Source organism: Sphingorhabdus sp. M41 (genome assembly GCF_001586275.1).
In the GTDB taxonomy this organism is placed as follows: Bacteria; Pseudomonadota; Alphaproteobacteria; order Sphingomonadales; family Sphingomonadaceae; genus Parasphingorhabdus.
On the sequence record NZ_CP014545.1, the window covers coordinates 2092389 to 2323074 of the forward strand.

Genomic DNA, 230686 nt, shown 5'->3' on the forward strand with positions numbered 1-230686 from the left:
AAATAATCCGTCTCGCCCTGATGCTCCCCTTGTTGGCGCTCGCACAAACCGCGTCGGCGCAGATGGAAAATTTCAAACCTGGACCGGTCTTCGAATCTTTTGGCCCGACGGCACCAGTTGAGCAAAGCGAACCGGTGGCGAAAGATGCTATGTTCAACATTGCCTTCGACGTCGCCACGCCCGCTGAATCGGGCAAGATCAATCGCACCATCGAAAGCGCTGCCCGCTTCATCAACATGCACGTTGCCGCTGGCGTTCCGGAAGAGAATATCCGTCTTGCCATCGTCGTCCATGGCGGTGCCTCGCTCGATCTCACCAGTCAGGAATTTTTCGCGGCGCACAAGGATGGCGCACAAAATGCCAGCGCAGCAGCCATCGCGCAATTGCAGGAACATGGCGTGATATTCTATCTCTGTGGCCAAAGCGCGGCGGCCCATGGCATCGACAATGCCGACCTGCTGCCGGGCATTAATATGTCTCTCTCCGCAATGACCGCCCATGCCTTGCTGCAACAGCAGGGCTTTACCATCAACCCCTTCTGAACCAGCGGCAAACGCGTTATGTTGAAGGTCGCAAGCTATAATATTCACAAGGGCATCGGTACGGATCGACGGCGCAATCCGGGCCGGATCATCGATGTGCTGAACGAAATCGACGCCGATATCATCGCGCTGCAGGAGGCGGATCGCCGCTTTGGTGCGCGAGCCGCCGCCATCCCTGAAAAACTGCTGGAAATGCACAGCGACTATCGCGCGATTCCGCTGGATGTACAGATCGATTCAATGGGCTGGCATGGCAATGCGATATTGGCCCGCAAATCTGCGACGGTGATCGCGCATGATATCATGCATATCCCCTGCCTCGAACCGCGCGGCGCGATCATGGCCCATTTCGAACTGGCAGGACAACAGCTGGCAGTTTTCGGTATGCATCTCGATCTGTCCGGCCTGTGGCGCAGACGGCAGGCCGCAGCCATCATCAAGCTTGCACAGGAAAAGCAAAAAGACGCGCCGGTGCTGCTGATGGGCGATCTCAACGAGTGGAGCGCGGCCGGCGGCTGTCTGAAGGATTTCGGCAAGGCTTTCGAGATGATCCATTGCGGTCGGAGCTTTCATTCCCGCGGCCCGATTGCGACGCTCGACCGGATCATGCACTCGGACGGCATCCGCTCATTCGAGGCGGGCGTCCACGATAGCCCGTCGGCGCGCAAGGCATCCGACCATTTGCCGGTATGGGCCAAAATCGCGGTCGACTGAACGCCTGCCCGCCAGTTTATTGCCCAACTACGTAACTCTACTGATATAGCCCCAACCGGCAGACTGCTAGCGGCTTTCCTATAGAACGGGGAAGGACGTTATGGACAATTTACTGGTGAAGGCCGGCGGGTGGTTGCTGCTCGTGTTTTTGGCATTCGTTGCGATGGTATTGGCTGCGGATGGAGGATTTGCCGTGCATATGGCAATCATCATGATCGCCTGCCTGATCGCGCTCTGGGTGACGGTCAGCAAGGCTGATTATGCCGCCATCGGGCGCGGCATATTGAGAGCGCCCGCAGATCCCGGCAAATATGACGACGATCCGATCCGCTGGGGCGTGATCGCGACCCTGTTCTGGGGCATGGCGGGCTTCGCTGTTGGCTTGTTCATCGCTCTGCAGCTCGCCTTTCCGGTGCTCAATCTGGGGCTGGAATATACCACTTTCGGGCGACTCCGCCCGCTGCACACTTCTGCCGTCATTTTCGCTTTCGGAGGCAATGCGCTGATTGCGACGAGTTTCTATATCGTCCAGCGCACTTGCAGGGCGAGGCTGGCCTTCCCCCGCCTCGCCCGTTTTGTCTTCTGGGGCTATCAGCTGTTCATCGTGCTGGCCGCTACCGGCTATCTTTTGGGCGTCACCCAGTCGAAGGAATATGCCGAGCCCGAATGGTATGTCGATATCTGGCTCACCATTGTCTGGGTCAGCTATGCAGCCGTGTTCATCGGCACGATCGTCAAGCGCTCGGAACCGCATATCTATGTCGCCAACTGGTTCTTCCTGGCATTCATCCTGACCGTGGCGATGCTGCATCTGGTCAATGGCCTGGCGATGCCGGTCAGCCTGCTCGGCGCAAAAAGCTACAGCGCCTTTGCCGGGGTTCAGGATGCGCTGACCCAATGGTGGTACGGCCATAATGCGGTCGGCTTTTTCCTGACCGCCGGCTTCCTTGGCATGATGTATTATTTCGTGCCGAAACAGGCCGAGCGACCGGTCTACAGCTATCGCCTGTCGATCATCCACTTCTGGTCGCTGATCTTCCTCTATATCTGGGCCGGTCCGCACCATCTTCACTATACCGCGCTGCCCGACTGGGCGCAGACGCTGGGCATGGTCTTCTCGATCGTCCTGTGGATGCCAAGCTGGGGCGGCATGATCAACGGCCTGATGACGCTGAACGGCGCCTGGGACAAGATCCGCACCGATCCGATCATCCGGATGATGGTGCTCGCACTCGCCTTTTACGGCATGAGCACGTTCGAAGGCCCAATGATGTCGATCAAATCGGTCAACAGCCTGTCGCATTATACCGACTGGACCATCGGCCATGTGCACAGCGGTGCGCTCGGCTGGAACGGCATGATCACCTTCGCCGCGCTATACTTCATGGTGCCGCGTCTCTGGGGTCATCCGAGATTGTACAGCCTGCGGATGGTGAACTGGCACTTCTGGCTCGCGACCATCGGTATCGTTCTCTACGTCGCCTCGATGTGGGTCGCCGGTATCATGCAGGGCCTGATGTGGCGCGAATATGGTGACGACGGCTATCTCGTCTACGCCTTCAGCGAAGTCGTCTCGGCGATGTTCCCGATGTATCTGATCCGCGCAGCCGGTGGCCTGCTCTATCTCGCTGGCGCAGCCGTGATGATCTACAATGTCTGGATGACCATTGCCGGCAAGGTCCGGGATGAGAAATCGATGACCGAAACACCCTATGACCAATCCGCCGACAAGCCGCTGGTCGCGGCCCCGGCAGAGTGAGGGAGACAGGAACATGACCACACTCACGCAAAAGCACAAGAAGATCGAGCGCAGCATCACGCTGCTGGCGGTACTCTCTCTGGTCACGGTGGCAATCGGCGGGATCGTCGAGATCGCACCGCTTTTCTGGATCGACAATACAGTGGAGGAAGTCGACGGAGTGCGGCCCTATACCCCGCTCGAACTGGCTGGCCGCAATATCTATGTCCGTGAGGGCTGCTATTCCTGCCACAGCCAGATGATCCGGCCGTTCCGCGACGAGGTGGAGCGCTATGGCCATTATTCGCTGGCGGCGGAATCGATGTATGACCATCCGTTTCAATGGGGTTCCAAGCGCACCGGGCCGGATCTGGCTAGAGTCGGAGGCCGCTATTCGGATGAATGGCATGTTCAGCATCTGACCGACCCGCGCGCCGTCGTGCCGGAATCGATCATGCCGCCTTATGCCTTTCTTGCCGAAAAGAAATTGAACGCGGGCGACATGAGCGGCCATCTGCGCGCCCTGAAGCGGGTTGGCGTTCCCTATAGCGAGGAAGCGATCGAAAAGGCCAATGAGGATCTGCTGACCCAGGTCGATCCGATGGCCAGCACGACCGAGCTCGAGAAACGCTATCCCAAGGTGCAGGTCCGCGACTTTGACGGCAATCCGGACAGTCTCACCGAAATGGACGCCCTGGTCGCCTATTTACAGATGATCGGCACATTGGTCGATTTCGAGGCAGGTGAAGCACAGGAGCTGCCCCGATGAACTATGAAGCGCTGCGCCACTTTGCCGACAGCTGGGGCCTATTGTTCATGGCTCTGGTCTTTCTGACCCTGATCGGCTGGACCTTTCGCCCCGGTGCCGGACGCCGGCACGAACAGGCCGCCCATATGATTTTTGACGAGGACAAGAATGATGTCTGAGAAGAAACGCGTTGATCAACCGACCGGTACCGAAACCGTCGGCCATGAATGGGACGGTATCGAGGAACTCGACACGCCGATGCCGCGCTGGTGGCTGCTGACGCTATATGCGACAATCGTCTGGGCAATTGGCTATGTCATTCTCTATCCCGCCATACCGATGCTGAACTCCGCGAGCGAAGGCCTGCTCGGCTGGAGCAGCCGGGGCGACTACGCACAATCGGTGTCTGCGCGCGAAACTGAGCTGGAGCCAATCCGGCAGGCGCTGGTATCGACCGATATTCGCAAGCTGCACGGCAGTCCCGAACTGATGCAGCAGGCGGTCGAAGGCGGCCGGTCTGCCTTCAAGGTTCACTGTGTTCAGTGCCACGGCTCCGGTGCTGCTGGATCGAAGGGCTATCCCAATCTCAACGATGATGACTGGCTTTGGGGCGGCGATCTCGAAACGATCGAATATACGCTGATCCACGGCATCCGTAATCCGGACCACGACCAGACCCGCTTCTCGCAAATGCCGGCCTTCGGCAAGGACGGCATATTGCAGTCGAATGAAATCCAGGATCTGGTTTCTCATGTCCGCGTCCTCGCGGGCCGGGAGAAGCAGAGCGCTGCAGCCACACGCGGAGCGGCCTTGTTTGAAACCAATTGTGCAGTCTGTCACGGCGCCGATGGCACCGGCGACCGCACTCAGGGCGCGCCCAATCTCACCGATGCGATCAGCCTCTATGGGCTCGACCGCGCTTCGCTGACCGACACGATCACCAACAGCCGTTACGGCGTGATGCCGCGCTGGGGACAGCGGCTCGACAGCGCGACCATCCGGATGCTGACGGCCTATGTCCATTCGCTTGGCGGCGGCGAAAAACTGCCAGCGCTGGATGAAACGGCTGGCACGCCGGGCGAAAGCGGGAACGATGAGCAATCCTAAGGAAATTCTCGATCCCGAGCTGAAACTTTATGAATCGCGCAAGAATGTTTTTCCGAAGGCGGTTGACGGCACGTTCCGGCGGCTGAAATGGGTGATCATGGCGATCACCCTCGCCATCTATTATGTCACGCCATGGATCCGCTGGGATCGCGGGCCCTATGCCCCCAATCAGGCGGTGCTCGTCGATCTCGCCAACCGGCGTTTCTACATGTTCGGCATCGAAATCTGGCCGCATGAATTTTATTATGTCGCGGGCATGCTGGTCATGGCCGGTATCGGGCTTTTTCTCGTCACCTCTGCTGTGGGCCGGGCATGGTGCGGCTATTCCTGCCCGCAGACTGTCTGGACCGACCTGTTCCAACATGTCGAACGCGCCATCGACGGTGACCGCAATGCCCAGTTCCGCCTGCAGGACGCGCCCTGGGGACCGAAGAAGATCGGCAAACGGTTGTTGAAATGGTCGGTGTGGCTGTTCATCGCCTTCTGGACCGGTGGTGCGTGGATCATGTATTTCGCCGATGCGCCCACGCTTGTGGTGGATTTCTGGAGCGGTCAGGCCCCGTTTGTCGCTTATGCCACGGTGGGCGTGCTGACGCTGACCACCTTCATCTTCGGCGGCTTCATGCGCGAACAGGTGTGCATCTACATGTGTCCCTGGCCGCGCATCCAGACCGCGATGATGGACGAAAAATCGCTGACCGTCACCTACAAGGACTGGCGCGGCGAGCCGCGCGGCAGCGTGAAAAAGGCGGAGGCCCAGCCGGGTGCCTTCGGCGACTGCATCGACTGCAACCAGTGTGTAGCGGTGTGTCCAACCGGCATCGATATCCGCGAAGGACCGCAAATCGGCTGCATCACCTGCGCCCTGTGCATCGACGCCTGCGACAAGGTTATGGATCAGGTCGGGCGTCCGCGCGGACTGATCGACTATGCCACGCTGGAAGACGCCGAACTGGAAAAGGCCGGCAAACCTCATAATCCGGTGCTGAAAACATTGTTCCGTCCCCGCACGATCCTTTATTTCTCGATCTGGGGCGCAATCGGACTGGCGATGCTGTTCGCGGTCGGCAACCGGACGCGCATCGATATCAGCGCAAATCATGACCGCAACCCGGTTTATGTCCAGCTCGCCGACGGCCATGTCCGCAACAGCTACACGATCAATCTGCGCAATATGGAGAACCGACCGCGCGACATGATCATCGGCATGACTGAACTCAAGGGCGCCGTGATGTGGTCCAACGCCGGATCACGGGAAGCTGCGGGCCAGACGCTGGTCACCACGGTTCCGGCCGACAGCGTAGCGAGACTGCGGCTTTATGTCGCCGCTCCGGGTGACGGACGGGTCCGGGAGGACTTCGCCCTGACAGTGATCGCTGCGGATGACGCGGAAGCGAGCGATATTGACGAGGTATTTTTCGAAAGACCGGAGACAGGCGAATGAGCGAGAAAACTCCTGCAGTGAAGAAATTCACCGGCTATCATGCCGCGGCGATGATCGTTGCCTTTTTCGGGGTGGTCGTGGTTGTCAATCTGGTGATGGCGCAATTTGCTCTGTCGACATTCAGCGGCACGGTCGTCGACAACAGCTATGTGGCGAGCCAGAAATATAATGAATGGCTGGAACAGGCCCGCAATCAGAAGGAATATCGCTGGACCGTGTCGCCTGCCTTCCGGAAAGCGGGCAAGGCCGCCATAACCATCACCGCCGAAGACGGCACCGCCCTGCAAAAAGCGACGATGACTGCTGTTGCAGAACATCCGATTGGTCAGTCCGATCCGTTCGAGGTCAGCTTCGCCCAGACCGGTACAGGCGAATATCACAGCGTGCAGTCCCTGCCCGAGGGCCGCTGGAAACTGAAGATCATCATCACCCAGGATGACAAGAATATGCGCGTGGTTCGGGATATCTGGTGAACGCGATCGCGCCTATCAGCAACGGTCAGTCGCAATCGATCGTCTCCCGCTTTGCCGTGCCGGCAATCCGTTGCGCCGGTTGCATCTCGAAAATCGAGAACGGCCTGAGCGGCGTGCCCGGCATAATTTCCTCGCGGGTCAATTTCTCGACCAAGCAGGTGGCGATAACCCATCTGCCGGAACTGGATGACGACCAGCTCAGGCGCAAGATCGAGACGCTCGGCTTCGAAGCGCAGATTCTCGCCGACAATCCTTTGGCCGAAGAAAAAGGCAGCACCGACAAGCTGATCCGCGCGCTGGCCGTCGCCGGCTTCGGGATGATGAATATCATGCTGCTGTCGGTCAGCGTCTGGTCCGGTGCAGCCGGAGTCACCCGGGATTTGTTCCACTGGCTCTCCGCTTTGATCGCCATTCCGGTAATCGCTTATTCGGGTCGCCCGTTTTTTGCATCTGCCGCCATGGCCCTGCGCTACGGTCGGACCAATATGGATGTGCCTATCTCGATCGGCATCTTGCTGGCAACCGGCCTCAGCATCTATGAAACCGCTACAGGCGGTGCCCATGCCTATTTTGACGGCGCGGTAATGCTGCTGTTCTTCCTGCTCGCCGGCCGGGTGCTGGACGGTATGATGCGGGATCGCGCGCGGGAAGGCATTGGTGCGCTACTGAAACAGACCGCGCCGGGTGCGATGATAGTGGAAAATGACGGCAACACCCGCTGGGTCGCCGCCAAAGAACTGCAACCGGACATGCGGATGATGGTTGCGGCCGGTGGCAATCTCGCGGCCGACGGAATGATTGAAACGGGTTCGAGCAGCTTCGACTGCTCGCTGATGACCGGCGAAAGCGAACCGCAGCCAAAGGGCAAAGGCGATATGGTTCTGGCCGGAACGCTGAACCTGTCATCACCGGTCATTGTGCGAGTCACGGCCATTGGCGAAGACACCAGCGTTTCGGACATCGCCCGGTTGATGGACGAAGCCGGACAGCGACGCTCCTTCTACGTGCGCGTCGCCGATCGCGCGGCCCGCTATTATGCACCGGCGGTCCATAGCCTCGCCCTGCTCGCCTTTGCCTACTGGATGTTTGCCGGTGCCGGCTGGCACCAGTCGCTGCTGATCGCGGTCGCAGTGCTTATCATTACCTGTCCCTGTGCGCTCGGGCTCGCGGTACCGGCCGCGCAGGTCGTGGCCTCGGGCGCATTGCTGCGCAAGGGTGTGATGGTCAAGGACGGCAGCGCACTGGAGCGACTGGCGGAGGTCGATTACGCGCTGTTCGACAAGACCGGGACGCTCACCCTTGGTCGGCCGACACCGGTCAATCTCGATGACCTCAGCCTTACCCAGAAACAGGTCACACTGGCGCTCGCACAGGCCAGCCGCCATCCGATCAGCAAGGGTATCCGCTCCGGCTTGCTGGCGCTTGATATTGAACCCGCCGCGTTGGACGATATTCAGGAAGTGCCCGGCAAAGGCATGACTGCACACTGGAATGGTGTAAAAGTGATGCTCGGCAAGCCCGAAAAGTCCGAGGACCATCTGTCCAGCCAGTTGACCGTCGGGAGCGAGAATGTCGTGCTGCAACTGCAGGACGAAATCCGGCCGGACGCGCCAGAGGCCATTGCAAGATTGCAGGCCTTCGGACTTCCTGCCTCGATCATATCCGGTGACAATATTCGCTCCGTGTCGCTTGTATCAGGCGCTCTGGATATTCCTGCCCAGGCTGGTGCCTCGCCGCAGGACAAGGTCGAAGCCATCACCCGGCTGACCGACAGCGGTCACAAGGTGCTGATGGTGGGCGATGGTCTGAACGACGGCCCTGCCCTTGCCGCGGCCCATGTCTCGATTGCGCCGGGATCGGCCAGCGATGTCGGCCAGCAGGCTGCCGATGCCGTCTTTACCAGCGAATCCCTGCTGCCGGTTGCGCTTTCCGTGAAAGTTGCACGCCGCACCATGCAGATCGTCCACCAGAATTTCGCCCTCGCCATCGGCTATAATATTTTCGCCGTGCCGCTCGCTCTTACCGGCATGGTAACGCCGCTGATCGCCGCAATCGCCATGTCACTCTCATCGCTGATCGTTGTCGGCAATGCCCTGCGCCTCAACGGAGCAGCCAATTGAGCGGCCTGGCAATCCTGATACCCGTCGCCCTGCTGATGGGGCTTTGCGGCCTGGTGTTCTTTTTCTGGGCCATGCGAAACGACCAGTTCGAGGATCTCGATGGCGCGGCCCAGCGGGTGTTGATCGACGAGCAGGACGAGCCATCATGATATGCCGGATCAGGAAGTCCCCGTTCAGCCGGTTTGCGATCGCCGGAATTGCGCTGCCGCTTGCCGCGATGCCGCTTTCAGCGAAATCGGAAATGATGACAATCAGTCTGTGCTCTGCCGATGGCGAGGTGCGAAATATCTCCATTCCTGTTGATCAGGACAATGGCAGGAATGATTGCGCCAAACCGTGCCACGCCTGCCTGTCCCGCAAGAAAGGCACGAAAAGCTGAATTTCCGGATTCTGCTATTTTTCCTGCCCGTCATGGTCATTGGCACCTTCCGCAGCAAAACCGATGCGCAAAGCCTCGGCCAGACTGCGCACCCGCAATTTTTCCATCATATTGGCGCGATATATCTCCACCGTGCGCGGTGAAATACCGAGATCATAAGCGATGGTCTTGTTGGGAAATCCGGCCAGCAACCCGTCGAGTACGTCCTGCTCTCTTCCGGTCAGACAGGCCAGTCTGACCTTCGCTTCGGAAGCAGCCATTTCCTTCAAGCTGCTATCCGCCAGTCGCACGAATGCCTCTTCCATGGCCGCGATCAGGGCTTCCTTCTCATATGGTTTTTCGAGGAAGTTGACCGCCCCGGCCCGCATCGCCTGAACCGCGATTTCTATATCGCCGTGCCCGGTCAGGATCACGACTGGCATATCAATACCATCCTTGATCATTTGCTGCTGCACCTGCAGGCCGTCCATTTCCGGCATCCGGACGTCCAGCAAAACGCATCCCCGGTCGGCGCCTTTTGCCAGCTTCAAAAATGCAACGCCGGACTCTACCGGCTGAACTGAAAATCCTGCGTGTCGCAGCATGAATGCGGCCGACCGCCGCACGCTATCATCATCGTCAACCACATAGACCAGCCGCTCATTCGTCAACATCTTGCTCCTGTTCCGCCTTTTCCAAAGTTAGCCGAAATATGGTTCCCCCGCCCGGATTGGGTTCCACGCGGATAGTCCCGCCATGTGCTTCTATGATTGTCCGGCATATCGAAAGGCCCAATCCCATGCCATCCCCTTTGGTACTGGCAAATGGATCGAAAAGCCTGTCGCCCAGTTCCTGATCGATGCCGGAACCGGTATCCGAGACCGAGATCTCCACCCGCTCGTCATCTATCGACCTCACACCGATATGCAGCTTTTTCTCAGCGCTATCGGCCATCGCCTCGATCGCATTGCGCATCAGATTGACCATCACCTGCTGGATTTGCACGCGATCGACAAAGACGTGATTGGTATCAGGCGCGATATCGATCGAGAATTCCACGCCTTTTTCCTGGGCACCGATCGTACCGAGGACAGTCGCGTCTTCCACCACCTGAGCGATAGACAAAACCCTGCGGTTGATCTCGCCGCGCGATACAAATTCCCGCAGACGCCGGACAATGATACCCGCCCGCAGGCTCTCGGAGACGCTTTCCGCCAAAGCTTCCCGAAAAAACTCCCGGTTCTCCGCCAGATCACCATCCATCATGTCCCGCGCCGCTGAAAGATAGTTGGCGATCGCGGTCAGCGGCTGGTTGATTTCATGGGCAAGCGAAGAGGCTAATGTACCGACCGCGCTCAGCCGAGAGGCATGGGCCAGATCCGCTTGCAGGGACTGCAGTTCCGCTTCCGTCTGCGTTTTTTCGGTGAGATCTATGATGAAACCGGTAAAATAGCGCTCATTGCCGATTTTTGCTTCGCCGACTTCCAGTTGCAGCGGAAACGTCGTTCCGTCTTTTCTGCTGCCGACAACGGTTCGACCGATGCCGATGATCCGCTTTTCATTGGTCCGTATATAGCGTTCGATATATCCATCATGGGCCGCCCGATAGGGCTCCGGCATGAGGATTTTCACATTTTCTCCAATGATTTCTTCTTGCTCATAGCCGAACATTTTTTCGGCCGTGGTGCTGAAAGAACTGATCAGTCCGGCTTCATCAATCACGATCATCGCGTCGGGAATCGTCGTCAGAATCGATTTCAATATTGAATCTGCCTGATCGAGTTTTTTCTCGGTATTTTTATGCGCTGTTATATCTTGAAAGGAAATCAGAACGGCATCAACATGACCTTCGGAATTGGCCAGAGGTGCCAGATTGCAAAGCGTAAGCATCGAACGGCCGTCCGGAAATTCCAGCTGCAATTCGAACGGCTCGATATTCCTGTTGATGCTGACATCAAATGCGAGCGCCATTGATTTCTGGAAAATTGGCTGGTGGGATGGCGCGACGCAGGTTCCCGGCGCACCGTGGGGCAGTTCCGCGATGCTGGCTACACCCATGATATTCAGCCCTGCAATACTGCAGTTGATCGCCTGCAGATCGCGATCGACTATCATGACACAATTAGGCAGGTTGGACAGAACGGATTCCAGACCGAATGTCCGATTCGTGTCAAAAGCGCTGGTTTTACGCACTTATTAATTATACCCTTCGGCTGCCCCATCGCAAAGAGCGATTGTACGTACCCTACACAAAATACGGGTATTGCCAAAAGGAAATCGAGACCGTCTTTGGCGCGAGGCTTCATCGTTCAATGTGAAACGACAAGTGGAATATGGCAGTTTTTGAACAGGTTGCGCGTTACGCCGCCGAACAGAAACTCTCTTGCCCGGCTATGCCCGTAAGCACCCATGACGATATATTCCGCCTTCACATTTTTCGCTTCCGCCAGAAGCGTGGCTTCCACCGGACCCTCGCCAGCCGGGGGACTATGAATTTCGGACTTGATGCCGTGATAGGCGAGATATTCCGAAGCAGAGAGCTGCGGCAAGTCGTGATCCTTGTCCTCCTCGACCGTCAATATATGGACATCGCTAGACATTTTCAGCAACGGCACGGCAGCTCGTAGCGCATTGCCCGCCTCCAGGCTGCCGTTCCAGGCGACCAGTGCCGGTCCGCAAGCATCAAATTTCTTCACATTGTCAGGCTGAACCACGACCGGAGCCGTCGCATTGAACAGCACATCTCCCAATATTCCGAGCGGCAGCGCCGCATCCTTCTCACCGCTGGCAGAGCTCAAGACGATGATGTCGACCAAGGCCGAATTTTTGGACAGACCGCGCGAGGGATCTACATTTTCTTCTCGATAATCCCAGGAGACACCTTCACCAGCCAGCCGTTTTTCGATCTCCGCACGCAGCTTTTCGTCCTGTTCCCGTGCCAATTTGCTGATATCATACATCACCGACATGCCGGTGACGCCATCAAAAGCCATTTGGGGATTATAGGGATTGGCGCGCAGACAATGAAGATGTCCACCCACCGAACGGGTCAGGTCAAGCGCCGCTTGGAGCCGAGCCTCAAGGCCCGCATCGTCGGCAATATATAGCAGCACTGATTTCATGAATTTTCTCCTGTAATCCTCTCCCCGTTCGGGGAAAGGCGATGGCTTAGGAATAGCTGGAGAAATAACCGCTCAATATACGGGTTTATACGGATATCCAGAAGGTCTCGATCAGTCCCCGGCGGCGCCATGGGCGGCTATTTTATCCAGCCAGCGCAGGCGATGTTTTTCGCTGCTATCCACATTGCCGATCAATGACGTGGACACCGGATCGATACCGGCAAGCTCCAAGATATTTCTGCGAAAACTGCGAACACTGTGGGACGCGAAATAGGCGCGGTAGAAAAACGCTGGCATGCCCATGCTGACAATGAGGCGCGCCGAGCGACCGCGCAGCAATTTCTTTGGCATTTGCTTGCTGTCCTCATCACCATAGTCGAGAGCAAAATTGGGACAAAAAGCATGTTCGATAAATGCCTTGAGCAAAGCGGGCATGTCTCCCATCCAGAGCGGGTAATAGAAGACGATATGTTGCGCCCATCCAATTGCATCCTGCCCCGGCCTAACGGCGTCGGGCACATCTTCTTCAAGCCATTGCTTGCGGCTTTGCAGGATCGGAATATCATGATCGGACAAGCGGATTACCCGCACGTCATGCCCTGCAGCGCGGGCTGCGTCAGCATATGCCGAGACGATGGCATGACCAAAGCGACTGGGACTTGGGTCTGGATGGCCATCTATTACCGCAATACGTTTCACGGTGCCGCTGCTTCCGTCTTTTCACTAGCGGGCGTTTGCCACTGGAAGGCGGTGATCAATTCCATGATCGCTTCTTGAGCAGCGGTATCGACTTCCAGGGGATAGGAAGCCGTCAAACGCGCATCCCAATAGCCATAATCCATCGCGGTAACGCTGAAGTGCCAGGGCACCCCGCCCTTGTCGCCGTCAAAAATCCCTTGATAGGCCGCAATATCGGGTCGTCCGGAGACGAAATAATCCCCTTCCGAAACGACTGCAGCGCTTGAATATTGCGACAACAGATCGGGTTTTACGATCTTGTAATGATCTTCGGCATTCAGTTCTTCGAGATGGATGATCACGATTTTTATTGCGATCTCATGATCTTCAAAATCGCGCAGATATCCAATTTCGAAATTATTGCCGGAGAAATCGGTCGTCATTTCACACTCGCGGCGAAATCCCGCAACGGTTGCCGGGAATATGAACCCGCTGTCTTTGTGAATGATCGACCCTGGCTCTTTATAGGGCGCGAACGGATCAAATAGTGGTGCCGATCCGATCACACATTCCGCTGCGGCAGGACTGGTTGTAAAGGTCAGCGCCATTGCTGCGAGGGATGCGAATCCGGCTAGTTTCCATTTCGTCAGCATATTACTTCCCCCTAGGGTCGGATTTTCGATCTACTCGTGACAGCTGATGACGCGAAACGGCAGTTCGCTGCCATCGGTTTCCGTGATCGTCAGATATTCGCCAACTTTAAGCGGGTGATCCTTGAGCCGGAAAATGGCTTCATCATCTTCGTCGCCTACTTTGTAGGAGAAGACCCATCCCTTCGGCGAAGCAATAACCACCCCGCTCTGATCGGCCTCCCCGGGCCAGAACCGCCTTACCACCGGCCGTTTTTCAGCTTTTTTCAGCGTCTCCGGTTCAATGAAGCCGTCATCGTTCAAGGGAACGCGAAAGACATAAGCATGGGCTGACGAGCCATTGGGATGGTCAGCGGTTCGGGCCAGTTCAAGGCGGATTGTTTTCCAGGTCATGCATCATGTCTGGACGAGTGAAATGGTCGGCGCGATACGCAATATTGCGTAGTTGGCTGAATGATTTACCCGGGAAGCGTGTGAATATGGGCGTCGTGAGCGGAGTGCCCCGAAAGCAGCTCAACCGCTTTTGCCTCATCCTTTTTGTCCCAGGTCCGCACCCAGAGCAACAAACCGCCCTTTTCCAGCTGTTCCGCGATATAATCGGCATGATGTTGATTGATGAAGCGAGCCAGAGCGATTCCGATCGCAGTACCCGAACCACCCAGGGCGAGCGCCGCCAGTGCAGCAGCCAGAGCTCCGCCTGAAGCCACGAGCACAATCCCGGCAAAGGCTCCCACATATAACAGACTGCCAATCACCGCCCCTTCCGCATCGCCGATGCTTTCTATCGGGACATAGGCCTTTGTCATCGCCTCCGGATCATCCTCGATTTCGGCAACCGACTCGAAGCGGTGCCCAAGCTTTTCCTCGACCGCAGTCACTGGCGCGAGCACGCTAATTTCTGCGCGGTCAAATCCGTGACTCAACAGGTCATCAATCGCAGCCTGCAACTGTTCCTCGCTGTCGAATATGCCCACCGCTTCCCGGACTTCGGCTTGATTGGATTCTGCCATTTGCATTCTCCTCAAGCAACGTCGGTCAAGCGGAGATAGGGCCGCAATTCGTCCCATCCCTGAGGGAAGAGTGTACTGGCCTCGTCATTGGCGATCGACGGCGGGATGATGACTTTACCACCGGGGCGCCAGTCTGCCGGTGTGGCAATGCGTTTTGCATCCGAGAGTTGCAGCGCGTCGATCACGCGCAATATCTCGTCGAAATTGCGACCGACGCTCATCGGGTAAGTCATCGTCAACCGGATCTTCTTCTCGGGATCGATGATGAATACCGAACGCACCGCAGCCGTGTCGCTCTCTTCCGGATGGATCATGTCATAGAGTCTGGCGATCTTGTGATCTGCATCTGCGACGATCGGGAATTCCAGGTTGGTATGCTGTGTCTCGTTGACGTCGGATATCCATTTCAGATGTTCCTCGGCCGTGTCTGTTGACAGACCCAGTGGCTTGGTATTGCGCTCTGCGAACTTGTCGGCAAGTTGCGCGGTCCGGCCCATTTCCGTCGTGCATACCGGCGTGAAATCGGCAGGATGACTGAAGAAAAATACCCAATTGTCACCAGCCCATTTGTGAAATTCAATCTCTCCAATAGTGCTGTCCGTGGTAAAATCTGGAGCGGTGTCGCCAATATGCAATGACATCTGATTGGTCCTTTGTAATTTTTCTGACATTTGCTCTCAGGTAAGCTCCATCAGCAACGGAATGAATCCGTAAACCTACGTAAATCCGGCAATTACACGGTCGCCTGAATAATCCGCCGCAGTAGCGGAGCGAACAGATCCTTCTTTCCTACATGAAACCAAATAGGTTATATTTAACCCCTTCCCTAACGAAAGGCGGTTCCCTCATGACCAATTCCCTCGATATCGATACACTGATCGACAAAGCCATCACTCTGGAAGGTGGCTTTTCCAACCATCCTGCAGATCGGGGCGGCCCGACACGCTGGGGTGTCACGGAAGCCGTGGCACGGACACATGGCTATGCGGGTAAAATGCAGCATTTCCCACGCGAACAAGCGGCTGCCATCTATAAACGCATATATTGGCATCAGCCAGGCTTTGACCGGATTGCACAACGGGCCCGGCATCTAGCCGCCGAACTATTTGATACCGGAATCAATATGGGCGTTCGCACGGCTGCGGGCTTCCTACAGCGCGCCCTGAATGCGCTCAACCGTAACGGGCGCGATTACAAGGATATTGCGGCTGATCGCGTGATCGGCAGCGAGACACTGGCTGCCCTGGACGCGTTTCTGCGCAAGCGGGGCGCTCAAGGCGAACAAGTCCTGTTGAAAGCGGTCGAGGCACTCCAGGGCGCCCGCTATATCAGGCTCGCAGAAACACGCCCGGCCAATGAGGCCTTTCTATATGGCTGGCTAGCCCATCGGATCGGCTGAAATCCGCCAGAATCCAGTTTTCTTATAACAGTGTAAAGTTTGTCAAGATTGGCAGCCCTCTTAAGTCTCTTTCTGAATTGATCCCTCCCCCAAAGCCCGTTCTTGGCACCAACTTACACATGGTCTGAAATCTCAAATACCGACAGGAGACCTCGAAATGTCCATTCTCTCGACGCTTATTGGCCCCGTTTCAAATATCATCGACAAGATCCTTCCAGACAAGGAAGCGCGTGACCGGGCCAAGCTCGAACTTCTGAAACTGGAAGGCAGTCAGGAACTGGAAGAAGTTCGCGTGCAGATGTCGGCCATATTGGCCGAGGCGCAATCGGCCGACCCGTGGACAAGCCGGGCGCGCCCCAGTTTTCTCTATGTCATGTATCTGTTACTGCTCTGGTCGATCCCGATGGGGCTGATCGCAGCATTTCGTCCGGAAGCCGCCCGCGACATTGCTTCCGGGATGAACGCCTATCTGGCCGGCATCCCCGAGCCGCTTTATGCACTCTTTGGCACCGGCTATCTTGGCTACACGGTGGCGAGGCAATGGGGAAAGATTCGCGGGGTTGAACGATAGCGCCTAGCGACATCATGGCGAGCCTCACAAAAGACATGGCCGAACGTCCCGTAAAGGGATCTTCACCCCGCGATCTGCCAGATTAATGCAATATTTACGAAATAGGCTTGCCATGCCCGTATCTTTCCAGATAAAGGGGAAAGTCTAGTTCATCCAAAGGGGATATTTTAAATGACTACCGAAACAAACTTCCGCAAAATGCTTGCTGTAGCTGGCGGCCTGGCTCTCGCTGTTCCTGCTCTTTCTGCATGTGCAGAACAGGCTGACGACGCAGTTGTTGTAGCTGAAGAAGCTGCTGAAGAAGCAACATGTGCAGCTGAAGAAGCAACCTGTGCAGCTGAAGAAGCTACCGATGCGGTTGCTGATGCGACTGAAGAAGCTGCTGGCGATGCCGAAGCTGCTGCTGAAGAAGTTACCGAGTAAGCTTAGCTTATTCAGCATTGGAAAATGCTTTAGAAAGGCTGTTTGAGCTTACCGGCCAGATAGCTAAAGAGGGCGTCTCGCTAGTACCCAGAGTGGTACCGGCAGACGCCCCTTTCGTTCAATATCAGCATTATCCCAAAGGGGACTGCATCGCGCCCGGCAACAAGTCGCGCTGGTTCTACCATGCGCACAAGCCGGAAGAACGCGAAGACGGCGAGCATGGCCATTTTCACATGTTCCTGCCGCTCGACCTGTTTGACGGCGTCGAACCTTATTATCAGCCACCCGCAAAGCTGCCCAATGGCAAGAAGACGCAAGGCGTGGTCCATTTCGGGGCTCTGAGCTTTGGCCTGGATGGCATGCCGATCAGTTGGTTCACCACCAACTACTGGGTCACCTATGAATATATGATGCCGGCCGAGGCTATCGCTTCGCGACTGCGTAATTTCGATATGACCGGTGCCCCTGGCGATCCGCTGGTCAACGAATGGCTAACCGCCGCGGTCCTCCAGTTTCACGATCCGATCATCGAGATGGTTCGCAAGCGCGACATCTTCCTGAAGGAAAAGAAACAGGAACTCGGCTCCGCCGTCTTCACCGACAAGAAGGTCGAGATACTCTCCCGCACCCCCTTTGATCTATAAAGCCCGGGCCTAGTGATCATGCCCGGGATTGGTGCGCTTCAGCTTTCGCATCAGGCCCGGCCAGATCAGATTGTCGCCCAATCCCCTCTGGAACGCAGCGGAAGCCTGCTGGTGCACGCGATGCCCCATCTCTGCGCTGTCCTCATGAAGATGCTCTTCCCCGCCAACAGATTGCGCCAATATCTGCGTCTTGCAGGCATTTTCGAGAATATACATGCGCAGAAAGGCAATCGCACAATTCTCGCCGACGGTTAAGGTACCATGGTTGCGCAGGATCAGCAGGTTCTTTTCGCCGAGATCATTGATCAGACGGTCCCGCTCGTCGAGGTCGAGCGCAATGCCTTCATAATCATGATAGGCAAGGTCATCATGTACTTGCATAGCAAATTGCGTGTAACGCCGGAGGCCCGCCTTCTGAACCGATACGGCAATACCATAAGGTGTGTGAACATGGATCACGCATCCCGCATCCTCGCGGGCGCTGTGGACCGCACTGTGAATGGTGAAGCCGGCGGGATTGATGAAATAGGGTGTATCCTGCTTGATATTGCCTTCGAGATCGATCTTGACCAATGCGGACGCAGTCATTTCGTCAAACAATACGCCATAAGGATTGATCAGAAACCGCTCCTCACCGTCTTCATCGGGAAGCCGCGCGGAAATATGGGTGAACACCAGATCGGTCCAGGCGTGCATCGCACAAAGCCGGTAGGTAGCCGCCAGATCGCAACGCAACTGCCATTCAACTTCGGAGACCATATCCTTCAGACTTGGTATATCGTGCGGATCGGGAATCGAAAATCCAGGGCCAACGCCCATTGCGGATTCATTGGTCTGGATTGCGGTAGCCATGCTCAATTCCTTTGATAGCGAATGCTTTTTCAAAGCAAATTGCCATGCATTGCCCGAATTGGCAACAAAACTATCTTGGGAGGGTTGAGGGCAGATGGCTGGTCGAGCGCCGGATCGTGTATGAGCTTTGAGGATCGGACGGCGCCATTTTGCCGTGTCCGCCTCACCGCATATCAGCCGGTTCCGCTGGCCATATTATATTGCGTGCCGGATTCGTCGCAGATCCCGTCGCGAGTCGTTTTTTTCGCGGCAAGAAGATTGAGGTTTGCTTGCTCAAGCCAGTCTTCACAAACACCCATATCAGGCGATATTTCACAGAAGCTCACATCAAAAAAGATATCTGTGTTTGCCTGCTCCAATTCTCTTCGCAGATTTTCCGTCGCTTGCCGCGCTTTCTCTTCCGCGGTGCATGTGAGGAGCACGGCAAATTGCGTTCCGCCCAGACGCCCGATATAATTCGACCGCCGAAGGCGCCGGACCAGAGGCTGGATGATAGACCTCAATAACGCGTTGCCGGAGGGACTGCCAAAACGCTTGCTGACCATTTTATACAGGTCCACATCAAAAATCACGAGTGTACTTTTTATCCCTTGCCGTTCGTGCAGGGAAATTGCCTTTTGCACTTCTACCGCAAATCCGCTCCGGGTGAGAGCACCAGTCAGCCGATCCTTTTTTGCTTGTTGTCGCAACTCAAGTTCATGAATGACCAGTTCCGCCATTCGTTCCAGCCATTTGACATTCTCGTCGCAATACTGCCTCGGGACAAGATCCGTGGCACATAGCGCCCCAATATTATGTCCATCAGGCGTTACCAGCGGCACGCCAATATAGCTCCGGTAAAATGGGCTGCTGTGGACAACGGGATTGTCCTTGAAGCGCGCGTCTTGCCGGGCATCTTCGATAATCGTCGGTCGATTTTGAATAATGGTGTAATTGCTAAAGGAGCAATCTCGCGGTATTTCTGACGCTGCAAGGCCGATTTTCGATTTCAACCACATCCGATCTCCATCCAAGAACGCAATGCCAACGCTAGGGACATCGAGAGCCAATTTTACCGCTTGCGTAATATGGTCGAAGCAATCTTCTGCTGCACTGTCCAGCACATCATACCGTTCCAAGGCGAATTGCCGCGCCGCTTCAGCTTCAAACTGCAAGCGTTCTGCGTTCCCCATCTTATCACCCGGTTTCACCCTCATGAAATCAGTGACGGAGAAACTCGCAAAAACCTAAGGGGCCTCCTTGTAAAATGACTGGAACGACGAGCGATTGCGCTTAAATAAATCGGTCTCGCACACTCCCGTCGGGGATCGGCCAACTTGGTCCTTTTAAAATTCTGTAAGATCGTCAACATATTTTGACTGATAATGGCCAAGCGCTGCAGCCGCGATGAATGTAAAATGCTTGATCTGCCAGCCCCCTGCACATTGACAATTGCTCTGCAGAGTGGATAAGGTTTAGCAAAACTTTACCTCCCCAGATTAAGAAGTTAAACCGCAAGAAATCCAAAATATCATGGTAGGTGATGAAAAATTCGACCACGCGTTTTTTTGCTTCAAGTAGTCAAGACTGGGGGACTCTAAAATTGCAGTGTAACGGCAATGGATAGTATTGAAGCTGATCTAGCGGAGCTTCGCTTAACTATAAAGCAGGCAAACGAGAAATTTGAAATTCTGGACAAGAAGATTTCAGATTCTTGCGGCCAGCTCAGCAATGATCGGTGCTCCGACAGCAAAGATTTGGACCCGGCAGGCCTAATTGATCGCGCCGAGAAATTCCTCCATTGGGGGCGATTAAAATCTGGGGCTCTGGATACAGGAAACGGGTTATTTGCAGATTCCTGCTGGAACATGTGTCTTGATATATACATCTGTGGTCTCAAAGACGAACAAGTGACAGTTTCGGCCATCGCACATAGTTCGGGCATCCCGATGACCACTGCGATGCGATATATAAATGTCATGGTCGAACAAGGATTGCTGGAAAAGTCCTCAAATCCAGCCGATAATCGCATGGTTTTTGTTGCGGTTTCGGGTGAATGTCGAAAAAGGATAGAGAGCCTATTGTCCAGCGCTCCTTTCTGAAGTCCGGACCGCCCTATCGTAGGGTATTGGGATGGCGGGGAATTGGCTATACATTTTCAGAACTTTTAGACGAACAGGGCCGCTGCCTGAATCCTGTGGGGAATAGCGAAAAACCGAGCAGGCCGCGCTTGCGTTTACTAACTGTCCTTCACGCAACTGCGGCGTTACCCTGCAGGGGCTTCGGGACCATAGGCCTGGATGGAGGCTTTAAGCCTGCCTAGCCCAAATCAAGAATCCCCCCCGTTAACCCATATTTAACAATATGCGGCCATTTGCATCTTTACCAGGTGACGGTTCGACGATTGCGGGATCTTCGAACCACCCTTCCCCGGCAAATCGGGGATGTGTGTGTATTTGTTATCTGGGTAGTATAATGACCGATGTAAATTTAGAGACATTGATTGCTGAAAAGCTGATTGGCAATAGTCCAATAATGCAACAGCTGCGTACAATCGTAAACTTTGCCGGCCGCTGCAATAGCTCAATCTTGATCACCGGCCCTTCCGGCAGCGGCAAGGAAGTTGTTGCCGAAGCCATCCATGCCATTTCAGATCGCAGGAATGCCACCAATATCGCAGTCAATTGCGGTGCGCTTCCGGATCAATTGATCGAGTCCGAATTGTTCGGGCACGAGAAAGGTAGCTTTACCGGTGCCGTAAACCGGCATGTCGGGCTGTTTGAACAAGCCGATGGCGGGACCATATTCCTCGACGAAATCGGTGATATGCCCATTAACATGCAGGTCAAGCTACTGCGTGTGTTGGAAACTCGTATTGTCAACCGTGTCGGAGGCAATCGCAACATCGGCGTCGACATCAGAGTGATTGCTGCAACGCATCAAAATCTTAGAGAATGCATCAACAACAAATCGTTCCGCGAAGATCTCTACTATCGGCTTTGCGTAGTGCCCATCGAAGTACCTGCACTCAGCGAACGCACTGAAGATATACCTGAGCTAGTCGCTCATTTCCTGAGCAATCTGGGCGGAAGCTCTCCCCTCCCCATTTTTACCAAAGAAGCCTTTGCGGCGCTGCAGCATTATGATTGGCCGGGCAATGTGCGCGAGTTGCGTAATGCCATTGAACGGGCCTGTGTTTTCTTTTCTGGCAAACAAGTTTTCGCCGAAGACGTCGCCAAGCTTATACATTCCGATATAGCTCCGGCTCATCCAACAGGGGGAGCGACGGCATCGACTGCGACAGATCGGTCACTGAAGGACCAATATGCTCCGCATATCGCCGATCAAGCTCTCCCGGTTTTTGAGCCACGGGGAGATGATGTTCGGGACCTGAATCTTCATCTCCAGCATGAAGAACGCCGAATCATAATGAGAGCGCTGGACGGATCGCACGGCGTGGTCTCTCGGGCAGCGCGATCGATCAATATAAAGCGGACCACTTTGATCGACAAAATGCGCAAGCATAATATCGACGGGCGTGTTGCAGAGCCGATGGATTGCCAGGTCACGGCTTGAACCAAACCGGTTTTTGTTATTTAAATATCACGATATCGTTCCAGGTTTTTTCAATCTGTTGAAACATCTCTCGGGCAGATTCGATGCGCTCGACACATGTTTCTCTTCCCTCGACCTGAATGCGCTTTGCGGCTTCAGTGTAAATTATGCGCAACGTCTGTGCCAATTCTCCAGCTGCATCAAAATTTAATTCTTTGTCCAAACCACTGAGAATAGCGCGCGCATTCGCGCGATATTGGAAAAGACGAGCGCCTTCCCCGCGCCGAGCACTTACGATTATCAGGTCCAGTGTCTCCCCGAGTTCCTTAAAAAGCACAGCGACGAGGCTATAAGGCGGCGTTGCCAGAGCTCTACCTTCCTTGCGATCGGTTTGGCAATTCGAGTTTCGATTCTTGCGGGCTTGAAACGTCATATTCGATGGCTTTCCCAGATCAGTTTCTACAATCGTTAAAAGAATGGAATTGCTGGTCGATAGTGATTTGCGCAAAGCACAAAGCTGAGAGTTTCAATTCAAGTTCTGTTAAGTTGGTGAATTATTGTCGGCACGGAAGGACTGAATAAAACGCCTGGCCTCTGAGGACAGCGAAGCGGCCTGCAAAAGCCCTCCGGAATGACAATTCCGAAACCTGGCCGAACATCCGTGGTAACATTCGCAAGCATGATACATGTCCTTTGCATATTCTACGGCCAATCCGTACGCAAATTAAGGATTTTAAACATTTGTAATCCACGCCATGGGACACTTCATCGGTTGCCATGAATGAAATTAAAAATTGTCGTCAAGCCGGACAGCACTCCTTCTCCAAGCTCCTCGTGCTGCTTAAGTTTCGGAGTTCATATCGACGCCAATGCAGCGTATATTTGACCTTTGCATTGATAGTCGACTGGTCTCCGTCACATCATCAGACCGCTAAAAACGCGACAAGATCAACATTTCCTGCGTTCTGGCGAGAATAGTGGAGGCTTCAGTTCTGCACCGCATTGCTGAATTCGATACGCGATAAATAGATAAGGGAAGCTTGGGACTGAAGGAACGCCCCGTCACAGTATACCATGACGGGGTCGCTAGCTTTCGTATCCTTACCCTTGGTTGCCGTACGAGTATTGCGGGGTAACTGCGCGGCAGAAGGTAAGTATTGATTGCACGAGTGATACATCTTCTCACTCGCTAGCAACGCGCCAAGTTTTAGAAAATTAGTGACCAGACTAACTTCCAATTTCTCGTACAGCATCGCTATTCCTCACTTTGCAGACCGAGCGCCGGATCTTTTGACCTGCGCTCATGGAGTACTTTGCAATGCATGTGCCAATTTTATAAACGCCAAAAATTAGCCGTGGGTCGCGATGGCACTGTCGGAATTTCATCAGGTGTGTCGGAAAGTTGACATGCCCGATCCTGCACGTCGAAAACTCGACGCCAATATTGGTTAGAAATTGGCTATTTCGAACTAGTGGCGGAAGCGATTTATCAATCTTAGGCTCCGACCATTGCTACCTGCAGCTTCTCCAATGCACGCTTTTTGATCTGACAAATGCGCACTGCAGACACGTCAAGGATCGCACCGATCTCATCAAGCTGCAATTCTTCCACAAAATAGCAATTCAGCACCAGTTGTTCGCGCTCATTGAGCTGCTTTAATTTCGCAGACAGCAAATCAGCCATTTGTGACTTTTCCAATTTATCATGCTGATCATCTTCATCATCAGTAAACAAGCTGCTGGAATCGCTGTAGATTTCGTCGAGTGATCCCACGTGAATATCGATCGCTCGGTCTGTATTCCTGCGGAAATCGCCTGGAGCCATGTCCATCGACAGAGCCAGTTCTGAATCAGTCGGCTCGCGGCCCAGTTCCTGTAAAAGCTTGCCCCGATACCCCCGGACCTTCTTGTGCCAGTCAACAGATGTTCTGCGCAGATTGCATGTCGTTCTCAGGTCATCAATCATGGCGCCCCGCACTCGCACGTACAGATAGGTACTAAAGCTATGCCCTTGATCCACATATCGTTTTGCGGCCTCTACCATGGCGACAAGTCCCACCTGAATGAGGTCCTCGATTTCCATTTGGTCGGGTGCGAATGATTTTACCTGCCAGGCAATTTTAGTGACCAAAGACTGGTTCTCCTGGATCAGTCGATTTTCATCTATGTTCGTTGCGCCATAAGCCTGCGATGCGCGGCTTTTTGTTTTCAACATGTGGTGTCCCCGACTGGTCATTAAATTTGATTTCCATTTGTGACAGCCACCCGGTGGCTGGATCGTGGAGCGCCTATCTTGGCGTGCACCTCGATCGGTTTATCTTCAGGCAGTTCCAGATACGAAAGTACGGACAAGTCAGGGAACCGCGGTTTCAGCAAAGCACTAAGCGAACGGCGCACCACCGGAGACGTGATCAAGGCCACGTTGCGGGCCTCAGGCGGCAAGGCCTGGATGCCGGCATTCACCGCTTCAATTATGTTTTGCACCAGCAGCGGGTCGATTGGATAGCTGGCACCCTCGCCCGCTTTCAGTGACCTGACGACCAGGCCTTCAATTGACGCATCCACAGTCATAATTGGCAGGGGAAGGCTGTCCGGCACCATGGTCTGGACAATCAAATCGGCAATTTGCTGCCTTACGACTTCGACCTTTGATGCGGTTTCACTATGCAAGCTGGATGCTACCGACATCGCGATGGAAATTCTGCGAAAATCTTTTAACGGTATTTTTTCAGCCAGAAGATCACGGCATACTGCGGTAATGGCATCTAGCGACAAGGCCTCTGGGAGGAGGCTTTCGACAAGCTGCGGCGCCGATTTCTTCAGGTTATCCAGCAGTTTCGTCGCGTCATCGATACCAAATAACTTCGCTGCATTGCGCTCTACGACGTCCTTTAGATGGGCTGCAATCACGGTGACTGAGTCGACCACCAGATATCCTGCACCGATGGCGTGATCTTGACTATCGGCATGAATCCACACCGCGTGCATCCCGAATGTCGGGTCTTTGCAAGGCCGTCCGTCGACCATTGAATCCGCGTCGCCGTGATTGATGGCCAGAACTTCTCCGGGCCACACCATATTCTCGGCGAGAACCATTCTACCCATCACTATTCGATAACTGTTCGGTTCGAGGGACAAATCCACTTTGATAGGAATGTACGGCACATCGAAGCCAAGCTTCCTGGATAGCTGATCCCCGATTCCAGCGACCCGGTTTATCAAAGGAGCGCCCTTTTGGTCTTCAACCAGCGAGAAAAGTCCGTATCCAATTTTGATGACCAGATGTGTCTGGATCGGAACATCTTCCCATTCGATCCGTCCCGAATGTCTCTCATCATTCAGGCTAGCGATCGGGTCCGGGGACTTGGGATTGTAGAGCAGACAAAGGGAAAAACCGCCTGCAAAAGCTGCCGCTGTTAAAACCGCAAGAACCGCCACGGCGGGCGAGATGATCGCGACAATCAGGCCAAGCGCCGACACCGCCAGCAATCCGGTTTTCATGGGCGCTGAAATCATTTTCACCCTGCAAATTCTGCGTGTCATTTTCATCTACAATTCACGATAGACGGTCAGAGAACGGGCAAAACGAGCTGCGCTATCCGAAGGCCTGGTTTTTCCCGACTGCCCTCGGCCACTGAGACCTGCTATTGTGATCCGGAGACAATCTGCTGACAGCAGCCGCAAGCCCATGAGTGATTGCCGCCCGTTCATTGCGAGCCCGGCCCATCCTGACATGCCACCGCGCTGCGCTCGCGCTGTCTGACGGCTGCACACCGCGTCGCCCTGCACAGCGGTTGGCATGGACAACATCGGTGACTTGCGGCACCCACGGTTTATTATGATCGATTGACTTGACATATATTGCTCAAATTCTCCTGTCAGGGAGACATGCAATGATCATGCCAATACTATGCAAAAGTCGAGCGTCGGCGTATTAATGTCCGATCTCGTCATCTTTCCGACCGGCTCGGTTTTCGCAAACATGCCGTACAATCTGTGTGGCATCCGAACAGAAGATGCACTCTGAACGAGCGATGCCGTCCCGATGAACCGGATCAGCAACTCTAGTTCTGGAAATTTTCAGCGCATCCGCCCCCGATCGGCAAAGAGTATATTCGCCGCCTCACTGTATAGGCCTCCCAAGCCTATCACGCAGAAACCGGGGCCCTTGGCCACCAAGAGAGGCGATGGGCCCGTTCCGATCCTTTATTAGTGAGAGCCAGCCAGCTCTGGGAATTTCAAAATGTCGGACGGATTGACCTCAATATGTCGAATGCACTTCAAGAACCGCTGCATTAAGAATCTTAACCGCTAGCGCGTCGGTATCGACATGGTAGTCACCGGACAGAAATTGCAGTCTTATATCCGCCACCTTCTTCGCATCAAACGCAGGTCTTCCGGTCGTCAGAATTTTCGGAACTGCCGGGTTCCCGTCTGGCGCCGTCGATTTCTCGACACTCGCGGCGGCAACACCGCTTTTGGCAGCAGCCTCCTTCAAACCCAAGCTTGTCCGCCGCTTACTCATAACCAAATAACTTTCATTTGGGTTCATATCACATCATCGTTACCGCGCCCCAATAGCAAGTCTCGGCCTGCTGCGTCGTGTCTGACGGCGTGCGTAACTTCCTTCATGGACATCTACGGGTCGTTAGGACAAAATTAAGATCTTGCTGAAGAATATTTTGGCGACCGAATGGCACCGCTCTTATTTCATTTGGAAGGAACGTTAGCTAGAGGATCCTTCTTTCATTTCGGCTCCGAATATCAACACCGACACAGAAGGCCTCCCTTGATTGGACTACACGCCGTCAGTGAAACAAATCCCCTCTCAAACCGAATGAAATAGACAGCTATCGACAAAGCCACGCGCATGACGCCCCACAACTGCCCCCAAATTGGGTGTAAAATGCTGGTTTCAAGCCAAATTGAGAGGGATATCAATTGATCTCTGATGTCCGGAATGGGATATACAATAATTGGAAAGGTTGAATACTTTCCACTGAGGTTGACAAGCCCCCGCAGGCCTTAACCTTGGTGAACGTAGTGCACCTGGTATGCGCTCTTCAGTTTTGGGCAGGACGTTTAATCTCGTCCTGCCCAATTGAACTTATTGGCCATATCAGTTGGCTGTCATCTCTTCACAAATCGTCGTAATTGACTGACTGCGGGAATAATTCGGATTGTACGCAAGACTTCCGAAATTCCGGCGTGCAAACATTAGTATAATTCCTTGCTCGTTTACGATGATTTACTTGCTCTGCATTGAAATAATATGACAATTATTTTTGAGCTACGTCATAATCAGATAGTTTATATTGATTATATAACAACTTACTCGTACTGCCTCCGCGTGGGTTGGCCAATCAGCTAGGTTCTAGGTTGAAAACCAAGAATGGGAATTTGATGTCGCACAACAGCTTTTTAAGCAATCAATGTCGCGAGGCGTAACAAATGGGAATATCGATGTGCGCAGGTTGATCGAAAAACTTCACGATGTGTTGAATTTTCTTGATGAGAAGAATTTGGCGATCCCTGCAATAAAGGTCGAAGAAGCAATCAACGCTTTAAAAATCGTAGAGATGGAAAACTCAGAGCCATCGACACCGGAACCATAAACCGGCATATCCCTAGCGTTTGCGCCCGTAACAGCGCGGCGCGGGGTGATGAACATCAACCTTATTGAATTTCATAAATCAGAAAAACACATGTCGCCTCTTCCAGGTGCGGGGCAGGATCACATTCCTGTTCGTTCACCTGTATCAAATCAGGTCGGTCGGAGATATCCGAGCTGATGGATCCATTTCCTGTAAGTTCAATTCTGCGATGGAGCATGACTGTAACGTCGGCCACTGTTGAAGCCGCGCCATTCACATTGGCTGCTGCTCCCCGCTCATATGTGCAGACGATCATCGCAAGTCCAATCGCTAATGGCAGACGGAAGGCTCGTGCCACGGCAAGTGATGCAGAATATTTTGCGATGGCTAACAACTCCTTCGGTCTTGAAACACTATCAAGAACTCGGGGGTAATAACGGTCAAAGCGGCAGGATTTTAACTTCTCGTCGAGAACCTTTGGCCGCTGGCTATTCTATATTTCGCTCTCCCTGTTATTCAAATCCAGACATTGCTCACACCAAGCGGCCGCTTCATTCGTCAACTGTACATAACCAAATTCGTGATTCTTGTGTAAATGGCATCGTACGACATAGCCTTCGGCCTCCAAAATCGCTGCCAATCTCGTTATAACTGGAATGGGTCTACGCAAGTCATCGACCAGCTTCGACAGAGCAACGCACCGGTTTTCAGCGCTCGCGATATAGGCTTCGAGAACAAGTTCCCAAGCCGGATCGCCGAAGATTTGTGAATTCGAAAAATATAGATTTCGCTGCCTCCGGGCGCGAAGCTCGTTTTTAGCACGGGCGATATATTTTGAGTCAACCTCAAGGGTCATATTATTTTTAACTTTCTAAAACTGGCCCAGCGATCGCGCGTTATGATAATGTGATCATGCAAGCATATTTCCAATTCCAGGCAGAGTGCATGAATAGACCTTGTGAATTCTATGTCGGATTTGCTGGGTGTCACGCTCCCGCCCGGATGATTGTGAGCCAAAATAATCCCGCTTGCATCAAGTTCCAGCGCCCGTTTCAAGATGCTACGGGGCCGAACATATATTCGCTGCGGAGAGCCATCTCCGAACTCCTGATCACTCAGCAAATGATGTGAACTGTCCAAAAACAATATACGCATTATCTCGTTGGTACGAGAGCCCATGCGCGCCTGCAGATATTTGACAAGCCGTTGATCGGTGGCCGAAATGAGCTTGCGAGGCAGTTCATTCCTCAAATTCGCGAGCATGAATTTCTCCGTTGCCTTGAGCAACTTTAGCACCGGTTCGTTATTACCTAAAACCCGGTTTAGTGCTGCTTCGGACTCGGCGAGCATACGGCCAATTGAACCAAATTCTTCCAGCAGTTCGCGAGAGATCCTGCCGGCTTGATCAGGCTCTACAATCTCTATGAGTTGCGCCAGGACCTGTCGGTCCCGATGGTTTTCAGTCGTTTCTGATGGTAAAATGTGCCCATCATCAGCAGAGCCAATAATGGATAAGAAGAGGCTATTTGCATGATCATATAAGCTTTTGGGTGAATCGTCATGTCTAGCAATCTCGTGACGTGGGCCACTAGAGCGATTGTCTGGAGTGAAACTACGCATAACGGCCAAAATCGATTTGCGCATAGTGCAATCGCGAGCAGGCCGATCCAAGCGGCCACGTCGATGACCAAATGCCCGGGATCCAGTTTGGCATATTCAAGCGGCGTAAACATGTGAACAGCCGGATCCAATACCAGCATGCCAATAACAACACATGCAACCCATCGTTCCGGCCCACCTCCCCGATACAACGCATAAACGCAGATCGCACCGAGGAAGAGAAGAAAAACGAGAGTTCGCATTCTTTAGATGGACCATCCCCAAGCATGCCAGTCAACCTCTGATCGTTTATGCGGCGACTGAATGCAAATTGCCGGGGCCGACTGCAGCCTGAGCAGGCGGACATGTATCGTGAACATCCAAGCCAGCAAATTCTTGCCCGACTTTCTTCAGTTCACCATGCACCCGCAGAACATCGCTGCTGGCCTCAACAAGCGCCATTTGTGCCTTTGCCAACCTTCGAACGGCAATCTGTCCGGTAGCTGCTGGCACACCGGTATCGACGCGCGCTTGCACCAAAGTGGCCAGCAAGTTCGAAACGGAGATGAGAGCCTGATCTATGGAAGTCTCTGTTTGAGGCACATCTTGCTTGATTCGATCGGATGCTATTCTGATTTGATAAGACATAGTTTTCCCTCTCCGCAAAATGCGGATTCTTGCTGTTTCGAAAAATGAGAGCCTAGTCGGTGGCTAGGCTGTCAACAGACTGGAAAGAGACTGGGAAACTGACAAGCCAATCAATACAATTGCCAAAATTCCGATAGTCAGAATGACGATGATCGCAATTCTTTGCGCGGTTCCCCAATTACCTTCTGTCTCCTTCAAGATTTGCGGCCACACGTTCAAATCATGCTCGGCATCCAAGTCATAAAGGACGGATACTTCTTCAAGCATGGATGAACCCGACCGCTCGTCCTGAGGTCCTTCTGGACCGAAAGTGTCATCATAGGGAACACCTACCGGATCATATAATATCCGATCATAGGTGCCGGATGCCCTCGCATATATTAATGCGGCTTCATCTCGGGTGGCCGCCCCCAGTACACGTCGGGCGCTCACCAAGCGTTGGTCCACTGCTGGCTTGGAAATCTCAAGAATCCGGGCAATTTCCTTGGAGGATTTTCTGAGCACCACGAGATGCAAGCATTCTCGCTGCTTTGCAGTTAACTTTGCCACGCGCGATGACTCTAGCTCGATATCGTCCAAGGTTAAGTCCCATAAATTGCGCTTCTCCTTACCGAGTCGGCCTATGGAACGCAACCGAGTCAGCGAGCGGGAAAGATAGCCGGGCCATCATTTTGAACGAACAAATCGTGCCAGTAAAAGTCCTGCCAGCACGTGTTCCAGCCGACTTAATCAATCCTAATTCATTGAAGCTGCTCGAGGAACTACAGTGAGTTGAATCTGGAATGAGCCAATTTTCCGGCCGCAGCCAATTGATAGGTCGCCGATTGTCCTGTCGCAGAAAACTGCCCAGTCGATGATTGATCGGCCAAAGTGGCAAATCATTTTTGGCAACAACCGATAACTAGACTACGGAGCGGTCGCCCGAAGGCATCCATTCATCCAGAATTGCCAGGAGCTGAACCAAGTTGAGCGGCTTCGACAGATGGGCCTGCATACCGGCAGATAGCGCATCTTCTATATCCTGGTCATATGCATTGGCGGTCATGGCAATGATCGGCAGGGACTCGGCCGAAAATCCGCGTGCACGAATTTGTCTTGTCGCCTCAATACCGTCGAGCTTAGGCATCTGAATATCCATCAGCACAAGTTCGAACGGCTGTTCTGAGTTATGCGCCTCCTCGACGACCGCGAGCGCTTCGATTCCATTTCGGGCCATTACACATTCATGCCCGTATTTGTCCAACACGGCTTCTATAAGTCCCTGATTTATCTGATTGTCTTCTGCCACCAGGATTTTTCTACCGGCCGACAAAACGCTTTGCTCAATTTCTGCATCCAACTGATTTACAATTGTCTCCTGACTTTCCGCCTCCATCGACCGAACCGGAAGCGTGACGAAAAAAGTCGTGCCTTTGCCGAATTCGCTTTGCAAGCTAATCGCGCCGCCCATCAAATCCGCAAGTTGGCGACTAATCGCAAGGCCCAAACCAGTACCTCCAAATTTGCGGGCAGTTGATTCGTCGGCTTGACTGAATTCGTCAAAAATTACGGATTGCCGTTCGGGCGCGATGCCGATGCCAGTGTCAGAAATCGCCAATTCTATCAGTTCATGATTACCAAGGCCGATTTTTCTGGCTTGAACCGACACGCCTCCCTGCTGGGTAAATTTTACGGCATTGCCGATGAGGTTTGAGAGAATCTGACGTATGCGCAACTGATCGCCCAGAAATTTTTGCGGCAATGAATCATCATATTCCGATTCCAGTTTCAGACCTTTTTGAGCTGCGGCGGCTTTCATCAGCCGGACCGAACCTTCAATCGCATGCCGAATATCGATCGGCTCTTCGGCCAACGTCATCTGCCCCGCATCGATTTTCGATATATCCAATATATCATTGATCAAAGCGACCATCGAGTGGCCCGACTCAGAGATTAATTCAGCATATTGGCGTTGTTCGTCATCCAACTCGCTATCCAATAGCAACTGGGTAAACCCCATTACGCCATTCATCGGTGTTCGTATTTCGTGGCTCATATTGGCCAGAAAACTCGACTTGGCCTTGATCGCGGCTTTCGATGAAGCCAGTCGCATACTGGTATCCAGCTGCAAGCGCTCTGCCTGATTATCAACCCTTGCATCTCGGATCGACACGATTGCCAGAAGCAACATTGTTACAACTGCGAGCACGCTTAGTTGAAAATTTGCATCGAAAAGTTCGAGTTTGAGGCCCCAATTCACCAACAGGCTTAGTAAAAATGGTACGCCAAGCAGAAATGGCATCATTCGCCTAGCGCTAGCGCTTCCACGGCCGTCCGCCACCAATATCGCTATCCATCCTCGATCGGGACGAGCGAGTAGAACCATTGCAAATAATATCGCAAATGCAATCGTGGTGTGGATTGCCATCGTCGTAAACAACGCCACGGCATAAAGAGAGGAAGCGCCAAAAGCATAAGCAATCAACGCCAACATTGCGATCCCGGATCCCAGCGTTGTTGAAAAATTGTAAAGATGGTCCTTGGTACTCTGGATCGGCATCCGGAGCAGCGCGGTTCCCAAAAGGAAAAAGCACAGCGAAGTCGCGATAGACATATGCTCGATTACAAAAGACGAATTTTCAGGCCAGATAGCGGCATCAATGCCGGACGACGGTGATTTCACGATAAAGGCGACATTGATTGCGGAACCGGTCATTGCCAAAAATGCGCTCAGTTGGACGACGATCGTTGAAAACCGTTGCCTAGGGTAGATCGACCAAAGGAGAATGGATGCAGAACACAACGCGAAAAGAAATGCGGTGCTTGGCACCATGGCAGCAAATGAAGGGTGGAGGCTCGTAAGCTCCTTTATGCCCCTGCCCCAACCGAAGACAAGAACCGAAAGTGTCGTTAACAGCACCAGGAGCGGAGGCGCAACTTTCCAGATCCAATTGGTTAGAATTGTGCCGTGGAAAAGAGTGGTTTGACCGTTCTCAATTTTATTTTGTAGAGGAAGTGCTTCATTTTCCGCTATTTCACTGAAAACCTGAGGCACCTTTTTATCCTTTTATAATCTGGACCAAAAAGGACAGACACCTAAGTTGACCTAGCATATTTAAGTTACGGCTCAAATTGGTAAACTTAAATATTAGGGGCCATTGCTAATTTACCATTTCGCAGATCTATTGAAGCAATCCTGACCTGCGATGTCTTTTCTTTCATTCCAAAACTAAAAGCGGTTATTCAGTCAATGAACACCTCCGCAAAGGTTGTATGGATTACAAACCCAATCGCTTGTTCAGGGCATTGCGATATTGGTCGTCTACACAGATGATACCGATTTTCGGATTGCCAGTTCTAGCCTGCTATCGTTTCATATGCTGAATATCAGAATGTTATTTAGCTTCATTCGGGACGGTCTGGACTTGAACAGCATCTTCGTTCACCCAATCAAGCACTGCTTCCCGCAAACCTTCAATGGAAATGGGTTTCGCAAGATGCGCTTGCATTCCGGCCTCAATGCAACGTTCTACATCTTGTTCGAACGCATTAGCAGTAAGCGCTATGATAGGAAGCATTTGTCCATCGATGCCTTGTTCTCGCACCATTTGTGCAGCTTTGATACCATCTACATAGGGCATCTGCAAATCCATCAATACCAGATCATATTGATTTTCCGCTAGGGCAGCTTTTCTGATCATCGCAACCGCCTCGGCACCATCGACTGCAAGTTCAAATTCATAACCCAGCCGGTTCAGCATTTCTCCAATCAACACCTGATTTACATCATGATCTTCCGCTACCAAGATACGTATAGCACCCCCTGCATTTTCGCTATGTGGCTGCGGCTGGGTCGGAAATTTGATCAGATTTTCAGATGCCCCCTTTTCGAGTCTGGCTACAGGTATTTCCAAGGTGAATTTCGAACCGCGCCCGACTTGACTTTCCAATTGAATCGAGCCCCCCATAAGCTCAACCAATTGCCTGCTGATCGTCAGGCCCAATCCGCTGCCGCCATGTTTTCTTGCTGTTGAATCGTCCTCTTGGATAAACGGTTCAAAAATTGCCTCCTGCCGATCCGAAGCAATACCTAACCCGGTATCGGCGACCGATATCGTCAGTTCCGATTGTTGACAATCAACTTGCCCGGATGGACCCAATTCTCTGAATTTTGCCGATATGGTAATATAGCCGGTTTCTGTAAATTTGATGGCATTGGCCAATAGATTCATCACAACCTGACGCATCCGGTAACCATCCACCTCAATCCACACCGGCAAATCTCTGTCCACCTCGACCAAGATCGTCAGATTCTTTTCTTCCGCATTCGGGGAAAAAATCTTTACGCAACTATTTAGCAAATCTCGCACGTCAAAGGGTTCCGGTGTGATTGTCATCGAGCCGGAATCCACTTTGGAAATATCCAAAATGTCGTTGAGCAGAGTCATCATCGCTGAACCGGAGTCAGATATCAGCCTAACATATTTCTTTTGTGTTTCGTTCAGCGTGCCATCGTCCAACAATTGGGTAAAGCCTATAACGCCGTTCATTGGTGTTCGAATCTCGTGGCTCATGTTGGCAAGGAATTTCGACTTGGCACCAGTCGCAGCTTCGGCGACTTCCAAAGCACTGACGATCTCCTTTTCCTTGTCGACAAGTATTTTGGTTTTGTTTGCAACCTCTTGCTTTACATAGGATTCACGACGAGCAAAGAAAATCACGAGAGTGACGAAGGCGAGCATCAGCGCCAATCCGCCAATCAGAACAAACTTGGGCTCCTGCGTTCCAACACTGCTTTCGAATTCCGGTGTGCTGTGCCACGAAACAGTCCATTCCTGCCCCATGATCGGCAAGACCTTTGTTACCGAATATTGAGCTGACCGCGATGCGATGGATTCTGGCCCATTCTCGAAAATCAATTCGGATTCACTGGTGGATTTTCCATCATGAACGGTGATACTGAAATTTTTACCTTGGCTGGCCGTCAGATCCTGCATAAAACGTGACGCGATAAATGGTGCGTATATCCAGCCCCGAAATGCGGCGCGGCGCTGTGATACAGTTTCCAGCGGCCACCTTGGCTGGTACATTGGCCGAAGCAGCAGAAACCCTGCACTTTTCTCATGGTCTTGCACCAAGAATATTCGCTTTGTGATGGTTGCCTTTCCGGAATCTCTCGCCGCTTGTGCGGCCGCCCGACGATTGGCTTCAAAGCCAATATCCAGACCTACGGCTTCGCTGTTTTTTGAGTTTGGTTCAATATAGACAATCGGCAGGATTTCCGACCATTGTGTTCTGGGATGCACAGCGAAATCCTTGACGCCGCGGGACCGAACATCCTCCACATATTCGCGTTCCTGTGAACGCAATACTTGCTCGATAAAACCAATTCCATTGATGCCGGGCAATGTTTCTTCGATCTTGAGTATGTCAACGAAAGTCTTCCAATCGTCTGTCGTCACCAGATCCGACGCCGCGAACAGGGCAGCACCGCTGTCCAGCGATTGTCGATAGGATTCTATTCTATGAATAAGCGCCTGCTCATTATCTTTGGACAAAGTCTCAAAGGCTGCATGATTCCGCTCATATGTCGTTGTCTTGGTCAAGAGCCACGAAAAAATCGTGACACCTAGCAATATGGTGACACCCAAAACCAATGTGATGCCGGCCGTTAAGTCGACTGGAAAAAACTCATTGTATTTCAGTTTACGACGGATCCGTTTCAAAAAGGGTGTCATAAACCTGTCCCAACTCTTTGCGTCGATTCCCGCGGACCCAATAATGAAGAGATGCGGTCGGCCAGATCTTGCGGCAGAAAGGGTTTCGCCATATAATCTGCAGCCCCTCCGCGGAAGGCCTCTGCCATGGCATTTTCACCGGTTAGACTGGTCAGCACCAACACCGGGATTGCCGAGGTTCTCGCCTGCCTCTTGAGAACGGGCAGGACTTCCGGGCCTCTTAATCCAGGCATGCGGTTATCTAAAATGATGAGGTCCGGCCGTGTTCTGAGGGCGGCGGACAGTACACTATATCCATTGTCCACTACGGTAACCCTGTGACCGCAAGATTCAAGTTTATGATGCACCAAATCGCCAAGTAGCGCATCGTCATCTGCAAAAAGGATAGTCGCCAATTTCAGTTCCTTTGCGGTTGAATTTCTCGCCTCACTCGGCCCGAGAAAATGAAACAGAAGTTTGGGTCAAACCGGTCCTGCACATGTCTCGATGTAATTACGGATTGATCACATGAAAATTAATCAATATGCTCCCAATAAAAATGGCGACAACGAACATTCCGCCTAGAATATTTTGGATTTCCGGGACTCTCGGTTGATAATTATATCCAGTCATCGGGCTGCCCCCTCTTGATTCCAAGGTAGAAATTCGGTGTCTGCAACTTCATAAACCGATCATTGGATTTACCGCCCCCATCGGCTGTGATGAACTTTAACCCTTAACTGCGGGCCATAATTGCCGTCTTTCATCTTGGTTCAATTGAGGTGCCGACTGACTTTGAAGCTGGATTGGTAAGAGCCAAAAAGAAAGAGAATAGCATGAAGCAGAATCAGGGCATGAACCGCGCTAACGCACAAGCGCAACTTCAATGTCAAAATAATGCGTCCAATTCATCCACTGCCAAGGCTCGCCTGTTGTTGGTGGAAGATCACGATGTGAACCAAATTCTCATTCAGGCTATGACCAAGCGACTGGGCTACGAAACCGAACTGGCTTCTGATGGGACCGAGGCTGTAGCCCAAATATCTCAATCAATATCCAACGACAAGCCGTTCGATCTTGTACTGATGGATATCCAGATGCCTTTTATGGACGGATATGAAGCGACTCGCATCATCCGAACAAGCGGAATATCTGAAGAAATTCTTCCGATAATCGCAATCACCGCAAATGCGTATGGAGATGATATTCGCAATTGCCTAGAGGCCGGAATGCAAGCCCATATTGCCAAACCTGTCGATATCTCAATCCTTGAATCTGTCTTGAAGCACTGGATCAAACCTAAGCAACCGGACGACAATAGTTCAGCGGCAAAAGAGGCCAAAAGCGAACTATCTGAAGATTTGGTGAAACGTTTTCGATTGCGCAAGGAGGAAACGATCAGCGCTGTTATTGGCCTTGTCAGAAAAGGCACGTTTTCGGAAGGTGAAATCCGGAAAATTCAAGATGAACTGCATAAGTTGGCCGGCACCGCTGCTATGTTTGGTGAAGCTGAATTGGGCGAACAAGCCAAGCTGCTCGAGGATGGGTTAAGCGAGTGGCAAATAGAGGAATTCCCCCAGAAAATGCAGAATGCACTGCATGATTTTCTCAAAGCTGCATGAGAATATCGCTGCTCGCATAGCTCCAATTGTTTCTGCGGTACACAGGTGGTTACAAACGAGGGTTAAGCCGTCAGTGTGCCAGCATGTGCATCATAGGACAATCTTGCTGTGATTGGCGCGCAACTATCCCAGTCCAATTGATTGCCTGAATCGAAAACTATTTCCGGCACGCCACGCCGACGGCGCCGGCAACCGCCTCTGGTGATAATTTGTCCGCCAGCCATCTGGCCAGGAAAATCGTTCCAACGACCACGCTGGCGCAACTGACAACCTAGCGTATACGCCCACCTCAGGCGGGAGACCTAGCGTCGCAATGGGAGCTGCTGTTCCCATTCAAAAATTTTTAAATGGAAAATAGCGGAATGGTGCGCCCGACAGGATTCGAACCTGTGGCCCCCAGATTAGGAATCTGATGCTCTATCCGACTGAGCTACGGGCGCATTAAGTTTGCGCGTTTAGCCCCAAAGGCAAGAGCATGCCAGAATCAATTTTTGGATTCAGGAGGTAGAACCGGAAGAGGCAGAGGCAATGCCGCGATGCCCTCTTCCACCAGATCGGCCACTTCTTCCTGCGACGCAGTGCCGTGAATTGGCTTTTCATCCGCCTCCCCATAATGGATATCACGGGCCCGGTCGGCAAATTTGTCGCCCACCCATTCGGAATTGGCCAGCATCTTCTCTTGTACCTTTGCCAGCTTGCCAAGCATTTCCTTATATTCAGCTGGCACAACCTCACTGTTGCTCACCGGCTTGGTTACCTCGGGCGCAGTTCGATCATCCGTTGGCTTCATTGCAGCCTGCTGCTGATTTCCTTTTCTGCCCAAATTGGGCGCCATGACAGCCTTGGCGATATTGGTGCTGCCACAAATGGGGCACTCCAGTAATCCGCGATCCTGCTGCTCCGCATAATCTTTCGAGGATCCGAACCAACCCTCGAACCGATGCTCCCCCTTCACGCATATCAAGTCGAAGATTATCATCTCATGTTCACCGGTGGTTCGAAATTCCTGCGGTTTGCAACAGCAGGAACCCTGGAACGTACCTCCGCCACTTTGCCCAGATCGAGGTCGCAAAAATCAAGCCCGGCTTCCTCACCCATATCAAGCAATATTTCGCCCCAGGGATCAATCACCATCGAGTGGCCATAGGTCGAACGGCCGTCCTCATGCTGTCCACATTGCCCAGCCGCCACGACAAAGGCACCAGCTTCGATCGCACGAGCTCTCAACAATATTTCCCAATGAGCCTTTCCCGTCGGAACAGTAAATGCTGCCGGAACGGCCAATATGTCTGCACCGGCATTGGTCAATGCTTCGTATAGCCCTGGAAAGCGAACATCATAACAAATCGACAACCCCAGCGTTGCATCGGGGATCGACGCCACGACCGCATTGTGACCGCCTACATAAGCAGAGGATTCGCGAAGCGTTTCATCAGTACTCAGATCAACATCAAATAAATGAATCTTGTCATAGCGCGCGGTAATTTCCCCGTCGGGATTGATCAGATAGGAGCGGTTAAGCCATTTCTCGCCTGAATCGCCTGAGGCTTTTATGGCCAGAGAACCAAGATGTACCCATATCCTCGACTTCCTGGCTTGCGAACGAGCGGTCGACAGAAGGACATCATCTTCTTCCGTCCTGATCATTTCGGCCGCGCGCAACCGATTTCGATCGAGCAACCCCGTCATCTCTGGCGTAAAGATCATGGCGGCTCCGCCGCTCGCAGCCTCAACAGCGAGCGAGCGAAATTGTCTGGCATTTTCCTCAGGATCAATGCCGCTACACATCTGGGCGAGCGCAATTTTCAAAACAGATCAACTCGCCAAAAGTGCATCGAGCTCGCCGGACCGGTCCAAGGCGGACAAATCGTCCGAACCTCCAATATGGCGGTCATCGATAAATATCTGCGGAACAGTCGTCCGGCCACCTGAGCGCTGGATCATTTCTTCACGTTTTTCACCGCCCATGGTGATGTCTGTCTCTTCGAAACTTACATTCTTTTTTTCAAGCAAGGCCTTTGCCCGAAAGCAGAAACCGCAGGTAAATTTTGTATATATTTCAATTTTCGACATATTTCGATCTTTCTACCATTATTCCGCAAATGGGCTGCCAGCGGTTTAATTTCAAGCGAGCGCTAACTGTTCCAGACTCTAGCCATTTTCGAAATCGCTTATAACTCTTGCCCAGCAGAAAACGAGCACTTGTTCCGCTCCAGCTTTTTTGAGCAAGCGGGCACAGGCATTGCTGGTCGATCCGCTGGTGTATACATCGTCGACCAGCAGGACGGACTTGCCCGCGATGGCCAGCCGCGCATCGGCCCGAAGTGCGAACGCCGTATCGACGGTTTTTCTCCGTTGTGTGCCGCTCATTCCTCTCAATAGAGGGGTAGGCTTGTGGCGAAAAATGACATCATGGTTCATCCCGATACCAGCGCTCCGGCTAAGTTCTCTGCCAATCAGAACCGACTGGTTGAACCCGCGAAGCCACAGGCGAGAGCGATGGAGCGGTACTGGAACAATGACCGAATTTTCGGAACATTCGGCAGCGAATTTTTGAAGATGTTCTGCGATCAATATTGCAAGCCCCAATCTGGTGCCGTATTTCAGACGCATCGCGATCAACGCACTTTGATCATCATAACGCACCACGGCCCGGACCCCATCATGGGAAGGCGGGTCCGCAAGACATTTCACACAAAGACTATCATCGGCACGATCATAAGCAAACGGGAGTCCGCAACCGGCACACCACGGCCTTGCGAGGAAATCCAGTCCTTGCCAGCAAGACAGGCAGAAGCGGTTATCTGCGTCCACCGTAACCCCGCATATCGGACATCTTGGCGGCAAGGCAAAATCTAGAAGAGGTTTAAACAAGGCTCGCAACGGCATTTGATCTTTTTGTCCAGCGCTCCTAAAGCCGCAAGACCCTATGACCGATACAGTCAATGTCCCTGAAGTTTTTAACCGCACGCGACGGCGCATTGTCCGAGACCGCGCCTATGTCCGGGCACGTGGCGAAGGCTTTCTCTCAAAGATCATGGCTGAAGAAATTCTGGAGCGGCTAAATGTCGTCAAGCGCACGTTTAGGCGGGCGCTCATAGTCGGCCTTCCCTCTGCCACGCTTGGACGAGAGCTGAAAAAGCGTGGCATGGCTGTTGTCTACGCTGATTCCAGTGCGCGGATTGCGAACGATCTCGGCGGCGTGATATGTGATGATGATCGCTTGCCATTTGCCGACCACAGCTTTGACCTGATAATCAATGTGGGATCACTGGACGCCGTTAATGATTTGCCAGGGGCGCTTGTTTTGAGTCGTCGAATATTGATGCCTGACGGTTTGCTGCTAGCCGCCTTGGTCAGCGCAGAGAGCTTCCCGTCCCTTAAAACTATAATGATGAAAGCCGAGGAAGATCGAGTTGCGGCGCATATTCATCCGCAACTCGACGTCCGAACGGCTGGTGATCTCTTGGCGCGCGCTGGGTTGACGTTACCCGTGGCTGACAGCGAGAGCCTGAACCTCAGATATTCAACCCTGCAACGCCTGATTGACGATCTGAGAGATGCGGGAGGGAGCAATATCATGACTGACAGCGTCTCACCGATCAGACGCGATGTCTATCGGAACATCCGCTCGTTATTCGAGACCCAAACAGATGCCGCCGGTAAATTTACGGAGACCGTCACGCTGTTATATCTTTGCGCATGGGCTCCTCATCCAGACCAGCCGAAACCGGCGCGCAGGGGAAGTGGACAGACATCTCTCGCCACCACTCTTTCCGGAGGCGACAAAAACCGGGTAAAAAGCTAAGCTGAATCCCGAAGTACGCTGGACAACATATCGACCAATGGTCCATCGGCTGGTGGCATCGGTAGGTCATGGATCGCGTCGACCGAAAGCCACAGGAGGTCCAACGATTCCGGACTTTCAACATGACCTGCCCACTTGCGACAGATATATAGCAGGAGCACCAAATGCTGTTCCTCCAGAGCTTCGCTGGCAAAGGCCACCGGCGCAATATCAGGTTCCTGTACGTTGATGCCCAATTCTTCTTTCAGCTCACGAACCAAGGCCGCTTCCGGAGTCTCTCCCGCTTCGACCTTGCCACCCGGGAACTCCCAGAGCCCGGCCATTGGCTTGCCTTCTGGCCTCTTTTGCAGCAGGACTCGGCCATTCTTATCAATCAGCGCAGCTGCGGTGACAAACAGATATGTCGGATTTTTTTCCATATTTTTATGCGACGTAAGGATTTTGTTAATTCCTTTCTGTGAAACGGGTCTCGTTCACGACTTAGCAGAACTTTATCCACGTGGAGAGAGACATGTTTGATCTTTTGAAAAAATTATGTCGTTCCAACAAGGGTGCGACGGCTGTTGAATATGGTTTGATTTTGGCTCTCGTAGCGATTGCAGCACTTGTTGCAATCACCGGGGTTGCCAATCAGACCGCCAACACATGGGATGGTGTCGCCGATCAGGTGACAGAAGTTTCATAAAGCCTTGCCCACTTAAATCTTTGGTAAAGTTTCTACGCTAGGCGGTTGAATATTGGATGCTAATTTATCCAATTGGGAAAGTGAATTTGTCAAATCTAGGAGACCAGACATGAAATTCGTACGTAAAATGTTCAAGAATGAAGAAGGCGCAACGGCTATCGAATATGGCCTGATTGCTGCTTTGATCGCTGTTGCAGCTATTGTTGCAATGGGTCAGTTGGGTAACACGCTCAGCAATACGTTCACTGACGTCGACACGGCAATGACCCCGACAGAATAATTTACGAAAAAGGACGGTAGCTCTGAGGCTACCGTCCTTTTTTTTGCATTCAAAATTAGTAAGTGATGATTTTCACACTTTGGCCAACACGCAATACGTCATTCTCAGCTAAGCGATTAAGCACCATAAAACGGTCCTGTTGAAAAGTTGAATAGGCCATTCGCGAAGACAGGCTCGAAATCGTGTCTCCGCTTTTTACAGTGACGATATCGACTTTGCGTGGCCTGATCTCAGCCGCTTGGGTTGCAGAAAGCCTGACCATACTCTGATACATTGGCGAAAAAACTCCCGCGCTTCCGGCCGGGGCAATTGTTGCGAAATGATAGGCACTGGTTTTCGAAAATTCATAAGCGAAGACTGTTACGTCAACCTGACCGTTGTTACTGTCAACCCGTGCCATCGCATAAGATGCCGGCACCCCATTCACTGTCGTTCTTTCAACTGGACCATGAGAAATGGTTTTGCCTTCCCCCGCGAGACCTTTGAAAGCCGCATCAATATATGCTGCCATATTTCCGTTGTAAGCGCCGGTCGTAAATTGCCCCTGTCCACTCGAACCGGAAATGGAAACGGAACGCGCACCATTTTGCATGGAGAAACCGCTGGGAACACTGAATTTCAATTTGAGATTGGGATGAAGGAAGCTATTTCCTTCGATCACACCTTGTTTGGGATCATCACCATAGAGAATTCCGTCGAGCTTTTGTAGAAACTGATCCCGATTGCGAACGCCACCCACTCTGCTCAACTTACCAGCATTTGTTGCGGCACGAGAGACTCTTCGCGCGGGATCAGGGTGCGTACTCGCCCATTCAGGCGCAGTCCGAGCATCACGCCCCGCTACTCGGACATCTATCGCCGATTGCGCGGCTAGCGAGTATAACATCGACGAAAGCGCCTGAGGATCATAACCCGCCGACGCGAGGTAGCGGATGCCTAGATCGTCAGCCTCATATTCCTGTTTGCGCGAATATTTTAGAGTTAAAAGCTGGCTTCCGGTACCGAAGACTTCCTGTCCTATACGCCCAATAGCAGAATCGCCCAACAATACCTGGGACCCAATTTGTCCCAATATGCCCAAAATACTGTTTCGCGTCGCCGCTTTCTGTCTTTTTTCACTATGTCTGGCAGCGACATGGCCGACTTCATGACCCAGAACTCCAGCCATTTCGGCCTCATCATTCATCAATGCCATCAGTTGCCGGGTAAGATAGACATAACCTCCGGGAATAGCGAAGGCGTTGTTAACCGGGCTATTCAGAAGCGTCACCGTAAAGTCGCTGCGAGCATTACCCAAGCCGGATTGCACTGCGATATTTTGTCCTACACCCACTACATAGCCAACTTGCGGACCGGTATAGGCACCTCCAAATTCTTCGAGCAATTGCGGATGCGCTTCTGCACCTTTCTTTTTTTCTGCTGCGGATATTGACCGAGCCTCACCCGACTGGCTTCCGGCAGAATTTACCGAGCCGGCATCTGCTCCGCTCCCCGTGCACGCTACCAAAGCGATTACTCCGGCGGCACTCATCAGTTTCGTTGAAAATTGTCTCATATCAAGCTCCTCAGGACGCAATGTATAAGAACGAAGCAACTGGTAAAGGGTTCCGTGTGTAAAATGACGTTTCAAGCGTTGAGGGCAACGCAAAATGTATTTTGTCTGGTTTAAAGCGCACCAATTTGCAGGAATTTTTCGCGACGCATCAGTCTAAGCTCTTCGCGATCGAACTTCCCGAGCTGCTCAAATTCTTCTTCGATCGCCTTGCCCAGAGATGCGATAGCCAATACTTGGTCGCGGTGCGCGCCGCCCACAGGCTCCTGGATGATCCGGTCAATCACTCCCAGCTTTTCAAGATTTTGGGCAGTGATTTGCATTGCATCCGCTGCCACATCGGCCTTGTCTCCGGTACGCCAAAGAATCGATGCACAACCTTCTGGTGAGATTACCGAATAAACGGCATGTTCAAACATCAGCACTCGTTCCGCAGCAGCCAAAGCCACAGCGCCTCCTGACCCACCTTCACCAACGATTATGGCCACCATGGGTACACCGAGTGAGAGGCATTTTTCGGTCGAACGGGCGATTGCTTCAGCTTGCCCTCGTTCCTCTGCCGATACGCCTGGAAATGCTCCCGATGTATCGACCAAAGTCAAAACCGGAAGCGAGAAGCGGTCAGCCATATCCATCAGACGAATGGCTTTTCGATAGCCTTCGGGTTTTCCCATGCCAAAATTGTGTCGCAAACGGCTTTCTGTATCATCGCCTTTTTCATGGCCGATGACGACAAAGCGTCGGTCTCCCATGCGGGCAAACCCACCTAAGATGGCCTGATCATCACCAAAATTTCGATCACCGCCTAGTGGAATAAATTCGTCGAACAGCCCGGCGGTAAAGTCTTTGAAATGCGGGCGTTCCGGATGACGGGCGACCTGCGTTTTTTGCCACGGAGACAGTTTCGCGTAGGTGTCGCTCAACATTTTAGCCGATTTCACCTGTAGTTTCTCGATTTCCGTTTCGATATCAAGCGATCCTTCATCCGCTGTATCTCGGAGTTCGAGAATACGGGCTTCAAGGGCGGCAATCGGTTTTTCAAAATCAAGATAAGATGTCATGAAAAATGGTTAGAACCGGACAAGCGAAACGTCAACGCAGGAGATTTAGTTGGCTTAAAGGATGCCGATGATTCACAAGCTCTACCAGTCGGGCACTGTCGATATGCGTATATATTTGCGTCGTACTGATGTCACTGTGCCCCAACAGCGTCTGTAAAGCTCGTAGATCTGCTCCGCCTTCCAACAAATGGGTCGCAAAAGCATGGCGCAGAACATGGGGACTGATTTTTGCCGGGTTAATCCCTGCCCTAGCGGCATGTTCCTTGATGATCTGAAATAGCCTGATCCTGCTGATATGACCTGTTCGCGAAGGGAATAGCCATTTCTCCTTCTGATCGACAAATCCGGCCCAACGGCCCACGGCGACGCGGGCTTGTTGAGAAATCGGCACCAATCGTTCCTTTTCGCCCTTTCCCTTGATGATCAAAAAGGGCTTGTCGCCAGTAATCGATGATCGCTGCAGGCCAACGAGTTCACTCGCCCTAAGTCCCGAACCATATAGCAGTTCAAATATTGCAGAAAGCCGGACCGTTGCCGGCTTGACCGGTTCGCAATCCAACCCCTCAGCAATTAACTGGAATAAAAGCGCGATTTCCCCGTGTGACAGGGTCTTTGGCAGGGACCGCACCAATCCGGGTTTCGGAAGAGCATCGGACGGATCATGGTCCCGGAACCCTTCTTCCACCAGAAATCCGAAAAAACGCCTGAGACTCGATGATTTGCGAGCGACCGTACTATTTTGCAGTTCACGCCAATGAGATGGCAACTGCCTGACGATCTCGCGATCCGCAGTGCACAAGCGCCCGCCGGTTATAATCGACGCTTGTTCCAAATCGGTGCGGTAAGCCGACAAAGTATGGTGTGACGCTCCGGTTTCCGACACGAGCATTTCCAGAAAGCGTTCGATCAGATTGGCATCATCGCTCATATCGTGCACGAATAGACCTCAAAGCCGTCAATGCAAAGCTTATGTCCGAGTCAGCGCTTCCGCTGCAATCATGCGCGCTTCAGCTTCGAGACCGACGCGTTTCAGGCTTCGCACGATATGAAACAGATGCAAAGGTGACATGGCATTCCAGTTTCGGCCTTGCATCCCAACAGCTGCAAGCAGGGCAACGGTTCCCGGTTGGCCACGTTGAGCGGCCGACTGGATTGCTCTCGTCCATCTGGTAGAACGCCCAAGGTCCAGGCTCAAATCATCCGCAAAATCGTCGATTGTCTGCTGCTCTACTCGCGCCAAGCCGGCGACTGCTGCCAGCAAAAATTTACTCCGCAGCTGATCTTCACTGCTGTCATTATCACCGAAATCGTCCAACGCATCATAGCTAAGCGGTAAGTTATTGTTCGGCGAAGCCACGGCCAAAAGCGCCCAACCGTTGCTACCCTGTTCGACCACATCAGTCCATCGGATGGCGCTGCGATCAAGACCAGCAGCAAGCATGGAAGCGATGAGGTCTGCACTCTGATCGCCAAGGGCATCCGAAGGAGGGATTTTTGCTGCGGCCCGAGCGGTCAAAATCTTGGCCGAATATCGCGTCAACGAACCTTTCGACCGCCCCCATAAATCATGCATTGCGGCTAGTCGGGATTTGGCGGTGTCATCAGTATAGGCTTCGCGCAAAACGGAAGCCATAGCCTTGCGATCATCGCTTGTTTCCGGATCGTCATAAGCAGCCGCATAGAGATCGACCATGGCCTGGCTTGAAAGAACGCCGATGGCGGCCGCAGTATCGGCTGCCTTCATCCGTGATTCGATTGAAAGCATAGGCGCGCGAACCCGCCAGCCCTGCACATGTCGACCGGCCTGAGCGTAGAGTCGATCCGGCGGTTCAACACCGGTGGCCACACCCAAACCAAAACGCCAGTTGTTGAAATACTCGATATCATCCCACAGGATCGACACAGCTCGGCGACCTTCGAAACCGGCACCAATTGTCTTTTCTGCCAGCAAATAGTCGATGCCAGTGGCTGCTTTTTCGCGGCGTGCCTGCTGCAACAGGCTGGTTGCCCGGCTCTGTTCACCTGAAAAAGATGCACAGATCGGCCGGAACATTTTCCATGTAGGTGCATCGCTAACTCGCGCTCCAGCATCAACAAGTGGACAAATACCGGCAGGGTCAGCTGTAGCCAGATGCGCTTGCATTGCCACTTCATAGAGTCTGGGAGTGTAATTACCGCCGTCAACTTTCAAAACCAGCATTCGCGCAGCATCTGCCTCGCCCATACGCAGCAACCGCCATGCGCGTTCGGCAGTCCAATCCGCGGGATTCACATTTTGCGGACTGACTACCTTGCTGAGCAACGCTCTCCGCAGCAATATCGCACCCCAGCGAGAAATGATGGGGCCGTTCAAGTTTCTGATCAAATTGGTTAGATATTGTCCGCCCTCTTGGCCGAAAGCATCCTTCGGCAAGCCATTATGTTGCGGCGTCAAAACCCCGATTTCTGCCATTGATCGCCGCTCGCCTGCGGACAAAGTATATTGTGGCTGGATCGCATCGTCCAGTGCATTCAGATCAAGTTCGCCATTCTCATCCAGCGTCAGCAATGGCAAATCCAGAGCAGTTTCCGCAACATTCCGATCCGTAGCAGTCTCGCTCGATGGAACGCTTGGCGCAGGCGTGACGGGCCGGGACTGGACTGGACCCGGAGCAGGTGTGGGCGCGCTTTGGGGTGCGGGCTTAGGAGCCGGAGCCGGCTCTCCAAATCCTGGCGGGAGAAGAGATTCTGGAGAATCCTGCCCCAAGACCGGAATCGCAATCAAAAGCGAGCCGAGGCTGACGGCAGCTAAAGATATATGCTTGATCCGCATATGCATCTTATTGCAAATCGTCACCAATTACGGGCTTCTCAACCGGCTTCAGCGTCTGCTCAACATCCATCGAAGCCAAAACAAATGTCGCACCGACCAGGATTGCGACAAACAAAATTAAAAAAACCAACTTACGCGGCATCGATGTGACTCAATCTTTTGAACGGTTAAAAATCTAACATAGTCAGCATTGGAATTTGCACCCTTAGCCAACCCTTGTATAGCCTTTGCCCGAATGGACAAAAACATAAAAGCCTCTTTCGACAATTCCGATGGAAATTCCGGTGAAAAGCCGGATTTCGTGCCTGATCAGTCGATTGTGCTGGTCGGCTTGATGGGCGTGGGCAAAACCACGGTCGGCCGGCGATTGGCAAAACGGCTGGGCCTAGCCTTTGTCGATGCGGACGAAGAGATTGAGCGGGCAGCAGGTCTCACTGTCGAAGAAATCTTCAATCGTTTTGGCGAAGACTATTTCCGGGATGGGGAACGACGTGTCATTGCGCGGCTGATAGAAGGTGACCGTCAGGTCATCGCTACGGGTGGCGGGGCATTTATGAATGAGGAGACCCGGACGGTAATTCTGGAAGAGGCAATCGCTGTCTGGCTGGATGCTGATCTCGATACGTTAGTAAAGCGGGTCTCTCGACGCAACACTAGGCCCCTGCTAAAATCTGGCGATCCAGCAAAGATTTTGGCCGATCTGGCTGCCGTCAGAAACCCAGTCTACGCCACCGCACCTATTCATATAATGGGCAATGACTCCCCCCATGAGATAACCGTAGAAAAGATAATCGAGGCATTGCAACGTTGACCCAAATCACAGTTGAACTAGGCGAACATAGCTACCCCATATTGGTTGATCCAGGCGCTCTCGAGCGAGCTGGCATGCATTTGCAGAGATTGGCCAGCAATCACCGACTTTTCATTCTGACCGACGAGAATGTAGAGTCGCATCTGCTCTTGAAATTGCAGCAAGCCTTTGCCGGAAGCGGGACCGATCTCATGGTCAAAAGCCTGCCTGCCGGAGAATCGAGCAAGAGCTGGCGTCAACTGGAACTAGTGACGGATTGGCTGCTGACCCAGGGCATCGAGCGTTCCGACACATTGGTAGCGCTCGGCGGCGGCGTGATCGGGGATCTCACAGGATTTGCGGCAGCGATTGTCAAACGCGGCTGCAATTTTGTTCAGATACCGACCAGCCTTCTTGCCCAAGTGGACAGCAGCGTGGGTGGCAAGACGGCGATCAACAGCTCGGCTGGAAAGAATCTGATCGGCAGCTTCAACCAGCCCCGTTTTGTGTTGATCGATCCGCTCGTGCTGAACAGCCTGCCCGACCGCGAATTGCGCGCAGGCTATGCCGAGGTGATCAAATATGGCTTGATCAGCGATGCTGGCTTCTTCGACTGGTGCGAGGACAATGGCGGCAGGGTTCTCGACCGCGATCCTGACGCGCTCAGCAAAGCGATCATCCACAGCGTGCGCGCCAAGGCCCTGATCGTCGGAGAAGACGAGAAAGAGCTCAGCGGCAGACGCGCCCTCCTCAATCTCGGGCACACATTTGGCCACGCCTTAGAGGCAGAGACCGGTTTCTCGAACAAGCTGGTCCATGGTGAAGCGGTCGCTGCCGGCATGGCGCTGGCATTTGCATATTCGGTGCGGCGCGGCCATTGCGATCCAGCGGATGCGGAACGAGTGACCCAACACTTAAAGTCCGTTGGCTTGCCGTACAACCTCGCTACAGCATCGGTTGAGGCATCAGGTCAGAGACTGGTCGATCATATGATGCACGACAAGAAAATGAGCGGCGGCACCCTGCCCTTCCTGCTTGCCAACGGCATCGGCCAGTCATTTTTGGCAAAGGACGTCGATCTGGAAGACGTTGCCGCATTTCTGGACGAGTCAGCCTAGCAAACTCCGTCAGCACGCGGGTCAGAATTTCCGCGAAGGATTATTCTCGAATCTGAGCTCTGCGCCCGCGAGCATATCACCGCCGGACTTCATTTGCGCTTCCAGCCGGTCGCAATCCCGCTGACGGAATTCTTCGTCGACCTCTTCGATGAGACTGCTATCCAGATCTATCGCGAACATCGTCTGCCGTGCGAGATGGACCGCCGATTCAAACATTTCCCGCTTCATCCCGACAATGCCCAACCCCTTGAGCGCGATCAGCTGGCGTCGGTCATAAACCCGGACGAACATCTTGGTCTCGGGAAAGGACTGCACGATCGCGCGCACCTGTTCGGGACCGAAGTCAGGATCGTCCATACAGAAGACTATGGCGTCCGCTTCATGCGCTCCCGCGCGCCGCAACAAATCCACACGGGTGCCATCACCGTAGAAAACCTTGGCGCCAAATTGCTGATGCACATCAATCTGCTCGGGTTTGATATCGATCAGAGTGAGCGGGATTTTTGCAGCCATCAACACTTGCGATACGGTCTGACCAAATCGGCCTTGCCCGACCACGATGACGGATGCCCGGTCGGCATTTCCGGGATCATCAAGATCCGCTGACGATTTGCTTCCACCTGAGCTGAACCGTCGCGAAAGCAGCATCAGAAAGGGAGTGGTTGCCATTGAAATGGTTATAATCGCCCCGAACAGGCTGCTCGCTTCGGGTTCGATCAGAAGCGCTTTTTCAGCCTCGGAAAAGAGCACAAAGCCGAATTCTCCGCCTTGGCTGAGCAGCATTCCCATCGCCAGAGCCGGGTTGGTATCCATGCCGAACAGCTTGCCCAGTCCGAAAATAATCGCGATCTTTACCGTTACCAGCGCAACAGCCGCGCCTAGCACGAAGCCGGGATTTTCGATCACGACATTCAGGTCGAGCATCATGCCGACAGCAAGGAAGAAGAAGCCGAGCAATAGCGAACGGAACGGGTCGATATCGGCCTCAAGTTCATGACGATAGGGAGAGTTGGCGAGCATGACCCCGGCGATGAAAGAGCCCAATGCGGGGGAAAGTCCGATAAACTCCATCAGTGCAGCGCCGCCAAAAACGGCAACAAGGCCAGCAACGATGAACAGTTCGCGTTCGGCTATCCGGCCAATCACCTTCAATAACGGCTGCAACAGATATTTGCCGATCGCGATAAGCCCGCCGATAGCGATAATCGCATAAATTGCGGTCAACCAGCCCGACGGGCCACCTTCGTCCTGTGGAGCGCGCGATAGCGCTGCGATTATCGTCAGCAGCGGTATGATAGACAGATCCTGAAACAGCAGGATTGAAAAGGCTTTTTCGCCGGTCGGAGTATTGAGCCTGCCCGAGGATTGCAGCATCGGCAGAACCTGGGCGGTCGAGGAGAGCGCCAGCGGCAGGCCGATCGCGATCGAAGCGGCCAGCGTGAAGTTGGTTGTAGCCATGATCAGCAGGAACAGCGCAATGCCGCATAGCACGACCTGACTCATGCCCAGACCGAAGATCGCCTGACGCAAGCGCATGAGCCGCGCCGGCGCAAGTTCCAGTCCGACAATGAACAGCAGCAAGATGATCCCGATCTCGGAAAATTCGAGAATGGTTCCCGCGTTGCTGATCAACTGGAAGCCCTGCGGTCCGATCAACGCTCCGGCGATCAGATAACCGAGAACCGCGCCAATGCCGAACCGCCGGAACACCAGCACCATGACCAAAGCCGCGCCGAGCATGACGAAACCGCCCAGCAGCAAATCGGCCATATGGGTTTCAGTTTCCATCGGTCAGGCCGCCTGTTTCCTGGCAGCGGCATCCGTGAACGCCGCGATCACCGCATCATAGGGAAGCAATATCGCCGCATGACGGCCCTTGTGATCCCGGGCAGCTGCCAACTTGTCCATATCCGGCCATTCGCCGGGAGACTCGCTCGATCCTTCCAGGAAAACTGCCAGATTGTCTCGCACAGTTCCAATATCGCCAGCTGTTTTGCCGATGGCCTGTGCGCCCAATATGGCGGCCGATGCCTGACCCAGTGCGCAGGCGCTTATTTCAAGACCCAAATCCTGCAGTTCACCGCTATCTTTTATCATCACGTCTGCCGCGACCTTGCTGCCGCATGTCTTGGATCGCAGCTCTGCCGTGCCATCAGGGTTATCCAGCCTTTGCTGATGCGGAATTGACACCGCGAGACGCAAGATCTCGCGGGTATAAAGCGCTCCGCTCATTGGTCCGCTACCGCCTGCTCGTCGGTCGACTTTCGCTGTTCCTCCACAAAGTCGACCATGGCTTTTCCACTTGCGTTCAGCAGCGGGTAAGTACGAGAGTTCGCGAGCCATTCCGGTCGCGGTTCGTCCGCGCCATAGATGGTGTCATAGACCAGAACTGCCAGCAAATAGAGCAAGGTCGCGCCGATCAGCCCCTTGATCATGCCAAAACCGAAGCCGAGCACGCGATCAATCGGACCGAGAACGGATTTGCGCGAACGTGCGCCGATTGATCTGGCGATCCACCGACCCAGCGCATAGATAACGATGACGATCGATACAAAAGCCAGCACGGAGGCTCCGCTCTCGCTGCCCACCGGGCTGATCAGCCGCTCATAAATCGGCGTGTGCAAAAATCGCACGCCGACCACAACCACTATCCAGACAAGCAAGGAAAGCGCTTCCTGAACGAATCCCCTTAGGAATCCAAGAACCGCCGCTCCGCCCATCGAAACCAGTACAAATATATCAAGACCCGTCATGGTCTCTAGCTAGTCACGCTCGAGCATATGGTCAACGAGATTGGCGAGTTTGGCAAATTGCAGTTTCTTCATCGAGTCACTGCTTTTTTCGCCGGACGCCGGTATCAGCGCGCGGTCGAACCCGAGCTTGGACGCTTCCTTCAGACGGAGCGGCGTGCGCGAGACCGGCCGGATTTCCCCGGACAGCGCAATTTCGCCGAATATCACGGCATCGCTCTGCATTGGACGCTCGGCATGGGCCGAGATCAGCGCTGCTGCCACGGCCAGATCGGCGGCAGGGTCGGTGAGCCGGTAACCGCCCGCGACATTGAGATAGACTTCGGCGCCGGAAAAGCTGAGCCCGCAACGCGCTTCCAGCACCGCCAGGATCATCGCCAGCCGCGAACTGTCCCATCCGACCACCGAGCGCCGCGGGGTTGCGCCACTCGCCAGCCGCACGGTCAGCGCCTGAATCTCTACCAGCACGGGCCGCGTACCCTCCATTGCCGGGAAAACGGTAGCGCCGGTCACTTCTTCGCTGCGGTCGGTCAGGAACAGGGCGGATGGATTGGCCACTTCGGTGAGGCCTTTTTCTTCCATTGCGAACACACCGATCTCGTCAGTCCCGCCGAAGCGGTTCTTGATCGAGCGAAGGATACGATATTGATGGCTGCGCTCGCCCTCGAAGCTCATCACCGTGTCGACCATATGTTCGAGCACGCGCGGACCGGCGATACTGCCGTCCTTGGTGACATGGCCGACCAGCATCACCATCGTGCCATGTTCCTTGGCAAATTTGATGATTTCCTGCGCCGAGGCGCGCACCTGGCTCACCGTTCCCGGCGCGCCTTCGATCAGATCACTGTGCATGGTCTGGATCGAGTCGATCACGACAAAATCCGGCGCATCGCGGCCTAAGGTCGTCAATATGTCGCGGACAGAAGTCGCCGAGGCAAGCTTGACCGGCGCCTTGCCCAGCCCCAGACGCCTCGCCCGCAGCCGCACCTGATCTGCCGCTTCTTCTCCCGAAATATAGGCGACCGAAAGCCCCGCCTCGGCCAGCCGCGCAGAAACCTGCAGCAAGAGTGTCGATTTCCCGATACCCGGATCACCGCCCATAAGAGTCGCCGATCCGGCCACCAGACCACCGCCGACGGCGCGGTCAAATTCGGCGATGCCTGTTTTTCTGCGATCCGGCAGCGCGATTTCGCTGTCCAGCCCGACCAGCCGTACTTCGCGTCCGCCGGTCTGCAGATTATGCTTAGACGCAAACACCGTTTCGCCCGCTTCCTCGACGAGCGTGTTCCACTCACTACAATCGCCGCACTGCCCTTCCCAGCGATGCGCGATTGAGCCGCAATTCTGACAGACATATTTTTTCTTCGGTTTGGCCATGCGGTTTATCTAACAGAACAAATAAAGAACGCCAGTGGTTTTCCATCAGAATTTAAAACAGGGTCACACGGGTCACACCCCTTAATGGAGAAAATGATTTCAGCTTGAGAAGGGGCGCGTGAAGGCACGGGCCAGATTGCTATCGCCCGCACAATGATCCTGTTTCCGGTTCATGGAGCAACTTTAGCAAAGAGGCTCGGGTGTAGGAAAGCCCCGCTTATATTGCCGAAGCGGGAGGAACGCCAAGGGACTTCTCACCACGAGGACCAGGCAGTGCATTCGCGCTTGCACCCTCCCCACCATCCTGTAGTTAAAAGCCATGCGGCAGAAAGAACTCAGACTGGCCTTGATCTGCTATGGCGGCGTTAGTCTGGCCATTTATATGCACGGCATCACCAAGGAAATCTGGAAGCTGGCGCAGGCGAGCCGGGATTTTCACGACGGCGAGCGGATCGACCAGTGCAGCCGCGGTATCTATTATGATATATTGGAATGGCTGGAGCAGGAAACCGGCACAAGACTTCGCATTTTGCCGGACATTATTTCCGGAGCCAGCGCGGGCGGGATCAACGGGATTTTCCTGTCGCAGGCGATATTGTCGGGCCAGTCGCTGGATCCGCTGACCGACTTGTGGCTGCACACCGCCGATGTCGACAAGCTGCTCGACCCCGATGCGCGGCCGCTTTCGCGTTTCTCCAAATTCTGGGCCGAGCCGATTGCCTGGATGGCGCTGGGCCGCAAGGGCGGTGCTGTGGAGCAGACCGTGTCGAAGGAAGCCCGAGAAGAGGTCAAGATGAAGCTCTCCCGCTTCGTCCGCGCGCGCTGGTTCGCACCGCCTTTTGGCGGCAAGGTGTTCAGTGGTCTGATCTGGGATGCGCTTGCTGCAGTCCGGGCAACCGAGCGCGGGCCGCGCCTGCTGCCCCCGGAACAGCCACTCGACCTGTTCGTCACGGTGACCGATTTCGTTGGCCATCCGGAAAAGCTCCAGCTGCACAGTCCGCCCGACGCGCTCGAGATGGAGCATCGCATCACCATCGGCTTTTCGACCAGAGGAAAGCGAGACGACGCGATTGCCGATCCGGCGGCACTGACTTTTGCCGGCCGCGCCACCGCCAGTTTTCCAGGCGCTTTCCCGCCCTTCACAGTGAGGGAACTGGATGAACTGCTTGCTGATCATGAATATGTCTGGGAAGGCCGCTCAGCCTTTCTGAAGCGCATATTGCCCAACCAGTTTCGAGCCGGAACAGCCGAGGATACTGTACTGATCGACGGATCGGTGCTCGCCAATGCTCCCTTCGCGCAAGCGATTGAAGCATTGAAGAACCGGCCGGCCAAACGCGAGGTCGACCGACGCTTCGTCTATATTGACCCGCGGCCCGATCTCGACGTTGCGAAGAGCGACAAAGCGATGCAACGGCTGCAGGCTGCGCAAGAAGAGGAGAATGAATCGCTGCCCGGCTTCTTCTCGACAATTTTCGGAGCTATTTCCAATATTCCTCGCGAACAGCCGATCCGCGACAATCTCAACGCCATTGCCGGACGATCCAACCGCATCACCCAGATGCAGCTGATCACCGAAAATTTGCGCGGCGAGGTTGAGCAGCATGTCGAGGGCCTGTTCGGGCGCACATTTTTCCTCGACCGGCCGACCGCTGCCCGTGTCGCTGCCTGGCGTCGCAAGGCGCGGGACAAGGCAGCCAAGCTCGCGGGATTTTCCTATAGCGCTTATGGTCACCTCAAGCTGGCGACCGTTATCGAGGATATCGCGCATACGGTGCGGCGGGCGAAGTCCGATCCCAATGCGCACAACCATCCGGGGCTGCGTAACGCGCTCTGGGCGGAGATACGGCGCCTTGGCCTTGACAATGTCGGGCATAAAAGCGGCGGACCGACCAAACCGGCGGCGGAGTTTTTTCGTCGGCACGACCTGGGTTACCGCGTACGTCGCCTGCGTTTCCTGGCCCGTCAACTGGCAGAAGATCTCGACCGCGCCGACCCCGCCGATGCCGATGTGATGGAGGCGATGCACGACACCATCTATGACTGTCTGTCCCTCTATATCGAACGCGAAACGATCGACTATCTTGGCGATGATTTCATTGCCCTGGCCGACCAGTCCGAAGTGCAGCCCGGCGCCATGCTGGACGCGCTGGCCAAGGCGCGCGACCTGACCGCTGCCGACGCCATTGTCGATGCAAAGCTCGCGGCGGCACTGGCGGTGATACCGAAAGCGGAGAAGCGCTCGATGTTGCTCGCCTTCCTCGGCTTCCCTTTTTACGACATCGCTACCTTGCCATTGCTGCAGGGCGAAGGACTTGACGAGTTTGATCCGATCAAGGTCGACCGTATCTCGCCCGAGGACGCCCGCACGATCCGCAAGGGCGGCGTTGCGGCGACGCTGAAAGGCATTGAATTCAACAATTTCGGCGCCTTTTTCAGCCGTACCTATCGCGAGAATGACTATCTCTGGGGCCGCCTGCACGGCGCCGACCGGATGATCGACATCATCCTGTCCACCCTGCCCCTTTCCAAGCGTCCCGGTAATGACACGATTCTCGAATTCAAGAAAACGATCTTCCGAAAAATCGTCGATGAAGAGGAACCAAGGCTGACCAAGGTCAAACCGCTGATTGCCTCTTTACGTGACGAAATCGAGGCCGCAACCCTCTGACTAGTGGGGTTGTTCGTGCGCGTGGACCGGCTTCTGCAAGCTTTTGTACACTGCTTCGACAAACGCATCACCCTTGATGAAGGCATCGGGATTGATATCCCATTGCGCCGCCAGCTTCAGCGCCTGCACCTGTTCAACCGTTTTGCCCCCGCCCTGCGCCTTTTCCACAGCGCCGATCATCGTCAGTAGCATGTCGCGATAAGCGGTCAGATCGGCCTTGTTCGCCATCGGTCCATGGCCCGGAATGATTTTCGTATCGTCATCGACCATGGTCAGCGCCGTTTCCGCCGCTGCCAAAATACCGCGCGCATTGCCGCCGCTGCTCAGGTCGATATATGGCAAGCTGACCTTGTTGAAAAACAGGTCACCCATGTGGAGGACATTGGCCTTTTTCCAGAAAACGACGCTGTCGCCATCCGTGTGCCCATGTTTCATATGTTTGACCTGCACTTCGTCGCCGTTGAGGTGGAGCTTCAACCCGTCATGATAGGTTACGGTGGGCAAGGCCGCGACCGGCGATGCCGGATCATTGCCGCGTCCCGATTTCTGGATACCCAGCATCCGCTCGCGGACATGGTCATGCGCCATGATCAGCGCGCCGGCCTTGCCAAAATTCTCGTTCCCGCCACTATGATCGCCGTGCCAGTGGGTGTTGATCAGATATGTGACCGGTTCTGCACCAAGATCAGCAATCGCCGCCTGAATTTTCGGTGTGAGTGGAGCGAACTGGTCGTCGATCAGGACAGTGCCATCGGGACCGTAGGAGACACCGATATTGCCACCTGCTCCGAACAATACAGCCACCCCGTCAGCCAGTGCCTCCGCCTTGATCTCGACATTCGCGAACCGGTCGGTTTCCTGAGCATAGCTTTCGCTGCCGGCAAAGAGGGCTACGGGTGAAGCCGCAAGCGATAAGGCAGCGAAGGTTCTGGATATCGGATTTGACATGTAAAGGGTCTCCTGTTTTTTCTCGTTGGGCCGGTGATTTTTGGCGGCCATCTGTTATCCCAACTCCGTCGGTTTGGAACCCAGCCTTCGCTGGGCTGACAGTTTATTCCAGCGGCTTAACATTGAAACCGGGCCGCCGCTATCCCTTGGCGAAAAACATCAGGTTGACCAATCGGCCATCCTGCGGCGTTTTGCCGAACGCCTGGCCACTGTTGTGGAACATCCACGGGCTGAAAAGGATCAGCCGGTTGAAGCGCATCGGCACGGTCATGACTTTCGTCCATCGCGCGGGATGGTTCGTGTCCTTGTTGACCACATCCTCGATCAGAGCATTGATATCGGCAAAGCCGGCCTTGTGGATGCCCGGCAGATCCGTCGGAATGCGCTCGAGGCCGGTACGTTTATGGCGAAAAAACTCGGTGCCGCCTTTGCAATGTTCCGGCAGCGAAAGATAGAGTATGCCCGAATAGAAGGCCGGATCAATATGCACGCCGCTGTGCCCCTTGTCGCCTTTCAGCGTCACCCGGCAATGCGAATGGCTGGTATTGGGCGCGGCCTTCACCGGTGTGTTGATAATGCCCGAGATACGCTCATTCAGCCCCTGAATATCCAGCGGTTTGGTCGAAATATGGCCCGGATAATTGCCGCGTTTGTTTTCGGGGTCATAGTTGAGTGCCAGAGCCGCGTTGCGCGCAACCATCGGGTCAGCGAGAAAGTCGTCGAGAATGAGCAGCGACGGGAGCATCAAAAAGCTCTTAGGCAGATCGATGGAACGACAGCTTTGATGGCCGCACCGGCAAAATATGCTCCGCCGCCGTTCAGGTTACGAGCCAATAGCCTGATGAACTTTACAAACTTTACAGTGTTAAAGAAAAAAACTCCTTCTTTCCTTTCAACATCAAAGCTGTCCGCCAACCCATTGGCATGGTGAGATAAATAGTAAAGGGACGAGCCGCTAGCCATTTTGAGACCCTATCATGAATATCATGGTGTAGGACATTATTTTATCGCTCGACCCGTCCGTTCCGCGCGCAAAGACAGATATCGAACAAATTCAGATCTGATCTTTCCGACCGGCAAAGCCACCTTCGACAATTGCGCCGACCCTGCTCATGAATTCCATGCCATTGGCGATTTCCTCGTCGGTCAGTTCGTTGGAGATCAACTTGATGAAGGCCTCTGTCCGTTGCATCATCTCATTCACCGTTGTCTGACCTTTTTTGGTCAGACGGATGACCTTCTCCCGCGCCGAGGCCTTGCTTTCCCTGATAGAAATCAGATTGAGGTCCTTTTCAGCCATCGCGCGCAACACCTTGGAAATCGCGGGACTTCCCAGTTCATACCATTCGCCGATCAGGCGCTCGATGGTCTTGCGATGGATCGTGTGCCCGTCCTCTCCCTTGGAATGGATGATCCACAGGATCACCGTCTGGTGCCGGGTCAGATCAGACCCGCTGAGATGTTTTTCAACCGCCATGCCGACCGAATAATGGAACGGATAGAATAGCTTGAGGAAGTTTTGCGGGGCAGTTTCCCGTTTTATGGGATAGTCTATGCCGAAATCAGACTGCTGCTTCACTCGATGCTCCATCGTTGGGATCCCGCCAGGTTTCGCTGACCACGAATCAAGTAGATGGATGAACGAATATCGAGTCAAAGTCTAATCATCCAGAGGGAAAAATACCGTACTGCTTGGACGACTGTTGTAATACCAGCCGTCAGGCCCTCCATCATCCAGCTCATAACTTTCAATTTTATATATTATATTCAATATATTAAGCTCGAAAAAGGAGCCGGAGATTTAGATCGGTTGACAAAATCCTTTTCCAATTCATATTATGTCTAACGGACACTATGTCCCAACGACATATAATATTTTGAGGATTGAGGATATATGAAACCCGCGTTCAGCGTCGACCAATTGAGCAGCCCGGAGGTGATCCGGAATCCCTATCCTTATTATGATCTGCTGCGCGACCAGTCGCCTGTATTTGGCTATCGCGATTTTCCTCCTGGTACGATGCCGGGTGTGGACGAGCCGAAGCCGTCCTGGGTGGTGCTCAATTTTGATGATGTCGCCGCCGTGGCGTGGGATCATGACAGCTTTTCGTCCCGCGACAGTCTGCAGGAAGAATCCTCTGCCCCCTCTTTGATGCTGGTCAATCATGACCGGCCGGAGCACACGCGGCTGCGCAAGATTGCGACCAAGGTTTTCCAGCCTGCCTCGATCAAATCGCTGGCACCGGCGGTAGACACGCTGGTCAGCAAAACCATGGACGACTTCTTCGTCACGGATAAGCCGGTTGACGTGATGGCCGACTATTGCGCGATGCTGCCAAGCAGAGTGATGGCCTATCTGTTCGGCATGCCTGCCGACATGGATCGGGACGTGCGCAACTGGGCCACCGCTTTCATGCTGTCCGCCGACATAAGTCCGCAAGAGCGGCAAGCCTATAATGAAGAAGCCATGGCCTTTTTCGCGCAGCATGTCCGGGACCATATGGGCCGGATTGCGAAAGGCGAGGATATGCCTGGTCCGCTGCTCAACGCCTTCATCCGCACCGAGGTCGACGGCGACCGCCTGTCCTTCGAGGAAATCGTCCGATTCTGCATGACCGCCACCGTGGCCGGCGCAGAGACGACCTCTTTCTATCTCGGCAATCTGATCGCCGTGTTCGCCGACTTCAACGAGATCTGGCAGGGATTCGTCGAGGATGCCACGCAGTTCGACGCGATCTACAAGGAAACCCTACGCTTTCACGGCCCGCCGCAGCGGTTATTCCGCGTCGCGACCCGCGACATCACGATCGGCAATGCTGACATAAAGCGCGGCGACTGGGTCGCCTGCTTTTTTGGCGCGGCCAATTATGATCCGGACGCATTTCCCGAACCTTACGAGTTCCGCCTGAACCGCAAGAATGCCAATCTCCATATGAGCTTCGGCTACGGCATCCATCGCTGTCTGGGCGCACCGCTGGCCCATCTGGAAGCGGAGTCCACCGCGCGCATGCTGCGCGAACGATACAGGCAGATCGAACGCGTGGGCGAAGCGGTCTGGCAGGATGTCAGCCTGCTCAACCACGGCCTGCACAGCAACCCGGTGATTTTTCGCGCCCGGGATTAGCCCCACAAAATATTCAAAAACTACGGTGAACAAAATCACCGAACGAGGGAGGAAGAGATGAAAATCCGGAACAACGAGAAGGCGGTGCTGGCGACCGCCAGCCTGCTCGCCACCATGGCAAATCCAGCGCCGCTCTACGCCCAGCAGGATGCGAGCGGTGAAGCGCAGGAAAGCACCGGCGATGTCATCATCGTCACCGCCAACCGCCGGGCAGAATCGATTCAGGATGCGCCTCTGTCGATCACCGCTTTCGGCGGCGATGAACTCGCCAACCGGTCGATCACCTCGATTGAACAGGTCGGCGCGATCGCGCCCGGGGTCCAGATATCCACCTATCAGGGGGACACGTCGATCTTCATCCGCGGCATCGGCACACCGACGATCATCGCCGGCACCGACAGTTCGACCGCGACCTATATCGACGGCGTCTATATCAGTCGCCCGGCCGCGATCGGCCCGCAATTTTTCGATATCGAACGGATCGAGGTGCTGCGCGGACCGCAGGGCACGCTCTACGGGCGTAACGCCACCGGCGGCGCGGTCAATATCGTCACCAATCGCCCGACGGATTATCTGGAAGGCAATCTGCAGCTGACGGTCGGCAATTATGATCACTTTCGGGTCGCCGGGGCCCTGAGCGGACCGCTGGGCGATACGATCCGCGCGCGCCTTGCCTTTCAATGGGAAGATCGCGACGGCTATGCGACCATAACCCGCCCCGACGACAGCACCGAGCGGGTGGAAGACAAGGAGGATTATTCCATCCGTCTCACCGTCGAGGCCGACCTCTCCCCGGATGCGACCCTGACCCTAAACGGCGACTATTATCGCGCCGATGACAAGGCCAATGCCTATTATTACGCCAGCGCGGGCTATGCCGATGAGGTTCCGGGCTGGTACGGAACGCGGGAGGGATCACAGACCCTGCCCTATTTCGGGATGAAAAATGCCGGCCGTGTGTCCGAAGCCGCTTCCCGCGATATTTTTGCCGATGTTCCTTATTTCAACAAGGTCGAGAATTGGGGGCTTGGCGCAACGCTCGACTGGGATATTGCCGAATATGCTCTGAAGGTCATCGGCAGTTATCGCGACACCAATCCGGTCTCGCAGAATGAATTCGATCTGTCGGACGCCTATGTCAATTATGTCGGGCGCGAAGAGGATCACTGGCAATGGAGCGGTGAAGTGCAGCTGAGCTCGCCCACCGACAAACCATTTTCGTGGATTGCCGGCGCTTATTATTTCGAAGAACGCAATATCATCGACAATGATATTTTCGGCAATTTCTGGGAGCCGATCCTGATCCAGGGCTTCACGGATCTGCAGGCGGCCGGCGTCTTGCCGCCCTTCCCCGTGGTCTTCCCCGAAAGCGACCTGTGCTGCGAATTGCATCTGAGCGGCGAACAGGAAACAAAAGCCTGGGCGACCTATCTCGATACGCAATGGGAAGTGTCGGACCAGGTCACCGTCCGGCTCGGCGGTCGCTACAGCGAGGAGCGGCGAGACGGGCGCCAGAATTTCGATCTGGTGATGCTCCCCGATATCCGCATCGCACCGAACACGACATTCTTTCCCGATGCGATCACCGAAGACCGCGATGCGGCCCAGCCCGATCCATTCGGTTTCGTCATCGCGCCGGTCAACGGCCCGACAACGTTCAGCGCCTTCACGCCGAAACTCGGCATTGATTTCAAACCGAGCGACGATGTCATGCTCTATGCTTCGGTGCTGCGCGGCTTCAAGAGCGGCGGCTATAATATCGGGAGCAGCCAGCGCGACCCGTTCGAACCGGAAAAAATTTGGTCCTATGAGATCGGCGCGCGCAGCGAGTTGCTCGACCGCGCCCTAATGCTCAACGCTTCGGCCTTCTGGTATGATTATACCAATCTGCAGGCGCAGGACAGCGTCGGCAACCAGCCGATCATCCGCAATGTCGGCAAGGCTAGAGTACGCGGCTTTGAAGTCGAAACCGTCGCCAGACCGACCGACTTCTTCCGGCTGGAAGGCGCGCTGACCTATGTCGATGCGCAATTTACCGAGTGTCAGTTGACCGAAGCCCTGCGCCCTGCTCCGCTCACCCAGGATCCGGGGACATTTGTCCGCGATCTTGACGGTCTTCGCCTGCCGCGCGCGCCGCGCTGGAAATATAGCATTGCCGGCCAGGTGGAGCAGCCGGTGGGTGACAGCGGCACGATCATCGCCCGCGCCGAATATCACTGGCAGAGCAAAATCTATTTCACCGTATTCAACATCGATGCCGCGTCACAGGAAAGCTTTGGCCTGCTTCGCGCCAGCCTTGGCTTCACCAGCGCCGATGACAGGTGGAGCGTCCGCCTGTTCGGCGACAATCTGACCGGCGAGACCTATTTCACCAACCAGATACTGACCGGCGGATTTTATGGCGCCGAATTTGTGGGGCCGCTCGGTGCGCCGAGCACCTATGGCGTCGACCTGCGGTTCAACTTCTGAGGCGGTCCAGCGCCACCCTATCCAAGGAGAATATCCATGATCGACCCGATTGACGTGACCAAGAATGTTTTCACAGCCTTTGGCGCTGCCGATGTGGATATGATCGTCCAATGGCTGCATCCCGATGTACGGATCGAATTTTACGGACCCGAGGTCATCCCCTATGCCGGGACCTATGAGGGTCTCAACCGGGCGCGCGGCTTTTTCGAAACCGTCCTGTCCTCTGTCGATATCCACCAGTTCGATCCGGAAGAGTTTATTTGCGAAGGTGACAAGGTCGTCGTCACTGGCCATTTGCGGCTGACCGCCCGCTCAACCGGTAGAGAGATCGAATCCGACTTCGTCCATGTCATCACGGTTGCGGATGAGAAATGGCTGTTGTTCCGCGATTTCATGAACACTGTTGAAGCGGCCAAGGCATTCGCCGAATAGTTCTTCCTTCTCCGCTGGTGAATGGCCAATTATCTTGCCTGCGACTCTACGGGACCAGAGATATTGACCCTGAAAATCCAGGTTTACTGCAATCTGGATGCCCGGTTAGTGGATAGCCATGAATATAAATATCGCGTCAGCGGTTAATTTAAAACCAATCCGGCCGTTCTTAGATCAGATTGATGATGCAGTGGGAATATTCCCCTTCGGATTGGCCTTTGTCCCACCCTGACCAATATGATGCGGCGATGACCCCAGCTACGAAACATCAATTCAGCGGGTCAAGAAGGCTGGTCCCTTCTTGACCCGCTTGCTATCTCCGGCAAATATCCGATGATTTCAATAACCGAAGTGGATGCCCAATTGCAGATTGCGGGCAACCACAGCCACGCCCCCTGCATTGGCCGGGAGACACTCCTGCAACGCATAGGCCCGCCAAGAGCCAGCGCTTACATCAACTTTATAAGTGAATTGCTCAGTCCGACGATCACCGCAGAAATACGGTCATTGACCTGAAGCTTCTTGAACAGCCGGCGAATGTAGGAATCCACCGTTGCCCGGGAAATATCCAATATGACCGCCATGTCCGAATTCGATTTTCCGCGAGAAATCCAGTATAAAACCTGGCTTTCCCGTTCGGAAAGCGGCGGTTCATTGTCATCGCTCTGATTGATGATGGCGCATATTCTTCGGTGATAGGATTGTGCAATGCCGACCAGAGGTCTGACAATTTCCTCGTCATCCGGGGAAATATATCGCCCGAAGTTCATGGAAAAATGGGAATTTCTGCTATTCGGACCGAATAGCGGCACGGCGACACCGTCTATGAAGCCCAAATCCATCGCTTTGCGGACAAATTCGCGATGCTTTTCCGTCAGTTTCTGATTGGCCACAGCCTGTTGCCACGTCATCACATGTCCGACGGCCATGACATGATCGGGAATGGGATCGGATTCCAGAATTTCCGGATCCAGATATGTAGAAACTATGTCTTCAGGATAACCGAAATGGAATACCGATGTCCGCTTCGACACCTGCGAGTAAAATGGCGGCGTGATATGATAAGACAGGGCCGTGACACCCTTGGCCATCAGTTCATGAGCAAGTTCATTCAATTGCGAAGCAACCGAATAGCCCTCCCTGACAGGATTATAATTAAACTCCACGACCTCCCCACACATTCCCGGTGCGATCAATTCCGAGGACGACCCATTTCTGGCCAGATAGCCCGAGAATATGATTAGCGACTTTTGGATTATAGATCAGGACCGATTAATTCATAGGACAAATATGCCATGGTCTCAGATATCCCGAAAATTCCGCAGAATGGTCGGCTTTTGGGGCACTGCGAACGCTGTCACGTGGCAACGTGACATGCCTCATCAAGGCAACCGTTATATAAGAAGGCATAATCAACAACTCTAAATAAAAAGAATTGAAAATATGCTCTCTGAAATAGAACAAATTTTCCCAACTATTTGCACCAATATGAAATTGGATATTGCTCAGATAGTTGAGGTACGAAAAAACCGCAGCAAATTGTTTAATGAACAATATTTCTCAAATAGGTTTTGGGATATTATATTGTTGCTATACGCCCATGAAATAGATGGAGTCTCCATAGATGCCAACACAATTGGCAAAAATCTGACCCTTAGCAAGGCTTCGGTTTTGCGATATTTGCAGGCGCTTTTTGACGATGATGTCATTTGTGCCTTTGACGGAAAAACGGATGAACCCGTCGATCTAGCGAACGATAATTTGACGCTTACCTCGCTTGGATTCGAAAATGTCGGAACCATCATTCAACAAACCCGCAAAGTTTTTGATTCCAGCACAAAACCCTGACCCCATTGCGTTGGACCATTGCGGTGTTTCCGCAAACGGTTTCATGACGATCACAGACCGAGGTAAAGTCCAGCATTAACCTTTGCGGTATTTCACAGACGGCGGTGAACGCGACCGATATAGCCTGATCGCCGAGAGTCCTGTGGTTCAGCCGTCAGGCGCGATATGTCAGGACTCAGTCAAATCTTCCCAGGCGTCTTTCAACTTGCCGAAGAAGCCAGTCGAATTGGGCGTTTCGTCACCGGTTTCGGTTTCCTGAAATTCGCGCAATATTTGCCGCTGCTGCTTGGACAGCCTTGTTGGCGTTTCGACTTCGATCTGGACCACCATATCGCCATGGCCGCGACCCCGCAGGACCGGCATGCCGGCACCGCGCTGGTGGATCTGCTTGCCGCTCTGGATACCGGCCGGAATACGGATGGCGTGTTTTTCGCCGTCAAGGCCTGGAATGGTGATTTCGCCACCCAGAGCCGCCAGGGTGAAACTGATCGGCGCGCGGGTGAACAGGGTTGTTCCTTCCCGCTCGAAAATATTGTGCCGGATCAGGTGGATGAAAATATAGAGATCGCCAGCCGGGGCACCGCGTGCGCCCGCCTCTCCCTTTCCGGTCAGACGGATACGGGTGCCGGTATCCACACCCGCCGGAATATCGACTTCCAGCGTCTGCGGCTTGTCCACCCTGCCCTCGCCATAACAGACGTGGCACGGGCTTTCGATCACTTCACCGCGACCCTGACAACTGGTGCAGGTCCGTTCGACCACGAAAAAGCCTTGCTGGGCCCGGACTTTGCCGTGGCCCTGACAGGTCGTGCAACGCTGCACACCGGTACCTGGTTCTGCTCCGGAGCCGTCGCATTCGTCACAGCCGACCGACACATCAATCTCTATTTCGGTATGTTTGCCATGATACGCGTCTTCAAGCGTGATTTCCATGTCATAGCGCAGGTCGGCACCGCGAGCCGGGCCGCGTTGCTGCTGCTGGCCACCAAAACCGCCGCCATTGCCGCCACCGAAAATGGTTTCGAAAATGTCACCGATGTCGTTGAACGCCGCGCCGCCAAATCCGCCTCCACCGCCGGCATTATTGCCGCCGCCATTGGTGAATGCCTCGTGACCGTAGCGGTCATAGGCCGCGCGTTTCTGCGGGTCCTTCAATACGTCATAAGCTTCGCTGATCGTCTTGAACTTGGCTTCGGCTGCTGCGTCGCCAGGATTCTTGTCGGGATGCCACTGCATCGCCAGCTTGCGATAGGATGACTTGAGAGTCGCGCCATCGCAATCGCGCGAGACGTTCAGTTGCTCATAATAATCGATTTCGGATGCCATATTCATGCTTCCCCCAAAGCGAGAAGATCGTCGTCCCGGCGCAGACCGTAGCCACTGGAATTACATCCAGTGACAGCGGCCTGCGCGCGAGCGACGGTCCAATATTTACTCAGCCGCCTTGGCGTCATCTTTCTTGTCGCTGTCGTCAGAGTCATCCACTTCGGAGAACTCGGCATCGACAACATCATCATCAGCTGCCTTGGCCGCTGCATCTGCTGCAGCAGCATCACCGGCGTCGCCGCCAGCAGCCTGTTCCGCTTCATAGATCTTCTGACCCATTTGCATGGAAACTTGCGCCAGCGCTTCAGACTTGGTCTTCATCGCTTCGGGATCACCACTTTCGATGGCTTCCTTGGTTTCCTTGACCGCCGCTTCGATCTGGCCTTTCAAGTCGGCGTCAATCTTGTCGCCATGCTCTTCAAGCTGCTTCTCAGTGGTGTGAACAAGGCTTTCGGCATTGTTCTTGGCTTCCGCCTCGGCACGCCGTTGCTTGTCTTCTTCTGCAAATTTCTCAGCATCCTGAACCATCTGGTCGATATCGCTATCGCTCAGACCGCCGGAAGCCTGGATCTTGATCTGCTGTTCCTTGCCCGTGCCCTTGTCTTTAGCGGACACGTTGACGATGCCGTTGGCGTCGATGTCGAACGTCACATCAATCTGAGGAACGCCGCGTGGCGCGGGTGGGATGCCAACCAAGTCGAACTGGCCAAGCATCTTGTTGTCCGCCGCCATTTCGCGCTCACCCTGGAAGACCCGGATCGTCACCGCGCCCTGATTGTCATCAGCGGTCGAGTAGACTTGTGATTTCTTCGTCGGGATCGTGGTGTTACGGTCGATCATGCGGGTAAACACGCCGCCGAGGGTTTCAATACCCAGCGACAATGGTGTCACGTCGAGCAGCAACACGTCCTTGACGTCGCCCTGCAAAACACCTGCCTGAATGGCAGCGCCCATGGCCACTACTTCATCCGGGTTTACGCCAACATGTGGTTCCCGGCCGAAGAATTTCTCCACGGTTTCACGAACCAACGGCATGCGAGTCATACCGCCAACCATCACGACATCGTCGATCTCCTTGGCTTCGACGCCAGCGTCCTTCAGTGCCTTTTTGCAAGGGTCCAGAGTGCGCTTCACAAGATCGCCAACCAGCTTTTCGAGATCTGAGCGACTGATCGCCTTGACCAGATGCTTTGGACCGTTTTGATCTGCGGTAATGAACGGCAAGTTGATTTCGGTCGTCTGCGCACTCGACAGCTCGATTTTCGCTTTTTCAGCAGCTTCCTTGAGACGCTGCAATGCAAGCTTGTCCTTGGTCAGGTCGATGCTTTCGGCTTTCTTGAAGTCAGCGGCTAGAAACTCGACCAGCTTGGCATCAAAATCTTCACCGCCGAGGAACGTGTCACCGTTGGTCGATTTCACTTCGAACACACCGTCGCCGATTTCGAGGATCGAAATATCGAATGTACCGCCGCCAAGGTCGTAAACGGCAATCGTCTTGCCTTCGCTCTTGTCGAGACCATAAGCGAGCGCCGCTGCGGTTGGCTCGTTGATGATACGCAATACTTCGAGGCCGGCAATCTTGCCCGCATCCTTGGTTGCCTGACGCTGTGCGTCGTTAAAATAGGCAGGTGTGGTGATCACGGCCTGGGTTACGGTTTCGCCAAGATAGGCTTCTGCCGTCTCTTTCATCTTCTGCAATGTATAAGCAGAAATCTGTGACGGGCTATAATCTTCGCCGCCTGCTTTGACCCAAGCGTCGCCGTTAGAGCCCTTGACGATTTCATAAGGAACCAGTTCCATGTCTTTCTTCGTCATCGGATCATCGAACCGGCGACCGATCAGACGCTTCACAGCAAATATCGTGCTTTCCGGATTGGTGACAGCCTGACGCTTTGCCGGCTGACCAATCAGGCGCTCGCCATCCTTGGTGAATGCGACGACAGACGGTGTGGTCCGCGCGCCTTCTGAATTTTCAATTACCTTTGGCTTTCCGCCATCCATAACGGCAACACAGCTGTTGGTGGTGCCAAGATCAATTCCGATAACTTTACCCATAAATCCCTCAATCAATTTTCTAACATTAGCAAAATTGCCGCCCGGCCCTGTTCAAGTGGCACCGTTACGGCTTCGTCAAGCGATATAGGTGCCATTTTTCTTGGCACAAGACGTGAGTCCCCCTACATTTGAAAAATCAACGCAAAACGACCATATCGGGACAGATTTGCAACGATTTAACGAGGTATTCCAATGAACAAGATCGCCGTCATGCTTGCTGCATCCACATCATTTCTGCTCACCTCCTGTGGTCAGGGGGACATTCTCTTCGCTGACAAAGCAGTGGTCAACCTGTCACCGGTGGAAGGCAATCCTTCCGCTGGCTATATGGACCTGCATGGCGGCCGGGTGGATGTGGAACTGGTCGGCGTCACCTCCGATGATGTGCTGCGCATGGAAATGCACGAGACAGTGGAAAAAGATGGCATGGCGAGCATGGCGAAGCTCAAATCGATACCGGTCCCGGCAGGCAAGACGGTCAAGCTTGAACCAGGGGGAAAACATCTGATGATCTGGGGCGTGGGCGAAGGTTCAAAGAAGCGCGGGCTGCTGACCATGACGCTGATCTATTCCAACGATGACCGGATCGAGATTGATGCCGTGGTCAAAAAAGTCGGCGACCCCGCGACAGCATCTGAAGAATAAGGCAACCAGATGACAGGCCGCAGGCTGACCCGATCCGAAGTCGAACTGTGCTTGTCCGTGTTCGGGCAGGCGATCGATTATGACAGGGTAACGGTCTACAACCGCAAATGGTGGCTGTTCCAGAATTCCAGGGTCACCATGGCGCCGGATGGCAATCTCTGGTTTCATCCGAAAAGCGAACTGTTCTGTGATGATTTCTGCGGATCGTCGCGCAACATCCAGGCGCTGTTCATCCACGAAATGGCGCACGTCTGGCAGCATCAGCAGGGCGTTTTCCTGCCATTGGCGCGCCATCCCTTCTGCCGCTATGATTATGAATTGCTGCCGGGCAAGGGTTTCGCGGACTATGGCATTGAGCAGCAGGCGGAGATTGTCAGCCATTATTTCCTGTTACAATCCGGAGCCAGATTGAAAAACGGTTATGACATGAAAGATTATCAAGGCTTATTGCCCTTTTAGCCTGACCCTCAACCAGGTTTGCAGATGGCCGGAAAGCATTGCTTCCCGGCCATCTTGCTTCCGCTCCAATTGCCGAACGGTCAGAACCGATAGGCCAGTCCGGCGCTGAACACCCAGGGATCAATCCTGTGCCGCGTCCGCAAGACTTCCGTGTCGCCAGCAAACCAGCGAGCCGTTGTGTTGACGAAATAGCGCTTGGCATCGACGCTCAGGCCCAGCCCCTTGTCATTGATCGGCAGGTCAAATCCCGCCTGCAGGGCAACACCGACCTTGTCATTCATCTTTTGCCGGGTCGCGCCCAGCGCCCGAGCCGTGTCTCCGGCCTTTTCATCAATGAAAATGAAATAGGTCGGTCCGACGCCAACATAGGGTTTGAAGCCACTGCCATCACCGAAATGATATTTAGCGGTTAGCGTCGCGGGTATGATATTTGCGTTAGACACAAGTCCAGCGCCATCCAGAGGCCCGGTGCCGGTGACGTCATGCTGGGTAACGCAGCAGATGGTTTCGAGGGAAATATTCGACGTGACGAAATATTCCGCAGCGATGGTCGGAACAATATTGTCGTCAGCCTTCGTCTGCGTGCCGACCGGCAATCCGATATCGTCCCGTTCGATGGACGTGATCTTGCCATCGGGCGCCACCAGCGTGGCGAGTGCCTTGATCTGAATCTTGCCATCGCCGGAGCCGGCGAACGCCGTTCCGCTCATCGCCAATGCCCCCGCTGCTGCAACCCATTTCAGTGTATTTTTCATGTCATTCATTCCCTGTCCGGTTTCTCTCCGGCGCCATTAACGGGATGGGGAAATGACCGACATACGCAATTTCCCTGATCGGAACCGAAAAGAGCTATATCATTGACTCGGGATGAAAATCCGGCCGGGTTCTGCGTCGCTATTTATGGCAGCAGACCAATTTTTGCGCGCATCATCCAGCGGGCCAGCATCAGCACCGCGACCACGCTCAGTCCTCCGGCCAGTCCGGTCCAGATACCGACCCCTTCCCAGCCTTGCCAGAAGGCGAGACTGGCACCCAGGCCAATACCTATGAACCAATAGCCCATCAGTGCGAACAGCATCGGCATGGTCGTGTCATGCAAACCGCGAAGCATGCCGGCGCCAACGACCTGAGCACCGTCGACGATCTGGAAGATGGCGGCAATGGCGAGGAAGCTTACGGCCAGCGCCGCGACCTCGGCATTGCCCGGCGCGCTGGCATCGATGAACAAAGAAATCAGAAAATCGGGAGCAAGAACGAACACCAGCGCCATCGCTGCCATGAATGATGTGCCAAGGATGAAGCTGACCCAGCCGGCGCGTTTGATCGCGGCGTGATCCTTGCGACCATATTGAATGCCCACGCGCACTGTGGCTGCCTGCCCCAGGCCCATTGGCACCATGAATGTCAGCGCGGCGAGTTGCAGGGCTATCGCATGGGCCGCAACCGACGCGGTGCTGATCAGGCCCATCAGCAGAGCCGCAAAGCCGAATACGGAGCCTTCCAGCCCCATGGTGATCGCGATTGGCAGGCCAAGTTTCCACATCCCGCGAAACCGCTGCCAGTCGCTGCGCCAGAACCGCCCGAACAAATGATAGCGACGAAAACGCTTGTGACGGATGACGACGATCGCCAGCCCGACGAACATCAGGACGTTGGTCATCACGCTGCCGATGCCGGCACCAAGAACACCAAATTCCGGCACGCCGAACTTGCCGAAAATCAGCGCGTAGTTGAACAGGGCGTTTGAAAGCACGCCGATGACGCTGATGATCAGCGCCCAGACCGGCTGTTCCAGCGCGGAAATGAAGTTGCGCAGGATGAGGAAGAACAGAAACGGCAGGATCGACCACATATAGGCGCTGATATAGGTGCCGGCGATGGCGGCGAGGTCCGGCTGCTGGCCGAATAGCAGCAAAAGGCTTTCGGTATTCCAGAGCAGGATCCAGAAGGGTATGAGAACCGTGACCGCAGCCCACATGGCCTGACGGAAAGTCCGGCGCACATCGCGGACGCTATGCTGCATTCGGCCGATTTCGGTGGCCATCATCGGGGCAGAGGCGGTGATCAGTCCCATGCAGAAAATCGCCGCGGTCATCGCCAGATTAAAACCAAGCGTGGCCGCTGCGAGCTCGCGTGCACCGAGCCAGCCGAGCATCAGCACGTCGGTCGCGCCGATCAGTGCCATCGTCAGGTTCGACAGGATCAGCGGCCAGGCAAGCGCGAGCGTGGTGCGCAACTCGTGCCGCCATGGTTGTTGCTCTCGCAGGCTAAGGGACGCGCCGGTCATCGGCGGGCGTTAGCCCAAGGTGCGTTGCTAGGCCAGTGAAACCGCGCCCCGGCCTAAAGGCCCGAGAGTTTATCTCGGGTCTTCGGGATAGCCGCGTGTTCCGTAGCAGTCATCGTCGAGACGTCCGTTGCGGTCATAACCGTCACAGCCATCATTCTTGTCGATGAAATAGCCACCAGCCGCTCCGGCCGCGGCACCGATTGCAGCACCTTCCAGCACATCACCGCCGGTAAGAGCTCCGATGGCAGCGCCCGCTGCAGCACCGGCTCCAGCGCCTTCGACTGCGTAATTTTCAGCACAGGCGGTCAGGCTGACTGCCGCTGTTGCAGCCAATGCGAGTTGTCTTGCCCATATGATCATCGTGATTCTCCTAAATTTCGTTCCGTCGCCCCATAAACACCGCATTCCTTCTACGGTTCCTGAACGAGCTGCCTTTGCAAGGCAGAACGCTTCACTGGTGCGACCGGCTGCTCCATCGGGCGATTGTGAAAATCGATTTGCCCCTATTGATTTCATTTGATACCATCCTGCTGTTGCGCAAGCGGCCCAACCCGCGCTTGCCCAAGTGGTGACCCTATGAAATTGTCAGATTATGATATGTCCGCAGCGCGCGGATTTCTCTCACATTTCGAAATAGTCGATATTGACCTTCCCGATATTTTTGTCCCCATCATCAAGGCGGCAGAAAATCTGTCCGGCCTGATGACCACCGGCCGGGTGCGGCACTGGCTGGAACGTTTGCCGATGCTTGATCTTGCCGACTGGGCGGCGAGCGCACCGGAAGAACAGGTCCGGGTGGCGATGGTCCGCTATTCCTTTCTGGTCCAGGCCTATGTCTGGGGCGAAAGCGAAGCACCTACCGCCCTGCCCGCCAATCTCGCCCGTCCGATGGTGGCTCTGGCCGAGCGGCTCGATCAGGCGCCGTTGCTGCCCTATAGCGGCTATGTGCTCGACAATTGGGCGCGACTGGACCGGCAAGGCCCGATCACGCTCGACAATGTGTATATGGTGCAGAATTTCTACGGCGGAGCGGATGAGAACTGGTTCGTGCTGATCCATGTCGCGATTGAGGCTGCTGCGGGACCGCTTCTCGGCCTTGCCTGCGATCTTGTTGAAGCCGCCGGTGCCGAAGATATAACCAGAACAACAGCGCTGCTCGAGGAAATGGATGACCATTGGGATAGGGTAAACGCGATATTTGACCGGATGCCCGAGCGCTGCGATCCCTATATATATTATCAGCGGGTGCGGCCCTATATCCACGGCTGGGCGAATAATCCGGCGTTGCCCGCCGGCCTGGTCTACGAAGGCGTCGAGAAATATCAGGGCGTTGGCCAGTCGTTTCGCGGCCAGACCGGGTCGCAAAGCTCGATCGTGCCGAGCATGGACGCGCTGTTCCAGGTGCAGCATGGCAATGACCCGCTGCGCAGCTTTCTCGACGAACTGCACGCCTATCGGCCGGTCCAGCACCGGCGCTTTATCGAGGATCTGCGCGAGCAGAGCCGATTGCGCGATTTTGCCATTGCCAGCGGTGACCCGGCGTTGAGGCAGGCGTTCAATGCCAGTGTTGAGCAAGTCGCGCGCTTTCGCACAAGGCATCTGGAATATGCCGCCAGCTATATCAACAAGCAGGCCAATAGCGGCAAGGGCAATGATACCGAAGTGGGCACCGGTGGTACGCCGTTCATGAAATATCTGAAGAAGCACCGCGATGAGAATCGGGCGCAGGTGATCTGATCCCGCCCGTTGGCACTGCGATCGAAATGATGGTTTTAGCAGTTGCACCCCGGGCTTGGCCTCTGCCATTAGGCAGCGCTCAAGTTTCGGGGGACATTCATGCTATCGGCAATCGGGCTTATCGGCGGACTGGGGCTGCTCATCTGGATGACGGTGCGCGGGGTGAATATCCTGATTGCCGGGCCGGTTGCCGCGGCGGTTGTCGCGCTGACCAGCGGCATCGCCTGGCTGCCGCCGCTTGCCGCAGCCGGTGCGCCGGATTTTGCCACCGCCTATATGGACGGCTTTGTCGGCTTCTTCAAAAGCTGGTTCTTCATGTTCCTGCTCGGCGCAATATTCGGCGAGATCATGGGGGCCAGCGGCGCTGCGGCCAGCGTGGCGCATTGGGTCATCGAGAAGATCGGGATAAAACATGCGGTACTGGCCGTTGTCGCCGCCTGCGCGATACTGACCTATGGCGGGGTCAGCGTGTTCATCGTGTCGTTCAGCGTCTATTCGCTGGCGGTGCATCTGTTTCGCGAGGCGGATCTGCCGCGGCGCTTCATTCCCGCAGCGCTGGCTTTCGGGTCGGTGACCTTCACCATGACCAGCGCCGGCAGCCCGGAAATCCAGAATCTGATCCCGATGGAATATCTCGGCACCAATGCTTATGCCGGCTGGCAGGTCAGTCTGGTGATCGCGCTGTTCATGGCGATAACCGGACAATATTGGCTCAACCATATGGTCAAGCGCGCAGTCGCCAGGGGCGAGCATTTTGTCGGCCGCGAAAGCGATGATCAGAACAGCGACTATAGCAATCTGCCTGCGCCCTTGCTTTGCATCCTGCCGCTGGTCGCGGTGCTGGCGATCTTTCTGGTCTTTCAATATCCGCAGGATATGGGGCCGCTCTCGGCGATCCTGCCGCAGGAATCGCTCGACAAATGGGCGCTGGTGGCGGCGCTGGGATCGGGCGCGGTGGTTGCCCTGATCGTCGGTCATCAGAAACTGAAATCCATGCCGGACGCCTTTTCGCGGGGTGCAACCAGCGCGGTGGTGGCGATCACCAATACCTGCGCGGTGGTCGGATTTGGCTCCGTTGCCAAGCTTTCACCTGCCTTTCAGGAAGCGCTCATTCTGGTGCAGAATATTCCGGGCAGCCCGCTGATCGGCGCGGCCATTGCGGTTACCGTGATCGCCGGTTTGACCGGCTCCGCATCGGGCGGCCAGTCGATCGCCCTGCCCCTGATCGCGCCCCATTATCTCGATGTCGGCGCGCAACCCGACGAGCTGCACCGCGTCGTCGCCATTTCCTCCGGTGCGCTCGATAGCCTGCCGCATAATGGCTATGTTGTAACCACGATCCGCGCCGTATGCGGCGAAACTCACCGCGACGCTTATGGCGCAGTTGGTGCTTTGACGGTGGTGATACCGGTGATCGGGACGATCATGGCGGTGATCCTGTTCGGGATTTTCAGCTGACCGCAATGCGTTCTCCAGCGGATCAGCAAAGCCGATAACTGGAAGAATTGGAAGCATGTTACGCGTTGCGGACAGGCAAAAGTGATATCTAAGACTTAACCTTAGATATCACTTATAAATATTTGGTATAATTATATATTATTATCGCCCCGTCCAATGAACGGAGAGAGTTTCTATTTCAACCGCTCGATCTTGCTCGCGGCTTCGTCGATGATCGCGGTGACGTCCAGGATCTTGTCGGATCCCTTTTCTTCGTCTGCAAGGCGGATGGAGATCGCGCTTTTCAGATTGTGCATGGCGCGGCGGACGGATGCGCCATCGCTGGCCTCGCCCATTTTCGAAACGCCTTCCAGCCGTGCAAGTATCTCGGCAATCTGCGCCTCGTCCTCGGCCAGCCGGGCGGAACCCGCTTCAGTGATCGAATAGATTTTCTTGCCGTCACCATCGACCTTTTCATCGATCAGGTCCATTTCCGCCATCAGGGTCAGCGTCGGATAGACGATCCCCGGACTGGGCGCATAATGGCCGCCGGTCAGCTCCTCGATCTGACGGATCAGATCATAGCCGTGCCGCGGTTCTTCTGCGATAAGGTGTAGCGCCAAGAGCTTCAGCTCGCCGCGCCGGAACATCCGGGCGCGCCTTTTTCCCTTGCCACCTTCAAAAGCTGCCTGGGCAAAAGCCCGGGCGAATTTCTCGCCAGGCGACCCGCCTCTTCCCCGGCCCCTGCCCCGGCCAGATCCACGTCCTGCCCCGTCGGGGCCTCCGGTTCCAAATTTCATTCCATGTCTCATTGCTTGGTCTTTCTTTATATCTATGATGTTCTTAAGATATATCTTAAAACAATCTTTGCAATAGGCGAATGACAAAAAATCTACATGTGTCTGAAAAATATCCGCAATATCCTGCAAAGCATCGGTCCGGCAATCAGCCAAACCCGCGCTAAAGATATTGGACTCGCGACCACAAGCTGTTAATCAAGCAGTTAAAACCGGCATGGAGAGATCAATGACAGCCCCGATACACGGTACGTGCGACCCCCGATTTGCTGCGGTCAAAGCGGCATTCGAGAATAATTTCAGCGAGCATGATGATCTCGGCGCGTCGGTCGCGATTACGCTGGACGGCGAATTTGTCGTCGACCTGTGGGGCGGCCATCTCGACGAGGAGCGCACCCAGCCGTGGCAGGAGGATACGCTGGTCAACGTCTGGTCGAGCACCAAGACAATGGCGGCGATGTCGCTGCTCTTGCTCGCCGATCGCGGCGAGGTCGATTTACATGCACCAGTGAGCAAATATTGGCCGGAATTTGCCCAAAATGGCAAAAAGGCCGTCGAAGTTCGACATTTTCTTTCCCATAGTGCCGGCCTGTCCGGCATGGACAAGAAGGTCGAGGGCGACGCGCTCTACGACTGGGAATGGATGACCACCGCTCTCGCAAAGCAGGAACCGTGGTGGGAACCGGGCACGCAATCGGGCTATCACGCCCTCACCCAGGGCCATCTGATCGGTGAAATCGTTCGCCGGGTGACCGGCCAGACGATCGGCAATTTCTTCCGACAGGAAATTGCCGAGCCGACCGGGGCGGATTTTCATATCGGCGCGGATGAAGCGCTGGATGCACGCATCACCAATCTCGTGCCGCCGAAAAGCGGCCCCGCCCCCAATCCGGATTCGATCGCCGGTCGCACTTTCGCCAATCCCGGAGTCAATGCCACCGAACCGAGAAAGCGCTCATGGCGCGCGGCGGAAATCCCGGCGGCCAATGGCCAGGGCAATGCCCGCAGCATCGTCCGCGCCCAGACCGCCATGGCCAATGGCGGCCAGGCGTTCGGCAAGACGCTGCTGTCAGAAGCTGGCACGAAGCGGATCTTCGAAAAACAGATTGAAGGCACCGATTTGGTGCTCGGCCTGCCGCTGACCTTCGGCATGGGCTATGGCCTGAACAGTCCGGCGACGCCGATCAGCCCCAATGCAAATACCTGTTACTGGGGCGGCTATGGCGGGTCATCGGTGATTGTCGATCAGGACGCCGGGCTGTGCTTTTCCTATGTCATGAACAAGATGGAAACCGGGCTGGTGGGCGATCCGAGGGGGTTCGGGCTGGCCGCGGCCATGTATATGTCGATGGCGGGATAGCAGCAACTGTCGCCCCAGCGAAGGCTGGGGGCTAAACCAATGGTGATGAGACTCACACAGGCGGGCTGGATGCCAGCCTTCGCTGGCATGACGGGTGCATTATTTTGCCAGCCGACAAGGTCTTACGCTCTGCCACCGCTGTTTAGAATATATTCAATGATTTGCGCTAGAGATGCGCAATGAATGATATGGCCACCTCTGTCCTAGCGGCGCAAGAAACCGCCGGTGATCCGACATCGTTCACGATGGATGATGCTCATATTCTTCGCAGCAAAATGCTTGGCAAATGTGCCGCCGTCGAATGCTGGCTTGTCGATAGGATACAACCGTATCAAACACCGGCTCCCAACTTTTCAAAAAAAGTGAAACAGTTAGAAGAGATAATGGAAACGCACAAAGAGGCGTTCCACAAACCGACAAGGATTCAATCCTATCTGAAGGAGTTTCTGCCCTTCGCGGTTTTTCGTTCAGAACTGGCGCATTCCAAGCTGAATTTGATAGAAACTACAGACGGCATATTCCTGATAAAGATTCAGAATGCTTCCTGTGGTTCCAATGAACGGAGCGCAAAATCTATTGTTTTGCCTTCCCAAGAGCTTAAAATCATTTGGGATGAAATGTGTACTGCGGCACAAAAAATCACAAATTACACGATCACTCCGCCTTCGCCGTCACCCCCAAAACAAGCCAGCTGAACAATCCGTCACCCCAGCGAAGGCTGGGGTCTAAACCAATAGCGACGAGACTCACACAGGCGGGTTGGATGCCAGCCTGCGCTGGCATGACGGAATATGGTAAAGTCTTCTGCGACGCTGCGATCCAACCAGCCGGAAGAACCTATTCTTCCGCCTTCTTGGCCACCCCGACAAATGCCGGTCGCAACAGACGGTCTTTGATGACATAACCGGCCTGCATTTCCTGCACGATGGTGCCGGGCTCATGCTCGTCGGTCGGGATTTCGACCATTGCCTGATGCTGGTTGGGGTCGAGGGGAAGGCCGACAGAGGCGACGCGCTTGATGCCGTTTTTCTCGAACACGGATTGCAGCTCGCGGCCGGTGGCCTCGATGCCATTGATCAGGCCCTTCCACTTTTCCTCGTCTTTGACCTCGGCGGGGATGGATTCGAGCGCGCGTTGCATATTGTCCATCACCGACAGCATGTCGCGGGCAAAGCCGGTCGCGGCATAGGCGCGGGCGTCCTGCGCGTCCTTTTCCAGACGGCGGCGGACATTCTGCGTTTCGGCCTGGGCATAGAGCACTGCCTGCTGGGCTTCAGCGAGTTCGGTTTCCAGAGCTTCAATCCGATTGTCCGAATTTTCCGGCTGGGAGGCTTCTGCTTCTCCACCGTCTTTCATCGACTCCGGAACGCCTTCCAGTTCGGCGGCTGCGTCGGCATCATTTTGTCCGGGATTCTGCTTCTTATCACTCATTGCTTGGATCACTCTATTTTCATCATTTCGTCAACAAACGCGACAGGGTTTGCGCGGTAAAGTCTACCATGGGTACCACGCGGGCATAATTCAACCTTGTCGGGCCGATTACGCCGACCACGCCGACCACCTGTCCGTCGCCGTCCTTGTAGGGCGCCGCTATCACAGATGAGCCGGAAAGCGAGAATAATTTATTCTCCGCGCCGATAAATATTTTTGCGGCTTCGGCATCGCGGGCATTGTCGAGCAGCCGGGCAATTTCCTGCTTGGCTTCGAGCTCGTCGAGCAACCGCCGGACCCGGTCGAGGTCGGCCAGCGCGCTATTGTCCTGCAGCAGATTCGCCTGCCCGCGGACGATCAGAACCGGCCGGTCGGATGGATCGCGGCTCCAGGTGACCATGCCCGCCTTGACCAGCTCTTCCGAGGCCTTGTCGATCGCCAGTTCACCGGCGCTGATCTCCCGGTCGACGGTTGACAGGGCCTGGCTGAGCGTCATGCCGCCATAGCGGGCGGTGAGATAATTGCCCGCTTCGACCAGCGCCGATTCCGAGACACCGGGCGGCAGGTCTAGTACGCGATTCTCAACGCCGCCGTCCTGGGAGACGAGGATCGCCAGCCCCTGCCCTTCGGACAGTTTGACGAAACTGAACTGCTTGAGCAGCGGCTCGCGCTTTGGCACCAGCACGAGGCCAGCGCAGGACGACAGGCCGGACAGAATCGAGGTCGTCGCGCGCAGCGCATCCTCAACCGGCCCCTGTTCGGTTATCTGGCTCTCGATCGCATCGCGTTCCTGCTGCGAAGGCGCCGCCGCCTGCATCATGCCGTCGACGAACAGGCGCAGCCCCAATTCGGTCGGCACCCGCCCGGCGCTAGTGTGCGGCGCGGCGAGCAGGCCCAGTTCCTCCAGATCCTGCATGACATTGCGGATCGAGGCGGGCGAGAGTTCGAGGCCGGGGGCCTTGGATATGGTCCGCGAACCGACCGGCGCGCCATTGTCGAGATAGGATTCCACGACGACGCGGAAGATGTCCTGTGCTCGGGTGGTCATTTCGGTGATCGGGGTGTTGGTCATGGGTATTAGATAGGTGAACAATCGAAATGTTTCCAGCATCCAATGCGAGAGCGATCGTGCTCCGCACTTGATGCGGCGCTGGTCCGGCTAATAGCTCTCTCAGCCGCCATAGCTCTGCATCAAGTGCGGAGCACAGAGATTATCCGGATTGTATATTGCTTGCCACGATCAAGGCGTCATTGCGAGCGGAGCGAAGCAATCCAGAGCGGCACGCGCAGACGCCCTGGATTGCCGCGTCGCTTCGCTCCTCGCAATGACGGCGATTTTCGGAGAGAGGAATAGGGTGGCAACCATTAGCGTCTTTCTCTAAGCAAACCTCAACCAAGCCACAGGAGAATCACACAATGCGACCATCGGGCCGTGCGCCGGACGAAATGCGCGCCATTTCCATCGAAACCGGATTTACAAAACATGCCGAAGGAAGCTGCCTGATCAGCTTTGGCGATACGCGGGTATTGTGCACCGCCAGCATCGAAACGAGCCTGCCACCATGGATGCGCGGCAAGGGTACCGGCTGGGTTACCGGCGAATATTCGATGCTGCCCCGCGCCACCCATACCCGTGGTTCACGTGAAGCGGCGCGCGGCAAGCAGTCGGGCAGAACGCAGGAAATTCAGCGGCTTATCGGGCGTAGCTTGCGCTCGGTGGTCGATCTGAAAAAGCTCGGCGAGCGGCAGATCACGCTCGATTGCGATGTGATCCAGGCCGATGGCGGCACGCGGACCGCTTCGATCAGCGGCGCCTGGGTGGCGCTGCGGCTGGCGGTCAACGGCCTGCTCGACCAGAAAGTGCTCAAGGAAGACCCGATCCAGCAGAAGATCGCGGCGATCAGCTGCGGTATCTTTGAAGGCACGCCGGTTCTCGACCTCGACTATGATGAGGACAGCAATGCTGGTGCCGACGCCAATTTCGTGCTGACCGGAGATAGCAATATCGCCGAGGCGCAGGCGACTGCCGAGGGCCAGACCTTTGACGAGGAACAATTGATGCGGCTGATGCGGCTGGCGAAAATCGGCTGCGGCCAGATTTTCGAGGCGCAGGACAAGGCGGTCGGTTAGGATTTAGAGGAAAATAGTCGTCATCCTGAACTTGTTTCAGGACCCCTAGAGAGCGCGCACAGCCTTTGGAGGTCCTGAAACGAGTTCAGGATGACGAAGATGTGAGAAACCCATGACCCACCGCAACCTCAGTCCCGGACGCCTCGTGATCGCCAGTCATAACCAGGGCAAGGTGCGGGAAATCCGGGCGTTGCTCGAGCCGTACGGGATCGAGCCAGTATCGGCGGGCGATCTCGATCTGCCCGAGCCGGAAGAAACCGGCACGACCTTTGCCGAAAATGCGCTGCTCAAGGCGCGGGCGAGCGCGGAGGGCGCGAATTGCGTGGCGCTGGCCGATGACAGCGGGCTGTGCGTGGCGGCGCTGGGCGGCAAGCCGGGGGTCTACACCGCCGACTGGGCCGAGCGGCAATGGTTCGAGGGCGAGCCGGGCCGCGACTGGTATATGGCGATGGGCAAGGTTGAAGGTTTGCTGGCCGAGCAAGGGCTGGATGTCGATCGCAGCGCCTATTTCGCCTGCACGCTAGCGCTGGCCTGGCCCGACGGGCATTCGGAAGTGTTCGAGGGCCGCGTTCAGGGCAATCTCGTCTGGCCGCCGCGCGGGACATTGGGGTTCGGCTATGATCCGGTTTTCCAGCCGATTGGTTTTACCGAGACATTTTCCGAACTCGATCCGGCGCAGAAGCAGGCGATGAGCCACCGGGCCGACGCGTTCCGGAAACTGGTTGAGGCTTGTTTTTGAACTGTCACCCCAGCGCAGGCTGGGGACTAAACCAAGGGTGGTGAGACTCACACAGGCGGGGTGGATGCCAGCCTTCACTGGCATGACGGCTCAACCCTTTAGCGGATCCCTCCCCACGACATTCCCGGCCGGGCCATAGCGACAGACCAGAAAATCGTCGCGATCATTGCTCGCCACCGCGCAGCCCACTCGCAGGCTGGTTGGCCAGATGATCTGGGTATAATGGGCGACATCGCCCCAGGTGCCGGTGGTGCTGTTGTCAGGGAACAGGCCGCGCTTGAAATAGCGGTCCTCGTCGACCCAGGCGTCGATCATTTCCCCGTAACCATAAGCATCGCGGGTGCCCATCCAGAGATTTTCGCCTTGCCGTGGGCTGCGGCCCATTTGCGGGTCATGGGCAAATTTTCCGGTGCGGGCCATGCTGGCGGCGTAGACGGCAGCGTCCTTGGCCAGTTCATCGTTCCAGACCAGCTTCGGCGCACCGACCTTTGCACGGGCGTCATTATGCGCCCGCATCATCGCGCTCTGCAGACGAGTGTCGCCGCGTGGTTTGGGCTCCATGCTGGTCCGAGTCTCGACAAAGGTCGCGGGTTCCGGGCTTTGCGATGTTCCGGCGGAACAGGCGGCAAAGGCTGGCGTGATCAAGAGGATGGCGCTAAGGGCGCGGAATATATGCATGAACTGGCCTCTACAATGGAAAATCTGAACAGGAGTGATATGGGGCCTCTCGCCCTCTATATCCACTGGCCGTTCTGCGTATCCAAATGTCCCTATTGCGATTTCAACAGCCATGTCCGCGATCAAGTCGATGTTGCGGCATGGCAGAGCGCCTTGCTCGCCGATATGGCGCATGAAGCGGCGCTGGTGCCAAGGCGCAAGTTGTCGAGCATCTTCTTTGGTGGTGGCACGCCATCGCTGATGCCGCCCGCTCTGGTCGAAACACTGATCATGGCCGCGGACCGCCATTGGGGCTTTGAGGACAATATCGAAATCACGCTGGAGGCCAATCCGTCTTCGGTGGAAGCGGCGAATTTCCATGATCTCGCCAGCGCCGGGGTGAACCGGGTGTCGCTGGGGCTGCAATCGCTCGATGATCAGACGCTTGAATTTCTCGGCCGCGCGCATGATGTCGATGAAGGGCTCGCAGCGCTCGATACCGCGCAGCGGGCCTTTCACCGGGTCAGCTTTGACCTGATCTACGCCCGGCCCGGCCAGTCGCTGGCGGACTGGCAAGCGGAACTGGACCGCGCACTGGGTTTCGGCACTGGCCATCTGTCGCTCTATCAGCTGACCATCGAGCCGGGCACGCGGTTCGAGACTCTGGTCCGCACCGGCAAGCTGGTCCCCGCCGATGATGACCATTGCGCCGACCTGTTCGAACTGACCCGTGGCGTCATGACGGCAGCCGGCCTGCCCTCCTACGAGATCAGCAACCACGCCAGGCCCGGCCAGGAAAGCCGCCATAATCTGACCTACTGGCGCTATGAGGATTATGTCGGCATCGGCCCCGGCGCGCACGGCCGGCGGCTTGAACAAGCGACCGAGCGGCACAAGAAGCCGGAGAATTTTCTCTCGGCGGTGGCGCGCAACGGCAACGGGTTGAAGGTCGAACAGCCGCTGTCGCCGGAGACGCGGGCAATGGAAGCGCTGATGATGGGGCTCAGGCTGGCGGAGGGCGTGGATCTACACGCGCTCGAAGAGAAAACCGGGCTGGCGGCGACGCAGATGGTGGATCGGAAAGCGGTGGACCATCTCGCCGACCTGGGGCTGCTCGACGCCGCAGCCGGACGGCTGACCATTTCGCCCAAGGGCATGCCGCTGCTCGATGCGCTCCTGCCGAAGATCATCGCCGACCTTTAAAAAGCCCGCGCCGTTTGCATTGCCCGATGGGCGTTGAATATTATCGGCTTAGCTGTCACACTCCACCAAAATATGGAGAGAGAAGCCATGGGAATATTCAGCGTCATCAAGCGCGAGGTCCATTTCACGCGGTCGCTCAAGAATGTGATGGCGCAGGTCAAGGATATTGACGCCGACGCTCCCATATTGATCACCGACGATATCGAAGCCACGATCGACAGTTTTCCGGACAATGTCGCCTTTCATTTCGAAGGCGAAACCGTCACCTATGCCGCCTTTGAAGCGCGCGCCAACCGGATCGCCCACTGGGCGCAGGCGCAGGGCTATCGCGCCGGCGACACGGTCGCCCTGTTCATGGAAAATGCGCCGGATTTTGTCGCCACCTGGTTCGGCCTGTCCAAGGTCGGGATCGTCACCGCGCTGATCAACAGCAATCTGGAGGGCGCAGGCCTCGCCCATTGCCTAAACATCGTAGAGACCAAGGCGGTGATTACTACCGGCGATCTGGCACCGCGCGTTTCGCATATCGCTGCCCAGCTGGAAGGATCACCGGCGCTGTGGGACTGGGACGGCGAGATTGGCCAGAACCTCAACAGCGCATTGGCGGCCTTGCCCGATGATCGGCCGGACAAGAGTCATCGCGCCGATATGACCGGCAGGGACCTGTTCCTCTATGTCTATACATCGGGCACCACCGGTCTGCCCAAGGCAGCGCGCATCTCCCATGCCCGGGCCCGGCGCAGCTTCCGCATCGCCATCTCGACCTGCCCGCTAACGCCGGAAGACCGCATCTATATCACGCTGCCACTTTATCATGTGACCGGCGGCTTCATTGGCATGGGCGGCGCCTTGCTCAGCGGCGCTTCGGCGATATTGCGGCGCAAATTCTCCGCCTCGCAATATTGGGATGATGCGGCCGATTATGGCGCGACGGTGGTCGTCTATATCGGCGAATTGTGCCGCTATCTGCTCAACCAGCCCGATCATCCCAAGCAAAGCGCGCACAAGGTGCGCGTCGGTATCGGCAATGGTCTGCGCGCGGATATCTGGCAGCAATTTGTCGACCGCTTTCAGGTGCCCAAGCTGCTCGAAATCTATGGCTCGACCGAGGGCAATATCTTCCTGATGAATTTCGACGGCAAGATCGGCGCGGTCGGCCGGATTCCGAAATATCTGGAAAAACAGTTCGGCGACACCAGGATCGTGAAATTCGATATTGCCGAGGAACAGCCGGTGCGCGGCGAGGACGGCTTCTGCATCAAGGCGGACTGGGATGAAGCAGGCGAGCTAATCGGGCGCATTTTCAAGGACAGCCCGTCCGATTTTTCCGGCTATCAGGACAAGGAAGCGACCGAGAAGAAAATCCTGCGCGACGTGTTCGAAAAGGGCGACGCCTGGTTCCGCTCCGGCGACCTGATGAGCCGCGACCGCTCCGGCTATATCTATTTCAAGGACCGGATTGGTGACACGTTCCGCTGGAAGGGCGAGAATGTCGCGACCAACGAAGTTTCCGAGGTGCTGTCGCAATATCCCGGCATCAAGACCGCCAATGTCTATGGCGTCGAAGTCCCCGGCACCGACGGCCGCGCCGGCATGGCTTCGCTGACCGTGGCGGATGATTTCGACATATCCGGACTGCGCGCCTTTCTGGCCGCAGAAATGCCGCCTTATGCCGTGCCCCTGTTCATCCGGATTGAGCCGGAGGCGCAGACCACCGGCACATTCAAATATCGCAAGGTGGAGCTGGTCGAGGAAGGCTTTGATGTCGCCAGAGTCAACGACCCGATCTGGTTCTGCAAGCCGGATGTTGAGGGCTATGCCGAGCTTACCAAGGCGGAACATGCGAAAATATTGTCGGGTGAATATCGGTTGTAGAGGTGGGTGCTCCGCACTTGATGCGGAGCTTCTATCGGCCGTGCAGTTCTTCGCCTACAGAGCTCCGCATCAGGTGTGGAGCACATTGCTGTCATTGCGAGGAGCGGATGCGACGAAGCAATCCAGTGCGGCACGCACCGCTCTGGATTGCTTCGCTACGCTCGCAATGACGGGACCGGAACGGGCACGTTAATACTCTCCCTGTGGGAGAGTATGTTTGGGTTTTGATTCCCAGTCTGCTAAACAATTTCCGTTCACCCTGAGCCTGTCGAAGGGTGAATAGACGCCATGCTTCGACAGGCTCAGCACGAACGGGTTTTATGACCGACACTGCACATGCCATCATCAGCGCCTTCTCCGCCTATCTCCGCGATGACCGGCGGCGGTCCCCGCATACGGTGCGCGCTTATGTGATTACCGCCGAGCGTTTCTGTGCCTTTCTGATGGAGCATATTGGCGGCGGTGTGGGTGCGGACGAAATCAAGGCGGTCAAGCAGGCGGATATCCGTTCCTATCTGGCATTTCGGCGGGGAGACGGGCTGACCAACAATAGCGCGGCGCGGGAATTGTCGGCCTTGCGGGCGTTTCTGAAACATGTTGGCGGGGACGAGGCGCAAATCCCGAAAATCAAGGGCCCCAAGGTCCAGCGGGGCGTTCCGCGTCCGGCCTCGCCCGATGACATTCTGGCCTTGGCTGGCGACGCGCAGGACAGCGCCAGCGAAGACTGGATCGGCGCGCGCGACTGGGCGGTGCTCCTGCTGCTCTATGGCTCCGGCCTGCGGATCAGCGAGGCGCTTGACCTGACCGGCGACGCCCTGCCCCTGTCCGACACGTTGCGGGTGACGGGCAAGCGCAACAAGGTCCGGATCGTGCCGCTGCTCCCCAAGGTGCGCGAGGCGATCGAACATTATATCGACCTCTGCCCCTATCCGATTGCCCAGGATCTCGCCCGCTGCGAGAATGACCAGATCAGTGGCTCGCCGCTATTCCGCGGCAAGCGCGGCGGGCCGCTCTCGCCCAATATGATCCGGCGGGTGGTGCAACAGGCGCGGACCAAGCTCGGCATAGCCGATACGACTACGCCGCATGCCTTAAGGCACAGTTTTGCGACGCATCTGCTGGCGGGCGGGGCCGATTTGCGGAGTTTGCAGGAATTATTGGGCCATGCGAGTTTGAGTAGCACGCAGGTCTATACGGCGGTCGATGCGGCGCATTTGCTGGATGTTTATAACAGCGCGCATCCCCGGGGGAGCTGAAACCTTCCGGTGAGGTTGTCCCACGGCTCCTATCCGTCATGCCAGTGACGGCTGGCATCCGACCCGCCTATGTGAAACTCACCGCCCCTGGTTTAGCCCGCAGCCTTCACTGGGGTGACGAGATTATTCATACGTCCTATCCCCATCAGCACCGCCGCCTCACCCCTCCTTGGGCCGCCAGAAAATAATCCGCCAGACATAAACCACCACTATCAACCCGATCACGCCGATCGACACCGGCCCGAGATAATTCTCGATATCATCGACATTCTGCTGCAGCTCGTAACCCGCATAGACCAAAGCGCTGTTCCAGACGGCGGCACCGGCGCTGGTCGCGAGGATGAAGCGTTTGTGCGACATGCCGAACAGACCGGCCGGGACGGAAATCATCGTCCGGATATTGGGAATGAAACGGGCGAAGAACACCACCCATTGGCCGCGCTCGTCAAAAATCCGGTCGATCCGGTTGACCGTCGCGACATCGAGCGTCAGCCAGCGGCCATGTTTGCGGACGAAGGCGCGCAAGTCGTCCTCGTTCCAGTGGCGACCGACCATGAACCAGACATAATTGCCGATGACCGAACCGATTGTGCCGACCAGCACCAGCGCCACCGGATGGAATGTCCCCTCGCCCACGCCGACACCGCCGATGCCCATGATCAGCTCGGACGGGATCGGCGGGAAGATATTTTCCAGTGCCATGAGAAACGCGATGGACCAGTAACCGCCCTGGGCGATCAGGTCCGATATCCAACTGGTCATCGCGCGCGGCCTGGCGCGAGATTATTGTGCGGCAAGCCGCCGCTCGATCGCATCCCAGATCATGCCCGGCGTGTCGGTGCCGTTGAAATTGTCGATGGCGACGATGCCGGTTGGTGAGGTCACGTTGATTTCGGTCAGCCATTTGCCGCCGATCACGTCGATGCCGACAAAGATCAGGCCAAGCCGTTTGAGATCAGGTCCCATTGCGGCGCAGATTTCCTGCTCGCGCTCGGTCAGTTCCGCCGCTTCGGCATAGCCGCCCTGTGCAAGATTGCTGCGGAATTCGCCTTCGCCGGGCTTGCGGTTGATCGCGCCGGCGACTTCGCCATCGATCAGCACAATGCGCTTGTCGCCCTGATGCACTTCGGGGAGGAACGGCTGGACCATATGCGGTTCCGGCCAGGTCTGGTTGAATACCTCGAACAGGGCGCTGAGATTGCTGCCGTCTTCCGGCACCAGAAAGATCGCCTTGCCGCCGTTGCCGTGCAGCGGCTTGACCACGACGCCGCCATGTTCCTTCTGGAAGGCGCGGACTTCGTCGAGGTCGCGGGTGATCAGGGTCGGCGGCATGAACTGGGCATAGTCGAGCACATAGACTTTTTCCGGCGCGTTGCGGACGGAGACGGGGTTGTTGACCACCAGAGTCTCGCCCTCGATCCGTTCGAGCAAATGGGTCGCGGTGATATAGCCGACGTGGAACGGCGGGTCCTGTCGCATCAGCACGACATCGACATCGCTGCCGAGGTCGAGTTTTACCGGATCGCCGAAGCTGAAATGGTCGCCCTTGACCGGCTGCACCGTCACCGGATGGGCGGGCGTGGTCAGGCGGCCATTGGCCTGCAGGGTCAGGCCCTTCACGTCATAATGGAATATCTGGTGCCCGCGTTTCTGGGCGGATAGCATCAGCGCGAAGCTGCTGTCTCCCGCTATATTCACGGTCTCCATCGGGTCCATCTGTACGGCGATTTTCAGGGTCATTTCTATTCCTCAGACATTTTCGAACCCGCTTACTGTTCGTGTTGAGCCTAGTCGAGACACATTGGCAAGGCGCAAGGCGTCTCTCGACTTTGCTCGAGACGAACGGGAGAAATGCGTTTCTAACCGCTCAAAGCGAGCTTGTCGAAGGGCCTTTTTGTTTAGCGGGGCAAAGGAAATGTTCGATCCGTGTCGTTCGTGGTGAGCCTTGCGACCCGCAGGGTGAGCGAAGCTCAACAACGCCTATCGTCGAGAAATGTCCTTCGACAGGCTCAGGACGAACGGCTGGAGGCCAGAGACCCCCGCCTTCGCGGGGGTTGACGCTTCGGAAGGCTGCGCATTCCGTGGCGCGTCAAAATCCATGCCATACATTTGTCAAATGGACCGGCAGGCGTTGCGGGGCGATCAGGATTACGTCGATGCGCGCATCTTCCCCCCTGGTGCAATAGCGCGGATAGAGAATTTCCACCGCATCGGCGACGCGCTGCAGCCGATTCAGGTCGATCGCCTGTTCCAGATCCTCCAGCTTCGTGCGCGCCTTCACCTCGACAAAGGCTACCAATCCGCCGCGTTTGGCGATCAGATCGACCTCGCCGCGCGGGGTCCGCACCCGTTCGGCCAATATCCGCCAGCCTTTCAGGCGCAGAAAGCGGGCTGCGGTCTTTTCGGCCTGGCGGCCGCGTTTCTCCGCCGCCTCGCGTTTCATGTTCGGGATGCCGTTCGTGCTAAGCTTGACGAAGCACTTTGGTCACCAGGGCTCCGCATGTGCGAGAGAGGTCCTTCGACAGGCTCAGGACGAACGGTGTGGGGGGCGTAAGCGCTCATTTTTTAATTGCCGTTCGTGCTGAGCCTGTCGAAGCACTTTGACCGCCAGGGCAGCGCTTGTCCGTGAGAGGTCCTTCGACAGGCTCAGGACGAACGGTGTGGGGGCCGGAAGCGCTCATTTTTCCGATTTCCAGCGATTGACCAACTCGTAGAGCGCCTTGCGGTCGGTGTTGAAGGTGCGCGCGACTTCGCCCGCTGCCTTGGAGGCCGGCAGCCGCACCAGCGCTTCGCGTAACGCCGCCTCGATATCCGCTTCGCTGGCCGCTTCCGGTGCGCCCGGCGGGCCGATGATCACGACGATCTCGCCTTTTGGTTTTTCCGAAGCGTAGCGGGTGGCCAGTTCGCTGAGGGAACCGGCTACGGCTTCTTCAAATCTTTTGGTGATCTCGCGGACCACGGCCGCCTTGCGGTCACCCAGCACAGCCAGTGAGTCGGCCAGCATCGCCCCCAGCCGCGAACCATTTTCATAAAAGATCAGACTGGCGTTGAGCGTCTTCAGCGCGGCGAGCGATTCGGTCCGGGCCTTGGTCTTGCTCGGCAGGAAACCTTCGAAGAGAAAGCGGTCGCTGGGCAATCCGGACAGGGTCAAGGCGGCAATCGCAGCACTGGGACCGGGAATCGTCGTGACATAGAGGCCGGCCGCCTGCGCGTCGCGGACCAGCTTGTAGCCGGGATCGGAGATCAGCGGCGTTCCCGCGTCGCTGACCAGTGCGACAATTTTACATCTCACCGCATCCAAAATGGCATCACGATCGGCTGCAGACTTATGGTCATTATAGACCATCATCTTCGACTTTTTACCGATATAATTCAAAAGCTTGCCGGTCACTCTTGTATCTTCGACCAGGATGATATCGGCGGCGGCGAGCGTCTCTTCGGCGCGGCGCGACAAATCTCCAAGGTTGCCGATAGGGGTGGCAACGATATAGAGACCGGATTGGGCAGGAGCAGACATATGACGGTCATGGCAGACAAGGTACATCTAGGACAAGATCAAAGCAGACGACGCGGCATTTTGAAGTGGGCGGGCGTTTCCGCATTCGTCATGCTTGCCGGTTGTTCGACGGTTGTCCCGCGTGGCGCAGAGCCGGTGCGGACCGATGCGCCAGCACCGCCGCCAGTGACCGCCGGCCTGCCCGACGACCAGAAACATCACCGCATTGCCCTGCTGGTACCGCTGTCCGGCAAAAATGCCGGAATCGGCCAGTCGCTGGCCAATGCCACGACCATGGCGCTGCTCGACACCAAGGCGGACAATATCCGCATGACCAGCTATGACACGGCCAAAGGCGCGGCGGCAGCGGCCCAGAACGCCATCCGCGATGGCAATAAACTGATCATCGGCCCCCTGCTCAGCGACAATGTCGTGGCCACCGCCAATATTGCGCGGCCAGCCGGTGTACCGATCCTCAGCTTTTCCAACGACAGCGGCGCAGCCGGCAATAATGTCTTCATATTGGGCCATATTCCGTCGCAGTCGATCAACCGGGTTGTCGAATATGCCAAATCAAAAGGCATGACCCGCTTTGCCGCGCTGGTGCCCAATGGCGTCTACGGCCAGCGCGCATCCTCGACTCTGTTGCGCAGCGTGAAGGATGCCGGCGGCACCGTGGTCTCGATCCAGACCTTCAATCGCGATTCCAAATCGATCGAGGCAGCGACCAAGAAGCTTGCTCAAAATGGCGACTTCGAAGCGGTACTGCTCGCAGACAATGGTGACATGGCGATCAAGGCAGCCCCCTATATCCGGACAAATGCCAGCGGTACCGCCAAGATTCTCGGCACGGACCTGTGGAATACCAGCAGCAATCTGGCTGGCGCGCCGTCGATGCGGGGCGCCTGGTTCGCCAGCGTTTCCGACGCCCTGTACAAGCAATATGCCGACAAATATCGCGCCCGCTATGGCAAGGCGCCGTTCCGCCTGTCGAGCCTCGGCTATGACTCGGTGCTGCTGACGGTCAAGGTCGCCCGCAACTGGAAAGTGGGTGAGCCTTTTCCGATCAATCAGCTGACCGACAAGGGCGGCTTCATCGGCCTCGACGGCGTCTTCCGGTTCAAGGCTGACGGCGTTTCGGAACGGGCGCTGGAAGTTCAGGAAATCCGCAGCGGCAGCTTCGTCGTGGTGGATCCGGCACCGAAGGGCTTTTGAGAGAACTCTTCGCTATCGATTTTTGAAAAAAGCTTCGTCATCCTGAACTTGTTTCAGGACCCCTTGAGATAGCGCGTTGCCGTTGGAAGTCCTGAAACGAGTTCAGGATGACGAATTAATTGCGGCTAAAATCAGCCGATATTCTGGCCGGTCGATTCCCAGTCCTTGAGAAAACCTTCGAGCCCCTTGTCGGTCAGCACATGTTTGAACAGGCCACGGATGACATTCGGTGGCATGGTTCCGACATCGGCGCCGATGCGGGCGGATTCGAGCACGTGGATGGGATGACGGATCGAGGCGACCAGGATTTCGGTGTCGAAGGCGTAATTGTCGTAGATCAGCCGGATATCCTCGATCAGCGTCATGCCGTCGAGACCATTGTCGTCATGGCGTCCGACGAAGGGCGAGATGAAGCTGGCACCGGCCTTGGCCGCGAGCAGCGCCTGATTGGCCGAGAAACACAAGGTCACATTGACCATCGTGCCTTCGCCGGTCAGCGCCTTGCAGGTCTTCAGCCCGTCGATCGTCAATGGCACCTTGATGCAGACATTGTCGGCGATCTTGCGCAACACTTCGGCCTCTTTCATCATCGTTTCATGATCGAGCGCGATGACTTCGGCGGAAACCGGCCCGTCGGTCAGACCGCAGATTTCCTTGGTCACTTCCATGATATCGCGACCCGACTTCTTGATCAGCGAAGGATTGGTGGTGACGCCGTCGACCATGCCGGTGGCAGCGAGGTCGGCGATTTCTGCGGTATCGGCGGTATCTACGAAGAATTTCATCGGTCTGGCTCCAGAATACAGGAAAAGGCACTATTGCCGTTTGCCTATCCGCTTTCCACAGGTCGGGGAACTGTTGCCCCCTCCCGTCCGGCAAAAAGCTGTGGATAGATTGGGGGAAAATTACGGGATAATTCGGCTCTAAAAGGCTTTCCCGACACCCAGAACCGCCATCAGTAGCGGGTCGTTGGTGGCCCGCGGATTGGCGCGTATGGCCGCTTCCTGCGCGCCGATCGAACGATAAATGGCATTGCTGACCTTGTTGGTGACGTCGCGGCTGATGCTGGAAAAATCGACATTGGTGGCTTGCGACAGCACCAGATTGATAATTTCATTGTCGAACAGTCTCAGACCATTGCCGATGCCCGGCAGCATCCGCTCGACCAAGGTCGTTCCCAACTGCCCCTGCAGCAGGCTGGTGGCCGCGCGCGGCCCGCCGTTGATGATCGCGGCCGCGTCGGCAATGCTCATATTGCGGATGGTTTCCGCAATGATCGGAGCCGCGAGTTCGGCGCCCGATTCTGCTGCCCGGTTGACCTGCTTCAGCAAGCGGTCCTGAATCGGTTTGGAGCGCAACAAGGCGGTTGCGATACTTGTTGCCCGCGATCCGCCAAGCGACTCCGGTACCGAAATCCGCGCCACCTGGCTGTCGAAGAAGCCATTGGGTTGCATCAGCTCGGCAAAAGCGTTCTGCGACGACAGTGTCAGCAGCCGTTTGATGGCCTCGGTCAGGCTTAGTCCGGGCATGCTTGAACAGCCGGGAAGTGCGAGCAATCCAGCGGCTGCGCCAAAGCCCAGAACCGATCTGCGGTGATAGATCATTACTCTCTCCTATATTCGTCAAAGCAGGAATGACGGATGATGATTAGCTGCCTATAGCATGAATATGAATCGCGTTCGTGTACTCCTGCTTAATGCCGCTCTGGGCCCGCTCGATTATCGCGTCCCTGATGGCATGCGGGTCGAGCCGGGATCGATTGTCATGGCACCGCTGGGTCCGCGCAAATTGCCCGGGGTGGTGTGGGAGGCCGAGAGCTTTCCGGTCGAGGAAATTGATCCGAAGAAATTGCGCCCGCTGCTCGAGGTTCGCGATGTGCCGCCGCTGCGCGCGCCATTGCGGCGGCTGATCGAGTGGACCGCCGCCTATTATTTTGCTTCGCCGGCATCGGTGCTGCGCATGGTTCTGTCGAGCGGCGCTGCCTTTGCCGACAATCGTCCGATCAGCGAATATCGGTTGAATGGCAGTTTGCCGGACCGGATGACTCCGCAGCGCGAACAGGCGCTTGAAAAGCTCGCAGGCGTGCAAGGCACGATCAGCGAACTGGCCTTCAAGGCCGATGTGTCTGTCGCGGTCATCCGGGGGCTGGAAAAGCTGGGGGTTTTTGATCGGGAAGAAGTCTCCCCTTTCGCCATCACCGCCAAGCCCACGCCCGATTTCGACACGGTCGATCTCAGCGATGATCAGCGGAATGTCAGCAATATCCTGATCGACGCGGTGCGCGCGTCCGCGTTCAGACCCTTTCTGCTCGACGGCGTAACCGGCTCGGGCAAGACCGAGGTCTATTTCGAGGCGGTTGCCGAAGCCTTGCGCCAGGACAAGCAAGTGCTGGTGCTGCTGCCCGAAATCGCGCTGACCGAGCCGTTTCTCAATCGCTTCGAAGCGCGGTTCGGGGCCGAGCCGCTGGCCTGGCACAGCGGCATGAAACAGTCGGAGCGCAAGCGGAACTGGCGCGCGCTGGCCGAAGGCAATGCCAAGGTGATTGTCGGTGCGCGCTCTGCCCTGTTCCTGCCTTATGCCAATCTCGGCCTGATCATCGTCGACGAAGCCCACGAGACCAGCTTCAAGCAGGAGGACGGCGTGCGCTACCACGCCCGCGATGTCGCGGTCATGCGCGGGCTTTACGAGAAGATACCGGTCATATTGGCGTCGGCCACACCGGCGATCGAGACCCGGCACCAGGTTGAACAGGGCAATTACGAACTGCTGGAACTGCCGGCACGATTCGGCGGCGCGACAATGCCCGATATCGAGGCGCTGGACCTGACCGAGGACATACCGCCGCGCGGCAACTGGCTGGCCCCGACTTTGGTCAACGCGCTGGAGGAAAATCTCGAGCGGGGCGAACAGTCGCTGCTGTTTCTCAACCGCCGCGGCTTTGCGCCGCTGACCCTGTGCCGCACCTGCGGCCACCGCATCGCCTGCCCCAATTGCACCGCCTGGATGGTCGAGCATCGGCTGACCCGCCGCCTCGCCTGCCACCATTGCGGCCATGTCATGCCGATTCCGGACAAATGCCCGGAATGCGGCGACGAGGACAGTCTGGTGGCCTGCGGACCAGGGGTCGAGCGGATTTGCGACGAAGTCAAAATGCTGTTCCCGCAGGCGCGGACGGCGATTGTCACTTCGGACACGATCTGGTCGCCGCAGAAGGCCGCCGATTTCGTCCAGCAGATGGAAGCGGGAGCAATCGACATCGTCGTCGGGACCCAGCTGGTGACCAAGGGCTATCATTTTCCCAATCTGACCTTGGTCGGCGTGGTCGACGCGGATATCGGATTGGAAGGCGGCGACCTGCGCGCTGCCGAGCGCAGTTTTCAACAAATTGCGCAGGTGGCAGGGCGTGCCGGGCGGGCTGAAAAGCCGGGCCGTGTCTATGTCCAGACGCGCATGCCCAAGGCGCCGGTGATCCAGGCGCTGATCGAGAATGACCGGGAGGGCTTTTACGCCGCCGAGATTGAAGCGCGGCGGCAGGCACTGGCACCGCCCTTTGCCCGCTGGGCGGCGATCATCGTCTCGTCCGAGGACAATAGCGAAGCGATGGAAACGGCGCGGCTGATCGGGCAGACCGCACCCAAGCTCGACGGTTTCTCGGTCTACGGCCCTGCCCCTGCCCCGCTGTCGATGCTGCGCGGACGGCACCGGCACCGTTTGCTGGTCCATGCGCTGCGGTCGGTCGACTTGCAGAATATCATGCGCGAATGGCTGGAAAAGCTGGAATGGCCGAGGGCGGTGCGGGTCGGGGTTGATGTCGATCCCTATAGTTTTGTTTGATTTCCCATCACCCCTCGCTTTCAAGGGAGGGAACGGGATAGGATAGGCACCAACCGGTTTGATGCCGGTTGATGTCTTGATGTCACGCAGGCTCGCTTGCGCTCGCAACCACCCCAACCCCTCCTTTGAAAAGGAGGGGCATACCAAATAGAAAAACTCCTTTGAATATCCTCCCGAATTAAAGCATGAGCCAGTCCATGATCAAAAAGCTATTCCTGCTCGTCGCAATCACCACCGCAACCTTGGTCACTGGCCCTGCCCAGGCCGATCCTGCCGATATCAGCGCCGCCAGCCGATCCGTCGTCAGGGTCGTGCTCGCCGCGAAAGACGGCAACAAGGTTGCCTTTGTCGGCCATGGCAGCGGTTTTGTGGTCGCTCCCGACAAGATCGTGACCAACGCCCATGTCGTCGAGATCGCGCGGCAGGAAAGCTCGGTTGTCATCGGCATCATCCCTTCTCAGGGCGGCACCAGCTATGGCGGAAAAATCATAGCTTATTCGCCCGGCAACGATCTTGCGCTCATTCAGGTACTGGATGGCGGACGACTGCCGCCGATGACGATCTTTGGCGGTCCGGTGGACGATGGCGCAGATGTGGTGGCGATCGGCTATCCGGGCTCTGTCGACCGGGCACAGGGCCTCGATCTCGACGATCTGATCAATCCGATGTCGCCGGTCAAAACCACAGGTACCGTTTCCGGTGGCCGGACAACCAAGCAGTTCGACACAATTCTCCACACCGCACCGATTGCTTCGGGCAATAGCGGCGGTCCGCTGATCGACAATTGTGGCCGGATATTGGGCGCAAACAGCTTTGGCTCGATAAGTGATGGCAATGATGCGGAATTCGGTTTTGCCGTATCGGCGCGCGAGATTTTGAGCTTCCTGCGCAAGGCCGGCGTGACAGTCGGGGTAACAGCAACGCCCTGCCGCTCGGCTGCGGAGATAAGCGAGCAAGAACGACTTCGTGAAGCGGCTGCCCGTGCACAGGTGGAAGCAGCAAAAAATGCCGAAAGCGACAAGCGCGAACGCGCCGAGACCAAATTGCGGACCAGCATATCGCAAGATATTATCGCCGAACGGGAAAACCGGATCGCGTTGGCAGCCCTGATGCTGGCTCTGTCGCTGCTGGCTGCAGGCGGCGGCGCTGTCCTGATGGTTCAGGGCAAGCGCAACCCGGGGATCGCTGCAGCGGGCGGCGCGGCGGTTCTGCTGCTTGCGGCTGTCATCATCTTCCTGTCCAGACCGGATTTCAGCGAAATTGATGACCGCGTTGCCGCAGCGATGAAAGACGAAGTCAAAGATAATATCCCGCAACAGACAAGCGCGGCCACAACGGGAAAATATAGCTGCACGATCAACCCGCAGCGCAGCCGGATCACCGTGTCGCAGCAAGATGAGCTGCCGCTCGACTGGGCCGAAGGCGGATGTGTCAATGGCCGCACACAATATGGCCGGGACGGGGCCAAATGGTCGCGGATATTTGTTCCCAACTCAGAGCAGACGGTCACCATCAACAGTTTCCAGCCGGACAGAAGGGAGTTCACCGAGGAACGCTTTTTGCTGGGTCTGGACGCGATGACGAAAGCGCGCGCGATCCGCGCTCAATATGGCAACCGGGCCTGCACGACCGACGTCAAGGCGCTGGCCGATATCGAGGATATGGTGAAAGCAATCCGGGCCGAATTACCCACGCAGGCCAATGAGAGTCTGGTGTACGAGTGCAAGAAGCTCAATCAATAGTCGGGTTCGCCACCCTCAAATATTCTGGCAAATATTCCGGCAAATATTCTGGCAAATATTCTGGTCGCCCGTCCGGTCAGCAAGTGCATGGCGGCGGCTCACGGTCGGTGCCCAAGACCGATCCTCGCAATATCAAGCCTTGCCCGTTCGAGGTAGCGCTGCTTTCGGAACTACGCAAAATATTGACTGTCAGCGGTGATGCTTCGCCTATTTTGCCGATGCATTGCCGATCGCGCAGAAACGATGGGAGCAAGCTTCTTGCTCCTGCATCAGCCATTGAACGAGGACTGTTCAGTACCGCTCCGTCTTGAACCCTCACTGTCGCTGACCCAGTGTAAACTTCCTGTCATTGATGGTCAGATTTCGGTGACTTTCGATCGGTTTTCGCGTCGCATATAGGTCAGCAGATTAGTGCAATGCGACATTAAAACCTCGCTCGACTTACCCTGTTTGATTGCAGCTTCCAACAGCCTGGCTTCTTCAGCAATGTCGCCTTCACCAAATGCACCTGCGGAGCCCGCCAGCTTGTGCAACATGCTCATGATATCGTCGCTGTGCGTATCCGACCAGCCATCAATCGTGTCGACACCCGCCGCCAGGCTATCCAGCGTTTTGGTTCGAAACTCCTCATATTTTGGACGAAGCTTGGCGATGGTCGGATCTTCATCGAAAACTTCCAGTTCCGCGGTTCCGTCCTGCTCACGGGGATCAAAATACCAGCGGTTCACCGCTTTGTGGAGATCTTCAAACAATATCGGTTTGCTGACAAGATCCTGCATGCCCGCCGTGGTGCAGGCCGTTCTGTCCTCGACGAACGCATTGGCGGTCAATGCAACAATCGGTAGCCGATCCGCAGTAATGCCAGCTTGACGGATAAGTCTCGTGCTTTGCATTCCGTCCATTACCGGCATTTGCATGTCCATCAGGACCAGGCCGAATTCATGCTCTGATGCGCCGCTTCCGGTCAATATGTCTACCGCCTGCGCACCATTTTCGACACAAATCACGGTGCAGCCCATGCGCTTCAGCATCGCGGTCGCCAAAAGCCGATTTATTTCATGATCTTCGACAAGCAATATGGTGCGAGCGACGGCCGGCATGCGGATCTGGCTTTTGTCAGCCTTGACCTGCTCGACAGCTTCTCCAACGGGGTCAATGGACTCGCTCAGTGGTAATTCCACGCAAAATGTCGTTCCCGAACCCGGTGCGCTCTGCAAACCGATATCACCGCCCATCATTCTGGCAAGCTTGCGAGATATCGCCAAGCCAAGACCCGTTCCTCCATAGGAGCGCTCGGTATCGTCTTCTGCCTGCACGAATTCATCGAAAATATAGCGCTGGCGATCATCGGATATTCCGATACCTGTGTCGATGACGCTTAATTTGAACTTGTCATTATCGTCGCCAGTGACTTCGGCCTTTACGGTTATCGAACCAGCTTTGGTAAATTTGATCGCATTGCCGATCAGGTTGGTCAAAACCTGACGAAGGCGCAGCTTGTCATGCACGATGAATTTCGGCAAATCATCCGCAATCTCCAGATTGAGCGCGAGACTCTTATTGCTCGCCGCAGTCCGCATCATATTGCACGTGCTCTTGAGCAAATGCGCCAGTTCAAATGGTTCGGGCGACAAAATCAACAATCCGGCATCAATTTTGGAAACATCCAGAATGTCGTTCAGCAATGCCATCATTATCGTGCCGGATTCCTGAATCAACTCGACATATTTTGTCTGCTGTTCATCCAGCTCCGAGTGGCAGAGCATTTCGGCAAAACCAAGCACACCGTTCATGGGCGTGCGAATTTCGTGGCTCATATTGGCCAGGAACGAAGCCTTGGCCCGTGTTGCCGCTTCGGCAATGTCGCGGGCTTCTCGCAATTCGCTCTGGCGTTGATGCAATTCTTCAATCGCGTTGCGCTGTTCGGTGATATCCACAATGACCCCGACATAGCCGATAATATTATTCTCAATGTCAAACTCGGCCTGGATAACGATGCGAACCCAGATTTCTGTACCGTCCGCCATGGTATAGCAGGCTTCGCGCTCGCGCCTGTCGCCCGGCTTTTTATAACCGGTGAACGCCTCTTCCAGTTTCTGGGACGTGTGGAATGTCAAAGCCTTCATCCATTCATCATTTTTCCCATCTTCCTCACTCAGCCCGATCCGGTCACGCCAGGCCTTGTTCACATAATATATTTTTTTGTCTGCATCCGCCTGAAAAAACCCGACAGGGGCGGATTCTGCGAGCCTGCGAAACCGGGCCTCGCTCTTTTCCAGTTCATGCATGGCCGCGCGCGTATCCGTTACATCCCGGATATTCCCGGTTGCGCCGGCGAAACGCCCCTTTTCATCACGCAACGCCTCGAGGAATACTTCGATATGGCGCTCTTTGCCATCGGCCCTCAGAAATGTCTGGTTCAGCGCAAGAGTCCGTAACTCCCCGCTGACGAGGCGCAGATAATCCACCTCGGAATCTTGCTCGGAACTTGCCGTCAAAAGTTTGGTTGAAGGCCACCCCAGTGCCTGTTCGACGGTATAACCTGTAATTGTCTCCCATGCCGGATTCAGCACGTTCCAACGGCCCAGTTTATCGGTGCGAAAAACGATATCCCGCATATTGTCAAAAATGGACTGAGTTTGGTCGCGCCGGAATCTCAATTCCTGCTGCAAAATGGTTTGCGCTTCCAGAAAACTGGCGAACGGCAGCGAACTTGCAAAGGTGAACAGCAGAAATATCTGTATGACAAAGATATTGTCGTGCATATCTCCCCGCACCAGCTGCGCTGGCCCAGATCCGTTAAAAGTTCCGATGATTGCGATGATTGCGATGACGGCAACCGATAATGAAGCACCGGCGATCCCCTTGCGCACCGCTGCGATCAGCACGAACAGGGAAGGCATGAATAAAAACGGATAGGAGCTCTGGCTAAACACGAATGTCGTCAGAAGTCCGCCGATGCCGAATATCGCCAGATATTCGGCATCCAGTTTCTTGTTCCACTTGTCGATCCCATTGTTATTGCCGAAAAGAATCGAAAAAATGGGCGCAAAAATCAGCATGCCGAGGCTATGCGCAATCAGCCAGTCAAGCCATCCCATCAGCGACACAGGTTCGCTGGAGAATGAAAATAACAGCATTGCCAGTCCGGCAGAAATCAGCGGGGCCACCATGCCTCCAAGCACAGCAAACCAGATCAAATTGTCAAGATCTGCGAAATTGGGCTCGGATCCGCATTTTCGGCGGATTAGAAATATCGCAAGCCCGACTTCGACAACACTCGCTATCGCAATAATCATCGCTTTGAACACACTGTCACCCGCGCCGAATGCGACGACAAATCCTACGGCTGCGCAAGCCAGAATATGCAAGACGGTAACCCTGCTCGTGTAGCGCAACAAGGCGGCGACAAGGAAACCGTTCGATATCCATAATGCCGAAAAACTGGAAGCTCCACGGGTCAGCAGGATCCCTGCAGCCGACAAAAGGCCGAAGGCGGCTGTGATGCCGATGAAAATGGCAATGCGCCTGCCAATGGAAGTTGAAAGTCTCGCTTCAATATCCATTTGACTGCCAATCTGACTTTATGAAAAAAACATGCGCAAGCAAACACGCGCTCCACGCCAAAATACTAGAATAACCGCGACTGGTATATCGGCCCAACGACTTGCAGGCCGTGAATGAAATTTTGAACATCGCACACATGGAATTTACTGCCATAGCTGATGAGCATAAATTATTCACAAGGATATTACCGGCCATTTGCATATGGTTACGGCTTGAGGCAATTTAATTAAGATCAATCCTTCGGAACCGAAGCAATTTTTACATCTGTCCGCGCTGGTGCCTGTGCCTAATTCACGCCTGTTCCAATTTTTCTGATATCCAGCTCCGGTAAATTTCCGGCAATGCAGATTGATCAGCCATTGTTCGACAGAAACCATTTTTACAGCATGCAGCAAGGCGCTGGTTGCTCGGGAATTATAAACGCCGCTCCTTCTCCAACAACATTTGCTTGATCTTCAGCCCATAGGCATATCCACCCATGGTCCCGTCGCTCCGCACCACCCGGTGGCAGGGGATCAGGACGGCAACATGATTGGCGCCATTGGCGCTGCCCACGGCGCGGACCGCTTTCGGTTTGCCGATGGCGGCCGCGACATCGGCATAGCTGCGGGTTTCGCCATCGGGAATTTTGCGCAATTCTTGCCACACAGCCTCCTGAAAGGCAGTGCCCTGGACATCCAGCGGAATATTATGCGCGCGGGCCGGTGTTTCGACCTGCGCAATGACTTCGCCAAGGAGCTTTTGGAAATCGGCGCCCCCCTGTTCCAGAACTGCCTCAGGAAAACGACCGCGCAATTCGTCTTCGCCTTCGCCGAATGACAAGCAGCAAACGCCCTTGTTTGTCGCGGCCACCATCATCGGACCAAGCGTTGTTTCGACGCTGGCCCAGTGCACCGTGACCCCTGCCCCGCCATTTTTCCAGACGCTCGGTTTCATGCCCATTTTCTCGCCCATTTTCTGTTCCTCGTAAAAGCGCGATGCGGAACCATAGCCTGCGTCGTAAATCGCGTCGGTAACCGATGCACCGCCGTCCAGCGCTTCTTTTACGCGTTCCGTCCGCAAGGCCCGCGCATAAGCTGCAGGCGACAATCCGGTCTCGCGTTTGAAAATGCGCTGGAGATGAGTCGGCGAGTAGCGCGTCAGCTGACCCAGTTCGCTGAGTGTCGGAGCGGTCTCAGCCATACGAATCGCGTCGACAACCGTTTTCACCGCTGCTTCGTCACGCGCCACATCATTGGGAAGGCACCGCAGGCAGGCGCGCAGACCCGCTGCCTCTGCCTGCTCCGCTTTGGCGAAGAAACGGACATTCTCCCGCTTGGGATGGCGGGCGGCACAGGAGGGGCGGCAATAGATGCCCGTGCTCAGCACGCCGGTGACGAATTTTCCGTCGAAGCTGCGATCGCGGGCCTGCATCGCCGCCCATGCCCGGGCATCATCCACAATCTTCTGGTTCACGATCCAAACCTCTCCACCCGCGCGGCGAAACATCCGTGGGCTGCATTATGCACATCTATATAGGCAATTTCGGCCAGTTCAAATAGCTGACGGATGGTCCGGTCCGCGTCTCCGGGCAACGCGAGACTGGCGGTTTTCAACATCGCATCCTTGCCGAAAGCGCGCATGCCCAATATCCGACCCTCGAAAACCGGCGGTACCGCATCCGTGAAACGCGCAGCTGCCGTCAGCCCGATTCTCACAAATATCGCGTAGGCGCTCTGATAGGGGGAATCGACATCATGGGACATGTGGTGAAACAGGATCACCTCTTCACCCACTTCGGCATCTTCCAAAGATATGCGGCACGGAAAGCCCGGCTTGCTGGTTGCCGTCATGCGTACTGCAGCCAGCGCCGAAAGCTCTTCTGTAGTTGCATCCTGAAACGGTTTGGCCAATTCCGGGCTCAATCCCGTGATTTGATATGTCATATAGTCTCCGATGCTGTTTGCTGCCGCGATATTAAATGACATCAGCCCGTGCGGCTTCCCGGTTCTTGCGTTCAAAGCCAAATATTGTGCAGGGACATTTGAAAGCCGCAAAAAACTGCAGGTTTGGCTCTCCGTGAAAATGATTCCCAAAGCCGTCTTGCATCGCAGCAAAATGGTTGCTAGACGCCGCGCATCCGCGGGCGGAATCGTAGGATTTCCGGCCAAATAGCGGGCCATTTCATGAACGGTTTTCAGACCGTATTTCGGTCAGGGAGAAGCAAACGCGTGGATCAATCCAGCGGCATTAGAGCGAGTTTAGCGGGGCGTTACGCCACGGCTTTGTTCGCGCTTGCAGAAGAGAATAAGAGCATCGACGCGGTGCAGGACAGCCTCGCGACATTGAGTGCGGCGTTAGGCGAATCGGAGGATCTGCGGTCGTTGATCGGCAGTCCGATATTGTCGCGCGAAGATGCCGGCAAGGGTATCGCGGCAACGGCCAAGAGCCTCGGCCTCGACAAGCTGTCGACCAATGTACTTGGTGTGCTGGCGGCCAATCGTCGGCTCGACCAGATACCTGCGGTCGTTCGCGCCTTCTCAACCCTGGCATCTGGCTATCGCGGTGAAATTACCGCCGAAGTCACATCCGCCCATCCTCTGGATGACAAACAGATTGATGCGCTCAAGGCGCAGCTCAAGAAACGTGTGGGAAGCGATGTTAGCGTTTCCACCGCAGTTGATCCGTCCATTTTGGGCGGGCTTGTCGTGAAAATCGGCAGCCAGATGATCGACAGCTCGATTAAAACCCGTTTGAACACCCTATCGCAGGCCATGAAGGGCTAAAGGAAGATACACATGGATATTCGCGCCGCAGAAATTTCAAAGGTCATCAAGGACCAGATCGCCAATTTTGGCAATGAAGCCCAGGTTTCCGAAGTCGGAACCGTGCTCGCCGTCGGTGACGGCATTGCCCGTATTCACGGCCTCGACCAGGTCCAGGCCGGTGAGATGGTTGAATTCTCCAACGGCATTCAGGGCATGGCGCTGAACCTCGAGGCTGACAATGTCGGCGTCGTGATCTTCGGCTCTGACGCCGAAATCAAGGAAGGCGACGTGGTCAAGCGGACCGGCACGATTGTGGACGTTCCGATCGGCAAGGAATTGCTTGGTCGTGTGGTTGACGGTCTCGGCAACCCGATTGATGGCAAGGGCCCGATCAAAACCACGCAGCGTAGCCGGGTGGAAGTCAAGGCGCCGGGCATTATCCCGCGCAAATCGGTTCACGAACCCGTGCAGACCGGCCTGAAAGCCCTCGACGCTCTGGTTCCTGTTGGCCGTGGCCAGCGCGAATTGATCATTGGTGACCGTCAGACCGGCAAAACCGCTGTCGCGATCGATACGTTCATCAACCAGAAGACTGTCAATGCCGGCGACGATGAGAGCAAGAAGCTCTACTGCATCTATGTTGCCATCGGCCAGAAACGCTCGACAGTCGCACAGATTGTGAAAAGTCTCGAAGAAAATGGCGCGATGGAATATTCGATCGTGGTTGCTGCAACCGCTTCCGAGCCTGCGCCGCTTCAGTATCTCGCACCATATACCGGTGTGACGATGGGTGAATATTTCCGCGATAACGGTATGCACGCCTGTATCGTTTATGACGATCTCTCCAAACAGGCTGTGGCTTATCGCCAGATGTCCCTGCTGCTGCGTCGTCCTCCAGGACGTGAAGCTTATCCTGGTGACGTTTTCTATCTGCACAGTCGTTTGCTCGAACGTGCCGCGAAGATGAACGAAGACAATGGTTCGGGTTCGTTGACCGCATTGCCGATCATCGAAACCCAGGCTGGTGACGTTTCGGCCTATATTCCGACCAACGTGATTTCGATCACCGACGGCCAGATCTTCCTTGAAACCGACCTGTTCAACCAGGGCATCCGTCCTGCTATTAACGTGGGCCTCTCGGTGTCCCGTGTTGGTTCTGCCGCTCAGACGAAGGCTATGAAAAAGGTTTCGGGTTCGATTAAGCTCGATCTCGCGCAATATCGCGAAATGGCTGCTTTTGCGCAGTTCGGTTCTGACCTTGACGCTTCGACGCAGAAATTGCTCGCACGTGGCGAGCGTTTGACTCAGCTGTTGAAGCAGGCACAATTTTCGCCGCTGCCTTTCGAAGAGCAAACCGCTTCGATCTACGCCGGTACCAACGGCCATCTCGACATTGTCGCAACCAGCGATGTTGTGCGTTATGAAGAAGCGATGCTGGCTCATATGCGTAGCGAGCATGCCGACATATTGAAGACGATCCGCGAAAGCGGTGACTTGGCAGATGACACCAAGGCTGCTCTGGAAGCGGCGCTGGCAGCATTCGGCAAGACGTTCGTTTAAGGCGATTGGAAAAACACCGTTAGCCCAGCGTTTGTCGGAGGGTCGCTGATCAGGACGAGAAGCGTGATTCGACAAATTCAATGCTAACGGCAGAACGGAGCAAGACAGGAAAACATGGCCAGTCTTAAAGAACTGAAAGATCGGATCGCGTCGGTTAAATCGACCCAGAAGATCACCAAAGCCAAGAAGATGGTTGCGGCAGCCAAGTTGCGCCGGGCGCAGATGGCCGCTGAAGCTGCGCGTCCCTATGCCGAGCAGATGGAAAAGGTGATGGCGAGCCTGGCCACTAAGGTTTCGATTGATGTCAATACATCGAAACTGCTGGCTGGCACCGGCAAGCTTGAAACGCATCTGCTGGTCGTCGCCACTTCGGACCGCGGCCTGTGTGGCGCGTTCAATGCCAATATCGTCAAGGAAGCCCGCGCCAAGGCGGAAAAGCTTCTCGCTGAAGGCCATAAAGTGCTGTTCTACATGGTCGGCCGCAAGGGCATTCCGATCATCAAGCGCTTCTACCCAGGGCAGATTTTGAAGCATTTCGATACGTCGACCGTCAAGGCACCGGGATATGAAGAGGCCAAGGCGATTGCCGCGGATCTGACCGCGATGATCGACGACGGCAAATATGACGTTGCCCATTTGTTTTACGGCAAGTTCAAATCCGCATTGGTGCAAGAACCAACCGTCCAGCAGATCATACCGATTGCAGTTCAAGACGGCGCCATTTCCGAAGCCGGAGGCGCAGTGGATTATGAACCGGACAAGGAAGAAATTCTGACCGAATTGCTCCCTCGCAATCTGACCACCCAGATTTTTGGTGCATTGCTCGAAAACAACGCGTCAGAACAAGGTGCATCGATGACCGCCATGGACAATGCAACCCGCAATGCCGGCGACCTGATCGACAACCTCACGATTGTTTACAACCGCAGCCGTCAGGCCGCGATTACCACCGAATTGATTGAAATCATCGCTGGCGCTGAAGCGCTCTAAAGCACGTACGCAAGGAAACGGAAAAATGGCAAAAACCAAAAATGTAGGCCGCATTTCACAGGTTATCGGCGCTGTCGTCGACGTAACCTTTGATGGCGAAATCCCGGCAATTCTCTCGGCACTGGAAACCGACAATAACGGTAACCGGCTGGTTCTCGAAGTTGCTCAGCATCTCGGCGAGAATACGGTTCGTACCATCGCCATGGATGCGACCGAAGGTCTGACCCGCGGTCAGGAAGTAACCGACACCGGTTCGCAGATCATGATGCCTGTTGGTCCCGAAACGCTCGGCCGGATCATGAATGTGATCGGTGAGCCAATCGACGAACGCGGCCCGATCGGCAACAAGACCACTGCTCCTATTCACGCGGAAGCCCCTGCTTTCGTCGACCAGTCGACCGAGAATGAAATTCTGGTTACCGGCATCAAGGTTGTCGATCTGCTCGCCCCTTATGCAAAGGGCGGCAAGATCGGCCTGTTCGGCGGCGCCGGCGTGGGCAAGACGGTGCTTATTCAGGAACTGATCAACAACATTGCAAAAGGCCATGGCGGTACATCCGTTTTCGCCGGTGTTGGTGAGCGTACCCGTGAAGGTAACGATCTCTATCACGAATTTCTCGACGCTGGCGTTATCGCCAAGGATGCCGACGGCAATCCGAAGTCGGAAGGTTCCAAAGTGGCTCTCGTATTCGGCCAGATGAACGAGCCTCCAGGAGCGCGTGCTCGTGTGGCTTTGTCCGGTCTGACCCAGGCGGAATATTTCCGTGACGTCGAAGGTCAGGACGTATTGTTCTTCATCGACAATATCTTCCGCTTCACCCAGGCTGGTTCGGAAGTGTCCGCACTGCTCGGCCGTATTCCTTCGGCTGTTGGCTATCAGCCTACCCTGTCGACCGACATGGGCGCGCTACAGGAACGTATTACTTCCACCAACAAGGGCTCGATTACATCGGTTCAGGCCATTTATGTTCCTGCCGACGATTTGACCGATCCTGCACCGGCAACCTCCTTTGCCCACCTCGACGCTACCACCGTTTTGAACCGTGCGATTTCGGAGCTGGGCATCTACCCTGCTGTTGATCCGCTCGATTCAACCTCGCGTGTTCTCGAGCCACGCGTTGTTGGCCAGGAACATTATGATACGGCCCGTGCTGTTCAGGAAACCTTGCAGAAATATAAGTCTTTGCAGGACATCATCGCCATTCTCGGCATGGACGAGCTTTCTGAAGAAGATAAGCTGGTTGTTCAGCGTGCTCGCAAGATCCAGAAGTTCCTGTCGCAGCCGTTCCACGTTGCTGAAGTCTTCACCGGCATCAAGGGCAAGTTCGTTGATCTTGAAGACACGATCAAATCGTTCAAGGCGGTTGTCGAAGGCGAATATGATCATCTTCCTGAAAACGCCTTCTACATGGTCGGCGGAATCGAAGAAGCGATCGAAAAAGGCAAAAAAATGGCTGCTGAAGCGGCTTAAACAGCTAAGCCCCTCTCCTTCAGGGGAGGGGTTGGGTTGGGGTGGGGCCCGTCCTCACCCACAAATTCGCAGATCGGCATCGAGCCAATCTGCTCATAAACCACCCCTTACCCCTCCTTTGAAAAGGAGGGGTGGAGAATGAAAATGGCAAACCTACATTTCGAACTCGTAACCCCAGAGAAACTCGTCCGCTCGGAAGATGTATTCATGGTGGTTGTGCCCGGTACCGAGGGTGATTTTGGCGTGCTTGCCAATCACGCCGGCGTTATGTCGACAATCCGTGATGCCGATCTGGTCATCTATGCCAGCGAAGGCGCGACGCCGGAGACGATTTCCGTGCAGGGCGGTTTTGCCCAGGTCAATGAAAAGGGCCTGACGGTTCTGGCTGAAGCTGTCAGCTAGCCATTCAGGGGAGCTGTATCATAATATATCTCCTCCCTTTGCCTCAGATGTGATGGACTGTCAGGGAAAGAGAATGGCCCTGGTTCCCATGGACATGACTTGCCTCCCGTTTACGCTTGAAACCCGACAAATTATCGCAGTGACAGGGCGGAAAAGCCGTCCAGACCGTTGCGACTATGCCTGAACTGACGAAATCGGGTTCGGTCAGCATTTGATGAGCAATGCAACGCCCCAAAGCGCACCGGTCGTCCATTTTCTTTACGAACCTGGCGCTGGCGGGCTCGACCGGGTTGCGATCCTGCTGGCCAATGGCATGGCCGAACGTGGAATTCCCACCGAACTGTGGCTGACCAAGGCCGCCGGCCCGGTAGCCGATCTGATCGCAGCAGAAGTGAGTGTCCGCATGGTACCCACCGCCAAAATCGGTGGACGAGGACTACAATTGTTGCTGCAGATTCCCGCTGTCGCCCGCATGATCCGCAAGCATCGACCCAGAGCGATTTTTTCCGCCGGCAATCAGTCCAATCTGTCTCTCGCGATTGCGCGAAAACTCGCCGGACATGTCCCAACCAGAATCATCCAAAAAATCACCAACCCGATCCTGCGGCCAGGTGTCGCAAGATGGTCAAAAGCCTCCCGGATATGGCGTTTTGGCGTTACCGCAAGATTGGGCGATATGTCCCTGACCCTGAGCGAGGCTGACGCAGTAGAATATGCGCGCCTCTATCCGCAGGTGGCGGACAGGTTCCATGCGGTTCCCAACCCCTATGTCCACGCCGGCATGCTGTCATCCGGAGCGGTCCGGACAGCCCGTGCCCCGGGCTCTCCCCCTCGCCTGCTCGCGATCGGCCGTATTGCGCCACAGAAAGGCTATATGGACCTGATTGCGGCACTCGCCCGGATTGGCGATCTGCCCTGGTCAATGACCATTTTGGGCGATGGACCGCTTCTGGAAGACGCAAGGCGCTTTGCCCAACAATCGGGTCTCGCCGGACGGATAGACTTCAGGGGATTTGTCGGCAATGTGACACCCTATCTGGCACAGTCGGACATTCTTGTCCTGTCCTCGCACTGGGAAGGATTTCCGGCGGTTCCGATAGAGGCGATGGCTACCGGTTGCGCCGTGGTTGCAACCGATTGTTCGACAGGCCTGACGCAGTTGATGCATGAGATCGGTCAAGACACTGTGCCTGTCCAAAACCCCGAAGCACTTGCCGAGGCGATACGGGACGAGATCGACTCACCGCAGCCGCTCGAGCCCCTCCGGGCATGCGCGAAAACCTATGCCATGGAAAATAGTGTCGACCAGCATATCAGGCTTTTCGAACAGCTTTGCCAGACAGGCTAGGCCTCCAGAACCGTATTGGCCCGTCGCGCGCTGCGCCACAGCAGCAAGCCACTGAAAATTATCAACAGGCCTCCAAACATTGCCGTCCGGTCTATCGGATCGCCAAAGACAAAGACGCTGATTGCCGTCGCGATCAACAGCTGGATATAGACGATCGGGGCAATGGCCGCCGCCGTCGTACGCATGGTTGCCATGAACAGCAGGAAGTGACAGCCCGTCGCGGTCAGTGCGACCAGCAGGCAGCGCAGGACAACATCCCAATCCGGTGCGCCGGGGACGGTCATGACAGGGACCAGCCAGTGCCCGATCAGCGAAGCGATGATCAGGAATATTGCCGCCCAGAAAGCAATATAAAATTGGGCGGCGAAGATTGAACGCTGGGTCGATACCATCCGGTTGAGGATCAGCAATGTCGACATGGCAAAGGCGGAAATCAGGGGTAAAATGGCTACCCAGCCAAAGGCCGCGACATTGGGGCGGAGCATGATAAGCACCCCGACAAAGGCTATAATCGTCGCACCCCATGTCCGGGGTGGCATTTTCTCTTTCAGGAACCAGCCGGAAAACAGGGCGGTGAGTATCGGGTTGACGAACGATATCGCAACCGCATCGGCCAGCGGCATGATGTAGATCGCCGAGAAAAAGCTCAGGGTCCCGACAAACAGGGTGAAACCACGTGCCATATGAAGCCAGGGACGGTTGACCCGAAAGCCACTTCGCCCTTCCCGCAGGAAAAGGATCACAGCCAGAGCCAAGGCACCTATCGAAAAGCGCAAGGCCGCAACCGCCGGAGCGGGCCAGTCTCCTGCCATAGATTTTATCACAGCATCGCCAAGCGGGAATCCAGCGAATGCGACGAGCGCTAGCGAAATCCCCCCGGCCGCAGCCGCCCGATCGCGAGCATGGCTAGTGGTCAAAATTTATTTCCTTGTACATTTCTCATGGCTTAGTGGCTGCCCTGCACCGCACAAGTGACAAAATGCGCATTCGCAATCATCCGCGGCCATTTGCGTAAATTTACCGGTTTATTAACCATTTTCGGGGAAAGAGAGCGCTGATCGTGTGACATTAGACATATCGGACAGAACAGCATGAGTGCATTTGGCAAGAAAAATGGATTGGGCGGCGGCAAGCCGTCCTTTGGCGTGGCGAAGCCAATGACCGGTGGCGGCAAGAAAGCGCCCGAAACTGAAAATCGAGAAGACAATCTTGGTGGCAATCAGTTTCCGCCGCTTGAATCCATCTCGCACTCCGACGAAGAAATGCCATCTGCACCAGCGTCCGTGCAAAGCGATGCCATGGCACGGCTTTCCGAACGTTCGCAACCGCTGGCAGAAAGTTCAGGCAAAGAAGAAGGTTTCGGTGCCTCTGTCCACAAGATCAAGGAACAGGTTCTCCCTCGCCTGCTAGAGCGTGTCGACCCGGAAGCCGCAGCGACACTGAACAAGGAAGAGCTGACCGAAGAATTCCGCCCGATCATCATGGAAGTGCTGACCGAGCTCAAGCTGACCCTTAACCGGCGCGAGCAATTTGCTCTCGAAAAAGTGCTGGTTGACGAATTGCTTGGCTTCGGACCGCTCGAAGAGCTGCTCGGCAATCCGGACATTTCGGACATCATGGTCAACGGGCCCGAACAGACCTATATCGAAATCAAGGGCAAGCTGGAAATTGCGCCGATCCAGTTCCGCGACGAGGAACATCTGTTCCAGATCGCGCAGCGGATCGTGAACCAGGTCGGCCGCCGCGTCGATCAGACCACACCGCTTGCCGATGCCCGTCTGAAAGACGGTTCGCGTGTGAACGTTATCGTTCCGCCGCTTAGCCTCAAGGGCACCGCGATCTCCATTCGTAAATTTTCCGAGAAACCGATTACGCTCGACCTGATGAAGGGTTTCGGCTCGATGTCGGACGAAATGTGCACGGTGCTCAAGATTGCCGGTGCTTGCCGGTTCAATGTGGTTATCTCTGGTGGTACCGGTTCCGGTAAAACGACCATGCTCAATGCCATGTCGAAAATGATCGATCCCGGCGAGCGCGTGCTGACGATTGAGGATGCCGCCGAACTTCGCCTGCAGCAGCCGCACTGGCTGCCGCTCGAAACCCGTCCGCCAAACCTTGAAGGTGAAGGCGCGATTACGATTGGCGATCTCGTCAAGAACGCCCTGCGTATGCGTCCCGACCGGATCATCCTTGGTGAGATTCGTGGCGCGGAATGTTTCGACCTTCTGGCCGCCATGAACACCGGCCATGATGGCTCCATGTGTACGCTTCACGCCAACAGCCCGCGCGAATGTCTCGGCCGTATGGAGAACATGATCCTGATGGGCGACATCAAGATCCCGAAAGAAGCCATTTCGCGCCAGATCGCGGAATCGGTCGATCTGATCGTTCAGGTGAAACGTCTGCGTGACGGTTCGCGCCGGACCACCAACATCACCGAAGTGATCGGAATGGAAGGCGACGTGATCGTCACCCAGGAACTGTTCAAATATCAATATCTGGACGAGGATGCCGACGGCAAGATCATCGGCGACTATGTATCGGCTGGCCTGCGCCCCTATACGCTGGAAAAAGCGCGGCAATATGGTTTCGACCAACCCCTGCTGGAAGCCTGCCTGTAATCAGCCGTTCATTCGGTCGAGATTATTCCCAGACCGAAGGCAATCGATATGCCGAAGGTCAGCAATGCCAAGGCGGTAAGCGTCGACCACGGCATGAATCCGACATCTTCAATATCGCGACGATTGTTGCGGCGCCGGTTGCCAATCTCCGAAATCACGGCAACCGTTCCAGATAGACCGCACAGCACCATCCACAGCGGCGGCATGGGAGCTTAGCCCTTGTCCAGCATGGCAATGATGCCGGAGAAATCCTTGCCGCCCTGCCCCTGTGTTTCGGCAAATTGCTCATAGAGTTTCGCGGCTTCCGCCCCCATTGGCACATCCGCCCCGGCGCTTTGTGCAGCTTCCATCGCGAGACGGAGGTCCTTGAGCATCAAGGCAGCAGCAAACCCGCCCTCATAGCCATTGTCTGCCGGGCTTTGCGGACCCACTCCGGGCACCGGGCAGTAGCTGGTCATCGACCAGTTCTGGCCTGAAGCCTTGGAAGAAATATCGTAGAATGTCTGGAGGTCGAGCCCGAGCTTCTCCGCCATCTTGAACGTCTCGCAGGTCGCGATCATCGACGCGCCGAGCAGCATGTTGTTGCAGATCTTTGCCGCCTGTCCGGCGCCATTGCCGCCGGCGTGGATCACCGCCTTGCCCATGTCGGACAGGATCGGTTCGGCGCGTTTAAAGCCTTCGTCGCTACCGCCGACCATGAAGGTCAATGTACCCGCATTGGCCGCAGCGATGCCGCCGGATACCGGGGCGTCCACAGGCACAAGGCCTTTCGCTTCGGCCATGGTCGCTACATCCCGCGCGCTGTCGACATCAATCGTGGAGCAATCGATTACCAATGTGCCGGGATTGGCGTTGATGATGATTTCATATTCATAGACCTTGCGGACATGGGTGCCAGCCGGGAGCATGGTCACAACGGCTTCCATATTCTGGACTGCTAGTGCGGCGTCGCTCACCGGATGGCAGCCAGCCTCGCCGGCCCTTGCAAGCGCTTCGCCGGACAGATCAAAGGCATGGACCTCATGCCCCGCCTTCGCGAGATTGGCAGCCATGCCGCCGCCCATATTGCCAAGGCCGATAAATCCGATTTTCATTACAGTCTCCAGTGATTGTCAGCGAAACAAAACCATGTCGCCTTGCGAGGTTGAAGCAGCTATTCCTACCGTCCCTTCCATTGGCCTTCGCGTTTCTCGATGAACGCGGCCATGCCTTCTTTCTTGTCCTCGGTGGCGGTCAGGATCTGGAACAGGCGGCGCTCGTGGACTAGGCCTTGTTCAAGATTATTCTCGAACGCCGCATTGACCATCTCCTTGTTCACCTGCGCGGCCATCGGCGGCATCGAGGCGACCAGCGCGGCGGATTTCATGGCTTCCTCGAGCAATTCGTCATGCGGCACCACGCGGGCCACCAGCCCCGACCGTTCGGCTTCTGCGGCATCCATCATGCGGCCGGTCAGGCACATTTCCATCGACTTGGCCTTGCCGATCGCGCGCGTCAGCCGCTGCGAACCACCCATGCCGGGCGCGACGCCCAGTTTGATTTCAGGCTGGCCGAATTTCGCCTTGTCGCTGGCAATGATATAATCCGCCATCATCGCCAGTTCACAGCCACCGCCGAGCGAGAAACCGTTGACCGCGGCGATCCAGGGCTTGCGGGTCGCCTTGACGATATGGCTGGTCCATTTGGCGAAGAAGTCTTCCAGATAGAAATCGGCCGCGGACTTGTCGTACATTTCCTTGATGTCAGCGCCGGCGGCAAAGGCTTTGTCGCCTGAACCGGTCAGGACGGCGCAATTCTGAGTCTCGTCCGCCTGAAAGGCAGCGAAGGCATCGATCAGTTCGTCCAGAACCTGGCTGTTCAGCGCGTTCAGGGCTTGCGGCCGGTTGAGGGTGATCAGGGTGACCGGCCCCTTTGTTTCGGTCAGGATGGTTTCATAAGTCATAAAGGTTTCCATTCTTCCTCTGCCGGTAACGGCGCGAAAATATTGTCGATCCATTCGGCGCTGACTTCTTCGGGAGTCGCCGGGTTCCATTTCGGATCATTGTCCTTGTCGACAATCAACGCCCGCACGCCTTCGAGGAAATCATGCATCACCAGCACATGATAACCGATCCGATATTCGTTACGCATCTCGTCGGCGAAGCTTTCCATCGCCGCGGCTTCCTTGAGCTGGCGCAGGGCGACCTTGCAGGTCTGCGGGCTTTTGGTGCCGAGCGTATCGCGCTCCTTGGCCGCCCATTCGCTGTCGTCGGCCTCCAGCGCCGCCAAGATTTCCTCGAACCGATCGGAGGCAAAGAACTTGTCGATCTTGTCGAGGTTCTTGGCGATCCGCGCTTCGGGGATATTGCCCGACAGTTGGCCCAATATGCCTTCGATCCGGTCCGGCTTTTCAGATATTCGCTGCTTGGCTTCTTCCAGAACGTCCGATTCCAGATAATGGGTGGCAATGCCGACATCCTTGCACTCGGCACCGTCGAGCCTTGCGCCCGTTAGCGCCAGGAACTGGCCCAGCCGTCCCTCAAGCCGCGACAGATACCAGCCGCCGCCGACATCTGGGAACAGGCCAATCCCGGTCTCCGGCATGGCGAAGCGGGTATATTCCGTCGCCACCCGATATTTGGCCGGTTGCGAAATGCCGACACCGCCGCCCATGGTGATCCCGTTCATGAACGCGACCACGGGCTTGGGATATTCAAACATCAGATGGTTGAGCTGATATTCCTTGTAGAAAAATTCGCGGCCTTGCTTGCCGTCGGTCAAGCCGGATTCGCGCAGCATGGCGATATCGCCACCGGCGCAAAAACCCCTGCCTTCGCTATGGTCGATGATCACCGCTTCGACTTCGTCGTCGTCGCGCCACGCGAGCAACGCGTCGATCATCCCGAGACACATGTCGAGGTTGAGCGAATGGATCACTTTCGGCCGGTTCAGGCTGATATGGCCAACCCGCCCGGTTTTTCTGATGATAAGATCTTCTGTCATAATTTCCCTATTGCCGCAGCAGTTCGCGCGAAACGATCATCCGCATGACCTGATTGGTACCTTCCAAAATGCTGTGCACCCGCAAATCGCGCCAGAAGCGTTCGATCGGATAGTCCTGCAAATAGCCATAGCCGCCAAAGAGTTGCAGCGCATCATTGGCAATCTTGCTGCCATTATCAGTTGCCAGCCTTTTGGCCATGGCCGCGAATTTGGTCTTGTCCGGCGCGCCTTCGGTTACCTTCGCCGCCGCAAGATAGAGCAGCGCCCGCGATGCTTCGAGATCGGTCGCCATGTCGGCCAGCATGAACTGGGTGTTCTGGAAATCGCTGATCGCCTTGCCGAATTGCTTGCGCTCCTTGGTATAGGCCAAGGCTTCATCGAGGCAGCGCTGTCCCCCGCCAAGCGAGCATGCACCGATGTTCAGACGCCCCCCGTCCAGACCGGCCATGGCGATGCGAAAGCCCTCGCCCTCATCGCCAACCCGGTTTTCGGCAGGCACGCGGACATTGTCGAAATGCACCTGCGCCGTCGGCGAGGCGTTCCAGCCGAGCTTGCGTTCGGGTGCACCGAAACTCACTCCGTCCATATCCTTTTCGATGACCAGACAGGTAACGCCTTTGGCGCCGTCATCACCGGTGCGCACCATGGTCACATAGACATTGTTGACACCCGCACCGGAAATGAACTGCTTGCCGCCATTGACGACATAATAGTCCCCGTCCCGTCTGGCGCTGGTCTTCAGCGCCGCTGCGTCCGAACCGCTGCCTGGTTCGGTCAGGCAATAGCTGGAAATCTTCTCCATCGAAATCAGATCGGGCAGGAATTTGTCTTTAACGACCTGCGATCCGAAACAGTCGATCATCCAGCTGGCCATATTGTGGATCGAAATGAAGCTGCTGGTCGCGGGGCAGCCGTAAGCCATGGCTTCCATGATGATCGCACTTTCCAGCCGGCCCAGCCCGATGCCACCCGATTCCTCGCTGATATAGATGCTGCCGAAACCGAGTTCGGCGCTCTGCTTGATGACGTCGCGCGGGAAAATATGCTTTTCATCCCACTCGGCCGCATGCGGGGTAATCGCGTCGGCGGTGAATTTCTGCGCCATTTCCTGAATGGCAAGCTGGTCTTCGGTCAGGGAAAATTGGGTCATAACGCTTTCTAGTTTTTTGCCATGGCAGCGGCGGTTGATTCGTTTCCTCGCAACACTCGCAATATGTTGCCGCGAGCGATTTTTGCAAGATCGGCTGCGCTATATCCGCGCTTTGCAAGTTCGGCAAACAGCAGCGGATAGGTCGATACGTCCGAGAGGTCGTCGGGGGTGAAGCTTATTCCGTCATAGTCGCCGCCAAGACCGATATGATCAATTCCGGCGACAGCCCGGATATGATCGATATGGTCGGCGATATCCTTTGCCGTGACCGCTGGCATTGGATGGACGTCGCGCCAGTCCGCGAGATGGGTGGAGCGCGCTGCCGCATCACCGGGATATAAGGCAGCAGCACGTGCTTCCTCGGCCTTTTGCGCCGCATCCCAGTCCCGGTTTTTTGCGCTTACATAGGATGGTACGAAAGTCACCATCACTAGCCCGCCATTGGTCGGCAATCGCCGCAGAACTGAATCGGGGACATTGCGTGGGTGGCTGGTCACACCGTCCGCAGAGCTGTGGCTGAACATTATCGGTGCCTTGGTCACGTCGAGGGTGTCATTCATTGTCGCTTCGGAGACATGGCTGATGTCCACGATCATCCCGAGCCGGTTCATTTCCTGCACCACGGAAACACCAAAATCGGACAGGCCGTCGCTTTTCGGCGCATCGGTGGCGCTATCCGCCCAGTCGAGTGTCTTCCAGTGTGTCAGCGTCATATAACGGGCGCCAAGCGCGTACATCTGTCGGAGCACAGCGAGAGAATTGCCGATCGAATGACCACCTTCCATGCCGATCATGGAAGCGATCCGGCCATTTTTCTGCGCCGACTCGACATCCGCAACATTCAGTGCAAGCTGCAGATCGTCTGGATATCGAGCAACCAGTTGGTGGACGATATCAATTTGTTCGATCACCCGCTGCACCGCTTCAAATTCCGGCAGTTCCGGGTCGACCCACACCGACCAGAACTGGCCACCGACCCTGCCCTGCCGAAGCCTGGCAATATCGGTGTGCATCGGTTTCGAGCCGGTACCGGTGGTCGGAATTGTGTTGCGAAAATCAAATTCGGAAAAATCGCTCTCGAACCGTTCGGCGATCTGCTCGGGTGCATCATTATGCCCGTCGATGACGGGGTTTTTGGCGAGCACTGTCTGCGCGATTTGCTCAGGCGCCTGTGCAGACGCCGATGATGTGCCGGCTACCGCGACAGCGAAGGCGAAGCTGCGAAGGATATCGATTGTTTTCATGCAGCAGGGTCTAGTCGCGCAGGACCCTCGCGGCAAATAGCTTTTTTGCTACTTTCTGATCATTCCGCCGATACCAGCGATTGCCGATATTGCGCTCGGCGGCGAGCATCTGCGTGCGGGTGCCGTCGGCAAAATCGACATCCGGCTCCATATGGGCAATCGGATCGCGATAGGCTTCGTCGGCTGTAACAATCGTCCAGCCCTGATTTTTCAGCGCTGCCGCCAGATCATCGACAAACATCGCAGAGAGATCGGTTTCATGCAGCAATATCATCTGCACGGGTGCCCTGCCCAGCGTTCGCCGCGCCAGATCGTCGGAGAAATCGGCCGATTGCACGTAAGATTCAACAAACAGGTCGCGTAGTGCATTCCAGTCCATGATCTTACCCGCTTCGGACGCCGAAATCGCCATTTCTTCCAGATACCAGTCCGATGCATCGACGGTCACATAGCCATTCATCAGGCCGCGTTGCCTGAGACCGGCACGGACCGCATCGCGCTTCACCCGGTTTTTCCGGCCCTCGTCCAGAAACGGAAAGCGGAACCAGGGGCGGTAATCGGGCTTGTCTTTCAACCATGCCTCGGCTGCATCGATATCGGCGAGAAATGTCGCTGCCGAGACAGCGGAAAGCTTGCTGTGATCGGCTGTATGATTGCCCAGGACATGGCCAGCCTTGGCATAGGCGGCAATATCGGCGGCATCATTGTCGTGATCGGTAATCCGACCAGGATTCACAAAAAAGACCGCTTGCTCAATGCCGGCAGTTTTCAACGCTTCAACCAGCAATCCGGGTCTTACATCCGGCTCCAGAAATGCACCGGCACCGCGAGGCGCGTCGTCGAAACTGAAGGCGATGCGCTTGTCGGACATTGCAACCGGAGCTGGCAGGGCCATCGTCTCGCTTGCACCATTGTCCGGACGCCAAAAGGCAAACAGGATGATTGCCAGCAAAACCGAAGGCAGGAACAGGCGTGGCGACAGTGCTAGCACCGCAGCAGCAGGATCGATGATGAGTGGACGGCCATGAAGTTCATTTCCGCCCGAAATGCCGGGATTTCCAGCGTTTCGGGCGGCTTGTCCTGATTTGGAACTCTATGGCGCCCAGGCCTTGCCGGGCTTTTAGCCCATGGTCGGAATAACGAATGCATCCTTGTTGCCGCCATCTGCGGTGCCGTCGGGCCAGCGCTGGGTGATTGTCTTGACCTTGGTCCAGAATTTCACGCCTTCCATGCCGTGCTGGTTGGTGTCGCCGAAGGCGCTCCGCTTCCAGCCACCGAAGCTGTGATAGGCGACCGGTACCGGGATCGGCACGTTGATGCCGACCATGCCGACATTGACCCGGTTGGCAAATTCGCGAGCCGCGTGGCCATTACGGGTGAAGATCGCGACGCCATTGCCATATTGATGCTGGCTCGGCAGCGCGAGCGCTTCCTCGAAATTCTTGGCGCGGACGATCTGCAATACGGGACCGAAAATCTCTTCCTTGTAGCTTTCCATGTCGGTGGTAACATGGTCGAACAGAGAGGGGCCGATGAAACAACCTTCCTCATGACCCTGCAACGAGAAGCCGCGGCCATCGACAACGAGTTCCGCGCCTTCGTCGACACCCTTCTGGATCCAGCCTTCGACACGCGCCTTGTGCGCGGGGTTTACAACCGGCCCGTAATGGGCTTCCTCGTCGGTCGAGATGCCGACACGCAATGCGGCCATCGCGGGAATCATTTTCTCGCGAAGCCGTTCTGCTGTTTCTTCGCCCACCGGAACGACCACCGGCAATGCCATGCAGCGTTCGCCGGCCGAACCGAAAGCAGCGCCGGAGAGATCGTTCACGACCTGATCGAGATCCGCATCGGGAAGAACAATACCATGGTTTTTCGCGCCGCCCATCGCCTGAACCCGCTTGCCGGCCGCAACGCCGCGATTATAGACATAATGGGCAATATCGGACGAACCGACAAAGCTCACGCCGCCAATGGCCGGATGATCGAGAATGGCATCGACCATTTCCTTGTCACCATGCAGACATTGCAAAATGCCTTCCGGCAAACCGGCCTCGAGCATCAGTTCGGTAAGCCGAACCGGCACCGAAGGATCGCGTTCGGATGGCTTCAGGATGAAGGCATTGCCGGTCGCGATCGCCGGGCCGAACATCCACATCGGGATCATCGCCGGGAAGTTGAACGGGGTGATGCCGGCGCCGATGCCGATCGGCTGGCGCATCGAATAGACGTCGATGCCGGGTCCTGCGCCCTGGGTATATTCACCCTTCAGGACATGCGGAATGCCGCAGCAGAATTCGATCACTTCGAGACCGCGCTGGATATCGCCCTTGGAATCCGCGATCACCTTGCCATGTTCGATCGACAGCATATGGGCCAGTTCGTCCATATTGGCCTCGACCAGTTCCTTGAACTTGAACATCACCCGCGCGCGCCGCTGCGGGTTGGTTGCTGCCCAGGCCGGTTGCGCCGCCAGCGCCGCATCCACCGCCTTGTCGAGTACCGCCGCATCGCCGAGATCCACCTTGCCCTGGATACCGCCATTATTGGGGTCAAAAATATCACCCTGACGAGCCGCTTCCGCGGTTCCTCCAGAGGCCAGAACGTGGGTAATCGTGCGCATTGAAAAGACTCCTGATTGCATTTGGGGGCTATATGCTATTAACCGCGCCAATGCACAACTCCCGTAGCGCTATCTTTATTGGCAATATCGCATGACCGATGACCGTGCCGCAGGACAGAACCGGCCGATGGCAGGAATCCTAACGCGTCTGGCGGCGATGCTTTCGCTCGCGGTCATGTTCACCTTCGTCAAGCTGGCGGGCGAGCAAGGCGTGCATGTCACCGAAAGCCTGTTCTACCGCCAGCTGATCGCCATGCCGCTGATCTGCTTTCTGATCATGCGGAGCCGGGCCGGCTGGCCGTCGATCATTTCGAACAAGCACAAGCTTCATATCCTGCGGTCGGTGCTGGGCATTTTCGCCATGGGTCTGAATTTCTGGGCAATGACCCTGCTGCCACTCGCCGATGCTACCACGATCAGCTTCACCGTCCCGATTTTCGCCACCCTGTTCGCCGCCATGTTCCTGCGGGAGCAAGTCGGTATCCGGCGCTGGTCGGCAATCCTGATCGGCTTTGTCGGCGTGCTCATCGTCGTCCAGCCGGGCGGGTCGCTGATCCCCGCTGCCGGCGCGGCCATTGCTCTCGGCGGTGCTCTGGTCACCGCAGCGGTCACCATGGTGATCCGCATATTGGGCCGCACCGAGACCAGCGTCGTCACCATCTTCTGGTTCTCGGTCTACACCCTGCCCGCTCTCACGATCTGCGCCTTCATCTACGGCGGCGGCCATGATGCGCAGACATGGGGCTATCTGCTCGGCATCGGCTTGTTCGGCGCTCTGGGACAGCTGTGCATCACCCAGTCGCTGCGCTATGCGCCGGTGTCGACGATCGTGCCGATGGACTATAGCTCGCTGATCTGGGCGAGCTTCTTCGGCATCGTCATCTTCGGCCAATATCCCGGCCTGTCGATCTGGCTTGGCGCGCCGGTGATCATCGGCTCGGGCCTGTTCATCGCCTGGCGCGAACATGTGAAGTCGAGCAAGCTGACGGTTGCCAAGGCGGAGCCGAGCGCATAGTCACTCCCGCTTGAGGGAGAGAGACATGCGGAAGATCAGGCACATTTTTGCGGCGGCGCTGACGTTGCTGTTGGCAAGTGGCGCGCAGGCCGAAGAGGCGCCCGCTGCCCTCCCCTATCCCGAAGTCACCATCTTCGAAGCCGCCAAGATCATCACCATGGAGCCCGGCTATTCCGAGGCCCGCTACGTCGCCACCGCCGACGGGATCATCCTCGGTCTCGGCCAGACTCTGGAAGATCTGGAAGCATGGACGAGGGATCGCAAGGTCACCGTCGACCGGCAGTTTGCCAGGCAGATCCTGATGCCCGGCTTTATCGAGCCGCATATCCATCCGATGCAGACGATCATGATGCTGCCGATGCCGTTCATCAGCCCCGAAGAGTGGCAGCTCCCCGGCAAGACCTATCCGGCGGCGCGCGGCAAGGCGCAATATGAGCAGCGCCTGCGCGAGGAAATGGCCAAGAGCGAAGACGCCCTGTTCATCACCTGGGGCCATCACAAGCTGTTCCACGGCGACATGGACCGCGCCGAGCTCGACCGGATCGCGCCCAACCGGCCGGTGGTGATCTGGCAGCGAAGCTTCCACGAGATCATCGCCAACAGCAAGGCGCTGACGCTGCTCGGTATCGGCGACGAAGCGGCTTTCGTCGCCGCGTTCAGCAAGCCCAATATCGATCCCGGCCATGCCGCTTATGCCAGCGGCATCATCCACGAGACCGCCTTGTTCAACGGCATCGAGATGCTCCGGCCTTATCTCTTCTCACCGGCCAAGGTGCAGCAGGGTCTGGCCGACATGCGCCAGATGATGCTCGAAAATGGCGTCACCACCAGCGCCGATCTGGCATTCGGCGGCTTCGGCGGACCGGAGATGGAGTCGGCTCTGTTCAAGAGCCTTTACGACCAGCCGACCACGCCGTCGCGCATCCTCGCGATTCCCGTTGCGCCGCTGGTCACCGGCGATCCCAATGTCTGGCTCAAGGATATGAAAGCCAGATATGACAGCCCCAAATTCTTCTTCTCCAACCGGGTGAAGCTGTTCGCCGATGGCGCGTTCTTCGCCCAATATATGCAGATGAACCCGCCCGGTTACAGCGACGGTCACGAGGGCAAATGGCTGACCGAACCGGAGGAACTGCTCAGGCAGACCGAGCGTTTCTGGGACGCCGGCTGGAACCTGCACACCCATGTCAACGGCGACAAGGGCCTCGATGTGGTGCTCGACATCACCGAAAAGCTCGCCCTCCGCAACGGCCAGAATATCGTCATGGAGCATCTCGGCTATTCGACCGAGGCGCAGAACCGGCGGATCGGCGATATGGGCCTCTATGTTTCCGCGCAGCCGAACTATATCCGCATCCTCGGCGATGCCTATGCGAAGACCGGCATGGGTCCCGACCGCGCGGCGCAGATGAGCCGCCTCGGTTCGCTCGAGCGCAAGAATGTGCCGCTCGGCCTGCACAGCGACTTCAACATGGCGCCGATCGACCCGCTCTATCTCGCCTGGGTGGCGAGCAACCGGATCACCCTCGACGGCAATGTGAAAGCGCCGAAAGAGCGGCTCTCGCTTGACAAGGCCTTGCGCGCGATCACCGTTGAGGCGGCGCAGGTAATCGGCCTTGATGCGATGGTCGGCAGTATCGCCACCGGCAAGAAAGCCGATTTCACCGTGCTTGATCGGGATCCCTATGTCGGCGGCGCGGCAAAGCTGCAGGAGGTCGGGATCAAGGGCGTGATATTCGAGGGGCGCTGGTTCCCGGCGGAATAGTCCGTCTGCAAACACCGTTCGCACTGAGCCTGCCAAAGCGCTTGGCGCGAGCAAGCTGGACAGCATCGTCATCCTGAACTTGTTTCAGGACCCCTTGAGATTGCGTGCCGCCGCCCGAGGTCCTGAAACAAGTTCAGGATGACGAGTGCACCCTAATCCGTTCGCTTCGAGCGTAGTCGAGAAGCCTTGCGCCATGTGTCTCGACTACGCTCGACACGAACGGATTCTTGCCTTCAGCCATGCCAAAGTTCGTCAAACTTCGGCCAAGGAACGGTTTTTCGCGACCGGCATCGCGAGCCATTATTCTCACACAAAGCCACGAAGTCACAAAGACTTGGCACGTGTTTCTAGCACCTTTTGTGCCTTGGTGTCTTCGTGCGAACCCGTAAAAGAAACCTCGTTCGTCCTGAGCCTGTCGAGCCGCAGGCCAGCAAAGCTAACGACCCGATGGCCACGCGATACCCTCAACCGCGCTCACAATGAAAACTTTACACAAACGCGCCCTTTTGTTTTCCGTGACCTTTGCCCCAAAGCCGCAAATTTCCGGTCTTTTCTCTCCCCCACCATCGCGCCGAGTGTAACCTTTAGGCGAACCGGGCAATCTGGTCCGGTTGGTTCAGGCGGGCGAGCGCTATCGCTGTAGTCTTGTCCGAATTGTCAAAGAGCCAAGGCGAGGATAAGTGATTGGGGTGGGTGTAGGAAAGAGTAATGCGCTACGCCCTCATGCCATGACGCTCCTGCGTGCGGCGAAGGTAATGTTCGCAGCAAACCGGATCAATTGGTCCCAGACGGCGGGAACTGGCAAAAATCAAATCGTGGTGAACACGACGTTCCGAAGGGGAACATTGACAATAGCATCAGCCACAAGCGATACTGCCACCTCCGAAAATAGCTGAAGGATTGCTGATGATACCCGTCGATCCGGTTGACTTGTACAATCCAGCTCCGTTCGATGCCTTGAGCTACTATGGGCATATTGCAATCGGAATAGTCGGGCTGGTTGCCGCAATTATTGCCTTGTCGACCCGAAAGGGAAGCACAATTCATATCTTGGCTGGCAGAGTTTTTTCAATCTCTATTCTGCTTGTCGCCATCACTTCCCTGATTTTGCTATCCGTTCGCATGGCACCACCACTATTAGTCGCGGCCCTTACCGCCGCATATGCTGTTGGTACCGCCATCCTGGCCCTGAAGCCCGCTTCTACCAGGATCAGAAACATGGAATATGGACTTTTCCTGTTCGAGATTCTCGTTGTCGGCATATTTCTCGCCATGGCTATTCCCCAAATCACAGGCGGAAATATCCCAGCCATTGGTCCGCTGGTGATATTGGCCATTCCGATAATATTGCTCGCCGGCGATGTGCATTTCTTTCGTAACGCCAGCCAACGTCCGATACTCAGAATCCGCCGCCATCTGGCCCGCATGATCTGGGCTTTCATCATTGCGGTGCGCGCACCATTGGCCGAAATTTATGGTCTGCTCGATATTCCTGTCGCGATAATTTTATTTGGCCCGCTTGTGATCGCTCCTGCAATGACAATGATTTTTCTCAGGAAATACCCGAGAAAACCGGCTGCAATATAGTGCAGCACCCACGTTCGCGCCCGAAGCGGAAATACCCGTCCACCGCTCGCCACCGGAAATAAGCCAAAAAAAACCACTGGTTAATAGTAGCACCCTATAGCCCTGTGATAGAAGGGCCGGATTACCGCATTCGCGCCGCACGGTTTTCCGGCCAGCGACCGTTTCATCCGGGGGGATATATATGGCATTTATCAATCATTTTGCCGAGGCCGAAGACGAGTTGAATTATGTGCATGACGAGCGCACATCCCGGCTCAAGGCGACCCGGGCGGTACTCATTCTCGGACCGCTGATTTTCCTAGGCTTCTTCATGCTGACCCCGGTCTTTTCGTCGAACGAGGCCTTTGCGATATTCAATATCACGACGATGGCGATCGTCGGCTTTTTTGCGCTGGCGATATTTGTAACGACCAACCGCCATTATGTCGAATGGCCCTGGCTGGATATCCTGCCGTTCGTTGCCATGACCGTCGCCGCAGCTGTCCTGATGACGGTATTGGTTGGCACCACGGCTGAAAATGATCTGGATATCACCAAGATTTCCGTGGTCTTCTTTGGCCTGATCTATTTCATCGCCAGCGTCGCATTTGTCGCAAATGTGCGGCTGTTCGTGATCTGGGCGATCGGGACGCTGGGGATATTCATCGTCTATATGGATACCCACGGCATTGAGATCGACGAGATGTACCACACTATCGTCAACATCAGCTTCTTCCTGCTGTTCGCGATCTTCTCCAACTGGGAAGCCGATCGCCGGGCGCGAGCGATGTATGTGGCGCGTCAGGAGCTCAATCAGGAACGCAAGAAGACCGAGAAGCTGCTCTATAACGTCCTGCCGCAAGCGGTCGCCACGCGGCTGCGCGCCGGCGAAGTGGTGGCGGATTCCTTCTCCGATATCTCGGTGGTGTTCATCGATATTGTCGGTTTCTCGAAACTCTCCAAGCAACTCTCGCCGGGCCATCTGGTCGAGCAGCTGAACGGCTTTTTCCTGATCGCCGACCAATGCGCGACCCGCTATGGCATCGAGAAAGTGAAGACCATCGGCGATTGCTATCTCGCGGTATCGGGCGGCACGGCGTCGACCGGACCCGGCGCGAAAGATGCGGTCAGCTTTGCCAAGGACGTGATCACCGAAATGCAGAGCCGGGCCACGGAAAGCGGGATCGATATCCAGTTGCGGGTCGGCATCCATAGCGGTCCTGTGGTTGGCGGCGTGGTCGGCACCAGCCGGCTGGCCTATGATTATTGGGGCGACACGATGAATATCGCCAGCCGGATCGAAGGCGCGGCCGAGCCGAACGGGATCGCCGTGTCCGCCGCCACCTATTACCAATGTACCGACGCCCATGAATTTGAAGCACCCGAGACCATATCGTTGAAGGGCGTCGGCGATACCGTGATCTACAGGACCAAGCCCGCTGTTGCGGCGTGATTCGGCAACCGGGCGTGACGCCTGTGGTCTCGCCGCCTAGCGTTTCATCTTTTCGAAAAGATCGACCAGCTCGTCGAATTTCTCGCGCTGTTCCGCCGGGTCGCCGGTGGCAATCGCCTCGCTGACGCAGCAGGCGGCGTGATCCTTGAGAATCTGGCTCTCGACCTTGGCGAGCGCGGATTTTACCGCCTGCATCTGGTGCAATATGTCCATGCAATAGCGGTCTTCCTCGACCATTTTCGCAATGCCGCGCACCTGCCCCTCGATCCGGTGGAGCCGGTTCAGTTTCGCGCTGATATTGTCTTTTGCCATGGTTCGGTCCTTCTCAGCCAGCGAACAGCTTGTAGCTCATCCACAGCGCCATGCCGATCATGAAAATATTCTCGGTCAGCGAGATGAAGCCGAGCGGCACATTGCTGTCGCCGCCGACGCACGCACATTTAAGCTCGCGCTTCTGGACATAGACGGCGTAGAAGACCGAAACCGCGCCGATCGTACCGATGAATAGCGCCACGGGGATGGCCAGCCACATCGCGACACCGGCGATCATCAGCACGCCGGCCAGCCCTTCACCGAACGGGTAGAGATAGGAATAGCGCACCCAGCGCTTGGCGAGCAGGTCATAGTTGAGAAACATGGTCGAGAAGCTCTCGATATCACGCAATTTCAGATAGGCGAGACCGCACATCGAGAAAGCGACGAACCATTCGGCGGTCAATATCGAAAGCCAGGCACCGGTGGCGACAAAGGCGGCCCCGAGCGCCATCAGGAAAGTCATCGTGAACAGCGCTATGACCGGCTGGTAGCTGGTGTCGCTACGCTCGTCCTTCGGCTTGTCCTTGCCGAGCGCGACCCGCAATTCGTCATAGCCGCCGACCCGCTCGCCATCGACGAAGGTCTGTGGCGTGGTTTTGACATCATGTTCGGCCTTGAACGCATCGGTTTCCGCCCGCGTGGTCAGATGATGGTCCTCGACCGTGAAGCCCTGCCGCTCCAACAGGTCTTTCGATTTCAGCCCATAGGGACAGATATGCTGCTCCATCACCATGCGGTAAAGCGTTGCTGTTCTGGTTTTCACGGTCAAACCCTTGTTGTAATATACCTATGGGGGGTATATAGGAATTTGCATGATAAAAAGCAATCTCTCCCTTTCCCGCCGCCGGATGATCGGCAGTCTTGCCGCCTTGAGCGGTCTCGCCGCCCTGCCCATGCCCGCCTGGTCCATGGGCAAGATGGGTGGCCCGGTGCGCAAGGGTATCCACGAGCTTTCGGGCGCGAAGATCGATCTGCATATTGCCGATGGCCGCTTTGCCACCGGTGGCCGGTCCGGCCATGCGATTGCGGTCAACGGCACGGTGCCGGGGCCGCTGATCCGGCTGAAGGAGGGTGAGCAGACGATCCTCTCGGTGCACAATATGCTGGATGTCGACAGTTCGGTTCACTGGCACGGCCTGCTGCTGCCATTCCAGTTTGACGGTGTGCCGGGGATCAGCTTTCCGGGGATCAAACCGGGCGAGCGCTTTGATGTGCCGCTGACGCCGCGCCAGTCGGGCACTTACTGGTGGCACAGCCATAGCGGGCTGCAGGAGCAGGTCGGTCATTATGGCCCGATCATCATCGATCCCGCCGGCCCCGACCCGGTGCAATATGACCGCGAGCATATCATATTGCTCAGCGAATTCACGCCGATGCACCCGCATGCGATCATGAAGAAGCTGAAGGTCGGCGAAGGCTATTTCAGCATGCAGAAAACCAGTGCGACGGACGACTATCCGCTGAGCGCGGAAGAGCGGCGGATGTGGGGGCGGATGCGGATGATGCCGACCGATATCGCCGATGTGTCTGCGCCGACCTACAGCTATCTGATCAACGGCCACGGGCCGGAGGACGGGCTGGAGCTGCCGTTCACACCTGGCGAGCGGGTCCGGCTGCGGATCATCAATGGCAGCGCGATGACCTTCTTCAATGTCCGCCTGCCGGGTCTGTCGATGACGGTGGTCCAGGCGGACGGCCAGAATGTGCAGCCGGTCGAAGTGGACGAGTTGCAGATCGGCGTGGCCGAGACTTATGACGTGATTGTCACACCGACCGAAGCGGGTGCTTTTGCGATCGCGGCGGAGAGCATGGACCGTAGCGGCATGGCGCAAGCCTCGCTGACCTCGCAGCCCGGACGTGAGGCGGCCTTTCCTGCCCTGCGCGATCCGCCTCTGCTGTCGATGGTGGACATGGGGCATGGTTCACACGGGGGCGGAATGGATCATGGCAGCGGTGAAGCCGAAGCGGCCGAGCCGATGGATCATGGCAAGATGGATCATGCGGCCATGGGCCACGCGATGCCGGAAGCCGCGCCTGCCGACGCGCATAGCGGGCATGATATGGCAGCTATGGATATGAGCGGCGGCATGGACATGCGCGACACGGCGCTGCTCCCGGCGAGCGTCAAGACCGGGCCCGGCATCGATATGGTGGCGATGAACCCGCAGGACCGCACCGGCTATCCCGGCCTGGGTCTGGATGACGTGCCGCACCGGGTGCTCAACTATCGATTGCTGAAATCGCTCGAGATGGATCATCACAAGCGCGCGCCGGACCGCGAGATGGAGCTGCATCTCACCGGCAATATGGAACGATATATGTGGAGCTTTGACGGCAGGAAGTTCAGCGCGGTCGGCGATGATCCGATCCGCTTCGGCTATGACGAGCGGGTGCGGGTGAAGCTGGTCAACGACACGATGATGGCGCATCCGATCCACCTGCACGGGATGTTCTTCGAACTGGTCAACGGCCAGGGACATTACCAGCCGAAAAAACATACGGTGATCGTCCAGCCGGGCAGCAGCGCGACTTTTGACGTGACCACCGACGAGCCGGGCGACTGGGCCTTTCACTGCCATCTGCTCTACCATATGCACGCCGGGATGATGCAGACGGTCAGTGTCGCTTTTCCAGGAGGAGCGGCATGATGCGGCTATTTTCAGCAAGCCTGGCGGCGATGATCATGGCCACGCCAGCACTGGCGCAGGACCATACACAGATGGACCATGGCGCGCATCAGATGCCCGCTGCTCAGGAAGCCGAGCCCGAAGTGGATCATTCAACGATGGACCATGGCGCGATGGGTCATGGTCAACCAGCCTCTCCGCCTAACAGCCTGACAGGCCCCGCCAATGCAGCCGACGCGATCTGGGGTGCCGATGCGATGCGTCCGTCTCGCGAAGCGCTCTATGAAGAGCATGGCGATATGCAGATCTTCTGGTTCCAGGGCGACCGGATGGAATTTCGCGCGCGTGACGGTGAGGACGGCTATCTGTGGGATGTGCAGGGCTATTATGGCGGCGACATCGACAAATTCTGGTTCAAGAGTGAGGGCGAAGGCAGTTTTGGCGAGCCGCTCGAAAGCGCCGAAGTGCAGGCTTTATACAGCCGCGCCATCGCGCCTTTCTTCGATCTGCAGGCCGGTGTCCGGCAGGACCTGACAGGGCCCGACCGCACCCACGCAGTGATCGGCATCCAGGGTCTCGCGCCCTATATGTTCGAGGTCGATGCTGCGGCCTTCCTTTCCAACAAGGGCGGCCTGACCGCGCGCATCGAGGCGGAATATGACCAGCGGCTCAGCCAGCGCCTGATCCTGCAGCCGCGCGCCGAGATCAACCTGTCGGCTCAGGAGATTCCCGAACTGGAAATCGGCTCCGGTGTCGACAATATCGAACTCGGCCTGCGCCTGCGCTACGAGATCGCCCGCGAATTCGCGCCTTATGTCGGGATCGAGCAGGAATGGAAACTGGGCGGCAGCCGCGATTTTGCGCGGCTTGCCGGTGAGGATTCAAGCGTCACCAATTATGTGGTGGGCGTGCGGTTCTGGTTTTGATCGGCTGGTGGAGCCGATGATACTGTAGCAAATGCGTTGCTACCGGCCCGATATCGGCGGAACCCGAGTCAGGTTTCCGCGTAATTTGATCGACGCGAGGAAAAATCATGTTGCTGAAAAAAATCAAGACGCCCGGCCTGTCCCATCTTTCCTATCTGGTCGGTTCCGGCGGCAAGGCAGCCGTCATCGATCCGCGACGGGACTGCGACATCTATCTCGAGACCGCGCGCGCCGAGGGTCTTGAAATCACCCATATCTTCGAGACCCATCGCAACGAAGATCTGGTTTCCGGCGCGCCGATCTTGGCAAGCATGACCGGTGCTGCGGTATATCATGGTCCCAATCCGGCGGGTGACGTTGTTTATGCGAAGACCGCCCGTGAAGGCGACCGTTTCGTCATCGGGCAGCTGGCGATCGAGATTATCGAAACGCCCGGCCATACGGACGATCATATCGCCTTCGCGCTGTATGACAGCGAATATCCTGACGGCGCGGTCGGCGTGTTCACCGGCGACGCGCTGTTCGTGGGCGATGTCGGCCGGACCGATTTCTACCCGGAGCGCAAACGCGAAGTGGCCGGACTATTGTTCGATTCCCTGCAGAAAATTCTGGCGCTCGGCGATCAGGCGATGATCTATCCCGCCCATGGTGCCGGATCGGTTTGCGGATCGGGAATGGCGGAACGGGAATTTTCGACCGTCGGCCACGAACGGAAAAACAATCCCCGGCTGCAAATCGGGAGCCGGGATGAATTTATCGAGGCCAAGATCAGCGAGAATCATTATCAGCCCCCCTATTTCCGGTTGATGGAACGGCTCAATCTGGAAGGCGGCGATCCTGCTCCGCGGGTGCCAAGGCCGAAAAACCTGAGCCTGTCGGAACTGGACGATTGTTCCGCTACCCATTGGATCGACGTGCGCGATCCAATGGCATATGCCTCGGGTCATTTCTCCGGATCGATGAGCCTGCCGGTTGGCATGATATCGGCTTTTGCCGGATGGTATATCGGCGAGGAAGACAGCATTTTGCTGATCGGTTCGGACGAAAGCCAGCTTGCCAGTGCAACAGAGCATCTCGTCCGGATCGCGCTCGACAATATTGTTGGCGGCTATAGTGGCGTGGTCCCGGCGGCGGCGGCAGGGAAGAACATGGAACAAATCCCGATGATCGAGACCGAGGAAGTCAGGAAGCGGCTGCAAGAGCATCGCAGCGACTGGACCCTGCTCGACGTGCGCGATGCGGATGAACGAAGCGAAGTCTCGATCGACGGCTCGCAGCATATCTATGTCGGCGAACTGAACGAACGGTGGAAGGAACTCGACAAGGCGCGCCACTATACATTGATGTGTGCCAGCGGGATGCGGGCGACGGTGGCAGCGGGTTGGCTGGCCAGTCGCGGATTTGGGAAGCTCGACATTTATCTTGGCTCTATGGGCGCATGGAAAGCATCCCAGGCGGAGAGCTAAAGGAGGATATTGGCGGCAGACAATAGCCGGAATTTACTCGGCAATCGAACGCTTGCCTGTCATGCTCCAGAGCAATCTCCCAGCCAATAGACCAAGCAGGATCGCGGCAATGTCTGCGGCAAAATCCATCCAGTCGGCGTCGCGCCCGAATCCCATGGACAGCTGCAGAATCTCGATCGCGCCGCCGAAGGCCATCAGCAGGACGAACAGGCTCGCCACATGTGCACGTGTCCACAGCAGCCGGGCCATCAGAGATAGAGTGAAAAATGCAAGACCGTGGTTGAGCTTGTCATTGGCAAAAACCGTCGGCGCGTCCCCGGCAGGCATGAGCGATATGGCGAGAATGATGCCGAGCAATAGCCAGAACAGGGTGCGGAATATTTTTTGAGCATGCATCGGGATTAACTAGCGGACGAAAAATGACCGGTGCGTTAACGCGGGTCGGGAATAAAGTCCTCGGCAGTGGTACTTGGGTCTGCAGCAGACTATTGTTCTGGCTATTGTTGACGGCAGCCAAGATGGTCAGCGGCATGGCGGCTTTTTGACAATATTGGAATCAGCTGTCTTCGTCATCCACCGCAAGAGCAAGGCGATCAAGCCAGGCCTGCGCCTGTTTCGCTTCGCCAACTGCCTGTGAGCCAACCGGGCCGCGTGAAGCGAGAAATTGCTGTTGGAGTTCGAACGGAGGCATGAAGAGCAGGTCTCTCGCCTTGTCAATCTCCTGGCCCAGTTCACTCAGATTATCGATGGTTGGAGCCACGGCCAAGCGTGTCCTGCGATCCCCTTTATGATCGAATAATCCCGCTTTGCCCGATGCCGCTGTTCGCAAGGCGTCGAGGAGCGCTGCCGTATATTCCGCTTCAAGTTCTGAACGACGGGCGTCCAGGCGGTCAAGTCGATCAGCTTTAGCCATGCCGGCGCGTTACACCGCCCTATTCATGGTAGCAATCCAAACTCGGGTCCGGTGCGAGATTGCCAGCAGACCCAAGAGCCGGCGAGATTCAGGTCCAGCCAACCTCGAAAACCGGTTCGGGCTGATCCTGAACGGTCTGGCCGCCGCCCTGCAAATCCCTGCGCACGGCATAGGGAATCGAGCGATAGATTTTCGGTTCCTTGATATTGAGCTCGGCCCGCGCCTGCTTCAGCGGCGTTTCGAGCAGTCTTTCGATATCGGCAGCCAGGATGAAATCCGCCTGCTGGCCGTGCCGGTAGCCCTCGCGGATGGCTCGCCGAATGTTTTTCCTTTGGTCAAACCGTTCCGCCATCGCGCCGATCGTGCCCATCAGCATCAGCAGCCGCAGTCCGATATCGGGCCATTGCCCGCGATAGACTTCGAGCAGACAGATTTCGCCAAGCGCATCGGTGTCATAGCCGCTGAGCACATGCCAGAGATCATGCGACACCTCGAAATGGATGAAATAGCGGCGATAGGCCTCGAACATGGTAGGTGCATGGACATCGATCCCGGCATGTCTGGCGGCATCGAGCAGCCCATCAACGGCAAAGCCTTTCGTCTCCACCATCCTGTAATAGCAATGGCCGACGGTGCCTTCCGGCAGGCCGGCAAGCCAGTCCCGCCGGCTCAACAATTCTTCGATGCGAACCTCGCCGTTCAATATCCTGCGGCCATAGTCGGTTTGAGAAAGCTGTTCAAAGCCTTGTCTATAGGCCTTGCCGGACACCGCCTGAAACAGGTCATAGACATGGCTTGTCTCTTCAATATCCCTGAAGATCCGGATCATGCTCGTGATAGCCCGCAGCGGCTGCATCCGCGCTACCGGCGGTACCGGATAGCCATTGACATATTCCACGGCATCCTCGTCGCAACGTTCCGGGAACAGTCGGTTGGTCATCTTCTCTCTCCTTCCGATCTCTTTATATTTCGGCAGTCCTCTTCCTTTTGCAGGGCAGACAATCACGCTGTGCCCGTCTCCCGATCAGACGCAGCAAATTGCTGGCCCAAAATCCTGTCGTCCTATCCTGCGTCAATCGCGGGAGCGCCGCGATCACCTACTCAATTCACCCCGCGATCTTTGCCTTCCCAATAAGGCGCGCGCAGTTCGCGGCGGAGGATCTTGCCCGACGCATTGCGCGGCAATTCCGGGATGACATCGACCGTTTTCGGTACCTTGAAGCCGGCAATCCGTTCCTTGGCCCAGGCGATGATGCTGTCGGTGTCGACCTCGCCGGCATCCGGCTTGGGCGAGATCACGGCTTTCACCGCTTCGCCCCATTTGGCGTCGGGGATGCCGATGACGGCGACTTCATTGACCTGCGGGTGACCGAAGATCGCATTCTCGACTTCTGCCGGATAGACATTCTCTCCGCCGGAGATGATCATGTCCTTGACCCGGTCCTTGATGTAGAAATAGCCGTCCTCATCCATCACCGCCGCGTCGCCGGTATAGAGCCAGCCATCGGCGTCGACCGTTTCGGCTGTCTTCTCCGGATTATCGAAATAATGCAGCATGTTGAGGCCGGAACGTGTGGCAATTTCTCCGATTGTGCCGGGCGGAACTTCCTGCCGGTTTTCATCGACGATCTTGAGCTCGACACTGGGCAGCGGAATACCGATGCCGCGCATCCGCTCGTTGCCCGCCGGATCATGATCCTCGGGCGGCAGGATGCAGATGGTTCCCGTCGTCTCGGTCATGCCATATTGTTGGCAGAACAGCGCCTGCGGCATGGTCTGGATGCACTGGCGCAGCAGTTCCAGCGGGATCGGCGCAGCACCATAAGTGACACTGCGGACGCTGGAGAAATCGGTATCCTTGGCGCGCGGCCAGTTGACCAGCATCTGCAGCGCGGTCGGCACCAGGAAAAACTGGTTGAGCCCCTTGTCGATACAATCGAGCACATGATCGGGATGAAATTCGGGAATGACCATCATCGTTGCGCCATTGTAAAAGGCGATCGGACCGATGCCGGAACCGGCAATATGCGCGCAGGGCATGACCGCCAGCGTGCTGTCGCCCGGTTTCAGATCGATCCACGCATGGTCGGGCTGGTCCTCGATAAGCGGCCGCAGCTTGAACAGATTGTCATTGGCCAGCACCGCACCCTTGGGATTGCCGGTCGTGCCGGACGTGTAAAGCTGCAGCACGCCTTCTGCCGGGTCGCATTGCGGCAAGTCACCGGGCGTCGTATTGGCAATAAAATCTTCCAGAGTCGGCAGGTCGGTACCGGATTTGGTGCAGAGTATTGTCCTGGTCTCGGGCGATTCCTTCGCGGCATTTTTTGCGACCTCGGCAAATTCCGGCTCGCAGATCAGCAGCGGTGCTCGCGTGTCTTTCAATACATAGGCCACTTCCGGTGCGGCAAGACGCCAGCCAATCGGTGCGATGACCATGCCGGCGCGACTGGCGGCGGCGAACAGGGTGAAATAGAGGCCGCTGTTCTTGCCGAGCCAGCAGATGCGGTCGCCCTTGGCGAGACCGGCACCGGTCAGGGCCTGCGCATAAGTGGTGACCCGTTTGTCGAGCTCGGCATAGGTCACCAGACCATCGGGATCGTCGATTGCAATATTGTCCGGTATATGCTTGGCCCAATGGGCGATGGAAGATCCCATGCAGCGTCTTGTCTCTGTCATTTGCCCGCTCCTATATTGTTCTGACAGCCTTGTTAATCGCGCGATTAAGACATGGCAAGGGGAACGGTGCTCGCCCCTCCTCTTTAGAAGTATCAGGTCGATCATGCCCCCGGCATGATCTAAACAGTTCGGGGAAGTGTTTACCTGACACTGGGTTGGGGTGGTGGCGATGTGTGAACATCGCTCGCGCAGCGACAAGCGGCACCAAACCACCCCAACCCCTCCTTTGAAAAGGAGGGGCTTAATTCTTTCGATAGACCAGCGATATATTATTGGCCGGCATCTCGATCAGGCTTTCGCGGGTGAAGCCGTTGCGCGCCGCCAGCCCATCCATATCGGCGACATCGCGCAGGCCCCAGCGCAGGTTGCGGCTCTTGAGGCTGCGTTCGAAGGCGAGATTGCCCGGCGCGGTTTCGACATCATCGCGCAGATAGGGCCCGTAGAGATAGAGAGGCGCGCCCGGAGCGAGCAGCTTGCCGGCCTTTGCAAACAGGCCGATGCTCGATTCCCACGGGCTGATATGGACCATGTTGATGCACAGGATCGCCGCCACATCCTGTACGTCCCATTGCGCGGCCTGCGCATCGAGCTGTTTCGGCGGCAGGATATTGCCCACTGCTTCGCGCTTGGTCCAGGCAGCGATGGACTCGCAACAGGCCGGATCGGGATCGCTTGGCTGGAAGGTCAGGCCGGGAAAGGTCCGCCCGAAATAGACCGCATGTTCGCCGGTGCCGCTGGCGATTTCCAATATGGTGCCATGGTCGGGCAGGATATCGCGCAGGGCCGCGACAATCGCATCGCGGTTGCGCAGCGTTGCCGGGGCATGGCGCTGTTCACCCGGAGCGGCATCGTCGATGGTCCAGGGTTTCGGATCGGTCATCATCTGTCTCCCGCATCGATAGGCTGCCGCCGCCAGACTGCGGCAAGGAAACTGCCGATGACGACGTGATAGACAGCCGATATGGCGCTTGGCACCGGCGCGAGCGCTGCCTGCATCGGGCTGGTAAATTGCGCGGCAAAAGTGGGTGTGGAGGCGAGGCTGGAGCCGAGGCCGCTATTCTGCATGCCGACCTCGATGCTGATCGTCCGGCGCTCCGCTTCGCCGAGGCCCATGATTTTGGTGATCAGATAGCCAAGCCCGAAACCGAAGACATGGAGCATTAATATCGCCAGCATCAGCACCCCGAAATGCGCTTCGATCAGCGCCTTGTTATTGGCAATAATGCCGCCAATGATCAGCACGACGACGATTACCGACGCGAGCGGGGATATGACCGCTAATTTCTCCGTCGCTCTGGGCAGATAGCGGTTGAACAGGACACCTGCGATAACCGGCAGCAACACGATCGAGACCATGTTGAGGAACAGACTCCACTGGTCAATCTCGACATATTTGCCGGCAAGCCATCCGGTCAGCAGCGGCGTTGCAATGACCGCGATCAGGGTCGAGGCCATGGTCATCGTCACCGACAGCGCCAGATTGGCATTGGCGAGATAGGCGACGACATTGGACGCTGTGCCGCCGGGGCAGCAGGCGACGAGGATCAGGCCGACCGCGAGACCGGTCTCCAGCCCGAATGTCATGGCGAGACATATCCCGGCCAGCGGCATCACGGTAAATTGCAGGATGACCCCGGTTGCCACGCAGCGCGGGATTCTGGTGATCCGCCTGAAATCGTCAAAGGACAGGGTCAGACCCATGCCGAGCATCACCAGCCCGAGCATCACACTGACCAGCGGCTGGCCGAGCGGGCGGAAACGGCCATCGACGATCCAGAGGAAATGTTCGGGCAGAAACCATGCCCAGGCTGTCCCCAAAACTGTCCACAGGGCGAAAAGATTGGTCAGGCGGTGGATCAATTATTTCCTCCCTGTCGCGAAGCGATGGGGAGGTGGCAGCCGACGCGGCTGACGGAGGGGCCCCTCCACCATCCTGCGGATGGTCCCCCTCCCCACGGCTGCGCCGCAGGGAGGATGATGTTTTGCGAATATGTCAGACTTGCGCCCCCTCATTCCGCAGCTTGAGCAAAATCCTCGTCTTCCGTCCACACCAATATCGGTTTGCGCGCGGCCCGGGTTTCGTCGAGGCGGCGGCGCGGGGCGAAATAGGGCGCGGATTTCAGCGTCTCGTCGCCCGCCTTGGCGCGCTCGGCCACCGAACGGAAGGCGCCGATAAACTGATCGATCGCCGCCTTGCTCTCGGTCTCGGTCGGCTCGACCAGCATCGCGCCGTGGACAACCAGCGGGAAATACATGGTCATCGGGTGATAGCCCTCGTCGATCATGCCCTTGGCCAGATCGAGCGTCGACAGGTCGTTGGTGAAGCCCTTATCCGAGAACAGCGCCTCGTGCATGCACGGCCCGCTGTGCGCGAAAGGCGCATCGAGCACGTCTTCCAGACTGCGCAGGATATAATTGGCATTGAGCACGGCGTCTTCTGCCACCTGTTTCAGACCGTCTGCGCCGTGGCTGAGTATATAGGTCAGCGCGCGGGTGAACATGCCCATCTGGCCGTGAAAGGCGCTCATCCGGCCGAATGTGTGCGGATGCCGGTCCTCCACGGTCTCTTCCTCGACCAGAGTGATATGGCCATCGGCATGACGCTCGGTAAAGGGTAGCGGGCCATAAGGCGCCAGCGCTTCGGACAATACCACGGGACCGGAACCCGGCCCGCCGCCGCCGTGCGGTGTGGAGAAGGTCTTGTGCAGATTGATATGCATCGCGTCGATGCCGAGATCGCCGGGCCGGACCTTGCCAACGATCGCATTGAAATTCGCGCCGTCGCAATAAACATAACCGCCCGCAGCGTGCACCGCGTCGGAAATCGCCTTCATGTCGGGCTCGAACAGGCCGCAAGTGTTCGGATTGGTGATCATCACGCCCGCCACGTCGGGGCCGAGACGCGCCTTCAGCGCCTCCAGATCGACCCGGCCAGCGGCATTGGCGGGAATATCCTCGACCTTGTATCCGGCAAAGGCGGCCGTTGCCGGATTGGTGCCATGGGCGCTTTCGGGCACGAGGATCACTTCACGGGCGTCGCCGCGCGCTTCAAGGGCAGCCCGGATGCAGAGGATGCCGCAAAGCTCGCCATGGGCGCCGGCCTTGGGGGTCATCGCCACGCCGTGCATGCCGGTCAGCTTGATCAGCCAGACGGCCAGTTCGTTGATCACACCCAGTGCACCCTGCACGCTGTCCACCGGCTGCAGCGGATGGATATCGGCAAAGCCCTTGAGCCGCGCCATTTTCTCGTTGAGCCGCGGATTATGCTTCATCGTGCAGCTGCCGAGCGGGAACAGGCCTACGTCGATCGCATAATTCTGGCGGCTGAGCCTGGTATAGTGACGCACCATTTCGCCTTCGGACAAGCCGGGAATGGCGATCGGCGTTTCGCGTTCGAGGCCGCCGAGACGGCTTGCTACTTGCGGAGCCTCGGGCAGATCGACGCCGCTACGATCCGGCGAGCCGATTTCGAAAATCAGCGGTTCGTCGACCATCAGGGCGCGGTTGCCGGTGTGGGTGGTGATGCTATTCTGGTCGGGCATGATCAGATTGGCTTTCTGCTGTGTCGGGCGTCCTTCGGCGAGCATGGTCATGACAGGGCTCCTTCCAGAGCGGTTGCAAATTGCTCGACTTCTCCGTCGGTCGAAGTTTCGGTGACGGCGACAAGCAATCCGTTGGCGAGCGGCTGTTCCTGCGGATAGAGCCGGCCGAGGGAGACGCCGGCGAGAATCCGCTGATCGGCAAGCTGCCGCACGATGGGCCGTGAATCCGTATCAAGAACCAGGGTAAATTCATTGAAAAAGCTGTCATTTAACAATGAAACACCTTTGATCGACGAAAGCCGGTCCGCCGCCTGCACCGCTTTTTTGTGATTGAGCATCGCCAGTTCGCGCAACCCTTTTTCACCAAGCAAGGTCATATGCGCGGTGAAAGCCAGCGCGCACAGGCCGCTGTTGGTGCAGATATTGGACGTCGCTTTCTCGCGGCGGATATGCTGCTCGCGAGTGGAAAGCGTCAGGACAAAGCCGCGCTTGCCTTCAGCGTCGACGGTCTCGCCGCAGAGCCGGCCGGGCATTTGCCGGACATATTTCTGCTTGCAGCCGAACAGGCCGACATAGGGACCGCCAAATTGCAGGCCGACGCCCAGCGACTGGCCTTCCCCGACGACGATATCGGCATCCATTTCACCCGGCGATTTGATCGCGCCGAGCGCAACGGGCTCGGTAACGACGGCGATCAGCAAGGCTTTATGCTGGTGCGCTTTCTCCGCGATCGCGGAGAGATCGCCAATGCGGCCCAATATATCGGGATATTGCACGACCACGCAGCTGGTTTCGTCGTCAATCTGGTCCAGCATGTTCTGGCCGTCGGTGGCGGCATCGAGAGTCGGCACCTGATAGGACAAATTGTCCTTGGTGAAGCGCGCCATGGTCCTGGCGACCGACACATAATGGGGATGCAGGCCGGACGAAAGAATCGCCTTGCTGCGTTTTGTGATCCGCTGCGCCATGGTGATCGCTTCCCAGCAAGCGGTCGAGCCATCATACATAGAGGCATTGGCGACATCGACACCGAACAGGCGGGCGACCTGAGTCTGGAATTCGAACAACGTTTGCAACGTGCCCTGCGCGATTTCCGGCTGATAGGGCGTGTAGGCGGTCAGAAATTCACCGCGCTGGATGATATGGTCAACGCTGGCGGGGACATGGTGACGATAGGCCCCTGCCCCCAGGAAGAACGGCATGTCGCCGGCAGCATGATTCTTTTTGGCCAGCGCCTTCATATGCGCTTCCACTGCCATCTCGCCGGCGTGCATCGGCAGCCCCTCGATCGGTCCGTTCAGCCGGGCTTGTTCCGGCACATCGACGAACAGATCGTCAACCGATTGCGCGCCGATGGTGGCCAGCATTGATTGCCGGTCTTCAGGAGTCAGAGGGAGATAACGCATTACATTCTTCCTTCCAATCGCCCCTCCCTTTCGAGGGAGGGGAAAGGGGTGGGTTACGAGGAAGCTGGCTCGATGCCAGCATCCAAATTTGCGAGTGAGGACAGGCCCCACCCCAACCCCTCCCCTGAAGGGGAGTGGCTATATAATCCTACAGATCGTCGACAAAGGCCTTGTAAGCTTTCTCGTCCATCAGATCGCTGAGCTCATCCTTGTCCGACAGCGTGATCCGGAAAAACCAGCCATCTTCTTCGGCCGATGAATTGACCAGCCCCGGCTCATCTTCCAGCGCTTCGTTCACTTCGATCACTTCGCCGGAAACCGCGGCATAGACGTCGGATGCAGCCTTGACCGATTCCACCACGGCGGCATCATCGCCCTGCTCCAGTTCCGTGCCGACTTCCGGCACTTCGATAAACACGATGTCGCCCAGCTGTTCCTGCGCATAGTCGGTGATACCGACGGTTGCCGTGTCGCCTTCGACCTCGACCCATTCATGTTCATCGGTAAAATATCGGCTCATTCTCGTTTCCTCTTCCTGTCAATCTATGGCTTGGGTTTGCGGTGATAGTTATGCGGTACAAAGGGCATGTCGGCGACGGTGCAAGCAATTTTCTTTCCGCGCTGCTCGACGGTGATGGCGGTTCCGGTTTCCGACAGGTCCATCGGGACATAAGCCATGGCAATGGGCCGCTGTAGCGTCGGCGAGAAACCGCCGCTCGTGACATTGCCGATGGTCGCACCGGCAGCGTCGATCACGGTCGCGCCTTCACGAATGGGTTGGCGGCCATCGACAAACAGGCCGACCCGCTTCTTCGCGGCCTTGTCCGGATATTGCGCAAGCACGCGCTCGGCTCCGGCAAAATTGCCTTCCTCGCGCCGCGCCCTGGAAAGGGCGAAATTCAGATTGGCTTCGACCGGCAATATGTCGGCATTCATGTCATGGCCGTACAGCGGCAGCCCCGCTTCAAGTCGGAGGCTGTCGCGGGCACCGAGGCCAATCGGACGCACTTCGTCCAGCTCCGTCAGAGCGGCGGCCAGGGTCACCGCATGTTCGGCCGGCACGCTGATTTCAAAGCCGTCTTCCCCGGTATAGCCCGAACGGCTGATGCCGAGCGGGATCCCGCGCCACAGAAACGGGCCCGCTTCCATGAAATGAAGATCGGTTGGCACAGGCCAGTTCGGCTCGCCCGGATCGATCCCGAGCTTGGCCAGCGCTTCTGCGGCCTTGGGGCCTTGCAACGCCAATAGCGCTGCGTCTTCCAGATGGTGAAGCGTCAGGCTGTCGGGCAGCTGTGCCTGCAGATAGGCGATATCGTCATGCTTGGTCGCGCCATTGACCACCAGATAGAGATGGTCGCCGGCGTTGGTGACCATCAGATCATCCAATATCCCGCCATCTTGCGCCAGCAGCAACGTGTAGCGGATTTTCCCCGGTGCCAGCGCCGACAGATTGCCCGGCGTGATCCGCTCCAGTGCATCGGCAGCGCCCTCGCCCACCAGCTGCAACTGGCCCATGTGCGACACGTCGAACAGGCCTGCTTCGGTCCGGGTCCAGATATGTTCGGCCATCACGCCTTCATATTGCACCGGCATTTCGTAACCCGCGAAGGGCACCATCCGTGCGCCGAGGCCGCGGTGCCAGTCGCCCAGTGGCAATTGTTTCAGATTTTCGGTATTTTCACTCATCATATTTCCGGATCAAGAAGACAGCCCGCAGCAAAGCCCTGCAAAACTGCCCCCTCTGTCACGGAACCTGAGAGTTTCATCTTCCTTCGCCAAGGCTTCGGCGGAAAGGTCCGCCGTCGCAAAAGCGACGAAGATTTACCCCTTCGGTGGAGCGCCGGTCATTGCGACCATCCACTCTCTTTCCAGAGTGCTTGTAAGACGGTTGCGGTCCGTTGGCCTGAGAGTTTCCGGGGCGGTTGCTCCTTCGGCGGCCTTTCGGTCTGGTGGGACAGAAAAACACTCTCCCGCAACGCCTCATGAACCTTGCCCATAGGCGCCGATCAAAAAGCAGACTTATGAGTGGATGACCCGGTGGGCGGTGTCAATGATTCTGTTGTGCGGTGCAGTATTTTTCGACGGGCTTGTTCAAACCATCGCCCAGACCGCGTCGTTCTCATGCACGAATGCTCCGGGTTCATCCTCACCCATCAGCGCCACAATCGCATCGGCGACATCGCTGGCGAGGATCGAACGGAAGCGGCGGAATTTGCCGTGCAATAACAGGTCCATGATCGGGCTGGCGGCGATTGCCAGGCTTTCACCGAGCCGATTTTCGCCCTTCCGTTCGCCGCGCAGCAGGCCGGGGCGGATGATATCGAGACGATCAAAATTCTGGGCACGGAGCAGGTCCTCGGCTTCACCCTTGGTCTTCAGGTAGAAACTCGATGCTGTGCTGTCCGCCATGGTTGACGATATGGCAATGAAATGTATCGCGCCCGAGGCTTTGGCTGCCGCCGCGACGGCTCCGACCAGATCGCGATCGACCGCTGCAAATTCTTCCTTCGATCCGGCCTTTTTCATCGTCGATCCGAGGCAGGATATGACGATGTCGGGTTTGATCTTCGCGATGGTCACGGGCCAGTTTTCCTGCAGCTGGACGTGGATTCGCGCCTTGCCGACATCCTCGCGATAGGGCCTGCGGAGCAGCAGATGAAGCTTCTTGTCCGCGCCCTGCTCGACCAGCTTGCGGGTCAGCAATCCGCCGATCAGGCCGGTGGCGCCGACGATCAGGATTTTTTCGGCCATGTTCAGGGTCTCCGCAGGCTGTCGATATGATAAGACCTCATAGCAGCGAACACTGCTATCCACACCACTTTATGGGCTGCTCACCTATTCGGGTTGCGCCAAGGCCTCGCGCGAGTGACAGGATCAGCTTCGGTCAGCCCGCTCGCCGAAGATTTCCCGGTGCCGGTTACGGGCATAGCGATCGGTCATCCCGGCAAGAAAGTCCGCGATATGGCGGGTGCGCGCCGGCTCTTCACCGGGCAAGGCCAAAGCCCAGCTTTCCGGCATCAGTTCGGGCTTTTCGCGATAGGCTTTCACCAGATCGCCGACCATCATCTTGCCTTCCTCTGCCGCTCCCATCTGCTTGGGGTGATGATAGAGATTTTTATACATGAAGCTTTTGAGCGCGCGCTCCTGTTCGGCCATTGCGCTCGAAAAGCCGCCGATCATCTGACCCGCCTGCCGCACATCCTGTGAGCTTTTCACGCCCAGTTGGTCGATACGGGCCTGCGTCGTTCTAAGCACGTCATTGGCCATCAGCCCGATCTGATCGCGGATCAGCTCCGGCAACAGCCGTTCTTGCGGCACGTCGGCAAAGCGATCGCAAATGGCCCGCCACCGTTCGGCGATGAATGGCAGCTCGAGCAGCTGATCCAGGCTCAGCAGCCCTGCCCGCATGCCGTCGTCAATATCGTGGTTGTCATAGGCAATATCATCGGCAATCGCTGCGATTTGCGCCTCCAGCGACGGCCAGCTGTTCAGCTCGAGGTCCATCGCGTCATTGGCTTCGGCCAGCGCCCAGGTCGGTTTGCTCACCGGGCCATTATGCTTGGCCAGCCCCTCCAGCATTTCCCATGTCAGATTGAGCCCGTCCCAGCGCGGATAGGGTGTTTCGAGCTTGGTCAGCGTCCGGATGGTTTGCGCATTATGATCGAAACCGCCAAAATCCGCCAAGGCTTCTTCCAGCGCATCTTCCCCGGCATGGCCGAAGGGAGGATGGCCAATATCATGGGCGAGGCAGAGCGCCTCCGTCAGGTCTTCGTTCAGGCCGAGCGCCCGCGCGATCGTCCGCCCGATCTGCGCGACCTCGAGGCTGTGAGTCAGGCGGACGCGATAATGGTCGCCATCGGGCGCGACAAAAACCTGGGTCTTGTGGCGCAATCGGCGGAAAGAAATAGAATGGATGATCCGGTCGCGGTCACGCTGAAAATCATCCCGCGGCCCGCGCGTAACATCCCGTTTTTCATCATGCAGCCGACCCCGGCTGTGCGCAGGATCGCTGGCATAGCTTTTCAACTGGGTCATTTGGTCAGCTCGTTGACCTCGACACCATCAGCGCTGGCCCAGGCAAAGCCGTCACCGCCATCCTTGCGATAATCCGCCTCAAATGCCTTGGCAGCCTTGAAATCATCAAATGGCCCGACCACCAGCCGCCGGGTCTTGCCCCATGGGGACGTCCATGCCTTCTGACTCTTGAACAGGTCCGGCTGTTTTTTGGTCATGCGACGATAATCGAATTTCAGCGCATCGATATTTGAACCCGTGGCAATCTGCACCCAATAGCGCTTGGGATGCTGCGGCTCTTTCGGCTTTACCGGCGCTTTTTTTTCAACCGGTTTGGCAATGATTTTCGGCTGAGGCTTGGCCGGTTCGATTTCGTCGAGATCGACCGGAACCACTGCGCTCTGCGTTTCCCGATCCGGGATGCTGATCCCCTTGATAATGTCGGCAAGCGGTTTTGCGGCTGGCTCCGCTGCTGCCATTTCGGCAGCCACAGAACCGGATTGAGCGAGATCAAAATTGATCAGATTGACCGGCCCGTCCGCCTGGGTCCCGCTTGCGGAAGGGGTATCCATAACCGGGTCGGCTGGCTGCGGAACAGGCTTTCGACCTGCGATTTCAACTTTCCGTTCCACTGTCTGCGATACCAGCACGGGCGGCTGGCTGACACCAAGACTGGTTGCAAAACCGGGGGCGGAGCTTTTGCTCTCCGGCTTGATTTCGGCGGTCTTGATCGGTTCCGGCAGGCTCCTGGCAGGCGCCGGTTCTGGCTCTGGAAGCGGTAGGGTTGCCGGGGGCGGTGTTGGTGTTGGCTTAGCCGAAGCAAAGGCTACCGAACGGGCAGAACTCGCACTGGACGGCGCTGGCAATTCTGTTTCGGGTAACAGAACAACACCATCTTTTTTCGCACGCCGGCTTGATTTCCGGTCGGGATTTTTGCGGTCCGCCGCACCGGGACGGCGGCGAGGCGACTTGTCTGGCATGGCCAGTACCCGAGGGCGCTTGGCATCTGAGCCCAAAGCCTCTCCGACGGGAATCAGGCCTGCATCTGCGCCATCTCCACCCCTTGTGGCCAGCGACGATGCCAATTGCACTGCTGCCACATCGACACCGATATTCTCGCTGGCAGGAAAATGCCCGAAATGGACGGCCGCTGCTTTCTGCGCCGCAGTCAGCTTTGGCATCCGGTCGAAAAAGGGTTTGATGGCTTTCGCCATTCTCCGCTCCATCGTCTGTTCGACGATATTGTCCGCGTCCTTTTTCCTGCCGTTCATGGCATAGATAAACGCCCGGTTGCGCCATGCATCGCGGTCGCTTTTCTGAAGCAAGGGGTTGAGTTGCGCCTCGGCCCGGTCAACGTCGCCGCTAATCCCGAGCGATATCGCATAGCGCTTGATCAGTTCATCATTGCTACCGAATCGCATCGCCAACTCATAATCTTTCTGGGCATCACGGTTTCGGCCAATCAAATCATAGGCTAGACCACGATCGGCCGCAATTTCGCGCGGCGCTATGCCATTGGCAACCGCTTGGTCAAAATAGCGGATCGCACCAAATGGATTTTCCTCTGCGAGCAGCGCTCTGCCCAGTCCGGCTTTCACCCGGCCGCTGGAGGAATATATCTGGTCCGCTTTTGCCAGAAAACCGATTGCCGCCCGCATGTCGCCCAGTTCGAGCGCCGCAAGTCCGGCGTCGGCCAAAGCCGATGAATCGTTGGAATTGATCGCAATCCGGCGCAGCGCATCCTGCAGGTCGTCGCTGTTGGACTGAGCACTGGCCAGGGCGATGGCGGGGCCTTGGGGCACAGCGGTGGCGGCAAGGACTGCGGACACCGCTAGCAAAATTTTGAATCTATGTTTCACAAGACCTATAAAGGAATGATTGCGCATGAAATCAATCGTTGCCGCAATCCAGCAAGGCCAATGGTGGCACGCGAAAGACAAACTCCTTCGCGCAGCCCCATCATCCTGTTCGGCCGGAACGTGATCTTACTGATTATTCTGCCGGTTCAAAAACCGCGGGATGTCGAGCGGATCGCGCGACTTGTCGTCCTCGCCATCATCGGCTTCATCGCCTTTTGAACCACCACGGGTCAGATTGGACATCCGTTCAAACAATGTTCCGCCACCGGTGGCTACACGCGGTGCCGGCGGTGCTTGACTGGCCGGACTGCTGGCAGGAGCCGCTTCCTGATTATCGTGCTGAATGGCATCGTCGCCAAGCACCAGTTCATCCTCTTCCGGTACGGAAGGTGCCGATGCGATGCCGGGCGTCAGCGAGGCAAAAGATGGCGTCGAGCCATAATCATCATCGTCACCATAAGTTGCGACGGGAGCAACTGGCGCTGCCGGTGCTACGGGCGCTGCGGGCTCCGCTTCAACGCTGGGTTCTGGCTCAAACGCGGCTTCCGGTTCCTCTACAGAAACTTCTTCGCTCTCGTCACTTGCAATGGATGAAGCAAAACTGGCTGGAGCCGGAGCTTCTTCCGATTGCCTTGCAGGGCTGCTCATGGCGAAGGATGGCACAGGCGCGGATGCCGACATGCTGCCGTCACTATCGATTCCGGTTGCGACTACGGAAACACGAATACGCCCGTCCAGATTCGGATTGAATGCACTACCCCAGATAATATTGGCGTCCGGATCGACCAGCTCGCGAATATGATTGGCTGCTTCGTCGACTTCCATCAGGCGCATATCGTCGCCGCCGGTGATCGAAACGATGACGCCCTTGGCACCCTGCATCGACACGCCGTCGAGCAAAGGATTGGCAATGGCTTTTTCGGCTGCTTCCAGCGCACGTCCGTCGCCTTCGGCTTCGCCGGTACCCATCATCGCCTTGCCCATTTCGTGCATCACGCTGCGCACATCGGCAAAATCGAGGTTGATCAGGCCAGGCATGACCATCAGGTCGGTAATGCCGCGTACGCCCTGTTGCAGGACTTCGTCTGCCAGCAGAAAGGCTTCCTTGAAAGTGGTGTTCGGATTGGCGACCAGAAACAGGTTCTGGTTCGGAATGACGATCAAAGTATCGACATTCTTCTGCAGTTCCTCAATGCCGGCTTCGGCCGCTTTCATCCGGCGCGTGCCTTCGAAAGTGAAAGGCTTGGTCACCACGCCAACGGTCAATATGCCGCGGTCGCGTGCCGCCTTGGCGATTACGGGAGCAGCACCGGTACCAGTACCGCCGCCCATGCCGGCTGCGATGAAACACATATGCGTGCCTTCCAGCGCCTGCTCGACCAGATCGATTGTTTCCTCGGCAGCCGCCCGGCCGACCTCTGGCCGTGATCCGGCACCCAGGCCCTGAGTAATATCGGGACCAAGCTGGATACGCCGTTCGGCAGTCGCGCTGTTGAGCGATTGTGCGTCGGTGTTGGTGACGATGAAATCCACGCCCTCAACCTGGGCAGCGATCATGTTGGCAATGGCGTTGCCCCCTGCTCCGCCGACTCCGATAACCGCGATTTTCGGTTTCAGTTCTTCGACTTCCGGTGGGCCAATATTGATACTCATCTCACTGTCTCCCGAGACATTTTATCGTGCTGTAATATTTGTTAAACGCTTTGCACAAATTTCCTGTCGGAATCACCCGAAAAGTTAATTTTTTTTCATCAAATAACTAAAAATTTCCGCGGATCGCCGACATCAGCCGTCCTATCACTGCTGATCCGCCATATTTGTGAACATTCTGATGGCCTCGGGACATGAAACGCAGATCTACGGGTTCCTGCGATGCATAGAGCGCCAGGCCCGCGAGGCCGGCAAAGGCCGGTCCGCTATGCGCTTCCGGAAGCGCGCTCAGCCCTGCCGGGCGACCGATGCGTACTGTTCGGCCCAAAGCCGACTGGGCATAATCGGCAATGCCTTTCAATTCGGCGCCGCCGCCAGTGAGAACCACCTGCCGGCCAACCGGTCCGGTAAAGCCCAGCTCCTTCAACGAGCGCCCGATTTCACCCATCAGATGGTCGAGCCGTTGCCGGATAACCGCGATCAGCTGCGCCCTGGTGATCCGTCCGTCTTCCTCGGTAGTTTCGGTAGTCTTGTCGAGATCGAGATTGATCACATCATGATTGTCGCGCGGGCTGGTCGTGGCGGAGCCATAGAAACATTTTATCCGCTCGGCCTGCGCGCGGCGCAAGCCGAAAGACGAGGCTATATCATCGGTAATATCCGCGGCTCCGTAAGGCAAAGTGGTCAAACCGACCAGCATGCCACCGGCAAACAAGGAAACATTGGTCACTTCCGCGCCCATTTCGACCAGCGCCACACCCAGTTCGCGTTCTTCCCTGGACAGACAGGCGGTCCCGGCAGCAATCGGGGATGCGACAATCGATTTCACATTCAGATGCGCCCCGCGCACGCTCATCTCGATATTGCGAACCGGTGAGGCCTCGGCAAGAATGACATGGATATCCACCCCGAGACGATCGGCATGCAGGCCCTTGGGTTTCTTCACTCCGTTCAAACCGTCAAGCGTATAGAGAGCCGGTTGTGCGTGCAGCACCATCTTGCCTTTGGGATCGATGCTGTTGCGGCCTGCATCGAGCAGCAGGTCAATATCATCCTGCTCAATCCGGTGGCCACCCAATTCGGTTTCGACCGAGGTCAGCATACTCTGCAAACCGCCCGCCGAAAAGCTGACCCAGACATCGTCGATATTGGTTCCGGCAATGCGCTCTGCCTGTTCCACAGCGTCCCGGACGTCCAGCTCGGTTGTCTCGGTATCGGCGATATAGCCCCGCTTGACGCCCTTGCTGGCGCGTTGTCCGGTGCCCAATACGGTCAGTTCGCCATTGTCCATCCGCCCGGCTATCATAGCCGAGATTTTCGACGAACCGATGTCCAGCGATGTGAAGATTTTTTCGACCCGTGCTGCCATGAGACTAGTCCTCCACCTTGATGAATATCGGCATCATGCAATCAGCTTTCCGGATCGGCCGGGGTTGTTTTCGGCGGCATCCGCAAATAGGCGCGCTCGGCGTCGCGCAGGTCGAAATGAACCACCCCGCGCCCGAGCAATCGGTTGATGCCGTCCATACGCGCGAAATTCAGCAAAGCTGCGGAGGCGGTTTCTTCGCCTTCCGGCAGAGCCAGCGTCTCGCCGCTATCAAATTCAAGATCCCAGCGGCGGTTGCCGATCCAGGTGGCTCCGGTCACCATCGGGCGCAGCGCAGGGGCAACGTCGAGCAGCGCATCCAGCTGGGTAAATTTCAGATTGGCTTTCTTGCCGACGATGACCGGCAGGGCTGGAATTTCTTCCTTGGTGATTTCTTCCAGCGGATAGCCGGTCTTGTCGATGAGGGAGAGCTGCCCCTGATTCTGCCAGACAGCGACCGGTTCGCGCTCGACAATGTCCACAACCAGCGTGTCAGGAAGTCGACGGGAGATTCGGGCGTCCTTGATCCAGCCGTTGGACAGCAGGTCCTCGCGCACCTCGTCAATGTCGACCAGCAACATCGACCGGTCTTTCTGCGCCAGGGTGATTTCATAGACTTTCAGCTCGTCGATGCGGTTGACACCAGTCACCTCGACCCGCTTCACTTCGAAACCGGCATTGCCGACCGCTTCTGCGACCTCGGTCTTGATCCGCTCGTTGATGCCGGAATAATGGGCAACGCTATAGGCGCCCAGGACGAACACCGCCACCAGCCCCCAGGTCAGACCCTTTTGCACCTGCTCTTCGGTGACCGGCATGGCGCGCAATATCTTGTCGAAAATCGAGACTTGTCTGACCTTGCGTTTGGCCTGCTTGCGCGGTTTGCCCCTGCCCTGCCGATTGGTGCGTCTCTGGGTAGCAGTCATAGCGCTTCTCTCACGATTATCTCGACCAGCTGTTCATAGCTAATGCCCATCTGCTTCGCCTGTTCGGGGACCAGGCTGAGCGGGGTCATGCCGGGCTGGGTATTGGTTTCCAGCACGAACAGGCCGGCTGCGCCCTGTTCATCATCCCAGCGGAAATCGGTCCGCGAAGTCCCCTTGCAGCCCAGAACCTGATGGGCGCGAAGCGCATAGTCGAGACATAATTTTTCTATATCTTCGGGAATTTCGGCGGGGCAGACATGCTGGGTCAGGCCTTCGGTATATTTGGCGGCATAGTCGTAGAAGCCCTGCGCGGTTTTCAATTCGGTCACGCAAAGCGCCTTGTCGCCCAGAACGGCCGTGGTCAGTTCGCGGCCCTTGATGAAAGGCTCGGCGAGCAATTCGTCAAATTCCTGCCAGGGACCAGTGACATCGCGGCCAATCGGATTGCCGTAATTGCTGTCATCGGTCACGATTGCGACGCCGACAGACGAGCCTTCGTTGACCGGTTTCAGGACATAGGGCCGGGGCAGCGGATCGACCTCATACAGGCTGGCACTGGAAACAATCTTGCCCTTGGGCATCGGGATGCCTGCAGGGACCAGCTGCTGCTTGGTCAATTCCTTATCGATTGCGATCACCGATGTGGCGAGTCCGCTATGGGTATAAGGGATCTGCATCAGATCGAGCATACCCTGAACGCTGCCATCTTCACCGGGGACGCCGTGCAGCGCGTTGAACACTACATCGGGCCGGATACCGGCCAGAACCTGCGCAACATTGCGATCCATGTCGACGCGAGTCACCTTATGGCCGTTTTTCTCGAGCGCATCGGCGACGCCATTGCCGCTCATAAGCGACACTTCGCGTTCAGCAGACCAGCCGCCCATCAGGACGGCGACATGAAGTTTGGCAGTCACGATTCATCACCTACTCGTTGAATTTCCCACTGCAATTCGACGCCCGAATGGGCCTTGACCCGTTTGCGCACTTCGTTACCCAGCGCTTCAATATCGGCGGATGTCGCGCCGCCAAGATTGATCAGGAAATTGCAGTGTTTTTCCGACACTTGCGCCTGGCCCATCTGCAGGCCGCGGCAGCCGGCTTCGTCGACCAGCTGCCAGGCTTTCTTGCCCTCGGGATTTTTGAAGGTGGAGCCGCCGGTTTTGGTGCGGAGTGGCTGCGAGGCCTCTCGCTCTTCGGCAATGCGCTTCATTTCAGCGCCGATAATTTCGGGATCGCCGCTTGTGCCCTGAAAGGTTGCGCTGACGACAATCGCGCCTTCGGGCAGCGCGGAGTGGCGATAGGTGTAACCCATTTCGGCCAGCGGGATTGTCACCAGATCGCCATTGCGCAGGATCACGTCGGCGCTTTCCAATATGTCGCAGACTTCGCGGCCATAGGCGCCGGCGTTCATTCGGACAGCGCCGCCGATGGTGCCGGGAATACCGCGCAGAAATTCCATTCCGGCAATGCCATTGTCGCGGGCGGTGCTGGCGGCCGATATGCCCGGCGCACCGGCGCCGCAGCGCAGCGTCAGCCCATCTGCTTCGATAGATGCAAAGGCCTTGCCCAATCTGACCACCACGCCCTGGATGCCCCCGTCGCGGATGATCAGGTTGGACCCCAGGCCAAGCGGCCAGACCGCTATCGCCGGATCGAGATCGCGGAGAAATTGCTGCAAATCGTCAATATCCTTTGGCTCGAACAGCCATTGCGCAGACCCGCCGCTCTTGAACCAGACGAGCGGTGCCAGTGGCGCGTTTTCTGTCAGCTTGCCGCGGGTTTCGGGCATGGTCGCAACAGCGTTCATCGAACGAGCCCGCGCTGAGAGAAACCGTTCGCACTGAGCTTGTCGAAGTGCATTTCTCGGCTTGAGGCGTCCTTCGACAGGCTCAGGACGGACGGGCACAGGGACATTTTCTGGATAAAAGGGAACAGAGACAGGCTCATTTGCGCGCCTCCGCGATACCATCAGCGAGTCCGGCTGCCCATTTGGTAATATCCCCTGCCCCGAGGCAGATGATCATGTCCTGCGGCTGTGCCTCTTCGGCCAGTCGTGCAGCAAGAGCCTTCTGGTCGGCCACGGTTTCCGCGAGGCGATGGCCACGCTTTTTCAGCCCGGTGACCAGTGCCTCGCTGTCAACACCTTCGATGGGATCCTCGCCGGCGACATAGACCGGCGTCACGAACACCATGTCGGCGTCGTTGAAGGCGCCCTGGAACTCTTCCATATGGTCGCGCAGCCGGGTGAAGCGGTGCGGCTGGACCACGGCGATCACGCGGCCCTGCGCGCCTTCGCGCGCGGCGGACAGCACGGCCTGTATTTCGACCGGATGATGGCCGTAATCGTCGATGATCGTCACGCCGTCGACTTCGCCGACCTTGGTGAAGCGCCGCTTGACGCCGCCGAAATGATCGAATCCCTTGGCGATCTGCTCGTCGCTGATGCCCATTTCCAGCCCGACCGCCACTGCGGCAATTGCGTTCTGGACATTATGACGGCCCGGCATCGGCAGTTCGATACCGGCGATCCTTCTGGTCTCACCATCGCGGTCGCGGACATCGACGTCAAACCGGTTGCCACCGGGAACCGGTGTGACATTGATCCCCTTGACGTCGGCCTGGGCGGAGAAACCATAAGTGATGATCCGCCGGTCGCGGATGCGCGGCAGCAGGGCCTGGACCTCGGGATGGTCGATGCACAGGATCGCTGCGCCGTAAAAGGGGACATTTTCGACAAATTCGAGGAAACTGTCCTTGATCCTGTCGAAGCTGCCATAATGATCGAGATGCTCGGCGTCGATATTGGTCACGACCGCGATCGTGCCGTCGAGCCGCAGGAAACTGCCGTCGCTTTCGTCGGCCTCGATCACCATCCACTCGCCAGCGCCAAGCCGGGCGTTCGAGCCATATTGGTTGATGATGCCGCCGTTGATGACAGTCGGATCAATGCCGCCGGCGTCCAGCATGGCCGCGACCATCGATGTCGTGGTGGTCTTGCCATGGGTGCCGGCAATCGCGATTGTCGATTTCAGCCGCATCAGTTCAGCCAGCATTTCCGCCCGGCGAACCAGTGGAATACGACTGGCCAGCGCTGCTTCCACTTCCGGATTGCCGCGTTTGACAGCAGTTGATGTGACAACAACAGCCGTGCCCTCGACATTGTCGGCGCTATGGCCGATCTTCACGTCAATGCCCTTCGCACGCAGGCCCTCGACCACATAGCTTTCGGAAATATCGCTGCCTTGCACCTGATAGCCCATATTGTGCATCACTTCGGCGATCCCGGACATGCCGATGCCGCCAATGCCGACGAAGTGAATCCGGCCAATATCCGTGCCGACACCCTTCACTGTGTGCTGTCCTTTGCCAGTGCTTCGTTGCGGGCCGTCAGCCGTTGCGGCATTTCTTTCTCTGCTTTCATCGTTTTTCCCAGCGGTGACGTGCCGATGCTTTCGACCAGATCAGCGAGATCACTGACCGCTTCCGGGCGACCGCAGCTCTTGGCACAGCGGGCGGCATTTTCGAGAGCGCCGGTACTCAATGCGATTTTCTGGATCTGCTTGACCATTGCACTGCGCATCTTGTCCAGCGCGGCCGACTGCTGAAGGCGCAATTTGTTGGTCTTGTCGTCGCTGCCACTGTCGAAATTCCGTGTCGAGATGGCAGGCTGCCGGATCACACGGGCCCCGCCTGCCGCGACCATTTCTTTGACATTATAGGTCTGGTGATCATCCATCGCGCTGGGTAGCGGAATGAGGATCGCGGGTCGGCCTGCTGTGGTGAGTTCGGCAATGGTCGAGGCCCCTGCCCGACCGATGACCAGATGCGCCCAGCCCAGCCGATCGGGAAGATCGGGTAAATAGGTCGCCAGTTCCGCCGGGATATCATGCTCGGCATATTTGGCGCGCACGCGCTCAATATCATCTTCACGGCATTGCTGGGTGATCTGGAGCCGGCGGCGCAAATGTATCGGCAGCATTGCCATCGCATCCGGTACGACATCGGAAAGGATCGAGGCACCCTGACTTCCGCCAGTTACCAGCACCCGGAAAACGCCTTCTTCGGACAGTGGCGGATAAGGCTCTTCGCGCAGCGCGACCACTTCTTCGCGCACCGGATTGCCGACGAGATGAACTTTTTCCTGATATTTCGGCTTGATCCGCAAAACATCGGGATAAGCGGTGGCAATGGCGTTGACCGAGCGCGCTGCCAGCCGGTTTACCCGGCCCAGCACGGCATTCTGCTCGTGCACGATTGTCGGGATATCCTTGCTGTTCGCAGCAAGCAGCGCGGGATAGGCAGGATAGCCACCGAAGCCGATAACCGCCGAAGGCTGGAATGTCTCATAAAGCTGCATCGCCATACGGCGACCCTTGAGAATAGCGCGCGCGCCGCCGACCCAGCTACGCGGGTCCTTCGTAATCCGTCCGGCAGGCAGAACATGGACCTGCCCCTCCTCGACCATGCCGGGGATTTTCTCGCCGCGCGCATCGGTAATCAGCGCCACCCGATGACCGCGCAAGACCAGTTCCCTGGCCAGCGCATAGGCCGGCATCATATGACCACCGGTCCCGCCGGCTGCCAAGACATAATGTTTCGAAAAACTCATACCGCTATCCGTCCTTGCTCGGGCCAGGCCGAGACATATTGTGAACGGTCAAGATACGGGTTCCGCCGCGTAAATGCGAGCAAAAGTCCAATACCTATACAGAGCGCCAATATCGACGAGCCCCCATAGCTGATCAGCGGCAGAGTCATGCCCTTGGACGGGAACAGCTGAAGGTTGACCGCCATGTTGATCAGCGCCTGGCCGCCAAATTGCGCAGTCAGGCCGGCAACGGCGAGAATGATGAAATTATCTTCTTCATCAAGCAGACGAAGGAAGACGCGGACAATGATCGCGAGATAGACAAGTGCGATGGCCATACACGCAAGCAGTCCGAATTCTTCCCCGATGACCGAGAAGATATAGTCGGTATGCGCCTCGGGCAGCTTGAACTTGGCTGTCCCGAGACCGGGTCCGGTGCCGAGCAATCCTCCTCCGGTCAGCGCTTTATGGGCGAGCATCACCTGATCAAATTCTCCGCCACCAAATAGCCATGCGTTGATCCGCTGGGTCGCGACGGGATAGAGGAAATAGGCTCCCACCAGACCGCCGACACCCCCGATACCGATCATCGCGATCAGGCGCGCCGACAGGCCGGAGACGGTCATCACCGCAAACCAGATGCCGCATATGAGGATGGTCTCCCCCAGATTGGGCTGCATCATCATCAGAACGGCGATGATCGCTGTCAGAATGACGGATAGCGAAATGACCGGCAGGGCCGGATCCTTTATCCTGAGCGACAGCAGCCAGGCCAGCGTTACCGCGTAAAGCGGCTTGAGAAACTCGCCCGGCTGGATAGTGGCGAAACCATAGCCGATCCAGCGTTGGGCACCGTTGACGGATTTCCCGAGAACCGGAACCAGGAACAACAATATGAAAGCAACCAGAGCGGCCAAAATAGCGAAGCGCCGGGCCTGCTCCTTTGGCAGCATCGAGACGACAAGCATCACCGGAATGCCGACGATCACCCAGCCAAGCTGACGGTAGAAATAATAGAGCGGGTCAACCGTGACAGCCGCAGTGCTCTGTTTAAGTGCGGTCACCGGCGACGCCGCAGCAACCGCGATCAGACCGATTGCCACCAGAGTCAGGATCAGTCCGAGCAGCACCCGGTCCAGTTCCCAGAACCAGATCGCGAGCGGCGAGCGATCGCTGCGACCGAACCGCGATTGCAGCTGAAAGCGCTTCTTTTTGAGCGCGCCGGAAATTTCGGGAAGCGTATTTGCAGGTCCGGCGTCTTGTTGAGATGAGCTCGTCATATTGCCTCTCCCGTCGCGGTTCCAATCAACTTGCTCTCGATCACCGAATTGACTGCCGAGCGAAAACAATTGCCGCGCGCTTCAAAATCCCGGAACTGATCGAAAGAAGCGCAGGCCGGCGACAGCAATACCACTTCGCCGGGCCTGGCATTGGCGGCTGCTCGTTGCACGGCTGTCAGCATCATTTCACAGGGTTCGACCGGGACATGATCCGCCAGCAATTTTCCGAACATCGGACCGGCCTCACCGATCGTATAGGCGCGAATGACATTCTTATAATATGGCTCGCACTCGGTCAGCGCATCGCTTTTGGGCAGGCCACCCAGAATCCAGTGGATTTTCGGATAGGCACCAAGCGCAGGACCGGTCGAAGCCGGGTTGGTGGCCTTGCTGTCATTGACGAATAACACCCCATGAGATTCGGCGACCCGCTCCATGCGATGGGCAAGTCCGCCAAATGATGCCAGCGCCGGACGCCATTGATTTTCGGATATGCCCAGAGCCTCAACCACGGCGATGGCGGCAATCGCATTCTGGAGGTTGTGCGGGCCTTGCAGCGCGGGCCAGTCTGGCTGTCCTGCAATCTCGGCGGAACTGGTATCGATAATATTCTGCACCCGACCCAGGTCGCGCAAGCCGTCCAGCGCCAATCGGGACTTTTCATCATTGCTGGCGAATATTGCCGTGTGATCGGATCCGAGCATGTCGAAGAGGCGCGCTTTTGAAGCCGCGTAGTCGTCAAACCCTGCGTAGCGATCGAGATGATCGGGACTTATATTGAGCAACAGCGCGACATCACAATCGAGACTGCTCGTCAGGTCGATCTGATAGCTGGACAGTTCCAGCACATAGACGCCGCCTTCCGGCAACGGTTGCTGCGACAGGATCGGGACTCCGATATTGCCACCCATCACGGTCGGTACGCCGGCGCTTTCCAATATATGATGGACCAGTGCGGTGGTCGTCGACTTGCCATTGGTACCGGTGATGCCGACAACCCGGTGCGACGGCAGAGAAGCCCGGGCCTGAGCGAACAATTCGATATCGCCGATGATCGGCACAGCCTCGGCCTTTGCCTTTTGCGCAATCGGATGATTGTTGAGCGGCACGCCGGGAGACAGGATGATCGCCTCATAGCCGGTCAGATCGGATTCCAGGGGATCGGCAATCAGCGCCTTGTCGGCAACGCTGTCGCGCAATTCCTCCCGATTATCCCAGGCGAGCAATTTTGCTCCGCTCGCGTGCAGGCTTTCCAGCACCGCCATGCCGGATCGGGCCAGTCCGAGAATGGCATAGCGCTTTCCGGCAAAGGCGGACGAGACAATCATCTGAGCTTCAACGTTGCCAATCCAGCCAGCGCGAGCACCAGACTGATGATCCAGAAGCGGATCACGATGGTGGATTCGGACCAGCCAAGCTGTTCGAAATGGTGATGGATCGGCGCCATGCGGAACACGCGGCGACCTGTGCGCTTGAAGAAGAACACCTGAACGATCACCGATACCGCTTCGAGCACGAACAAGCCGCCAACCAGCGCGAGCACGATTTCATGATGGATCGAAACGGCAATGGCACCAAGCGCGCCGCCAAGCGCCAGACTGCCGGTATCGCCCATGAACACCGCAGCCGGCGGCGCATTGAACCACAGGAAGGCCAGACAGGCTCCGATCACGCAAGCGCAGAAAATTGCCAACTCTCCTGCCCCGCGAACGAACGGGATGCCGAGATATTCGGAGAAGACCGCATTACCGGACAGGTAGACGAGCACCAGAAAGGTTGCACTGGCGATCACCACCGGCATGGTCGCGAGACCATCCAGCCCGTCGGTAAGATTGACCGCATTGCCAGCACCAACGATCACGAACATCGCAAAGGGTATGTAGAAATAACCCAGGTCGATCTGGACGTCGTTGAAGAACGGAACGTAAAGGCTGGTGCCAATTTGCTCTACGATCAGCCAGGTTGCGAAACCGGCGATGACAAATTCGAGTAACAGCCGGACCCGGCCCGGAATGCCCTTGTGGCTGGCTTTGCGGACCTTGTCATAATCATCCATGAAGCCGATGGCACCAAAACCGAGCGTGACAAAGATGCAGGCCCAGACGAACATGTTGCTGAGGTCCATCCACAGCAGCAGCGAAGTCACTACCGAAATCAGGATCATCAATCCGCCCATGGTCGGCGTGCCCGCTTTTTTAAGATGCGTGATCGGACCGTCCTCGCGGATCGGCTGGCCCTTGCCCTGCCGCATGCGCAACATGTTGATGAACTTGGGCCCGATTAAAAGACCGATGAACAGCGATGTCGAGACAGCCGCTCCCGAACGAAAACTCAGGTAGCGAAAGACATTAAATATGCCTTCGAATTCAAGCCATTGGGCCAATAAATAAAACATCAATACTCCCCGCTCACCAGCGCGGAAACCGCGGAGGAAAGCCCCAGATAATTTGACCCCTTGATTAAAAGGATGTCCCCGTCGCTGATCAATTTTGCGACCTCGGTCAGCGCCTCCGAAGCACTCGCGGCATGTGACATTTTCACGCCCTGATCAAGGCCCTGTTCAAGTTTCGCGGCCGTATGTGCCATATCTTCGCCGACCAAAATGACCGTATCGGCTCCAGACAGAAGGATATCATCGGCCAATGACGCGTGATAATGGGCGGATTGCTCGCCCAGCTCGCCCATGGCGCCCAATATGACGATTTTCTGTCCGGTGCAGGGCTCGCTGGTAAAATGTTGCAATGTCGCTTTCATCGACGCCGGATTGGCATTGTAGCTTTCGTCGATGACGGTCGCCTTGCCACCGGATTTCAGCGAAATGAGATGGCGGCGTCCCCGACCATCAATACCGCTCATCTCGGCCAGCGCCAGACCGGCAGTCGCGAGATCCCCGCCGACGGCACGAACCGCGGCGAGAATGGCCAGCGAATTGGATACCCAATGCCGACCCGCCTCGGCGATCGTGAAGCAGAGGCTTTGATCGCCGAGATTTGCGGTGACCAGCGAACCACCCCGGGGCGCGGGAACGATATCCACGGCGCGGACGTCAGCCCCTTGATCAAATCCGAAGGTTATTACATGATCGGCATAACGCTCGGCCTTGCTCCGCAGCCGCTGGCAATGCGGGCTGTCATGCGGAATGATTGCAGTGCCGCCGGGCATCAGCCCTTCAAATATCTCCGCTTTCGCGTCAACAATACCGACCTCGCCATTAGGGAAATTGCCGATATGGGCAGGTGCTATCGCAGTGATAATCGCGGCATGCGGTCGCACCAGACGAGTCAGCGCCGAAAGTTCGTGCGCGTGGTTCATTCCCATTTCGAAAATACCAAATTTCGTATCTTGCGGCATACGCGACAGGCTGAGCGGAACGCCAACATGGTTGTTGTAACTTTTGACCGACCGATGCGCCTTGCCGAAGGAACAGCGGTCGAGCGCGGCATATAATGCCTCCTTCGTGCCGGTCTTGCCGACCGATCCGGTCACGCCGATGATTTTCGCATCGGTGCGGCTGCGCGATGCCTTGCCCAGTGCATCGAGAGCACGAGCGGTGTCGGCTACCAGAATATGGGGTCCCGCCACCGGCTGACTGACAATCGCGCCAGCAGCGCCGGAGGAAAAGGCCTGCTCGACATGCAAATGGCCGTCACTATGCTCGCCCTTCAGCGCGACGAACAGGTCACCCGGACCGATTTCGCGCGAATCAAAGGCGACACCGCTCACCGAAAAATCAGCGCTGGCCTGGCCGGAAGTGGCATTCGCTATCGCGGCGGATGTCCATAATGCGGTCATAAAGGCTGCGCTCCGGCACATTCTCTCGCCACTTCGACATCGTCAAAGGGGATGACGCGGTCGCCGACGATCTGGCCCTGTTCGTGGCCTTTTCCGGCAAGCAGGATGATATCCTGCGGACCGGCCATTGCTATCGCCCTGGCAATCGCGGCACGTCGATCAGCCACTTCCTCGGCACCGGTTGCTCCGGCCATGATTTCGGCGCGGATGGTGGCAGAATCTTCGCTACGGGGATTATCATCGGTGACAATGACATGATCGGACTTTTCAACCGCAATCTTGCCCATTTCAGGACGCTTGCCCTTGTCGCGGTCACCGCCAGCACCGAAAATCGTGATCAGTTTGCCGGTCACATGCGGCCGCAAGGCTTCGATCGCAGCGCGCAGGGCATCCGGCGTATGGGCATAATCGACATAGACCGGTGCCCCTGCCCGGGTGATGACCGCGCGTTCCATCCGGCCGCGGACCGGCTGCACGCGCTGCATATGATCGAATATATTTTCCAGTTTCCCGCCGGTTGCCAGCACAATGGCCGCTGCGCACAGGATATTGGCAGCCTGGTAGGCGCCGATCAGCGGCAGCGAAATACGGTGGGTATTCCCCTGCGCCTTGACCATCAGGACCTGACCAAGATGGGTCGGTGTTTGCGACACCAGCCTCAGCGTTTCGCCCGTTTCTCCGACGGTGAACAGTTCGAGCCCGCGATCCTTCGCGCGCTGGATCGCCTTGCCGGACCAGGGCTCGTCATCGGCCCAGATGACAGCGGTTCCGTCACTCTCGACAACTTCGTCAAACAGCCGCATCTTGGCTTCGAAATAGCTGTCCATATCGCCGTGATAGTCAAGATGGTCGCGGCTCAAATTGGTGAAGGCTCCAACCTGAACCGGCAGCCCCTCGGTGCGATATTGCGAGAGGCCGTGGCTCGACGCTTCAAAAATCGCGTGGCTGACCCCTTCCCTGGCAAGACCGGACATATTGGAGAGAAAGGTGACGATATCGGGGGTCGTCAATCCGGTCCTGACCTGCTCGTCAGCGGTGGTGACGCCGAGCGTGCCGATTGATGCGCTATTATAACCATCCATCCGCCACAGCTGGCGAGTGAGCTCCGCGATCGATGTCTTGCCGTTGGTTCCGGTAACCGCCGCCACATGGGCGGGTGTCGGCGTGTAATAGCGCGCCGCCATCTGGGCGAACAATCGCCGGGGCTCGTCATCAGTGATATGCACGGCGCCTTCCACCTGCGCCTCTGGTTGGGCAACGATAGCTATGGCTCCAGCGGCAATCGCCGCCTCGATAAAATCCTCGCCATTGAATTTCTCACCGCGGAACGCGCCAAAAATATTGCCGGGCGCGATTTTGCGGTGATCTATGGCAAAGCCGGTGACATTCTGCTCACCAGCTTCCCCGTCCAACCCTGATTTCAGACTATTCAGTCTCATTGCTTTGCTCATTGGACGTTGTTTTGGGTTTCCACAGCAGCGGCGTCAACTCTGACACGTCGACATCGCGATGTTCGTCGGGAATGACTCCGAGCATCGGCCCGACCCGCGACACCACTTTTCGCACGACCGGAGCTGTGGTCCAGCCAGCCGTGCGCTGGAACGAGGTCTCTGCAGTTCCCTTGGGTTCGTCGAGCATGGCAATGACAATAAAGCGCGGATTGTCCATCGGAAAGGCCGCAGCAAAGGTCGAAACCAGCGAAGTCTTGTTATAACCACCTTCCGAAGGCTTTTCAGCCGAGCCCGTCTTGCCGCCAATCCGGAAGCCCGGCGCATCGGCCTTGCGGCCGGTCCCGTCCGAAACAATCATCCGCAGCAACTGGCGCATGCGAGCGCTGGTTGCAGCCTTGAACACCCGGCGGCCCTTGGCTTCCTTTCCGGGCTCCACCTTCAACAAGGTTGCCGGACGCCAGATGCCGCCATTGACCATCGCGGCATAGGCACTGGCGAGGTGCAGTGGAGTGACGGCAATACCATGACCATAAGCGACGGTCATATTGGTGACCCGCCCCCAGTTTCGCGGCCACAGCGGACGCCCCCTTTCAAACAATTCTATATGGGGCCGTTCGTCAAATCCGAGACGGCGAAACATATTCTCCATGGCTTCCTGTCCAAGATTGTCTGCAATCCGGGCCGTAACGATATTGGAACTGTGCACCAGAGTTTCCGGCACGTTGAGATAGCGCCCCTGACTGTGATCGTCCTTGATCGTAAAGCCGCCAATCTTGATCGGCTCCATCGCATTGTAACGAACCGCGAGGTCAGTGACCGTACCGGCGTCCAGAGCAGCAGCGATGGTCAATGGCTTGAACGTAGACCCCAGTTCGAACACGCTCTGGGTCACTTCATTATTCTGATGCTTCATCGAGGCCCGGCGGATCTTGTTCGGATCGAACATTGGCAGCGAAGCCAGCGCCATGACTTCTCCGGTTTCGACATCCAAAATGATCCCCGCAGCGCCGCGCGCCTCGGTCATGAGCATGGCATCCTGAAGCTCGCTTTCCAGAGCTGCCTGAACGCGGCTGTCGATCGACAAGGTCGAAGGGGTTGCGCGCAGGTTCTTGTCGACAAGACGACCGTTGAGCGCTCGCTCCATGCCCATCACACCCTTGCCGTCGGCATCAACATAGCCAAGCACATGGGCCGCCAGACCGCGCTGAGGATAGAGCCGCTCGTCCTCCCGGGGAAATTCAATTCCGATTTCACCCAGCGCGTGGATCTGCTTGACCTGTTCGGGCAGCGCCCTGCGACGGAGATAGGTCGGATGGGAACCGCTCAGCTTTTCCAGAAATACCGACGCGCTGGTGTCCGGAAAAATCGATGAGAGTTGCCGCGCCAGAACATCCTTGTCGCCCAGTACCCTGGCCGGAACCACACGAACCGCATAGCCTCGCATTGTCCGCGCCAATGGCACCCCGTTGCGATCGACAATATCACCACGCGGCGGGATGAACGCGCTGGTTGATGGCCGAAATGGTACTGCATCTTCCAGAATCGTCAGACTTACCAACCGTCCTATAATGATCGTGAAGGCGGCCAGAAAAACCAGCAGCAATATCATCAGCCGGAAATGCGCGCTCGCGGTTATTTCCTTGGCCTTTCCCGAAAACTGCACCTTCTTGCTGTTGGCCAGAAGTGTGGTCATTCGGCCAGGCTTTCGATTTTTTCTGCAATTGCCCTGCGGCCGAGATCCCGGACAAGTCCATCATCGAGCAGCTTGTCTTCCAGATGCGCCACTCTTGTGGTGCGGGCCTGCCCGCCTCCCAATCCATTGCCCGGACTGACTTCCATGACCGCTTGAGCCAATTTTCTGTTGCTGCCGATCGCACTGCCATCGGCATTCCGGTCTTGTGCTTTGGCGGTACCAAAAACCGAACCGATAATGCCGGCAGGCCTGACACCCTCCATAGAGCTGATCACGGCGACCCGCACTGGTTTCCGCAAATCCTTGCCGCCAAGATTGGCGAGCGCTCTCTCACCATCCAGATATTGCGAAGCCTGTGGCGAGGCATAGCCAAATTCGAGCTTGTTCCAGTCTTCCAGCTGACGCAGGTTGGCGCGCGCGCTGAATTCTGTTTCCAGATAGCGGATGTCCTTCTTGATCTCGACGATCTTTTGATCGGTGCGCGCCAGATCGCTGCGCAAGGTCGCGACACTGAGCGAAAGCGGATAAAGCAAAATCGCCACCAGAAAAACCAGGGCGAGCCATCCTATTCCTTCGAGGCGCTTGGCTGCTAGTTTCATTGCTCGCCACCCCCGCTCGGTGCGTCGGTGCGCACCGCTGATCTCAGGGTGGCGGAGCGGGCTCGGGGATTAAGGGCCTGCTCCGCCCCGGCCGGACGCACCGCTTTGGCTGGTTTATGAAAGGTGGGTGCCGGCCGTGTCTCGTTAACCTGGGGTAGATGGCGCGAACCGGCGGATTTTTGCCCGCTGCGGTCCCGCAGAAAATTCTTGACGATGCGATCTTCGAGGCTGTGGAATGTCACAACCGCCAGACGGCCACCGGGCTGCAGCAATTTTTCCGCTGCGGCCAGACCGTCTTCGAGTTCGCCCAGTTCGCGATTGATATGGATGCGGATCGCCTGAAAAGTCCGGGTGGCAGGATCTTTCTTGTCGCCCTGGCGAAATCCCAGCGCTTTTCTGACTACGTGCGCAAGCTCGGACGTCCGGGTCAGCGGCCGCGCTTCCACGATGGCCTTGGCGATGCGCCGTGACCGGCGCTCCTCGCCATAGCGATAGATGACATCGGCAATCGCTTCTTCATCGGCTTCATTGAGAAAATCAGCCGCGCTCTCGCCATCGCTCGACATACGCATGTCGAGCGGCCCGTCTTTCTGAAAGGAGAATCCGCGCTCAGCCTGATCCAGCTGCATCGACGATACACCGATATCCAGCGTTACGCCGTCAATATCTTCATCGATCAGCACGTCGGCCATTTCAGAGTAGAGAGCATGGTGAAGCTTGAGCTTGCCATCGGAAGCATCAACCATGGCCTGGCCAGCCGCTATGGCAGCGGGGTCCTGATCAAAGGCATGAACGATTGCACCGGCATCGAGCATTGCAGCACTATAGCCACCGGCACCGAACGTGCCGTCGACATGCGTCTCGCCAGGGGTAATGGCGAGCGCGTCGATGACTTCAGCAAGCAGGACGGGAACATGGCGTGCGGCAGCGACCGGGGTCATTTCTGCTTCCCTCCGCTTTTCTGGCCAGCTTCTTTCAGATGATGTTCGACCAGTCGGCGATCGACCGGGACGTCATCGGTTGTGTCGAGCAATGTTTGCGGATTCCACAGACAGAAGGTCGTGCCGATGCCGTGAAACAGGACGTTGCTCTCAAGATTACCGATTTCCCGCAGTTGCGGCGGCAGGATGAAGCGGCCGCTGGCGTCAAAGCTCAAATCCTGCAACGAAGAAAATTTCCGGGCGCCGGCAGCATCCTTGTCGAAACTGTCGCCACGCGCGATCGCGGCTTCCCACTGCCTGTCAATTTCGCTGAGCATATCAGCTTTGCGGCTGAGACCGAAGCCGACGAGGCAATCCCATTTTTCGTGTGTGCCGAGACAGAGCGTGCGTCCGTCGCTGCTTTCAACCAGATTTTTACGCAGGAAGGCGGGTACCGACAGCCGACCTTTATCGTCTATCGCCGATATTGCAGAGCCTGAATATGCATATGCACCTGACACAGCGGAAATCCCTCATCCGAACCGGGGGCGATAATCTCCCCGATTCAGAAGCGCGCTTGCTAGCGCCCTTCCGAAAACAGAATCCCGGACAGGAAGAATACCCCGATAACAAATCAGGGTTATCAGGGGAACGTGAGGGATGGAAGGGGATTTTACGGGATATTACGGGTAAATGGAATTAACTCACTGTAATATTAGAATTTTAATTTACGCCAATTTGAGCACCAATCTGGACTTCGGCGCTGGCTTGGCGGATATGGCCAGAATAACGTCATTTCCCGGCATCCCTGTCACCGACATATTCCGCCATCAGGGAATCGACGAAGCGCACGGCGCCGCTTTTCTGCGGTGACAGCGTGGCGGATTCCGGCCAAAGCGCTGCATTGAGAAGATCTGCATCCGCGACGATCGTGGCCCTCCCCTGCCCGATCGAACATCGGGCAATAAAATCTGCCGCACTCAATTTGCAGCGCACATCCGGCTGCGCCTTGCCCGAGATCAGTTCGAGCTTGCCAATTCCTTGAGTGACAAACGAAGAGTCGCCAATTTGGAGGTCGACGATTTCTGCCTTATCTTCTCCGACAGCAACAAGCTCTAGCCCCCAATAGCCTAACAAGGGCGAGAGGAAGCCAGTGACCAATGGCCGCCGCGGATCGCCGAGCGGCAATTCTGACGGCCAGGCCAGATCCGGGTCGGTCAGGATGATGACGGCGCCGCCCGCACGAACCCAGGTATCGAGATCGGTCAAGTCGGCGGGGTCCATGGCGCGCGGTTGGGCCAGCATGACAATGTCCGGATTTTCCCGAGCGAGATTTTCCAGACTGTCGACCGCCGCTATATCATATTGCCCCTGCCAATAGCGGTAGACAGGCGCGGGTTCCGAACCTCCGGAGAGAACGGTTTTCATCGACGCCCCCTCACCCCAGACCAGCGGCAGACTGGTCATAAGCTGTATGCGCGACTTGGCCGGCGCAGGATCAGGCGGGGAATCGCTCGCGCTGCATTGTGCAAGCATCAGCAATGCCAACAGGGCCGACGGGACCGTCTGCCAGAAACCCGCCAACTAGCGTCGCTCCCGGTCCATAGGCGCATCCAGATTCGGGTCCGGCTTCAGGTCGGGGACGGTCTGCCCAGGCAAATTGGCAGCAGGTTTTTGCACTTCCGCCTTGCCAGCACCCGATGCCGGGGCCGGGGTGATCCCCAATTCGGCCAGTGGTTCGGCAGGCTTTTCTTCTGGATTGCTGGCGAGCGGAGGCGCAATGCCGCTTCCGTCACCCTGGATTTCTTCCAGCACCGTCGGTTCATGGCTGGCCCGCTGAATCACGAAATTGGCAACGCTGACCAGCAGCAGTACCGCCGCCAGACCGACGACACCGACCTGGATGCGCTGCATCGTGTCCTGTCGACCGGAAGTCTGTGGTTTTTTAATCATCATTGTCGAGCCACGGGAATACCGGCAGCCCCTTTTCTTTCAGCCACGCGGCATTGTAGAGCGAGGACAGATAGCGAAAACCGGTATCACAAAGGATGGTCGCAACCCGGCTACCCGGCCCCAGTTCCTTGCCCAGCGCGATCGCGCCGGCAACATTGATGCCTGACGACATGCCGAGACACAGGCCTTCATCCATCAGCAGCCGTTCGACCCAGACCAGCGCTTCCTCATCGGAAATGCGATATTGCCTGTCGATCGGGGCGTCTTCCAGATTACCGGTGATCCGGCCCTGCCCGATACCTTCGGCAACACTATTACCCTCGGACTTGAGCTCGCCATGGGCATAATATTCGTAGAGCGCTGCGCCATGCGGGTCGGACAAGGCGATCGTCACCTTTTCGTCTTTTGCCTTCAGCCCCATGCCAACGCCGGCCAGCGTACCACCGGTCCCGACAGCGCAGGTAAAGCCGTCGATCTTGCCGTCCATCTGGTCCCAGATTTCCTCCGCCGTCGTCTCGATATGGGCGCGGCGGTTGGCGACATTATCAAACTGGTTGGCCCAGACGGCGCCCTCGGTCTCTTCGGCAATCCGGCGTGACTGATGGACGAAATGGCACTGGCTGGAATAAGGCGCAGCCGGCACCGTGATCAGTTCCGCACCCAGCGCGCGCAACGTATCCATTTTCTCCCGGCTCTGGGTTTCCGGCATGACGATGGTCGATTTATAGCCCTTGGCATTGGCGACCAAAGCGATACCGATACCGGTATTGCCGGCAGTCCCCTCGACGATCCTTCCGCCGGGCTTGAGCAATCCACGCTCCTCGGCATCCTGAATGATATAAAGAGCGGCGCGGTCTTTCACCGAAGCGCCGGGATTGGCAAATTCGCACTTGCCGTAAATGTCGCAACCGGCAGCTTCGCTGGGTCCGGAAAGGCGGACAAGCGGCGTATTGCCGATCAGTTCGAGTGTGTTTGGAATGATGCTCATACACCAATACATAGTGCGCGCGATTTCGCGCGGCAAGCTTGAAGCTTTTTTAGGCCCAATAGCATTGCTTTAGTCGAGCATCGGCTGCCTTGAATCCAGAAAATTGCCAGTACGCAGCAGAAGATTATCATGCTAGGCGCATCGAAACTTCTGGTTTGAAACAAGGAATGACAGCATCATGGTTGAGAAAAAATATGAATGTTTCGATGTCGAAATAGAAAATGGCATCGCTCATATCCGGATGAACCGGCCGGAAAAACTCAACAGCATGAACAAGGCATTCTGGAATGATCTGCCGGAAATTGTCGAAGACATCGATATCAACGCCCGCGCGCGGGTGATCGTCATAAGCTCCACCGGCAAGCATTTCTCCGCCGGCATGGATCTCTCCGTTTTCGCTCCGCAACCCGACAACAAGATCGACGGAGCCGACAAGCATGTGATTGCGGAAATGTTCCGCTCCAATGTCAAACGCATCCAGCATAGTTTCAACGCACTGGAAGAAGCCCGCATCCCGGTATTGTTCGCGCTGCACGGCGGCGTCATCGGCGGCGCGATCGACATGATCAGCGCGGGTGACATACGCTGGTGCAGCAAGGATGCGATATTCTGCATTCAGGAAACCAATATCGGCATGACCGCAGATGTCGGCACCTTCCCGCGCCTGCAACGCTATATCCCGGAAGGCTGGGTCAAGGAAATGGCTTATACCGGTCGCCGGATCGATGCGGCGAAAGCCAAGGAAATCGGGCTGGTCAACGACGTGTTCGAAACGCAGGAAGAATGTCTCGCCCATGTCATGGAAACCGCGAGGGAAATTGCGTCGAAATCGCCGCTAGCGATTACCGGATGCAAGGTCCTGATCAACTATGGCCGCGACCACAATACGGCGGATACGCTCGACTATATCGGCGTCTGGAACGCCGGCATGTTCCCTCCTTCGCATATTCAGGAAGCGGTCGCTGCGATGAGCGAGAAACGCGATGCGGATTTTCCCGACCTGCTGCCGCTCAGAACAACTCCGATGTAATTTCGCGCGCGCGAACCATCGATGATAAATTTTATATATGCCCTGATCCCGGTGGTCCTGATCACCGCATTGGGATGGTTGCTGGCGCACAGGAATTTCCTGCCCACCGAGGGCTGGCGCGCGATCGAGAGACTGGTCTATTTCATATTCTTCCCGGCACTAATCATCAATGTGCTGGCCAGCGCCTCTTTCGAGATCGTGCCCTGGGCCATGGTGCTGGTGCTGATCGGCTCGCAACTCGCTCTCGCGTCATTGGGTTTGCTGGCAAAGCGAGCCGATGACGGACCGCGAAAGGGCTCGATCGTCCAGTCCAATGTCCGCTGGAATACGTTTGTTGGCCTGTCCATCGCCAGCGCTCTGTTCGGCGAACCGGGTCTCGCCCTCATGGCCATAGCGGTCGCGGTGCTGACTCCGACGGCCAATGTCATTTCGGTTCTGGCCCTGACCCATTTCGCCGATCAAAACGGCGAGAAAAAAACGCATGTCGTGATGGATATGATCCGCAATCCGCTGATCATCGGTTGCATGATCGGCATCGCGTTCAATCTGCTGGGCATTGCTCCGACCGGAATTGCCGAGAAAACCCTCGATATATTGGGACAGGCCACGCTTGCGCTCGGCCTTCTCGTGGTCGGCGCAGCAGTTGACCTGGAGGCATTCAAACGGGCGGGCCATAGCACATTGACATGGTCAGCCGTGCGCCTGGCCGGCTTGCCACTCGTCGCACTGGCTGCAGGATTGCTCTTCAGCCTCCCCGCAGACAGCCTTGCCATTGTCGTGATAGCCGCTGCCACACCGACCGCGAGCAGCGGCTATATATTGGCACGGCAACTCGGCGGTGATGCGACTTTGTCAGCCAATCTTATCGCTGTGCAGACAGTGTTTTCGGTGGTGTCCATGCCGGCCATCTACGCGCTCTATTTGCTGGCTCAAGCCTGAGAAACCCGCTTGACCGAGCCTAGCTCAGGTCGAATTTCTCCGGCACAATTTTCGCCAATATCCTGTCGCAGCCTTCATTATTGCGCTGAAAGCAGTCATGCGCTCTCATCGCTTGATAATGCGCGACCAGCGCTGGCCAGCGGGATTTGTCGGGCAGGCCGGCAAGCATGTCGGTCTGGGCAATCTGGCTGGCGACCGCTATGTCGGCAATGGTGATCGTCTCGCCGATGAAATGGGCGCGGCCGTCGAGATAATGTTCGAGATAGTCCCACAGCGGCGGCAGCTTTTCATTCCAGGTCTTGCGCGCCGTTTCGATATCCGGCTCCTTGCGCTGGAACAGATTGAAGATGATCGGCCGGAACAGTCCCATGCCACCGGCCATCGCCATGCCGGTGTCGGCATATTCCTCCAGCCACAGCGCCCGGCCAAGGTCGAATGCATCGGCAGGATAGACCGCCGGGTCGGGCTGCCGCTTTTCCAGATAGCCGCAAATCGCCGAACTGTCGGTGATCGTTCCGGCAGGACCGTCCTCGGCAATATCCCGGTCGCGCAGCGAGGGAATGCGGCCTAGCGGGCTGATTTCCTTGTACCAGTCCGGCATGCCCATGACATTGACGTCCTCGCAATCATAGTCGAGCCCCTTGAGCGCCATCACCGCCTCTACCTTGCGCTGGAAGGGGGACAGAGGCGAGCCGTAAAGAACGAGCGATGCGGTCATGGGTGTGTTTCTCCTGATGTTTGGACGTTCCATGCCGGATTGACTGGAGATTGGGAAGCCCTCTCCCCCAAGGAAGAGGGTAAAAGGGTGAAGGGGGAATATTTCCTCCCTGAAGCGAAGCTTTGGGGAGGGGGACCGCGCGTAGCGTGGTGGAAGGGGCCCTCCGTCAGTCCTCCGGACTGCCACCTCCCCATTGCTGCGGAACAGGGAGGAAATATCGCCACCACCCCCCCCCCTCGCCTGTCATGATCTCTTCCCTCCACTCCGCCATCATCGCCCTCTTTCCTGTTTGAACGCCGCTTGCAGCAAATTTCACTCGCTTGGCCGACTCCCCGCAAATTAAGAATTGATATATTATATCATAACCCCTATCTAAGGGTCAGTTTCCATCCCCCAATATAGAAGAGAAGCTCTTGTCCCACAGAAAATTCCTGATTTCCGCCGCGATCCTGATATTGCCCGCCGCACCCGCTTTGGCGCAAACGGAAGACACCGCCGAACAGCGTACCAGCGGACTGTCCGACGATTTCCATGATGATGACATGATCGTCGTCACCGCGCCCTATGTCGATCAGCTTGATCTGCTGGCGGGGACCTCGGCGCTGTCGGGCGATGAGCTGGCGGAAGATTTACGCGGCCAGATTGGCGACAGTCTGACCAGCCTGCCCGGCGTGTCATCCACTTCCTTCTCTCCCGGCGCATCGCGCCCGGTCTTGCGCGGCTTTCAGGGCCCAAGAGTCCGCGTGCTGACCGACGGCATCGGCTCGCTCGACGCCTCCAACACTTCGGTCGATCACGCGGTGACGATTGATCCCCTGACCGCCCAGCGGGTGGAGATATTGCGCGGCCCTGCCGTGCTGCTGTTCGGCGGCGATGCCATTGGCGGAGCTGTCAATGTCATCGACAAGCGCATTCCCCGCGATATTCCCGATGATGCCGTGCATCTCGACGCGGTCGGCGGCTATGGCAGCGCAGCCGATGACTGGAGCATAGCCGGATCGGTCGATGTTCCGCTGACCCCCAAGCTCGTGATTCATGCCGACGGCAGCTTCCGCGACACGGGTGATGTCCGGGTGCCGGGCTATATTCTGTCACCCACGTTGCGGGCAGACGTGCTGGCGGACGCGGCAGAGGAACTTGAAGAAGGCCATGTTGATGAGGCCGCAGAACTGACCGAAGCCGCCAACCAGTCCGGCCATGTGCCCAACAGCGCCAGCCGCACGCAAACGGCGGGAGCGGGCATTGCCTATATCGACGATGGCGGCAATCTCGGTTTCTCGGTGAGCTATTATGATACCGATTACGGCGTTCCGGCACGCCCCGGAGCCGGCCATGCGCATGACGACCCGGGAGCCGGGGAAGAGGAGGAAGGACCGGTAACCATCGGCCTCGAACAGATACGCGCCGATCTGCGCGGCGGCGTGAACATGGGCGGTTTTTTCGAAGCCCTGAACTTCCGCGCGGGCTATAGCGACTATGAACATACCGAATTTGAAGGCGACGAGATCGGCACGGTCTTTTCCGTCTCCGGCATCGAAGCACGCGCCGAGCTGGTCCAGGCCGACCATGATGGCTGGCGCGGGGTGATAGGCACCCAGATACTCGCCCGCGATTTCAATGCCATTGGTGCCGAAGCCTTCGTACCCAAGAACAGCATCGAAAGCTGGGCTTTCTTCACTGTCCAGGAAGCCGATCTCGGCGATATCGAGCTGGAAGGCGCGCTGCGCTTTGACCAGACGACAGTCTCGGCCAACAGCCTCAATTTCGACCGCAGCTTCAATACGGTTTCCGGTGCTCTGGGCGTGGCCTACGCGCCGGAGGACGGGGCACTGAAGATCGGCGCGAATGTCTCGCGGTCCGAACGCGCACCATCGGCAGAGGAACTGCTGTCCAGCGGTCCCCATATCGCCACTCAGGCCTTCGAGATCGGCAATCCCGATTTCACCACGGAGAAAAGCTGGGGCGGCGAGCTTTATGCGCGCTGGGACAGCGACGACGTCCAGCTCAGCGCGACCATCTACAGCAATTTTTTCAAGGACTATATTTTCGAAGCGGAAACCGGTGCGGAAGAAGACGGCTTGCCGGTATTCCAGTATTTTCAGCGCGATGCGACCTATTATGGTTTCGAGGCTTCGGCATCTGCCGTCGTCGCTCGTGTGGGTGACTTCGATCTGATTGCCGATGGCGTGGCCGACTATGTCCGCGCCAAAATCAGCGATGCCGGCGGAGCGGTTCCGCGCATCCCGCCATTGCGTTTGCTTGGCGGGATCAAGGCGCATAGCGACAATCTTGATCTGCGCGCCGAAGTCGAATGGTCCGATAGCCAGAGAAAAGTGGCGGCCTTTGAAACCCCGACCGATGGCTTCACCATGGTCAACGCTTCGGCGGCATGGCGACCCTTCGGCAAGGAGGGTGGCGTAACCCTGCTCGCTTCGGCCAACAATATTTTTGACGTGGATGACCGTCGTCATGCCTCGTTCACTAAAGACTATGTACCTCTGTCCGGTCGTGATATTCGCGTAAGTGCAAAGTTTAGTTTTTAGGATATTTTGAAATGCAGAAAATTACCGCAGCAATCTTGATTTCTACAATGGTTCTCCTCAGCGCCTGTGCGACCGTCAAGGGTGTCGGCAAGGACATTGAATCGGTTGGCCAGGCTGGCCAGGATGCGATTGACTAGAAGAGCTTTTATCGTGCTCTGCCCTTGATGCGAGGCTGCTCTGGTGACAAATGATTGTTATCCAGCGCGCCGCGTCAAGGGCGGGGCACAACATCGCTCTAGGACGAAACTATTTCGCTTTTCTTGCGCTCGGTGAACCACATGATCAAGAGCGAAACCTCGTAAAGCAGGATCAGCGGAATCCCCAGCATCAGCTGCGACACCACATCCGGTGGAGTCAGGATCGCCGCCACCGCAAAGGCTCCGACAATCATATAGCGGCGTATGCCCTTTAGCTGCTGCCTGCTCACGATTCCCGCCCGGTTGAGCAACAAAAGCAGCACCGGAAGCTGAAAACATACACCGAAGGCGAGAATGAACTGCATTACCAGCGAGAGATAATCGCCCATTGCCGGCAGGGCTTCCTGTTGCAAGCCACCGACCGGCCCTTCAAATCCCAGAAAAAACCGAAATGCAGTCGGCATGACGATGAAATAGGCGAGCGATGCGCCGGCCATGAACAATAGCGGCGTGGCAATCAGGAACGGCAGAAATGCTTTCTTCTCTTTGGCATAAAGGCCTGGCGCGACAAAGGCCCAAAGCTGGTTGGAAATGATCGGAAAGGCGAGGAAAAAGGCCGCGAACATCGCCACCTTGATCTCGACAAAAAAAGCCTCGTAGAGCTTGGTGTAGATCAGCTTCCCTTCGCCGGCGGGAAATGCGTCGGTCAGCGGCTGGACAAGTATGCCGAAAATCTCGTCGGCAAAAAATATGCTGACCAGGAAAGCCACGGTCAACGCAGCCACCGACCAGAGCAGACGCTGGCGCAACTCGATCAGATGCTCGATTAGCGGGGCCTTGCTTTCGTCAAGGTCCGGCTTGCTTTGATCATTCATGGCTTGGAATCGCTCGCGGGCGGCAGATCGGGCCGGTCATCCACTGGATTGGACGGTTCGGCAATATCTGCGGGAGGCCCGTCGAGCGGTTCCATCCTCGGTTCATCTGCAACATTATCATCGGGGAGCGCGGGATATTCGCTCATGATCCGTTCGTTTTCCGACGCCCATTTCTTTTCCATTTCCTGAAGCTCGGCTTCACGGACCATGGCATCCAGCCCGGTGCGAAAATTGGCCATTATGCCACGCCCCTTGGCCATCCATTTGCCCGCCGTCGCCAGCGCGCGCGGCAATTCCTTCGGTCCGATGACGACAGTGGCAATGATCGCGATAATCGCGATCTCGGATATGGAAAGGTCAAACATATATTATGCGGCCCTGAATTTAGAGGCCGGCCTGATCAAACAGCCGTTTTATCTGTGGTCTTGCTACTATCGGCTGACGTATCGCCGGTCTTGCTGTCAATCTTCGGGGGAGGATTAGCAGCATTTGCTTCTTCCTCGGTGATTCCCTTTTTAAAGGAACGGATGCCCTTGCCGACATCGCCCATCATTTCGGAAATCCGGCCGCGGCCAAACAAAATCAGAACCAGCGCCGCTACAATTAAAATCTGCCAAACACTCGGTTGCATGCGATATTCTCCTTAGGCGCTCTATTTAAGCGCTTTCGATCTGGTTTTCCAGCAAAACACCATCATCATCTGCAAAGTCTCGCTCTTCGGACTCTTCAGCCGCCTGGTCAGCATCCGCTTCCGCTTCGGCGTCCAGTTCCATTTGCTCCAGCACAAGATCGACAGGATCCAGCAATCCCGCGGCTTTCAGGTCATCGATGCCGGGCAGATCCCTGCGACTGTGCAATCCGAAATGGGTCAGAAACTCTGCGGTGGTCGCATAAATTAAAGGCCTGCCGGGCACTTCGCGACGGCCGGCCGGACGCACCCATCCCGATTCCATCAACACGTCAAGCGTGCCCTTGGCAACCTGCACACCGCGGATGGCTTCAATTTCGGCACGGCTGACCGGTTCATGATAGGCAATGATCGCCAGCGTCTCCATGCCGGCGCGGCTGAGCTTGCGCATTTCCGCCCGTTCGCGGCGCAGCAGATGCGAGAGATCCTGCGCAGTCTGGAAATGCCAGCGATCTCCGGTTTTGATCAGTACTATGCCGCGATGTTGAAAATCATCCTGCAAGTCCGCCAATATCCGCCGAATATCCAGCTCTTCGCCAACATAGGCCCTGATATCAGCGATCGTCATCGGCTTTTCGGAAGCAAAAAGCGTCGCCTCGACCGCACGTTTGCCGATATCCAATGCCTCGGGCATTGCTTCGATCAGGCTGGTGTCTTCGCTGTCATGTTCACCCATGTGTCGTCGCCTTTATCCTGAGCGGTGCGAAACTTTCTTCCTGCTGCAATTCCAGCTTTCCCTGCCGGGCCAGTTCCAGCGTCGCGAGAAAACTGGATGCGAGCGCCGATTTACGCAGTTCGGGCGGCGCGCCGGGGGGCAGGAAATGCCTTATATCCATCCAGTCGATCGCTTCGCCGAGCATCATCGAGACCCGGGCCAGCGCATCCTCCAGCGTCATCACCATCCGCTGCCGGACGATATGGATGGCGGGCGCACCGCGGACTTTCACGCGGGAGTAAGCGGCAATCAGATCATAATATTCCGCCTGCCACTGCCGGTCCTTGACCACCCGCAGCCCTTCCGGTGCGCCGCGCATGAACACGTCGCGACCAATTCGGTCCCGAGCCAGCAGCCGCGCACCCGATTCCCGCATCGCGTTCAACCGCTCCAGCCGCATCTGCAGCCGCAGCGCCAGTTCTTCCGGCGACGGTTCGATTTCCGGATCGCGGGGCAGCAACAGCCCCGATTTCAAATAGGTCAGCCAGGCCGCCATCACCAGATAATCGGCCGCCAGTTCCAGCCGCAACGTCTGGGCACTGGCGATATATTTGAGATATTCCTGCACCAGTTCGAGAATCGAGATCTCGCGCAGATCGACCTTCTGGTTGCGGGCCAATGCGAGCAGCAGATCGAGCGGCCCTTCCCAGCCGTCTATGTTCAGGGTCAGCGACCCTTCTTCGGATGCCGCCGGTTCCGGGGGAAAGAAGAATCCTTCATTCTCCGGTTCGTCGCTCATGCCACGGCTGCCATCAGCCCGTCGCGGCGGGCAAGCAAGCTGGCCAGCTCATCCCGGTAATCGGTGACTGTCATGCCGGAAATGGTCGCCATTGCGTCATCCAGCCGCTGCTTGGTCTTTTCCGACATCGGCGCCAGACGGTCGGCAATGCCGACCATATCGTCCATCTTCGCCCAGCAATTGAGCGCGATATCGCAGCCCGCTGCCTGGGCCCGTTCGGCCCGCTCCGGAACCGTTCCGGAGAGTGCTTCCATGTCGAGATCATCGGTGAACAGCAGCCCGTCAAAGCCGATCCGGTCGCGGATAATATCCTGAACGACGGTTTTCGACAGGGTCGACGGCGTCTCTGCATCCCAGGCGGTAAACAGCAAATGGCCGGTCATGCCCATTGGCGCCTTGTTGAGCGCCTGAAACGGAGCCAAGTCCAGTTCCAGCTCCTCGTCGCTGGCGGTCACCGTCGGCAAGGCCTTGTGCGTGTCGACGCTGGTCCGGCCATGACCCGGCAGATGCTTGACCACGCCGACCACGCCGCCGCGCTGCAGCCCGTCGATAATCGCGCGGCCGAGAGCGGCGACCCGCATCGGTTCGCTGCCCAGAGCGCGATCACCAATGACATTATTGGCATCCGGCTGACGGACATCGAGCAGCGGATGGCAATCCACGGTAATCCCGACCTCGGCCAGGGTGACGGCAATTGCCTGGGCATTGAGCCGAGCTGCCTCGATCGCGGTGGCGGGCGCAATGTCATAGAGCTTGTCGAACACTTCTCCCGCCGGGAATTTGGGCCAGAGCGGTGCCTGCATCCGCGCGACACGACCGCCTTCCTGATCGATCAGGATAGCCAGATCATCACGGCCATGGAGCGCACGCAACTCGTCGGTCAGCGCCCTGAGCTGCGCCTTGCTTTCAATATTTCGACCGAAAATAATATAGCCCGCAGGATTGCTATCCCGGAAAAACGCCTTTTCGGCGGCAGTCAGGCTCAGGCCCGAAATTCCGAATACCGCCGGTGTCATAGCCATGATGAACTCTTTTCACGCAACATATCTTATACTTGCGCCGTTTCGCAGCCGGGTAAAGGCGAAAGCGCCGTTATCCACAGCACTTCAACCATCAATTGCCTGAAAACTAGCGAACGACGAGGCAGCTTTCACCAGCAGCCTTCAGATTGTTGCAGATTTCCTGAGCCGCCTCACGGCTCGGCGCAACGGCGTTCAGCCGGTAAATCGTGCCGCCATCCAGTTTGCCGGGGATGATCTTCTTCGGCAGCGAGCCGATCGATTCAAACCGGCGGGCATAGCCCGACCAGCTGCTGTCGGCGAGACTGGCCGAACTGAAGGCACCAAGCTGGATCAGCGCGCTGCCAGCGGCGTCTGCGGCCGGTGCGTCTTCCGATTTGCGAATGGGTGCCTCGGCGACCACGGGATCCCCCAATTGCGCCGGCATTTCCTTGCCTTCGCTGGCGGCGAAGCTGGCATCGCCTTCGCCTTCAAACTGCCGGGCCTGCGGATCATCAGGACGGACCTTATAGTCGCCTTCCTGTGCCGCGATCAACTCGCCATTGCCGTCGATCCCGCTTCCATCGCGGTTTTGCAGCCAGTAGATACCACCGACTATTGCTGCCAGCAGCAGCAAGCCTGCGCCAACGAAAAGCGCCACCCGGAGTGGGGAATATTCGCCCTCATCATCATCATAGTCTTCGGCGGACTCAAGCCAGGGCAGACGTTCTTCGTCGTCCAGATCAAGACTGTCGCGGGTAGTATCTGACATTTTACGCTCCGTTAGCCAAAGGGCTGCTCACATCGATTCTGCGGCCGTAACGCCCATCAAAGCAAGACCATTTTTCACAGTCTGCCCGATATTCTTGGCTAAGAAAAGCCTCGCTGACGTAATCTCCGGGTCGTTAACCATTATGATCCGCTTCTCAGGCCGGTCATTGCCCAGATTATAATAAGCGTGAAAAGCGGCGGCCAGGTCGTTCAGGTAGAATGCGACTCGGTGCGGCTCGCGCGAAGCCGCTGCCGATTCAACAATGCGCGGGAATTGCGCCGCCATTTTGATGAGGTCCATTTCCTCTTCGCCAAGCCGTTCAAGATGGTCGGATGATGGCATGATCCCTTCATCCGCGGCCTTGCGCAACGTCGACTGGATGCGGGCATGGGCATATTGGACGTAGAAGACGGGATTGTCGCGAGAAGCTTCCATCACCTTGGCGAAATCGAAATCCATCTGGGCATCGGCCTTGCGCGTCAGCATGGTGAAGCGCACGGCATCTTTGCCGACTTCCTCGACCATATCGGCGATCGTGACAAATTTGCCCGAGCGTTTGGACATTTTCTCCGGCTCGCCATTGCGCAGCAAGCGCACCATCTGGACCAGTTTCACGTCAAATTTGGTCTTGCCTTCGGTCAGCGCGGCGACAGCTGCCTTGATCCGCTTGACCGTGCCGCTGTGATCGGCACCCCAGATATCAATCAGTTCGTCGGCGGTTTGTGCCTTTTGAAAATGATAGGCCAGATCGCCGCCAAAATAGGTCCAGCGTCCATTGGATTTCTTGATCGGGCGATCCTGGTCATCGCCAAATTGCGTCGACCGGAACAGCGGCAGCTCGACCGCTTCCCAATCCTCGATCACCTTGCCCTTGGGTTGCTCCAGCACTCCATCATAGACAAGGTCGCGTGACCGCAGTTCCGCCTCGGCAATATCCGCCTTGCCCGCTTCGTGCAGCTCGGCTTCAGAGGAGAAGATATCATGCTTGATCCCGAGCAGCGCAAGATCCGAACGGATCATGTCCATCATCTTCTCGACCGCTGCCTTGCGAAAAATGAGCAGCCATTCGGATTCTTCGGCATCCTTGTATTTATCGCCAAATTCGGCGGCCAGAGCCTCGCCGACCGGCTTCAGATAATCGCCCGGGTACAGGCCTTCGGGAATAGCGCCGATCTCTTCACCCAAGGCTTCGAGATAACGCAAATGGGCCGAACGGGCGAGTGTATCGACCTGCGATCCGGCGTCATTGACATAATATTCGCGGATAACCTTGTTACCCACCGCCTCGAGCAGATCGGCCAGCGCATCACCGACCACCGCGCCACGGCAATGGCCCATGTGCATCGGTCCGGTCGGGTTGGCGGATACATATTCGATATTGACGGTGACGCCCCTGCCCTTGTCCGAGCGGCCATATTCCGCACCCAGTTGCTCGATTTCCAGCAGTTCGCCCAGCAGCACCGGAGCCGCAACCCGCAGGTTGATAAACCCGGGACCGGCAATGTCCACCGATTGCACATCAGCCAGCGCGCCGAGCTTTTCCGCGATTTTCTCCGCAAGATCGCGCGGTTTCATACCAGCCGGTTTGGACAATACCATTGCCGCATTGGTCGACAGGTCACCGTGCGAAGCATCCCTGGGGGGCTCCAACGTAACGTTGGAACGATCAATCTCGGCGGGCAATATGCCTGCCTCGGTCAATTCGTCCAATATTGCATCAATATGTTTCTGAAAAATCTGGAACAGCATGATTGGCTCAATTCATCATAGGGAAAAGGGCCCGACATTGATCAGGCGCGAACACTCGTCATTTCAGGCGACCCTATCGGGTAGCGTTATATTGCAACTGTGCCGGGGTTAGCTGAAATCCGACAAGCAGCTCGAAAGACGATCGTGCAACTGCAGCCTTGACGGCCGGGTCAGCCAACGGATCAAGCGCCGCGTCAGGGTCTCCGGGCTTGCGCTTGCGGGTCAGGCGTTCAATCACGTCTTCCGGCAAACGCGCGGCAGACGCATCAACATAGGCGCCAGCCTTGCCCGAAGCCGTTGCACGATAATCACCGTCGGCAAATTGCAGCGTCACATTTTTGATCCGCTTTGCGACCACGGCAGTCCCGCCTTGGACGACGGTCGAGAAATACGGAACCGTCACGGTGCGCGCTCCGGTCGGCCGGGTCCGTGACGCGTAGATGTCAAACGTCGCTTCGGTATAAATTCGCGCGCCTTCGCTATTGCAGGTCGAACGGACGTTGGTGATGTTCGCCACCACATCGATAGCGCTTGCATCGGTGCTGTTCACGGGATTGAAGATGGTGATGTCGCCCGTATGATCGGGAACCGCGACTGCGGGACAACCCGAACGGGTAACCGAAACGCCTACGCCTGAACTTACGTCGAGCGCGCCTTCCTTGGCGCATCCGGTAACAGCCAAGATCGTGATCCCCGCCAAAAATATTTTTTTCAACTGGCCGTTTGCCATCATTTTCAATCCTTGCCTTTGATCACGGGCAACACACATAGGCTCCATGCGCTCCGATAAAAATTTCGCAACCCTTATCTGGGCCTTTAATGCGGTGCAACCGTCCATAAGATGAACAGACGGGCTTTTCGCCGGTGCAGTTATTCCCTAAGGGCATAAACATGATTCATTCCGATAAGCAGAAACGGCAGATTGACTTGCTTGTGGCCGCGCCGCGCGGCTTTTGTGCGGGCGTCGACAGAGCGATAAAAATTGTCGAGCTGGCGATAAAAAAATATGGCGCCCCCGTCTATGTCCGGCACGAAATCGTCCACAACCGCTATGTGGTGGATGAATTGAAGAAACTGGGTGCGATATTTGTCGAGGAACTCACCGAAGTGCCCGATGGTGTCCCGGTGGTATTCTCCGCTCATGGCGTGCCCAAGGCGGTACCGCATAAAGCGGAAGAACGCGGACTGGAATATCTGGATGCAACCTGCCCGCTGGTGTCCAAAGTACATCGTCAGGCGGAACGGCAAACCGAAGCCGGCCGGCATATCATATTTGTCGGCCACGCCAATCATCCCGAAGTCATCGGCACTTTCGGGCAAGTCGATGAAGGCCAGATGACGCTGGTGGAAACGCTGGATGATGTTGCCGCCCTCGAACCCGAGAATCCGGACGCACTTGCTTTTCTCACCCAGACAACCCTGTCCGTCGATGACACGCACGCAATCGTCGAGGCGCTGCAGGCCCGTTTTCCCTCCATCGTCGGACCAAAAGGCGAGGATATTTGCTACGCAACTTCCAACCGCCAGGATGCCGTGAAAAAAATAGCCCTATCCTGTCAGCTCGTTCTGGTCATCGGCGCACCAAATAGCTCGAATAGCGTACGTCTCGTAGAAGTCGCAGAACGCGGCGGGGCAATGGCCAGATTGATCCAGCGGGCCGATGAAATCGACCTTGCCTGGCTGGACGGCATTAATATTTTAGGTTTGACCGCCGGGGCCTCCGCCCCGGAAATTCTGGTGCGCGAGGTCATAGACCTGCTCGAAGCACATTTCGATGTACGGCAGGAAAAGGTTACGACCACCGAGGAAAATATGGTCTTCAAGCTTCCGCGCGGTCTAGAAGCGGCCTGATGGCGGTCTATACGAAGGTCAGCGCAGAGGAAATCGACCAGTTCCTCACCCGTTTCGATGTCGGAACACTGGTGTCGGTCAAAGGCATTGCCGAGGGCGTGGAAAATAGCAATTATCTGCTGGAAACCACAGAAGACAAGTTCATCCTGACCTTATATGAAAAAAGGGTCGATCCGGCTGACCTGCCGTTTTTCATCGCACTGCTCGATCATCTGGCGCAAAAGGGTTGCCTGGTGCCGCCGATGATCGCCGACCGCGAAGGTACGAAGATTCAGCAACTCTGCGGACGCAGCGCCTGTTTGATCACCTTTCTCTCAGGTGTGTCGGTAAGTCACCCGACAGCGGCTCAAGCCGGTGCAACCGGGCAAGCTCTAGGGCAAATGCATCAGGCCCTGACGGATTTTGATCTGGAGCGGCGCAACAGCATGGATCATGATGGCTGGCGGACGCTGGCTGACCAATGCGGACCCGCACAGCTCGACGAAATAGCGCCGGGTCTGGCAGATGCGGTTTCGCAGGAGCTCGATCATCTCGACGCGCATTGGCCGCATGAACTGCCCCGGTCGGCCATTCATGCTGATCTTTTCCCCGACAATGTCCTGATGCTGGGTGATCAGGTTACCGGCCTGATCGACTTTTATTTCTCCTGCACCGACATCCGCGCCTATGATCTCGCAGTGACCCATGCGGCCTGGTGTTTTTCCGAGGATGGTACCAATTTTCACCAACCGATATCGCGCGCCCTGATCGCCGGATATGAGTCGGCTTTCACGCTCAGCGATGCCGAACGCCAGGCGCTGCCCTTGCTCGCCCGCGGCGCGGCCCTGCGATTTCTGCTAACCCGGGCCTATGATTGGATCAACACCCCGGCCGGCGCCTTGGTGACACGCAAGGATCCCCAAGCCTTTCTCAATCGCCTGCAATTTTATCAAAATCACCCGGATATTTTTACCATATGACCGAGCCAAAAATTGTGGAAATCGCCACCGATGGCGCATGCAAGGGCAATCCCGGTCCCGGTGGCTGGGGTGCGCTGATCCGTCACGGTGACAAGGAAAAGGAAATTTCCGGAGGCGAGCCGGAAACGACCAATAACCGCATGGAGCTGCGTGCGGCGATCGAGGCCCTCAACGCGCTCAAGCGGCCCTGCAAGGTCAAGCTGTCGATCGACAGCAAATATGTAAAGGACGGCATCACCCAGTGGATTTTCGGCTGGCAGAAAAACGGCTGGCGGACAGCCGCGCGAAAGCCGGTCAAAAATGCTGATCTCTGGCAGGATCTGCTAAAGGCTGTCGAGCCTCATCAGATCGAATGGCACTGGGTCAAGGGCCACGCCGGCGACGCTGACAATGAACGCGCCGACCAACTGGCGAGCGACGCTGCCATGCACGCCGCCGCCCTTCGGCACAGTTTCTAGCTATTGTCTTCAATCTCGGCATTCGGTCCGTTTTTCTGGATCGAGCTGATCGCATTTTTCGCGCTGGCCTTGCTGGTATAGCCATCGGTCGCAAAAATGATTTCGCTATTATATTTGAAGCGAACCCGAAACTCGCCCTTCTTGTCTTTCCAAATCTCAAATTTATGCGCCATTTCGATGCTCTCCTTCTGTTGGGTAACAGAATTAATAGGCCAACAAGCCGGTTGTGCAACGATCCCGTTGTAAAACGTTGTTTCCTAAGAAAATCTTGTAGCCGCATAACGGCTTGCATCAACAGCATACAGGCTTTGATCAGGCGCTTGTCCCAGCAGAACCGAACGGGCCAGTTTTGCAGCCGCCGGAGCAGTCTGAATACCGAACCCCCCTTGCCCGGCGAACCAGAAAAAATCCGCGGTCGTGGAATCAAATCCGATCACCGGCAAGCGGTCCGGTGCAAAACTGCGCAATCCCGCCCATTTCCGAGATACCCGCTTGACCTCCACATCCATCACTTTCTCAAACCGGTCGATGGCTATGGCGACGCTCAGTTCGTCGGGTGCGACATCACCGGGTTCGGCCGGAATCTCGTCATGCGGACTAAGCCAATAGCCACCACCCGCTTCCGGTTTGAAGTAAAAGCTGCCATCCAGAGCGACAACCAGCGGCATGTCCTGCGATGAAGGAGGATCGGTTTCGATCTGGACCATATTTCGGATCAGCGGCTGGATGCCGACCGGTTTCACATCAGCCATCCGCGCGATATTATCCGCCCAGGCGCCGGCCGCGTTCACCACTATGGTCGCGTGATAATGTTGATCCCCGGCAATCAACTCCCAATCCCGGTCATTTTTCCGGATATGGCTGACCGCTGCCCGGCAAATCAGATCCACGTTCTTGCGCTTGGCATCCCTGAGATAAGCGGCATGCAGTGCGGCAACATCAATATCGCGACAGTCCGGTTCGTAAATGGCATGTTTCCACATCGGCTTCAAATCCGGAACAAGGAGAACGGCTTGATCCCAGGACCAGCGATCCATGGACAGGCCGCTATCAGCGAAATCGGACAGGAATTGATCGGCAAGATGTTGCTCGTCGTCTCGGCCGATATTGACCGCACCGCGTGGTCGAAGGAAAGCAGATTCCGAAAATTCCGGCGGCGGGTTTTCCAGAAATGATCGGGACGCAGATGTAAGCGGCTGCACAAGCGGCCCTCCATAGCTTTCGGTCCAGAAAGCGGCAGAGCGGCCAGTGGAATGATAGCCAGGATGGTCCTCCGCTTCGAGCAGTATGACCGATCGATCGGCGCCGATTTCAGAGGCGATGCTGGCTCCAGCGATACCGGCGCCAATTATGGCGACATCATAATATTTCATTTGGGGGGGGCCACTCGGTCGAGAAAGGAAAAACAGGTATTAAGGGCATCATTGCGCACCTCGTCAACCTCACGAAAAATTTCATGCGCGGCTTCTGCGCCGAATAATTTCAGCTCGACCTTCGGCATCAGGTGCACCGCACGCTCGATGGTTGCGTGATCGACCAGTTCGTCGGTCGAGGTCGCCAATACCAATATTGGAATCTCCATCTTCACCAGCCTTTGCCGGTTACGCAATCTTCTGGTCGAAGCATAGGCTCGCTCCACCCAGCGCCAGCTCGCCGGTCCCAGCCGGACGAAGGGGCGCTCGCGGAACCAGAAAAACTCGTCCGAATAGCGATCGGGATCATGGGTCAGCAGAGCCTGCCGGGGGACATAGGGTTCCAGCGGATTTTCGATCGGTTTCCATGCACGCCGTTCGCCCCGACCGATAATACACATGATCTTGGCGGCCAGCTGCGCTGCCCATTCCGGCATCCCACCGCCAGCAGGAGCCAGCATCGGCGCACTCAAAATCGCCGCATCGGGATCGATCCGCTGTTCGGTTAGCGCCCGCAGCACCAGATGCCCGCCCATGCTGTGACCCAGCACGACATGCGGCCCGACATGGCTGGCGCGCCATTGATCAAACAGCGCCCCCAGATCCCCTACCCAGGTCGCAAAATCGTCAATATGGCCCACATGCGGGTGCGGCCCGCACCGCCCCGATCCGCCCTGTCCGCGCCAGTCGACTGACGTGACATTCCATCCACGGGCGTAAAAATCGTGAAAAGTTTCCAGATATTTTTCGTAGAAATCCGCTCGCCCGGTCATGAACAGCAGGGAACCTCGGGGTCTGTCCTGCTGCCAATCTAATTTCCTGAATTCCCAGCCATCGGGCCCGGTCCAGGTCTCTTCCAAGGCGCCTTTTGGAACCGAACGGCGATCGAAATGCTGGTCTTTCGAGTCTGTCCTGTCAGGGTCTGTCATTGGCACTGTGTCGGAAGATAAAAACCGCTCCGGGAATCGTGGTTACTATTTGGTAAGGCAAATTAACTAGACGGTCTGTCTATGGATAGCGAAACCTTCATCTACTTGCTCTGGGGCGGATTGGCAATTGCACTGATCGTCGCAGCGATTACCGATCTCAAAAGCCGCCATATTTCTAACTGGCTCAATCTCGCCATCGCCTTGGGTGCACCAGTCTTCTGGATCTACAGCGGCATGCCGTTCTGGCCGGACATGGTCGGACAAATCGGACTGGCGTTCATCATATTCACTATATTCGCCGGAATGTTCGCGATCGGCGCCATGGGGGGCGGTGATGTCAAACTGCTGACTGCGCTCTCCTTGTGGATGCACTGGCTGACGTTTCTCGAGCTGTTGGTGATCATGTCGATCGCTGGCGGCCTGCTGACGCTGTTGATGATGATCAGCAAGCAAATCCGAAAGACCGAAGGTCCGATAAAGGTTCCCTATGGCGTTGCCATCGCCTTTTCCGGGCTCTGGATGATCTGGGGGATCACCGGACATAGTTCACAAACGATATTTTAACCATTTTCCTCGAAAGAGGCAATGACCGCCAATGGAACATTTCGGGCGGGGGCATTCAGGAGGCGTGAGACGTCATGGACAAGAAGAAGATTATTTTGCTGGTTGGTGCGCTGATCGTGGCTGCGGTCACGGCGCTGCTCGCAAAGAACATGTTTGATGGTGCCTCCGCGCCGCAAGTCGCTGCGAAGAAGGCGGAAGTGGTTGGTGAGGAAGTTCTCGTCGCAACCCGCGCGCTTCCCGTTGGCACAATCATAACGCCCGACAGTTTCCGTTTCCAGCCGTGGCCAAAGGATCTGATCGAGGACGTGTATTTCATGAAGGAAAGCACCGATGTCGCGACACTTGCCGGCACCGTGGTTCGCAATCCGGTCACCGCTGGCCAACCGCTTACCAAAGGCTCTCTCGTAGCGCCGGGTGATCGCGGTTTTCTCGCTGCTGCCCTCGGCCCTGGCATGCGCGCCGTCACTATTCCCGTATCCGGTCTGACCGGCGTTGCCGGCTTCGTGTTCCCGGGCGACCGGGTAGACCTCATGCTGACCCAGTCTGTGCAAGGCGAAGGTCCGGAACTCAAGGTTTCCGAGACTGTGATCCGCAACCTTCGGGTGCTTGCTACTGACAACCGGGTTACCGCATCCAAGAATGAAGCAGGACAGCAATTCGCCCAAAAGGCAAAGCTTGTCACTTTGGAAGCAACTCCCAAAATCGCCGAGCAGATCTCCGTTGCCCAGACTCTGGGTACGCTGAGCCTGTCGCTGCGTTCGCTGGCAGACAGCGCCGCCGAACTGGAAGAAGCAATTGCTTCCGGTGCCATCAAGCTGCCGAAAACGGATGATCCGGTTGTGGAAGCCGACATGATCCGTTCGCTGGCTGCGCGTCCAAGCAGCACAAAATCAACCTTCTCTACCGGAGGCGACGTGTCGCGCTTTGAAACGCGCTCGCCACCGCCACTGGCCGAAAAAGAGAAACCTAAAGGTCCGGTAGTCCGCGTCGCACGTGGCAATACGGTCAACGAAATCGAGTTTGGAGACAAGTAATGGCCGTAGAATATGCACAGCATAGCCGTTCGGCGAAAAAGGCTTTGGGCGTTACCGTCCTTGCCGCCCTCGCCCTGGCTTTGGCTGCCAACAATGCGACACCGCTGAACGCCCAGTCGGTCAATATCTCACAGCCCGATTCCCGGATTTCCATCGCGGTCGGTCGTGGCAAGTTGATCACGCTGCCCTCACCAATTGAAGATATCTTCATTGCCGAAAACAACATCGCCGATGTCCAGGTGCGGTCACCGCGACAAATTTATATTTTCGGTAAAAAGGGCGGCCAGACCAGCTTTTATGCAACCAGCGCCTCTGGCAAAGTCGTCTATTCTGCAGAAGTCTCGGTCGGCGCAGAAATTTCTTCGATTGACCAGATGCTGGGTCTGGCGATGCCGGAAGCGAGCATCGCGGTCAGCACGACCAATAATTTCGTCCTGTTGACGGGTACAATCGCCAACCCGGATGATGCCGAGGAAGCGGAAAACTTGGTGCAGGCTTTTGTCGGCACCGAAACTCGCGTTGTCAGCCGTTTGAAAACGGCGACGCCGATGCAGGTCAATCTGAAAGTCCGCTTTGCCGAAGTCAGCCGCTCGCTGGCGAAAGAAATCAACGGCAATCTGCTGACCCGGGATACCACCGGCGGATTCCAATTTGGTGTGTCTCGCGGACGCAATTTCGGTTCGATCACAGCTGCCACAGCCAATCTTCCTCAACTTGACGCATCGCAGCTATTTGGTTTGCCTGCCGGATCGGTCTCCCTTCCGTTCGACCCGGTAAGCGGGCAGTTCGTGACTGCGAGTGGCACAGCATTCAACTATACCAACGGCTCTGGTTTGAACACCATTCAGGCGGCGGGCCGTCTGTTTGGTCTTGATATCGCCACAGCATTAGACGTCTCCGAACGCGTTGGCTTGGTCAGCACCTTGGCATCACCGAACCTGACCACCATCTCGGGCGAAACAGCAACCTTCCTGGCGGGCGGTGAATTTCCCATTCCAACCTCGACCGGGCTGGGTGAAGTTTCCGTTCAGTATAAAAATTACGGCGTCAGCCTGTCTTACACGCCGACTGTGCTTTCAAACGGGCGAATTTCCATCCGCGTCGCACCGGAAGTATCGGAAATCACCTCCAACGGCGCCGTTGTCCTCAACGGTTTCAGTATTCCAGCGGTATCAACCCGCCGAGCGGAAACCACGGTCGAACTCGGATCGGGCGAAAGCTTCATGATCGCTGGTCTGATGCAGAATACCTATAACTCCGCGATCGACAAAACACCGGGCCTGGCGGATGTTCCAATCCTTGGCTCCTTGTTCAAGTCCGATGGCTATCGTCGCAATGAAACCGAACTGATGATCGTGGTCACACCTTATCTGGTGAAACCCGTCAGCGACAGCGAGATCGTCTTGCCAACCGACGGCTTCAAGGTTGCCAATGACGCGGAACGGTTCCTGATGAATCGCAACCATAGCGGGACCGGTAGTGACCGGCCCAAACCAACTGTGGCTCCGACAACACCGGAAAATCAAAGTTTCGGCAGCTTGGAACCACAGGCGCCCGTCAAATCCGCCAAAAAATCGAAGAAGTCCGGTAGCGCCGCGCCCGGTTTCAGTTTCGACAAATAAGCTCGATCAGGAGAACAGATCATGCGCATCGTTTCAATGGCACTCATCACCGCCCTCGGGCTCTCGGTTACTGCATGTGGCAGTACCACCGCGAACCGCAGCGTCTATAGCGAACGCCAGCCGGTCGTATCCAAATCGAATTTCGTGCTGGATCTGAGCGCTGGCAATGGCGGACTGTCTACCGCGGAGCAGAATCGCCTGTCCGGCTGGTTCGAAGCTCTCGAACTCGGTTATGGCGACCGTGTTTCTATCGATGATCCAAGCTATTCTGCGAGCAGTCTGGCAAAGACGGCTGTCGAAAATATTGTAGCGAGCTATGGCCTTCTGGTCAGCGAAACAGCACCCGTTACCGAAGGCCATGTTCAGAGCGGCCTGATCCGGGTTGTTGTAACCCGGACCGCTGCATCCGTACCGGGATGTCCCGATTTCAGCCATCGCAGCCACACCGACTTCCAGGTGCGCACCAGTGAAAATTACGGCTGCGGCACGAACAGCACCCTCTCCGCCATGATTGCTGATCCCGAAGATCTTGTCCGCGGCCAAAAGGCTGACGGTGAAGACCAGTCGCGGGCGTCCAAGGCCATACGCGCCTATCGTGACAAAAACGTTGGAGGACAATAATGAACGCACCCTGGAAACCCGGCTCGGTCAACGGACGTGAGCCGTTTGCCGCATTCGTTTGTGACGATGACACGCTGGAGATACTCCGTCCGGTCGCTGAAGAAATGGGCTGGTCGGTCGACAAATGTAACAAGGGCGGACTGCGCAATGCGGTTCAGACACTCTCCGTCTCCGCCAGTCCCAATATCCTGCTGGTAGACCTGTCGGAATCCGGTGATCCGTTGAACGATATCAATTCGCTGGCCGAGGTCTGCGAGCCAGGTACGGTCGTGGTTGCCATGGGTCAGGTCAATGATGTCCGCCTGTATCGCGATTTGATCGTTAGCGGCTTGCAAGACTATCTCCTGAAGCCGTTTAGCCCGGAACAGTTGCGGGATGTACTGTCTCAGGCGCAAGCGGTCATCAACGCACCGAAAAGCGAAGATTCGCAGGCCGAAAAACCGCATATTTCAACCGCTGTAATCGGAACGCGTGGCGGTGTCGGAGCCTCGACCATAGCCACATCACTGGCCTGGCTGCTCAGTCATGACAGGGATCGTCTGACCGCTCTGCTCGATCTGGATGTCCATTTCGGTACCGGTGCCCTGTCGCTGGATCTGGAGCCCGGTCGCGGTCTTACCGATGCGATCGACAACCCGAGCCGGATCGATGGCCTGTTCATTGAACGCGCCATGATCAAGGCCAATGACAAGCTGTCACTGCTTTCTGCAGAAGCGCCAATTAATTCGCCGATCATGACCGATGGCAGCGCGTTCTTCCAGTTACAGGAAGAATTTCGCGCCGCCTTCGATTGTACGGTGATCGATTTGCCACGAGATATGTTGATCAACTATCCCCATCTTCTCGGCGATGTGAATGCAACGATCATCGTGACGGAATTGACACTCGCGTCGGCGCGGGACTGCATTCGCTTGCTATCCTGGCTGAAATCCCACGCAGCCCAGAGCAAGGTCTATGTGGTCGCCAACAAGGTGCAAACCTCCAATCTGGAAATCGGCCGCCAGGATTTCGAAAGCTCCATTGAGCGCAAGATCGACATCATGGTTCCCTATGATCCCAGAACCGCAGCGCAATCGGCAAAATTGGGCCAGGCATTGGTGGAAGCCGGCAAGTCCAGCAAAGCCTCGGCAAAGATCATCGAGCTGACAAATCTCGTTCTCGGATCGGTGAGCGGTGGGGAAGATGCCGACCAAGCTGGCGACAAGAAATCTTTCATGGACAAATTCGGCGAGTTTAAGTCATTTTTGCCGTCGAAAAAAGCCAAGGAGGATGCTGCCAAAGTTTGAGGCAGGCGCAAACATTCTTCGGCTTTAAAGGAATTAGACTATGGGTATAATGCAAACTGCAATTTTGGGTGCTGGCGTTCTAGCGGTTCTGCTGCTGCTCATCTTTGCATTTGCTGGCCCATCGGAGTCAAAGGCGAGCGCCCGACGGCTGGACAAGGTTAAATTTCGTCATTCCGACAGCGCCGATGTTCGGGTGGAAGCGCAGATGAAAAAAGCGCTATCGGCGCGGCGCAAAACCACTCGCCCCAAGGGCGAGACCATGACCAAGATGGAAATCCTGGCAATCCGGATGGAAAAAACCGGCAAGGATTGGCCTCTTTCCTATTTTTTCTATGCGGCGGGTGGCCTGTTTGTGGTCATGGCGGGCTTGCTGCTGCTCAAGGGCGCGCCCATTTTCCTATGTCTGGCTGTCGGGCTTCTCGCCGGAGCCGGATTGCCGCATTTCATTGTCAGCTTCCTGATCAATCGACGGATCGCCAAATTCACCGCAGCCTTTCCCGATGCCATCGAGCTGCTTGTCCGCGGCCTCCGTTCGGGCTTGCCCGTCACCGAGACGATCGGCGTCGTTGCCAAGGAAATTGGCGGACCGGTTGGTGAGGAGTTTCAGAAAGTGGTTGACCGGATCAAGATTGGCCAGACGATGGAAGATGCGCTGCAAGAGAGCGCCAAGCGGATGGAAACTCCGGAATTCAAATTCTTCTGTATTACGTTGGCAATTCAGCGTGAAACCGGCGGTAACCTGGCAGAAACGCTTTCGAATCTGGCCGACGTACTCCGCAAACGTGGGCAAATGAAGCTCAAGATCAAGGCGATGTCGTCAGAATCCAAGGCTTCCGCCTATATTGTGGGATCGCTGCCATTCATCGTCTTCGGTTTGGTTTACACAGTAAACCCCACCTATCTCTCCGGTTTTTTCTATGAAGACCGGCTGATCATTGCTGGCTTGGGCGGTCTGTGCTGGATGAGCATTGGCGTGTTCATCATGGCCAAGATGGTCAATTTCGAAATTTAAGTTGAAGGTGCAAGGCAAATGACAACCAGCGGCGGACCAACTTTAATGGGCGTGGACGTGCTTTTGGTGGCGACGATATTGGCTGCCGTCGCGGCTGTGGCCGTGTTTTTCGCAATCTACGCGGCTGTGACTGTGCGCGATCCGATGGCAAAACGGGTCAAGGCCCTCGCCCAACGCCGGGAGCAGTTGAAAGCCGGCATCATGGCGTCGACCACCAAGAAGCGTGCAAAGCTGGTCCAGCAGAACGATACCACCGACCGGATGCGCAATCTCCTTTCGTCGATGCAAGTGCTGCAGGACACCCAGGTTAAGGAAGCGCAACAGAAGCTGGCGCAGGCCGGTATCCGTTCGAAGGATCTGGCTTTCCTTATCATCTTCAGTCGGCTCGTCTTGCCGATCATATTGGGCGGCGGGGCTGCGCTGGCGATATATGGCTTCAACTATCTGGGCGACTGGTCGGACATTAAACGTTTCGCCATGTTCGCCGGTGCGGCCATCCTGGGGTATAAAGGGGCCGATATTTACGTCAACAATCTGATCGCGAAACGGACCGATCTGATCCGCAAGGGTCTGCCGGACGCCATCGATCTGCTCGTCATTTGTGCGGAAGCCGGCCTGACGGTCGATACGGCCTTTGCCCGGGTTTCGAAGGAACTCGGCAGCGCCTATCCGGAACTGGCCGACGAATTTTCATTGACCTCCATCGAACTGGGCTTTCTGACCGAGCGGCGGCAGGCCTTTGAAAATCTTGCTTATCGCGTTGCTCTTGACCATGTCAAAGGCGTGGTGACAACCATGATCCAGACCGAGAAATATGGTACGCCGCTGGCTTCCTCGCTGCGTGTACTCTCGGCGGAATTCCGCAACGACCGGATGATGCGCGCTGAAGAAAAGGCCGCGCGTCTGCCCGCCATCATGACGGTACCGCTGATCCTGTTCATTCTGCCAACCCTGTTCATCGTGATCCTCGGCCCAGCGGCCTGCTCGATCTCCGACGCGATGATGTAGCGGAAAATATATCCGGCAATTCAAGAGAGCGGCAGACCCCTGCCGCTCTTTTTTATTGCGCCGCGATGGTATCCGCCGATTTTTTGATCCGTGCCAGCATGGCGGACAGTTCGGCTTTTTCCTCGGCGCTCAGCACCGACATGATTTTCTTGTCCATCGCCTGGGCGGCCGGCAGAATCTTGCCATATAGATCGCGGCCTGTGCTGCTCAGCAGCAGATGATGCGAACGGCCATCGGCGGTGTTGGGACTGCGATCGAGCAGGGCCCGATCGACGAGATTTTTCACCGCGCGATTGACCGTCACCTTATCCATCAACGTCGCCTCCACCAGATGTCTCTGGGTCGAGGCACCGCGCGTACCAAGCACCGACATCACCCGCCATTCCGGGATCTTGAGGCCGAAGAGGCTCTTATACTCGCCCGCGATCACGTCGCTGACGACGTTGGACGTCGTCGAGAGCTGGTAAGGCAGATAATCATCAAGCTTAAAAGTCATAAGTAATATTTATTCAATTTTGGCGCGAAGTCCAACCCAAAATGTCCGGGGAAAGGCGCGTTCTATTATTCCATTGCTACTGATCGCAGCCTCTACCCGGGCATCGAGAAGATTTTCAACCCGGGTTTCGACCAGCAGCCGATCATTGACGGCCAGCGCCATCCGCCCATCTAGGGTAAACGCGTCGGCGAGACTGAGGAAATTGACGTCATCCTCATATTGTTGCCCGACATAGCGCGCCGAAAGGCTGGCGCCGGTGCCATTATCCTTTTCCCAGCGGATCGAGCCGGAAGCATTGTGCCGGGGCACCTGGGCCGGACGAAAACCGTCCACCGCAGCCGCGTCACCGGAGCCGTCGACTTCCGCATCGACATAGGCATAGGCAGCGCGGACGCTCAGGCCGTCGACCAGTTCGCCGAGATCAAAGGCGGCATCGATTTCAATGCCTTTCGATTTGATCGCGTCGAGGTTCTGGCGCTGGCTGTAGGTACCGCTGGCCGAAACAAATCCGACGCCGGGGAAAACACCCGGACCATTGGCCAAGGTCACATTTGCGACGGCATTATCAAGCTGATTGTAAAAGGCGGTAATGCCCAGCGTAACAAGGCCGCTCTCCCAGTCCAGTCCCAGCTCGGCCCCCTTGACCCGCTCAGGCTCCAGCAACTCGTTGGCCGCCGTCGCATCCGCGCCGACCCGGAAGGGCCGGAACAATTCATTCAGGGTCGGCAAGCGCCAGCCGAGATAGGCGGCACCGCGCAGGGTAAGTTCATCGCTGACATCAAAGGCGAATCCGCCGCGACCGGTAAATTCCGTGTCATTACGACGGGTGAATATCTCGTCCGTCCTGACCGACCCGGGAAACGGATTGATCAATTCTATCTCCTTGCGAAAGCCGTCATCGATCGACCAGAAATCGACGCGCCCGCCGCCGGTCAGGACCAGCGCATCGCTGGCCTGCAAACTAGCTTCGACAAAGCCGCCATAGATCGATGTGCTGCCCCCGGCCCTGCGGCTGCGGCGCGGCGTGTCATTATCGGCGAAGAAGAAATTCTCGTTGGTGGTCCCCTCTGTCCGGCGCCAGTCACCACCGATGCGCAGTTCGACATTGTCGCCGACCGGTGGCCGCACTTCAATGCGCGCGCCAAGACCGGTGGAGGGCACATTAAACTGTTCAAACACCCGGCTGACCGAATTGCGATCATCCGCGACGCCGCCGAAGCTGACATCAAAATTGCGGATTTGCACATAAGCCAGAGCCGACCATTGCCAGTCGGAATTGCGGTCGACCAGCCGGATGCTGGCGTCCGCGCCGTCATTATGATTTTCGCTGAAGGCAAAGCCGCGTTCGCGGTCATCGGTGAAAGCGCGGACATTGCTCTGCAGCTCGACATTATCGGACAGGGGCGCGACGAAGCGGACGGCGAGACCGGCCTGCTCATATTCCGCAGGACGATCCACGGTTCCGCGCTGGCCTTCGATAATCGGGATGAAGCCGTCACCGCGGGCATAATTGGCGGAGATGGTCAGCTGCCCCTGCCCCAGTTCACGGCCGAACAGCAGATCGGCATCGACGCTGTTGCGGCTGCCGTAAGCGGCACCCAGTTCGATCAGATCACCGACATTGTCACTGAACAGTTCGATCGTCCCGGAAATGGCGCCCTGACCGTCAGCGACACTACCGCCGCCGCGGGTGATCCGGGCATTGGCGAGCGCCAGCGCATCATAGCCGGGCCAGGCGACCCAGCCGCCAAAGGGGTCAGCCTGCGGCACACCGTCAAGGATCAGCAGGGCGCGCGAAGACGCATTGCCGCCCAGGCCGCGCAATGTGACGCCCTGACTGGTCGGGTTGGCAGAACGGGCATCAGACCTGCGGAATTGTTGAAGCCCGGGCACATCGCGCAAGCTGTTCTCGACGGTTTGTGATGAATCCATCGATATTTCGGTGGCGTTATAAGCCTTGTCACCCAGCGAGGCTGGTAAGCCCGTGACGATTATCTCCGGTGAAAGGCCATCTGCGGCGATATTTTCTATATCATCATTGATGTCCGGGCCTTGCCCCCAAGCGGGAACACTGACCAACGCCATTGAAGCCAATAGCGGATAGGCTAAAACTGATTTTTTCATGACTTAATTGTTCATCCATTTCTGGTGGACCGGCATATCATCTGGCAACCGGTGATAATCTTGCGCGTCGCAGGCAAAATGGGCGCTGTCCGCTTTGCCAAAAATGCCCGGATCATCGAGCGTTCCGACCTTGACGATCACCGCCACCTCAAAGCCCGGCGCACGAGTGGCCAGATGAGTGCCGCAATCCGCACAAAATTCCCGCGTCACACCCTTTTCAAGGTCAGCGCGCTTAAAGCCCTTCACGGCCCCCTTGGTAATCTCATAACCGTCCGCTGGCATTGCCATCAGCAGCAAACTATTGCCACCAGTTGTATATTGGCATTCGCGGCAGAAACATTCCGCCTTCAGCATCGGTTCGCCCTCGGCCTTGTAGCGCACCGCGCCGCAATAGCATCCGCCTTCGATTGTCATGTCACTGGTCCTTCACTGCTTCGGGGGTGGCTTTTTGAAAAGCCTCGAGTTGATTGCAAGCCGCGTCAATTCGGACGAGCTTGGGAAATGCGGTTACGTCCGTTTCCAACCGGCGTGCGTTGTACATTTGCGGCACAAGACAGACGTCAGCCAGATTGGGCTTGTCGCCGCCGAACAGGCCGGCTTCCGGCGCCATGGCTTCCAGCGCCACAAAACCTTCCTCGATCCAGTGACGATACCAGGTATCGATCACGTCCTGCGATTGACCCAGTTCATTCTTCAGATATTTCAAAACGCGCAGATTGTTCACCGGATGAATGTCGGCGGCAATGACCAGCGCCTGCGCAAGCGTATTGGCTCGCTCTGCCGGGTCGCTGGACACCATCGGCGGGTCTTCATAATTTGCATCGAGATAATCGATGATCGCCAGCGACTGGGTCAGGTCATGCCCGTCGATCGACAGCATCGGCACGAAGCCTTGCGGATTGCGTGCGACATAATCGGGAGCCTTTTGGTCGCCATCGAGCAGGCTGGTGTTGATCGCGGTATAGGATAGGCCCTTGAGGTTGAGCGCAATGCGCACACGGTAACTCGCCGAGCTGCGCCAATAGTCGTAGAGAATGATTTCCGTCATGCGCAGGCTTTGAAGATTGAGCCACGGAAATGCAAGTCTGGCGGCAATTATCCTATCGAGCCGCCATCGATCGGAATCTCACCCTGCGGTTCGACCGACACGGAGCGCCCCGTCCGCTTTGCCAGCTCTTCCAGCATGGGTGCATTGAACTTGTTTGCAACAGCCGGATGTACCGCTAGCCGAAGCGCGCCCGTGCCGCGATCCCGCTCCGCCTGCCGGAGCAGTTTCAGCGCCGCATTGACCGAACGGTTGGCCTGCATGATTTCCTGCACCGATGGCCGGAGCTTGCGGCTGACGATCTGCATGAACCCGAAGCCGTTGATTGCCGTGCGTTCGCAATTGGCGGCCATATGTTCATCAAAAATAGCGGTGACGGCAGCGCGTTCGGCCTTGGCTTCCAATGTGGGAAAATCCACCCCGATATTGCCGGACAGGTCGAACCGAAACAGAGCCAGCGCGATTTCCTTCGCCGCCCGCTTCGCCAGTTCAAATGGGGCCAGCGGCCCGTCGACATCGATCAACGTCATCGCCGGGGTCAGCGACACCAGCAGGCTCCCGCCCTCGAACCCGATCCGTCCCGTTTCCGCCTGTTCGACCGCTTCGTGCCAGCCGTGCTGGGCAAAAACATCTGCGTCATGAGCATGGACCATTTTAACCGGCAGCCCGGTTGCGTTGATTTCCCATAGCAAGTCCGGACCATCGCTCAGGGGGCTGTCCGCCTCAGCCGGACGCGCCTTGGCCCGCTTGGCCTGGCCGCCGCGCTCCGTCATCGCGGCCCGGACAATCTCCACCCGGACCATCGACCCTTCGGTCAGACCTTTGGGAAGCGGCTGCAGCAGGGCCTCTTGTCCCGCTGGCAGAGTCACGATCCCTGATTTGCCTGCGACCCATTGCCGGGTGAATTTCGCATCGATGATCGCACCGGCCCTGGCACCGCTTTTTGCCCGCTCGACGCGTATCTGTAGCAGCTCACCATTTTCCAGCCGCAACGCCCGGTTTTCACCGATCCCGGCTTCGTAAAGCCAGCCATTGGCCAAATCAGCCAAGGGGATAGCCCGCGCTGATCAGCAGATTGCGGGTTTCATATAGTGGCAGGCCCATGATGCCGCTGTAGCTCCCCGACATCCAGGTGACGAAAGCTTCCGCCGTGCCCTGTATCGCATAGCCGCCCGCTTTGCCCTGACCTTCGCCGGTGGCAATATAGGCTTCAATTTCATGGGCTTCGAAGCGCTTGAATTTCACGATGCTGTCGGACAATTTGGTGCGCGCCATGCCGTCCGCTGAAATCACGCAGACCGCCGACATCACATGATGCCGCCGCCCGCTGACCAGTTGCAAGAATTTGCGCTGCTCCACAGCATCGGCAGCCTGCCCCAATATCCGGCGACCGACAGCGACCGTGGTATCGCCGGCAATAAGAATTTCATCATCGGCCCGCTCGACAGCCGCCGCCTTTTCCTGTGCCATGCGCAAGACATAGTCGCGCGGCAGCTCGCCCTTGTGCGGGGTCTCGTCAATATCGGGAGAGATGATCCGGTCCGGCGTGACGCCGAGACGGCCAAGCAGTTCCAGACGACGCGGACTGGATGAGGCAAGGACCAGTTTCATGTCAGTAAACACCCTCTGAACCGTTCGGGCTGAGCCTGTCGAAGCCGCTTACGTGAATGCAATGCCTGCCGATAGCCGTCCTTCGACAAGCTCAGGACGAACGGCATACCATCACTTGAAACGATAGGTGATACGACCCTTGGTCAGATCATAAGGGGTGAGCTCGACGAGCACTTCATCGCCGACCAGCACACGAATACGATTCTTGCGCATCTTGCCAGCGGTGTGGCCCAATATTTCATGGCCGTTTTCCAGTTCGACCCGGAACATGGCGTTGGGGAGCAGTTCGCGAACCATCCCCTTCATCTCTAGCAGTTCTTCTTTTGCCATATGGCGATGCATTTTCCCTGATATTGCGGCAATCCCGCGTGTTGCAGTGCGCCATAACGCCAAAAGTATAAAAAGGGAAGGATTAGCTGCATCAACCAAAATGATAAAAATCCACCGCTGTCGCGGCAATTTCCCTGCGACAATTTAATACAAAGAAATTATACCATTAGTGCGATTCACATGGCACTTCGGACATCTTCTCTCCCCCCTTGTTAGAGCTATTGAACCAAATCATGATGTCTTCCCCTAAATCCCTTCTCACCGCCTCCCCCCTCGTTTTGGCAGCTATGTTGCTCGCAACTCCCGCAGCCGCGCAAGTCACCGACGCAGACACAGAATATGCGGATGATGAAATCGTCGTCATTGCAGAACGTCCGCGCGGTGCAGTCGTCACCGAAATTGCTCCGGTGGTCGAACTGAGCGAAGCCGACATAGCCAGCTATGGTGCCTCCTCTGTCCAGGATCTGCTCGAAGCACTGTCTTCGCAGACCAGCTCCAGCCGGGGTCGCGGCAGTGGTCGGCCGGTCGTGCTGATCAATGGCCAGCGCACCTCCGGTTTCCGCGAAATCCGCGACCTGCCCCCCGAAGCCATTCGCACGGTTCAGGTCTTCCCCGAGGAACTGGCCCTGCAATATGGTTATCGCCCCGATCAAAGAGTGATCAATTTCATCCTCAAGGACAATTATACCGGGGTCAGCGCGTCAGCCGAATATGGCGTTCCCACGCGAGGCGCACAGGGGCGTTCGGAGGTCGAGACCACGATCACCCGCATTGGCAGGAACAGTCGCGTCAACATCAATCTCGAGTGGCAGAATAACACCGCGATTACCGAGAGCGAGCGCAACATCATTCAGGATGCGGCTGGTGATCTGGTCAATCTCGGGGAGTTCCGCACATTGGTCGCGCCATCGGACAATGTCGAGCTCAACGCCAATTACAGCCGGAACTTCGACAATGGCATGTCGCTGTCGCTCAATGGCGGCTATATCTACGACAAGTCTCGTGGTCTGCAGGGTCTGCCCAGCGGCACGCTGGGGGTCGCTGGTGATCCACTGTTCCGCTATTTCACCGAATATGGTCCGCTCCGCCGGCTACAGGAAAGTAACACCGCACAGGCAGGGCTGACCCTGAACGGCACGCTCAGCGACTGGCGCTGGTCGCTGACCAGCGATTACACGCGCGCGCAGGTCAATACCGACACCGACCGGTCCGGCGATACCAGCGCGCTGCAGGCGGCGATTGACACCGGTTCGGTCGATCCGCTTGCGACCAGCTTTGGCCCCTTGCTCGGGGCGCCTGTCACAGACAGCGCCAGGGTTGTCGACCAGACGATCAACAATCTCGCCACCCTGTCGGGCACGTTATTTGTGCTGCCCTCGGGCGCCGTCACCACCACCGTCCGCGCGGGCTATAACCGCGAAGATCTCGACAGCCGGGAAACACGCGGGGCGATTGTCACCACCACCGACCTCAGCCGCGACGAGCTCAGCACCGGTATCAATATCGACATTCCTCTTGCCGATGAAAATATCGATGTCGTGGAAGCGATCGGCAAATTGTCGATCAACGGCAATCTCGGCTATTCCGACCTGTCCGACTTTGGCGGGCTGGTCGAATTCGGCTTTGGCCTGAACTGGGAGCCGTTTGACGGGCTGGTCTTCTCCGCCTCGGCGATCGGCGAGGAAGCAGCACCGAGCATTGCCCAGCTCGGCAATCCGGTGATCATCACCCCGGATGTCACCGTCTTCGACTTCACCAATGGCGAAACCGTGCTCGCCGCGATCACCACCGGTGGCAATTTCGCGCTGCCGGCAGAGAAACAGCGGGATATCAAACTGGCGGTCAATTATCGCCCCGAATGGCTCGACGGCTTCACCTTCCTCGGCGAATATTTCCGCAACAACAGCGACAATGTCGCGTCCAGCTTCCCGCTGCTGACGCCGGAAATCGAGGCTGCCTTCCCCGACCGGGTAACCCGCGATGCCAGCGGCCAGCTGATTGCCATCGACCGGCGACCGGTCAACTATGCCAATGTCAGCAGCGAACGGATTCGCTACGGCATCGATTTCTCCAAACGCTTCGGCGAACAACGCGGCGGGGGACGGGGAAGACCCGACCGGGCAGCGCGACCGACAGGCGACGGAGCGCCGGATGGTCAGCCCCGAGGCGACAAGCCGGCTGAAGGTGGCGCTCGCGAAGCCAGTGCCGACGCAAAACCGGCAGCACCGCGCGGTGGCCCCGGAGCAGGCGGTCGTCCGAGCGGCGGGCGCTGGCAATTATCAGCTTTTCACACCATCCGCCTCGAAGACAAGATCAAGATCCGCGACGGCGTCGACGAGCTGGACCTGCTCAACGGTTCGGCGGTTGGCTCGACCGGCGGCAGCCCGCGTCACGAGTTCGAGATCAACGGTGGCTGGTTCAATAATGGCATCGGCTTCCGTCTCGACGGCAAGCATCAGGTGGCAACGCGCGTCAACGGCGGGCTGACCGGTTCCGACCTGCGCTTTTCCGACCTGACCACATTCAACCTGCGCATGTTCATCAATCTCGACGACCGCGGCAGCCTGACCGAGAAAGTTCCCTTCCTGAAAGGCAGTCGCATCGCCTTCAAGGTCGACAATATCTTCGACGATATCCAGACCATCCGCGACGGCAACGGCCTGATCCCGCTCAGCTACCAGAGCGGCTTTGTCGATCCGGTCGGCCGCTATGTCGAGATCGATTTCCGCAAGCGGTTCTAGGGATATGCTGAATCACTATTAAGGGTGAGCCGTTCGTGGTGAGCCTGTCGAACCACGCCTGTCGTCGACAGATGCCCTTCGACCGGATCAGGGCAAACGGATTATACCTAACCCAGCTCCGCCATTGACACCGCTTCCGCCCGATATAGATTTATCTCCGGCCGCTCGCCAACCAGCACGGCCAGCCGCTTCACAAAATCCCCAGATTCCGGAACCGCGAAATGCGCGGCGACGGCGGCTTCATCCTGCCATTCCTCGTGAAAGAACAGCCGCCCCGGATCGTCGCAATCAGCATGGATATGGTGCGATATGCAGCCCGGCTCGGCGCGGGAACGGGCGCTATGCTCGCTGCACAGCGTGATGATGTCAGCGCGCTTCGCGGACGGAGAGATGAAGGATGCGGTGATGATGATCACAGCTTCAGCGTCGCCCGCGTGGTGCTCTTCGACATGAAATAGGCCAGCACCGCAGCGATGATCGTGACAATCACCGTAAAGGCCGTCGGCGTGAACCGCAGCTCCGACCCCGCGCCCTGCAAGGCCATTGTGATCAGAACAGCCGGGATCAACGTCATCGCAAGATGTTTGAACGCCAGAACAAACGGCGCAAGCCCTGCCCGCCTGTCAGCAGGCAGACCCGGCTCAACCTTGCCCGCTTTGCGCTGCGACACCGTGATCGGATAGACGATCAGCGTCAGCAACAGGCTCATCAAGACCGCAATGGCTACCAAAGTCCCGCCAAGATTGGGCGCGGAATCGCCAAAGGGCAAAGTAGCCGGAACAAAGGCCAGATCGCGGGTCAACCAGTAATTGATCCCGCCGGCCAGAACGATATTCACCACCGCATCCCCCCGCGCCTGTTTCTCTACAAAGGCGTCCATGCTGATCGGTGCTGCTGCGGCGATATTGGTGGCCATAGTCTCTCTCCCTGTTTTTGGGGGAGAGTGACAATGGTAGGGGGAATGTCAAGTGGTGGTTGGTTTGCGCGTGAGCGTTACGACAGGAGATTGGCGATTGTTGTGTCTGTCACCTTGATAAATTGATGTCAGCATTTGCCCTCTTTAGCCCCTCCTCTTCAGAGGAGGGGTTGGGGTGGTGGCGATGCGACAGCATCGATCGCGCAGCGACAAGCGGCACGGAACCACCCCAACCCCTCCTTTAAAAAGGAGGGGCTATCCCTGTTCTTATCGCCCGGATATCTTCCGCAAAACCCGCCAAGCAAACGCCTTCACCCGGTTCCGCGCCGGAAACCGCCCCGGTGCCCTGGGCGTGATCCCCCGCTTTCGCAGCCAGCCATTGAACGCCCGCGCGTCCGCCTCTTCAAAGCTCCAGTCAGATCGCCACGTTATCGACAGCGAGATGCTCGGCTCCGGCCCGTTCTGGACAAAGTGCGGGGCCATCACCGGGACGAAGATCGCCTTGCCGGGAGTCAGATGGTGCCGCGTGCCTTCGGCTGCAAAATCATCTTCCCAGACCAGATTGCGATGGCCGCCGAGATGATAGCCCTCGTGGATCTCGTCGGCAGCAAAACGCGCATTGCCGGCCGGGAAAGTGGTCATCCATTTTTCACCGCGCAATTGCAGCAGGATATTATGTTCCGGATCGAAATGATAAGGCGTCACCGCACCAGGCGAGGACACGAAGATGAAGCCCTGGGGTTTCAGCATCTGGCCGGTCTTGGCCTCCAGTATCGGCCTGATTTCGGCGAGCAGTGACAGCAGCAACGCTTCATATTCCGGCACCTGCTCGATATTCTTGAGCACCGCCCAGCTCGCCGACTGATCGATTGTCCGGATCGTGTCGCCGATAGTCAGGCCGTTGCTCGGCACATTTTCGGGCTTGATACCAACCGGCAAGTCGCCGGGATTATATTCAACGCTGGCACCGGGCAACGCCTCGCCGAGCCGTGCCAAGGCTTCCAGTGTCAGCCATTCGTTCGACGCCATCTGGTGATCTAGCACTTGTGCCTGTTCGGGATAACAGCGAGCAAATTGCTGCCGGCTTTGCTCACCAAAGACCTGCTGCCGGAATGGCTCGCTGCCGCTGATCCCGTTCATTGCTGCAACTCGGTCGGATCAAATATGGCGCGCCCCCTGATCCTGCCCATCAGCCTTTCTCCCAGCCGGGCTCCCCGAAAGAGTGCGCGGCGGGAAGTCCCGTTCAGTTCAATCGAAAAGCGCCCGATATGGCGGCGATCGGACCATAGATGGTCGATCATCGGATGATCCTGCGCTGCGCAGCTGTCGATCCACTCCAGCTTCCGCAGGTCAAGAAATTTCAGATTTTCAATCTGCAGCAATACGCCGGGAGAAAAGCGGGAATAATCCTCGTCAAAAGCGGTCTTGAAACCGAAGGCACCGGGTGCGGACAGAAAGTTCACCAGCATCGCCAGCGGCTTTCCGTCGAGGCGGATATCGCGGCGTTCCAGCTGGCCTGCCGCAGCGGCCCCGGCAACACATTGACTGAAAAAGGCGCTGGTCTCCGGGGCGCTGGCCAGTGCCGAGCCGTTCTTCCCTTTCCAGCCGGCCTGTTCCAGCTCGAGAAATTCATCGATCCAATGGTCCAGCCCCTCGCCGTCGAGATGCTGGCCGTAACTCAGCTCCCCTTTTTCGTTCAGCCGTTTGGACAGCCGCCGCCATTCCTTGCGCTTTTTCCCGCGCAAAGTGGCCCTCTGATAGTCATCCGAGCTTAGATCGCTCTGCAACAACGCCCGCGCCTCGCTGTGCACCAGATCGCAGCGCCGCTTCTGGCCGCCACAGACCGCGCGCAAGGCCTGATCCAGAGGACCGTTGATGGTCATACCGTTGATATGCAGAAATCCCGGCCAGTTGCTGCTATCAAGCGCGGCGAGCAGCTTTTCCCAGAACAGCGATTCAAAGCCCTTGCGGACCAGCGGCGTGCCGAGAAAACAATTGTGATGCATCCAGTTCTGCACATAGGGCACCGGCCAGCGCCCATATCGTTTGTGTGGACCCATCGGAAGCAGGCCGAGCAAGTGGGAATGGTGCGGATCTCCCGACCATAGCAGAAACAGCTGCAGATCGTGGCCATGGTCAAGATGGGCCAATGCCGAAAGCAGGAACCAATGTTCATAGAAAATATTCGGTTCGCTCGTCTGTCTGGCCAGATCGCTCCACGCCTCGACCAGATTGTCATCCATTTCCGCGACCGGATGGAATATCGCCTTGAATTCGGGTCCGGACAGGCCGTCGCGGAACCGGTCGCCCCGGATATCCTTGCCCTCCATCTTCTGAAACCCGCTCAAATCCATCGATATCGCCCTATCAGCATTATTGCCGCTTCCGTCGCTGTGGCTAACGGAAAAGGGGTAAAATCTTATTAACGCTGTCGGACCGGCAATCGGCGGGTCCGGGTCATGAAAAAACCCCGCCGAAATCGTTTCCGGCGGGGCCTTGTTTTAAACCAGGAGGCGAGCCTTCTAGTGAACGCCGCCCTGCGCCGCATACAGCGCTGCGAGCAGCAGCAATGCGACAATATTGGTGATCTTGATCATCGGGTTGACGGCCGGACCCGCAGTATCCTTGTACGGATCGCCCACGGTATCGCCGGTCACCGCAGCATGGTGGGCGTCGGAGCCCTTGCCGCCGTGATTGCCGTCCTCGATATATTTCTTGGCATTGTCCCAGGCACCGCCACCCGCTGTCATCGACAGGGCAACGAAAAGGCCGGAGACGATCACGCCGAGCAGCAAGGCGCCGAGCGCGGCAAAGCCGTTCGCCTGGCCCGCAACCGCGGTGATCACGAAATAGACCACGATCGGTGCAAGAACCGGCAGCAGCGATGGCAGGATCATTTCCTTGATCGCCGCCTTGGTCACCAGATCCACGGTCCGTGCATAGTTGGGACGCGAGGTACCCGCCATGATGCCCGGATCAGCAGCAAACTGCTCACGAACGTCTTTGACGACGTCCCCGGCAGCGCGACCAACAGCGGTCATGCCCATGGAACCGAACAGATAGGGCAGCAAGGCACCCAGCAGCAGGCCAACGATCACATAGGGATTTTCAAGGCTGAAGCTGACTTCAAGGTTCGGGAAGAACTCCTTGAGGTCGGCGGTATAGGCCGAGAAAAGCACCAGAGCCGCAAGACCGGCAGAACCAATGGCATAGCCCTTGGTCACGGCCTTGGTGGTGTTGCCCACGGCGTCGAGCGCATCGGTCTTGTTCCGGACGCTCTCGTCCAGACCGGCCATTTCAGCGATACCGCCTGCGTTATCCGTAACCGGACCATAAGCATCCAGCGCCACGACCATTCCGGCAAGTGCCAGCATGGCGGTTGCCGCAAAGGCGATGCCGATCAGACCAGCAAGCTGGAACGCGACAACGATGCCGACAACGATGACCAGCGTCGGCAGGGCCGTTGCTTCCATCGAAATCGCCAGTCCCTGGATCACGTTCGTGCCGTGGCCGGTTTCCGATGATTTGGCGATCGACCGAACCGGACGATATTGCGTGCCGGTATAATATTCGGTGATCCAGATGATCAGGCCGGTAACCGCCAGACCAACCATCATCGACCAGAACAGGGCCATGCCGGTAAATCCGCCAGTGCCGTCAAGCGCGACACCGATTGGCGTGTCCATGTCACCCAGCGTGCGCATGGTGACATAATAGATGGCCGGGATCGACAGCACCGCTGTGGTGATGAAACCCTTGTACAGCGCGCCCATGATGTTCGTGCCGCTGCCGAGACGAACCATATATGTGCCGATGATCGAAGTCAGGATACAGACACCGCCAACAATGAGCGGCAAAGACATGAGGTCGTAGAGCATCGCGCTGCCGACAAAATCGCCGAACAACAGAGCCAGAAGCACCATCGTCGCACCAACGGTCACGACATAGGTCTCGAACAGATCGGCTGCCATGCCGGCACAATCGCCGACATTGTCACCAACATTATCCGCGATCGTCGCAGGGTTGCGTGGATCATCCTCGGGGATGCCCGCTTCGACCTTGCCGACCAGATCGGCGCCAACGTCAGCGGCCTTGGTGAAGATACCACCACCGAGACGCGCAAAGATCGAGATCAGCGACGCACCGAAGGCCAGAGCAACCAGCGCGTCAATGACCGTACGGTCATTGGCAGCCAGACCCATCTGGGTGGTCAGCACGTAGAAGAATATCGAGATCGCCAGCAACGCGAGGCCAGCAACCAGCATACCCGTCACCGCACCGGCGCGAAACGCGACGGTGAGACCGGTTTGCAGGCTTTCGCTGGCGCCCTGTGCCGTGCGGACATTGGCGCGAACCGAGATGTTCATGCCAATATAGCCCGCGACGCCGGAAAGGACCGCGCCGAGCAGGAAGCCGACGGTTGAAATGGCGCCGAGGAAGATGAAGACCAGAACCGCGACGACAATGCCGACGAGACCGATCGCACGATATTGGCGGTTCAGATAGGCTTGGGCGCCTTCCTGAATGGCACCGGCAATGGATTGCATTTTCTCGTTGCCGGCCGGTGCATTGAGCACCTGGCGGCTGGTAATGAAGCCGTATAATATGGCGATAAAACCACATAAAATTGAAATGGTGACTACAGTCATCGCTGAGCATCCCCCCCTATTTTTTTACGAGCACCCCATTGATCAGAGCGCTTTCGCAATAGGTATAGTGCGGGAAATGCGAACCGCGCAAGCCCTGATTTAACGGCCCGATTGAAGGGCTTATGAAGCTATCCAATTTGATAGAATCTTGTCCGATCAGGCGTGCACAAATCCCAGATGCTCGGGCAGTTCCAGTCGTTCGCCATGGCTGTGCAGCGCGACACCCGAACCGGGCCGGCAAATGCCAACGCAGGTGAGCGGAACCGACAATACGGTTTCCGGGCTGGCGGTGAGCAACAATTGATAATCGTCGCCGCCCGTCGCCGCCTTCATCCGGGCGTCGCAGTCATCGCCGACAAGCGCCTGAAACTGCGTGGATAACGGCAATTCCGCCAGATCAATTTCAATCTGTATCCCGCTGGCTGCAGCAATTCGCGATGCGTCGAGCAACAGACCATCGGAAATATCCATCATGCTGCTGACCAGATTGGACAATATCCGCCCCTCTTCCAGCTTTGGCATAGGACGGGTGTGCGCTTTCAGCAGCGAGGCGGTGGTGTCGATATCCGGTGAACGCAGCGACCCCGATGCGATTTGCAGCCCGGCCCATGCGTCGCCAATGGTTCCCGTGACATAGACGGCGTGGCCCGGCTTGGCGTTGCTGCGCGACGGCACGATATGGCCCTTTGCTTCACCAATGGCGGTCAGGCCAAAGGTTCTTGGGGCATTTTCTCCCATCGCCACGGTATCGCCGCCGAGCAATGGCACGGAAAAGCGGTCAATCGCCTGTTTCAGCCCTTCGACAAAGGCTGCGTCCCACTGATCACCAGCGGTCCGGCCATAGCCGAGCAGGATGCCCAGCGGCTTCGCTCCCTTGGCTGCCAGATCAGACAGGTTCACCGCGACAAGCTTCCACGCCACATCGGCCGGATCGGCGTCGCGAAGGAAATGCACGCCTTCGACCATCATGTCATGAGTCATCACCAGCTTGTGCCGTCCGAACGGCATCATCGCGACATCATCGACAAGTCCGCGTGCTGCCGGGTGGGTGGTAATAGCCTTTAATCGGTCAATAAAATCTAGTTCGTTCAAGACAGGGCGTGCTCCGGTGCCATTCTGAGGGAAGCGTTGGCGCGCTTGCTGACCGCTGACGGGGCGGCAAATCCTTTGAATCCGTGCGGCGCGCCGGCTCGCATAGCCGGCTCAATCGGAACACTCGATGAACGAGACCGGTTTTGATGATCAAAATATGGGTGGAAAAGCAGACGCAATAAGCGATACAGCCGGTCCAGAAAATATGACAATTTTTCCCCCAGTGGCAGCCGGGGGTCTTGTTCAGCCCCGAACCTGCTTCGCGATGCTATCCAGAAGCCCGTTTACGAAACCGGCATCCTTCTTGTTGAAAAAGGCATGGGCCACGTCCAGATATTCGTCAATTACCGTTGCGATCGGTACGTCTTCCTGTGCGACCAGTTCAAATGTCCCGCAGCGAAGTATCTGGACCATCGTCTTGTCGAGACGACCCAATGTCCAGCCGGAAGCCAGTTTCGAGGCAATCAGCTGGTCGATTTCTTCCATCCGCGACGTCACGCCAATCACCAGTTCGTCAAAAAAATCGCGTTCGGCCGGATGATATTGATCATCCTCGATTTCCTTGCCCAGCCGGTGGTCATGAAATTCCTTGAGCAGCTTCGGCACCGGCGTCTTTTCCATCTGGTGCTGGAACAGCGCCTGGACGGCGGCGAGCCGCGCAGCGGATCGGGAAGTGGATTTTGCAGTCATGCTCTTTTCATCCTTGGTACGCCGAGAAAGTCACCCTTGCCGATCTTGAAACCGCGCTGACGCAGCACGTCATAGGCGGTGGTGGCGTGAAAATAGAAATTGGGCTGGGCGAAACTCAGCAGGAAATTCTCGGCGGTGAAGGGCATGACGCTATCCTTGAAGCGGAATTCCATATGCTGGCCCATGAAGCCTTCCATCTCGGTTTCGCTGACCGCTTCCAGCCCGGCCTTTGCTTCGTCGAGTTTCTCGTAAAGGCCCGCCCAGTCTTCGGGTGGCGGAGCGAGGCTTGGCGTAAACACGCCCTCTCTCACCCCTTCGATCGCGCCCAGCGAATGTTCACGGCAACATTTTACCTGATAGGAAAAGGGCAGCATATCCTCGATCAGCCGCGCACCGATAATCTCTTCCGGTGCCGTGCCCTGCTCCTCGCAATGGGCCTTGGCCTTGTCGACCAGCTTGCGAACGGCAGCGATGATCTGCAGCTGGGACGGAATTACGGCCTCATATAGGGAAATGGTCATGGACTTTTCTTTCTCTTGAGTGTCAGCGCGGATCAAGCCGCTTCTGGACGCTGGCGGCATGGGCTGGCAAGCCCTCTGCCTCTGCCAGGGCGACTGCCGCGGGGCCGATATTGCGCAAAGCCTGTTCATCGCAGTGGATGAAGCTGGTGCGTTTCATGAAATCGGTCACCGACAGACCGGACGAGAAACGCGCCCGGCGGCCTGTTGGCAGAACGTGGTTGGGGCCGGCGACATAGTCACCGACGGCTTCGGGCGTGTGACGCCCCAGGAATACTGAACCGGCGTGACGGATCTTGCGGAACATGGCGTCCGGTTCATCGATCGCCAGTTCCAGATGTTCGGCAGCCAGCCGGTCGACCAGCGGTACCGCCTGATCCAGCCGGTCGAGAACGATGATGGCGCCATTATCATTCCAGCTGGTCGTCGCGGTTGCAGACGTTGCGAGAACAGCTAATTGTTCAGCAATTTTCTCAGAAACCTGATCGGCAAACTTCTCATCATCTGTGAACAATATCGACTGGCTGGTCGGATCATGTTCCGCCTGGCTGAGCAGGTCGGCAGCGATCCAGTCGGGATCATTCTTGCCATCGGCCACCACGACAATCTCCGAGGGACCGGCAACCATATCAATGCCGACGACACCGAACACCTGCCGCTTGGCTTCGGCGACCCAGGCATTGCCCGGCCCGGTGATGACATCGACAGATTTGATCTTTTCCGTACCATAAGCGAGCGCTGCCACCGCCTGAGCGCCGCCAATGCGCCAGATTTCGTCAACGCCGGCCAGTTCTGCCGCCGCCAGCACCAGCGGATTGATATAGCCGCCGGGCGCAGGCGTCACCATGATGATCCGCTCGACACCGGCAACCTTGGCCGGAATGGCGTTCATCAGCACCGAGGACGGATAGGCCGCGCGGCCACCGGGAATATAGATGCCCGCCAGCTCGACCGCGCCCCAGCGCGCGCCGATGCGCACACCGGCATCGTCCATATAATCCCTGTTATCAGGGAGTTGTCCGTCATGATAATCACGAATTCTCAAGGCCGCCAGTTCCAGCGCCACGCGCAAAGATGCTTCCAGACCTTCCAATGCCGCTTCGGACTCGGCCTTGTCCACGCGCCATCCGGTCTGCTCCAGATCATGCTGGTCAAACTTGCCGGTCAGCCGCGCAACGGCGGCGTCGCCATGATCACGAACATCCTGAATGATCGCCCGCACATCCGCCGAAACATCCGCATCCGCCTCGCGCCGCGCATTGACCAGCGCGTCAAAGGCTGCATCGAAATCGGGATCAGAAATAGACAGTCGAAGCGTCACCTTAGCCCCTCCTTTTCAAAGGAGGGGTTGGGGTGGTTCCATGCCGCATATCGCTGACGCAAGCGATGCTGACGCACCGCCACCACCCCTTGATCCCCGCCTCTGAAGAAAAGGGGAAAGATATAATATCCGGCGCCATCAGACCTGCCCCGCCAGCTCGCGGAATTTCTGCACCAACGGCGTCAGCTCCGCGCTGCGCATCTTGAACGCCGCGCGGTTGACGACCAGACGGCCGGAAATATCCAGTATCCGGTCGGTTTCTACCAGATTATTGGCTTTCAAAGTGCTGCCGGACTCCACCAGATCGACGATATGCCGCGACAGGCCCAGCGAAGGCGCCAGCTCCATTGCGCCGTTGAGCTTCACGCATTCGGCCTGAATGCCTTTGCCCTCGAAATAGCGGCTGGTGAGATTGGGGTATTTTGTCGCGACCCTGAGATGCGAGATATTGCCGAGCTGCTCCGCATCATCCTTCGGTTGCGCCACCGACAGGCGGCAGCGGCCGATGCCGAGATCGACCGGCGCGTAAAGCTCGCTATAGCCGAATTCCTCGATCACATCGGACCCGACAATGCCGATCTGCGCCGCGCCATGGGCGACGAAGGTGGCAACATCAAACGCCCGCACCCGGATGATCGACATATGCGGCAGATTGGTCGCGAATTGCAGACTGCGGTTGGACTTGTCAAAAAAGGCGTCTTCTGGCACAATTCCCGCCTGCTCCAGGAGCGGCAAGGCATCGTCGAGAATCCTCCCTTTCGGAATTGCAAAGATTAGTGGTTTGGCCATGATGGCCGCGGCTTTACGGCTTCGCAGATGAAAGGGCAACGAGTTATGGACATTTTGGACGTCGAAGATATCGCGCAGGGAATGCGCGGCCAGGCGGAACATTGCCGGCGCAACGACGCCCCGGTCACGGCCTCGGTCATCATCGCCCAATTACCGCTGATGACCGGCCCGACCGCCTGCGGACAGAAGATCGCGCGATGGCCGGGAAAACCGCTGGAAGACGCGATGCCGCTGCGCCTCACCGGCGGCCTGCATCACCTCTATCTCAGCGGCAAGGAACCGCGTCTGGCGGATATTTACGAGGGGAGGATCACCGAACAATACGCCATTGATCGTCTGGTCGGAGAGGTTGTCGCAGACCATGACGCCGACCTGCTGCCCTGGTTCGACAGCCCGCCGCAGACCAATGAATCCGGACGGTCAGCGAGTTTCATGGCGGGCCTACTCTGGCTGTCCGGGCGTGTCGGCCCGCGATTCGAACTGCTTGAACTGGGGGCCAGCGCCGGGGTGAATACGATGATGGGCCGCTATCATTATGATCTCAACGGGGTTCAGGCCGGACCGGAGGATTCGCCGATGCGGATCGAGCCGATATGGCGCGGTCCCCCTCCCCCGCAGGCACCGGTCGAGATTGTCAGCGCCCGCGGCTGTGACCAGAATCCGATCGATCTCACCGACGACGAGACCGCCGCCCGGCTCAAGGGCTATATCTGGCCGGAAATGCCCGCGCGCTTCGAGCGGATGGAAGCGTCGATCGCGCTGGCCAAGCAGGATCCGCCCGATGTTGCCAGGGCCGATGGCGCCGACTGGGTCGAAGCGCAATTGCTCCTGCCCCAGCAAAGCGGCGTCACTCGGGTGCTGATGCATTCGATCGTCTGGCAATATCTGCCGCAGGCAACCAAGGACCGGATTACTTCAGCCATGGAAACGGCGGGCAAAGCAGCAAAGTTGGATAAACCGCTCGCCTGGATGTCGCTGGAAACCAACCGCAAGACCTTCAGCCACGAACTGATTACCCGCTATTGGCCGGGCGGCGAGCAACCAGCGCTGCTGGGCCGGGCGCACGCCCATGGTGCCTGGGTGGAGTGGGTTGAAGAGCGATAGCGGAGCGTGAGCAAATTGCCCTCTCCCATAGGGAGAGGCAAGTGTAGCTTGTCAGCTTGCTGACTAGCAAAACTCGGTGAGGGGTTCGACTGTCGAGAAGGCAAAACCCCTCACCGACTGCGCCTAAGGCAATAAACTGCCAAGGCTTGTTGCCTCTCCCTCTGGGAGAGGGCAATTCAATCCGTAACCGTCTTCGGCCGCCCCTCGGGCAACGGGATATATTCCTCCGGATCCCCCGGCACCACCGGAAAACGCCCCTCGGACCAATCCGCCTTGGCCTGCTCAATCCGCTCCTTGCTCGACGAGACAAAATTCCACCAGACATGCCGTTCGCTGGCAAAAGCCTCACCGCCGAGCAGCATCGCCCGCCCACCCGACAGCGACGAAAGCGACACCTTCGCCCCCGGCGCAATCACATAAAGCAGATATTTTTCCAGCGGCACGCCATCGAGCGCACCCTCCCCATCGACCAGCATCACCGCCCGTTCGTCGGCTTCGGCATCAATTGGGATTGCGCCATTGGCCGACAGCAATATATCGGCATAAATCGTCTCTGCATGACAGGTGGTCGGCGCCGTCTGCCCCCAGAGACTCCCCATGATGATCCGGGCCTTGACACCACAATCCTCGACCAGCGGCAAATCACCTTCCCCGACATTCTCGAACGCCGGATCGATCTCTTCCTTGCCGTCGGGGAGTGCCAGCCAGGTCTGCATCCCGAACATCGGTTTCTTCTCGTCCTGCGTTTCCACCGGCGAGCGCTCCGAATGGACAATCCCCCTGCCCGCCGTCATCAGATTGACCTCGCCCGGCCGGATTGTCTGATGGGTGCCAAGACTGTCGCGATGGTCGATCGCCCCCTCAAACAAATAGGTCACCGTCGCCAGATTGATATGCGGATGCGGTCGCACCCCCATGCCCGGCCCTTCCGGCAGTGTTGCCGGGCCAAATTCATCGACAAAGATAAACGGCCCCACCATCCGGCGATGCCGCGATGGCAAAACCCGGCGGACCTGAAACTCACCGAGATCATGAGTGGTGGGGGTAATCGTCTGCGTAATGTTGGTCATAGCCTGTCCAGATCTCTGACGGTTTTCTCGGTTATCACATTACCAGTGTTCAGGACCGATTTTGGTTCCAGCAACAGCACATGACATTCGCCGCCCAACGCCTCGGGACAATGCTCAACGCCTTTCGGGACAATGAGAAATTCCCCTTCCCTGACATCAATGTCGCCGGTGCGCAGCCCCATGCGCATCCTGCCCTTGACCACCAGAAACAGCTCGTCTTCCTGTTCATGATGATGCCAGTCAAACTTGCCGTCAAACTTGACCAGCTTAACCTGAGCATCGTTGATATCGCCGGCGACTTTCGGGGACCAGTGATCGGAGAAACCGGCGAAGGCATCGGCCAGACTGACTTTGCGGATCATGTTCGACCTTTCGCATATTGCTGCAACGCCTATTTCTTCTCCCGTGCGGGAGAAGGATGCGGAGACTTGGCAGCTTGCTGCCTAGTCGCAGCTGGATGAGGGCGTACTATCTCGAATTATGTACACCCTCATCCAACTTCGCCTAATCCTTCGGATAAGGCTTCGTATCCTTCTCCCTCACGGGAGAAGGGCATATTCACTCCCCCGGCGCCCTCGCCTTGATCACCATCGCGTGCACCTTGTCGCGCATCAGATCGCCCAGCGCCTTGTTCACCATCCGCTGGCGGTTGAGCCGGGACTGGCCGGCAAACTCCGCACATTCGATATCGACGGAAAAATGCGATTCCCCGCTGCCATCGTCGCCGGCATGGCCGTGATGGCTGGCGCTGTCGTTGGTCACGACGAGCGATATCGGCGCGAGTTCGGCGGTGAGCCGCTTTTCTATCTCGCTGTGGACTGGACCTTTGGGCATCGAATCTCCATATTGCTTTTTCACTCAACATATTAGCCGTTTGTGCTGCGCTTGTCGAAGTGCGTTTATGGCTTTCAAACCGTCCTCTGACCAGCGCAGGACCAACGGAGCAAGATTGACCGTTTCCCCCAAAAGAAAATCGAATCGCTTTCATGGCCGTGTCGAAACCGACGGCCAGTCCTGCGCAATTGAAGGTTGCGAGGAATGCGGCGAATTTCGTGCACCGCCAATCTACGGCAGCAGTCGCAGCTATGACGGACCCGGCGAATATCGCTGGCTCTGTCTCGACCATGTCCGCGCATTCAATCAGGGCTATGACTATTTCGCCGGCATGGATGCCGAAGAAATTTTCGAAGCACAACATCCGGTCAGGGGATGGGACTCGTCCCGCCGAATCTACGATGGCGGAGCCGGTGCGCAGCCGGCCTGGGCCGATTTTGCCGATCCGCTCGACGCAATCGGCGCGCGATTTTCCAGCCTCAAGACAGCCGCCAATAGTCACGGTCGTCCGATATCCAGAGCGGACCAGAATGCGCTCAAGACGCTAGGGCTTGGCGACAGTGAGGCCAAATCCATTGTCCGCAGTGATATCCGCCGTGCCTATTCCGCGCTCGTCCGCAAATATCATCCCGATCGCAATGGCGGCGACCGCAGCCACGAGAAACAGTTGGCAAAAGTGATCGAGGCCTATACGCAGCTTAAGGAATCACCAGATTTTAGATAGTGGCTCGCCCCTTTGGCTTTGCCTAGGGCAGCAGAGATTTTTCGAAGGACTATGATGACCGAAATACCCGATATCAACCCCGACGCCAGCGACGAAACCATATTGGATGCGCCCGACATCACTGTCGATGCCCGCGAGGTTTTCGGTGTGGACGTGGATATGCAGGTTCCGGCGTTCAGCCTGAAGGACGAACGGGTTCCCGACCTCGACCCATCCTATGTTTTCGATCCGGAAACCACGATCGCGATTCTCGCCGGTTTTGCCTTCAATCGCCGGGTGATGGTACAGGGCTATCACGGTACCGGAAAATCGACTCATATCGAACAGGTCGCCGCACGGCTCAACTGGCCCTGCATCCGGATCAACCTCGACGCGCATATCAGCCGGATCGATCTGGTCGGTCGCGACGCGATTGTCCTGAAGGACGGCCAGCAGGTCACCGAATTCCGCGAAGGTCTGCTGCCATGGGCATTGCAGACGCCAACCGCGCTGGTGTTCGACGAATATGACGCCGGTCGCCCCGACGTGATGTTCGTGATCCAGCGGATTCTGGAAGCGGAAGGCAAGCTGACTCTGCTCGACCAGAACCGGGTGATCCGCCCCAATCCGTATTTCCGCCTGTTCGCCACCGCCAACACGGTCGGCCTCGGCGACACCAGTGGCCTGTATCACGGCACCCAGCAGATCAACCAGGGCCAGATGGACCGCTGGAATATCGTGGTTACGCTGAACTATCTGCCGGCTGCGACCGAAGCGAAGGTGATCCTGTCGAAAGTGCCGGACGCCGGTGACAAGACGATCGAAAATATGATCAAGGTCGCCGATCTGACCCGTCAGGGTTTCATCAACGGCGATATTTCCACCGTGATGAGCCCGCGGACCGTGATCAGCTGGGCGCAAAATGCCGCGATCTTCAAGAATATCGGCTTCGCCTTCCGCCTCTCCTTCCTCAACAAATGCGACGAGGCGGAGCGGATGCTGGTGGCCGAATATTATCAGCGGGTGTTCGGAGAGGATCTGCCGGAAAGCGTGATGGGGAGTTAGGGCTTACAGCGCCCGCGCTATTGGTTGTTAAAGCACGGTATGTTTACCGGCAAGGAAACCCATGAAACAAGAAGAAGAATTCGAATTTCAAATGGCAGTGGCCCGCAAGGTGATGCGAAAGGATCGCAGGGTTCTCGCAGCTTTGGCGGAATTTGACAGGACTGGAAAAAATTCGGACTGGGTCAAAGACGGACTGAAACAGAAGAAATTGAAAGATTGATGTTCATCGGCGGGCAATCGCCGTTCGACTATTTCCGCTCGCTTATGGCGTATTATTTTTGTAATACAGCAAATTGATGCACGATAGAACCTCTTCTGAACCCGGGCGACGGCGCTGGTACTGGCCCTTTGGCGGAGCAAAAGCCGCCAAAACCACATTCTACGAACCCTATGGCGACGCCATACCGCCGCGCATCGACGAACCGGTTGCGCCGCTTAAAAAGCTGCGTGGCAAATGGTGGTGGATCGGCAGAGGCTTGGCAGCAGCGCTTTTCATATTCATCCTGCTCGTCGCTTATCTCGCGATCACCGCGCCATTATCCAAATCGCTGCAACCGATTGCTCCGCCGCAAATCACGCTGCTGACCTCTGACGGACAGCCGTTCGCCCGCAATGGTGCGGTTGTCGACGAGCCTGTGAAAGTCGCAAAATTGCCCGATCATGTGATGCAGGCCTTCATGTCGATCGAGGACCGGCGCTTCTACTCGCACTGGGGCGTTGATCCGCGCGGGTTCGCTCGCGCTTTGCTGAGCAATATCTCCGGCAGCGGGATGACACAGGGTGGCAGCACCATCACCCAACAACTGGCCAAGACCACGTTTCTGACGCCGGAACGCAGCCTGACGCGCAAGGCGCGGGAAATGCTGATTGCCTTCTGGCTGGAGGCCTGGCTGACCAAGGACGAGATACTCGAGCGCTATCTTTCCAACGTCTATTTTGGCGACAATGTTTACGGCCTGCGCGCTGCATCGCTCCATTATTATTACCGGCAGCCGGAAAAGCTGAAGCTGGAACAGGCGATCATGCTGGCTGGTCTGGTTCAGGCCCCCTCCCGCCTCGCTCCCACCCGCAACCCGGAGCTGGCCGCGAAACGCGCCAGGCTCGTCAAGGCGGCGATGGTTAGCGCGGGTTATCTCAGCCAGCAGGAAGCCGACAGGCTCGGCACGGCCAGACTGGATGTCCGGGCCAAAAATGCCCTGCCCACCGGCACCTATTTTGCCGATTGGGCGATGCCGCAGGCGCGGGAGCTGACCGATCTCAGCTATGAAAAACTGAATCTGACCACGACCCTCGATGCACGGATGCAGGAAATCGCCCGCCGTGCTATCGCACGCGCGCCGCTCGGTCAGGCGCAGGTCGCCCTGGTGGCAATGCGGCCGGATGGCGAGGTCGTGGCCATGATCGGGGGCAAGGATTATGCAAAATCCGCCTTCAACCGGGTCACCCAGGCGCAGCGCCAGCCGGGTTCCACCTTCAAATTGTTCGTCTGGCTGGCGGCGCTGCGCTCGGGCATGAGCCCGGACGATATGGTCGATGACAGCCCGATCACCAAAGGCGGCTATCTCCCCAAAAATGCCGGAGAACAATATCGCGGCTCGCTCAGCTTGAAAGACGCTTTTGCCAAGTCGAGCAATGTCGCGGCGGTGCGCCTGTTCGGCCAGGTCGGTGACAAGGCGGTCATCCGCGAAGCCCGCAATCTGGGGGTCAAGTCCAGGCTTGCCGAGGACGACCCCAGTCTCGCACTCGGCACGTCGACCATGAACCTGATGGAGCTGACTGCGGCCTATGCAGGGGTTGCCGGCAACAGCTGGCCAGTCGTGCCTTATGCCTTCAAGAAAGACAAACAGAGCTGGACCGAGTGGCTGTTCGACTGGCCCGGACGCTATGAGTCCAGAACCCATGCCAATATGGAAGCCCTGCTCCGCTCTGCCGTCAACGAAGGCACTGGCCGCCGGGCCATGCTGACGATCCCCAATTACGGCAAGACCGGCACCAGCCAGAATAATCGCGATGCTCTGTTTGTCGGCTATGCCGGCGACGGGGATGACCGGCTGGTGGTCGGCGTGTGGATCGGCAATGATGACAATAAACCGCTGAAAGGCGTCAGTGGTGGCAGCCTGCCCGCGCGTATATGGAAGGACTTCATGCAGCAGGCCGTACAGTCCCGGAAACCGGCTGGCGGAACCAGGCCGGACAGCAAGCCCGACCCCGAAGGCCCGGTCACCCCGCTCGATCTTCCTGAAATTCCCGAAATACCTGTGGATATCGGCGGAACCGAGGTCCGGATAAACGGCGATAGCGGCGTGCGGGTCGGCACTGAAATAGGCGGTGTGCCGGTGGATTTGCAAATCAACGGCAACGGTGTGGCGATCGAACGGCGGCAGGAAGAAACCCCCACCGGTCAGGATCGCTAAGCTTATTGTTCCGCCTAACAAAAATGCAGAAAAATAGGCCTTTGATTCCCCTCGGCTTTCCGCTTAAAGCTGTTCGCTTCTATGGCTGACCGTTCCAAACTTGATGACCTGAAAGACGTGCTTGGCGGCGCGGCCCGCGCCATTGCCCGGGATCCGGACCTGGAACTCGCCTATACCGCCGAAGCGCCATCGCAAGCCGGTCAGCATCTCAAGGTGCCAATGCCGGCACGTGACCTGCCACCGGCGCAAGTCGCCGAAGCACGCGGCTTTGCAGACAGTTTTTCCCTGAAACTGCGCCATCATGACGAATCAACCCACCGCAAGAACGCTCCACAGGAAGCGGTAGCACGCGCCTGTTTCGACGCGCTCGAACAGGTTCGCACCGACGCATTGGGCGCGCGAGTGATGGCTGGCGCGAAGGAGAATCTGAACGCGGCGCTGGAAATGCGCATGCGGTCCGATCCGATTGCGCAGGCGCAGAATCGCGACGAAGTTCCGATTTCCACTGCTCTTGCCTTGCTGGCGCGGGAAAAACTGACCGGACAGGCACCGCCGCAAGGTACGATCAAGGGGCTCGACATGCTCCGCGAGTGGATCGAGGAAAGCGCGGGTGCTGATCTCGACGGCCTCAACCTGACGCTCGACGACCAGAATAATTTTGCCAAATTGACGACGCAGCTGCTGCAACATCTTGATCTGATCCAGAGCGATGATCAGTCCGAAGCCGACGACAGCGACGACGATGATAGCGACGAAGACAGTGACGACAGCCAGGATGACGGTGCCGACGAGGAAGCGACCGGCGATCAGGGCGAGTCCGAAATGCGGTCCGAACCGTCGGACGATGACAGCCAGGATGGCGAAAGCGACCAGAATGCCGAGGAGCTGGAAGAAGGCGCAGAAGAGGAAATGGGAGACGCCGGCGACGATGGCATGATGCCGGTTCGTCCCAACCGGGCGATGTCCGACCTCCCCCCCGGCTTCGCTTATACCGCCTGGACCGAAAAATATGACGAGGTTATCAGCGCCACCGAGCTCTGCGACGAAGAAGAACTGACGCGGCTCCGCTCCTTCCTCGACCAGCAACTGACCAGCCTGCAGGGCGCCGTCACCAAGCTCGCCAACCGGCTGCAACGCCGCCTGATGGCGCAGCAGAACCGCAGCTGGGACTTTGATCAGGAAGAAGGCATGCTCGATGCCGCCCGCCTCGCCCGCGTGGTCAGCAACCCGTCGCACAGCCTGTCCTACAAGATCGAACGCGAGACGGATTTCCGCGACACCGTCGTAACCCTGCTGATCGACAACAGCGGCTCGATGCGCGGCCGCCCGATATCCATTGCAGCGATTTCCGCCGACATCATGGCCCGCACACTGGAACGCTGCGGCGTCAAGACCGAAATCCTCGGCTTCACCACCCGCGCCTGGAAAGGCGGCCAGACCCGCGAAGACTGGCTGGCAGCGGATCGCCCGGCCAATCCCGGCCGGCTCAACGACCTGCGGCATATCATCTACAAGAAAGCCGACGAGCCGTGGCGCCATGCCAAGAAAAATCTCGGCCTGATGATGCGCGAAGGCCTGCTCAAGGAGAATATCGACGGCGAAGCCCTGCTCTGGGCGCACAGCCGGTTGATCGCCCGCCCCGAAGAACGCCGCATATTGATGGTGATATCCGACGGCGCGCCGGTCGACGACAGCACCTTGTCGGTCAACCACGGCGCCTATCTTGAGAACCATCTGCGCAAGGTGATCGAATGGATCGAAAGCCGTTCGCCGGTGCAGCTGGTCGCGATCGGCATCGGCCATGACGTGACCCGCTATTACAAGAAAGCCGTGACAATCATGGACGCCGAGCAACTGGGCGGGACGATGGTCGAGCAGCTGGCCGGACTATTTGATGAGGAGTAGAACAGAGACTCCTATAGCAATTCTAGCGTTGGTTGTTGGGGCTTTTTTACTCTGTGTTTCTATCTACGGATGGGTTAAAGTTGAATTTTTTTTCAGTGATCGCACTATCAACCCTAGGGCGGTAGTCGATGTTTTGATGCCTTCCGTCTCGGCTATTATTTTAATCTTGGGAAGCTACAAGTCGCTATCGGATAGGAAATCCACTGCAGCAGAATTGTTGGCAATCGGGTGGGGGTTTTTCTGCCCACTCATAGCCCATTATCAGATGGTACCAAATATAGAGCGCGGACGTGATATTGAATACCCCAGCACCCAACTGACCTTATCCTTCTTTTTCATTATATTTTTCTGGACATGTTTTCTGACATGGAGGTCATCAAATGAACGTAACCGAAGCCGTTAATTCCCGCCGCTCCGTCCGCCAGTTTCTCGACAAACCGGTCGACCAGTCGACGCTCGAACGCGTTCTCGAAACCGCCCAACGCTCCCCTTCCGGCGGCAACACCCAGCCTTGGAGCGCGGTTGTCGTCGGCGGCGATGCACTCAAGGACATCACCGCCAAGATCAAGGCCAAGGCCGCGACCGCGCCGATGGGCGAGGATATGGAATATGCCATCTATCCCAAGGATCTCGACGGCCGCTATGAAGAACAGCGCCGCGCGGTCGGCAAGGGGATGTTCGACGCGGTCGGTCTGGAACGGGGCGATAGCGCCGGACGGGTCGCGCAAATGGCGAAAAACTGGGACAGTTTCGGCGCGCCGGTGCAATTGTTCACCTATACCAGAAAATATATGGGTCCGCCGCAATGGTCCGACATGGGCATGTGGCTGCAGACCGTAATGCTGTTGCTCCGCGAAGAAGGCCTCGACAGCTGCGCGCAGGAAATCTGGGCCATGTACGGCACCCATATGCGGGAACTGCTCGGCATCAGCGATGAATATATATTCTTCTGCGGCATGGCGATTGGCTATCGCGATCCGGATGCGCCGATCAACAATTTCGAGGTGCCCCGTGTCCCGATCAGCGAGTCGATAGAGTTTCGCGGTTTTTAACCACCACAACACCCGACTTTCCGGCAATATCCGGGCCAAAAACGTCCCGCATTGTGACAGTGATCACTCGATCCGCCACCGGAGTCGATAATCTCCTATCCGAGACTCGGATTTTCTAGCTAACTAGTGTAGCTATAAGAATATTCTGGGTCGCGATCGCCATCGCCTGTGTTTGTGGGGACAGGGCAATGCAGAATAATTGTGGGGGAGAAAATCGTGCGCCGGACGAGGATAGGCAAATTATTTGCGGTAATGGGCTTGGCAATAAGCCCGACCACAAGCTTTGCCCAGGGCAAACCGGTTGCTTTGCTCGATAGCTTCCCGATCGGTAACAGCGATGGCATATTATGCCAGGTGCAGGATCGCAGCATCGACAACAAAGCGAAAGCCAATATGTTCGATCGCAGCTGGGCCGTGGTTTGCCGTGACTCGGCAAAGCCGGTTGGCTTTGTGTATTCCTCCCAATTACCTGAGCAGAACCTGCTGGACCGCATCGCCCCTCATCGCAGTGAACCGATAACTTGCACCGCAGATGTAGCGCGGCCAACGCTCGCAGGTTTTCGCCATACCGATTGCCATCTCTCCGCGGAACCGGTGGCCTATTCGCTGATCGTCGGGCGGCAAGACGGCATAACCTATGCTGCGGAAGGGCTGGCAGCATATGACAGCGCGACATTGCTTGCACTGAAGTCGATCTTGAATGACTCGGTCGCCACGGGGAAAATTGATGTCGCCTCGACATCGGTCGAAGATTCTTTCGCATTTGCCCGGGTCCAGGCTGCAACGCTGAAGCCTGATCAGGCCTTGGCAGAAGGCTATCGCAGAAATCTCACCGGCAATTATGCGGAAGCTGCTGCCTTTTTTGAAACGCTGCAGCAGCGGACATCCGGTATGGCAGGGGAGGATATCAACCCCAGGGAATATCTGATCAACCGGGCTCTGCAAAAATCCAATCTGGGTGAGTTTGCAGAAGCCGACGATCTGTTCGAGGAAGCCCGCGCGAATAACGACGATGACCCGATAACCGAAAGGCTGCAACGGAATTTTGAAGCGACACATCTCCTGAATCAGGGTCGTGTGGCTGCCGCGATCGAACGGCTCAATACCCCGCTCAAAACATCGCTTGTCGAGCAATTTGCGCTGTCCGAGAGCCTCGAAATTACCAGCGCAATCTCGACCCGGATCAACGGCAGCGACCGGGCCCGCAACCTGCTCGGCTTTGTCGATGATACAAAATTGAGCGACAGCGAACGGGCCGAGATTATCGACGCTCAGGCTTTGCAACTTTTGGGGACTGCACAGCGGTTGAATGGCGATCATGTGGCAGCCCGAAAATCGCTTGTCTCGGCAGACAATCGCGCTGTCGCTGTTCGTGACGGTCGAGTCACCTCGATCACCCGCCTGAGAGCACAAACACTCGCCCAGCTGGCCATGATTGCGGAAGCTGATGGCAAGATGAACGAGGCGGAACAATTGCTGCGCGACGGTCTTGAACTGCTGAGCATTCAATATCCGGAAACACGGGCGGTAAACGGGGCCAAGGCGCGCCTCGCCGCATTTCTTTTGCGGCGTGGACAGGAAGCCGAAGCCCGTAAATTATATGGCGAGGTTGTCGAAAATTCGCTGGGCAAGCGAAGCGCGATTTCTGGCATGGCCAATCAGTTGGCTCCCTATTTCCGGTTGCTCGCGGCCGATGAAACGGCGGCGGCGCAGTTTTTCAAAGCCTCACAGATATTGGTGCGTCCCGGAGTGGCCGAAACACAGGCGGTTCTTTCCCGTGAGCTGAGCGGGGGCACCGATGAAGCTGCGCGCCTGTTCAGACAATCCATCAATCTGTCGCGCAATATCGAGCGACTGCGTATCCGCTTCTCGGCGCTGGGCAGAGCGGAACAGACCGCAGCCATCACCAACCAAATCAAGGATCTTGCTGCTGAAATAGAGGCACTGGAGAGAAGCCAGCAACTGACGCAGATCAGACTTTCCGAATTTCCGCAATATCGGGCGGTCGGCCATAGATTTCTAAGCCTCGATGAGCTCCGCGCAACTATGGAGACTGCCGAAGCCTATATGCGCATGTCGATCATCGGCGACGATATTTTCATGTTCTTCACCGATAAATCGGATGCAAAAATTTACAGTGTGCCGCTTGATGAGGCTGCGCTCGACGGCAAGGTTGATGCGATCCGCGCTTCGATTTCGGTTTTCGAAAATGGCCAATATCTGACCTATCCGTTCGACATCGAAAAAGCACGCGACCTCTATTCCGACCTTTTTGGACCGGTTTCCGGCCAACTCGCCAGCAAGAAGCATCTGATATTTGAACCCGATGGCGCCATGCTTCGTTTGCCAATCAACTTGCTGGTCGCGGATGATGGATCGGTTACGAAATATCTTGCGAGAAGCGAAGCTGTCGACGGCGATCCGTTTGATTTTACCGCCGTTCAATGGCTCGGCAGAGATTTGGATATCAGCACCGCCGTCTCGGCACGGGCATTCGCCGACGCCCGGCAGGCACCACAATCCGGGGCCTCGCATCAATATTTGGGGCTGGGCAATAACCAGGCGGTGGTGGCAAGCACCAAAGCGGCGGCCATTCGCGGTAGCGATCAGAATATTGATGCCAGTTGCCAATGGCCTCTCAGCCAGTGGAACAGCCCGATATCCGGTCGCGAACTGCTCGAAGCACAATCCCTGGTCGGCACGGAAAATGGCGATGTGATTACCGGTGCCGCGTTTACCGATACCGGCATCCTGTCGAAAAATGATATTAGCGATTATCGTATTTTGCACTTTGCCACCCATGGTCTGGTAACCGCGCCCAGTCCGTCATGCCCGGCGAAGCCGGCACTGGTGACATCCTTCGGTGATGAGGGTTCGGATGGCCTTCTCGCTTTTGATGAAATTTTCGATCTCAAACTGGATGCAGATATCATCATCCTTTCGGCCTGCGACACGGCCGGTAAAGCCAGCATAGCCGCGACTCGCGAGGCTGGCGTCAGCAGCGGGGGCGGAACCGCTCTGGATGGTCTGGTCCGCTCCTTTATCGGAGCCGGCGGACGATCGGTGCTCGCCAGCCACTGGCCAGCGCCGGACCAGTTCAGCGCGACGGAAAGACTGATGAGCGGATTGTTCAATGGCGGCCAAGGGCATTCGATCACCCAGGCGCTAAGACTGTCCCAGCTCGAACTGATGAACGATCCGGTCACATCGCATCCCTTTTACTGGGCCGGCTTCGCCTTGATTGGTGATGGTGCCCGGCCATTCTTGCCCGGCGCCCCGGAGCCGGCAGCCAGTGAAACAGCATCAGTCATCCCGACAAAAGCGGCTCTGAAATAATGACAGAATCCGCAATCTTGACAGAGCCGGATATAAACAACCGCGACGTGAAAGAGGGAGCAAAGGGCGTATTGCAATCCCTGCGCCGTCTTTTTGATCAGCTGGGCCCAATCCGTCTCGGATCGACCATATTATTCATGGTCCTCGCCTTGCTTGTCGCGCGCTTCTCATGGACCACACCGCTGATCCAGGAAGCCGAACGAGCGCTTTATGATTTGCGCGCTTCGGTATTCGCACCGGAAGTCGAAAAAGACGAGAATATCGTCATGGTCGTCTATAACGAAGACACGCTGAAGCTGACGGGGCAGCGGTCTCCGGTGGACCGGACGATTCTGGCGCAGGCGCTCGAAACAATCGATGCAGCCAATCCCAAATCCATCGGCATAGATATTCTGTTCACGATGCCGCAGGATGATGACGAGCTTTTGATTTCCACTTTCAAAAACATGAAAACGCCTACTTTTCTGGCTTATGCCGACCCAAAGGAAAATCCGGAAATCGCATTTGCCGAACATGAATTTCTGCAGCAGTTTTTTGAAGATGCTCGCAGCGAAAATGTTCAGGCCACCGATATCAAGCTGGAAACGGACAGCGACGGCGTCCAGCGCCGCTGGACCCCGCACATGCCGGGCGCACCTCCGTTCATGGCGATTGCCCTGACCGGACCGAACCCGAAATTTGCCCGGAATGACGGCGCCATCCGTTATCATGTGCCGACCACGACCGATGTGCCGGTGTTTGACAAATTTCCGATCGAAAGCTTTGCTGACCCGGCGATTGCCGAGATGCTGGGCTCGTTCATAGCCGGCAAGCACGTGCTGATCGGCGGCGACTTCGTCGATCGCGACCGGTTTGAAACTCCGGTTGGCGGATTGGCCGATATTCAGGGCGATGACGGCAAGATGATCGGGCTGGAAGTGCATGCCCATATGCTCGCCCAGTTGCTCAATGACGATCTGCCCACTCAGATTCCACCATGGTCCCTGTGGCTTGGCGCCCTGATCGTTGCGATTTGCGGCGGCCTTTCCGCCCTGATCGTCGGCAATGCCCTGAAAGTCGGCTTCATACTGGTCGGCCAGTTTGCATTTTTTCTCATCTTTCCCTTCCTGTTGCAAAATATCGGCATGGATACGCTTTCGCTGCCTGCCTTTGGCTGGGCTGTGGGTTGGTTGCTTGGCTATGCCTCGGTCGGATCGGCCGCGCGCACGATCAATTCCAAACAGCGTGCCTTTGCGCAAAGCGCCTTGGGCAAATATCTGCCGAAATCGATCGCCAGCGAAATATTGAAGGATCCCGAAAAGCTGGCGCTGCATGGCGAAAAACGGAAAATATTCGCGGTCTTCACCGATCTCGAAGGCTTTACCAAATTGACCCATGCAATCGAGCCGGAAATGGTCGCCTTCTTGTTGAACGACTATCTCGACCGTTTGAGTGAGGTAGCGCTGGAATATGGCGGTACCATCGACAAATTTGTCGGCGATGCGCTGGTGACCTTCTGGGGCGCTCCGATCGCCTATCCCGATGACGGCGAACGGGCAGCCAAGGCAGCCTATGCCCTCTATCTGGCCGGCGAGGAGTTTCGCAAAAACGTGCCCGAGGGTGTGCCGCCAATCGGCAGAACGCGCGTCGGCATGCACTATGGCGATGCGATCGTCGGCAATTTCGGCGGGGAAGGCCGGATCCAATATACTGCTCTGGGTGACGCCATGAACACGGCAGCCCGTCTGGAAGCAGCCAACAAGACGCTCGAGACCAAGGTCCTGCTGAGCCGGGAAGCGATGGAACGGACCGGTCTCGACTGGTACCGGCCGATGGGCCGGATCACGCTCCGCGGACGATCGACACCGGTGGAAGTGTTCGAACCGGTTCCCGACTGGGAAGAAAAAGATCGTGCGGCAGTGACCGCAATCATAGCCGCCCATGAAATGGGTGATAGTGGTTCTATTCAGACACTGACCAACGTGATCAAGCAATATGGTGAGGATTTGGGCCTCGCCAATTTGCTCAAACGATTGAAAAAGACCAAAAATGGAGAAAGCTATGCACTTGGATAAAGATGAACTGGCACGGTCCGGACGAATTCTTCCCGGCCTTGCGAAAGCGGCTCTTGGCACGCTTCTGCTTTTCGGTGCGGGTGGCGTTGCCCTCGCACAAAATATGGTCGTTCGCTCGACCGGACCTTCGGCCAGCAGCTATCCTGCGGGCAAGAAAATGGGCAATGACGCAAAAATTACGCTGAAGGCCCAGGACAAGGTCACGATATTGACCAAGTCGGGTACGCGCGTTCTGTCAGGCCCGGGAACCTATTCGCTCGCACAGGGCAGCGGCTCGGCATCGAGCGCGTCGGGCCGGCTATCGAGTTTCATCAACAACCGCGGCAGCAGCCGGGCGAGAACCGGAGCGGTTCGCGGCGATAGCAGCGCGGCGGTTGTTACGCCGAACAATCCCAATCTCTGGTTTCTTGACGTGACCAAGGGCGGGAAATTCTGTGTTACCAATCCGAAAGGACTGGTTGTCTGGCGGCCGGATTACACCGGGTCGGCCACGGCCTCTATCGTAGAGCCGACAAGCGGCAACGTCACCGAAATCGCATGGCGCAAGGGCAATCCCCTGAAGGCATGGCCTCGGGATGTGCTGCCCGTCACCAATGGCGCGCAATATCGGCTGCTCGGGTCCAATGTAGCGCAATCGGTCGAGGTGAATTTCGTGGTTTTGGATAGCGCACCAGTCGACCTGGACGACACGGCGACTGTGCTGATCGAAAACGGATGCACCGGCCAACTGGATTTGCTGGTTGAGACGCTGAATTTGAATAACGGAGACACGGCCGATCAGGGCTAGTGTCTGAATGAATTCTGCCGTCCTGCCTGAGCGCCGGACGGCAGTGGCGGCTTGATGGTTTTATGGGTGGCTCCCGGATCGTCGCATAACGGGGGAATATATGTCAAAATCGCGAATTACGTTTAGAGCGGCCGGCTTGACGGCGAGCGTAGCCATCTTCTCGTCCGGATTGCCGGCCTTGGCGCAATCCTCTGCCGCAGCGCCGACCAGGGAAGAAATCCAGCGCGGGATCATTGAACAGGCCCTGAAAGGACAGGCCCAGGCACTGCCCTTCGACGGAGAGGTCGAACGCTCCGCCTGCCCTCTTGCCGGGCCGGAATTTTCCGACGTCCGGTTCACGCTGAAAGCGGTAGATTTCACAGGGCTGATTTCGGTTGATCCGGAATCGCTGAGCTCAGCTTACGCAGATTATGTCGGTCAGGATGTTCCGGTTGCGGTCGTCTGTGATATCCGTGACCGCGCGGCGACCATATTGCGCAGCAAAGGCTATCTGGCCGCCGTCCAGGTACCGCCGCAGACAATTGATCAGGGCAATGTCCGTTTCGATGTGCTGATGGCGCGGATGACAGCGGTACAGGTCCGGGGTGATGCCGGACCCTCCGAATCCCTGCTGCAGAAATATATCGAGAAGCTGGCCGCGCAACCGGTTTTCAATATCAACACAGCAGACCGCTACCTGCTGCTCGCTCGCGATATACCCGGCCTCGATGTGCGGCTTTCGCTCCGGCCGGTGTCGGCGGAATCCGGAGGCCGGCCCGGCGAAGTCGTCGGTGAGTTCAATGTCTTTCGGACACCGGTCTATGCCGATGTCAATTTCCAGAATTTCGGCTCTGAAGCCGTTGGCCGTTTCGGCGGACTGGCCCGAATCCGGTTCAATGGCCTCACCGGCATGGGTGATGAAACCGTGATCAGCAGCTATTCCACCTCCGATTTCGAAGAGCAGCAGGTTCTGCAAGTTGGTCACCAATTCACTATGGGCGGCGAAGGTCTGAAATTCGGTGGCGATTTCACCTATGCGTGGACCAAACCGGAACTGCCAGGCGGGTTTTCGATCAAATCCGAAACGCTGGTCGCCAGTGCCTACGCAAGCTACCCCTTCCTGCGCAAGCAGACGCGCAATATCTTCGGGACGATCGGCCTCGACTATATCAACCAGCGGACCGACATTCTGCGTACCCGCACCAACGAGGACCGGCTGAGTGTGGCTTATGCCCGTCTCGACTTTAACCAGATCGAGTCGGGAAGCATTTCCGGCCGTGGCGGCTATTCCGCCTTCGAACCGAAATGGGGTGTTGGCGGGTCGTTGGAGCTCCGTCAGGGACTCGATATATTGGGTGCCAGCGAGGGCTGCGGTGCGGCATTTGTCAACTGTATCGGCCAGACCGTCATTCCAACCCGCGCCGATGGTGAGCCCACGGCCTTTGTCGTCAGGGGCCAGGCCAAAATCGACTACCGCCCTACCCCGTTGCTGGCTTTCACGTTGAAGCCCCGTTTTCAATATTCCCCGGACGCCCTATTCTCCTATGAGGAAATATCGGGCGGCAACTACACCACCGGTCGCGGTTACGATCCCGGCACAATTATCGGCGACAGCGGCTATGGCTTGCAGACCGAGGTCAGCTATGGGTCGTTGCTGCCTGATTCACCCGAGGGCATTGCGATTCAGCCTTATCTGTTTTTTGACCTGATGGGTGTCTGGAACAGGAACATCCCCGGCGATCCCCAGAAACTCTATTCTGCCGGCGGCGGATTCCGTGCCACCATCGGACAACAAGCCAGCCTGGATATGACGACTGTCGTGCCGCTGAAACGCGCTGCATTCCAGACCCGCCGCGACAGCGCTCGTGCCCTGCTCACGCTAACCATCCAGCTTGCTCCGTGGAGGCGCAGGTAATCATTCCCTTTTCAAACCAGAGACTAGCCGCAGACCAACCAAGGACAGGATCATGACCAGACGATCTCCAACCGGAAGCCAAAAACACCCCCCGAGCACAACGAACAAGATGCGCTGGCTGTCCGGAAGCTCGATGGCTGCGGCAGCGTTCTTGCTGGCATCCGCTCCGCAAACTGCGCAGGCCTCCACGCCAGTGGCGGGACAAGCGTTTCAGGCCAGTGCGGAGAGCCCTACGGGTGGCGTAGTCTTTTCAGGGGCGCGTACGACGAGCCTCGACGAGGTGCAAATATCGCTGAGCGAGGCTGTGATAAACTGGACGCCGCTCGACACAGACGCACCGACCTTTGATCAGTTGACCGGTTTGGTCGACAATCCGATCAACATATTGCCCAGCACCAGAACGCTGCGCTTTGTGTCCGCTGGATTGGATTATACGGTTCTGAACCGCATATTGCCGGATCCGGCTGCGGTCGGCAGGCCAGTGCAGTTCAACGGCAATGTTGAAAGCTTTACAGACATTAGCGGAACCACGCCCGGTGGAAATATCTGGTTTTATAGCCCCGGCGGTATCATCGCCGGCGCCACGAGCAGTTTTGATGTGGGCAGTCTGGTGCTGACCACCAACGATATAGACACGACGGGAGGCCTTTTCGGATCGGGCGGAGAAATCCGGTTTAGCGGAGTTGCCGACAGCACCGCGCGCGTGGAGATCATCTCGGGTGCCGAAATCAACGCGCTGAATGACCGCAGCAGCTATGTCGCGATCGTGGCACCGCGTATCGTTCAGGGCGGAACCGTGACAGTCGATGGTTCCGTTGCCTATGTGGCAGCTGAGCAAGCGGATCTGACAATCAACAACGGACTGTTTGATATTGCCATCGGTGTGGGAACCTCTGATACCAATGGTGTTGTTCATACCGGAACGACAACCGGACCTGCCTTGACCCCGACAGTGAACGGGATGGGCCAGGTTACAGATGCGGACGCGCAGACTATCTATATGGTCGCTGTCCCCAAAAATGATGCCGTGACCATGCTTGTTGGCGGTTCAGTGGGTTATCTTGTCGCTTCCTCCGCCACGATTGACGATGGCAAAATCATCCTCAGCGCAGGCGGGGATGTTACCGCATCCGGGACGCTTGCGGCACCGGTCAATTCAATCGAGGAAAATACGACCTCAACCGCTGCCACCAATGTTCAGATCGGCGGCACTTCGCCAACTGCATTCGGCTCGACGATCGAGATGTTTGCATCAAACGACATCACGATGTCTTCGCAATCAGCAACCAGCCGCATCCTCATCAGCAACTCGGATGGAGTGCAGGACTTGAATCTGACTGCCGGTAATCAGATCAATCTAAACACATCAGGCGGTGGTCAGATATTGGTCAACGGCGATGTGAATTTGACAGCCGGAACCGGCGCCACCGGCGGTGACATCAACCTGAATATTGATCGCACCGGCTTTGCAACCGCGGTTGATACCGGGCTTCGCGTCAGCGGCAATCTGACCGCCGACAGCAGCGCATCTGGAGCGGATGATTTCGCCACCGTAAGAGACAATGGCAACACCGGGATCGGACAGGATGCGATCGGCGGCGACATCACAATCAATATCACCGAAGGAGGCGTGCTGGACGTCGGCGGCAACGGCATATTTTCAACCAGCGCCCAGGGTGGCAAGGGCGAGAATCAAAATGGCTCCGCACAGGCGGGCAATATCGCGTTTAACATGGACAGCGGCCCCGCGGATTTTGGAGGCAATGCCAATTTCAATACGGCGGCACTGAATGCCGGAGAAGGTAAAGCTGGCGGAAATGGACCCGGCCTGGTGGGTAGCGACAGCACTGCTGGCGATATCAGCCTGAGCCTGTCGGGTGGCGAGATGACGGTGACCGGCAATCTCGGCCTGACAGGCGATGCGGACGGAACCAGCGGTTCGGACAGCGCAACGGCTCAAAATAACGCGGCAGTGGCAGGCACAATCGATCTGACCATTTCCGGCGGAACCCACAGTTTCGGAAGCGTGGGGATCTCCAGCAAAGGAAATGGAGCATTTTCCTTTGATGCAGGCGGCAATGAGATTTTCGGGGACGTCAGCCGTGGTACCGTCAATCTTGCCATCAGCAGCGACGGCACCAATTTATCAATAACCGACAATATGGTGATCAGCACGGAAACAACGGGCAATATCATAAGTGATCCGACGGTGGATGCAGTAACCGTCAGCATTACCGATACCGGCGAAGGCTCGGGGCTGAGCGTGACAAATGCGCTATCTATCCAGACCGAGGCTGCCGATGGCCTGGCTGGCACTGGCCTTACCTCCGGATCGGTTTCGATAACGGCCGACAATGGTGACTTCACTTTCGGCAGTCTCAACGTCGATACCAGCGCCACAGTTGAATTTTCCGCGACCGAATTGAGCTCGCTGCTAACCGCGGGCGACGTCGATATCGTAGCGCAAAACGGCGGAACCATATCCGGCGGTAGTGTCAACATATATGCCAATGCCGCCACCCAGGCGACCGCGGGGGTCGATGCGAACGGCGGGAAACTGCTGATCCACGCAAATGACGGCTTCATCGGATTTACCGGATTGCTCAATGCCGATGTCAGTGCACAGGCAGGCGCCACCGACGCGACGGCAGTGACCAATGCTCAGGGCGGTACTGTCAGAATATTGCTGGAAGGCACATCGCCAACAAACAGCAGCATCAATTTTGCCAACATTGACTTTGATTCAGACGGTTCGATCGATACCAATCTGGAAACAACCTCACCCTTTGAGGGTGATGGTGGCACCGGTAACGGCGGTAGCATTATCTTTGATCTTTTCGGCGGCACATTCGTCGCAGCTGATATCGAAACCAGTGCCAGTGGCGCGGGCGGTCGGGGCGGAGACGTTGTGACATTGTCGAGCCCGACGGCAACGGCGCCATTCGCCTCAGCTTTCGCGGCGCCCCTGGACCTGACTGTGGTAAGCACAGCTTTGGCAGCAAGCGTTTCTGCCGGTGACGGCGGCAATGGTCAGGGCGGAAATGTAACCTTCAACCTGAATGGCGGCAACGCGACCGTAACCAACCTCACCATCGCAGCAAATGGTTTCGGCGGCGACGGAGCCGATGGCGACATAGACGACAGTACGTTGGGCGGATCCGGTGGCCGGGGTACTGGCGGCAGCGCGGTTTTCAATGCCCAGGCGGGAAGTTTGACCGTCACCAACACGCTTACCGTGTCTGCCGACGGCAATAATCAGAGCATCGCGCCTTATGGATCCTATGGAAGGGGTGGTTTTGGCGATGGGACGGATGCCGGCGCCGGTGGTGAGGGAATTG

General features: G+C 56.9%; 217 protein-coding genes, 1 tRNA gene, 1 pseudogene and 1 riboswitch (2 of these 220 only partly in view). Of the genes and pseudogenes, 83 read left to right on the plus strand and 136 right to left on the minus strand.

Translation table 11 applies throughout. The features are described from left to right. From AZE99_RS09945 to AZE99_RS09995, 11 genes are all read left to right on the plus strand, one after another. Positions 1-542, plus strand: partial view of a DsrE family protein gene (locus tag AZE99_RS09945; RefSeq protein ID WP_067200451.1) — the 3' portion only. Its footprint begins 4 nt before the window's first position; 542 of the gene's 546 nt are visible here — the last part of the coding sequence; its start codon lies off the left edge, out of view; it ends in the stop codon at positions 540-542. Positions 543-560: 18 nt separating this feature from the next. Beyond that, positions 561-1256, plus strand: coding sequence for an endonuclease/exonuclease/phosphatase family protein (locus tag AZE99_RS09950; protein WP_067200454.1), 696 nt, complete (start codon positions 561-563; stop codon positions 1254-1256). Positions 1257-1356: 100 nt separating this feature from the next. Beyond that, positions 1357-3015 carry a cytochrome-c oxidase, cbb3-type subunit I gene (gene ccoN / locus AZE99_RS09955; RefSeq protein WP_067200457.1) on the plus strand — a complete coding sequence of 553 codons (1659 nt, stop codon included), beginning with the start codon at positions 1357-1359 and terminating at the stop codon, positions 3013-3015. 13 nt (positions 3016-3028) lie between these two features. Next, positions 3029-3763, plus strand: coding sequence for a cytochrome-c oxidase, cbb3-type subunit II (gene ccoO / locus AZE99_RS09960; RefSeq protein ID WP_067200460.1), 735 nt, complete (start codon positions 3029-3031; stop codon positions 3761-3763). Continuing rightward, positions 3760-3921 carry a cbb3-type cytochrome c oxidase subunit 3 gene (locus tag AZE99_RS09965; RefSeq protein ID WP_067200463.1) on the plus strand — a complete coding sequence of 54 codons (162 nt, stop codon included), beginning with the start codon at positions 3760-3762 and terminating at the stop codon, positions 3919-3921. Before ccoO ends, AZE99_RS09965 begins: the two co-directional genes overlap by 4 nt. Further along, a complete protein-coding gene (ccoP, locus tag AZE99_RS09970) occupies positions 3914-4849 on the plus strand; it encodes a cytochrome-c oxidase, cbb3-type subunit III (protein WP_067200465.1) in 936 nt (311 codons plus the stop codon). The genes AZE99_RS09965 and ccoP overlap by 8 nt, the downstream gene beginning before the upstream one ends. Next, positions 4836-6293: a cytochrome c oxidase accessory protein CcoG gene (gene ccoG, locus AZE99_RS09975; protein WP_067200468.1), complete on the plus strand. Its 1458-nt coding sequence runs from the start codon at positions 4836-4838 to the stop codon at positions 6291-6293. The genes ccoP and ccoG overlap by 14 nt, the downstream gene beginning before the upstream one ends. After that, positions 6290-6766, plus strand: a complete 477-nt coding sequence (locus AZE99_RS09980) for a FixH family protein (protein ID WP_067200471.1) — start codon at positions 6290-6292, stop codon at positions 6764-6766. The genes ccoG and AZE99_RS09980 overlap by 4 nt, the downstream gene beginning before the upstream one ends. Further along, positions 6763-8886, plus strand: coding sequence for a heavy metal translocating P-type ATPase (locus tag AZE99_RS09985; RefSeq protein ID WP_067200474.1), 2124 nt, complete (start codon positions 6763-6765; stop codon positions 8884-8886). Before AZE99_RS09980 ends, AZE99_RS09985 begins: the two co-directional genes overlap by 4 nt. Then, positions 8883-9035, plus strand: coding sequence for a cbb3-type cytochrome oxidase assembly protein CcoS (gene ccoS, locus AZE99_RS09990; RefSeq protein ID WP_067200476.1), 153 nt, complete (start codon positions 8883-8885; stop codon positions 9033-9035). Before AZE99_RS09985 ends, ccoS begins: the two co-directional genes overlap by 4 nt. Then, complete coding sequence (locus AZE99_RS09995; RefSeq protein ID WP_067200479.1) at positions 9032-9265, plus strand: hypothetical protein; 234 nt, start codon at positions 9032-9034, stop codon at positions 9263-9265. The genes ccoS and AZE99_RS09995 overlap by 4 nt, the downstream gene beginning before the upstream one ends. Before the next feature lie 14 nt (positions 9266-9279). On the opposite strand, the gene AZE99_RS10000 is transcribed toward AZE99_RS09995, so the two are convergent. The 8 genes from AZE99_RS10000 to AZE99_RS10035 all read right to left on the minus strand — a co-directional run bounded on the left by AZE99_RS10000 (position 9280) and on the right by AZE99_RS10035 (position 15345). Continuing rightward, positions 9280-9915, minus strand: coding sequence for a response regulator transcription factor (locus tag AZE99_RS10000; RefSeq protein WP_067203533.1), 636 nt, complete (start codon positions 9913-9915; stop codon positions 9280-9282). After that, positions 9905-11437: a sensor histidine kinase gene (locus AZE99_RS10005; RefSeq protein ID WP_067200482.1), complete on the minus strand. Its 1533-nt coding sequence runs from the start codon at positions 11435-11437 to the stop codon at positions 9905-9907. Before AZE99_RS10005 ends, AZE99_RS10000 begins: the two co-directional genes overlap by 11 nt. A 116-nt stretch (positions 11438-11553) precedes the next feature. Next, positions 11554-12366 carry a universal stress protein gene (locus AZE99_RS10010; protein ID WP_067200485.1) on the minus strand — a complete coding sequence of 271 codons (813 nt, stop codon included), beginning with the start codon at positions 12364-12366 and terminating at the stop codon, positions 11554-11556. Between the two features lie 111 nt (positions 12367-12477). Next, on the minus strand, positions 12478-13065 hold the full coding sequence (locus AZE99_RS10015; RefSeq protein WP_067200488.1) for an NAD(P)H-dependent oxidoreductase: 588 nt from the start codon (positions 13063-13065) through the stop codon (positions 12478-12480). Next, complete coding sequence (locus AZE99_RS10020; protein WP_067200491.1) at positions 13062-13697, minus strand: hypothetical protein; 636 nt, start codon at positions 13695-13697, stop codon at positions 13062-13064. Before AZE99_RS10020 ends, AZE99_RS10015 begins: the two co-directional genes overlap by 4 nt. A gap of 30 nt (positions 13698-13727) precedes the next feature. Beyond that, positions 13728-14087, minus strand: a complete 360-nt coding sequence (locus AZE99_RS10025) for a hypothetical protein (RefSeq protein ID WP_067200494.1) — start codon at positions 14085-14087, stop codon at positions 13728-13730. Positions 14088-14152: 65 nt separating this feature from the next. After that, a complete protein-coding gene (locus tag AZE99_RS10030; protein ID WP_067200497.1) occupies positions 14153-14704 on the minus strand; it encodes a hypothetical protein in 552 nt (183 codons plus the stop codon). 11 nt (positions 14705-14715) lie between these two features. Beyond that, positions 14716-15345, minus strand: a complete 630-nt coding sequence (locus AZE99_RS10035; RefSeq protein WP_067200499.1) for a peroxiredoxin — start codon at positions 15343-15345, stop codon at positions 14716-14718. A 206-nt stretch (positions 15346-15551) separates the two neighbouring features. On the opposite strand from AZE99_RS10035, the gene AZE99_RS10040 reads away from it, so the two are divergent. The 4 genes from AZE99_RS10040 to AZE99_RS10055 all read left to right on the plus strand — a co-directional run bounded on the left by AZE99_RS10040 (position 15552) and on the right by AZE99_RS10055 (position 17741). Then, a complete protein-coding gene (locus AZE99_RS10040; RefSeq protein ID WP_067200501.1) occupies positions 15552-16103 on the plus strand; it encodes a glycoside hydrolase family 108 protein in 552 nt (183 codons plus the stop codon). A 157-nt stretch (positions 16104-16260) separates the two neighbouring features. Further along, entirely contained in the window at positions 16261-16674 is a 414-nt protein-coding gene (locus AZE99_RS10045) for a holin family protein (RefSeq protein WP_067200504.1), read from the plus strand. Positions 16675-16845: 171 nt separating this feature from the next. Further along, positions 16846-17097, plus strand: coding sequence for a hypothetical protein (locus tag AZE99_RS10050; RefSeq protein ID WP_067200506.1), 252 nt, complete (start codon positions 16846-16848; stop codon positions 17095-17097). Between the two features lie 17 nt (positions 17098-17114). Further along, positions 17115-17741 carry a DUF6969 family protein gene (locus AZE99_RS10055; RefSeq protein ID WP_156472202.1) on the plus strand — a complete coding sequence of 209 codons (627 nt, stop codon included), beginning with the start codon at positions 17115-17117 and terminating at the stop codon, positions 17739-17741. 9 nt (positions 17742-17750) lie between these two features. Here AZE99_RS10055 and AZE99_RS10060 read toward each other — a convergent pair whose 3' ends face one another. Together AZE99_RS10060 and AZE99_RS10065 are read right to left on the minus strand one after the other, a co-directional pair. Beyond that, positions 17751-18593, minus strand: a complete 843-nt coding sequence (locus AZE99_RS10060; RefSeq protein WP_082788496.1) for a class II aldolase/adducin family protein — start codon at positions 18591-18593, stop codon at positions 17751-17753. 173 nt (positions 18594-18766) lie between these two features. Further along, the gene (locus tag AZE99_RS10065; protein ID WP_197460167.1) at positions 18767-19765 is read right to left on the minus strand and encodes a sensor domain-containing diguanylate cyclase; all 999 of its coding nucleotides are present in this window, start codon (positions 19763-19765) and stop codon (positions 18767-18769) included. Positions 19766-20191: 426 nt separating this feature from the next. Between AZE99_RS10065 and AZE99_RS10070 the strand changes: the two genes are divergently transcribed. Further along, complete coding sequence (locus tag AZE99_RS10070) at positions 20192-20674, plus strand: helix-turn-helix domain-containing protein (protein WP_067200515.1); 483 nt, start codon at positions 20192-20194, stop codon at positions 20672-20674. Positions 20675-21047: 373 nt separating this feature from the next. Beyond that, positions 21048-22148, plus strand: coding sequence for a sigma-54 interaction domain-containing protein (locus tag AZE99_RS10075; protein ID WP_067200517.1), 1101 nt, complete (start codon positions 21048-21050; stop codon positions 22146-22148). A gap of 16 nt (positions 22149-22164) precedes the next feature. Here AZE99_RS10075 and AZE99_RS10080 read toward each other — a convergent pair whose 3' ends face one another. The 12 genes from AZE99_RS10080 to AZE99_RS10150 all read right to left on the minus strand — a co-directional run bounded on the left by AZE99_RS10080 (position 22165) and on the right by AZE99_RS10150 (position 36080). Continuing rightward, complete coding sequence (locus AZE99_RS10080; RefSeq protein WP_067200519.1) at positions 22165-22560, minus strand: flagellar export chaperone FliS; 396 nt, start codon at positions 22558-22560, stop codon at positions 22165-22167. 1062 nt (positions 22561-23622) lie between these two features. Then, positions 23623-24342: a sigma-70 family RNA polymerase sigma factor gene (locus AZE99_RS10090; protein ID WP_067200524.1), complete on the minus strand. Its 720-nt coding sequence runs from the start codon at positions 24340-24342 to the stop codon at positions 23623-23625. A 20-nt stretch (positions 24343-24362) separates the two neighbouring features. After that, positions 24363-25628 carry an FHIPEP family type III secretion protein gene (locus AZE99_RS10095; protein WP_197460168.1) on the minus strand — a complete coding sequence of 422 codons (1266 nt, stop codon included), beginning with the start codon at positions 25626-25628 and terminating at the stop codon, positions 24363-24365. Between the two features lie 760 nt (positions 25629-26388). Then, entirely contained in the window at positions 26389-26679 is a 291-nt protein-coding gene (locus AZE99_RS10100) for a flagellar biosynthesis anti-sigma factor FlgM (RefSeq protein WP_082788322.1), read from the minus strand. A 936-nt stretch (positions 26680-27615) separates the two neighbouring features. Next, positions 27616-27798, minus strand: coding sequence for a hypothetical protein (locus AZE99_RS16135; RefSeq protein WP_156472206.1), 183 nt, complete (start codon positions 27796-27798; stop codon positions 27616-27618). Positions 27799-27803: 5 nt separating this feature from the next. After that, on the minus strand, positions 27804-28115 hold the full coding sequence (locus AZE99_RS10110) for a hypothetical protein (protein WP_156472207.1): 312 nt from the start codon (positions 28113-28115) through the stop codon (positions 27804-27806). A gap of 458 nt (positions 28116-28573) precedes the next feature. Beyond that, on the minus strand, positions 28574-29365 hold the full coding sequence (locus AZE99_RS15935; RefSeq protein ID WP_082788323.1) for a JAB domain-containing protein: 792 nt from the start codon (positions 29363-29365) through the stop codon (positions 28574-28576). A 264-nt stretch (positions 29366-29629) separates the two neighbouring features. Next, a complete protein-coding gene (locus AZE99_RS10130; protein ID WP_067200548.1) occupies positions 29630-29968 on the minus strand; it encodes a hypothetical protein in 339 nt (112 codons plus the stop codon). 63 nt (positions 29969-30031) lie between these two features. Then, positions 30032-30547 carry a helix-turn-helix transcriptional regulator gene (locus tag AZE99_RS10135; RefSeq protein WP_231862585.1) on the minus strand — a complete coding sequence of 172 codons (516 nt, stop codon included), beginning with the start codon at positions 30545-30547 and terminating at the stop codon, positions 30032-30034. Between the two features lie 322 nt (positions 30548-30869). Further along, entirely contained in the window at positions 30870-33002 is a 2133-nt protein-coding gene (locus AZE99_RS10140; RefSeq protein ID WP_156472209.1) for an ATP-binding protein, read from the minus strand. A 340-nt stretch (positions 33003-33342) separates the two neighbouring features. Beyond that, a complete protein-coding gene (locus AZE99_RS10145) occupies positions 33343-35685 on the minus strand; it encodes a CHASE domain-containing protein (RefSeq protein WP_067200557.1) in 2343 nt (780 codons plus the stop codon). Further along, complete coding sequence (locus AZE99_RS10150; RefSeq protein WP_067200559.1) at positions 35682-36080, minus strand: response regulator; 399 nt, start codon at positions 36078-36080, stop codon at positions 35682-35684. The genes AZE99_RS10145 and AZE99_RS10150 overlap by 4 nt, the downstream gene beginning before the upstream one ends. Positions 36081-36500: 420 nt before the next feature. Between AZE99_RS10150 and AZE99_RS10155 the strand changes: the two genes are divergently transcribed. Then, complete coding sequence (locus tag AZE99_RS10155) at positions 36501-37286, plus strand: response regulator (RefSeq protein ID WP_067200562.1); 786 nt, start codon at positions 36501-36503, stop codon at positions 37284-37286. 363 nt (positions 37287-37649) lie between these two features. On the opposite strand, the gene AZE99_RS10160 is transcribed toward AZE99_RS10155, so the two are convergent. From AZE99_RS10160 to AZE99_RS16510, 6 genes and pseudogenes are all read right to left on the minus strand, one after another. Then, a tRNA-Arg gene (locus AZE99_RS10160) sits at positions 37650-37726 on the minus strand. A gap of 44 nt (positions 37727-37770) precedes the next feature. After that, positions 37771-38265 carry a DUF1178 family protein gene (locus AZE99_RS10165; RefSeq protein ID WP_067200565.1) on the minus strand — a complete coding sequence of 165 codons (495 nt, stop codon included), beginning with the start codon at positions 38263-38265 and terminating at the stop codon, positions 37771-37773. Then, positions 38262-39095, minus strand: coding sequence for a carbon-nitrogen hydrolase family protein (locus AZE99_RS10170; protein WP_067200567.1), 834 nt, complete (start codon positions 39093-39095; stop codon positions 38262-38264). The genes AZE99_RS10165 and AZE99_RS10170 overlap by 4 nt, the downstream gene beginning before the upstream one ends. A gap of 6 nt (positions 39096-39101) precedes the next feature. Beyond that, complete coding sequence (gene grxC / locus AZE99_RS10175) at positions 39102-39359, minus strand: glutaredoxin 3 (protein WP_067200570.1); 258 nt, start codon at positions 39357-39359, stop codon at positions 39102-39104. A gap of 78 nt (positions 39360-39437) precedes the next feature. Further along, a complete protein-coding gene (locus tag AZE99_RS10180; RefSeq protein WP_335339240.1) occupies positions 39438-39932 on the minus strand; it encodes a ComF family protein in 495 nt (164 codons plus the stop codon). A 48-nt stretch (positions 39933-39980) separates the two neighbouring features. Beyond that, a pseudogene (locus AZE99_RS16510) lies at positions 39981-40268 on the minus strand (double zinc ribbon domain-containing protein); the annotation flags it as partial. On the opposite strand from AZE99_RS16510, the gene AZE99_RS10185 reads away from it, so the two are divergent. After that, on the plus strand, positions 40216-41094 hold the full coding sequence (locus tag AZE99_RS10185; RefSeq protein WP_082788327.1) for a class I SAM-dependent methyltransferase: 879 nt from the start codon (positions 40216-40218) through the stop codon (positions 41092-41094). The pseudogene AZE99_RS16510 and the gene AZE99_RS10185 sit on opposite strands and share 53 nt — an antisense overlap. Here AZE99_RS10185 and AZE99_RS10190 read toward each other — a convergent pair. After that, the gene (locus AZE99_RS10190; protein ID WP_067200577.1) at positions 41091-41513 is read right to left on the minus strand and encodes a (deoxy)nucleoside triphosphate pyrophosphohydrolase; all 423 of its coding nucleotides are present in this window, start codon (positions 41511-41513) and stop codon (positions 41091-41093) included. The two genes, AZE99_RS10185 and AZE99_RS10190, sit on opposite strands and share 4 nt — an antisense overlap. 92 nt (positions 41514-41605) lie before the next feature. On the opposite strand from AZE99_RS10190, the gene AZE99_RS15940 reads away from it, so the two are divergent. Together AZE99_RS15940 and AZE99_RS10195 are read left to right on the plus strand one after the other, a co-directional pair. Then, a complete protein-coding gene (locus tag AZE99_RS15940) occupies positions 41606-41779 on the plus strand; it encodes a Flp family type IVb pilin (protein WP_082788328.1) in 174 nt (57 codons plus the stop codon). Positions 41780-41888: 109 nt separating this feature from the next. Continuing rightward, positions 41889-42059 (plus strand): Flp family type IVb pilin, encoded by a 171-nt coding sequence (locus AZE99_RS10195; RefSeq protein WP_067200580.1) that lies wholly within the window; start codon positions 41889-41891, stop codon positions 42057-42059. 55 nt (positions 42060-42114) lie between these two features. On the opposite strand, the gene AZE99_RS10200 is transcribed toward AZE99_RS10195, so the two are convergent. The 4 genes from AZE99_RS10200 to AZE99_RS10215 all read right to left on the minus strand — a co-directional run bounded on the left by AZE99_RS10200 (position 42115) and on the right by AZE99_RS10215 (position 47220). Next, positions 42115-43614, minus strand: a complete 1500-nt coding sequence (locus tag AZE99_RS10200; protein WP_067200584.1) for a M48 family metalloprotease — start codon at positions 43612-43614, stop codon at positions 42115-42117. A gap of 110 nt (positions 43615-43724) precedes the next feature. Next, a complete protein-coding gene (locus AZE99_RS10205) occupies positions 43725-44672 on the minus strand; it encodes an acetyl-CoA carboxylase carboxyltransferase subunit alpha (RefSeq protein WP_067200586.1) in 948 nt (315 codons plus the stop codon). Positions 44673-44703: 31 nt separating this feature from the next. Further along, a complete protein-coding gene (locus AZE99_RS10210) occupies positions 44704-45600 on the minus strand; it encodes a tyrosine recombinase (protein ID WP_067200588.1) in 897 nt (298 codons plus the stop codon). A gap of 39 nt (positions 45601-45639) precedes the next feature. Beyond that, on the minus strand, positions 45640-47220 hold the full coding sequence (locus tag AZE99_RS10215; protein ID WP_067200591.1) for a hypothetical protein: 1581 nt from the start codon (positions 47218-47220) through the stop codon (positions 45640-45642). Positions 47221-47674: 454 nt separating this feature from the next. Between AZE99_RS10215 and AZE99_RS10220 the strand changes: the two genes are divergently transcribed. Beyond that, positions 47675-48295, plus strand: a complete 621-nt coding sequence (locus AZE99_RS10220; protein ID WP_231862586.1) for a shikimate kinase — start codon at positions 47675-47677, stop codon at positions 48293-48295. Further along, positions 48292-49392, plus strand: a complete 1101-nt coding sequence (gene aroB, locus AZE99_RS10225; RefSeq protein WP_067200593.1) for a 3-dehydroquinate synthase — start codon at positions 48292-48294, stop codon at positions 49390-49392. The genes AZE99_RS10220 and aroB overlap by 4 nt, the downstream gene beginning before the upstream one ends. Positions 49393-49413: 21 nt before the next feature. On the opposite strand, the gene AZE99_RS10230 is transcribed toward aroB, so the two are convergent. From AZE99_RS10230 to radA, 4 genes are read right to left on the minus strand one after another with little or no spacing between them, the layout of a single operon-like run. Then, complete coding sequence (locus AZE99_RS10230) at positions 49414-51180, minus strand: cation:proton antiporter domain-containing protein (protein ID WP_067200595.1); 1767 nt, start codon at positions 51178-51180, stop codon at positions 49414-49416. Positions 51181-51183: 3 nt separating this feature from the next. Beyond that, positions 51184-51624, minus strand: coding sequence for an iron-sulfur cluster assembly scaffold protein (locus AZE99_RS10235; protein WP_067200598.1), 441 nt, complete (start codon positions 51622-51624; stop codon positions 51184-51186). Beyond that, positions 51621-52145: a CvpA family protein gene (locus AZE99_RS10240; RefSeq protein ID WP_067200601.1), complete on the minus strand. Its 525-nt coding sequence runs from the start codon at positions 52143-52145 to the stop codon at positions 51621-51623. Before AZE99_RS10240 ends, AZE99_RS10235 begins: the two co-directional genes overlap by 4 nt. Positions 52146-52154: 9 nt before the next feature. Then, positions 52155-53519, minus strand: a complete 1365-nt coding sequence (gene radA / locus AZE99_RS10245; protein WP_067200604.1) for a DNA repair protein RadA — start codon at positions 53517-53519, stop codon at positions 52155-52157. A gap of 319 nt (positions 53520-53838) precedes the next feature. Between radA and AZE99_RS10250 the strand changes: the two genes are divergently transcribed. Then, complete coding sequence (locus AZE99_RS10250; RefSeq protein WP_067200605.1) at positions 53839-56190, plus strand: patatin-like protein; 2352 nt, start codon at positions 53839-53841, stop codon at positions 56188-56190. On the opposite strand, the gene AZE99_RS10255 is transcribed toward AZE99_RS10250, so the two are convergent. From AZE99_RS10255 to AZE99_RS10270, 4 genes are all read right to left on the minus strand, one after another. After that, on the minus strand, positions 56191-57138 hold the full coding sequence (locus tag AZE99_RS10255) for an MBL fold metallo-hydrolase (protein WP_067203538.1): 948 nt from the start codon (positions 57136-57138) through the stop codon (positions 56191-56193). A 139-nt stretch (positions 57139-57277) separates the two neighbouring features. Beyond that, complete coding sequence (locus tag AZE99_RS10260) at positions 57278-57883, minus strand: DUF6445 family protein (RefSeq protein ID WP_067200608.1); 606 nt, start codon at positions 57881-57883, stop codon at positions 57278-57280. After that, positions 57883-58101 (minus strand): hypothetical protein, encoded by a 219-nt coding sequence (locus tag AZE99_RS10265; protein ID WP_067200611.1) that lies wholly within the window; start codon positions 58099-58101, stop codon positions 57883-57885. Before AZE99_RS10265 ends, AZE99_RS10260 begins: the two co-directional genes overlap by 1 nt. 91 nt (positions 58102-58192) lie before the next feature. Then, positions 58193-58717, minus strand: a complete 525-nt coding sequence (locus AZE99_RS10270; RefSeq protein ID WP_067200614.1) for a MarR family winged helix-turn-helix transcriptional regulator — start codon at positions 58715-58717, stop codon at positions 58193-58195. 315 nt (positions 58718-59032) lie between these two features. Here AZE99_RS10270 and AZE99_RS10275 point away from each other — a divergent pair, with 315 nt between their 5' ends. Genes AZE99_RS10275 through AZE99_RS10285 form a run of 3 tightly spaced genes read left to right on the plus strand, consistent with a single transcriptional unit; the run spans position 59033 to position 63163 of the window. Next, on the plus strand, positions 59033-60262 hold the full coding sequence (locus tag AZE99_RS10275; RefSeq protein WP_067200616.1) for a cytochrome P450: 1230 nt from the start codon (positions 59033-59035) through the stop codon (positions 60260-60262). A 57-nt stretch (positions 60263-60319) separates the two neighbouring features. Then, entirely contained in the window at positions 60320-62731 is a 2412-nt protein-coding gene (locus tag AZE99_RS10280; protein ID WP_067200619.1) for a TonB-dependent receptor, read from the plus strand. 36 nt (positions 62732-62767) lie between these two features. Further along, entirely contained in the window at positions 62768-63163 is a 396-nt protein-coding gene (locus AZE99_RS10285; protein WP_067200622.1) for a nuclear transport factor 2 family protein, read from the plus strand. 449 nt (positions 63164-63612) lie between these two features. Here AZE99_RS10285 and AZE99_RS10290 read toward each other — a convergent pair whose 3' ends face one another. Further along, a complete protein-coding gene (locus AZE99_RS10290) occupies positions 63613-64329 on the minus strand; it encodes a helix-turn-helix transcriptional regulator (RefSeq protein WP_197460169.1) in 717 nt (238 codons plus the stop codon). Positions 64330-64606: 277 nt separating this feature from the next. On the opposite strand from AZE99_RS10290, the gene AZE99_RS10295 reads away from it, so the two are divergent. Further along, positions 64607-65011, plus strand: a complete 405-nt coding sequence (locus tag AZE99_RS10295; protein ID WP_156472210.1) for a hypothetical protein — start codon at positions 64607-64609, stop codon at positions 65009-65011. A 168-nt stretch (positions 65012-65179) separates the two neighbouring features. On the opposite strand, the gene dnaJ is transcribed toward AZE99_RS10295, so the two are convergent. Both dnaJ and dnaK read right to left on the minus strand, forming a co-directional pair. Next, entirely contained in the window at positions 65180-66337 is a 1158-nt protein-coding gene (gene dnaJ, locus AZE99_RS10300; RefSeq protein ID WP_067203540.1) for a molecular chaperone DnaJ, read from the minus strand. Positions 66338-66442: 105 nt separating this feature from the next. Then, positions 66443-68392: a molecular chaperone DnaK gene (gene dnaK / locus AZE99_RS10305; protein WP_067200629.1), complete on the minus strand. Its 1950-nt coding sequence runs from the start codon at positions 68390-68392 to the stop codon at positions 66443-66445. 192 nt (positions 68393-68584) lie between these two features. Here dnaK and AZE99_RS10310 point away from each other — a divergent pair, with 192 nt between their 5' ends. After that, positions 68585-69037 (plus strand): copper chaperone PCu(A)C, encoded by a 453-nt coding sequence (locus tag AZE99_RS10310; protein WP_067200632.1) that lies wholly within the window; start codon positions 68585-68587, stop codon positions 69035-69037. A 9-nt stretch (positions 69038-69046) separates the two neighbouring features. After that, positions 69047-69496, plus strand: a complete 450-nt coding sequence (locus AZE99_RS10315; RefSeq protein WP_067200635.1) for a vgr related protein — start codon at positions 69047-69049, stop codon at positions 69494-69496. An 80-nt stretch (positions 69497-69576) separates the two neighbouring features. Here AZE99_RS10315 and AZE99_RS10320 read toward each other — a convergent pair whose 3' ends face one another. The 3 genes from AZE99_RS10320 to AZE99_RS10330 all read right to left on the minus strand — a co-directional run bounded on the left by AZE99_RS10320 (position 69577) and on the right by AZE99_RS10330 (position 72143). Beyond that, the gene (locus AZE99_RS10320; protein WP_067203541.1) at positions 69577-70251 is read right to left on the minus strand and encodes an OmpW/AlkL family protein; all 675 of its coding nucleotides are present in this window, start codon (positions 70249-70251) and stop codon (positions 69577-69579) included. Between the two features lie 143 nt (positions 70252-70394). Next, positions 70395-71783, minus strand: coding sequence for an MATE family efflux transporter (locus AZE99_RS10325; RefSeq protein WP_067200638.1), 1389 nt, complete (start codon positions 71781-71783; stop codon positions 70395-70397). A 69-nt stretch (positions 71784-71852) separates the two neighbouring features. Beyond that, on the minus strand, positions 71853-72143 hold the full coding sequence (locus tag AZE99_RS10330) for a YMGG-like glycine zipper-containing protein (RefSeq protein ID WP_067200640.1): 291 nt from the start codon (positions 72141-72143) through the stop codon (positions 71853-71855). 216 nt (positions 72144-72359) lie between these two features. Here AZE99_RS10330 and AZE99_RS10335 point away from each other — a divergent pair, with 216 nt between their 5' ends. Beyond that, complete coding sequence (locus tag AZE99_RS10335; protein WP_067200643.1) at positions 72360-73520, plus strand: indoleamine 2,3-dioxygenase; 1161 nt, start codon at positions 72360-72362, stop codon at positions 73518-73520. Positions 73521-73619: 99 nt separating this feature from the next. Beyond that, complete coding sequence (locus AZE99_RS10340; RefSeq protein WP_067200646.1) at positions 73620-74978, plus strand: GntP family permease; 1359 nt, start codon at positions 73620-73622, stop codon at positions 74976-74978. A gap of 173 nt (positions 74979-75151) precedes the next feature. On the opposite strand, the gene AZE99_RS10345 is transcribed toward AZE99_RS10340, so the two are convergent. Then, positions 75152-75757, minus strand: a complete 606-nt coding sequence (locus tag AZE99_RS10345; RefSeq protein ID WP_231862588.1) for a PadR family transcriptional regulator — start codon at positions 75755-75757, stop codon at positions 75152-75154. 226 nt (positions 75758-75983) lie between these two features. Between AZE99_RS10345 and AZE99_RS10350 the strand changes: the two genes are divergently transcribed. Both AZE99_RS10350 and AZE99_RS10355 read left to right on the plus strand, forming a co-directional pair. Further along, positions 75984-77114: a serine hydrolase domain-containing protein gene (locus tag AZE99_RS10350; protein ID WP_156472211.1), complete on the plus strand. Its 1131-nt coding sequence runs from the start codon at positions 75984-75986 to the stop codon at positions 77112-77114. A gap of 179 nt (positions 77115-77293) precedes the next feature. Next, the gene (locus AZE99_RS10355) at positions 77294-77809 is read left to right on the plus strand and encodes a hypothetical protein (protein WP_067200652.1); all 516 of its coding nucleotides are present in this window, start codon (positions 77294-77296) and stop codon (positions 77807-77809) included. Positions 77810-77951: 142 nt separating this feature from the next. Here the strand turns inward: AZE99_RS10355 and grpE are convergent, their stop codons facing one another. Together grpE and hrcA are read right to left on the minus strand one after the other, a co-directional pair. After that, on the minus strand, positions 77952-78545 hold the full coding sequence (gene grpE / locus AZE99_RS10360) for a nucleotide exchange factor GrpE (protein ID WP_067200655.1): 594 nt from the start codon (positions 78543-78545) through the stop codon (positions 77952-77954). A 22-nt stretch (positions 78546-78567) separates the two neighbouring features. After that, positions 78568-79617 carry a heat-inducible transcriptional repressor HrcA gene (hrcA, locus tag AZE99_RS10365; protein ID WP_067203545.1) on the minus strand — a complete coding sequence of 350 codons (1050 nt, stop codon included), beginning with the start codon at positions 79615-79617 and terminating at the stop codon, positions 78568-78570. Positions 79618-79961: 344 nt separating this feature from the next. On the opposite strand from hrcA, the gene rph reads away from it, so the two are divergent. Then, complete coding sequence (rph, locus tag AZE99_RS10370; RefSeq protein WP_067200657.1) at positions 79962-80675, plus strand: ribonuclease PH; 714 nt, start codon at positions 79962-79964, stop codon at positions 80673-80675. Between the two features lie 112 nt (positions 80676-80787). Beyond that, on the plus strand, positions 80788-81414 hold the full coding sequence (gene rdgB, locus AZE99_RS10375; RefSeq protein ID WP_067200660.1) for an RdgB/HAM1 family non-canonical purine NTP pyrophosphatase: 627 nt from the start codon (positions 80788-80790) through the stop codon (positions 81412-81414). 90 nt (positions 81415-81504) lie between these two features. Here rdgB and AZE99_RS10380 read toward each other — a convergent pair whose 3' ends face one another. Beyond that, positions 81505-82092, minus strand: coding sequence for a CAP domain-containing protein (locus tag AZE99_RS10380; protein WP_067200663.1), 588 nt, complete (start codon positions 82090-82092; stop codon positions 81505-81507). 39 nt (positions 82093-82131) lie between these two features. Between AZE99_RS10380 and hemW the strand changes: the two genes are divergently transcribed. The 3 genes from hemW (at position 82132) to AZE99_RS10395 (ending at position 86405) form a co-directional block, all read left to right on the plus strand. Next, complete coding sequence (gene hemW / locus AZE99_RS10385; RefSeq protein ID WP_067200666.1) at positions 82132-83274, plus strand: radical SAM family heme chaperone HemW; 1143 nt, start codon at positions 82132-82134, stop codon at positions 83272-83274. Between the two features lie 87 nt (positions 83275-83361). Continuing rightward, positions 83362-85149: a long-chain-acyl-CoA synthetase gene (locus tag AZE99_RS10390; RefSeq protein WP_067200669.1), complete on the plus strand. Its 1788-nt coding sequence runs from the start codon at positions 83362-83364 to the stop codon at positions 85147-85149. 320 nt (positions 85150-85469) lie between these two features. Next, positions 85470-86405 carry a tyrosine recombinase XerC gene (locus tag AZE99_RS10395; protein ID WP_067200672.1) on the plus strand — a complete coding sequence of 312 codons (936 nt, stop codon included), beginning with the start codon at positions 85470-85472 and terminating at the stop codon, positions 86403-86405. Positions 86406-86564: 159 nt separating this feature from the next. On the opposite strand, the gene AZE99_RS10400 is transcribed toward AZE99_RS10395, so the two are convergent. The 4 genes from AZE99_RS10400 to rsmI form a co-directional block, all read right to left on the minus strand. Further along, the gene (locus AZE99_RS10400; RefSeq protein WP_067200676.1) at positions 86565-87167 is read right to left on the minus strand and encodes a DedA family protein; all 603 of its coding nucleotides are present in this window, start codon (positions 87165-87167) and stop codon (positions 86565-86567) included. Positions 87168-87188: 21 nt separating this feature from the next. After that, a complete protein-coding gene (gene gshB, locus AZE99_RS10405) occupies positions 87189-88145 on the minus strand; it encodes a glutathione synthase (protein ID WP_067200678.1) in 957 nt (318 codons plus the stop codon). Positions 88146-88494: 349 nt separating this feature from the next. Further along, the gene (locus AZE99_RS10410) at positions 88495-88848 is read right to left on the minus strand and encodes a YraN family protein (RefSeq protein ID WP_067200681.1); all 354 of its coding nucleotides are present in this window, start codon (positions 88846-88848) and stop codon (positions 88495-88497) included. A 234-nt stretch (positions 88849-89082) separates the two neighbouring features. Beyond that, a complete protein-coding gene (gene rsmI, locus AZE99_RS10415) occupies positions 89083-89922 on the minus strand; it encodes a 16S rRNA (cytidine(1402)-2'-O)-methyltransferase (RefSeq protein ID WP_067200684.1) in 840 nt (279 codons plus the stop codon). Between rsmI and AZE99_RS10420 the strand changes: the two genes are divergently transcribed. Then, positions 89923-91116, plus strand: coding sequence for a penicillin-binding protein activator (locus AZE99_RS10420; protein WP_231862589.1), 1194 nt, complete (start codon positions 89923-89925; stop codon positions 91114-91116). Positions 91117-91247: 131 nt separating this feature from the next. On the opposite strand, the gene fsa is transcribed toward AZE99_RS10420, so the two are convergent. Together fsa and AZE99_RS10430 are read right to left on the minus strand one after the other, a co-directional pair. After that, positions 91248-91901, minus strand: a complete 654-nt coding sequence (gene fsa, locus AZE99_RS10425) for a fructose-6-phosphate aldolase (RefSeq protein WP_067200686.1) — start codon at positions 91899-91901, stop codon at positions 91248-91250. Between the two features lie 138 nt (positions 91902-92039). Further along, positions 92040-92720 (minus strand): DUF4197 domain-containing protein, encoded by a 681-nt coding sequence (locus AZE99_RS10430; RefSeq protein ID WP_067200689.1) that lies wholly within the window; start codon positions 92718-92720, stop codon positions 92040-92042. Positions 92721-92784: 64 nt separating this feature from the next. On the opposite strand from AZE99_RS10430, the gene AZE99_RS10435 reads away from it, so the two are divergent. Both AZE99_RS10435 and AZE99_RS10440 read left to right on the plus strand, forming a co-directional pair. Then, on the plus strand, positions 92785-94950 hold the full coding sequence (locus AZE99_RS10435) for a primosomal protein N' (RefSeq protein ID WP_067203550.1): 2166 nt from the start codon (positions 92785-92787) through the stop codon (positions 94948-94950). Positions 94951-95147: 197 nt separating this feature from the next. After that, positions 95148-96692, plus strand: a complete 1545-nt coding sequence (locus tag AZE99_RS10440) for a trypsin-like peptidase domain-containing protein (protein WP_082788497.1) — start codon at positions 95148-95150, stop codon at positions 96690-96692. Between the two features lie 356 nt (positions 96693-97048). On the opposite strand, the gene AZE99_RS10445 is transcribed toward AZE99_RS10440, so the two are convergent. The 3 genes from AZE99_RS10445 to AZE99_RS10455 form a co-directional block, all read right to left on the minus strand. Next, positions 97049-100258 (minus strand): PAS domain S-box protein, encoded by a 3210-nt coding sequence (locus AZE99_RS10445; protein WP_067200695.1) that lies wholly within the window; start codon positions 100256-100258, stop codon positions 97049-97051. Positions 100259-100673: 415 nt separating this feature from the next. Then, positions 100674-101672 (minus strand): bifunctional transcriptional activator/DNA repair enzyme AdaA, encoded by a 999-nt coding sequence (locus AZE99_RS10450; protein ID WP_231862735.1) that lies wholly within the window; start codon positions 101670-101672, stop codon positions 100674-100676. Positions 101673-101710: 38 nt separating this feature from the next. Beyond that, on the minus strand, positions 101711-102184 hold the full coding sequence (locus AZE99_RS10455; protein WP_067203552.1) for a DUF1203 domain-containing protein: 474 nt from the start codon (positions 102182-102184) through the stop codon (positions 101711-101713). A gap of 285 nt (positions 102185-102469) precedes the next feature. On the opposite strand from AZE99_RS10455, the gene AZE99_RS10460 reads away from it, so the two are divergent. From AZE99_RS10460 to AZE99_RS10485, 6 genes are all read left to right on the plus strand, one after another. Beyond that, positions 102470-103024, plus strand: a complete 555-nt coding sequence (locus AZE99_RS10460) for a F0F1 ATP synthase subunit delta (RefSeq protein ID WP_067200701.1) — start codon at positions 102470-102472, stop codon at positions 103022-103024. A gap of 12 nt (positions 103025-103036) precedes the next feature. After that, positions 103037-104566 (plus strand): F0F1 ATP synthase subunit alpha, encoded by a 1530-nt coding sequence (gene atpA / locus AZE99_RS10465; RefSeq protein WP_067200703.1) that lies wholly within the window; start codon positions 103037-103039, stop codon positions 104564-104566. A 114-nt stretch (positions 104567-104680) separates the two neighbouring features. After that, positions 104681-105556 (plus strand): F0F1 ATP synthase subunit gamma, encoded by an 876-nt coding sequence (locus tag AZE99_RS10470; RefSeq protein ID WP_067200705.1) that lies wholly within the window; start codon positions 104681-104683, stop codon positions 105554-105556. 25 nt (positions 105557-105581) lie between these two features. Continuing rightward, on the plus strand, positions 105582-107027 hold the full coding sequence (atpD, locus tag AZE99_RS10475) for a F0F1 ATP synthase subunit beta (protein WP_067200708.1): 1446 nt from the start codon (positions 105582-105584) through the stop codon (positions 107025-107027). Between the two features lie 144 nt (positions 107028-107171). After that, on the plus strand, positions 107172-107429 hold the full coding sequence (locus tag AZE99_RS10480) for an ATP synthase F1 subunit epsilon (RefSeq protein ID WP_067200711.1): 258 nt from the start codon (positions 107172-107174) through the stop codon (positions 107427-107429). A gap of 214 nt (positions 107430-107643) precedes the next feature. After that, entirely contained in the window at positions 107644-108777 is a 1134-nt protein-coding gene (locus AZE99_RS10485; RefSeq protein ID WP_067200714.1) for a glycosyltransferase, read from the plus strand. Here AZE99_RS10485 and AZE99_RS10490 read toward each other — a convergent pair. Beyond that, positions 108774-109694: a DMT family transporter gene (locus tag AZE99_RS10490; RefSeq protein WP_067200716.1), complete on the minus strand. Its 921-nt coding sequence runs from the start codon at positions 109692-109694 to the stop codon at positions 108774-108776. The two genes, AZE99_RS10485 and AZE99_RS10490, sit on opposite strands and share 4 nt — an antisense overlap. Positions 109695-109868: 174 nt before the next feature. Between AZE99_RS10490 and AZE99_RS10495 the strand changes: the two genes are divergently transcribed. Next, a complete protein-coding gene (locus AZE99_RS10495) occupies positions 109869-111398 on the plus strand; it encodes a CpaF family protein (RefSeq protein WP_067200718.1) in 1530 nt (509 codons plus the stop codon). Positions 111399-111406: 8 nt separating this feature from the next. Here the strand turns inward: AZE99_RS10495 and AZE99_RS10500 are convergent, their stop codons facing one another. The 8 genes from AZE99_RS10500 to AZE99_RS10535 form a co-directional block, all read right to left on the minus strand. Beyond that, positions 111407-111604: a hypothetical protein gene (locus AZE99_RS10500; protein WP_067200721.1), complete on the minus strand. Its 198-nt coding sequence runs from the start codon at positions 111602-111604 to the stop codon at positions 111407-111409. A gap of 6 nt (positions 111605-111610) precedes the next feature. Beyond that, positions 111611-112492 carry a 3-hydroxyisobutyrate dehydrogenase gene (gene mmsB / locus AZE99_RS10505; RefSeq protein WP_067200724.1) on the minus strand — a complete coding sequence of 294 codons (882 nt, stop codon included), beginning with the start codon at positions 112490-112492 and terminating at the stop codon, positions 111611-111613. Positions 112493-112557: 65 nt separating this feature from the next. Further along, positions 112558-113340, minus strand: coding sequence for an enoyl-CoA hydratase-related protein (locus AZE99_RS10510; RefSeq protein WP_067203554.1), 783 nt, complete (start codon positions 113338-113340; stop codon positions 112558-112560). After that, complete coding sequence (locus tag AZE99_RS10515) at positions 113337-114380, minus strand: enoyl-CoA hydratase/isomerase family protein (RefSeq protein WP_067200727.1); 1044 nt, start codon at positions 114378-114380, stop codon at positions 113337-113339. The genes AZE99_RS10510 and AZE99_RS10515 overlap by 4 nt, the downstream gene beginning before the upstream one ends. A gap of 7 nt (positions 114381-114387) precedes the next feature. Continuing rightward, the gene (locus tag AZE99_RS10520; RefSeq protein ID WP_067200730.1) at positions 114388-115530 is read right to left on the minus strand and encodes an acyl-CoA dehydrogenase family protein; all 1143 of its coding nucleotides are present in this window, start codon (positions 115528-115530) and stop codon (positions 114388-114390) included. Between the two features lie 8 nt (positions 115531-115538). Next, the gene (locus tag AZE99_RS10525) at positions 115539-116774 is read right to left on the minus strand and encodes a dipeptidase (RefSeq protein WP_067200733.1); all 1236 of its coding nucleotides are present in this window, start codon (positions 116772-116774) and stop codon (positions 115539-115541) included. A 10-nt stretch (positions 116775-116784) separates the two neighbouring features. Next, entirely contained in the window at positions 116785-117765 is a 981-nt protein-coding gene (locus tag AZE99_RS10530; RefSeq protein WP_156472213.1) for a polysaccharide deacetylase family protein, read from the minus strand. Between the two features lie 129 nt (positions 117766-117894). Next, a complete protein-coding gene (locus AZE99_RS10535) occupies positions 117895-119397 on the minus strand; it encodes a CoA-acylating methylmalonate-semialdehyde dehydrogenase (RefSeq protein ID WP_067200736.1) in 1503 nt (500 codons plus the stop codon). Positions 119398-119488: 91 nt separating this feature from the next. Here AZE99_RS10535 and AZE99_RS10540 point away from each other — a divergent pair, with 91 nt between their 5' ends. The 4 genes from AZE99_RS10540 to AZE99_RS10555 all read left to right on the plus strand — a co-directional run bounded on the left by AZE99_RS10540 (position 119489) and on the right by AZE99_RS10555 (position 125196). Further along, positions 119489-120412: a DMT family transporter gene (locus AZE99_RS10540; protein WP_067200739.1), complete on the plus strand. Its 924-nt coding sequence runs from the start codon at positions 119489-119491 to the stop codon at positions 120410-120412. A gap of 25 nt (positions 120413-120437) precedes the next feature. Next, positions 120438-122177 carry an amidohydrolase gene (locus tag AZE99_RS10545; RefSeq protein ID WP_067200741.1) on the plus strand — a complete coding sequence of 580 codons (1740 nt, stop codon included), beginning with the start codon at positions 120438-120440 and terminating at the stop codon, positions 122175-122177. A 1218-nt stretch (positions 122178-123395) separates the two neighbouring features. Next, entirely contained in the window at positions 123396-123764 is a 369-nt protein-coding gene (locus tag AZE99_RS10550; protein WP_067200744.1) for a hypothetical protein, read from the plus strand. Positions 123765-123945: 181 nt separating this feature from the next. Then, on the plus strand, positions 123946-125196 hold the full coding sequence (locus AZE99_RS10555; protein ID WP_067200747.1) for an adenylate/guanylate cyclase domain-containing protein: 1251 nt from the start codon (positions 123946-123948) through the stop codon (positions 125194-125196). Between the two features lie 36 nt (positions 125197-125232). Here AZE99_RS10555 and AZE99_RS10560 read toward each other — a convergent pair whose 3' ends face one another. Together AZE99_RS10560 and AZE99_RS10565 are read right to left on the minus strand one after the other, a co-directional pair. Then, complete coding sequence (locus AZE99_RS10560; protein WP_067200750.1) at positions 125233-125508, minus strand: metal-sensitive transcriptional regulator; 276 nt, start codon at positions 125506-125508, stop codon at positions 125233-125235. Positions 125509-125521: 13 nt separating this feature from the next. Then, positions 125522-126280 carry a glutaredoxin family protein gene (locus tag AZE99_RS10565; protein ID WP_443027761.1) on the minus strand — a complete coding sequence of 253 codons (759 nt, stop codon included), beginning with the start codon at positions 126278-126280 and terminating at the stop codon, positions 125522-125524. Between the two features lie 43 nt (positions 126281-126323). Between AZE99_RS10565 and AZE99_RS10570 the strand changes: the two genes are divergently transcribed. The 3 genes from AZE99_RS10570 (at position 126324) to AZE99_RS10580 (ending at position 130530) form a co-directional block, all read left to right on the plus strand. Further along, positions 126324-128159, plus strand: a complete 1836-nt coding sequence (locus tag AZE99_RS10570) for a copper resistance system multicopper oxidase (RefSeq protein WP_082788332.1) — start codon at positions 126324-126326, stop codon at positions 128157-128159. Continuing rightward, positions 128156-129064, plus strand: coding sequence for a copper resistance protein B (locus AZE99_RS10575; RefSeq protein WP_067200755.1), 909 nt, complete (start codon positions 128156-128158; stop codon positions 129062-129064). Before AZE99_RS10570 ends, AZE99_RS10575 begins: the two co-directional genes overlap by 4 nt. Before the next feature lie 107 nt (positions 129065-129171). Then, positions 129172-130530 (plus strand): MBL fold metallo-hydrolase, encoded by a 1359-nt coding sequence (locus tag AZE99_RS10580; protein ID WP_067200758.1) that lies wholly within the window; start codon positions 129172-129174, stop codon positions 130528-130530. A gap of 33 nt (positions 130531-130563) precedes the next feature. On the opposite strand, the gene AZE99_RS10585 is transcribed toward AZE99_RS10580, so the two are convergent. The 32 genes from AZE99_RS10585 to AZE99_RS10740 form a co-directional block, all read right to left on the minus strand. Beyond that, positions 130564-130926 carry a hypothetical protein gene (locus tag AZE99_RS10585; protein WP_067200760.1) on the minus strand — a complete coding sequence of 121 codons (363 nt, stop codon included), beginning with the start codon at positions 130924-130926 and terminating at the stop codon, positions 130564-130566. A gap of 160 nt (positions 130927-131086) precedes the next feature. Continuing rightward, a complete protein-coding gene (locus tag AZE99_RS10590) occupies positions 131087-131443 on the minus strand; it encodes a hypothetical protein (protein ID WP_067200763.1) in 357 nt (118 codons plus the stop codon). Positions 131444-131531: 88 nt separating this feature from the next. Continuing rightward, complete coding sequence (locus AZE99_RS10595; protein ID WP_067200765.1) at positions 131532-132383, minus strand: Coq4 family protein; 852 nt, start codon at positions 132381-132383, stop codon at positions 131532-131534. A gap of 161 nt (positions 132384-132544) precedes the next feature. Then, entirely contained in the window at positions 132545-134119 is a 1575-nt protein-coding gene (locus AZE99_RS10600; protein ID WP_067200768.1) for a long-chain-fatty-acid--CoA ligase, read from the minus strand. Positions 134120-134360: 241 nt separating this feature from the next. Next, positions 134361-134999 (minus strand): DUF938 domain-containing protein, encoded by a 639-nt coding sequence (locus AZE99_RS10605; protein WP_082788333.1) that lies wholly within the window; start codon positions 134997-134999, stop codon positions 134361-134363. Continuing rightward, positions 134999-135979 carry a bile acid:sodium symporter family protein gene (locus AZE99_RS10610; RefSeq protein WP_067200773.1) on the minus strand — a complete coding sequence of 327 codons (981 nt, stop codon included), beginning with the start codon at positions 135977-135979 and terminating at the stop codon, positions 134999-135001. Before AZE99_RS10610 ends, AZE99_RS10605 begins: the two co-directional genes overlap by 1 nt. Positions 135980-136128: 149 nt before the next feature. Further along, positions 136129-137712, minus strand: coding sequence for an aminomethyl-transferring glycine dehydrogenase subunit GcvPB (gene gcvPB, locus AZE99_RS10615; RefSeq protein WP_067200776.1), 1584 nt, complete (start codon positions 137710-137712; stop codon positions 136129-136131). Further along, positions 137709-139067, minus strand: a complete 1359-nt coding sequence (gene gcvPA, locus AZE99_RS10620; protein ID WP_067200779.1) for an aminomethyl-transferring glycine dehydrogenase subunit GcvPA — start codon at positions 139065-139067, stop codon at positions 137709-137711. Before gcvPA ends, gcvPB begins: the two co-directional genes overlap by 4 nt. Before the next feature lie 148 nt (positions 139068-139215). Next, positions 139216-139587, minus strand: a complete 372-nt coding sequence (gene gcvH / locus AZE99_RS10625) for a glycine cleavage system protein GcvH (RefSeq protein ID WP_067200782.1) — start codon at positions 139585-139587, stop codon at positions 139216-139218. Positions 139588-139610: 23 nt separating this feature from the next. After that, positions 139611-140756, minus strand: a complete 1146-nt coding sequence (gcvT, locus tag AZE99_RS10630; RefSeq protein ID WP_067200783.1) for a glycine cleavage system aminomethyltransferase GcvT — start codon at positions 140754-140756, stop codon at positions 139611-139613. A gap of 192 nt (positions 140757-140948) precedes the next feature. Continuing rightward, positions 140949-141050, minus strand: a riboswitch (glycine riboswitch). 108 nt (positions 141051-141158) lie between these two features. Continuing rightward, complete coding sequence (locus AZE99_RS10635) at positions 141159-141818, minus strand: NAD(P)H-binding protein (protein ID WP_082788334.1); 660 nt, start codon at positions 141816-141818, stop codon at positions 141159-141161. A 123-nt stretch (positions 141819-141941) separates the two neighbouring features. Next, positions 141942-143102 carry a deoxyguanosinetriphosphate triphosphohydrolase gene (locus tag AZE99_RS10640; protein WP_067200786.1) on the minus strand — a complete coding sequence of 387 codons (1161 nt, stop codon included), beginning with the start codon at positions 143100-143102 and terminating at the stop codon, positions 141942-141944. Further along, entirely contained in the window at positions 143099-144910 is a 1812-nt protein-coding gene (locus AZE99_RS10645; RefSeq protein ID WP_197460170.1) for an SPOR domain-containing protein, read from the minus strand. The genes AZE99_RS10640 and AZE99_RS10645 overlap by 4 nt, the downstream gene beginning before the upstream one ends. A gap of 156 nt (positions 144911-145066) precedes the next feature. Then, positions 145067-146593 (minus strand): cell division protein FtsZ, encoded by a 1527-nt coding sequence (gene ftsZ, locus AZE99_RS10650; protein ID WP_067200791.1) that lies wholly within the window; start codon positions 146591-146593, stop codon positions 145067-145069. A gap of 106 nt (positions 146594-146699) precedes the next feature. Beyond that, on the minus strand, positions 146700-147959 hold the full coding sequence (ftsA, locus tag AZE99_RS10655; protein ID WP_067200794.1) for a cell division protein FtsA: 1260 nt from the start codon (positions 147957-147959) through the stop codon (positions 146700-146702). Between the two features lie 41 nt (positions 147960-148000). Beyond that, a complete protein-coding gene (locus AZE99_RS10660) occupies positions 148001-148882 on the minus strand; it encodes a cell division protein FtsQ/DivIB (RefSeq protein ID WP_067200797.1) in 882 nt (293 codons plus the stop codon). Then, on the minus strand, positions 148879-149802 hold the full coding sequence (locus AZE99_RS10665; RefSeq protein ID WP_156472214.1) for a D-alanine--D-alanine ligase: 924 nt from the start codon (positions 149800-149802) through the stop codon (positions 148879-148881). The genes AZE99_RS10660 and AZE99_RS10665 overlap by 4 nt, the downstream gene beginning before the upstream one ends. Then, positions 149796-150692: a UDP-N-acetylmuramate dehydrogenase gene (murB, locus tag AZE99_RS10670; protein ID WP_197460171.1), complete on the minus strand. Its 897-nt coding sequence runs from the start codon at positions 150690-150692 to the stop codon at positions 149796-149798. Before murB ends, AZE99_RS10665 begins: the two co-directional genes overlap by 7 nt. A gap of 136 nt (positions 150693-150828) precedes the next feature. Continuing rightward, a complete protein-coding gene (murC, locus tag AZE99_RS10675) occupies positions 150829-152235 on the minus strand; it encodes a UDP-N-acetylmuramate--L-alanine ligase (protein WP_067200799.1) in 1407 nt (468 codons plus the stop codon). Next, on the minus strand, positions 152232-153494 hold the full coding sequence (gene murG, locus AZE99_RS10680) for an undecaprenyldiphospho-muramoylpentapeptide beta-N-acetylglucosaminyltransferase (protein WP_067200801.1): 1263 nt from the start codon (positions 153492-153494) through the stop codon (positions 152232-152234). Before murG ends, murC begins: the two co-directional genes overlap by 4 nt. Further along, the gene (locus AZE99_RS10685; protein ID WP_082788335.1) at positions 153491-154753 is read right to left on the minus strand and encodes a peptidoglycan glycosyltransferase FtsW; all 1263 of its coding nucleotides are present in this window, start codon (positions 154751-154753) and stop codon (positions 153491-153493) included. Before AZE99_RS10685 ends, murG begins: the two co-directional genes overlap by 4 nt. After that, a complete protein-coding gene (gene murD, locus AZE99_RS10690; RefSeq protein ID WP_067200806.1) occupies positions 154750-156081 on the minus strand; it encodes a UDP-N-acetylmuramoyl-L-alanine--D-glutamate ligase in 1332 nt (443 codons plus the stop codon). The genes AZE99_RS10685 and murD overlap by 4 nt, the downstream gene beginning before the upstream one ends. Then, the gene (mraY, locus tag AZE99_RS10695; RefSeq protein ID WP_067200809.1) at positions 156078-157148 is read right to left on the minus strand and encodes a phospho-N-acetylmuramoyl-pentapeptide-transferase; all 1071 of its coding nucleotides are present in this window, start codon (positions 157146-157148) and stop codon (positions 156078-156080) included. Before mraY ends, murD begins: the two co-directional genes overlap by 4 nt. Next, positions 157148-158545 (minus strand): UDP-N-acetylmuramoyl-tripeptide--D-alanyl-D-alanine ligase, encoded by a 1398-nt coding sequence (locus tag AZE99_RS10700; protein WP_067200812.1) that lies wholly within the window; start codon positions 158543-158545, stop codon positions 157148-157150. Before AZE99_RS10700 ends, mraY begins: the two co-directional genes overlap by 1 nt. Next, a complete protein-coding gene (locus AZE99_RS10705; RefSeq protein WP_067200815.1) occupies positions 158542-159984 on the minus strand; it encodes a UDP-N-acetylmuramoyl-L-alanyl-D-glutamate--2,6-diaminopimelate ligase in 1443 nt (480 codons plus the stop codon). The genes AZE99_RS10700 and AZE99_RS10705 overlap by 4 nt, the downstream gene beginning before the upstream one ends. Continuing rightward, positions 159971-161689, minus strand: coding sequence for a peptidoglycan D,D-transpeptidase FtsI family protein (locus AZE99_RS10710; RefSeq protein WP_067200817.1), 1719 nt, complete (start codon positions 161687-161689; stop codon positions 159971-159973). The genes AZE99_RS10705 and AZE99_RS10710 overlap by 14 nt, the downstream gene beginning before the upstream one ends. Continuing rightward, positions 161686-162288, minus strand: coding sequence for a hypothetical protein (locus AZE99_RS10715; RefSeq protein WP_067200820.1), 603 nt, complete (start codon positions 162286-162288; stop codon positions 161686-161688). The genes AZE99_RS10710 and AZE99_RS10715 overlap by 4 nt, the downstream gene beginning before the upstream one ends. Beyond that, positions 162285-163229 carry a 16S rRNA (cytosine(1402)-N(4))-methyltransferase RsmH gene (gene rsmH / locus AZE99_RS10720; RefSeq protein ID WP_067200823.1) on the minus strand — a complete coding sequence of 315 codons (945 nt, stop codon included), beginning with the start codon at positions 163227-163229 and terminating at the stop codon, positions 162285-162287. The genes AZE99_RS10715 and rsmH overlap by 4 nt, the downstream gene beginning before the upstream one ends. After that, positions 163226-163729, minus strand: coding sequence for a division/cell wall cluster transcriptional repressor MraZ (locus tag AZE99_RS10725; protein ID WP_067200826.1), 504 nt, complete (start codon positions 163727-163729; stop codon positions 163226-163228). Before AZE99_RS10725 ends, rsmH begins: the two co-directional genes overlap by 4 nt. A gap of 271 nt (positions 163730-164000) precedes the next feature. Then, positions 164001-164675 (minus strand): Gldg family protein, encoded by a 675-nt coding sequence (locus AZE99_RS10730; protein WP_156472216.1) that lies wholly within the window; start codon positions 164673-164675, stop codon positions 164001-164003. A gap of 117 nt (positions 164676-164792) precedes the next feature. Further along, complete coding sequence (locus AZE99_RS10735) at positions 164793-165164, minus strand: hypothetical protein (protein WP_067200832.1); 372 nt, start codon at positions 165162-165164, stop codon at positions 164793-164795. After that, the gene (locus AZE99_RS10740; protein ID WP_067200835.1) at positions 165154-166149 is read right to left on the minus strand and encodes a cysteine synthase A; all 996 of its coding nucleotides are present in this window, start codon (positions 166147-166149) and stop codon (positions 165154-165156) included. Before AZE99_RS10740 ends, AZE99_RS10735 begins: the two co-directional genes overlap by 11 nt. Positions 166150-166327: 178 nt before the next feature. On the opposite strand from AZE99_RS10740, the gene AZE99_RS10745 reads away from it, so the two are divergent. Together AZE99_RS10745 and AZE99_RS10750 are read left to right on the plus strand one after the other, a co-directional pair. After that, positions 166328-167179, plus strand: a complete 852-nt coding sequence (locus AZE99_RS10745; RefSeq protein WP_067200838.1) for a crotonase/enoyl-CoA hydratase family protein — start codon at positions 166328-166330, stop codon at positions 167177-167179. 21 nt (positions 167180-167200) lie between these two features. After that, positions 167201-168118, plus strand: coding sequence for an AEC family transporter (locus AZE99_RS10750; RefSeq protein WP_067200841.1), 918 nt, complete (start codon positions 167201-167203; stop codon positions 168116-168118). A 19-nt stretch (positions 168119-168137) separates the two neighbouring features. Here the strand turns inward: AZE99_RS10750 and AZE99_RS10755 are convergent, their stop codons facing one another. After that, complete coding sequence (locus tag AZE99_RS10755) at positions 168138-168836, minus strand: glutathione S-transferase family protein (RefSeq protein ID WP_067200844.1); 699 nt, start codon at positions 168834-168836, stop codon at positions 168138-168140. Positions 168837-169249: 413 nt separating this feature from the next. On the opposite strand from AZE99_RS10755, the gene AZE99_RS10760 reads away from it, so the two are divergent. Then, positions 169250-171379 (plus strand): TonB-dependent receptor, encoded by a 2130-nt coding sequence (locus tag AZE99_RS10760; RefSeq protein ID WP_067200846.1) that lies wholly within the window; start codon positions 169250-169252, stop codon positions 171377-171379. 47 nt (positions 171380-171426) lie between these two features. Next, positions 171427-171516 carry an entericidin A/B family lipoprotein gene (locus AZE99_RS10765; RefSeq protein ID WP_443027819.1) on the plus strand — a complete coding sequence of 30 codons (90 nt, stop codon included), beginning with the start codon at positions 171427-171429 and terminating at the stop codon, positions 171514-171516. Positions 171517-171614: 98 nt separating this feature from the next. On the opposite strand, the gene tatC is transcribed toward AZE99_RS10765, so the two are convergent. From tatC to AZE99_RS10810, 9 genes are all read right to left on the minus strand, one after another. Further along, a complete protein-coding gene (tatC, locus tag AZE99_RS10770) occupies positions 171615-172391 on the minus strand; it encodes a twin-arginine translocase subunit TatC (RefSeq protein WP_067200851.1) in 777 nt (258 codons plus the stop codon). Then, complete coding sequence (gene tatB / locus AZE99_RS10775) at positions 172388-172756, minus strand: Sec-independent protein translocase protein TatB (protein WP_067200854.1); 369 nt, start codon at positions 172754-172756, stop codon at positions 172388-172390. Before tatB ends, tatC begins: the two co-directional genes overlap by 4 nt. A gap of 35 nt (positions 172757-172791) precedes the next feature. Continuing rightward, on the minus strand, positions 172792-173022 hold the full coding sequence (locus AZE99_RS10780; protein ID WP_067200857.1) for a twin-arginine translocase TatA/TatE family subunit: 231 nt from the start codon (positions 173020-173022) through the stop codon (positions 172792-172794). Positions 173023-173047: 25 nt separating this feature from the next. After that, entirely contained in the window at positions 173048-173713 is a 666-nt protein-coding gene (scpB, locus tag AZE99_RS10785) for an SMC-Scp complex subunit ScpB (RefSeq protein WP_082788499.1), read from the minus strand. Positions 173714-173747: 34 nt separating this feature from the next. Beyond that, positions 173748-174533: a segregation and condensation protein A gene (locus tag AZE99_RS10790; protein ID WP_067200859.1), complete on the minus strand. Its 786-nt coding sequence runs from the start codon at positions 174531-174533 to the stop codon at positions 173748-173750. After that, on the minus strand, positions 174530-175549 hold the full coding sequence (gene nagZ / locus AZE99_RS10795) for a beta-N-acetylhexosaminidase (RefSeq protein ID WP_067203565.1): 1020 nt from the start codon (positions 175547-175549) through the stop codon (positions 174530-174532). The genes AZE99_RS10790 and nagZ overlap by 4 nt, the downstream gene beginning before the upstream one ends. Before the next feature lie 112 nt (positions 175550-175661). After that, positions 175662-176303, minus strand: coding sequence for an SPOR domain-containing protein (locus AZE99_RS10800; protein ID WP_067200862.1), 642 nt, complete (start codon positions 176301-176303; stop codon positions 175662-175664). A gap of 27 nt (positions 176304-176330) precedes the next feature. Beyond that, positions 176331-178055 (minus strand): arginine--tRNA ligase, encoded by a 1725-nt coding sequence (gene argS / locus AZE99_RS10805; RefSeq protein WP_067200864.1) that lies wholly within the window; start codon positions 178053-178055, stop codon positions 176331-176333. Between the two features lie 70 nt (positions 178056-178125). Continuing rightward, positions 178126-178785, minus strand: coding sequence for a hypothetical protein (locus AZE99_RS10810; RefSeq protein WP_443027762.1), 660 nt, complete (start codon positions 178783-178785; stop codon positions 178126-178128). A 158-nt stretch (positions 178786-178943) separates the two neighbouring features. Here AZE99_RS10810 and ispH point away from each other — a divergent pair, with 158 nt between their 5' ends. Genes ispH through rnhA form a run of 3 tightly spaced genes read left to right on the plus strand, consistent with a single transcriptional unit; the run spans position 178944 to position 181320 of the window. Then, positions 178944-179903 carry a 4-hydroxy-3-methylbut-2-enyl diphosphate reductase gene (gene ispH / locus AZE99_RS10815; RefSeq protein WP_067200866.1) on the plus strand — a complete coding sequence of 320 codons (960 nt, stop codon included), beginning with the start codon at positions 178944-178946 and terminating at the stop codon, positions 179901-179903. Beyond that, positions 179903-180862 (plus strand): homoserine kinase, encoded by a 960-nt coding sequence (thrB, locus tag AZE99_RS10820; RefSeq protein WP_067200869.1) that lies wholly within the window; start codon positions 179903-179905, stop codon positions 180860-180862. The genes ispH and thrB overlap by 1 nt, the downstream gene beginning before the upstream one ends. Further along, positions 180859-181320 (plus strand): ribonuclease HI, encoded by a 462-nt coding sequence (gene rnhA, locus AZE99_RS10825; protein WP_067200872.1) that lies wholly within the window; start codon positions 180859-180861, stop codon positions 181318-181320. The genes thrB and rnhA overlap by 4 nt, the downstream gene beginning before the upstream one ends. Here rnhA and AZE99_RS15945 read toward each other — a convergent pair. The 3 genes from AZE99_RS15945 to AZE99_RS10835 all read right to left on the minus strand — a co-directional run bounded on the left by AZE99_RS15945 (position 181317) and on the right by AZE99_RS10835 (position 183661). Beyond that, a complete protein-coding gene (locus AZE99_RS15945) occupies positions 181317-181493 on the minus strand; it encodes a YegP family protein (protein WP_082788337.1) in 177 nt (58 codons plus the stop codon). The genes rnhA and AZE99_RS15945 overlap by 4 nt on opposite strands. Before the next feature lie 84 nt (positions 181494-181577). Next, positions 181578-182693 (minus strand): NAD(P)/FAD-dependent oxidoreductase, encoded by a 1116-nt coding sequence (locus AZE99_RS10830; RefSeq protein WP_067200874.1) that lies wholly within the window; start codon positions 182691-182693, stop codon positions 181578-181580. Then, positions 182690-183661: an alpha/beta fold hydrolase gene (locus AZE99_RS10835; protein WP_067200877.1), complete on the minus strand. Its 972-nt coding sequence runs from the start codon at positions 183659-183661 to the stop codon at positions 182690-182692. Before AZE99_RS10835 ends, AZE99_RS10830 begins: the two co-directional genes overlap by 4 nt. 81 nt (positions 183662-183742) lie before the next feature. Here AZE99_RS10835 and AZE99_RS10840 point away from each other — a divergent pair, with 81 nt between their 5' ends. The 7 genes from AZE99_RS10840 to AZE99_RS10870 all read left to right on the plus strand — a co-directional run bounded on the left by AZE99_RS10840 (position 183743) and on the right by AZE99_RS10870 (position 190808). Continuing rightward, positions 183743-184225: an A24 family peptidase gene (locus AZE99_RS10840; RefSeq protein ID WP_067200881.1), complete on the plus strand. Its 483-nt coding sequence runs from the start codon at positions 183743-183745 to the stop codon at positions 184223-184225. Positions 184226-184299: 74 nt separating this feature from the next. Continuing rightward, entirely contained in the window at positions 184300-185259 is a 960-nt protein-coding gene (gene cpaB, locus AZE99_RS10845; RefSeq protein ID WP_067200885.1) for a Flp pilus assembly protein CpaB, read from the plus strand. Beyond that, the gene (locus AZE99_RS10850; RefSeq protein WP_067200888.1) at positions 185259-186881 is read left to right on the plus strand and encodes a type II and III secretion system protein family protein; all 1623 of its coding nucleotides are present in this window, start codon (positions 185259-185261) and stop codon (positions 186879-186881) included. Before cpaB ends, AZE99_RS10850 begins: the two co-directional genes overlap by 1 nt. A 21-nt stretch (positions 186882-186902) precedes the next feature. After that, on the plus strand, positions 186903-187502 hold the full coding sequence (locus AZE99_RS10855; protein ID WP_082788338.1) for a CpaD family pilus assembly protein: 600 nt from the start codon (positions 186903-186905) through the stop codon (positions 187500-187502). Further along, a complete protein-coding gene (locus AZE99_RS10860; protein WP_067200891.1) occupies positions 187502-188788 on the plus strand; it encodes a pilus assembly protein CpaE in 1287 nt (428 codons plus the stop codon). Before AZE99_RS10855 ends, AZE99_RS10860 begins: the two co-directional genes overlap by 1 nt. Positions 188789-188828: 40 nt before the next feature. After that, positions 188829-189800: a type II secretion system F family protein gene (locus AZE99_RS10865; protein ID WP_067200898.1), complete on the plus strand. Its 972-nt coding sequence runs from the start codon at positions 188829-188831 to the stop codon at positions 189798-189800. Positions 189801-189818: 18 nt separating this feature from the next. Then, positions 189819-190808, plus strand: coding sequence for a type II secretion system F family protein (locus AZE99_RS10870; protein ID WP_197460172.1), 990 nt, complete (start codon positions 189819-189821; stop codon positions 190806-190808). 52 nt (positions 190809-190860) lie between these two features. Here the strand turns inward: AZE99_RS10870 and AZE99_RS10875 are convergent, their stop codons facing one another. The 7 genes from AZE99_RS10875 to infA all read right to left on the minus strand — a co-directional run bounded on the left by AZE99_RS10875 (position 190861) and on the right by infA (position 196414). Beyond that, positions 190861-191304 (minus strand): MarR family winged helix-turn-helix transcriptional regulator, encoded by a 444-nt coding sequence (locus tag AZE99_RS10875; protein ID WP_067200903.1) that lies wholly within the window; start codon positions 191302-191304, stop codon positions 190861-190863. Between the two features lie 9 nt (positions 191305-191313). Further along, positions 191314-193428, minus strand: a complete 2115-nt coding sequence (locus AZE99_RS10880; protein ID WP_082788339.1) for a TonB-dependent receptor — start codon at positions 193426-193428, stop codon at positions 191314-191316. Positions 193429-193431: 3 nt separating this feature from the next. Further along, positions 193432-193842 carry a GFA family protein gene (locus AZE99_RS10885; protein ID WP_067200912.1) on the minus strand — a complete coding sequence of 137 codons (411 nt, stop codon included), beginning with the start codon at positions 193840-193842 and terminating at the stop codon, positions 193432-193434. Between the two features lies 1 nt (position 193843). Beyond that, the gene (gene maiA / locus AZE99_RS10890) at positions 193844-194476 is read right to left on the minus strand and encodes a maleylacetoacetate isomerase (protein ID WP_067200916.1); all 633 of its coding nucleotides are present in this window, start codon (positions 194474-194476) and stop codon (positions 193844-193846) included. 47 nt (positions 194477-194523) lie between these two features. Beyond that, positions 194524-195522, minus strand: a complete 999-nt coding sequence (locus tag AZE99_RS10895; RefSeq protein WP_067200919.1) for a ribonuclease E/G — start codon at positions 195520-195522, stop codon at positions 194524-194526. After that, positions 195515-196084, minus strand: coding sequence for a Maf family protein (locus tag AZE99_RS10900; protein WP_067200922.1), 570 nt, complete (start codon positions 196082-196084; stop codon positions 195515-195517). The genes AZE99_RS10895 and AZE99_RS10900 overlap by 8 nt, the downstream gene beginning before the upstream one ends. Before the next feature lie 111 nt (positions 196085-196195). Further along, positions 196196-196414 carry a translation initiation factor IF-1 gene (gene infA / locus AZE99_RS10905; protein WP_066742521.1) on the minus strand — a complete coding sequence of 73 codons (219 nt, stop codon included), beginning with the start codon at positions 196412-196414 and terminating at the stop codon, positions 196196-196198. Positions 196415-196701: 287 nt separating this feature from the next. Here infA and AZE99_RS10910 point away from each other — a divergent pair, with 287 nt between their 5' ends. Next, positions 196702-199155, plus strand: a complete 2454-nt coding sequence (locus AZE99_RS10910) for a TonB-dependent receptor plug domain-containing protein (RefSeq protein ID WP_067200925.1) — start codon at positions 196702-196704, stop codon at positions 199153-199155. 107 nt (positions 199156-199262) lie between these two features. On the opposite strand, the gene AZE99_RS10915 is transcribed toward AZE99_RS10910, so the two are convergent. From AZE99_RS10915 to hisG, 10 genes are all read right to left on the minus strand, one after another. Further along, a complete protein-coding gene (locus AZE99_RS10915; protein WP_067200928.1) occupies positions 199263-199571 on the minus strand; it encodes a putative quinol monooxygenase in 309 nt (102 codons plus the stop codon). Further along, on the minus strand, positions 199568-200071 hold the full coding sequence (locus tag AZE99_RS10920) for a hypothetical protein (protein ID WP_067200932.1): 504 nt from the start codon (positions 200069-200071) through the stop codon (positions 199568-199570). Before AZE99_RS10920 ends, AZE99_RS10915 begins: the two co-directional genes overlap by 4 nt. A 267-nt stretch (positions 200072-200338) precedes the next feature. Further along, positions 200339-201211: a transcriptional regulator gene (locus AZE99_RS10925; protein WP_067200935.1), complete on the minus strand. Its 873-nt coding sequence runs from the start codon at positions 201209-201211 to the stop codon at positions 200339-200341. Further along, the gene (locus AZE99_RS10930; RefSeq protein WP_067200937.1) at positions 201208-202425 is read right to left on the minus strand and encodes a GNAT family N-acetyltransferase; all 1218 of its coding nucleotides are present in this window, start codon (positions 202423-202425) and stop codon (positions 201208-201210) included. The genes AZE99_RS10925 and AZE99_RS10930 overlap by 4 nt, the downstream gene beginning before the upstream one ends. 168 nt (positions 202426-202593) lie before the next feature. Then, the gene (locus AZE99_RS10935) at positions 202594-204720 is read right to left on the minus strand and encodes a sodium-translocating pyrophosphatase (protein ID WP_067200940.1); all 2127 of its coding nucleotides are present in this window, start codon (positions 204718-204720) and stop codon (positions 202594-202596) included. 156 nt (positions 204721-204876) lie between these two features. Next, positions 204877-205812 carry a thiamine-phosphate kinase gene (gene thiL, locus AZE99_RS10940; RefSeq protein WP_067200943.1) on the minus strand — a complete coding sequence of 312 codons (936 nt, stop codon included), beginning with the start codon at positions 205810-205812 and terminating at the stop codon, positions 204877-204879. Between the two features lie 243 nt (positions 205813-206055). After that, complete coding sequence (gene nusB / locus AZE99_RS10945) at positions 206056-206502, minus strand: transcription antitermination factor NusB (RefSeq protein ID WP_067200946.1); 447 nt, start codon at positions 206500-206502, stop codon at positions 206056-206058. Beyond that, on the minus strand, positions 206499-207023 hold the full coding sequence (locus AZE99_RS10950; protein WP_067203574.1) for a DUF1993 domain-containing protein: 525 nt from the start codon (positions 207021-207023) through the stop codon (positions 206499-206501). Before AZE99_RS10950 ends, nusB begins: the two co-directional genes overlap by 4 nt. Positions 207024-207045: 22 nt before the next feature. Further along, entirely contained in the window at positions 207046-208341 is a 1296-nt protein-coding gene (hisD, locus tag AZE99_RS10955; RefSeq protein WP_067200949.1) for a histidinol dehydrogenase, read from the minus strand. Between the two features lie 138 nt (positions 208342-208479). Further along, positions 208480-209130, minus strand: a complete 651-nt coding sequence (hisG, locus tag AZE99_RS10960; protein WP_067200951.1) for an ATP phosphoribosyltransferase — start codon at positions 209128-209130, stop codon at positions 208480-208482. A 45-nt stretch (positions 209131-209175) separates the two neighbouring features. Between hisG and AZE99_RS10965 the strand changes: the two genes are divergently transcribed. After that, a complete protein-coding gene (locus AZE99_RS10965) occupies positions 209176-210234 on the plus strand; it encodes a DUF2332 domain-containing protein (RefSeq protein ID WP_231862591.1) in 1059 nt (352 codons plus the stop codon). A 176-nt stretch (positions 210235-210410) separates the two neighbouring features. Here AZE99_RS10965 and AZE99_RS10970 read toward each other — a convergent pair whose 3' ends face one another. From AZE99_RS10970 to AZE99_RS10980, 3 genes are all read right to left on the minus strand, one after another. Then, the gene (locus tag AZE99_RS10970) at positions 210411-211304 is read right to left on the minus strand and encodes a pirin family protein (RefSeq protein WP_067200955.1); all 894 of its coding nucleotides are present in this window, start codon (positions 211302-211304) and stop codon (positions 210411-210413) included. Further along, on the minus strand, positions 211301-211666 hold the full coding sequence (locus AZE99_RS10975) for a cupin domain-containing protein (protein ID WP_231862592.1): 366 nt from the start codon (positions 211664-211666) through the stop codon (positions 211301-211303). The genes AZE99_RS10970 and AZE99_RS10975 overlap by 4 nt, the downstream gene beginning before the upstream one ends. A gap of 196 nt (positions 211667-211862) precedes the next feature. Then, on the minus strand, positions 211863-212138 hold the full coding sequence (locus AZE99_RS10980) for a BolA family protein (RefSeq protein ID WP_067200958.1): 276 nt from the start codon (positions 212136-212138) through the stop codon (positions 211863-211865). Positions 212139-212253: 115 nt separating this feature from the next. Between AZE99_RS10980 and AZE99_RS10985 the strand changes: the two genes are divergently transcribed. From AZE99_RS10985 to AZE99_RS11030, 11 genes are all read left to right on the plus strand, one after another. Beyond that, positions 212254-212862, plus strand: a complete 609-nt coding sequence (locus AZE99_RS10985; RefSeq protein WP_067200961.1) for a J domain-containing protein — start codon at positions 212254-212256, stop codon at positions 212860-212862. A 54-nt stretch (positions 212863-212916) separates the two neighbouring features. Beyond that, positions 212917-213906: a cobaltochelatase subunit CobS gene (gene cobS, locus AZE99_RS10990; RefSeq protein WP_067203578.1), complete on the plus strand. Its 990-nt coding sequence runs from the start codon at positions 212917-212919 to the stop codon at positions 213904-213906. Positions 213907-213967: 61 nt separating this feature from the next. Further along, positions 213968-214126, plus strand: a complete 159-nt coding sequence (locus AZE99_RS16140; RefSeq protein WP_156472222.1) for a hypothetical protein — start codon at positions 213968-213970, stop codon at positions 214124-214126. Positions 214127-214202: 76 nt separating this feature from the next. Beyond that, on the plus strand, positions 214203-216320 hold the full coding sequence (locus AZE99_RS10995; protein WP_067200969.1) for a transglycosylase domain-containing protein: 2118 nt from the start codon (positions 214203-214205) through the stop codon (positions 216318-216320). Between the two features lie 81 nt (positions 216321-216401). After that, positions 216402-218225: a cobaltochelatase subunit CobT gene (cobT, locus tag AZE99_RS11000; protein WP_067200971.1), complete on the plus strand. Its 1824-nt coding sequence runs from the start codon at positions 216402-216404 to the stop codon at positions 218223-218225. 380 nt (positions 218226-218605) lie between these two features. Next, on the plus strand, positions 218606-219277 hold the full coding sequence (locus tag AZE99_RS11005; protein ID WP_067200974.1) for a nitroreductase: 672 nt from the start codon (positions 218606-218608) through the stop codon (positions 219275-219277). Between the two features lie 216 nt (positions 219278-219493). Next, the gene (locus AZE99_RS11010) at positions 219494-222613 is read left to right on the plus strand and encodes a CHAT domain-containing protein (protein ID WP_231862593.1); all 3120 of its coding nucleotides are present in this window, start codon (positions 219494-219496) and stop codon (positions 222611-222613) included. Continuing rightward, complete coding sequence (locus AZE99_RS11015; RefSeq protein WP_082788341.1) at positions 222613-224667, plus strand: adenylate/guanylate cyclase domain-containing protein; 2055 nt, start codon at positions 222613-222615, stop codon at positions 224665-224667. Before AZE99_RS11010 ends, AZE99_RS11015 begins: the two co-directional genes overlap by 1 nt. After that, positions 224654-225454 carry a hypothetical protein gene (locus AZE99_RS11020; protein WP_067200979.1) on the plus strand — a complete coding sequence of 267 codons (801 nt, stop codon included), beginning with the start codon at positions 224654-224656 and terminating at the stop codon, positions 225452-225454. Before AZE99_RS11015 ends, AZE99_RS11020 begins: the two co-directional genes overlap by 14 nt. Before the next feature lie 100 nt (positions 225455-225554). Further along, complete coding sequence (locus AZE99_RS11025) at positions 225555-227348, plus strand: ShlB/FhaC/HecB family hemolysin secretion/activation protein (RefSeq protein ID WP_067200981.1); 1794 nt, start codon at positions 225555-225557, stop codon at positions 227346-227348. 133 nt (positions 227349-227481) lie between these two features. Continuing rightward, positions 227482-230686, plus strand: the 5' portion of a protein-coding gene (locus tag AZE99_RS11030) for a hypothetical protein (RefSeq protein WP_156472223.1). It continues 6017 nt past the right edge of the window; the window shows 3205 of its 9222 coding nt (coding positions 1-3205); the start codon lies at positions 227482-227484; its stop codon lies off the right edge, out of view.

Bases quoted from the DNA above. Each gene is read 5' to 3' on its own strand.
- rnhA (WP_067200872.1), top strand. From the start codon at position 180,859: ATGACCGAGCCAAAAATTGTGGAAATCGCCACCGATGGCGCATGCAAG.
- gcvPB (WP_067200776.1), bottom strand. From the start codon at position 137,712: ATGACCATGCTCGCCGAAGGACGCCCGACACAGCAGAAAGCCAATCTG.
- AZE99_RS10550 (WP_067200744.1), top strand. From the start codon at position 123,396: ATGGAATATGGACTTTTCCTGTTCGAGATTCTCGTTGTCGGCATATTT.
- AZE99_RS10575 (WP_067200755.1), top strand. From the start codon at position 128,156: ATGATGCGGCTATTTTCAGCAAGCCTGGCGGCGATGATCATGGCCACG.
- rph (WP_067200657.1), top strand. From the start codon at position 79,962: ATGCGACCATCGGGCCGTGCGCCGGACGAAATGCGCGCCATTTCCATC.
- tatC (WP_067200851.1), bottom strand. From the start codon at position 172,391: ATGAATGATCAAAGCAAGCCGGACCTTGACGAAAGCAAGGCCCCGCTA.
- murB (WP_197460171.1), bottom strand. From the start codon at position 150,692: ATGAACGCTGTTGCGACCATGCCCGAAACCCGCGGCAAGCTGACAGAA.
- AZE99_RS10200 (WP_067200584.1), bottom strand. From the start codon at position 43,614: ATGAGACAATTTTCAACGAAACTGATGAGTGCCGCCGGAGTAATCGCT.
- AZE99_RS10455 (WP_067203552.1), bottom strand. From the start codon at position 102,184: ATGACATATCAAATCACGGGATTGAGCCCGGAATTGGCCAAACCGTTT.
- AZE99_RS10515 (WP_067200727.1), bottom strand. From the start codon at position 114,380: ATGACAGAAGATCTTATCATCAGAAAAACCGGGCGGGTTGGCCATATC.
- ccoG (WP_067200468.1), top strand. From the start codon at position 4,836: ATGAGCAATCCTAAGGAAATTCTCGATCCCGAGCTGAAACTTTATGAA.
- AZE99_RS10740 (WP_067200835.1), bottom strand. From the start codon at position 166,149: ATGAGCATCATTCCAAACACACTCGAACTGATCGGCAATACGCCGCTT.
- AZE99_RS10400 (WP_067200676.1), bottom strand. From the start codon at position 87,167: ATGACCAGTTGGATATCGGACCTGATCGCCCAGGGCGGTTACTGGTCC.
- AZE99_RS10080 (WP_067200519.1), bottom strand. From the start codon at position 22,560: ATGACGTTTCAAGCCCGCAAGAATCGAAACTCGAATTGCCAAACCGAT.
- AZE99_RS10600 (WP_067200768.1), bottom strand. From the start codon at position 134,119: ATGACAGAGACAAGACGCTGCATGGGATCTTCCATCGCCCATTGGGCC.
- atpA (WP_067200703.1), top strand. From the start codon at position 103,037: ATGGATATTCGCGCCGCAGAAATTTCAAAGGTCATCAAGGACCAGATC.
- scpB (WP_082788499.1), bottom strand. From the start codon at position 173,713: ATGCCCGAGGCATTGGATATCGGCAAACGTGCGGTCGAGGCGACGCTT.
- AZE99_RS10485 (WP_067200714.1), top strand. From the start codon at position 107,644: ATGAGCAATGCAACGCCCCAAAGCGCACCGGTCGTCCATTTTCTTTAC.
- AZE99_RS10950 (WP_067203574.1), bottom strand. From the start codon at position 207,023: ATGACCATTTCCCTATATGAGGCCGTAATTCCGTCCCAGCTGCAGATC.
- AZE99_RS10980 (WP_067200958.1), bottom strand. From the start codon at position 212,138: ATGCCCAAAGGTCCAGTCCACAGCGAGATAGAAAAGCGGCTCACCGCC.
- AZE99_RS09995 (WP_067200479.1), top strand. From the start codon at position 9,032: ATGATATGCCGGATCAGGAAGTCCCCGTTCAGCCGGTTTGCGATCGCC.
- AZE99_RS10190 (WP_067200577.1), bottom strand. From the start codon at position 41,513: ATGGAAAAAAATCCGACATATCTGTTTGTCACCGCAGCTGCGCTGATT.
- AZE99_RS10920 (WP_067200932.1), bottom strand. From the start codon at position 200,071: ATGGCCACCAATATCGCCGCAGCAGCACCGATCAGCATGGACGCCTTT.
- AZE99_RS10230 (WP_067200595.1), bottom strand. From the start codon at position 51,180: ATGGAAACTGAAACCCATATGGCCGATTTGCTGCTGGGCGGTTTCGTC.
- AZE99_RS10040 (WP_067200501.1), top strand. From the start codon at position 15,552: ATGACCAATTCCCTCGATATCGATACACTGATCGACAAAGCCATCACT.
- AZE99_RS11005 (WP_067200974.1), top strand. From the start codon at position 218,606: ATGAACGTAACCGAAGCCGTTAATTCCCGCCGCTCCGTCCGCCAGTTT.
- AZE99_RS10900 (WP_067200922.1), bottom strand. From the start codon at position 196,084: ATGAAACTGGTCCTTGCCTCATCCAGTCCGCGTCGTCTGGAACTGCTT.
- AZE99_RS10545 (WP_067200741.1), top strand. From the start codon at position 120,438: ATGCGGAAGATCAGGCACATTTTTGCGGCGGCGCTGACGTTGCTGTTG.
- rsmH (WP_067200823.1), bottom strand. From the start codon at position 163,229: ATGACCCCGGTCGCTGCCGCACGCCATGTTCCCGTCCTGCTTGCTGAA.
- dnaK (WP_067200629.1), bottom strand. From the start codon at position 68,392: ATGGGTAAAGTTATCGGAATTGATCTTGGCACCACCAACAGCTGTGTT.
- AZE99_RS10640 (WP_067200786.1), bottom strand. From the start codon at position 143,102: ATGACCCAGTTGAAAAGCTATGCCAGCGATCCTGCGCACAGCCGGGGT.
- AZE99_RS10320 (WP_067203541.1), bottom strand. From the start codon at position 70,251: ATGAAAAATACACTGAAATGGGTTGCAGCAGCGGGGGCATTGGCGATG.
- AZE99_RS10710 (WP_067200817.1), bottom strand. From the start codon at position 161,689: ATGACCACACTTCTGGCCAACAGCAAGAAGGTGCAGTTTTCGGGAAAG.
- AZE99_RS10070 (WP_067200515.1), top strand. From the start codon at position 20,192: ATGGATAGTATTGAAGCTGATCTAGCGGAGCTTCGCTTAACTATAAAG.
- AZE99_RS10285 (WP_067200622.1), top strand. From the start codon at position 62,768: ATGATCGACCCGATTGACGTGACCAAGAATGTTTTCACAGCCTTTGGC.
- AZE99_RS10155 (WP_067200562.1), top strand. From the start codon at position 36,501: ATGAAGCAGAATCAGGGCATGAACCGCGCTAACGCACAAGCGCAACTT.
- AZE99_RS10855 (WP_082788338.1), top strand. From the start codon at position 186,903: ATGCGCATCGTTTCAATGGCACTCATCACCGCCCTCGGGCTCTCGGTT.
- AZE99_RS10810 (WP_443027762.1), bottom strand. From the start codon at position 178,785: ATGATGGCAAACGGCCAGTTGAAAAAAATATTTTTGGCGGGGATCACG.
- AZE99_RS10340 (WP_067200646.1), top strand. From the start codon at position 73,620: ATGCTATCGGCAATCGGGCTTATCGGCGGACTGGGGCTGCTCATCTGG.
- AZE99_RS10560 (WP_067200750.1), bottom strand. From the start codon at position 125,508: ATGGCAAAAGACAATATCAGCGCGAAACTGAACCGGCTCCACCGGATC.
- AZE99_RS10325 (WP_067200638.1), bottom strand. From the start codon at position 71,783: ATGACCGGCGCGTCCCTTAGCCTGCGAGAGCAACAACCATGGCGGCAC.
- AZE99_RS10050 (WP_067200506.1), top strand. From the start codon at position 16,846: ATGACTACCGAAACAAACTTCCGCAAAATGCTTGCTGTAGCTGGCGGC.
- AZE99_RS10860 (WP_067200891.1), top strand. From the start codon at position 187,502: ATGAACGCACCCTGGAAACCCGGCTCGGTCAACGGACGTGAGCCGTTT.
- AZE99_RS10410 (WP_067200681.1), bottom strand. From the start codon at position 88,848: ATGAAACGCGAGGCGGCGGAGAAACGCGGCCGCCAGGCCGAAAAGACC.
- AZE99_RS10260 (WP_067200608.1), bottom strand. From the start codon at position 57,883: ATGCTCCCGTCGCTGCTCATTCTCGACGACTTTCTCGCTGACCCGATG.
- AZE99_RS10875 (WP_067200903.1), bottom strand. From the start codon at position 191,304: ATGACTTTTAAGCTTGATGATTATCTGCCTTACCAGCTCTCGACGACG.
- AZE99_RS10205 (WP_067200586.1), bottom strand. From the start codon at position 44,672: ATGACATCTTATCTTGATTTTGAAAAACCGATTGCCGCCCTTGAAGCC.
- AZE99_RS10435 (WP_067203550.1), top strand. From the start codon at position 92,785: ATGAATCGCGTTCGTGTACTCCTGCTTAATGCCGCTCTGGGCCCGCTC.
- mmsB (WP_067200724.1), bottom strand. From the start codon at position 112,492: ATGAAAATCGGATTTATCGGCCTTGGCAATATGGGCGGCGGCATGGCT.
- AZE99_RS10580 (WP_067200758.1), top strand. From the start codon at position 129,172: ATGTTGCTGAAAAAAATCAAGACGCCCGGCCTGTCCCATCTTTCCTAT.
- AZE99_RS10255 (WP_067203538.1), bottom strand. From the start codon at position 57,138: ATGTCAAATCCGATATCCAGAACCTTCGCTGCCTTATCGCTTGCGGCT.
- AZE99_RS10020 (WP_067200491.1), bottom strand. From the start codon at position 13,697: ATGCTGACGAAATGGAAACTAGCCGGATTCGCATCCCTCGCAGCAATG.
- AZE99_RS10705 (WP_067200815.1), bottom strand. From the start codon at position 159,984: ATGAGACTGAATAGTCTGAAATCAGGGTTGGACGGGGAAGCTGGTGAG.
- AZE99_RS10995 (WP_067200969.1), top strand. From the start codon at position 214,203: ATGCACGATAGAACCTCTTCTGAACCCGGGCGACGGCGCTGGTACTGG.
- grpE (WP_067200655.1), bottom strand. From the start codon at position 78,545: ATGAGTGATAAGAAGCAGAATCCCGGACAAAATGATGCCGACGCAGCC.
- AZE99_RS11020 (WP_067200979.1), top strand. From the start codon at position 224,654: ATGCACTTGGATAAAGATGAACTGGCACGGTCCGGACGAATTCTTCCC.
- ftsA (WP_067200794.1), bottom strand. From the start codon at position 147,959: ATGGCAGCACGGGTCGAAAAAATCTTCACATCGCTGGACATCGGTTCG.
- gcvPA (WP_067200779.1), bottom strand. From the start codon at position 139,067: ATGCGTTATCTCCCTCTGACTCCTGAAGACCGGCAATCAATGCTGGCC.
- hisG (WP_067200951.1), bottom strand. From the start codon at position 209,130: ATGGCCAAACCACTAATCTTTGCAATTCCGAAAGGGAGGATTCTCGAC.
- AZE99_RS10865 (WP_067200898.1), top strand. From the start codon at position 188,829: ATGGGTATAATGCAAACTGCAATTTTGGGTGCTGGCGTTCTAGCGGTT.
- AZE99_RS10295 (WP_156472210.1), top strand. From the start codon at position 64,607: ATGCTCTCTGAAATAGAACAAATTTTCCCAACTATTTGCACCAATATG.
- rdgB (WP_067200660.1), top strand. From the start codon at position 80,788: ATGACCCACCGCAACCTCAGTCCCGGACGCCTCGTGATCGCCAGTCAT.
- AZE99_RS10715 (WP_067200820.1), bottom strand. From the start codon at position 162,288: ATGAAACTAGCAGCCAAGCGCCTCGAAGGAATAGGATGGCTCGCCCTG.
- AZE99_RS10250 (WP_067200605.1), top strand. From the start codon at position 53,839: ATGCGGCAGAAAGAACTCAGACTGGCCTTGATCTGCTATGGCGGCGTT.
- AZE99_RS10930 (WP_067200937.1), bottom strand. From the start codon at position 202,425: ATGGATTTGAGCGGGTTTCAGAAGATGGAGGGCAAGGATATCCGGGGC.
- AZE99_RS10130 (WP_067200548.1), bottom strand. From the start codon at position 29,968: ATGTCTTATCAAATCAGAATAGCATCCGATCGAATCAAGCAAGATGTG.
- AZE99_RS10555 (WP_067200747.1), top strand. From the start codon at position 123,946: ATGGCATTTATCAATCATTTTGCCGAGGCCGAAGACGAGTTGAATTAT.
- AZE99_RS10870 (WP_197460172.1), top strand. From the start codon at position 189,819: ATGACAACCAGCGGCGGACCAACTTTAATGGGCGTGGACGTGCTTTTG.
- AZE99_RS10835 (WP_067200877.1), bottom strand. From the start codon at position 183,661: ATGACAGACCCTGACAGGACAGACTCGAAAGACCAGCATTTCGATCGC.
- AZE99_RS10660 (WP_067200797.1), bottom strand. From the start codon at position 148,882: ATGACTGCTACCCAGAGACGCACCAATCGGCAGGGCAGGGGCAAACCG.
- mraY (WP_067200809.1), bottom strand. From the start codon at position 157,148: ATGTTTTATTTATTGGCCCAATGGCTTGAATTCGAAGGCATATTTAAT.
- nagZ (WP_067203565.1), bottom strand. From the start codon at position 175,549: ATGACACCGGCGGTATTCGGAATTTCGGGCCTGAGCCTGACTGCCGCC.
- murG (WP_067200801.1), bottom strand. From the start codon at position 153,494: ATGAGTTTTTCGAAACATTATGTCTTGGCAGCCGGCGGGACCGGTGGT.
- AZE99_RS10025 (WP_067200494.1), bottom strand. From the start codon at position 14,087: ATGACCTGGAAAACAATCCGCCTTGAACTGGCCCGAACCGCTGACCAT.
- AZE99_RS10885 (WP_067200912.1), bottom strand. From the start codon at position 193,842: ATGACAATCGAAGGCGGATGCTATTGCGGCGCGGTGCGCTACAAGGCC.
- hrcA (WP_067203545.1), bottom strand. From the start codon at position 79,617: ATGACCAACACCCCGATCACCGAAATGACCACCCGAGCACAGGACATC.
- AZE99_RS10075 (WP_067200517.1), top strand. From the start codon at position 21,048: ATGACCGATGTAAATTTAGAGACATTGATTGCTGAAAAGCTGATTGGC.
- AZE99_RS10010 (WP_067200485.1), bottom strand. From the start codon at position 12,366: ATGAAATCAGTGCTGCTATATATTGCCGACGATGCGGGCCTTGAGGCT.
- AZE99_RS10210 (WP_067200588.1), bottom strand. From the start codon at position 45,600: ATGAGCGATGATGCCAATCTGATCGAACGCTTTCTGGAAATGCTCGTG.
- AZE99_RS11025 (WP_067200981.1), top strand. From the start codon at position 225,555: ATGTCAAAATCGCGAATTACGTTTAGAGCGGCCGGCTTGACGGCGAGC.
- AZE99_RS10790 (WP_067200859.1), bottom strand. From the start codon at position 174,533: ATGAGCGACGAACCGGAGAATGAAGGATTCTTCTTTCCCCCGGAACCG.
- AZE99_RS10035 (WP_067200499.1), bottom strand. From the start codon at position 15,345: ATGTCATTGCATATTGGCGACACCGCTCCAGATTTTACCACGGACAGC.
- ftsZ (WP_067200791.1), bottom strand. From the start codon at position 146,593: ATGAGTATCAATATTGGCCCACCGGAAGTCGAAGAACTGAAACCGAAA.
- AZE99_RS10030 (WP_067200497.1), bottom strand. From the start codon at position 14,704: ATGGCAGAATCCAATCAAGCCGAAGTCCGGGAAGCGGTGGGCATATTC.
- nusB (WP_067200946.1), bottom strand. From the start codon at position 206,502: ATGACTGCAAAATCCACTTCCCGATCCGCTGCGCGGCTCGCCGCCGTC.
- AZE99_RS10100 (WP_082788322.1), bottom strand. From the start codon at position 26,679: ATGAACCCAAATGAAAGTTATTTGGTTATGAGTAAGCGGCGGACAAGC.
- dnaJ (WP_067203540.1), bottom strand. From the start codon at position 66,337: ATGGCATCCGAAATCGATTATTATGAGCAACTGAACGTCTCGCGCGAT.
- AZE99_RS15945 (WP_082788337.1), bottom strand. From the start codon at position 181,493: ATGGCGCATAAATTTGAGATTTGGAAAGACAAGAAGGGCGAGTTTCGG.
- AZE99_RS10335 (WP_067200643.1), top strand. From the start codon at position 72,360: ATGAAATTGTCAGATTATGATATGTCCGCAGCGCGCGGATTTCTCTCA.
- AZE99_RS10750 (WP_067200841.1), top strand. From the start codon at position 167,201: ATGATAAATTTTATATATGCCCTGATCCCGGTGGTCCTGATCACCGCA.
- AZE99_RS10970 (WP_067200955.1), bottom strand. From the start codon at position 211,304: ATGACCAACATTACGCAGACGATTACCCCCACCACTCATGATCTCGGT.
- AZE99_RS10065 (WP_197460167.1), bottom strand. From the start codon at position 19,765: ATGGGGAACGCAGAACGCTTGCAGTTTGAAGCTGAAGCGGCGCGGCAA.
- AZE99_RS10470 (WP_067200705.1), top strand. From the start codon at position 104,681: ATGGCCAGTCTTAAAGAACTGAAAGATCGGATCGCGTCGGTTAAATCG.
- AZE99_RS10430 (WP_067200689.1), bottom strand. From the start codon at position 92,720: ATGATCTATCACCGCAGATCGGTTCTGGGCTTTGGCGCAGCCGCTGGA.
- AZE99_RS10965 (WP_231862591.1), top strand. From the start codon at position 209,176: ATGGACATTTTGGACGTCGAAGATATCGCGCAGGGAATGCGCGGCCAG.
- AZE99_RS10880 (WP_082788339.1), bottom strand. From the start codon at position 193,428: ATGAAAAAATCAGTTTTAGCCTATCCGCTATTGGCTTCAATGGCGTTG.
- ccoP (WP_067200465.1), top strand. From the start codon at position 3,914: ATGTCTGAGAAGAAACGCGTTGATCAACCGACCGGTACCGAAACCGTC.
- AZE99_RS10800 (WP_067200862.1), bottom strand. From the start codon at position 176,303: ATGTCAGATACTACCCGCGACAGTCTTGATCTGGACGACGAAGAACGT.
- AZE99_RS10420 (WP_231862589.1), top strand. From the start codon at position 89,923: ATGACGGTCATGGCAGACAAGGTACATCTAGGACAAGATCAAAGCAGA.
- AZE99_RS10090 (WP_067200524.1), bottom strand. From the start codon at position 24,342: ATGTTGAAAACAAAAAGCCGCGCATCGCAGGCTTATGGCGCAACGAAC.
- AZE99_RS10045 (WP_067200504.1), top strand. From the start codon at position 16,261: ATGTCCATTCTCTCGACGCTTATTGGCCCCGTTTCAAATATCATCGAC.
- AZE99_RS10635 (WP_082788334.1), bottom strand. From the start codon at position 141,818: ATGGCCGAAAAAATCCTGATCGTCGGCGCCACCGGCCTGATCGGCGGA.
- AZE99_RS10445 (WP_067200695.1), bottom strand. From the start codon at position 100,258: ATGGATATTGAAGCGAGACTTTCAACTTCCATTGGCAGGCGCATTGCC.
- AZE99_RS10355 (WP_067200652.1), top strand. From the start codon at position 77,294: ATGAATGATATGGCCACCTCTGTCCTAGCGGCGCAAGAAACCGCCGGT.
- AZE99_RS10395 (WP_067200672.1), top strand. From the start codon at position 85,470: ATGACCGACACTGCACATGCCATCATCAGCGCCTTCTCCGCCTATCTC.
- AZE99_RS10495 (WP_067200718.1), top strand. From the start codon at position 109,869: ATGAGTGCATTTGGCAAGAAAAATGGATTGGGCGGCGGCAAGCCGTCC.
- AZE99_RS10265 (WP_067200611.1), bottom strand. From the start codon at position 58,101: ATGGCTAGCGGCTCGTCCCTTTACTATTTATCTCACCATGCCAATGGG.
- AZE99_RS10755 (WP_067200844.1), bottom strand. From the start codon at position 168,836: ATGACCGCATCGCTCGTTCTTTACGGCTCGCCTCTGTCCCCCTTCCAG.
- AZE99_RS10525 (WP_067200733.1), bottom strand. From the start codon at position 116,774: ATGAAAACAATCGATATCCTTCGCAGCTTCGCCTTCGCTGTCGCGGTA.
- AZE99_RS10540 (WP_067200739.1), top strand. From the start codon at position 119,489: ATGACCGATGACCGTGCCGCAGGACAGAACCGGCCGATGGCAGGAATC.
- AZE99_RS10480 (WP_067200711.1), top strand. From the start codon at position 107,172: ATGGCAAACCTACATTTCGAACTCGTAACCCCAGAGAAACTCGTCCGC.
- AZE99_RS10390 (WP_067200669.1), top strand. From the start codon at position 83,362: ATGGGAATATTCAGCGTCATCAAGCGCGAGGTCCATTTCACGCGGTCG.
- infA (WP_066742521.1), bottom strand. From the start codon at position 196,414: ATGGCAAAAGAAGAACTGCTAGAGATGAAGGGGATGGTTCGCGAACTG.
- ccoN (WP_067200457.1), top strand. From the start codon at position 1,357: ATGGACAATTTACTGGTGAAGGCCGGCGGGTGGTTGCTGCTCGTGTTT.
- gcvT (WP_067200783.1), bottom strand. From the start codon at position 140,756: ATGATGAGTGAAAATACCGAAAATCTGAAACAATTGCCACTGGGCGAC.
- AZE99_RS10315 (WP_067200635.1), top strand. From the start codon at position 69,047: ATGACAGGCCGCAGGCTGACCCGATCCGAAGTCGAACTGTGCTTGTCC.
- AZE99_RS10685 (WP_082788335.1), bottom strand. From the start codon at position 154,753: ATGACGAGCTCATCTCAACAAGACGCCGGACCTGCAAATACGCTTCCC.
- fsa (WP_067200686.1), bottom strand. From the start codon at position 91,901: ATGAAATTCTTCGTAGATACCGCCGATACCGCAGAAATCGCCGACCTC.
- tatB (WP_067200854.1), bottom strand. From the start codon at position 172,756: ATGTTTGACCTTTCCATATCCGAGATCGCGATTATCGCGATCATTGCC.
- maiA (WP_067200916.1), bottom strand. From the start codon at position 194,476: ATGACGGAAATCATTCTCTACGACTATTGGCGCAGCTCGGCGAGTTAC.
- AZE99_RS10240 (WP_067200601.1), bottom strand. From the start codon at position 52,145: ATGACGGGTCTTGATATATTTGTACTGGTTTCGATGGGCGGAGCGGCG.
- AZE99_RS10060 (WP_082788496.1), bottom strand. From the start codon at position 18,593: ATGGCTACCGCAATCCAGACCAATGAATCCGCAATGGGCGTTGGCCCT.
- AZE99_RS10975 (WP_231862592.1), bottom strand. From the start codon at position 211,666: ATGATCCGCAAAGTCAGTCTGGCCGATGCCTTCGCCGGTTTCTCCGAT.
- AZE99_RS10585 (WP_067200760.1), bottom strand. From the start codon at position 130,926: ATGCATGCTCAAAAAATATTCCGCACCCTGTTCTGGCTATTGCTCGGC.
- ispH (WP_067200866.1), top strand. From the start codon at position 178,944: ATGATTCATTCCGATAAGCAGAAACGGCAGATTGACTTGCTTGTGGCC.
- AZE99_RS16135 (WP_156472206.1), bottom strand. From the start codon at position 27,798: ATGTTCATCACCCCGCGCCGCGCTGTTACGGGCGCAAACGCTAGGGAT.
- AZE99_RS10440 (WP_082788497.1), top strand. From the start codon at position 95,148: ATGATCAAAAAGCTATTCCTGCTCGTCGCAATCACCACCGCAACCTTG.
- atpD (WP_067200708.1), top strand. From the start codon at position 105,582: ATGGCAAAAACCAAAAATGTAGGCCGCATTTCACAGGTTATCGGCGCT.
- AZE99_RS10095 (WP_197460168.1), bottom strand. From the start codon at position 25,628: ATGAAAACCGGATTGCTGGCGGTGTCGGCGCTTGGCCTGATTGTCGCG.
- AZE99_RS10345 (WP_231862588.1), bottom strand. From the start codon at position 75,757: ATGAAATTTGGAACCGGAGGCCCCGACGGGGCAGGACGTGGATCTGGC.
- rsmI (WP_067200684.1), bottom strand. From the start codon at position 89,922: ATGTCTGCTCCTGCCCAATCCGGTCTCTATATCGTTGCCACCCCTATC.
- AZE99_RS10535 (WP_067200736.1), bottom strand. From the start codon at position 119,397: ATGCGCACGATTACCCACGTTCTGGCCTCTGGAGGAACCGCGGAAGCG.
- gshB (WP_067200678.1), bottom strand. From the start codon at position 88,145: ATGACCCTGAAAATCGCCGTACAGATGGACCCGATGGAGACCGTGAAT.
- AZE99_RS10280 (WP_067200619.1), top strand. From the start codon at position 60,320: ATGAAAATCCGGAACAACGAGAAGGCGGTGCTGGCGACCGCCAGCCTG.
- AZE99_RS10145 (WP_067200557.1), bottom strand. From the start codon at position 35,685: ATGACACCCTTTTTGAAACGGATCCGTCGTAAACTGAAATACAATGAG.
- gcvH (WP_067200782.1), bottom strand. From the start codon at position 139,587: ATGAGCCGATATTTTACCGATGAACATGAATGGGTCGAGGTCGAAGGC.
- AZE99_RS11015 (WP_082788341.1), top strand. From the start codon at position 222,613: ATGACAGAATCCGCAATCTTGACAGAGCCGGATATAAACAACCGCGAC.
- AZE99_RS10595 (WP_067200765.1), bottom strand. From the start codon at position 132,383: ATGACCAACCGACTGTTCCCGGAACGTTGCGACGAGGATGCCGTGGAA.
- ccoO (WP_067200460.1), top strand. From the start codon at position 3,029: ATGACCACACTCACGCAAAAGCACAAGAAGATCGAGCGCAGCATCACG.
- AZE99_RS10450 (WP_231862735.1), bottom strand. From the start codon at position 101,672: ATGCAGGCCCGCGATCGCAGCTTCGACGGAAAATTCGTCACCGGCGTG.
- murD (WP_067200806.1), bottom strand. From the start codon at position 156,081: ATGATTGTCTCGTCCGCCTTTGCCGGAAAGCGCTATGCCATTCTCGGA.
- AZE99_RS09965 (WP_067200463.1), top strand. From the start codon at position 3,760: ATGAACTATGAAGCGCTGCGCCACTTTGCCGACAGCTGGGGCCTATTG.
- AZE99_RS10380 (WP_067200663.1), bottom strand. From the start codon at position 82,092: ATGCATATATTCCGCGCCCTTAGCGCCATCCTCTTGATCACGCCAGCC.
- hemW (WP_067200666.1), top strand. From the start codon at position 82,132: ATGGGGCCTCTCGCCCTCTATATCCACTGGCCGTTCTGCGTATCCAAA.
- radA (WP_067200604.1), bottom strand. From the start codon at position 53,519: ATGGCCAAACCGAAGAAAAAATATGTCTGTCAGAATTGCGGCTCAATC.
- AZE99_RS10605 (WP_082788333.1), bottom strand. From the start codon at position 134,999: ATGACCGATCCGAAACCCTGGACCATCGACGATGCCGCTCCGGGTGAA.
- AZE99_RS10765 (WP_443027819.1), top strand. From the start codon at position 171,427: ATGGTTCTCCTCAGCGCCTGTGCGACCGTCAAGGGTGTCGGCAAGGAC.
- AZE99_RS10185 (WP_082788327.1), top strand. From the start codon at position 40,216: ATGACCGATACAGTCAATGTCCCTGAAGTTTTTAACCGCACGCGACGG.
- AZE99_RS10935 (WP_067200940.1), bottom strand. From the start codon at position 204,720: ATGACTGTAGTCACCATTTCAATTTTATGTGGTTTTATCGCCATATTA.
- AZE99_RS09950 (WP_067200454.1), top strand. From the start codon at position 561: ATGTTGAAGGTCGCAAGCTATAATATTCACAAGGGCATCGGTACGGAT.
- thrB (WP_067200869.1), top strand. From the start codon at position 179,903: ATGGCGGTCTATACGAAGGTCAGCGCAGAGGAAATCGACCAGTTCCTC.
- AZE99_RS10195 (WP_067200580.1), top strand. From the start codon at position 41,889: ATGAAATTCGTACGTAAAATGTTCAAGAATGAAGAAGGCGCAACGGCT.
- AZE99_RS10165 (WP_067200565.1), bottom strand. From the start codon at position 38,265: ATGATAATCTTCGACTTGATATGCGTGAAGGGGGAGCATCGGTTCGAG.
- cpaB (WP_067200885.1), top strand. From the start codon at position 184,300: ATGGACAAGAAGAAGATTATTTTGCTGGTTGGTGCGCTGATCGTGGCT.
- AZE99_RS10730 (WP_156472216.1), bottom strand. From the start codon at position 164,675: ATGACCAGTCTGCCGCTGGTCTGGGGTGAGGGGGCGTCGATGAAAACC.
- AZE99_RS10520 (WP_067200730.1), bottom strand. From the start codon at position 115,530: ATGACCCAATTTTCCCTGACCGAAGACCAGCTTGCCATTCAGGAAATG.
- AZE99_RS10510 (WP_067203554.1), bottom strand. From the start codon at position 113,340: ATGACTTATGAAACCATCCTGACCGAAACAAAGGGGCCGGTCACCCTG.
- AZE99_RS10840 (WP_067200881.1), top strand. From the start codon at position 183,743: ATGGATAGCGAAACCTTCATCTACTTGCTCTGGGGCGGATTGGCAATT.
- AZE99_RS10700 (WP_067200812.1), bottom strand. From the start codon at position 158,545: ATGACCGCATTATGGACATCCGCCGCGATAGCGAATGCCACTTCCGGC.
- AZE99_RS10350 (WP_156472211.1), top strand. From the start codon at position 75,984: ATGACAGCCCCGATACACGGTACGTGCGACCCCCGATTTGCTGCGGTC.
- cobT (WP_067200971.1), top strand. From the start codon at position 216,402: ATGGCTGACCGTTCCAAACTTGATGACCTGAAAGACGTGCTTGGCGGC.
- AZE99_RS10830 (WP_067200874.1), bottom strand. From the start codon at position 182,693: ATGAAATATTATGATGTCGCCATAATTGGCGCCGGTATCGCTGGAGCC.
- AZE99_RS10590 (WP_067200763.1), bottom strand. From the start codon at position 131,443: ATGGCTAAAGCTGATCGACTTGACCGCCTGGACGCCCGTCGTTCAGAA.
- AZE99_RS16140 (WP_156472222.1), top strand. From the start codon at position 213,968: ATGAAACAAGAAGAAGAATTCGAATTTCAAATGGCAGTGGCCCGCAAG.
- AZE99_RS10780 (WP_067200857.1), bottom strand. From the start codon at position 173,022: ATGCAACCGAGTGTTTGGCAGATTTTAATTGTAGCGGCGCTGGTTCTG.
- AZE99_RS10570 (WP_082788332.1), top strand. From the start codon at position 126,324: ATGATAAAAAGCAATCTCTCCCTTTCCCGCCGCCGGATGATCGGCAGT.
- AZE99_RS10735 (WP_067200832.1), bottom strand. From the start codon at position 165,164: ATGATGATTAAAAAACCACAGACTTCCGGTCGACAGGACACGATGCAG.
- cobS (WP_067203578.1), top strand. From the start codon at position 212,917: ATGACCGAAATACCCGATATCAACCCCGACGCCAGCGACGAAACCATA.
- AZE99_RS15935 (WP_082788323.1), bottom strand. From the start codon at position 29,365: ATGCGCAAATCGATTTTGGCCGTTATGCGTAGTTTCACTCCAGACAAT.
- AZE99_RS15940 (WP_082788328.1), top strand. From the start codon at position 41,606: ATGTTTGATCTTTTGAAAAAATTATGTCGTTCCAACAAGGGTGCGACG.
- AZE99_RS10275 (WP_067200616.1), top strand. From the start codon at position 59,033: ATGAAACCCGCGTTCAGCGTCGACCAATTGAGCAGCCCGGAGGTGATC.
- AZE99_RS09980 (WP_067200471.1), top strand. From the start codon at position 6,290: ATGAGCGAGAAAACTCCTGCAGTGAAGAAATTCACCGGCTATCATGCC.
- AZE99_RS10500 (WP_067200721.1), bottom strand. From the start codon at position 111,604: ATGCCGCCGCTGTGGATGGTGCTGTGCGGTCTATCTGGAACGGTTGCC.
- AZE99_RS10310 (WP_067200632.1), top strand. From the start codon at position 68,585: ATGAACAAGATCGCCGTCATGCTTGCTGCATCCACATCATTTCTGCTC.
- AZE99_RS10330 (WP_067200640.1), bottom strand. From the start codon at position 72,143: ATGATCATATGGGCAAGACAACTCGCATTGGCTGCAACAGCGGCAGTC.
- grxC (WP_067200570.1), bottom strand. From the start codon at position 39,359: ATGTCGAAAATTGAAATATATACAAAATTTACCTGCGGTTTCTGCTTT.
- AZE99_RS10235 (WP_067200598.1), bottom strand. From the start codon at position 51,624: ATGAGCGGAGCGCTTTATACCCGCGAGATCTTGCGTCTCGCGGTGTCA.
- AZE99_RS10745 (WP_067200838.1), top strand. From the start codon at position 166,328: ATGGTTGAGAAAAAATATGAATGTTTCGATGTCGAAATAGAAAATGGC.
- AZE99_RS10850 (WP_067200888.1), top strand. From the start codon at position 185,259: ATGGCCGTAGAATATGCACAGCATAGCCGTTCGGCGAAAAAGGCTTTG.
- AZE99_RS10925 (WP_067200935.1), bottom strand. From the start codon at position 201,211: ATGAACGGGATCAGCGGCAGCGAGCCATTCCGGCAGCAGGTCTTTGGT.
- AZE99_RS10910 (WP_067200925.1), top strand. From the start codon at position 196,702: ATGTTGCTCGCAACTCCCGCAGCCGCGCAAGTCACCGACGCAGACACA.